At 62.7% G+C, this 229,065-nt stretch carries 204 protein-coding genes and 12 pseudogenes (2 of these 216 only partly in view); 127 read left to right on the forward strand and 89 right to left on the reverse strand.

Going from position 1 to position 229,065, the window contains the following annotated elements; genetic code table 11:
* The 3 genes and pseudogenes from CO664_RS31080 to CO664_RS31085 all read left to right on the forward strand — a co-directional run.
* A pseudogene (locus tag CO664_RS31080) lies at positions 1-172 on the forward strand (hypothetical protein) (its annotated part extends 72 nt beyond the left edge of the window); the annotation flags it as partial.
* Positions 169-609 (forward strand): GcrA family cell cycle regulator, encoded by a 441-nt coding sequence (locus CO664_RS02190; protein ID WP_097537814.1) that lies wholly within the window; start codon positions 169-171, stop codon positions 607-609. The pseudogene CO664_RS31080 and the gene CO664_RS02190, both read left to right, overlap by 4 nt.
* 52 nt (positions 610-661) lie before the next feature.
* Positions 662-862 (forward strand): annotated as a pseudogene (locus CO664_RS31085) (hypothetical protein); the annotation flags it as partial.
* Between the two features lie 276 nt (positions 863-1,138).
* Here CO664_RS31085 and acpP read toward each other — a convergent pair.
* The 7 genes from acpP to CO664_RS02235 form a co-directional block, all read right to left on the reverse strand.
* Positions 1,139-1,393, reverse strand: coding sequence for an acyl carrier protein (gene acpP / locus CO664_RS02200; protein WP_097525645.1), 255 nt, complete (start codon positions 1,391-1,393; stop codon positions 1,139-1,141).
* 124 nt (positions 1,394-1,517) lie between these two features.
* Entirely contained in the window at positions 1,518-1,703 is a 186-nt protein-coding gene (locus CO664_RS02205; RefSeq protein WP_037425977.1) for a hypothetical protein, read from the reverse strand.
* 456 nt (positions 1,704-2,159) lie between these two features.
* Entirely contained in the window at positions 2,160-2,465 is a 306-nt protein-coding gene (locus tag CO664_RS02210; protein WP_037425886.1) for a hypothetical protein, read from the reverse strand.
* 648 nt (positions 2,466-3,113) lie between these two features.
* Positions 3,114-4,322 carry an MFS transporter gene (locus CO664_RS02220; protein WP_097537816.1) on the reverse strand — a complete coding sequence of 403 codons (1,209 nt, stop codon included), beginning with the start codon at positions 4,320-4,322 and terminating at the stop codon, positions 3,114-3,116.
* A gap of 59 nt (positions 4,323-4,381) precedes the next feature.
* Positions 4,382-5,371, reverse strand: a complete 990-nt coding sequence (locus CO664_RS02225) for an AraC family transcriptional regulator (protein WP_097537817.1) — start codon at positions 5,369-5,371, stop codon at positions 4,382-4,384.
* A gap of 202 nt (positions 5,372-5,573) precedes the next feature.
* A complete protein-coding gene (locus tag CO664_RS02230; RefSeq protein ID WP_176536476.1) occupies positions 5,574-6,365 on the reverse strand; it encodes an alpha/beta hydrolase in 792 nt (263 codons plus the stop codon).
* A gap of 59 nt (positions 6,366-6,424) precedes the next feature.
* Entirely contained in the window at positions 6,425-6,631 is a 207-nt protein-coding gene (locus tag CO664_RS02235; protein ID WP_097537819.1) for a hypothetical protein, read from the reverse strand.
* 261 nt (positions 6,632-6,892) lie between these two features.
* Between CO664_RS02235 and CO664_RS02240 the strand changes: the two genes are divergently transcribed.
* From CO664_RS02240 to CO664_RS02290, 11 genes are all read left to right on the forward strand, one after another.
* A complete protein-coding gene (locus CO664_RS02240; RefSeq protein WP_037426622.1) occupies positions 6,893-7,609 on the forward strand; it encodes a Crp/Fnr family transcriptional regulator in 717 nt (238 codons plus the stop codon).
* Between the two features lie 257 nt (positions 7,610-7,866).
* Positions 7,867-8,166 carry a DUF982 domain-containing protein gene (locus tag CO664_RS02245; RefSeq protein ID WP_097527096.1) on the forward strand — a complete coding sequence of 100 codons (300 nt, stop codon included), beginning with the start codon at positions 7,867-7,869 and terminating at the stop codon, positions 8,164-8,166.
* 367 nt (positions 8,167-8,533) lie between these two features.
* The gene (locus CO664_RS02250; protein ID WP_097527097.1) at positions 8,534-9,562 is read left to right on the forward strand and encodes a substrate-binding domain-containing protein; all 1,029 of its coding nucleotides are present in this window, start codon (positions 8,534-8,536) and stop codon (positions 9,560-9,562) included.
* Positions 9,563-9,623: 61 nt separating this feature from the next.
* Positions 9,624-11,150, forward strand: coding sequence for a sugar ABC transporter ATP-binding protein (locus tag CO664_RS02255; protein WP_097537820.1), 1,527 nt, complete (start codon positions 9,624-9,626; stop codon positions 11,148-11,150).
* A gap of 22 nt (positions 11,151-11,172) precedes the next feature.
* Positions 11,173-12,162, forward strand: coding sequence for an ABC transporter permease (locus tag CO664_RS02260; RefSeq protein WP_097537821.1), 990 nt, complete (start codon positions 11,173-11,175; stop codon positions 12,160-12,162).
* Between the two features lies 1 nt (position 12,163).
* Positions 12,164-13,171, forward strand: a complete 1,008-nt coding sequence (locus tag CO664_RS02265; protein WP_097537822.1) for a sugar-binding transcriptional regulator — start codon at positions 12,164-12,166, stop codon at positions 13,169-13,171.
* Positions 13,168-14,163, forward strand: coding sequence for an aldo/keto reductase (locus CO664_RS02270; protein ID WP_097537823.1), 996 nt, complete (start codon positions 13,168-13,170; stop codon positions 14,161-14,163). Before CO664_RS02265 ends, CO664_RS02270 begins: the two co-directional genes overlap by 4 nt.
* Positions 14,164-14,174: 11 nt before the next feature.
* The gene (locus tag CO664_RS02275) at positions 14,175-15,923 is read left to right on the forward strand and encodes a glycerol-3-phosphate dehydrogenase/oxidase (protein WP_097537824.1); all 1,749 of its coding nucleotides are present in this window, start codon (positions 14,175-14,177) and stop codon (positions 15,921-15,923) included.
* On the forward strand, positions 15,896-16,738 hold the full coding sequence (locus CO664_RS02280; protein WP_097537825.1) for a class I fructose-bisphosphate aldolase: 843 nt from the start codon (positions 15,896-15,898) through the stop codon (positions 16,736-16,738). Before CO664_RS02275 ends, CO664_RS02280 begins: the two co-directional genes overlap by 28 nt.
* Positions 16,739-16,769: 31 nt before the next feature.
* Complete coding sequence (locus CO664_RS02285; RefSeq protein ID WP_097537826.1) at positions 16,770-18,299, forward strand: FGGY-family carbohydrate kinase; 1,530 nt, start codon at positions 16,770-16,772, stop codon at positions 18,297-18,299.
* The gene (locus CO664_RS02290) at positions 18,296-19,921 is read left to right on the forward strand and encodes a GMC family oxidoreductase (RefSeq protein ID WP_176536477.1); all 1,626 of its coding nucleotides are present in this window, start codon (positions 18,296-18,298) and stop codon (positions 19,919-19,921) included. Before CO664_RS02285 ends, CO664_RS02290 begins: the two co-directional genes overlap by 4 nt.
* A 77-nt stretch (positions 19,922-19,998) precedes the next feature.
* Here CO664_RS02290 and CO664_RS30080 read toward each other — a convergent pair.
* A pseudogene (locus tag CO664_RS30080) lies at positions 19,999-20,117 on the reverse strand (NAD(P)(+) transhydrogenase (Re/Si-specific) subunit beta); the annotation flags it as partial.
* 211 nt (positions 20,118-20,328) lie between these two features.
* On the opposite strand from CO664_RS30080, the gene CO664_RS02295 reads away from it, so the two are divergent.
* The 5 genes and pseudogenes from CO664_RS02295 to CO664_RS02315 all read left to right on the forward strand — a co-directional run.
* The gene (locus CO664_RS02295; RefSeq protein ID WP_041413763.1) at positions 20,329-20,997 is read left to right on the forward strand and encodes a haloacid dehalogenase type II; all 669 of its coding nucleotides are present in this window, start codon (positions 20,329-20,331) and stop codon (positions 20,995-20,997) included.
* Positions 20,998-21,385: 388 nt separating this feature from the next.
* Positions 21,386-22,414: a phosphotransferase gene (locus tag CO664_RS02300; protein ID WP_234820077.1), complete on the forward strand. Its 1,029-nt coding sequence runs from the start codon at positions 21,386-21,388 to the stop codon at positions 22,412-22,414.
* Positions 22,415-22,517: 103 nt separating this feature from the next.
* Positions 22,518-23,852 carry an aspartate aminotransferase family protein gene (locus tag CO664_RS02305; RefSeq protein WP_097537827.1) on the forward strand — a complete coding sequence of 445 codons (1,335 nt, stop codon included), beginning with the start codon at positions 22,518-22,520 and terminating at the stop codon, positions 23,850-23,852.
* A gap of 58 nt (positions 23,853-23,910) precedes the next feature.
* Positions 23,911-24,387, forward strand: a complete 477-nt coding sequence (locus tag CO664_RS02310) for an Lrp/AsnC family transcriptional regulator (RefSeq protein WP_097537828.1) — start codon at positions 23,911-23,913, stop codon at positions 24,385-24,387.
* A 60-nt stretch (positions 24,388-24,447) separates the two neighbouring features.
* A pseudogene (locus CO664_RS02315) lies at positions 24,448-24,672 on the forward strand (FAD-dependent oxidoreductase); the annotation flags it as partial.
* Positions 24,673-24,794: 122 nt separating this feature from the next.
* Here the strand turns inward: CO664_RS02315 and CO664_RS02320 are convergent.
* The 3 genes from CO664_RS02320 to CO664_RS02330 are packed head-to-tail and all read right to left on the reverse strand — an operon-like array spanning position 24,795 to position 27,659.
* Positions 24,795-25,493 (reverse strand): 4-hydroxythreonine-4-phosphate dehydrogenase, encoded by a 699-nt coding sequence (locus CO664_RS02320; RefSeq protein ID WP_037426673.1) that lies wholly within the window; start codon positions 25,491-25,493, stop codon positions 24,795-24,797.
* Position 25,494: 1 nt separating this feature from the next.
* A complete protein-coding gene (gene pdxA / locus CO664_RS02325; RefSeq protein ID WP_097537829.1) occupies positions 25,495-26,493 on the reverse strand; it encodes a 4-hydroxythreonine-4-phosphate dehydrogenase PdxA in 999 nt (332 codons plus the stop codon).
* Positions 26,490-27,659, reverse strand: a complete 1,170-nt coding sequence (locus tag CO664_RS02330; RefSeq protein ID WP_097537830.1) for a four-carbon acid sugar kinase family protein — start codon at positions 27,657-27,659, stop codon at positions 26,490-26,492. The genes pdxA and CO664_RS02330 overlap by 4 nt, the downstream gene beginning before the upstream one ends.
* 76 nt (positions 27,660-27,735) lie before the next feature.
* Between CO664_RS02330 and CO664_RS02335 the strand changes: the two genes are divergently transcribed.
* On the forward strand, positions 27,736-28,620 hold the full coding sequence (locus CO664_RS02335) for a LysR substrate-binding domain-containing protein (RefSeq protein ID WP_176536479.1): 885 nt from the start codon (positions 27,736-27,738) through the stop codon (positions 28,618-28,620).
* Positions 28,621-28,711: 91 nt separating this feature from the next.
* On the opposite strand, the gene CO664_RS02340 is transcribed toward CO664_RS02335, so the two are convergent.
* Complete coding sequence (locus CO664_RS02340) at positions 28,712-29,380, reverse strand: FCD domain-containing protein (protein WP_037426681.1); 669 nt, start codon at positions 29,378-29,380, stop codon at positions 28,712-28,714.
* A 221-nt stretch (positions 29,381-29,601) separates the two neighbouring features.
* On the opposite strand from CO664_RS02340, the gene CO664_RS02345 reads away from it, so the two are divergent.
* The 7 genes from CO664_RS02345 to CO664_RS02375 all read left to right on the forward strand — a co-directional run bounded on the left by CO664_RS02345 (position 29,602) and on the right by CO664_RS02375 (position 38,392).
* Positions 29,602-31,266, forward strand: coding sequence for an ABC transporter ATP-binding protein (locus CO664_RS02345; RefSeq protein WP_097537832.1), 1,665 nt, complete (start codon positions 29,602-29,604; stop codon positions 31,264-31,266).
* Between the two features lie 36 nt (positions 31,267-31,302).
* Positions 31,303-32,967: a peptide ABC transporter substrate-binding protein gene (locus CO664_RS02350; RefSeq protein ID WP_037426687.1), complete on the forward strand. Its 1,665-nt coding sequence runs from the start codon at positions 31,303-31,305 to the stop codon at positions 32,965-32,967.
* A 70-nt stretch (positions 32,968-33,037) separates the two neighbouring features.
* Positions 33,038-33,988: an ABC transporter permease gene (locus CO664_RS02355; RefSeq protein ID WP_037426694.1), complete on the forward strand. Its 951-nt coding sequence runs from the start codon at positions 33,038-33,040 to the stop codon at positions 33,986-33,988.
* Positions 33,989-34,022: 34 nt separating this feature from the next.
* Entirely contained in the window at positions 34,023-34,901 is an 879-nt protein-coding gene (locus CO664_RS02360) for an ABC transporter permease (protein WP_097537833.1), read from the forward strand.
* Between the two features lie 173 nt (positions 34,902-35,074).
* Positions 35,075-36,385 carry an FAD-binding oxidoreductase gene (locus CO664_RS02365; RefSeq protein WP_097537834.1) on the forward strand — a complete coding sequence of 437 codons (1,311 nt, stop codon included), beginning with the start codon at positions 35,075-35,077 and terminating at the stop codon, positions 36,383-36,385.
* Between the two features lie 82 nt (positions 36,386-36,467).
* Positions 36,468-37,802: an FAD-binding oxidoreductase gene (locus CO664_RS02370; RefSeq protein WP_176536480.1), complete on the forward strand. Its 1,335-nt coding sequence runs from the start codon at positions 36,468-36,470 to the stop codon at positions 37,800-37,802.
* 113 nt (positions 37,803-37,915) lie between these two features.
* A complete protein-coding gene (locus CO664_RS02375; RefSeq protein WP_037377440.1) occupies positions 37,916-38,392 on the forward strand; it encodes an Lrp/AsnC family transcriptional regulator in 477 nt (158 codons plus the stop codon).
* A 90-nt stretch (positions 38,393-38,482) separates the two neighbouring features.
* Here CO664_RS02375 and CO664_RS02380 read toward each other — a convergent pair whose 3' ends face one another.
* The gene (locus tag CO664_RS02380) at positions 38,483-38,956 is read right to left on the reverse strand and encodes an Lrp/AsnC family transcriptional regulator (protein WP_165914152.1); all 474 of its coding nucleotides are present in this window, start codon (positions 38,954-38,956) and stop codon (positions 38,483-38,485) included.
* 522 nt (positions 38,957-39,478) lie between these two features.
* Here CO664_RS02380 and CO664_RS02385 point away from each other — a divergent pair.
* The 8 genes from CO664_RS02385 to eutC all read left to right on the forward strand — a co-directional run bounded on the left by CO664_RS02385 (position 39,479) and on the right by eutC (position 46,599).
* Positions 39,479-40,879, forward strand: coding sequence for an aspartate aminotransferase family protein (locus tag CO664_RS02385; RefSeq protein ID WP_097537836.1), 1,401 nt, complete (start codon positions 39,479-39,481; stop codon positions 40,877-40,879).
* Positions 40,880-40,895: 16 nt separating this feature from the next.
* Positions 40,896-41,675, forward strand: a complete 780-nt coding sequence (locus CO664_RS02390; RefSeq protein WP_097527113.1) for an amino acid ABC transporter ATP-binding protein — start codon at positions 40,896-40,898, stop codon at positions 41,673-41,675.
* A 35-nt stretch (positions 41,676-41,710) separates the two neighbouring features.
* Positions 41,711-42,526: a transporter substrate-binding domain-containing protein gene (locus CO664_RS02395; protein ID WP_037425863.1), complete on the forward strand. Its 816-nt coding sequence runs from the start codon at positions 41,711-41,713 to the stop codon at positions 42,524-42,526.
* A 60-nt stretch (positions 42,527-42,586) separates the two neighbouring features.
* Positions 42,587-43,300, forward strand: coding sequence for an ABC transporter permease subunit (locus tag CO664_RS02400; RefSeq protein WP_097527114.1), 714 nt, complete (start codon positions 42,587-42,589; stop codon positions 43,298-43,300).
* A 1-nt stretch (position 43,301) separates the two neighbouring features.
* Positions 43,302-43,982 carry an ABC transporter permease subunit gene (locus tag CO664_RS02405; RefSeq protein ID WP_037425857.1) on the forward strand — a complete coding sequence of 227 codons (681 nt, stop codon included), beginning with the start codon at positions 43,302-43,304 and terminating at the stop codon, positions 43,980-43,982.
* A 23-nt stretch (positions 43,983-44,005) separates the two neighbouring features.
* The gene (locus CO664_RS02410) at positions 44,006-44,359 is read left to right on the forward strand and encodes a cupin domain-containing protein (RefSeq protein ID WP_097527115.1); all 354 of its coding nucleotides are present in this window, start codon (positions 44,006-44,008) and stop codon (positions 44,357-44,359) included.
* 262 nt (positions 44,360-44,621) lie between these two features.
* Complete coding sequence (gene eutB / locus CO664_RS02415; protein ID WP_097537837.1) at positions 44,622-45,587, forward strand: hydroxyectoine utilization dehydratase EutB; 966 nt, start codon at positions 44,622-44,624, stop codon at positions 45,585-45,587.
* A 16-nt stretch (positions 45,588-45,603) separates the two neighbouring features.
* Positions 45,604-46,599 carry an ectoine utilization protein EutC gene (gene eutC, locus CO664_RS02420; RefSeq protein WP_097537838.1) on the forward strand — a complete coding sequence of 332 codons (996 nt, stop codon included), beginning with the start codon at positions 45,604-45,606 and terminating at the stop codon, positions 46,597-46,599.
* Positions 46,600-46,874: 275 nt separating this feature from the next.
* On the opposite strand, the gene ltaE is transcribed toward eutC, so the two are convergent.
* Complete coding sequence (ltaE, locus tag CO664_RS02430; protein WP_234820079.1) at positions 46,875-48,020, reverse strand: low-specificity L-threonine aldolase; 1,146 nt, start codon at positions 48,018-48,020, stop codon at positions 46,875-46,877.
* Positions 48,021-48,087: 67 nt separating this feature from the next.
* Positions 48,088-48,595, reverse strand: a pseudogene (locus CO664_RS31090) (transposase); the annotation flags it as partial.
* Positions 48,596-48,942: 347 nt separating this feature from the next.
* Between CO664_RS31090 and CO664_RS02435 the strand changes: the two are divergent.
* Positions 48,943-50,439 carry an NAD-dependent succinate-semialdehyde dehydrogenase gene (locus CO664_RS02435; protein ID WP_097538563.1) on the forward strand — a complete coding sequence of 499 codons (1,497 nt, stop codon included), beginning with the start codon at positions 48,943-48,945 and terminating at the stop codon, positions 50,437-50,439.
* A gap of 131 nt (positions 50,440-50,570) precedes the next feature.
* Complete coding sequence (locus CO664_RS02440; protein WP_097537840.1) at positions 50,571-50,924, forward strand: cupin domain-containing protein; 354 nt, start codon at positions 50,571-50,573, stop codon at positions 50,922-50,924.
* A 181-nt stretch (positions 50,925-51,105) separates the two neighbouring features.
* Here CO664_RS02440 and CO664_RS02445 read toward each other — a convergent pair whose 3' ends face one another.
* From CO664_RS02445 to CO664_RS02460, 4 genes are all read right to left on the reverse strand, one after another.
* The gene (locus tag CO664_RS02445) at positions 51,106-51,945 is read right to left on the reverse strand and encodes a GNAT family N-acetyltransferase (RefSeq protein ID WP_176536481.1); all 840 of its coding nucleotides are present in this window, start codon (positions 51,943-51,945) and stop codon (positions 51,106-51,108) included.
* Between the two features lie 272 nt (positions 51,946-52,217).
* Positions 52,218-52,571, reverse strand: coding sequence for a cupin domain-containing protein (locus tag CO664_RS02450; protein WP_066877114.1), 354 nt, complete (start codon positions 52,569-52,571; stop codon positions 52,218-52,220).
* Positions 52,572-52,708: 137 nt separating this feature from the next.
* Complete coding sequence (locus CO664_RS02455; RefSeq protein ID WP_097537842.1) at positions 52,709-53,695, reverse strand: threonine dehydratase; 987 nt, start codon at positions 53,693-53,695, stop codon at positions 52,709-52,711.
* A gap of 375 nt (positions 53,696-54,070) precedes the next feature.
* Positions 54,071-55,315, reverse strand: coding sequence for an FAD-binding oxidoreductase (locus CO664_RS02460; RefSeq protein WP_234820154.1), 1,245 nt, complete (start codon positions 55,313-55,315; stop codon positions 54,071-54,073).
* Between CO664_RS02460 and CO664_RS31095 the strand changes: the two genes are divergently transcribed.
* The gene (locus tag CO664_RS31095; RefSeq protein ID WP_234820172.1) at positions 55,244-55,402 is read left to right on the forward strand and encodes a hypothetical protein; all 159 of its coding nucleotides are present in this window, start codon (positions 55,244-55,246) and stop codon (positions 55,400-55,402) included. The genes CO664_RS02460 and CO664_RS31095 overlap by 72 nt on opposite strands.
* A gap of 20 nt (positions 55,403-55,422) precedes the next feature.
* On the opposite strand, the gene CO664_RS02465 is transcribed toward CO664_RS31095, so the two are convergent.
* On the reverse strand, positions 55,423-55,848 hold the full coding sequence (locus tag CO664_RS02465; RefSeq protein ID WP_097537844.1) for a RidA family protein: 426 nt from the start codon (positions 55,846-55,848) through the stop codon (positions 55,423-55,425).
* Positions 55,848-57,026 carry a DSD1 family PLP-dependent enzyme gene (locus tag CO664_RS02470; RefSeq protein ID WP_097537845.1) on the reverse strand — a complete coding sequence of 393 codons (1,179 nt, stop codon included), beginning with the start codon at positions 57,024-57,026 and terminating at the stop codon, positions 55,848-55,850. Before CO664_RS02470 ends, CO664_RS02465 begins: the two co-directional genes overlap by 1 nt.
* A 91-nt stretch (positions 57,027-57,117) precedes the next feature.
* Here CO664_RS02470 and CO664_RS02475 point away from each other — a divergent pair, with 91 nt between their 5' ends.
* A complete protein-coding gene (locus tag CO664_RS02475) occupies positions 57,118-58,047 on the forward strand; it encodes a LysR family transcriptional regulator (protein ID WP_097537846.1) in 930 nt (309 codons plus the stop codon).
* On the opposite strand, the gene CO664_RS02480 is transcribed toward CO664_RS02475, so the two are convergent.
* From CO664_RS02480 to CO664_RS02510, 7 genes are all read right to left on the reverse strand, one after another.
* Positions 58,041-59,468 (reverse strand): aldehyde dehydrogenase family protein, encoded by a 1,428-nt coding sequence (locus tag CO664_RS02480; RefSeq protein ID WP_176536528.1) that lies wholly within the window; start codon positions 59,466-59,468, stop codon positions 58,041-58,043. The genes CO664_RS02475 and CO664_RS02480 overlap by 7 nt on opposite strands.
* 204 nt (positions 59,469-59,672) lie before the next feature.
* Positions 59,673-60,113 (reverse strand): Lrp/AsnC family transcriptional regulator, encoded by a 441-nt coding sequence (locus tag CO664_RS02485; protein ID WP_097537848.1) that lies wholly within the window; start codon positions 60,111-60,113, stop codon positions 59,673-59,675.
* Between the two features lie 18 nt (positions 60,114-60,131).
* On the reverse strand, positions 60,132-60,917 hold the full coding sequence (locus tag CO664_RS02490; protein WP_097537849.1) for a homoserine kinase: 786 nt from the start codon (positions 60,915-60,917) through the stop codon (positions 60,132-60,134).
* Positions 60,836-62,338, reverse strand: coding sequence for an aspartate ammonia-lyase (locus CO664_RS02495; RefSeq protein ID WP_234820081.1), 1,503 nt, complete (start codon positions 62,336-62,338; stop codon positions 60,836-60,838). Before CO664_RS02495 ends, CO664_RS02490 begins: the two co-directional genes overlap by 82 nt.
* Positions 62,339-62,379: 41 nt before the next feature.
* The gene (locus CO664_RS02500) at positions 62,380-63,849 is read right to left on the reverse strand and encodes an aldehyde dehydrogenase family protein (RefSeq protein ID WP_176536482.1); all 1,470 of its coding nucleotides are present in this window, start codon (positions 63,847-63,849) and stop codon (positions 62,380-62,382) included.
* Positions 63,846-64,907, reverse strand: a complete 1,062-nt coding sequence (locus CO664_RS02505; protein ID WP_176536529.1) for a homoserine dehydrogenase — start codon at positions 64,905-64,907, stop codon at positions 63,846-63,848. Before CO664_RS02505 ends, CO664_RS02500 begins: the two co-directional genes overlap by 4 nt.
* A gap of 373 nt (positions 64,908-65,280) precedes the next feature.
* The gene (locus tag CO664_RS02510; RefSeq protein WP_097537851.1) at positions 65,281-66,156 is read right to left on the reverse strand and encodes a GNAT family N-acetyltransferase; all 876 of its coding nucleotides are present in this window, start codon (positions 66,154-66,156) and stop codon (positions 65,281-65,283) included.
* A gap of 231 nt (positions 66,157-66,387) precedes the next feature.
* On the opposite strand from CO664_RS02510, the pseudogene CO664_RS02515 reads away from it, so the two are divergent.
* From CO664_RS02515 to CO664_RS02525, 3 genes and pseudogenes are all read left to right on the forward strand, one after another.
* Positions 66,388-67,007: pseudogene (locus tag CO664_RS02515) on the forward strand (M20/M25/M40 family metallo-hydrolase).
* A gap of 18 nt (positions 67,008-67,025) precedes the next feature.
* Positions 67,026-67,949 (forward strand): glyoxylate/hydroxypyruvate reductase A, encoded by a 924-nt coding sequence (locus CO664_RS02520; RefSeq protein WP_097537852.1) that lies wholly within the window; start codon positions 67,026-67,028, stop codon positions 67,947-67,949.
* A gap of 168 nt (positions 67,950-68,117) precedes the next feature.
* Positions 68,118-69,395 carry an FAD-binding oxidoreductase gene (locus tag CO664_RS02525; RefSeq protein WP_097537853.1) on the forward strand — a complete coding sequence of 426 codons (1,278 nt, stop codon included), beginning with the start codon at positions 68,118-68,120 and terminating at the stop codon, positions 69,393-69,395.
* Positions 69,396-70,339: 944 nt separating this feature from the next.
* Here the strand turns inward: CO664_RS02525 and CO664_RS02530 are convergent.
* The gene (locus CO664_RS02530) at positions 70,340-71,317 is read right to left on the reverse strand and encodes a threonine/serine dehydratase (RefSeq protein ID WP_176536483.1); all 978 of its coding nucleotides are present in this window, start codon (positions 71,315-71,317) and stop codon (positions 70,340-70,342) included.
* Positions 71,314-72,309, reverse strand: coding sequence for an ornithine cyclodeaminase family protein (locus CO664_RS02535; RefSeq protein WP_097537855.1), 996 nt, complete (start codon positions 72,307-72,309; stop codon positions 71,314-71,316). Before CO664_RS02535 ends, CO664_RS02530 begins: the two co-directional genes overlap by 4 nt.
* Positions 72,310-72,631: 322 nt before the next feature.
* On the opposite strand from CO664_RS02535, the gene CO664_RS02545 reads away from it, so the two are divergent.
* The gene (locus CO664_RS02545) at positions 72,632-73,474 is read left to right on the forward strand and encodes a GNAT family N-acetyltransferase (RefSeq protein ID WP_234819549.1); all 843 of its coding nucleotides are present in this window, start codon (positions 72,632-72,634) and stop codon (positions 73,472-73,474) included.
* 195 nt (positions 73,475-73,669) lie between these two features.
* Here CO664_RS02545 and CO664_RS02550 read toward each other — a convergent pair whose 3' ends face one another.
* A complete protein-coding gene (locus tag CO664_RS02550) occupies positions 73,670-74,152 on the reverse strand; it encodes a GNAT family N-acetyltransferase (protein ID WP_176536530.1) in 483 nt (160 codons plus the stop codon).
* A gap of 238 nt (positions 74,153-74,390) precedes the next feature.
* Between CO664_RS02550 and CO664_RS30085 the strand changes: the two are divergent.
* Positions 74,391-74,512 (forward strand): annotated as a pseudogene (locus CO664_RS30085) (haloacid dehalogenase type II); the annotation flags it as partial.
* 142 nt (positions 74,513-74,654) lie between these two features.
* Here CO664_RS30085 and CO664_RS02560 read toward each other — a convergent pair.
* From CO664_RS02560 to CO664_RS02575, 4 genes are all read right to left on the reverse strand, one after another.
* Entirely contained in the window at positions 74,655-75,134 is a 480-nt protein-coding gene (locus CO664_RS02560) for an Lrp/AsnC family transcriptional regulator (RefSeq protein ID WP_097537858.1), read from the reverse strand.
* Between the two features lie 180 nt (positions 75,135-75,314).
* Positions 75,315-75,998: a GntR family transcriptional regulator gene (locus CO664_RS02565; protein ID WP_097527138.1), complete on the reverse strand. Its 684-nt coding sequence runs from the start codon at positions 75,996-75,998 to the stop codon at positions 75,315-75,317.
* 100 nt (positions 75,999-76,098) lie between these two features.
* Positions 76,099-77,469 carry an aspartate aminotransferase family protein gene (locus CO664_RS02570; protein WP_097537859.1) on the reverse strand — a complete coding sequence of 457 codons (1,371 nt, stop codon included), beginning with the start codon at positions 77,467-77,469 and terminating at the stop codon, positions 76,099-76,101.
* 8 nt (positions 77,470-77,477) lie between these two features.
* Positions 77,478-78,479, reverse strand: a complete 1,002-nt coding sequence (locus CO664_RS02575) for a phosphotransferase (RefSeq protein ID WP_097537860.1) — start codon at positions 78,477-78,479, stop codon at positions 77,478-77,480.
* Between the two features lie 615 nt (positions 78,480-79,094).
* Here CO664_RS02575 and CO664_RS02580 point away from each other — a divergent pair.
* Complete coding sequence (locus CO664_RS02580) at positions 79,095-79,784, forward strand: haloacid dehalogenase type II (protein ID WP_037425763.1); 690 nt, start codon at positions 79,095-79,097, stop codon at positions 79,782-79,784.
* 327 nt (positions 79,785-80,111) lie between these two features.
* Here the strand turns inward: CO664_RS02580 and CO664_RS02585 are convergent.
* The 3 pseudogenes from CO664_RS02585 to CO664_RS02595 all read right to left on the reverse strand — a co-directional run.
* A pseudogene (locus tag CO664_RS02585) lies at positions 80,112-80,446 on the reverse strand (M20/M25/M40 family metallo-hydrolase); the annotation flags it as partial.
* A gap of 3 nt (positions 80,447-80,449) precedes the next feature.
* Positions 80,450-81,687, reverse strand: a pseudogene (locus CO664_RS02590) (Zn-dependent hydrolase).
* Positions 81,684-82,884, reverse strand: a pseudogene (locus tag CO664_RS02595) (diaminopropionate ammonia-lyase). Before CO664_RS02595 ends, CO664_RS02590 begins: the two co-directional pseudogenes overlap by 4 nt.
* Positions 82,885-82,983: 99 nt before the next feature.
* Here CO664_RS02595 and CO664_RS02600 point away from each other — a divergent pair.
* On the forward strand, positions 82,984-83,460 hold the full coding sequence (locus CO664_RS02600) for an Lrp/AsnC family transcriptional regulator (RefSeq protein ID WP_097537861.1): 477 nt from the start codon (positions 82,984-82,986) through the stop codon (positions 83,458-83,460).
* Positions 83,461-83,593: 133 nt separating this feature from the next.
* Here the strand turns inward: CO664_RS02600 and CO664_RS02605 are convergent, their stop codons facing one another.
* Positions 83,594-85,579: a GGDEF and EAL domain-containing protein gene (locus tag CO664_RS02605; protein ID WP_176536484.1), complete on the reverse strand. Its 1,986-nt coding sequence runs from the start codon at positions 85,577-85,579 to the stop codon at positions 83,594-83,596.
* Between the two features lie 308 nt (positions 85,580-85,887).
* Between CO664_RS02605 and CO664_RS02610 the strand changes: the two genes are divergently transcribed.
* Entirely contained in the window at positions 85,888-86,931 is a 1,044-nt protein-coding gene (locus CO664_RS02610; protein ID WP_097527142.1) for a class I SAM-dependent methyltransferase, read from the forward strand.
* 247 nt (positions 86,932-87,178) lie between these two features.
* Here CO664_RS02610 and CO664_RS02620 read toward each other — a convergent pair whose 3' ends face one another.
* The 5 genes from CO664_RS02620 to CO664_RS02640 form a co-directional block, all read right to left on the reverse strand.
* Entirely contained in the window at positions 87,179-88,426 is a 1,248-nt protein-coding gene (locus CO664_RS02620) for a tetratricopeptide repeat protein (RefSeq protein WP_097537863.1), read from the reverse strand.
* 306 nt (positions 88,427-88,732) lie between these two features.
* Positions 88,733-90,070, reverse strand: coding sequence for an HlyD family type I secretion periplasmic adaptor subunit (locus CO664_RS02625; protein WP_097537864.1), 1,338 nt, complete (start codon positions 90,068-90,070; stop codon positions 88,733-88,735).
* A 7-nt stretch (positions 90,071-90,077) separates the two neighbouring features.
* The gene (locus CO664_RS02630; RefSeq protein ID WP_097537865.1) at positions 90,078-92,405 is read right to left on the reverse strand and encodes a type I secretion system permease/ATPase; all 2,328 of its coding nucleotides are present in this window, start codon (positions 92,403-92,405) and stop codon (positions 90,078-90,080) included.
* Between the two features lie 19 nt (positions 92,406-92,424).
* On the reverse strand, positions 92,425-94,434 hold the full coding sequence (locus CO664_RS02635) for a type I secretion protein (protein WP_097537866.1): 2,010 nt from the start codon (positions 94,432-94,434) through the stop codon (positions 92,425-92,427).
* Positions 94,435-94,546: 112 nt separating this feature from the next.
* Positions 94,547-96,253 (reverse strand): hypothetical protein, encoded by a 1,707-nt coding sequence (locus tag CO664_RS02640; RefSeq protein ID WP_097537867.1) that lies wholly within the window; start codon positions 96,251-96,253, stop codon positions 94,547-94,549.
* A gap of 507 nt (positions 96,254-96,760) precedes the next feature.
* Here CO664_RS02640 and CO664_RS02645 point away from each other — a divergent pair.
* Both CO664_RS02645 and CO664_RS02655 read left to right on the forward strand, forming a co-directional pair.
* Positions 96,761-97,288, forward strand: coding sequence for a hypothetical protein (locus CO664_RS02645; protein ID WP_037425727.1), 528 nt, complete (start codon positions 96,761-96,763; stop codon positions 97,286-97,288).
* 1,316 nt (positions 97,289-98,604) lie between these two features.
* On the forward strand, positions 98,605-99,381 hold the full coding sequence (locus CO664_RS02655; protein ID WP_037425724.1) for a response regulator transcription factor: 777 nt from the start codon (positions 98,605-98,607) through the stop codon (positions 99,379-99,381).
* Between the two features lie 197 nt (positions 99,382-99,578).
* Here CO664_RS02655 and hppD read toward each other — a convergent pair whose 3' ends face one another.
* The gene (gene hppD / locus CO664_RS02660) at positions 99,579-100,697 is read right to left on the reverse strand and encodes a 4-hydroxyphenylpyruvate dioxygenase (protein ID WP_097537868.1); all 1,119 of its coding nucleotides are present in this window, start codon (positions 100,695-100,697) and stop codon (positions 99,579-99,581) included.
* A gap of 131 nt (positions 100,698-100,828) precedes the next feature.
* On the opposite strand from hppD, the gene CO664_RS02665 reads away from it, so the two are divergent.
* Positions 100,829-101,308 carry an Lrp/AsnC family transcriptional regulator gene (locus tag CO664_RS02665; RefSeq protein WP_037425718.1) on the forward strand — a complete coding sequence of 160 codons (480 nt, stop codon included), beginning with the start codon at positions 100,829-100,831 and terminating at the stop codon, positions 101,306-101,308.
* Here CO664_RS02665 and CO664_RS02670 read toward each other — a convergent pair.
* Entirely contained in the window at positions 101,305-101,763 is a 459-nt protein-coding gene (locus tag CO664_RS02670; protein WP_097537869.1) for a MarR family winged helix-turn-helix transcriptional regulator, read from the reverse strand. The two genes, CO664_RS02665 and CO664_RS02670, sit on opposite strands and share 4 nt — an antisense overlap.
* Positions 101,764-101,842: 79 nt before the next feature.
* On the opposite strand from CO664_RS02670, the gene hmgA reads away from it, so the two are divergent.
* From hmgA to CO664_RS02700, 6 genes are all read left to right on the forward strand, one after another.
* On the forward strand, positions 101,843-103,210 hold the full coding sequence (hmgA, locus tag CO664_RS02675) for a homogentisate 1,2-dioxygenase (RefSeq protein ID WP_097537870.1): 1,368 nt from the start codon (positions 101,843-101,845) through the stop codon (positions 103,208-103,210).
* Positions 103,207-104,076: an MBL fold metallo-hydrolase gene (locus CO664_RS02680; protein WP_097538566.1), complete on the forward strand. Its 870-nt coding sequence runs from the start codon at positions 103,207-103,209 to the stop codon at positions 104,074-104,076. Before hmgA ends, CO664_RS02680 begins: the two co-directional genes overlap by 4 nt.
* Before the next feature lie 12 nt (positions 104,077-104,088).
* Positions 104,089-105,105 (forward strand): fumarylacetoacetate hydrolase family protein, encoded by a 1,017-nt coding sequence (locus tag CO664_RS02685; protein WP_097537871.1) that lies wholly within the window; start codon positions 104,089-104,091, stop codon positions 105,103-105,105.
* Positions 105,105-105,755: a maleylacetoacetate isomerase gene (gene maiA, locus CO664_RS02690; RefSeq protein WP_086022813.1), complete on the forward strand. Its 651-nt coding sequence runs from the start codon at positions 105,105-105,107 to the stop codon at positions 105,753-105,755. Before CO664_RS02685 ends, maiA begins: the two co-directional genes overlap by 1 nt.
* 153 nt (positions 105,756-105,908) lie before the next feature.
* Positions 105,909-106,793, forward strand: a complete 885-nt coding sequence (gene purU, locus CO664_RS02695; RefSeq protein WP_095677994.1) for a formyltetrahydrofolate deformylase — start codon at positions 105,909-105,911, stop codon at positions 106,791-106,793.
* A 273-nt stretch (positions 106,794-107,066) separates the two neighbouring features.
* A complete protein-coding gene (locus tag CO664_RS02700; RefSeq protein ID WP_097537872.1) occupies positions 107,067-108,248 on the forward strand; it encodes an acetyl-CoA C-acyltransferase in 1,182 nt (393 codons plus the stop codon).
* 174 nt (positions 108,249-108,422) lie between these two features.
* Here the strand turns inward: CO664_RS02700 and lpdA are convergent, their stop codons facing one another.
* The 6 genes and pseudogenes from lpdA to CO664_RS31640 form a co-directional block, all read right to left on the reverse strand.
* Positions 108,423-109,817: a dihydrolipoyl dehydrogenase gene (lpdA, locus tag CO664_RS02705; protein ID WP_097537873.1), complete on the reverse strand. Its 1,395-nt coding sequence runs from the start codon at positions 109,815-109,817 to the stop codon at positions 108,423-108,425.
* A gap of 7 nt (positions 109,818-109,824) precedes the next feature.
* Positions 109,825-111,105, reverse strand: coding sequence for a dihydrolipoamide acetyltransferase family protein (locus tag CO664_RS02710; protein ID WP_037414268.1), 1,281 nt, complete (start codon positions 111,103-111,105; stop codon positions 109,825-109,827).
* 2 nt (positions 111,106-111,107) lie between these two features.
* The gene (locus CO664_RS02715; RefSeq protein ID WP_097537874.1) at positions 111,108-112,121 is read right to left on the reverse strand and encodes an alpha-ketoacid dehydrogenase subunit beta; all 1,014 of its coding nucleotides are present in this window, start codon (positions 112,119-112,121) and stop codon (positions 111,108-111,110) included.
* Position 112,122: 1 nt separating this feature from the next.
* A complete protein-coding gene (locus CO664_RS02720; RefSeq protein WP_037414272.1) occupies positions 112,123-113,355 on the reverse strand; it encodes a 3-methyl-2-oxobutanoate dehydrogenase (2-methylpropanoyl-transferring) subunit alpha in 1,233 nt (410 codons plus the stop codon).
* A 349-nt stretch (positions 113,356-113,704) separates the two neighbouring features.
* Complete coding sequence (locus CO664_RS02725; protein ID WP_337441819.1) at positions 113,705-114,787, reverse strand: FAD-binding oxidoreductase; 1,083 nt, start codon at positions 114,785-114,787, stop codon at positions 113,705-113,707.
* A pseudogene (locus tag CO664_RS31640) lies at positions 114,760-115,035 on the reverse strand (FAD-dependent oxidoreductase); the annotation flags it as partial. The gene CO664_RS02725 and the pseudogene CO664_RS31640, both read right to left, overlap by 28 nt.
* Before the next feature lie 252 nt (positions 115,036-115,287).
* On the opposite strand from CO664_RS31640, the gene CO664_RS02730 reads away from it, so the two are divergent.
* Both CO664_RS02730 and CO664_RS02735 read left to right on the forward strand, forming a co-directional pair.
* A complete protein-coding gene (locus CO664_RS02730) occupies positions 115,288-116,025 on the forward strand; it encodes an SDR family oxidoreductase (RefSeq protein ID WP_097537875.1) in 738 nt (245 codons plus the stop codon).
* Between the two features lie 45 nt (positions 116,026-116,070).
* Complete coding sequence (locus tag CO664_RS02735; protein ID WP_050988173.1) at positions 116,071-116,481, forward strand: winged helix-turn-helix domain-containing protein; 411 nt, start codon at positions 116,071-116,073, stop codon at positions 116,479-116,481.
* Here the strand turns inward: CO664_RS02735 and modC are convergent.
* From modC to modA, 3 genes are all read right to left on the reverse strand, one after another.
* Positions 116,478-117,545, reverse strand: a complete 1,068-nt coding sequence (gene modC / locus CO664_RS02740) for a molybdenum ABC transporter ATP-binding protein (RefSeq protein ID WP_097537876.1) — start codon at positions 117,543-117,545, stop codon at positions 116,478-116,480. The two genes, CO664_RS02735 and modC, sit on opposite strands and share 4 nt — an antisense overlap.
* A complete protein-coding gene (modB, locus tag CO664_RS02745; RefSeq protein WP_176536531.1) occupies positions 117,542-118,234 on the reverse strand; it encodes a molybdate ABC transporter permease subunit in 693 nt (230 codons plus the stop codon). Before modB ends, modC begins: the two co-directional genes overlap by 4 nt.
* Positions 118,235-118,338: 104 nt before the next feature.
* Positions 118,339-119,124 carry a molybdate ABC transporter substrate-binding protein gene (gene modA, locus CO664_RS02750; protein WP_097538567.1) on the reverse strand — a complete coding sequence of 262 codons (786 nt, stop codon included), beginning with the start codon at positions 119,122-119,124 and terminating at the stop codon, positions 118,339-118,341.
* Positions 119,125-119,326: 202 nt separating this feature from the next.
* Here modA and ung point away from each other — a divergent pair, with 202 nt between their 5' ends.
* From ung to CO664_RS02780, 6 genes are all read left to right on the forward strand, one after another.
* Complete coding sequence (ung, locus tag CO664_RS02755) at positions 119,327-120,052, forward strand: uracil-DNA glycosylase (protein WP_037414284.1); 726 nt, start codon at positions 119,327-119,329, stop codon at positions 120,050-120,052.
* A gap of 188 nt (positions 120,053-120,240) precedes the next feature.
* Positions 120,241-121,011, forward strand: coding sequence for a precorrin-6A synthase (deacetylating) (gene cobF, locus CO664_RS02760; RefSeq protein WP_037414285.1), 771 nt, complete (start codon positions 120,241-120,243; stop codon positions 121,009-121,011).
* Between the two features lie 110 nt (positions 121,012-121,121).
* Positions 121,122-122,486 (forward strand): precorrin-3B synthase, encoded by a 1,365-nt coding sequence (cobG, locus tag CO664_RS02765; protein WP_097527628.1) that lies wholly within the window; start codon positions 121,122-121,124, stop codon positions 122,484-122,486.
* 2 nt (positions 122,487-122,488) lie between these two features.
* Positions 122,489-123,121, forward strand: a complete 633-nt coding sequence (locus CO664_RS02770; RefSeq protein ID WP_037414288.1) for a precorrin-8X methylmutase — start codon at positions 122,489-122,491, stop codon at positions 123,119-123,121.
* The gene (locus CO664_RS02775) at positions 123,118-123,885 is read left to right on the forward strand and encodes a precorrin-2 C(20)-methyltransferase (protein ID WP_037414290.1); all 768 of its coding nucleotides are present in this window, start codon (positions 123,118-123,120) and stop codon (positions 123,883-123,885) included. Before CO664_RS02770 ends, CO664_RS02775 begins: the two co-directional genes overlap by 4 nt.
* Positions 123,882-124,646: a precorrin-3B C(17)-methyltransferase gene (locus CO664_RS02780; RefSeq protein WP_097537878.1), complete on the forward strand. Its 765-nt coding sequence runs from the start codon at positions 123,882-123,884 to the stop codon at positions 124,644-124,646. The genes CO664_RS02775 and CO664_RS02780 overlap by 4 nt, the downstream gene beginning before the upstream one ends.
* On the opposite strand, the gene CO664_RS02785 is transcribed toward CO664_RS02780, so the two are convergent.
* The gene (locus CO664_RS02785) at positions 124,610-125,410 is read right to left on the reverse strand and encodes a cobalt-precorrin-6A reductase (protein ID WP_097538568.1); all 801 of its coding nucleotides are present in this window, start codon (positions 125,408-125,410) and stop codon (positions 124,610-124,612) included. The genes CO664_RS02780 and CO664_RS02785 overlap by 37 nt on opposite strands.
* Here CO664_RS02785 and CO664_RS02790 point away from each other — a divergent pair.
* The gene (locus tag CO664_RS02790; protein WP_037414294.1) at positions 125,388-126,620 is read left to right on the forward strand and encodes a bifunctional cobalt-precorrin-7 (C(5))-methyltransferase/cobalt-precorrin-6B (C(15))-methyltransferase; all 1,233 of its coding nucleotides are present in this window, start codon (positions 125,388-125,390) and stop codon (positions 126,618-126,620) included. The two genes, CO664_RS02785 and CO664_RS02790, sit on opposite strands and share 23 nt — an antisense overlap.
* A 26-nt stretch (positions 126,621-126,646) precedes the next feature.
* Positions 126,647-127,405: a precorrin-4 C(11)-methyltransferase gene (gene cobM, locus CO664_RS02795; RefSeq protein WP_037414296.1), complete on the forward strand. Its 759-nt coding sequence runs from the start codon at positions 126,647-126,649 to the stop codon at positions 127,403-127,405.
* Between the two features lie 7 nt (positions 127,406-127,412).
* Here cobM and mnhG read toward each other — a convergent pair whose 3' ends face one another.
* The 11 genes from mnhG to CO664_RS02850 form a co-directional block, all read right to left on the reverse strand.
* Positions 127,413-127,784, reverse strand: a complete 372-nt coding sequence (gene mnhG, locus CO664_RS02800; protein ID WP_097527623.1) for a monovalent cation/H(+) antiporter subunit G — start codon at positions 127,782-127,784, stop codon at positions 127,413-127,415.
* Positions 127,781-128,062: a K+/H+ antiporter subunit F gene (locus CO664_RS02805; RefSeq protein WP_097537879.1), complete on the reverse strand. Its 282-nt coding sequence runs from the start codon at positions 128,060-128,062 to the stop codon at positions 127,781-127,783. The genes mnhG and CO664_RS02805 overlap by 4 nt, the downstream gene beginning before the upstream one ends.
* Positions 128,059-128,544, reverse strand: coding sequence for a Na+/H+ antiporter subunit E (locus CO664_RS02810; protein WP_037414302.1), 486 nt, complete (start codon positions 128,542-128,544; stop codon positions 128,059-128,061). The genes CO664_RS02805 and CO664_RS02810 overlap by 4 nt, the downstream gene beginning before the upstream one ends.
* A 2-nt stretch (positions 128,545-128,546) precedes the next feature.
* Positions 128,547-130,193, reverse strand: coding sequence for a monovalent cation/H+ antiporter subunit D (locus CO664_RS02815; protein WP_176536485.1), 1,647 nt, complete (start codon positions 130,191-130,193; stop codon positions 128,547-128,549).
* Entirely contained in the window at positions 130,159-130,509 is a 351-nt protein-coding gene (locus CO664_RS02820; protein WP_037414305.1) for a Na+/H+ antiporter subunit C, read from the reverse strand. The genes CO664_RS02815 and CO664_RS02820 overlap by 35 nt, the downstream gene beginning before the upstream one ends.
* Entirely contained in the window at positions 130,509-133,421 is a 2,913-nt protein-coding gene (locus CO664_RS02825; RefSeq protein WP_097537880.1) for a monovalent cation/H+ antiporter subunit A, read from the reverse strand. Before CO664_RS02825 ends, CO664_RS02820 begins: the two co-directional genes overlap by 1 nt.
* Before the next feature lie 246 nt (positions 133,422-133,667).
* Complete coding sequence (locus CO664_RS02830; protein WP_097538570.1) at positions 133,668-136,334, reverse strand: EAL domain-containing protein; 2,667 nt, start codon at positions 136,332-136,334, stop codon at positions 133,668-133,670.
* Positions 136,335-136,447: 113 nt separating this feature from the next.
* Positions 136,448-138,061 (reverse strand): cisplatin damage response ATP-dependent DNA ligase, encoded by a 1,614-nt coding sequence (locus CO664_RS02835; RefSeq protein ID WP_097537881.1) that lies wholly within the window; start codon positions 138,059-138,061, stop codon positions 136,448-136,450.
* 3 nt (positions 138,062-138,064) lie between these two features.
* Entirely contained in the window at positions 138,065-139,075 is a 1,011-nt protein-coding gene (locus CO664_RS02840; protein ID WP_037414312.1) for a ligase-associated DNA damage response exonuclease, read from the reverse strand.
* 78 nt (positions 139,076-139,153) lie between these two features.
* On the reverse strand, positions 139,154-140,107 hold the full coding sequence (locus CO664_RS02845; protein ID WP_097537882.1) for a nucleoside hydrolase: 954 nt from the start codon (positions 140,105-140,107) through the stop codon (positions 139,154-139,156).
* Between the two features lie 109 nt (positions 140,108-140,216).
* Entirely contained in the window at positions 140,217-141,452 is a 1,236-nt protein-coding gene (locus CO664_RS02850; RefSeq protein WP_097527617.1) for an FAD-dependent oxidoreductase, read from the reverse strand.
* A 167-nt stretch (positions 141,453-141,619) separates the two neighbouring features.
* Here CO664_RS02850 and CO664_RS02855 point away from each other — a divergent pair, with 167 nt between their 5' ends.
* The gene (locus tag CO664_RS02855; RefSeq protein ID WP_097537883.1) at positions 141,620-142,276 is read left to right on the forward strand and encodes a hypothetical protein; all 657 of its coding nucleotides are present in this window, start codon (positions 141,620-141,622) and stop codon (positions 142,274-142,276) included.
* Positions 142,277-142,359: 83 nt separating this feature from the next.
* On the opposite strand, the gene lysS is transcribed toward CO664_RS02855, so the two are convergent.
* The 4 genes from lysS to CO664_RS02875 all read right to left on the reverse strand — a co-directional run bounded on the left by lysS (position 142,360) and on the right by CO664_RS02875 (position 147,568).
* Positions 142,360-143,856: a lysine--tRNA ligase gene (gene lysS, locus CO664_RS02860; protein WP_097527615.1), complete on the reverse strand. Its 1,497-nt coding sequence runs from the start codon at positions 143,854-143,856 to the stop codon at positions 142,360-142,362.
* Positions 143,857-143,867: 11 nt separating this feature from the next.
* Positions 143,868-145,325 carry a glutamate--tRNA ligase gene (gltX, locus tag CO664_RS02865; protein WP_097537884.1) on the reverse strand — a complete coding sequence of 486 codons (1,458 nt, stop codon included), beginning with the start codon at positions 145,323-145,325 and terminating at the stop codon, positions 143,868-143,870.
* A 440-nt stretch (positions 145,326-145,765) separates the two neighbouring features.
* Positions 145,766-146,521, reverse strand: a complete 756-nt coding sequence (locus CO664_RS02870; protein WP_037414324.1) for a TerC family protein — start codon at positions 146,519-146,521, stop codon at positions 145,766-145,768.
* A gap of 207 nt (positions 146,522-146,728) precedes the next feature.
* The gene (locus CO664_RS02875; protein WP_097537885.1) at positions 146,729-147,568 is read right to left on the reverse strand and encodes a GyrI-like domain-containing protein; all 840 of its coding nucleotides are present in this window, start codon (positions 147,566-147,568) and stop codon (positions 146,729-146,731) included.
* A 122-nt stretch (positions 147,569-147,690) separates the two neighbouring features.
* Between CO664_RS02875 and CO664_RS02880 the strand changes: the two genes are divergently transcribed.
* Positions 147,691-148,113, forward strand: a complete 423-nt coding sequence (locus tag CO664_RS02880; RefSeq protein ID WP_234820085.1) for a VOC family protein — start codon at positions 147,691-147,693, stop codon at positions 148,111-148,113.
* Here the strand turns inward: CO664_RS02880 and CO664_RS02885 are convergent.
* Entirely contained in the window at positions 148,110-148,805 is a 696-nt protein-coding gene (locus CO664_RS02885; protein ID WP_097537887.1) for a TetR/AcrR family transcriptional regulator, read from the reverse strand. The two genes, CO664_RS02880 and CO664_RS02885, sit on opposite strands and share 4 nt — an antisense overlap.
* 251 nt (positions 148,806-149,056) lie before the next feature.
* On the opposite strand from CO664_RS02885, the gene CO664_RS02890 reads away from it, so the two are divergent.
* From CO664_RS02890 to CO664_RS02960, 15 genes are all read left to right on the forward strand, one after another.
* On the forward strand, positions 149,057-150,265 hold the full coding sequence (locus CO664_RS02890) for an HlyD family secretion protein (RefSeq protein ID WP_037414330.1): 1,209 nt from the start codon (positions 149,057-149,059) through the stop codon (positions 150,263-150,265).
* A 21-nt stretch (positions 150,266-150,286) separates the two neighbouring features.
* Positions 150,287-151,876, forward strand: coding sequence for a DHA2 family efflux MFS transporter permease subunit (locus CO664_RS02895; protein WP_097537888.1), 1,590 nt, complete (start codon positions 150,287-150,289; stop codon positions 151,874-151,876).
* 192 nt (positions 151,877-152,068) lie between these two features.
* On the forward strand, positions 152,069-153,187 hold the full coding sequence (locus tag CO664_RS02900; protein ID WP_097537889.1) for a metallophosphoesterase: 1,119 nt from the start codon (positions 152,069-152,071) through the stop codon (positions 153,185-153,187).
* Positions 153,188-153,285: 98 nt separating this feature from the next.
* Positions 153,286-154,323, forward strand: coding sequence for a LacI family DNA-binding transcriptional regulator (locus CO664_RS02905; RefSeq protein WP_097537890.1), 1,038 nt, complete (start codon positions 153,286-153,288; stop codon positions 154,321-154,323).
* A gap of 9 nt (positions 154,324-154,332) precedes the next feature.
* Positions 154,333-155,787, forward strand: coding sequence for a xylulokinase (xylB, locus tag CO664_RS02910; protein WP_097537891.1), 1,455 nt, complete (start codon positions 154,333-154,335; stop codon positions 155,785-155,787).
* 122 nt (positions 155,788-155,909) lie between these two features.
* Positions 155,910-157,217, forward strand: coding sequence for a xylose isomerase (xylA, locus tag CO664_RS02915; protein WP_097537892.1), 1,308 nt, complete (start codon positions 155,910-155,912; stop codon positions 157,215-157,217).
* 242 nt (positions 157,218-157,459) lie between these two features.
* Entirely contained in the window at positions 157,460-158,512 is a 1,053-nt protein-coding gene (locus CO664_RS02920) for a sugar phosphate isomerase/epimerase (RefSeq protein ID WP_097537893.1), read from the forward strand.
* A gap of 194 nt (positions 158,513-158,706) precedes the next feature.
* Complete coding sequence (locus CO664_RS02925) at positions 158,707-159,891, forward strand: Gfo/Idh/MocA family oxidoreductase (protein WP_097537894.1); 1,185 nt, start codon at positions 158,707-158,709, stop codon at positions 159,889-159,891.
* 206 nt (positions 159,892-160,097) lie between these two features.
* Positions 160,098-161,471: a GH1 family beta-glucosidase gene (locus tag CO664_RS02930; RefSeq protein ID WP_097527605.1), complete on the forward strand. Its 1,374-nt coding sequence runs from the start codon at positions 160,098-160,100 to the stop codon at positions 161,469-161,471.
* A gap of 337 nt (positions 161,472-161,808) precedes the next feature.
* The gene (locus CO664_RS02935) at positions 161,809-162,888 is read left to right on the forward strand and encodes a methionine ABC transporter ATP-binding protein (RefSeq protein ID WP_097537895.1); all 1,080 of its coding nucleotides are present in this window, start codon (positions 161,809-161,811) and stop codon (positions 162,886-162,888) included.
* Positions 162,878-163,543 carry a methionine ABC transporter permease gene (locus CO664_RS02940; protein WP_037414349.1) on the forward strand — a complete coding sequence of 222 codons (666 nt, stop codon included), beginning with the start codon at positions 162,878-162,880 and terminating at the stop codon, positions 163,541-163,543. Before CO664_RS02935 ends, CO664_RS02940 begins: the two co-directional genes overlap by 11 nt.
* A 46-nt stretch (positions 163,544-163,589) precedes the next feature.
* Positions 163,590-164,369, forward strand: a complete 780-nt coding sequence (locus CO664_RS02945) for a MetQ/NlpA family ABC transporter substrate-binding protein (RefSeq protein ID WP_037414351.1) — start codon at positions 163,590-163,592, stop codon at positions 164,367-164,369.
* Positions 164,370-164,514: 145 nt separating this feature from the next.
* Positions 164,515-164,913: a GFA family protein gene (locus CO664_RS02950; protein ID WP_037414352.1), complete on the forward strand. Its 399-nt coding sequence runs from the start codon at positions 164,515-164,517 to the stop codon at positions 164,911-164,913.
* A 54-nt stretch (positions 164,914-164,967) separates the two neighbouring features.
* Positions 164,968-166,212 carry an aconitase X catalytic domain-containing protein gene (locus tag CO664_RS02955; RefSeq protein ID WP_097527603.1) on the forward strand — a complete coding sequence of 415 codons (1,245 nt, stop codon included), beginning with the start codon at positions 164,968-164,970 and terminating at the stop codon, positions 166,210-166,212.
* Complete coding sequence (locus CO664_RS02960) at positions 166,209-166,628, forward strand: DUF126 domain-containing protein (RefSeq protein WP_037414357.1); 420 nt, start codon at positions 166,209-166,211, stop codon at positions 166,626-166,628. Before CO664_RS02955 ends, CO664_RS02960 begins: the two co-directional genes overlap by 4 nt.
* A 65-nt stretch (positions 166,629-166,693) precedes the next feature.
* Here the strand turns inward: CO664_RS02960 and CO664_RS02965 are convergent, their stop codons facing one another.
* Together CO664_RS02965 and CO664_RS02970 are read right to left on the reverse strand one after the other, a co-directional pair.
* Positions 166,694-167,638, reverse strand: coding sequence for a rhodanese-related sulfurtransferase (locus CO664_RS02965; RefSeq protein ID WP_097537896.1), 945 nt, complete (start codon positions 167,636-167,638; stop codon positions 166,694-166,696).
* A gap of 188 nt (positions 167,639-167,826) precedes the next feature.
* Entirely contained in the window at positions 167,827-168,300 is a 474-nt protein-coding gene (locus CO664_RS02970) for a CYTH domain-containing protein (protein ID WP_037414361.1), read from the reverse strand.
* A 200-nt stretch (positions 168,301-168,500) separates the two neighbouring features.
* Between CO664_RS02970 and CO664_RS02975 the strand changes: the two genes are divergently transcribed.
* From CO664_RS02975 to CO664_RS02990, 4 genes are all read left to right on the forward strand, one after another.
* Positions 168,501-169,139 (forward strand): 2-dehydro-3-deoxy-phosphogluconate aldolase, encoded by a 639-nt coding sequence (locus CO664_RS02975; RefSeq protein ID WP_097527637.1) that lies wholly within the window; start codon positions 168,501-168,503, stop codon positions 169,137-169,139.
* 156 nt (positions 169,140-169,295) lie between these two features.
* Entirely contained in the window at positions 169,296-169,994 is a 699-nt protein-coding gene (locus tag CO664_RS02980) for a tellurite resistance TerB family protein (RefSeq protein ID WP_037414364.1), read from the forward strand.
* A gap of 113 nt (positions 169,995-170,107) precedes the next feature.
* Positions 170,108-170,806 (forward strand): GNAT family protein, encoded by a 699-nt coding sequence (locus CO664_RS02985; RefSeq protein WP_097537897.1) that lies wholly within the window; start codon positions 170,108-170,110, stop codon positions 170,804-170,806.
* Positions 170,803-171,018 carry a hypothetical protein gene (locus tag CO664_RS02990; protein WP_037414368.1) on the forward strand — a complete coding sequence of 72 codons (216 nt, stop codon included), beginning with the start codon at positions 170,803-170,805 and terminating at the stop codon, positions 171,016-171,018. Before CO664_RS02985 ends, CO664_RS02990 begins: the two co-directional genes overlap by 4 nt.
* 121 nt (positions 171,019-171,139) lie before the next feature.
* Here the strand turns inward: CO664_RS02990 and CO664_RS02995 are convergent, their stop codons facing one another.
* From CO664_RS02995 to CO664_RS03005, 3 genes are all read right to left on the reverse strand, one after another.
* A complete protein-coding gene (locus tag CO664_RS02995; RefSeq protein WP_097537898.1) occupies positions 171,140-172,192 on the reverse strand; it encodes a nickel/cobalt transporter in 1,053 nt (350 codons plus the stop codon).
* On the reverse strand, positions 172,186-172,830 hold the full coding sequence (locus CO664_RS03000) for a DUF1007 family protein (RefSeq protein WP_097537899.1): 645 nt from the start codon (positions 172,828-172,830) through the stop codon (positions 172,186-172,188). The genes CO664_RS02995 and CO664_RS03000 overlap by 7 nt, the downstream gene beginning before the upstream one ends.
* Before the next feature lie 105 nt (positions 172,831-172,935).
* Positions 172,936-173,829: a LysR family transcriptional regulator gene (locus CO664_RS03005; protein ID WP_037414373.1), complete on the reverse strand. Its 894-nt coding sequence runs from the start codon at positions 173,827-173,829 to the stop codon at positions 172,936-172,938.
* Positions 173,830-174,434: 605 nt separating this feature from the next.
* On the opposite strand from CO664_RS03005, the gene odc2 reads away from it, so the two are divergent.
* Together odc2 and CO664_RS03015 are read left to right on the forward strand one after the other, a co-directional pair.
* Positions 174,435-175,568 (forward strand): ornithine/lysine decarboxylase, encoded by a 1,134-nt coding sequence (gene odc2 / locus CO664_RS03010; RefSeq protein WP_097527599.1) that lies wholly within the window; start codon positions 174,435-174,437, stop codon positions 175,566-175,568.
* An 87-nt stretch (positions 175,569-175,655) separates the two neighbouring features.
* Positions 175,656-176,246, forward strand: coding sequence for an N-acetyltransferase (locus tag CO664_RS03015; protein WP_097527598.1), 591 nt, complete (start codon positions 175,656-175,658; stop codon positions 176,244-176,246).
* An 85-nt stretch (positions 176,247-176,331) separates the two neighbouring features.
* On the opposite strand, the gene CO664_RS03020 is transcribed toward CO664_RS03015, so the two are convergent.
* Complete coding sequence (locus CO664_RS03020; protein ID WP_037414379.1) at positions 176,332-176,964, reverse strand: LysE family translocator; 633 nt, start codon at positions 176,962-176,964, stop codon at positions 176,332-176,334.
* A 279-nt stretch (positions 176,965-177,243) separates the two neighbouring features.
* On the opposite strand from CO664_RS03020, the gene CO664_RS03025 reads away from it, so the two are divergent.
* The gene (locus CO664_RS03025) at positions 177,244-177,690 is read left to right on the forward strand and encodes a glyoxalase superfamily protein (protein WP_037414381.1); all 447 of its coding nucleotides are present in this window, start codon (positions 177,244-177,246) and stop codon (positions 177,688-177,690) included.
* 139 nt (positions 177,691-177,829) lie between these two features.
* On the opposite strand, the gene CO664_RS03030 is transcribed toward CO664_RS03025, so the two are convergent.
* The 3 genes from CO664_RS03030 to CO664_RS03040 all read right to left on the reverse strand — a co-directional run bounded on the left by CO664_RS03030 (position 177,830) and on the right by CO664_RS03040 (position 180,866).
* The gene (locus CO664_RS03030; RefSeq protein WP_037414383.1) at positions 177,830-178,819 is read right to left on the reverse strand and encodes a WD40 repeat domain-containing protein; all 990 of its coding nucleotides are present in this window, start codon (positions 178,817-178,819) and stop codon (positions 177,830-177,832) included.
* A gap of 81 nt (positions 178,820-178,900) precedes the next feature.
* Positions 178,901-179,962, reverse strand: coding sequence for a GTP-binding protein (locus CO664_RS03035; RefSeq protein WP_097537900.1), 1,062 nt, complete (start codon positions 179,960-179,962; stop codon positions 178,901-178,903).
* 112 nt (positions 179,963-180,074) lie between these two features.
* Positions 180,075-180,866, reverse strand: coding sequence for a creatininase family protein (locus CO664_RS03040; protein ID WP_097537901.1), 792 nt, complete (start codon positions 180,864-180,866; stop codon positions 180,075-180,077).
* Positions 180,867-180,979: 113 nt separating this feature from the next.
* Between CO664_RS03040 and CO664_RS03045 the strand changes: the two genes are divergently transcribed.
* From CO664_RS03045 to CO664_RS03055, 3 genes are all read left to right on the forward strand, one after another.
* On the forward strand, positions 180,980-181,483 hold the full coding sequence (locus tag CO664_RS03045; protein ID WP_037414389.1) for a MarR family transcriptional regulator: 504 nt from the start codon (positions 180,980-180,982) through the stop codon (positions 181,481-181,483).
* Positions 181,484-181,583: 100 nt separating this feature from the next.
* Positions 181,584-182,606 carry a LacI family DNA-binding transcriptional regulator gene (locus CO664_RS03050; RefSeq protein ID WP_095677992.1) on the forward strand — a complete coding sequence of 341 codons (1,023 nt, stop codon included), beginning with the start codon at positions 181,584-181,586 and terminating at the stop codon, positions 182,604-182,606.
* A 69-nt stretch (positions 182,607-182,675) separates the two neighbouring features.
* Positions 182,676-183,638: a 2-hydroxyacid dehydrogenase gene (locus CO664_RS03055; protein ID WP_097538571.1), complete on the forward strand. Its 963-nt coding sequence runs from the start codon at positions 182,676-182,678 to the stop codon at positions 183,636-183,638.
* 6 nt (positions 183,639-183,644) lie between these two features.
* Here CO664_RS03055 and CO664_RS03060 read toward each other — a convergent pair whose 3' ends face one another.
* Entirely contained in the window at positions 183,645-184,400 is a 756-nt protein-coding gene (locus tag CO664_RS03060) for a gamma-glutamyl-gamma-aminobutyrate hydrolase family protein (RefSeq protein ID WP_097527635.1), read from the reverse strand.
* Positions 184,401-184,820: 420 nt separating this feature from the next.
* Between CO664_RS03060 and CO664_RS03065 the strand changes: the two genes are divergently transcribed.
* From CO664_RS03065 to CO664_RS03090, 6 genes are all read left to right on the forward strand, one after another.
* Positions 184,821-187,130, forward strand: coding sequence for an EAL domain-containing protein (locus tag CO664_RS03065; protein ID WP_097537902.1), 2,310 nt, complete (start codon positions 184,821-184,823; stop codon positions 187,128-187,130).
* A gap of 161 nt (positions 187,131-187,291) precedes the next feature.
* Positions 187,292-188,056, forward strand: a complete 765-nt coding sequence (locus tag CO664_RS03070; RefSeq protein ID WP_097537903.1) for a hypothetical protein — start codon at positions 187,292-187,294, stop codon at positions 188,054-188,056.
* A 337-nt stretch (positions 188,057-188,393) separates the two neighbouring features.
* Entirely contained in the window at positions 188,394-188,618 is a 225-nt protein-coding gene (locus CO664_RS03075) for an aa3-type cytochrome c oxidase subunit IV (RefSeq protein ID WP_037414394.1), read from the forward strand.
* Between the two features lie 337 nt (positions 188,619-188,955).
* On the forward strand, positions 188,956-190,104 hold the full coding sequence (locus CO664_RS03080; protein ID WP_097537904.1) for a Re/Si-specific NAD(P)(+) transhydrogenase subunit alpha: 1,149 nt from the start codon (positions 188,956-188,958) through the stop codon (positions 190,102-190,104).
* A complete protein-coding gene (locus tag CO664_RS03085; RefSeq protein WP_012709410.1) occupies positions 190,105-190,515 on the forward strand; it encodes a proton-translocating transhydrogenase family protein in 411 nt (136 codons plus the stop codon).
* A 9-nt stretch (positions 190,516-190,524) separates the two neighbouring features.
* Positions 190,525-191,925, forward strand: coding sequence for an NAD(P)(+) transhydrogenase (Re/Si-specific) subunit beta (locus CO664_RS03090; protein ID WP_097537905.1), 1,401 nt, complete (start codon positions 190,525-190,527; stop codon positions 191,923-191,925).
* Between the two features lie 210 nt (positions 191,926-192,135).
* On the opposite strand, the gene CO664_RS03095 is transcribed toward CO664_RS03090, so the two are convergent.
* Positions 192,136-193,068: a LysR family transcriptional regulator gene (locus tag CO664_RS03095; protein ID WP_037414415.1), complete on the reverse strand. Its 933-nt coding sequence runs from the start codon at positions 193,066-193,068 to the stop codon at positions 192,136-192,138.
* 95 nt (positions 193,069-193,163) lie between these two features.
* On the opposite strand from CO664_RS03095, the gene CO664_RS03100 reads away from it, so the two are divergent.
* The 18 genes and pseudogenes from CO664_RS03100 to paaZ all read left to right on the forward strand — a co-directional run bounded on the left by CO664_RS03100 (position 193,164) and on the right by paaZ (position 209,816).
* On the forward strand, positions 193,164-194,315 hold the full coding sequence (locus CO664_RS03100) for a muconate/chloromuconate family cycloisomerase (protein ID WP_097537906.1): 1,152 nt from the start codon (positions 193,164-193,166) through the stop codon (positions 194,313-194,315).
* A gap of 4 nt (positions 194,316-194,319) precedes the next feature.
* A complete protein-coding gene (gene catC / locus CO664_RS03105) occupies positions 194,320-194,610 on the forward strand; it encodes a muconolactone Delta-isomerase (protein ID WP_097537907.1) in 291 nt (96 codons plus the stop codon).
* A gap of 71 nt (positions 194,611-194,681) precedes the next feature.
* Positions 194,682-195,620: a catechol 1,2-dioxygenase gene (gene catA / locus CO664_RS03110; RefSeq protein ID WP_037414421.1), complete on the forward strand. Its 939-nt coding sequence runs from the start codon at positions 194,682-194,684 to the stop codon at positions 195,618-195,620.
* A gap of 101 nt (positions 195,621-195,721) precedes the next feature.
* A complete protein-coding gene (locus tag CO664_RS03115) occupies positions 195,722-197,080 on the forward strand; it encodes a Rieske 2Fe-2S domain-containing protein (RefSeq protein ID WP_097537908.1) in 1,359 nt (452 codons plus the stop codon).
* Positions 197,077-197,565, forward strand: a complete 489-nt coding sequence (gene benB, locus CO664_RS03120; RefSeq protein WP_037414425.1) for a benzoate 1,2-dioxygenase small subunit — start codon at positions 197,077-197,079, stop codon at positions 197,563-197,565. Before CO664_RS03115 ends, benB begins: the two co-directional genes overlap by 4 nt.
* Before the next feature lie 42 nt (positions 197,566-197,607).
* Complete coding sequence (benC, locus tag CO664_RS03125; RefSeq protein WP_037414427.1) at positions 197,608-198,630, forward strand: benzoate 1,2-dioxygenase electron transfer component BenC; 1,023 nt, start codon at positions 197,608-197,610, stop codon at positions 198,628-198,630.
* Positions 198,627-199,415 carry a benzoate diol dehydrogenase BenD gene (benD, locus tag CO664_RS03130; protein ID WP_097537909.1) on the forward strand — a complete coding sequence of 263 codons (789 nt, stop codon included), beginning with the start codon at positions 198,627-198,629 and terminating at the stop codon, positions 199,413-199,415. The genes benC and benD overlap by 4 nt, the downstream gene beginning before the upstream one ends.
* A gap of 39 nt (positions 199,416-199,454) precedes the next feature.
* Entirely contained in the window at positions 199,455-200,789 is a 1,335-nt protein-coding gene (locus tag CO664_RS03135) for an MFS transporter (RefSeq protein WP_202859971.1), read from the forward strand.
* 175 nt (positions 200,790-200,964) lie between these two features.
* Positions 200,965-201,759, forward strand: coding sequence for a 3-oxoadipate enol-lactonase (gene pcaD / locus CO664_RS03140; protein ID WP_097537910.1), 795 nt, complete (start codon positions 200,965-200,967; stop codon positions 201,757-201,759).
* An 83-nt stretch (positions 201,760-201,842) separates the two neighbouring features.
* Positions 201,843-202,079 (forward strand): annotated as a pseudogene (locus CO664_RS31645) (plasmid stabilization protein).
* On the forward strand, positions 202,076-202,420 hold the full coding sequence (locus CO664_RS03150; RefSeq protein ID WP_097537911.1) for a type II toxin-antitoxin system VapC family toxin: 345 nt from the start codon (positions 202,076-202,078) through the stop codon (positions 202,418-202,420). The pseudogene CO664_RS31645 and the gene CO664_RS03150 overlap by 4 nt, the downstream one beginning before the upstream one ends.
* A gap of 817 nt (positions 202,421-203,237) precedes the next feature.
* Positions 203,238-204,239, forward strand: coding sequence for a 1,2-phenylacetyl-CoA epoxidase subunit PaaA (gene paaA / locus CO664_RS03160; RefSeq protein ID WP_037414433.1), 1,002 nt, complete (start codon positions 203,238-203,240; stop codon positions 204,237-204,239).
* Between the two features lie 18 nt (positions 204,240-204,257).
* Positions 204,258-204,542: a 1,2-phenylacetyl-CoA epoxidase subunit PaaB gene (gene paaB / locus CO664_RS03165; protein WP_026614670.1), complete on the forward strand. Its 285-nt coding sequence runs from the start codon at positions 204,258-204,260 to the stop codon at positions 204,540-204,542.
* The gene (gene paaC / locus CO664_RS03170) at positions 204,542-205,327 is read left to right on the forward strand and encodes a 1,2-phenylacetyl-CoA epoxidase subunit PaaC (RefSeq protein ID WP_037414436.1); all 786 of its coding nucleotides are present in this window, start codon (positions 204,542-204,544) and stop codon (positions 205,325-205,327) included. The genes paaB and paaC overlap by 1 nt, the downstream gene beginning before the upstream one ends.
* Before the next feature lie 9 nt (positions 205,328-205,336).
* The gene (gene paaD / locus CO664_RS03175; protein ID WP_037414438.1) at positions 205,337-205,861 is read left to right on the forward strand and encodes a 1,2-phenylacetyl-CoA epoxidase subunit PaaD; all 525 of its coding nucleotides are present in this window, start codon (positions 205,337-205,339) and stop codon (positions 205,859-205,861) included.
* Between the two features lie 26 nt (positions 205,862-205,887).
* Positions 205,888-206,964: a 1,2-phenylacetyl-CoA epoxidase subunit PaaE gene (gene paaE / locus CO664_RS03180; protein WP_037414440.1), complete on the forward strand. Its 1,077-nt coding sequence runs from the start codon at positions 205,888-205,890 to the stop codon at positions 206,962-206,964.
* A gap of 20 nt (positions 206,965-206,984) precedes the next feature.
* A complete protein-coding gene (locus CO664_RS03185; protein ID WP_037414442.1) occupies positions 206,985-207,743 on the forward strand; it encodes a Phenylacetic acid catabolic protein in 759 nt (252 codons plus the stop codon).
* Between the two features lie 15 nt (positions 207,744-207,758).
* On the forward strand, positions 207,759-209,816 hold the full coding sequence (paaZ, locus tag CO664_RS03190) for a phenylacetic acid degradation bifunctional protein PaaZ (RefSeq protein ID WP_097537913.1): 2,058 nt from the start codon (positions 207,759-207,761) through the stop codon (positions 209,814-209,816).
* A gap of 69 nt (positions 209,817-209,885) precedes the next feature.
* On the opposite strand, the gene CO664_RS03195 is transcribed toward paaZ, so the two are convergent.
* The 4 genes from CO664_RS03195 to paaG all read right to left on the reverse strand — a co-directional run bounded on the left by CO664_RS03195 (position 209,886) and on the right by paaG (position 213,233).
* Positions 209,886-210,482 (reverse strand): TetR/AcrR family transcriptional regulator, encoded by a 597-nt coding sequence (locus CO664_RS03195; protein WP_037414445.1) that lies wholly within the window; start codon positions 210,480-210,482, stop codon positions 209,886-209,888.
* A gap of 98 nt (positions 210,483-210,580) precedes the next feature.
* Entirely contained in the window at positions 210,581-211,891 is a 1,311-nt protein-coding gene (gene paaK / locus CO664_RS03200; RefSeq protein ID WP_037414447.1) for a phenylacetate--CoA ligase PaaK, read from the reverse strand.
* An 89-nt stretch (positions 211,892-211,980) separates the two neighbouring features.
* Positions 211,981-212,445: a hydroxyphenylacetyl-CoA thioesterase PaaI gene (gene paaI / locus CO664_RS03205; RefSeq protein WP_172900178.1), complete on the reverse strand. Its 465-nt coding sequence runs from the start codon at positions 212,443-212,445 to the stop codon at positions 211,981-211,983.
* The gene (paaG, locus tag CO664_RS03210) at positions 212,442-213,233 is read right to left on the reverse strand and encodes a 2-(1,2-epoxy-1,2-dihydrophenyl)acetyl-CoA isomerase PaaG (RefSeq protein WP_097537914.1); all 792 of its coding nucleotides are present in this window, start codon (positions 213,231-213,233) and stop codon (positions 212,442-212,444) included. The genes paaI and paaG overlap by 4 nt, the downstream gene beginning before the upstream one ends.
* Before the next feature lie 100 nt (positions 213,234-213,333).
* On the opposite strand from paaG, the gene paaN reads away from it, so the two are divergent.
* The 10 genes from paaN (at position 213,334) to CO664_RS03260 (ending at position 226,231) form a co-directional block, all read left to right on the forward strand.
* Positions 213,334-214,995 (forward strand): phenylacetic acid degradation protein PaaN, encoded by a 1,662-nt coding sequence (gene paaN / locus CO664_RS03215; RefSeq protein ID WP_097538572.1) that lies wholly within the window; start codon positions 213,334-213,336, stop codon positions 214,993-214,995.
* 55 nt (positions 214,996-215,050) lie between these two features.
* The gene (locus CO664_RS03220; protein WP_097525097.1) at positions 215,051-216,196 is read left to right on the forward strand and encodes an ABC transporter substrate-binding protein; all 1,146 of its coding nucleotides are present in this window, start codon (positions 215,051-215,053) and stop codon (positions 216,194-216,196) included.
* Between the two features lie 76 nt (positions 216,197-216,272).
* Positions 216,273-217,145, forward strand: a complete 873-nt coding sequence (locus tag CO664_RS03225; protein ID WP_097537915.1) for a branched-chain amino acid ABC transporter permease — start codon at positions 216,273-216,275, stop codon at positions 217,143-217,145.
* A gap of 2 nt (positions 217,146-217,147) precedes the next feature.
* Entirely contained in the window at positions 217,148-218,104 is a 957-nt protein-coding gene (locus CO664_RS03230; protein ID WP_097537916.1) for a branched-chain amino acid ABC transporter permease, read from the forward strand.
* Entirely contained in the window at positions 218,101-218,886 is a 786-nt protein-coding gene (locus CO664_RS03235; protein WP_097537917.1) for an ABC transporter ATP-binding protein, read from the forward strand. The genes CO664_RS03230 and CO664_RS03235 overlap by 4 nt, the downstream gene beginning before the upstream one ends.
* Complete coding sequence (locus tag CO664_RS03240; RefSeq protein WP_097525101.1) at positions 218,873-219,574, forward strand: ABC transporter ATP-binding protein; 702 nt, start codon at positions 218,873-218,875, stop codon at positions 219,572-219,574. Before CO664_RS03235 ends, CO664_RS03240 begins: the two co-directional genes overlap by 14 nt.
* A gap of 3 nt (positions 219,575-219,577) precedes the next feature.
* Entirely contained in the window at positions 219,578-221,647 is a 2,070-nt protein-coding gene (locus CO664_RS03245) for a 3-hydroxyacyl-CoA dehydrogenase NAD-binding domain-containing protein (protein ID WP_097537918.1), read from the forward strand.
* Between the two features lie 136 nt (positions 221,648-221,783).
* Positions 221,784-222,701, forward strand: a complete 918-nt coding sequence (locus CO664_RS03250; protein WP_097537919.1) for a helix-turn-helix domain-containing protein — start codon at positions 221,784-221,786, stop codon at positions 222,699-222,701.
* A gap of 112 nt (positions 222,702-222,813) precedes the next feature.
* A complete protein-coding gene (locus CO664_RS03255; RefSeq protein WP_037414467.1) occupies positions 222,814-224,220 on the forward strand; it encodes an aldehyde dehydrogenase family protein in 1,407 nt (468 codons plus the stop codon).
* A gap of 37 nt (positions 224,221-224,257) precedes the next feature.
* A complete protein-coding gene (locus tag CO664_RS03260; protein ID WP_097538573.1) occupies positions 224,258-226,231 on the forward strand; it encodes a tyramine oxidase in 1,974 nt (657 codons plus the stop codon).
* Between the two features lie 84 nt (positions 226,232-226,315).
* Here the strand turns inward: CO664_RS03260 and CO664_RS03265 are convergent, their stop codons facing one another.
* The gene (locus CO664_RS03265; protein WP_337441817.1) at positions 226,316-227,098 is read right to left on the reverse strand and encodes a DUF1194 domain-containing protein; all 783 of its coding nucleotides are present in this window, start codon (positions 227,096-227,098) and stop codon (positions 226,316-226,318) included.
* A 325-nt stretch (positions 227,099-227,423) separates the two neighbouring features.
* On the reverse strand, positions 227,424-229,065 hold the 3' portion of the coding sequence (locus tag CO664_RS03270) for an FAD-dependent oxidoreductase (protein WP_097537920.1). Its footprint extends 920 nt past the window's final position; the window shows 1,642 of its 2,562 coding nt (coding positions 921-2,562); its start codon lies beyond the right edge, outside the window — the gene reads right to left on this strand; the stop codon is at positions 227,424-227,426.

The following is a 229,065-nucleotide window of genomic DNA, read 5'->3' on the forward strand; positions in this document are numbered from 1 at the left end:
ACGCGTCTGAAGGTCCAGGAAACGACAATCTCACCGGAGCCGCCGACGAGCTCGCGCGGATGCTGGCACTTCCCGACGCAAAAGAAGTCAGCGCTGAGCAGCTGTCCTACGCCGCAAGATGCGGGCAAAGGTCGATTCTGCAGAGCCCACGCAAGAGGAGCAAGCGGCATGACTATCCAGCACCGCCCCGTCGACATCGAGGCCGCCTCGAAACTTTGGAGGGATGATCTTTCCGCCTCGCAGATCGCAAATCGCTTCGGTGTCAGCCGAAACGTGATTGTCGGGATCGCATTTCGAAATCGCGCGTTTTTCCCGGAGAAACAACGATCTAGGAGTACGAGGCCCGAAAAGGCCGCATGCCCTCCAAGGAAGGTTGAAACGCGTAAGCTGTACACGCCGCACGAGGCAGAGCCAATCCCGGTCTCCAATTACGATGCGAAGCGTTTGCCATATGCCAAGCATCTAGTGGATTTGCTTCCCGGCGAATGCAAGTGGCCCCTCAACAACGGCGGGCCCTACCTTTTCTGCGCGGCCAAGACTGCCGGGAAATACTGCCAACAACATCAATCCAGATCCTTATCTACCTACCGCACCAAGAAGCAGAGGTGATCATGCTGGCGAATTGTTGCGCAGCGTCAACACTGACGAACGAGGGACAAGCATGAAGAGATCACGTTGGTATGCGATCAGGGTTGCACCATGTCATCAGCGGATGGCCGCAGCGGACGGCCGCCTGCCGGAAAGCCGGCGCATGGAGTCGATCATCGAGCGGAACTGCCGCAAGGATGGCGTCGACATCTTCATGCCGTCTTTCCACGCCGAGCTTAAGCACCATCGGACGAACAAGATCATCCAGAAGCGCTTATTGGCCGGACCGCCGAGAAAGGCGGTAGGAGAGCGCCCAAAATTCAGGTCGCGGTCTCCGGAACTTGTTTTGAACACAATCGGCACCTATACACCCGTGCATCGGCATTGCTATGAGCGCTGAAATGACTCGCCGCTCGCAGTTGCCGCATCGCTTTCGACTTTTGACCACGGATGTACTGGCACTGGTTTGGTAAGCGGTGATGAGGAAGGTCGGTGCGGTTTCGCCCCGGCCTTTTTTGTGTCTAGGAGATAAGCCCCGGCGTTTCGCGCGCTAGCTCTTAGCAGTCGACGCTACAACGAAGTCGATTGCAGTTCCAACCGTTGTAATGGCGTCAGCCGCTTCTTCTGGTATTTCGACATCAAACTCGTCCTCGATCATCATCACGATCTGAGCGAGTTCGAGAGAGTCAGCGCCGAGGTCCTCGACGATGGACGCATCATCCACAGCGAGGGCAGCATCTACGCCCAATTGCTCGATGATGATTTCCCTTACGCGGCCAGCAACTTCGGCTCTGGAGTTTCCTATCGGTGTCCTCTCTTGGTGTGAGGCGTCACGCGAAGGTAATCCTGAAATTTCCATCGTCTAGGCCTTCTTCGCGTTTCTACCAACTCATCGGACTCCCTCCCTGCCGTGAAGAGCGGGGCCTGTGTCACTCTTCCCACAGCATTTCCATGATCTCGTCGGGTGACTCTTGAACCTGGTGCGTCACGCAGGTCCCGCTGTTGGCGACGAAGGTGAGGGTGGTTCGCCGCTGTCCTTCTACCCGCTGGAAGTGCGTGACATTGTCCATGTTGATGAAGATAGGTCCATTGTTGTCGTGCAATTTGAGCCACATGAGTTTGTCCTCTTCGAGCGTAAAGCTTCCGTCGAAGTATAGCAGGGGCAACTAATGAACCCTATCTCGTCAATAAACTGAACGCTTTCGACGTATGATTGTGTCGTGCTCGTCAAGCGCGATGGCGAAGGATCGTGGTGCTTTGATCTTGTTTTGGCTAGGCCAGCTTCATAAGACGGTCGCTGTCCAAATCCAATTCAGAGGCCATCTTTTATGCAACTCGCCTATCTCGCCGTCTCCCTCATCATACTCGGTGGTGACGAAGGTCCTAAACCCAAGGACCAAAGGAGATCGCAATAAACGGCGCCTGGTCGAGGTAAGTTCCACCTTCATGTCGGCGTAGAGCAGCCCGGTAGCTCGCCAGCCTCGGTGCTGAACGAATGGGCAGCCAAGGGCTATCGGCTCGATCAGGTGGTCCGCAGATGACCTACGATTGGTTGCTGATCTTCGTCTTGCTTAATTGGTCGGCTTCACAAGCGAGATGACCCGCGGCTTTGACGGCGCGTCCAGCCATTCAATCCAAGTGTCTCGTTCCTCGATCGTGTCGAAGAACCGCCAGAGCTTGTACTCTTCTTCGGTAGTATCCAGCATCTCGCCAACGGTCACGAGCTCCAGGGGTAACGTCACCTCGTTCCCGTCGAACCGAACGAAATAGAGTCCTTCGGCAGCGAGACGGATCACTTGACCGGTGGAGTAACTCCCATCGGGAGCGTCGACCGTGAAGTACATGCCGGTCAAAGTCTCAGAAATTTTGCTGCTCATCGGTTTCGCATGCCAGTTCACGAAAGGGGGAATCAGAGGTTCGCCCAAGCCGCCGGCAAACGCAAGAGATCACCATGACAGGAGCGCGGGCGATGGGATCGTGACGAGGATCCGACAGCCGTCTTTCGGCGCGCTTGCCATGTGGCGCCAGCTGTCTGGCTCGGCCATCATTTTCCCTGCCTTGTTGCAGGTTGAAAGTGTCGCCTCCCCATCGGAAACGGTCAACGCAAACTTTGCACAACCCATCGTCAGCGACGGCCGTCTTCAGGCGGGCTGTTCGGATTCTGTCCGTAAGCCCGCGAGCAAAGAGGCGTAACCGTCAAATGAAGGAATGAGCGTGGTCATTTTAACCGCCAACCACCTTGACCCTAAAATGGGCGGGTCGGCGGTTAATCCTCTGAAGGCGGTTGGTCAGAATGCGGGAGCATTATCTGGGTCGCGTCGCTATCGCATGGCGACGTTTGGGCGCGCTGCAGACGAGAATTGGCTCAAGTCCAACCCTCAACTGTGACACTCCGAGTCGAGCTGGGATCGAGGAACCGCCCACGCGCTCGATACGATGTCGGAACACCTCGCAGATGCGCCGAGCTTTCGCCGCATCCGCAAGCATCTCAGGCCAAGGCGGCTAGTTACGCCGCCGAAGCAAAATTAACCGCGGGGCTGCAGCAGCGCCAGTGCAACGGTCGATACGGCAAGGACGGCGGTAAGGGTTAGGGGCCCAGTAGCGCCATAGTTGTCCACGACATAGCCGCCGAACACCGCGCCGATACTGATGGCGACCTGGAAAGAGACGACCATCAGACTGCCCACTGCTTCAAGCGCGTCAGGCGCCCCGCGGGATAGATTGGTAGGCAGCACCACCGGCGCCATGCCAAAAGCGAAGCCCCAAAGCATAGCGAAGCCGAAGGCGACGACGATATGCGCGCCCCAAAGCACCAAAGCGAGGGTAGCAAACGCCATTAACGCCGCGGTGGCCATGAGTGCCGTGCGGATATCAGCGTCAGCCATTCGGCCACCGGCAATATTGCCGATCACAGAGGCAATGCCAAACCCCAGCAGCGCGAGGGCAATCGGCCAGGTTTCAAGGAGCGTCACCTGTTCGAGGAAGGGCCGCACATAGACGGAGCCGGCAAAATGCCCCGTCATCAGTAAAAGGATAGCAAGCATTCCCAGTTGAACACCACGCCGCCGTGTCAGCCGGAAGACATCGGCAACGCTGTTGCTTGTGCTCGCAGGCAGCGTCGGCAGGCTAAGAACCTGCAACAGCAGGGCAAATGCGGCAAGCCCCGCTGTCATGGCCATGGCGCTGCGCCAGCCCAGCCAGTCGCTGATCAACGCGCCCATCGAGGGCGCAGCAATGGTGGCGAGCGAGACGCCGAGGGTGACGACCGCCATGCCCCGACCCGTCGCATTGGTGCCGACCAGCCTCGCCACGACGGCAACTGAAAGCGCCCAGAAACCGCTAAGCGCGATGCCCAATCCGGCCCGGCCCAACAGCAATAGCCAGAAATCGGCAGCCAGCGCCGCAAGAATATTGGAGCCGATCGCCAAGGCACTAAGACCGACCAGCACCGTCTTGCGGTTTAATCTGCCGATGAGAACATTGCTCAACAAGGCCGTCACGGCGCCAACGGAAGCGGTGGCGGTGACGACCTGTCCGGCCGTTCCCTCACTAATGCCAAGATCGCTCGCCATTGGCGTCAGCAGACCTGCCGGCAGGAATTCGGCCGACACAAGGGCAAAGCTGGTAGCCGCCATCGAAAGGACGGCAAACCAGGTGGCCGCGCTCCAGGCGACCGGCTCAGCGGTATCAATGTCTATCAGCGCGCTGTCAAACTGTGATGTTGTATCCGTCATTGAAGCATCTCCGAGGGTTGGAGATCTTCTTAGACCAGTCTGGCGGGATCATATGTACCTTAAAATCCGAAATCTATGTCCGTTCGTCCGGATATGCTGCGGCGCACAACGCCCGGCGAGACGTTGGTGATGCGCTTGAACGCCCGAGCGAAGGATGCCTCGGATTCATAGCCTAAACGGGTTGCGACCTCGGCAACTGACATGCCGCTTTGCCCCAATAACTCGCGGGCGAGCTGCATTCGCAGACGAGCGAGATAACGTGCCGCACCTTCCCCTAAAATAGCGCTGAAGCGCTCGGCGAAGATCGAGCGTGATTGACCTGCCACACCGGCGAGGCTGTCGAGGGTCCAGTTATGGCCGGGGTCGCGGTGGATGGCGGCCAGTACGCGACCGATATGCGGGTCGCGGATGGCGGCGAGCCAGCCGGTGGTTGAGGCTCCGCTGCAATTAACCCAGCAGCGGATGAGCCGCGCGACGAGCAGGTCCGCCATACGCGATAAAACGGTTGCGCTGCCCATCTGTGGCTGTGCGGCCTCTGCTGTCATAGCCGCTAGCAGGGGACTAACAATAGGGTCATTGCCGGCCACGTCGCAGCCCTTGATGATTGACGGCATCAAAGCGATCAAGGGGTTAAGCGCACCGGCGCCCAAGGCCATGGAGCCGCAGAAAAGGGTGCTGGTCTCACCCGTTCCCTCCCGCACCACTTCGCAGACGTTGCTACCCAACTTGGTCACCTGGCAACTCCTGAGCGAGTCGTCGACGACACCGGGCGCGCTGGCCAGCCGGTGGGCGATGCCTTGCGGCAGCAGCACCAGATCACCATCGTGCAACTCCTGCCAGCCATGCGTTTCCGTATGGATCCAGCACGGCCCCTGGCTCACGAAGTGAAAACGAAGCGACGATTGTTGCGGAAAGGCGATGCTCCATGGATGTCGCAGCTCGCAACGGCCATAGTTGACGCCACTCAAGCGAAAGTCTCGCAGGACTTCGCTTAGCGCATCCATTGGGATATTTGGCGGCGAAGGGGATTGCGACGAACGGTCAAGCATTTGCCCAATTTAGATGCCGCCCGTCCGCAATGCAAGGTGGCCGTGGTTGAATACAACCGGCATTGTGGCGACCGCTTCGCGCTCTATGCACCCAGCGGCTTCTTGATCGTGCACGCTTCATGAATTCAGCGAACCGAATTACCCGTTCGGAGTTGTCGAGTAGGCAACCCAGGTCCGGCCGCCTACTTGACGCTAAGCGTCGTCAAAGCGTCTCCACGAACCGGATAATGTCGTCGATCATGGGGGCGTCCCAAAGATCATTGTGACCGAAACCGTCGTAGATCAGCATTCGCTTGGGCTTGGGTGCGATTTCATATAGCGCCTCGCCCGAAGAGAGTGGAATGACAGCGTCACGCCGACCGTGGATGAACAGCTTCGGCTGCCTGACCTCTGCTATTCTCAGGTCGGAGCGGAACGGATCCTTGATAAGGAGTGCAACCGGGAAGTAGGGGTAAATCGTCTGAGCGAGCGATAGCACCGACAGGTAGCCAGAAACGAGAATGACGGCGATAGCCGGTCTGCGCCGCGCAGTATCGATGGCGACGCCGCTTCCCAGAGACTGGCCGAGCACAATGATCCGGCCTTCAGATCCTGCAGCAAGCCAGTCGAATGCGGCAACTCCGTCGGTGAGTAGGCCTACCTCGCTCGGTGTCCCGGTCGACCCGGGATAGCCGCGATAGGAAATTGCCAGCAGGCCGATGCCTCGTGAGGCCAGCGCTTGGGCGAGAAAGCTATAGTTGTCGATCCGGTCAGCGTTGCCAAGAAAGAATAGCACGGCCGGCTTGCGGGGTTTGCCCCGGCTATAGAGTCCGAAAAGCGTCTCTCCGTCGGGCGTCTTAATATAGACAGTCTCGCCCCAGCTTGCGTGCCCAGGCGCCTGTTGCGCACCGGGATAGAGGAGGGCTCTCTGGGAGATGTACGTCACGGCGAGGAGGGACACATAGCTGATAGTCGTCACAGCCAACAACATCAGCAGAAGTTTTGCGATGCTCACGACGTCATCCATCGACGCCTAAGGGCCTCAGCGCCAGACTGATCGGCATGCAGGGCCCCTCAACACCGCTTCGCTGCGGCGGCTAAACCCGTGGTGTCGCGAATCCCGGACTGATAGGCTTCGATCAGCTTCGCGGCAAGGACGTGAGCTTCTTCCGACTCCAGCGGCAGAGCCCGTACTTGCAGTTCCTTTCGGAAAATTTTCTCGATCATCTTGAGCTCGTCAGGCCCGATTGGGTCGCAGCTCCAAACTCGCTCGGATTTCATCAGCTTTTCCTCTGTGCCGGGCAACGCCGGTCGGTGTCGGCGCAAAGTCTACGCCCCTTCACCAATATGGCGAGTCATTAGAGCGCCTGGCGGATCAAGGGTCCGGAACCGTACGAACGAGGAGACGAGTCTGATGGGCGACGGTGCCTCTGCAGATTGGCGACGGGCAGCCTCCATGCTAATGTGCGGGCCGTTTCGGTCGGAGCTGAGCGGGGCGGCGAGGCGCCGCGGTGCCTGGCTCCGCAGCCTAGGGGAACGGCTATGGCAGTTCCTTCCCAAGCCTCAATCAACAATCAGTTGTTAACCCTGCTCCCCGAGCCCGACTATCGCCAGATCGCGCCCGATCTCGACCCCGTCAATGTGGCGAGAGGGTCGTTGCTGGCAACGGCCGGCGATCCCATCGAGCATGTCTACTATCTCACATCCGGCATCGGTTCGCTGGTCGCCTCCACGCCGGAAGGCAACAGAGCAGAGGCGGGCATCTTCGGGCGTGAAGGTTACATTCCAACCTCTGCGGCGATGGGTGTTGAGCTAAGCGTCCACGACGTCATCATGCAGATCGAAGGAGATGCTTACCGGATGGAGTTCACCGCATTCCGGAAGTGGATGGATCGTAACCGAAACTTCGCAAAGGTCATGATCCGGTGCATCGAGGCCTTCTCGATTCAGCTGACCTACACTGCCATTTCGAACGCCGTGCACGGGGTGGACGAGAGATTGGCAAGGTGGCTGCTGATGTGTCATGACCGTGTCTCAGGCGACGAAATTCCTCTGACACACGAGTTCATCTCGCTGATGCTCGCCGTTCGTCGTCCAAGCGTCACCACCGCGCTGCATATTTTGGAAGGAAACGGCTTCATTCGCTCGGTCAGGGGGAACATCATCATCCGGAACAGACAGGCCCTCGAGGAGTTCGCCCGGGACGCCTATGGTAAGCCGGAAGCGGAATATCAGCGGCTTATGACAGGGCTTTTCTGAGTCCGGAACGAAGTTCCAAGTCGCGCCAATAGATGTTTCAGCGCTCATCTTCGGAGCTAAAAAAGCCCCTCGGAGCATTTGCCGAGGGGCAGGTCATCAATGCGCAAGCCATTAGTGTGCGGTATGTAAAGTAGGGCACGAATCGAGATTGCTCCATCCTCGCTCGTCCAGCGTACGGAATCGGACTAACGGCTCGCGCGGTGGAACGACACGTGCGCCTCCTGGTTGGATAGCAGGTTCATAGATGGGAGGTCTCAATGAAGGAGATCCCCTGGCGAATAGCCCTTTCGGTAAGACTGCAAAACGGCATAGAGCGCCGGTTCTGTGGCCCGTATGACGCCCTCGACTTCCTCGAGAACGAGTGGCCAAACCATGGAAGACGTTACTACCAAGCAGTCAGGGATTGCCGTGCGGCGTTGTCGAGGCTTCAGACAGCCGAGGTGGCAAGGCTATCATTTATCGATGCCTGTATAGAGGCATCGATGCCATTTGCGGAGACCCGTGGCAGTCACACTCCGGCTCTGCTCAAGAGCACCTCTGCGCGGCGACGGTACTGAAACTAGCGTAAATTCCTGACCTCATCCGCATCCAAAGACGGTCCTGACGACCTCACTTCAACGACTCTCGTTCGCGGCGGTGGCTTTTGGGGAAGGGCGGCATCTGACCTAGACGGACAAGCTCACCTAGGGACCGAGATGATAGAGCCGGCGATTCCATCGCTTGCGCCTCGATCGATGACGCCTGTCATGTCACCGGCCGTCGGTGAATTATAATTCATGTAGTGAATTATATTGACAGGCAAAGCGCTTTGCGTTTAGCTGTCCATACCGGACTTCGAGGAGGAAATCCGGTCTTCACTGAGATCGGCGTCGGGTTGGGCGCCCTCGGGATTTTTGGGAGGGGCTTCGGCCTCGAGGAGGACACTTGCGCACTTTTTTCAGCACGACCGCAATGGCGGTCCTTGCGGCAACGCTTTTTGCCGATTCCGCGGCCGCCGAGACAGAGAACCCGTTCCGCTGCAAGCCCGGCGAAAAATACGTCATGAACGTCATGGTCTCTGGCGTCGAATACTGGTTCCCGGTCTATGAAATGTTCAAGCAGGCGGGCCAGCAGTTCGGCTGCGAGACTGAATATACGGGCACGCCGGAATATGACGTCAACAAACAGATCGCCACATTCGATCAGGCACTGGCACAGAACCCGGCCGGCATTCTCGTCCATCCAATGAACTCCGACCCATTCATCGAGCCGATCAACCGGGCGATCGGCCAGGGCACGGCAGTCGTAACCTTTGCGGCCGACTCGCCGCTTTCCAAGCGCGTGTCGTTCATCACTTCGGACAACACCCGCGAAGGCATCTATGCCGCCGACGCGATCGCCGAGAAGATGAGCGGCAAGGGTGAATATGCGGTTCTCGAGAACCCGGGCCAGGACAATCACGACAAGCGCATCGCGGCCTTCATCGGCCGCATGGAGGAGAAGTGGCCGGACATGAAGCTGGTCGGCCGTGCTGCCTCCAACCAGGATCCGACCAAGGCCTATCAGGGCCTCAATAGTATCATCCAGGCCAATCCGAACCTCGGCGCCGTCTTCATGCCGGAAGCGAATTCGGCGATCGGCGCCGCTCAGGCCAACAAGGAAAGCGGTGGAAAGGTCCTCGTCATGTGCGCAGACGTCAACGCAAATATCCTCGACATGATCAAGGCCGGCGAGGTCTTCGGTTCGATCAACCCGAACCAGGGCATGCAGGGCTATATGGGCTTCATGTTGCTTTGGCTTGCCAAGCATCCGGAACTGATCGATCCGATGAACGACGCGAAACGCTCCGGCTTCAACCCGATGAGCATCCCAGTCGTCGACAACGGCCTCTCCATCGTGACGGCCGAAAATGCCGACGACTTCTATTGGGACAAGTACCTGAAGCGTCGCGGTACGAAGGGCATCGAGGAGTAACCCCGGATTCAAGCCATCCGCGCCTCATGGCGCGGATGGTTCGGGGGAGGGGAGGAACACGATGGCGGAGCCTGTGCTGACCATTCATCATGTCACCAAGCACTTCGGTGCGGTGAAGGCGCTGACGGACGTCGACTTCATGCTCGAACGCGGTGAGATCCATGCGCTGTGCGGCGAGAACGGCGCCGGCAAGTCGACGCTGATGAACATCATCGCCGGCGTACTGCAGCCAACCGAGGGTGAGATCCGCATGGACGGGAAGATCGTGCGGATCTCCTCGCCAGCCGTCGCCCAATCACTCGGCATTGGGCTCGTGCATCAGGAAATCGCCCTCTGCCCGGATGTGACAGTCGCGGAGAACATGTTCATGGCGGCGACCAACCGCCGCCGTGCCCCCCTCATGAACTACCGCGCGCTCGAACGCGCGGCGCAGACGGTAATGAACCGGCTGGCCGCAATCGACGTCGGCCGCAAGGTCGCCGATCTGCCGATTTCCAGTCAGCAGCTCGTCGAGATCGCGAAGGCTCTGACGCTCGACTGCCGGGTCCTGATCCTGGACGAGCCGACCGCGGCGCTGACCGAAAGCGAGGCACAGCAGCTCTTTTCGATTATCCGCGACCTCAAGGCGAACGGCATATCGATCATCTATATCAGTCATCGCATGGCCGAAATATTCAGCCTCTGCGACCGGGTCACCGTGTTCCGCGACGGTCGTTACGTCTGCACCGACCGCATTGCCGATATCACGCCGGATGACGTGGTATGCCATATGGTGGGGCGCGAGATCACGCAGCTTTACCCGGAGAAGCTTAGGCCCGGTGAGGCGTCCGGCGAGCCAATCTTCGAGGTGGACACCATCGGTGACGGCGAGCGTTTTCATGGCGTCAGCTTCGCGCTGCGCAAGGGCGAGATTCTTGGCATCGGCGGCCTGATCGGATCCGGCCGCACGGAAATCGCCGAGGCGATCTGCGGGCTTCGGGCGCGCACGGCGGGCACAGTATGCCTGCGCGGCAAGACGCAGAAGTTCAATTCCTATTCCGATGCCGTGAAGGCCGGGATCGTCTATCTGTCGGAGGACCGCAAGGGCTCCGGCGTGTTTCTGGAGATGTCGATCGCGAAGAACATGTCGGTGCTGGACCTGAAGTCGATGACGAATTCGGTCGGTCTCATGAACGCACGTGCGGAGGCTGCGCTTGCCGAGGGTCTCGCCCGGCGGCTTGCAGTGCGGATGGGCGGAATCGAGGCACCCGCAAAATCGCTCTCCGGCGGCAACCAGCAGAAAGTTGCAATCGCCAAGCAACTCGCGGTGAAGCCGAAGGTCATTCTGATGGACGAGCCGACACGCGGCATCGATGTGGGCGCGAAGGCCGAGATTCACCGGCTGTTGCGCGAGCTTGCCCGCTCGGGCATCGGCATCATCCTCATCTCATCGGAAATGCCGGAGCTGCTCGGCCTCTCAGACCGCGTGCTCGTCGTCCGGGAGGGCCGCATCGCCGGTGAACTCGGCGTTGGTGAGATGACGGAGGAGGCTGTGATCCGCCTCGCGTCAGGAGTGGGAACGGCGAGGGCGGCGAGCCATGCCGCGTGACAAGCAAGTGAGAGGGCTGGGAATGGCTATTGACACGATGGTGGCGCGCGCGCCGAAGACATCGTCTTGGAGGCGCATCGGCAGGATGCGCGAGGCGGGGCTGATTGCGATCATCCTCGCACTCTGCGTGGTCATGAGCTTCGCCTCGCCGCACTTCCTGACACTCGGCAATTTCCGCGCCATGCTGATGAGTTTTTCGGTCGAAGGCATCGTCGTCGTGGGCATGACGATCCTGCTCATCGTCGGCGGCATCGATCTCGCGGTCGGCTCCGTCGTCTGCTTTGCGATGGTGCTCTCGGGCACGCTCTTCCTCTCCGGCCTCGACCCTTGGACGGCCTCGCTCGTGGGCATCGTTGTGAGTAGTGCTATCGGCGGCATCATGGGCTTCTTCGTGACGGTGGTGGGCCTCAACCACTTCATCACGTCGCTCGCCGCCATGGTGATCGTGCGCGGCCTTTGCCTCATCGTCACAAAGGGCACGCCGCTTTCGCTGTTCACGCTGCCGGCGGGCTTCAAGGCGGTGGGGCAGGGCACGTTTTACGGCGTCCCCTATGTCATCCTGATCTTCGTTGCCGTCGTCATCCTGTTCGATTTCTTGCTGCGCCGGGCGACCGCGTTCCGAAAGGTCTTCTACACCGGCAGCAACGAGAAGGCGGCGCTCTATTCCGGCATCAAGACCAATCAGGTGAAATTCTGGGTGACGGTGCTCTGCTCCACGCTCGCCGGTGTTGCAGGCGTCATCTACATGTCCCGCTTCGGCGCCGCGACCCCCACCTTCGGCGTCGGCATGGAACTCAACATCATCGCGGCGGCGGTAATCGGCGGCGCCTCGCTCAATGGCGGCTCCGGCACGATCCTCGGCGCCATCCTCGGCATAGCGCTTCTCTCTGTCGTCACCAGCTCGCTGATCCTGCTCGACGTTTCGGTCTATTGGCAGGACATGATCAAGGGGTGCATTCTGCTCGCTGCCGTTTCCATCGACCATTTCCTGCACAAGCGGAAGGCCGCCTGACATGCCAATCACCAAGCTGAAACCCCGGACGACAGCCGCGCGCGAGGAGATCGTCATCGCCCGCCAGATGCACCAGGCGCTCGTCCTGCACTATATGGAGGGCCTGACGCAGGCGCAGATCGCCGACCAGCTCGGCATTTCGCAAGCCACCGTTAACCGCCTCATCAAACGGGGCCGCCAGCTCGGTCTGGTCGAGATCAAGATCAAGTCCCCGGTCGAGCCGCTGGTCGACCTCGAGGAACGGCTTCTGGCGCTCGGAGGAATCGGCCGTGCGGTCGTTGTGCCGACCATCTCCGACAATCCGCAGACCGCGCTTCAGGCTGTCGGAGAGGCGGCGGCCCGCCTGCTGCTGGATGAGATCGGCGACGGCGACACCATCTGCATCACTGGCGGCAAAGGAGTGAGCGCCGTCGTCGCCGGTTTGCAGCCGCCGCATCGTTTCGATGTCGAGGTCATTCCGGCGACGGGCTGCGTGCAGGGCAAGCACTATACCGATGTCAATCATGTTTCGACCCTGATGGCCGACCGGCTCGGCGGGCGCTCCTACCAGATCCACGCACCCCTCTTTGCCGACGACGCCAAGCAGCGCGAAATGCTGATCAACATGCGTTCCGTCGCCGACGTCTTCAAACGGGCGCGCGAAGCGAAAGTGGCGATGGTCGGCATTGGCTCGATCCTCACAGACGATTCGAGCTACTACGATCTGCATCCGTCTTCAAGCACCGACCGGGCGGCGATCGAACGCTCCGGCGCGACCTGCGAACTGCTCGCCCACCTGCTCGACGAACGAGGCCGAGTTTGCGACTACAGCCTCAACCGTTCGCTGGTGTCGCTGACGCTTGAGGAGTTTGCCTCGATTCCGACCAAGATCGGCGTCGCGAGCGGACCCAACAAGGCGGGCCCAATTCTCAGCGTCATGCGGGGCAACCATCTCAATACGCTCGTAACCGACGAGGCGACCGGAGCGCGTATTCTTCAAATTGCCTCCGAGCAAGGATTTTCTGCATGAGTGGTGAGCAGTTAACCCGCGAAATCGGACGCTCCGGCGTCATGGCATCGGCCGTCGGCCTTGGCACTTGGGCGATCGGCGGCTGGATGTGGGGCGGAACGGATGAGGCGGAATCGATTGCCGCCATTCACGCTTCGCTCGAGGCCGGCGTCACTCTCATCGACACGGCGCCGGCCTATGGCCTCGGTAGGTCGGAAGAGATCGTCGGCAAGGCGATCGCCAGCCGCCGCGATAAGGCGGTGATAGCCACCAAATGCGGCCTCGTGTGGCATACGCAGAAAGGCAACCACTTCTTCGACCAGGACAGCAAGCCAGTCCATCGTTACCTACGTCGGAACTCGATCATCCATGAGGTTGAGCAAAGCCTGCGCCGGCTCGGCACAGATCATATCGACCTCTATATCACCCACTGGCAGGACGCGACGACGCCCATCGAGGAGACGGTAGCGGCGCTGGAAGAGTTGAAGCGAGCCGGAAAGATCCGCGCGGTCGGCGCCAGCAACGTCAGCCCCTCGGAGCTGGAGCAATACATCAGCACCGGATCGCTCGACGCGATCCAGGAACGGTTCAGCATGATCGATCGCCAGATCGAGGCGGACCTGCTGCCGCTCACCATTGTCAATCGCGTGTCCACGCTCAGCTATTCTTCGCTGGCGCTCGGCCTGCTCTCCGGCACGATCGGACCGGACCGCGTCTTTTCCGGCGACGATCAGCGCAAGGACAATCCGAGGTTCTCCGTCCCCAACCGGAAGAAGGCGAAGGACTTCGCCGAGGCGATCCGGCCCGTCGCAGAGCGTCATGACGCCAGCATCGCTCAGACGGTAATCGCCTGGACGCTGAGGCAGGCGGGGGTGACCTTTGCCCTATGCGGCGCGCGAAATCCAGCGCAGGCGCTCGACAATGCGCGGGCCGGCACGCTGCGGCTTTCCGATGAAGACCTGGCAGCCATCGAAGCGGCCGTTTCGGAGAAGCTGGCCAACATGGACGGATAGCGGACTGTCATATGAACCGAAAAGAGACTTTGGACGGGCTTCGCCAAAGCCCGAAGGTGGACGTGTGCGTCCTTGGCGGCGGTATCAACGGGATCAGCGTTTTCCGCGAGCTGGCGCTGCAGGGCGCGAGCGTGCTGCTGGTCGAGAAGGGGGACTATTGCTCCGGAGCAAGCGCTGCGCTGTCGCGCATGGTCCACGGCGGTCTGCGCTATCTAGAGAATGGTGAGTTCAGCCTGGTGCGGGAGTCGCTCGTTGAGCGCGACCGGCTGCTGCGTAACGCCCCCCACTATGTCGCTCCGCTGCCGACTACGGTGCCGATCTTCGATGTCTTCTCCGGTCTTGCCAACGGCATCGTGCGCTTTCTCGGTCTCACCCGCCGCCCCAGCCGTCGAGGTACCGTCGCCGTTAAGGCCGGTCTCGGCATATACGATTTCTTGACGCGCAAGCGTGCGCTGATGCCGCGCCACCAGTTCCGCGGCCGCAAGGCGACGCTGGAAAAATGGCCGGCGCTCAATTCGGCAGTTCTAAGCTCCGCGACCTATTACGATGCCTGGGTCAGTCATCCCGAGCGACTCGGCGTCGAGCTGTTGCGCGACGCTCTGTCCGCCGGGGCGAATGCTTGTGCCCTGAACTACGCGACGATGGAGCAGGCCGATGCCGGGGAATTCCTGCTGCATGACAGCCTTTCCGGCGAAAGACTCGCGATACAGCCGCGGCTGGTCATCAACGCCACCGGCGGCTGGATCGACATGGCAAACGCTACACTGTTTCCTGCAGGCGACCGACCCGCGCCGCTTATAGGTGGCACGAAAGGCTCGCATCTGATCATCGACAATCCTGCGCTCCACGACATGCTCGACGGGCACATGATCTACTACGAGAACGAGGACGGACGCATTTGCATTCTGTTTCCCTATCTCGGGAAGGTGCTGGTCGGCTCGACGGATATCCGCGTCGACGATCCCGATGCTGCGCGGTGCGAAGCCGATGAGCGGGACTATATCCTGCAATCGCTTGCCTTCGTGCTGCCGGGCGTGCGCATCCGACCGGAAGAAATTGTCTTTCAGTTTGCCGGCGTACGCCCGCTGCCGGCGAGCAACGACAGCTTCACCGGCCGCATTCCACGCGACCATTTCTGCACCATGCTCCAACCCCGCGAAGGCGGGCCGCCGGTGCTCTGCATGATAGGCGGCAAGTGGACGACTTTCCGATCCTTCGGTGAACTGGCCGCCGACATGGCGCTGGAACGGCTCGGCCATAGCCGCTGCGTCGATACGGCCGATCGCACTTTCGGCGGCGGACGCGCATTTCCAGAAAACCGTAACGGCTGGATCCGGGACCTGTCGGACTCGACAGGCCTTCCCCCCGATCGCGCCGCAACGCTTTTCGAGCGCTACGGCACAGACGCGGAAGACGTCGCCCGCTTCGCCGCGGCGGGGCCGGACCACCGCTTGCCCCATGCCGGCTACAGCGCCCGGGAGCTCCTGCATCTCATCCGCACGGAGGCGGTCGAGCATCTGGACGATCTGCTCCTCCGACGCACGACACTCGCCATCACCGGTGAGCTTTCCCTCGACATGGCCGAGGCCGCGCTCGACCTGCTTGCAGCCGAAAAAGGCTGGCCGGCGCCGCGCAAGGCCGAGGAGCACAGCCGTTTTCTCACCCTCATGCGCGAGCGCCACGGCGTCGCGGAGGCAACCCTTTCCGCAAGGAACGAACAAAGGAGTGAATTATGCGACACAACCGCAAGGTCCGGGTGAACCGACTGTTCGGCGACGGCCGTTGCCTGGACGTGGCGATCGATCACGGCGTGTGCAACGAGCCGTCCTTTCTCGATGGCCTGGAGAATATGCCAGCCGTCGTAAAGGCGCTGGTCGATGCCAGACCTGACGCGATCCAGATGAACCACGGCCAGGCCGACCTGTTGCAGGACCTTCCCGGCAAGGACAAGCCGGCTCTCGTCATGCGCATCGACATGGGCAATCCCTATAACCGCATCCGCCATCGCGACATGTGGGCGGTGTTGCAGAACGAGGCCGAACCGCTGATCGGCGCATTGCAGATGGATGCCGCCGGCGTGGTGGTCAATCTCTTCATGCTGCCGGATGAGCCCGATCTGTTCCGCCAATGCGTCCAGAACATTTCGCGCGTGCGCGCAGACTGCGAAGAGTACGGCATGCCGCTGATGATTGAACCACTCGTCATGCAGCCGGTAACCGAACGCGGCGGCTACATGGTCGACGGCGACGCCGACAAGATCGTCACGCTGACGCGGCTTGCCCGCGAGATGGGCGCGGACATCATCAAGGCTGACCCGACGACGAATCCGGAGGATTTCCATCGTGTAGTCGAAGCGGCGCGCTGCCCGGTGCTCGTGCGCGGCGGCGGCAAGGAAGACCTTCGCGCCGTCTTCGACAAGTCTGCCGCCTTGATGCGGCAGGGTGCTATGGGCATGGTCTATGGGCGCAACATCTACCAGCACGCCAAACCGAGCGCCGTGGTGCGCGGGCTGATGGCAATCGTTCATGAGGACGCGAGCGGTGAGGAGGCCTTCGCACTCTATCAGCAAGGGTGAGGCGCGGCACAGACCTTGGGAGGGGCTCAGAATGCAAAACTATCTGTTAGGGCTCGACGCTGGCAACACCGTCATCAAAGCGGTGATCTTCGATCGGACGGGCCGGGAGCTGGCGCAGGCCGGGGAGGAGGGGCATAGCCGCATGCCGTCCCCCGGGCATGTCGAACGCGATCTCAGCGAGCTCTGGGCCAATGCCAAGCGCGTCATTCGCGCCTGCCTCGACAACGCGGGGATTGCGGCGAGCGACATCGCCGCGATCGGCTGCGCCGGTCACGGCAATGGGCTTTACGCGCTGGACAAGTACGGCGAGCCGCTGCTCGGCATCCAGTCACTGGATACGAGGGCGACCGCCCTCGTCGAGGAATGGGCCGCCGAAGGGGTCGGCGAGCAGACCTATCCGATCGCGCGTCAGCGTCCCTGGTCCTCGCAGACGCCGACCCTCCTCGCCTGGCTGAAGCGCCACAGGCCGGAGGTCTTCAGGCGCATCGGCACGGTGTTCTTCTCCAAGGATTTCGTCGTCAACCGCCTGACCGGCAGCCGCGTCAGCGAAGTCTCGGACATGTCGGGCGCCGGCCTGCTCGATCTCGCAGCGCGCCGCTACGACAGAACGCTGATGGAGGCCTATGGCCTGGCCGATTGCATGGACCTCCTGCCGCCACTTATCGAAAGCACCGACATCGCCGGCATGGTGACGGAGGCGGTGGCGAGAGAGACCGGTCTTGCCGCGGGCACGCCGGTGATCGGCGGGCTGTTCGACGTCGTCGCCTCGGCGCTTGGCTCGGGCGTATCGCGCACCGGCAGTGCCTCGATCATCGCCGGCACCTGGAGCATCAACCAGGTCATCATCGACGGTCCCGACCTCGATGGCCCCGTCTTCATGTCCTCGACCTTCGATCGCACCCGCTACATGGCGATGGAAAACAGCGCTACCTCGGCAGCCAATCTCGAATGGCTTGTGCGCGAGTTCTTCGAGGGGCAGCATGCGGAGAGCCTCTCGCCCTTCGACGCCTGCTGCGCGCTGGCGGCTGCCGTCGAGCCTGCGGCGGATGATCCGCTCTACCACCCCTATCTCTACGGCGCCCAGCGGGACGGCCACGCGCGGGCGGGCTTCTACGGAATTGCCGGCTGGCACACCAAGGGACATCTAATCCGTGCCCTGCTCGAAGGCGTTGCCTTCGGTCATCGCCAGCATATAGAGACGATCCGCAAGGCAGGCGCGTCCTTCGACGAGGCAGTGCTCTCTGGCGGCGGATCGCGCAGCCGCCTCTGGCCGCAGATCTTTGCCGATTTGCTCGGCGTTCCCGTCTCCGTCTCCGTCTCGCGGGAAACGGGCGCGCTGGGTGCGGCGATCGCGGCGGGGGCGGGCGTCGGCCTCTTCGCCGATTTCACAGAGGGCGCGGCTGCCATGGTACGTGTCGACCGGCACTACAGACCGAATAGCGTGCTCGCCGCGCACTATCATCGCCGCTATGCGCTCTACAGGGACATAGCGGAGGCGATGACCCCGCTTTGGCGGCGGCTTTCGGCAACCACAGGCCGGGAGACGGGAGTTGCAGCATGACCGTGCATGACACTGAAATGCCGGCCGACGAAGGCATATATGACTTCATTATCGTCGGTGCCGGTTCGGCTGGCTGCGTTCTCGCAAACCGGCTCTCGGCCGATCCCAAGAATCGAGTGTTGCTGCTCGAAGCAGGCGGCAGCGACCGCTACCATTGGGTTCATGTGCCGATCGGCTATCTCTACTGCATGGGCAATCCGCGCACCGACTGGATGATGAAGACGGCCGCGGAAGCCGGCCTCAACGGCCGCGCGCTGAACTATCCGCGCGGCAAGGTGCTCGGCGGCTGCTCGTCGATCAACGGCATGATCTACATGCGCGGGCAGGCTGCCGACTATGACGGCTGGCGGCAGGCGGGCAATGTGGGCTGGGGCTGGGACGACGTGCTGCCCTATTTCCTGAAGTCGGAGGACAGTTACCGCGGCAAGTCCGCCATGCACGGGACGGGCGGCGAGTGGCGCGTCGAGCGCCAGCGCCTCTCTTGGCCGATCCTCGATGCCTTCCGCGATGCGGCGGAAGAGCTCGGCATCCCGAAGACAGATGATTTCAACGGCGGCGACAACGAGGGTTCCGGCTATTTCGAAGTCAACCAGCGCGGCGGCGTGCGCTGGAACACAACGAAAGCCTTCCTGCGGCCGGCAATGAAACGAAAGAATTTGCGCGTCCTGACCGGGGCCGAGACCGAACGGCTGGAGTTTGACGGCAAGATGGTCACCGGCGTGCGTTTCCGCCTTGGCAGCCGCCTCTGGATCGCTCATGCATCACGCGAAGTGGTGTTGTCGGCGGGCGCCATCAACTCGCCGAAAATCCTGGAGCTGTCGGGCATCGGTCGGCCGGACCTGCTGTCCACCCTCGGCATTCCCGTCCACCAGGAACTTCAGGGCGTCGGCGAGAATCTTCAAGATCACCTGCAGATACGCACCGTCTTCAGGATTGAAGGCGCGCGTACGCTAAATCAGCTCTATCACAACGTCTTCAGCCGGGTCGGCATGGGTCTGCAATATGCCATCAGCCGATCCGGCCCGCTCTCCATGGCGCCGAGCCAACTCGGGATCTTCGCCAAGAGCGATCCGGCCGTCGCGACGGCCGATCTCGAATATCACGTTCAGCCGCTTAGCACGGACCGGCTGGGAGAACCGTTGCACCGCTATCCCGCCGTTACCGTGTCCGTCTGCAATCTCCGGCCGGAGAGCCGCGGCACAGTGCATGTCACCGCGCGTGATGCGGCACGGCCACCTGAAATATGCCCAAATTATCTCTCCACCGCCGGCGACCGATTACTCGCGGCGAAGTCCATCCGCCACGCCCGAAGCCTCATGGAAACGAAGGCGCTTGCGCAATTCCGACCGCAGGAAGTGCTTCCCGGCCGCGAGCACGACAGCGACGAGGATTTGATCCGCCGCGCAGGCGACATTGCGACAACCATCTTTCACCCGGTAGGCACCTGCAAGATGGGGAGTGACCCTATGGCAGTGGTGGACCCGAAGCTGCGCGTGCACGGCATCGGCCGATTGCGTGTCGTCGACGCCTCCATCATGCCGACGATTGTCTCCGGCAATACGAACTCGCCGGTGATCATGATCGCGGAGAAGGCATCAGAAGCCATTCTGAAGCGGTTATGAGGATTACTCGAGGCGCCTTGGAGCACAGCCACGGGGCTGGAGCCCGCACCTCCGAGGATCGACGCCTTGACGATCTCCTAGGTGACCTTCTTGGCGTCGCGAAGAGCATCATCGTGCCGTCCTTGTAGAACAGCGTGTTGTCGATGCCGGCATAGCCGGAGCCGAGCGAGCGCTTGACGAAGAGTTTGCGGCAGGTGCTGAAAAGCGGGTTGTTGTTGTCCCTTGGAGGCTCCGCCCTCGGCGCCTCGGCGGCAGGGATCACCGTCCCCGCGCAATCGAAAGAGCCAACCTGACATTTGGTCCAGAATTTTCTGCTGACGAGCCGGGGAATCCGGACGGTACAGCGGCTGAGGCGGACTTATGATTGTTCATACGGAACAGATCCCCGCCAAAAAAGGACGAAGCGCATGACCACTTTCCGCCCAAAATACATCACCTTCGACTGCCACGGCACGCTGATCAACTTTCAGATGGCGGAGGCGGCACGCGATCTTTACGGCGACCGCATGAGCGAGCAGAAGATGCTGCAATTCATCGCGGACTTCTCGGCGTACCGACTCGATGAAGTCATGGCCGACTGGAAGCCCTATGCGGAGGTGGTCCATAACGCACTGGCGAGGACCTGCAAACGCAACGGCGTCGACTTCAAGGACGAAGACGCCCAGATGGTATACGAACGCGTTCCCACCTGGGGGCCGCATCCGGACGTTCCGGCTGGGCTTGCCAAGGTGGCCAAGGAGATTCCGCTGGTCATCCTGTCAAATGCAATGAACTCGCAGATCATGTCCAACGTCGAGAAGCTCGGCGCGCCTTTCCACGCCGTTTACACCGCCGAAGAGGCTCAGGCCTACAAGCCGCACTTCCGGGCCTTCGAATATATGCTCGATATGCTTGGCTGCGGTCCGGAGGACATACTGCATTGCTCCTCCTCGTTCCGCTACGATCTGATGTCCGCTCATGACCTCGGGATCAAGAACAAGGTTTGGGTCAATCGCGGTCACGAGCCGGCCAATCCCTATTACGGTTATACCGAGATCGCCGGCATCTCGGAATTGCCGGGCGTTGTCGGGCTCTGAGGAAGCCTGAATTACATCTGAAAACCTCTCTTCCAGCGGCCCGATAACGAACCTCGGTTTGCCGGAGTGTCGAGGGGTCGAGAAGGACCATTACGGTGCCGCCATGTTCGGCGGTGGCATCACGGGCCCAGCGCGAGCGAGGTAATTCCCAGAGCTGGGACCGAGACAATCGTGCTGGAGGCGGGACGGTGGTCCGCCCGCCTTCAGCAGAAATCGCCCGACCTTATCAGGGCTGGGTGCCGCGGAATGGATGCCATCTCGACGGTCGCTTCTCGGATGCCGCAGAGCATGCCGCTCCAAACAGTGCGAGGTCTCAATCTTGGATGCTTGTAACGATGCGCTTCCGGACGACGGCGAGGGTCATCTCGACGGCACCCAGTCGGTCGGCATGCCTTTCACCGAAGTGTATTTTCGGGCCGCCGCCGCTATTCTGACGACAAAGCCAAGCGCGGCGGAAGCGCGCGTGTCGGGTGAGCTGCTACTACGCCACTACGGTCTGACGGGAACGACCATGGTCCTGTCCTCGGAAGTCGAGTGTACCGCGGACGTCACCCTGTCCAACGGCGATCGGTTGATCCTCAAAACGTCAGCGCGGCCGGAAGGAAGAGACAGTTTCCGCTTCCAGGTTGCGGCCCTGGCAGGGCTGGAAGGCGCTTCCGGTTTTGCAGCACCTCACATTGTGCGTACCAGCGGCGGTACGCTCATGTTCGAAGAGGAGGAGATTTGCGGCTACCTGCAGACCCGACTTCCGGGGGTGCCGCTGCACCAGGCGAACGCAACTCCGGACGTCCTTTACCGGGTCGGCACGGCGCTCGGCAGGCTCAGTTTGGCTCTCGAGCCTCTGAAGTTGCCCGCCATGCACCGCCCGGTCCTTTGGCATGTCGGATGTTGGCCGAGGCTGATGCAACTGGAGGAGCATCTGCCTTCAGGACCCGTTGCAGATTCCGTGCGTCTTGCCATGCGCAATTATGTCGAGCTTATCGAGCCGCAACTGCGCGAGGTAGCATGGCAGGTCACGCACAATGACCCCAGCCCGTTCAACGCGCTCTTGACCGATAATGGAGTCGCGTTCATCGATTTCGGCGACGGTTGCTGGGGCCCACGGATCCAGGATCTCGCGATTGCGGCAAGCCACGTCGTGACGGACCCGTCTTTGGCTCTGGGGGGCGCAGAAAATCTCATCGCTGGTTATGCTTCGGTACGCCCGCTTTCCGCGCTTGAGGCAAAACTGCTCGTCGGGCTGATACAGGCGCGGCAAAGCGCCCTCATCCTGATCAACTACTGGCGAGCCGGGCTGTTTCCGGCCGAGGCAGCATATATCAAGAAGAACGTGGCCCGGGCCGAACGCGGGCTCGCTATCCTATCGGCGTTAGGCGTCGGGGAGGCGGAGATGGCTGTGCATCGCGCGGTGCCTTAGTTCGGCGTTGCCGAAGGCACTCCGAGTGTTTCGTCACTCGCCTTGGAATGAGTACGGTAACTCGCGACCTTCTCGCGGTGGAAACTTAAGCAGGATCAAAGCTATGTCCACAGATCTCATGCCCAACCGCTTTACCCCCGGGGAAGCCACAATTCCCCCCCGCGAATCTGAGCTGATCGCCCGGCGCGACAGCGTACTCGGAGCCTCCTACAGGCTCCAATACCGCCGACCGGTACATTTCGTTCGCGGCGAGGGCATATGGCTCTACAACCCCGACGGACGTCGCTATCTGGATTTCTATAACAATGTGCCCTCTCTTGGGCATTGCAATCCAGAGATCAACGCTGCCATGGCGGAACAAGCCAGCAGAATTAGCGCAAATACCCGCTATCTCGAGCCGAGGCTTGTCGATTACGCCGAACGGCTCGTGGCCACCTTTCCCGAGGAGCTGAACCGCGTTGTCTTCACCTGCACGGGTAGCGAGTCGAACGATCTGGCGCTCCGGATCGCCCGGCTGACCAGCGGCAGCGAGGGCGTGATTGTCTCTTCCCATGCCTATCACGGCACCAGCGCGGCCACGGCGATGGCGTCGCCCAATCTGGGCGACGCCATCAAGCTCAGTCCTGCCGTCCGTATGGTGTCGCTGCACGGTCCCGCGGGCGTGCCGGACCGGCAAGCTGCGGAATTTTTTGAAGAACAGGTTCGCTCCGCTATCGCCGATTTGAATCGGAGTGGCATTGGCGTCGCGGCCCTCCTCATCGACAGCATTTTCTCCAGCGACGGCGTCTGGGTAGACCCGCCTGGCTTCATCGCCGGCGGAGTCAAGGCGGTGCAGGAGGCGGGTGGCCTCGTGATTGCCGATGAAGTTCAGCCGGGATTCGGGCGGACGGGCACACATATGTGGGGTTTTGAGCGACACGAAGTTGTTCCGGACCTCGTTACCCTCGGCAAGCCCATGGGCAATGGATTTCCAATCGGCGCGGTTGTTGGCCGCAAGGCACCGATGGATCGCTTTGGCGCTACTGCCCGGTATTCAAACACCTTCGGTGGCAATACTGTCGGGATCGCGGCAGCCGACGCCGTCCTGACTATTTTGCATCGGGATCGGATCCCCGAGCATGCGCTTGCCATGAGCGAGCGCCTGCGGGTGGGGTTGGAGCATCTTGCCAAGCTGCACCCCGGTATTCGCGGCGTCCGAAACGCCGGGCTGTTCTTCGGCGTCGACATCGGGTTGGATGGAGCGGGAGAGGCCAGCCGGCGAGCCATGGCTTTGGATATCGTAAACCTGATGCGTGACGATGGCGTTCTCATCAGCACTACGGGCGCCAACGAGGATACGCTGAAGGTGCGTCCCCCACTGATCTGCCAGGCGGAGCATGTGGATCGGTTCCTCGAAGCCATGGAAAGCGCGCTCAAGAAGGCCGTTGCGCAGGTGTAACGTCGGCTGCCTCGGCAGCCGAATACGCTCGCTATTCTCATCAGCGAAAGCTAGGTCCATGAAACTAGATCGGATCGACATCAAGATCCTGCACGTGCTGCAGCAGCATGGCCGAATGACAAATGTGGAGCTTTCGGAGGTGGTGAATCTATCGCCGAGCCCCTGCCTCATGCGCGTGAAGAAGCTGCAGTCGGAGGGCTATATCGAGGGCTATTCGGCGCAGATCAATGTCGGCAAGTTGGGACAGACGTTAACGGTGTTCACCGAGGTGACGCTGAAGAACCACCGGCAGATCGACTTTACACGCTTCCTCGCCGCCGTCGAGAAGATCGATCAACTAATCGAATGCCATGTGGTCTCGGGCGGCTACGACTACCTCCTGAAATTCGTGACCGCCGGGATCGGCGAATATCAAGAGATCATGGAGCGGCTGGTCGAGTTGGAGGTCGGCATAGACAAGTATTTCAGCTTCGTCGTGCTGAAATCGCCGGTCGTGAAGAGGCACCTGCCGCTGACGAACCTGTTTCGGCCATAGAATCTCATCAACACTTCGCCTGCTACGACCGGGCTGAGGGCAGCGAGCAAGCGCACCGCCATGAAATTCCTGTCCTACTGGCACGACACCGCCCCGGCCTTCGCACCCGTCTATGGCCATTACGACGTCGCGGTGATCGGCGGTGGCTTCACCGGCCTCGGCGCCGCCCGGCAGCTCGCTAGGGCACGCGCCAAGGTCGCCGTGCTGGAGGCGAAAAAGGTCGGCTGGGGCGCCTCCGGCCGCAATGGCGGGCATTTGAACAACGGGCTCGCGCACAGCTATCTTCGGTTCGGGTAGGTACTTCTGCCCCTGTTCGTGAAAACCATCGATGGCGAGGTGGCTCGAACCGTGAGGCGAGACGGGGATCCTACTTGCATGCTCAGAGCGCCTGCCACGTGCATTCTCCATTATTGCGCGGCTAACGCTTTCGCCTGGTTCTTTATGGAGTTGATCGCCAGTAGCTGATGAGTCAAGCCTGGAATGACCGCAGGGAAGCGGCCTTCGAGAGCGGCGGTGCCGACCGTAAAGCCGGCGGCCCGGCCGCTGACGACGGCGTGGATGCGCTCGGCGCGGTCGATCGAACCTGCGACGATGACGGGCTTCGCGACGGCGTCGCAGACGGCGCGGATGAGGTCAGCGACATCGACATCAGCGCGATAGGCGAGGAGATCGAGGCCGTGCACGCCCTCGCGGGCGGCAAGCTCTTTTGCGCTTGCAACGATCTCCGCTTGGGAACCCTCCAGAACGCTGGGATGGCCCGCGATGCGGCCGGGGAAGGGGTAGTAGCGGATACCACTTCCCTTGAGGAGGGGAAGGACGTCGTCGACATGGGTGCCGCCAAGCAGATAGTCAACGCCGAGCGTGAGGCCGGCGAGCACCGACTCGATTTCGCTGGCGCGGTCGAGTGAGACCACTTCGAGATAACTCTTCGCGCCTGCGGCCCGGATTTCCCGGTTAAGCTCGGAAAGCACCTCAAAGGGCAGGCCGATATCCTTGAAGCCGATATGACGGACACCCGCAGAAAGCACCAGGGGAAGCTGCGCCAGCGCATCCGGGATCGTCCGGTCATTGCGGGTCAGCATGAAGATGAAATCGATCGGGGTCATGTCAATCCTCCTGGTCGCACGGTGCCTTCGCCAGTCGGCGGGCGTAGTCGATCGCTGTTTCGAGACTTCTCGGATCGGCAATGCCACGGCCGGCGATATCGAAGGCGGTGCCGTGGTCGGGGCTTGTGCGCACGAAGGGCAGGCCGAGCGTGATGTTCACGCCCCTTTCCAGTCCGAGATATTTGACCGGGATAAGTCCCTGGTCGTGATATTGCGCGACGACCACGTCGAACCGGCCGTTTCGCGCCTGCATGAAAACCGTATCGCCGGGCCAGGGGCCGCTGGCGTCTATGCCTTCCGCGCGGGCGGCCGCGATGGCGGGCGCGATAATGCGGATTTCCTCGTCTCCGAAGAGACCACCTTCGCCAGCATGCGGATTGAGCCCCGCAACGGCGATGCGGGGGCGGGCGATTCCCAACGCACGACCCCCCTGGTGGGCGAGGCGTATCGCGGACATCTGTGCGGGAAGGTCCGCCCGGCGGATCGCGTCTGCCAGCGAACAGTGGATCGTCACCAGAACGGTGCGAATATCGTCATTGGCGAGCATCATCGCCACCCGCCCGGCGCCACCTTTTTCCGCGAGGATTTCCGTGTGGCCGGGGTATGAAAGCCCCGCAGCGGCGAGCGCCTCCTTGTGGATCGGCGCCGTCACGATCCCGGCGACTTTGCCCGCCCTGGCGAGATCGATCGCCGCAACGATGGCATCATAGGCCATGCGTCCACTGGTGGCGCTCACCCTGCCGAGTGCGGGTGGGGTTTCGATGCGGGAGGCGGCGAGGATATTCAGGGCGCCATCCGGCTTCGCGTCGGCGATGTCATGGATCTCGTTCAATTGCAGACCGCCGCCGAGGCTGGCGATGGCCTTCGTCATCACGGCCGGATCGCCAATGACGACACTGCGACGGAGGTCGGTGCGGGCAAGCATCGTCTTTGCCACGATCTCCGGCCCGATGCCGGATGGATCGCCCATGGTGACGGCGAGCGGCAGGGAGGTGTTCATGCGGGCTCCTTTCCAATTCGGCGAATGGCCTCGGCGGCATTGTGCAGCGTCATGGCGGAACCGAATCCGCCTGCTTTCATGGCGAGCAGCATCATTCGTCCATCGGCAAGAGGAGCGCAGCCGAGGGGAAAGCCGGGCTCGAGTTCGCGGATCAAATCGAAAGCGTGAATGGAGAGCCGTTCCAAAAGGGCGTGCATCGTTTCTCCGCCCGTTGCGACGATGGCGTCGTATCGATGCCGGGATAAAGCGATCTCTGCCTCGTCCACCAGTATGGCGAGAGGCTTCGCCGGGTCGCTGGTTCGGATCTGTGGTGTACGGATGCAGACGACAGAAGCTGCCTCGTCGATATCCGTCGCACGCATTGCGACTGAAGCACCTGTCGCGGCCAATGCGTCGCACTGGGAATGGCTGACAGGATTTGCGCTGCCGACAAGCACGAGAACACGGCGCGGCGTGGCTTCGGGCGTGAAGGTGTGCCGGCCTGTGCACCGATCGACTACCGTCGCCAGCGCTTCCGCCATGCCCGGCGAGCCGACCCACAGCACCGGGCCGTGTTTCGCGATCTCCGCAACCCGACGATTCAGCATCACCTGGTCGCATGCATCCACGATGACCACCGGAGCGCTGCCAATGGCCTTCCCGATCTCGCCGTCCTCGGTGTGCTCCGAAATTTTAGCGATGCGGCCGAGGCTGGGCTCGATCAAGTCTTCGATGCGAGACGTGTGGGCGGGATGGACAGGGTCGCGGCTGTACGCCGTTTGGGCAACCGGCTCGCCGTGCAGCAACTGAATCCCGTCGATCGTCGTTCGCCCGGCAGCGGGAAAAGCAGGCGCGACGACCAACCGTGCTCGGCCGCTGGCCACAAATGCGGCGGCAATTTCCACGCGGATATGGCCCCGCAGAGTGGAGTCAATCGTCTTATACAGGAACGGCCTATCTGCGAGCCTGGTTACCGCTTGGCGCGTCACATGCGCGGCATCGGTTTCACCGAGCGTGCGACTGCCGGTGTCGATGGAGACGAGACTGACATGGGTGTTCTCCGATCCCATTCTGCATATACGAGGGATATAGCCGCGTTCCAGGAAAGCGATTGCCCCATCCGCCGCGCTTGTTAGGTCGTCTGCGACGACGCCAACGTGTTTGATCTGGTCAATGGTTTCTGCCATGACCACAAGGCTACTCTCCAAGTTATAAGAGAAAAATCGATATGATCTAACGTGTATTGGTGATAGATTGTCACCAATGAAGCGTTCGGACCTTCCTTCCCTCGATGATCTGCGGGCCTTTGAGGTCGTTGCCCGCCTGGGTTCCGTGCGTGCGGCCGCGTCTGAGTTAAACCTGACGCATGGTGCCGTCAGCCGGCGCGTATCCAAACTTTCCGAACACCTCCAAACGAGTTTGCTGGAATCCGATGGGCGCGGCCTGAGGCTTACGGGAGAGGGTACGCGCCTCGCGCAGGCGACGACGAACGCTCTGGCGCTCGTTGCGTCGGCATTGGAGGATATTCGCAAAGTCGACGCGTCACCACCGATCGTCGTTTCCTGCGAACGGTCCATCGCCATGCGCTGGCTGATCCCGCGACTCTCGGAGTTCCAGGATCGCCATCCCGAGATCGACCTTCACCTCTCCGTCGGTGGTGGGGGCTTCGATTTTGCGCGCGACCGTATCACACTCGCGATCCGCAGGCTGGATTTCGCCATCGATGCGAACTGGCAGGTCGAACGGCTGATCGAAGAGCAAGTCGGTCCTGTCATGCATCCCGCCATGACGGATCGGTTTGCGGCCGGTGATTATGTCGCGCTTGCCGCAAACACCCGGCCGGATGCTTGGCGGAAGTGGACCGTCGCCAATCCCGACGCGCCGAAGCCGCGCTCGACGCGCTTTCTCGACCATCATTTCCTGATGGTGGAGGCGGCAGCCGGCGGTCTGGGTGTGGCCATGTGCCCCGAGATCATTGCCCTTGACGATATCCGCAAAGGCCGCCTCGCCGCGCCACTCGGCTTTCAGCCAGATGGCTCACATTACGGCATCATCCGGTCAGCGCTGGCAAAGAAGTCGGCTGGGGTCGACCCATTTGTATCTTGGCTTCTCGCCGCCATTCAACAGGATTTCCATGCTGCGTCTTGAGCGGCCTTGCGGCGCGTGGATCGCATTGGAACCCCATCCTTACAACGTGAAGACGCCGCAACACGCTTCAATCAGGATCGCTGTCTGGTGCTCAGGTATTTGGGCCAAGTATATTCGCTCTCGCTTCGACGATGTGGTCGTACATGTTTCGCTCGGCCTCTCTGCTGTCGCGATCTTTGATGGCGTCAAGAGTGGCCTGATGCTTGGCGATATAGGCCTTCATGCGCTCAGGGGTTAGTGACTGCTCCTTCATTTTCCCCCAGAGGTTTCCCGCTCGTACTGTGTGAATGCCCTCATAGAGCGAGGCGAGAAGACCGTTGCGCGCGGCTCCGACGATGATGCGGTGAAAGACGGCGTCCCATTTCTCGAATTCGACCAGGGTTTCCGCCGCGCTGCCCCGATCGATCGACTTCTGCATTTCGTCGATTTCCTGGCTGGTTGCCCGTAACGCCGCCAAGGCGGCGATCTTGGGCTCCATGATCAGCCGAGCCTCGAAGACTTCGGCCGGATATGTGCGCAGCGTGTCTCCCGTACTGCCTGGCGGGCGACGCAGGGCCGTCGAGGTAACCCCGCTGCCAGCGATAAAGGTCCCCCTTCCCACGTGCCTGATGAGGCGGCCCTCCTTCTCAAGAGAAGCAAGCATCCGTCGAAGTGCAGTGCGGGGCAGCCCGAGTTTAACCGCCAGATCGCGCTCAGGCGGTAACCGATCCCCGGGCTCCAGACCTTCCGCCTCGATGAAGTCCTTCAAGACCACGCTCATGAGTCCTCGCTAATTATTTTGCCCCAACCAAATTGATCTATATTGACACCAATTGCAATACCAATCTTATATTGATTGCGCGACAAACCAAAATTGGTAGCGAGGGCGCTGAAGTACAGGGAGTGCATGCTGCGCCTGTTTCAGATCGATTGGCGCATAAGCGCGCATAACCGCGAGTAAAATTGCAAGGTAACGGCTCCGTTGAAAAGGGAGGAATCTCGATGGCTGCTGGAACAGAGGCTGTTTCTGGAGAGGACACAGCGCTTTCGGTGCGTGGCCTGACGGTCGACCTGCCGAAAGGCATGGAACGGACCCATGCCGTCGAGAACATCTCGTTTGATCTCAAGCGGGGCCAGATTCTGTGCATTATCGGCGAGTCAGGCTCAGGCAAGTCGGTGACGGCGAACACAATCATGGGGCTTTTGCCGAAGCTGATCCCGGTCTCGTCCGGCGCTATTCATCTCGACGGCACAGCCATTATCGGCGCACCGGCGAAGAAGCTGCGAGGACTGCGCGGTCGCGTCGTATCGATGATTTTCCAGGATCCGCTTTCGGCGCTCAACCCGCTGATGACGGTTGGCGAGCAGATTACCGAAGTTCTGACGGCTCATGGCGTGGGCACCAAGGCGTCGCGGCGCAATCGCGCCATCGAGCTGCTGACGGAAGTCGGGTTGCCCGATCCGGAACTCATGTACTACCAGTATCCGTTCCGGCTGTCGGGCGGGCAACGTCAGCGCGTCATGATCGCCATGGCGCTCGCTCTCGAACCCACCGTTCTGATCGCGGACGAGCCGACCACGGCCCTCGATGTCACCACACAGGCGCAGATCCTGAAGCTGATCCGTGACATTCAGCGCCGCAAGGGCATGAGCGTGATGTTCATCACCCATGACTTCGGTGTCGTGGCTGAGATCGCCGACAGTGTCGTGGTGATGGAAAAGGGCCGCGTTGTCGAGCAAGGTACCGCCGAACAGGTTCTCAAATCCCCGACCCACCCCTATACACAGCGCCTGATCGCCGCCGTCCCGCACCTGACGGGCAAGGATCGAGCAGTTCAGGAGAAGGCGAGCAACGAGACGATCCTGAAGGTCGAAGGGCTGTCCAAGACCTATCGCAGCGGCAGTGCCCTGTTCGGCAGCCAGCGCATTGTGCCTGCGGTGAAGGACGTTTCATTCGATCTGACTGCGGGACGCACGCTCGGCGTCGTCGGCGAGAGCGGTTCCGGCAAATCATCGCTGGGAAGGCTTTTGATCAAGCTGCAAGACAGCGATGGCGGGCAAATTCTGTTCGAGGGCCGCGACATCGCCAAGCTTTCGGAAACCGAATTTCGACCGCTGCGGCCGCGGATCCAGATGATCTTCCAGGATCCCTTCGCATCGCTCAACCCGCGTTCGACCATTGGACAAATCCTGACCGTAGGCCCCGTCGCGCACGGCATGCCTTATGCTCAGGCGCGTGAGGAGGCGCGAGCGTTGCTGGCCCATGTCGGTCTCGATGCCGGCGCTTTCGGACGTTATCCGCACGAGTTTTCCGGTGGGCAACGCCAGCGCATCGGCATCGCCCGGGCCTTGATGTTCAAGCCCAAGCTGTTGGTTGCCGACGAGGCAGTCTCTGCGCTCGACGTGTCCATCCAGGCCCAGATCCTCAAGCTGCTAGACCAGATCCAGCGGGAAACTGGCGTTTCGATGATCTTCATCACCCATGATCTGCGCGTCGCCAGCCAGATCTGCGACGAAATCGCAGTGATGCAGAAAGGGGAGATCGTCGAGCGCGGCCCGCCATCTCAAATCTTTCTGGACCCGCAATCGGCCTACACGCGCGAGTTGGTGGCGGCGATTCCCGGGGAGCGACCGAGGCACACTCGACCGATTGCCGTTAACTTTTGAGAGCTACGGCCGAAATACAACTAGGGAGGAAATATCATGACGAAAGATTCTACAACGAAATCGGGCTATTCTCGACGCGACGCGCTACGCCTCATGGCAGCGGGCGGCATTGCGTGCTTTGCCGCTCCCAACCTGCTCGGCAAGCCTGCCTTTGCCGATACTGCTAGCCCAACCGGTCGCGTCGTCGTCGGGCTTTCGCAGGAACCCACCGTCTTCCATCCGCTGATGGCCCATATCGAGGTAGACGATGCGGTCCATTTTTCCCTATTCGACGCCCTCTTCCGCATGGATCCGAAGGGTGTTCTTCAGCCCAATCTTGCCGCCGAAGTGCCAACACAGCAGAACGGCGGCATTTCGGAGGACGGTCTGAAGTGGCGCGTCCGCCTGCGTGATGACGTTCGCTGGCACGATGGCGAGCCCTTCACCGCCGAGGATGTGAAGTTCACTCTCGAGCTCATAACCAACCCGAACTTCCGCGCCTGGCGCACGGGCGGGCATTCACTGGTACGAGATATCACGGTGGTTTCGCCGACTGAGCTTACCTGGCGGATGGAGGAGGCTTTCGCCCCTTATCTGTCGTTCCTCACCGAAACCTTTATGGTGCCCAAGCACATTCTTGAGAAAGAGGCCGATCCCAACGCTGCCGCCTTCAATCAGGCACCTGTCGGCACCGGTGCATTCAAATGGGCGCAGCGCGTCGCGGGCGATCATCTCGAGCTGGTCGCGAACCCTCAATATTTTGGGGATGGCCCCTATGTCGAGCGGCTCGTCTTCAAGTACATCCCTGACATGACCGTGCTCTATACCCAATTCAAGAGCGGCGACATCGACCTTACAGACCAGGCATACATCACCGCCGACCACTACGATGAAGCTAAGACATTGCCGGGCCGTGTGGTGACGCTGGTATCTGGGGCATCAGTCGAGTCGATCTATCTCAATCTCGAGAAGCCGCAATTCAAGGACCCGGCTGTCCGCAAGGCGCTCTATGCCGCGATGGACAGAAAAGCAATTATCGACGCGATCTATTACGGCGTCGGCACGCTCACCGAGACGTTCATGCCACGGACGTCCTACTATTACAATCCGAACCTGCCGGCGCAGGAGTTCAACCTTGACCGGGCGCGACAGATCCTCGACGAGGCGGGCTGGGTTCCGGGGCCGGATGGAATACGTGCCAAGGACGGGGTGCGGCTGTCGTTCGCCAATTCGACGACGTCGGGCAACAATCTGCGCGAACAAGTGCAGCAGTTCCTGCAGCAGACATTCGCGGAGATTGGCGTCGAGATGACGATATCCAATCTGCCGGCGGCCGTGATGTTTGGTGAGTTCTGGCTCAAGTCGCAATTCGACTCGGCGATCGCGGGTGTTACCCATCTCATTGCGGCGGATCCGGACGCCACTAACCGCCTCGCTACAAGCGCAATTGCTGCCAAGGGCGGAAAAGGCTCGAATGTCGGCCAGTATTCCAATCCAGAAGTTGACGCGCTGCTCAAGAAAGGTGCCCAAACCTTCGATCCTGAGGCGCGTCGCGAGATCTACTCCCGTATTCAGGAAATCGTTCGTGAGGACCTGCCGTTCCTGCCGTTGTTTGCCGCTACCTATGTAGTCGGTCGCAAGGAAGGTCTCGAGGGGTGGGAGCCCAATTCCAACACCCGCACGGCCTCCTGGCATGCCGCCGGATGGCGTTGGCAAAGCTGACATACGCTGCCGCCGTCGCGAGTTGCGGCGGCGGCCTATCCATTGATGCTGTCATGAAGGAGGAGAGCCAATGCGCGGCTTCCTGCTCAATCGCCTTTCACAAAGCCTCGTCCTGCTCCTGATCGTTTCGGTCATCGGGTTCGTCGTCCTGAATCTCATTCCGGGCGGCCCGTTGGCGCAATTCGGGCTTGATCCCAGCATGACCCAGGATGATCTCAATCGTCTGAAGGAGCAGCTGGGGCTCAACCGCCCGCTGTGGATGCAGTATCTCGACTGGGCCTGGCGCCTCGTACAGGGCGACTGGGGTCACTCCTTCCGCGACGGCGCGCCGGTCTTGGATGTGATTGGCCGCCACCTTGTTGCAACGCTGTTGTTGATGGGTTCATCTACCGTCATCGCGATCGCCATCGGCACGTGGATCGGCATCCGCGGCGCCACGCACCGCTATTCTGTTTTCGACTATCTGGCGACGGTCGGGGCGATGGTGGCGCTGTCGATCCCGACTTTCTGGTTCGGCCTTGTCGGCATCTATGTCTTTTCGCTACGACTCGGCTGGTTGCCGGCCGGCAACATGTACACGATCGGCGACGGTTCGGTTCTGAACCATATCCATCACCTGATCATGCCGAGCATCGTGCTGGCGCTGGTCCATGTCGCCATCTGGAGCCGTTACATGCGAACGGCGACGCTTGATGTTATCAGCCAGGAATTCGTCAAGACCGCCCGTGCCAAGGGATTGAGCGAGCGCCGAATCTTGATGAAGCATGTCGTCGGCAATGCGCTGCTGCCAATGATCACACTGGCAGGGATGCAGCTTCCCAGTGTGCTGACGGGTGCTCTGGTCACTGAGACGGTGTTTACCTGGCCGGGGATGGGCCGGCTGTTCCTCGACAGCCTCGGCTACAGCGACTACCCGGTGGTGATGGGACTGCTCATGTTCTCGGCGATCCTCGTCGTGCTTTGCAACCTGATCGCCGACATCGTCGTCGCCATCATCGATCCCCGTATTCGTCTGAGCTAAGCGCCTCATGGACGCTCAACAGGAGGCCACCATTATGACCGCCATTGTCGCAAATTCACGCCAGGAGCGTTGGTGGAACAGCCGAACGGCACACCGCTTCATGAACCACCATCTGGCCCTCCTCGGGATGGTGATGATCGCCGTCCTGACGCTGGCGTGCGTCCTGGGCCCGTACCTGCTGCCCTATGATTCACTCTACATCGATCTGCGCGCCCGCTTTGCTCCGCCCTTCACCGGTCACCACTATATGGGCACCGATCCGCTGGGACGGGACTTGGCGGCGCGGCTGTTCATGGCGGGGCGGGTTTCCCTGCTGGTCGGTTTCTCCTCGATGCTGTTGTCGACGCTGATCGGAACCCTTGTCGGCGTGCTCGCGGGATACCGGGGCGGCTGGCTCGGCACGACGCTGATGCGCACGGTGGATGGGTTCCTGTCGTTCCCGTCGATTTTCCTGGTGCTGGCGCTTGCCGCAGCGCTGAAGCCCAGCCCGATGATGATCACCGTCGTCATCGCAGCCACCAGCTGGATGGAAGTGGCCAGGATCGTCGAGGCCGAGGTCCGCTCCCTTCGCGAGCGCGAATTCGTCCAGGCCGGTCGCATGCTGGGGTTGAGCGGAACGCATATCATGTTCCGCGAGATCCTTCCCAATGCGATGGGCCCGATCATCGTCGCGGCCACCCTGACCGTCGCCCGCGCCATCCTCATGGAGGCCTATATCAGCTTTCTCGGCTATGGAATTCAGCCGCCGCTGCCCAGCTGGGGCAACATGCTGAACGGCGCGCAGCAATATCTGGGGAGCGCACCGTGGCTGGCGATCATTCCCGGTGCAGCCATTACCATCGCCGTAACCAGCTTCAACTTCATCGGCGACGGGCTGCGCGATGCGCTCGATGTTCGCGGTGATCACACCTGAGGGGAATGCGAGTCCGGGGCCGTGGTCACAACATCAGGGGGAAGACCGTACCCGCTCGTCGATCGTTTTCGAAGGGCGATGTGCGAACCGTAGTTGCCGGCGGTCGTACCCCGTCTCTCATTTTGTCAGTAATCGCAGAAGGCCTTGGCCAAGCGCAACGAGAAGTCGGTCCCATGGAAGACTCTAGAATCGCAGACAAGAACACCCCCTATTGGTGGGAAGAGGCACCGGTCAGACCGCTGCCGCGGCAGCCGCTGGCCAAAAAGCTCGACGTGGCGATCATTGGCGCCGGATACACCGGGTTATCGGCGGGTCTCGTTCTGGCGCGCGAGGGCCGTTCGGTTGCGGCCTTCGATGCAATGAACCCGGGCGAAGGGGCCTCGACGCGCAACGGCGGAATCACCAGCGGAAGTATTCGGCCGGATTACGCCACGATTACCCGGCGCTTCGGCGAAGAAAGGGCCATCGCAATCGAGGCCGAGGGCAAGATCGCCCGCGAATTTCTTTACGACTTCATCAGGACCGAAGGGCTCGATTGCGACTTTCAGCTGGTTGGCCAGTTCAAGGGCGTAATCGGCTATGACGATTACGAGAAGACCGCGCGGAGCGCCGAAGTGCTGGCGAAGCGACTGGGGATCGATGCCTATGCTGTGCCGTACGCCGAACAGCGCAATTACATCGGCACGGACTTCTATCGCGGCGGCATGGCGCGGATGGATATCGGTGGGTTGCACCCGGCCAAGTTCCACTCTGAACTCCTGCGGGTGGCGTTGGCTTCGGGACTGACCGTCCACGCAGGTACGCGCGTGACTTCGGTAGCGAGGGATGGGGCCGAGTTCCGTGTGGTGACGGAGGCGGGCACCGTGCAGGCCCGCCAGGTGCTGGTCTGCACTGACGGCTATACCGACGGCGCGGTTCCCTTCCTGCGCCGGCGGCTGGTCCCGGTTCGCAGCCGGATCATCGTCACCGAGGAGCTCGCGCCAGAAGTGATGGCCCGGCTGATGCCGAAGCGGATGATGATGATCGAGGGCCGGGAACTTGGGTTCTACTACCGCCCGACACCCGACGGAAAGCGCATTCTGTTGGGGGGCCGCGACAGCTCTCGCGTCGGCGATCCAACCGCGCCGAAGCTGTTTCTGCGTCGGGGCCTAGTGAACCTTTTCCCAGAACTGGAGAACGTTCGCCTGTCGCACACCTGGTTTGGCAATGTGGCGATGCACCGGGACATGCTGCCCCGCATCTTCGAGAAGGACGGCTTGGTCTATGCCACCGGTTTCTGCGGTTCGGGCGTCGTCTGGGCGCCATGGATCGGAACGCGCGCGGCTCACAAGCTGCTCGGACATGCCGCGCAAGCGCGCACGGCGTTCGACTTCCGGCCGCCTGCGTCCATCCCCCTTTACCGGGGCAATCCCTGGTTCATGCCGGCCATCATCCAGGGCTTTCGAATGCAGGACCGCATCGCCCTGTACCGCGCGCGTCGATAGAGCTTAACCATTTGAGGATTCCAGCGCTCCTGCGGGGGCGCTGTTCGAGAATCTCATGCACTATTGCAGAGGAATACAGATTATGCCGGTCGACGTTCAGAAAGTCCGTGACAGTGCCTCTTTTCCAACCCAGGTGGATGTCGTCGTCATAGGGGCAGGGATCGTCGGTACATGCACGGCCTATGAACTCTCCCGACAAGGGGTCTCCGTTGCTCTGCTCGAAAAGGGCATCGTTGGCGGCGAACAGTCAAGCCGCAACTGGGGGTGGGTGCGTCAGCAGAACCGCGATCTCCATGAGCTTGCCCTTGCCATGTACAGTCTGCGGCGCTGGGAGGAATTGGGCACCGAGATCGGCCGCGATCTCGGGTTTCGTCGAACCGGGATACTCTACTGCACCAAGAACGAGGCGGATGTCGCCCGCTGGCAAAAGTGGGGCCAGGCCGCACGCGTCCAGGGATTTCACAGCGAGATACTCACGGCTTCCGAGGCGAACGAGCGGGCCTCGGGCGGCACATCCTCCTGGGTCGGCGGCGTCTGGTCTCCGACCGACGGGAGAGCGGAACCGAGCCTTGCCGTGCCTGCCGTCGCCGAGGCCGCCAAGGAAAGGGGCGTGTCGCTCCATCAGAACTGCGCCGTTCGCGGCCTCGACATTACCAATGGCCGGGTAACAGGGGTATGGACGGAGCGGGGAGTTGTGAAAGCGAGCACCGTTGTTTGCGCCGGCGGGGCATGGGCTTCCCGCTTTTCTCATCGCTACGGCATCGAACTTCCAGTCGCCAACATCGCCGGGACGGCGATCAAGACAACCCCGGCGCCCGAAATCGTTCAGGCAGGATGTCTATCGGCTTCGAACTTCGTGTTGCGGCGTCGGACCGACGGCTCCTACACCATTGCCGTACCCGGGCGCGGCACGCTCGACATCACGCCGCGAGGAATGCGATACGCTTTCAAGTTCTACGAGATGTATCGCAGCAAGATCGGCAAGAAACTCAAATACCGCCTCAACAGCAGCTTCTGGAATGGTCCCGATGCCTTCGGCAGCTGGGAGAACGACGAGATCTCGCCGTTTGAAAAGAGCCGCATTCTGGACCCGGCGCCCGACGCGGAACTCGTCAAGCTCGCAGTGAAGAACCTCGAAAGCGAGTACCCGGCGCTGAAGGGGATCGGGGTCGAACGCGCGTGGGGCGGGCTCATCGATACCTCCCCAGACCTCGTGCCTGTTATCTCGAGAGTGGAGGAACTCCCCGGCTATGTGATCGCCGCGGGCTTCAGCGGACACGGCTTCGCGATCGGACCCGGGGCCGGCCGTCTGGTGAGCGAGATCGTCATGAATAAAGAGCCACTGACCGACATTTCGCCTTACAGGCTGAGCCGGTTCAGCGATGGCTCGGCGATCCGACGGCCGGAAATGATGTAGCCGTCAGATCGGCTGCCGTTTGGAACCCGAGGGATTATTGCCACCGAGCCTCGTCCGCTGACGAAACTCCAATCGCTCATGCAAAGGTCGTGGCAACAACCGGGTGGGCGCACATGAAACTGGACAGAATTGACATCAAGATCCTCTCCGAGCTTCAGAAGAACGGACGGATGACGTATGTCGAGCTCGCCGAGCTCGTGAACCTGTCCGCAACACCTTGTCTCGTGCGGGTGAAGAGGCTGCAGGCAGAAGGCTATATCGGCGGCTATTCCGCGATGATCAACATGGGAAAGCTTGGGCAGGTTCTCACTGTCTTCACAGAGATTACCCTGAGGAACCATCGCCAGGCCGACATCGCCCGCTTCATGTCGGCCATCCAGAATATTGAGCAAGTAATCGAATGCCACGTCGTCTCAGGTGACTACGACTATCTCGTCAAGTTCGTGGCGAGCAGCATAGGAGAATACCAGTCACTCATGGAGCGGCTGATAGAAATGGACATCGGAATCGAGAAATACTTCAGCTTCGTTGTACTCAAATCTCCGATCACCAAGTACCACGTGCCGCTGACTGACCTGTTTGACATTTAGTGTAGCCGTGGACGGACAGCATACAAACTCGCCCGCAAAGCCAACCGCCGTACCAGACAGCAGACCTGCTTGCGCTGACCGAAACAGAGCTCAGAAGGCAGCAAGGTCGATTGGCAGCGCAAAGCCGACCTTCACTCTGTCCATTATCACCATTGTCTTGAATCCCTTGATATCCGGATTCTCATAGAAGAACTTTCGCGTGAATATCTCGTAGTCCTCCATGCTCCGTGCTGTCACGATCAAGACAAAGTCCGACTCGCCGGTAATATAATAACCGTTCATCACCTCCGGTGTTTGGCGGATGGATTGCTTGAAGCGGTCCACTATGTCGGCGCGTTCCCGCTCTAAGGACACGAGCACCAGCATGGCGATCGGCCGGCCGATCATCTTCGGCTTCACGATCGAGACATCCGCCTCGATGACCCCCTTCTCCCTCAGGCGTCTTACACGCCTCTGCACGGCCGTCGGCGACAGCCCCACCAGTTCTCCTAGCACCTCATAGTTGTGCCGGTTGTTTGTCTGCAAAACGCTCAGGAGGCGAGCGTCTAGCCTGTCGAGTTCCACCAAAACCTCCCTACGCAGTTTATCTTCGCTCGAGCCCGACAAAAGCAGGATTCCTGCGAGCGGGCACCTTAGTCCGTTAAAATCGATCGCTCGGATGCACATAAGCTCTCGCTCATTGGACACGCCAATCCGAGAGAAAAAATGCTGAATAACGGGCTGTCGGCGCGGGACGCGCTGAAAATAAGGAGCAATCCGACGCTTTTCTGCACCGGGCTTTTGTCGCGGGAAGATGGCATGGGTCGGGTGCCGCCGCGGTCGTCGATCCTGCTGGCGAACGGCAATCACCGATGTCGACGGCTGAGACCTTCGCCTCTTCAGCGCGCGATCGAGCGCGGCCCGCACACGCGGTGCCTCTCTGCAGCAGCACTGAACGGGCGATGGGCCTGTCTTCGGCGAGGTCAGAGTCAACGCGGCGATGCGCGCACCGACCCCTTCAGCTTTTTGAAGCAATCGGGTCCCGGCAGGCATTCATCAAACCTGAATATGTGTGTTTCGGCGGTCGCGCCGCCTGAGGAAGCCGCAATGAAAACTGTTGTCGAAATAAGCGAAATGGATCGGCGATCTGTTCTACATCCATTCACATATCTGAAGGACTACGCCGAAGGTCAGACCGCGCCGACCATTGTGGAAACCGGCAAGGGCGTTCGCATCAAGGATGCGAGTGGGCGCGAATATATCGACGGTTTTGCCGGTCTTTACTGCGTAAACGTCGGCTATGGCCGAACCGAGGTCGCCGAAGCCATTGCTCGTCAGGCGTACAAGCTGGCCTATTATCACTCCTACGCCGCCCATACCACGGAAGAACTCGCCAAGCTTTCCGATCGGCTTGTGAAAATGTCACCCGGGCGCATGTCCAAGGTCTTCTTTGGCCTTTCCGGATCGGACGCCAATGAGACGCAAGCTAAGATCGTTTGGTATTACAACAATCTTCGCGGCAAGCCCGCGAAGAAGAAGATCATTGCGCGCGAACGCGGCTATCACGGATGCTCCGTCGTGTCGGGCTCGATGACCGGGCTCAGCTTCTACCACGACCACATGGACCTGCCGGTCGCCGGCATACTGCGCACCGGCCTGCCCCATCATTATCGCGGCGCATTTCCGGGCGAGACGGAAGAAGCGTTTTCTGAACGTCGCGCGCATGAGCTTGAAGCACTTATTCTGGCCGAAGGCCCGGAAACGGTGGCCGCACTCATCGCTGAACCGGTGCTCGGCACCGGCGGCATTATCCCGCCGCCGTCAGGCTACTGGCCAAAAATCCAGGCGGTGCTGAAGAAGTACGACGTCCTGTTGATTGCGGACGAGGTGATCTGCGGTTTTGGCCGCACGGGAGCAATGTTCGGCTCCGATTTGTACGGCATGGTCCCGGACCTCGTCACGGTCGCGAAGGGGCTGACATCGGCATACGTGCCGCTTTCGGCCGCGATCGTATCCGAACAGGTTTACGACGTCATGCAGGAGGCTACGCCTCAAGTGGGCGCCTTCTCGCACGGCTACACCTATTCCGGCCACCCGATCGGCGCAGCGGCCGCAAACGCGGTTCTTGACATCGTAGAGCGCGACGACCTCCCCGGGCAGGCGGCGAAGAAGGGAGCCTATCTCCTGGGCCGGCTCAAAGCCGAATTTGAACAGAACCCAATCGTCGGCGAAGTGCGCGGCGTCGGCATGATGGCGGCGATCGAATTTGTCCCGGACCGCGGCGCGAAGATGCCATTCAGTCCCGCGTTGAAGGTCGGCGGGCGAATTTCTCAGGCCGCGCGCAACCGAAACCTTATCGCTCGCGCCATGCCCCATGGCGATATCCTGGGCTTCGCACCACCGCTCACGATGAGCGAAGCGGAGATCGATGAGATGGTCTTCATCGCAAAGGCTGCGGTGGATGAAGTTCTACGCGAACTTTTCGCGCAGGGTGCGGTGAAAGGCTGAGGACACGGCATTGGTTATGACAGGAAATGTCCTGAAGGTCCGTGAACTCTGCAAGACTTTTGGGTCGACCAAGGTTTTGAACGGCGTCAGCTTTCGAATGACCGAGGGCGAGGTCATTTCGCTGGTTGGGTCGTCCGGTTCAGGCAAGAGCACGGCGCTACGCTGCGCGAATTTGCTTGAGACGCCGACCTCCGGTGAAATCGAGGTTATGGGTCACACCGTTTCGGCGGTCGTGAACGATCATGGCAAGACCGAGATCCACAGTGCTCACCACATAAAGAACTTCCGTCGCCGCATCGGCATGGTGTTCCAGAATTTCAATCTGTGGCCGCACCAGACTGTCCTCGGCAACGTGACCCTGGCGCTGCTCTACGCCCTGGGAAAGAACAAGCGCGACGCGAAGGAGATCGCGCTCTCGGCACTTTCGAAGGTCGGCATGGCCGATTTTCGCGACCGATATCCCCATCAACTCTCCGGCGGCCAGCAACAGCGTGTTGCGATCGCCCGCGTGCTCGCGATGAGCCCGAAGATCATGCTTTTCGACGAACCCACCTCCGCACTTGATCCGGAGTTGGTGGGGGAGGTTCTGAGGGTCATCAGAGGGCTAGCAGATGAGGGAGCCACCATCCTTCTCGTCACCCACGAGATGCGGTTCGCGAGAGACGTCTCGAACCGAATGATCTTCCTGCACAAAGGTGAAATTGAGCAGGACGGTACGCCGGAAGAATTGCTTCGCAATCCAGCGTCGGACGCTGTGGCGCGATTCCTTTCCAGCGTGATGCCACTGGCCGCCTGACGGCTGTTATCAAACGAAAAAGAGGGGTAACTCCAATGTCGACAATCACGAAACTTCGCTCAATTCTCGCATCCGGCCTCTTCCTGTTCTCAGCCGCGGCATCGCAAGCCGAAGAAGGGGTCCTGCGCATCGGCACTGAAGGAGACGCGCCGCTGTTCAGCATGGCTGACGCTAACGGCAACGTAACCGGTTTCGATGCCGATATAGCCAACAGCATTTGCGCTGAACTCAAGTTGAAGTGCAAGTTCGTCGTCCAATCCTTCAGCACGCTCGTGCCTTCGATGGACAGCGACCGGTTCGACGTCATCATCTCCGGTTTGGGCATCACGGCGGAACGCCAAAAGAAAATCGACTACTCCATTCCGTATGCCACCACGCCCCTCTATTTCGTGGTGGCGAAGGATTCGCCTCTTGCCGGTCTCAAGAGCCTGGACGAGATCGTAAAAGCGCTCGACGGCAAAAGCCTGGGCGTGGTCACCGGAACCACATATGCCAAGTTCATCCAAAAACACGTCCCCAGCGCAGATCTGAAAACGTACGACGCAACGACGCAGCAGACGGCTGACCTCGCTGCAGGCCGCCTTGATGCCGCCTTCGGCGACTCCCCGACCTGGGCGGATTTCCTCGCCACTCCGGACGGAGCAGGGTTCACCCGAGTGAACGTCAAGATCATGGCGACGGACGATCCAGCATCGCTCGGTCACGGCATGGGCGTCGGTATGCGCAAGGGCAATGCCGAACTCAAGGCAAAACTGGATGCGGCGCTCTGCAAGATGATCACAGAAGGCAAGGTGAAGAATGCCAGCCTCAATTGGTTCAAGGACGATTACACCATTCCCTGCACGAAGTGAGGCTGAGATCGACACGTCGTCGCGGCCGGAATCGCGACGACGTCACGGGAGATATGTCCGATGTCTTTTGACCTATGGGTTCTTCTGGTTGAGCGGGGGTGGGGATTTGCCCTTCTCCGCGGCGCTATGGTGACACTGGCGGTCGGCCTGCTCGGGATGCTCGCCGGGGTTATCGCGGCGGTGCCCCTGGCGCTGTTGCGGTGGCGGCGCCTTCCCGTACTCTCGCAGGCGGTGGATGGCTACAGCATTCTAGTGCGCGGCGTTCCCGGGCTGCTCGTTATCTACCTCCTGTTCTTCGGCTCGATCGAGTGGGTTCAAAGGCTGGCAACCGCTTTCGGCTATCAAGATAGCGCCGACAGCGCTTATCCCTTCGTCATCGGCGTTGTTGCGATCGCGGCAATATCATGTGCCTATTCGATCGAAGTGTTCCGCGGCGCGCTTGACGCCGTGCCGGTGGGCTTGCTGGAAGCGGCAAAATCCCTTGCCCTGCCGACCCACGTCACTTTTCTGCGCGTCACTCTGCCTATCGCTCTGCGACTAGCACTCGGCGGCCTCAACAATGTTTGGCAGATGACCATCAAGGACACCTCGCTGGTGTCGGTCGTGGGCATGCAGGAATTGATGCGCTCCGCGGCAATCGCCGCCGGCATTACTCGTTCTCCGCTCTTGTTCTACTGCGCTGCTGCCGGGATGTTTTTTGCGTTGACGGCAATCAGTCAGACGCTCTTCAGTCATACGGAGCGGTTCTTCAACCGTGGCTTCAGTCGGGGATAAGATGGAACTAGACCTTGTCACATATGCGGTTCCGTTCCTTCTGGTAGGTGCCAAAACGACCTTGCTGATCAGCGTCTTCGGCGTTGCTCTGGGATTGCCGTTCGGCATTGCATTAGCTGTCATCCGCACATCCAGGAACCGGATAGTGAGCAGGAGCGCGGATATCTACTGCGCGATCTTCCGCGGCACGCCCATGCTGGTGCAGATCTTCGTGATCTACTACGGACTAGGCCAGCTCAGTGCCATTCGCACAAATCCCGTGATCTGGTGGATCGTCGGCGACAGCCTGCATGCGGCGATCCTGGCCGTCGTACTCAACACCGGTGCCTATACAGCGGAAATCTTCCGGACCGCACTCCTTTCCCTTCCGCGGGGTCTGATCGAGGCGTCGCAAGCCTGTGGCCTGTCGGTGTGGGCCACTTTTCGCCACGTCAAGTTTCCGCTGGCGGTCAGGCAAGCCTTGCCTGCCTATAGCAGTGAAGTTGCCATCATCGTCAAGGAATCAAGCCTCGCATCGACGATCACGGTCCTCGAGATCACCGGCTATGCCAAACGGTTGATGAGCGAAACCTTCGCCATCATGGACATCTTCATTGTCACATCGGCGTTTTACCTGATGATGAACGTAATTAGCTTAGTTTCTCTAAAGTTGATCGAAAGAAAACTGTCTTTCGGAAAATAATCGTCACAGTAGAAAGGTGATCTATGCCAAAACTAACCTTCATCGACCAGAAAAATCTCCCAATGCCGCGGAAGGGCGCGCCGCCTCCCGAGCGGCTGGTCGATGGACTGCCGCAATTTCTTACATGGGACATCGCCGCTACCGCAGACGGAAAGATGCGGACGGGCGTATGGGAGGCAACTCCGGGCGCCTACCGTTCGATCAAGGGTGAGACCTTTGAATTCTGCGTCATTCTCTCCGGAGTGTCCGAACTCACTGAGGACGGAGGCGAGCCCCGCAGGATCAGCGCTGGTGACGCTTTTGTGATGCACCCCGGCTTCGTCGGCACATGGCGGGTTATCGAGACCACACGCAAGCTTTGGGTCGCGCGCGACTGATCGCGCCGACATCCGCGCAAATCGGTGAAGTGCGCGCGACCGCCAGCTTTGTGAAATGGCGGCGCGCGCAATAACCTTACCTGTTTCTGCAGCAGGCTCCTGATTGTGATTCACATAGCATCTGGCTGTTCGACGGTGCCACCAACTCGGTGGCGTACGATGAACTGGGCGGTCGCGCCGAGTTGCTGGGTCATCACCTCCGATGAGGAGCCGGGACCACTCCGCCGATCATGACCGGTTTAAGCAGGTGAAATATAACGCAATGATTAGCCATGACCTGATCAAGCAGGCACGTGAGCGCATCGCCAGTCACGTCCTCCGTACTCCTCTGACGATATCGACATCGCTTTCCGAACGCACCGGAGCGCAGGTCAGCTTGAAGCTCGAGCATCGCCAATCGACCGGTAGCTTTAAGCTCCGGGGTGCAACAAATGCAGTTCTTCAACTCAGCCAGTTGGAGCGCGACCGCGGCGTCATCGCAGCCTCAACCGGCAATCACGGAAGGGCACTTTCCCTTGCTGCCCGGGCAGTCGGATCCGGCGCGACCATTTGCATGTCGCGTCTGGTACCCGAAAACAAGGTCTCGGAAATCCGACGGCTGGGCGCAACAGTACGGATAGTGGGTTCTTCGCAGGACGACGCACAAGCGGAAGTCGAACGGCTGGTTGCAGAGGAAGGGCTCAGCATGATCCCGCCTTTTGATCATCCTCACGTCATCACCGGCCAGGGAACGGTCGGGCTTGAAATCGTCGAGGAGATGCCCGAGGTCGCGACCGTTCTTGTTCCTCTTTCTGGAGGTGGGTTGGCCGCAGGCGTCGCGGCAGCCGTAAAGGCCATGCGACCCCAGGCCAAGGTAATCGGCGTCACTATGGACCGGGGGGCAGCCATGAAGGCTAGCATCGACGCCGGCCACCCGGTGCAGGTGAAGGAGTATCGCAGTCTGGCCGACTCGCTCGGCGGTGGAATCGGCTTGGGTAACGCCTGGACTTTCCCGATGTGCAAAACCCTTCTCGACGACATCGTCCTCGTCAATGAACGCGAGATAGCTGCCGGTGTGCGGCACGCGTACGAGCAAGAGCGTGAGATTGTCGAAGGCGCTGGCGCAGTTGGTATCGCGGCGCTGCTTTCCGGCAAGCTGGCTCATCTTAAAGGTCCGGCAGCAGTCATATTGTCGGGTCAGAATATCGACATGACGTTGCATCGAAAAATCATCAACGGACGCATATAGCAACTGAGGTGGGCTGATGCCTATTATTAGAATACTTACCGAGCCTGAGCTCAGACAGATCATTCCGCTCGACGTCGATGCGGTTAAGTGCACGGAAGGCGCGTTTCGCGCGCTGGCGGTCGACAATGCGGTGGAGATGCCGCCCATTCTGCGTCTGGATGTGCCTGAGAGCAGAGGCGAAGTCGATGTGAAAACCGCGTATATTCCAGGCTTGAGCGGCTTCGCGATCAAAATCAGCCCTGGTTTCTTTGACAATCCGAAGCTCGGCCTTGCGAGTACAAACGGGATGATGGTTTTGCTCTCAAGTAAAACCGGGCTGATTCAGGCACTGCTTCTCGACAATGGTTACCTGACCGACCTCAGGACAGCAGCCGCTGGTGCGGTTGCGGCAAAACATCTGTCGCGAGGCGATGCTTCGATCGCAACCATCTTCGGCGCCGGAGTCCAGGCGAGACTGCAACTCCAAGCACTCGCTCTGGTAAGACCTCTCCAAGAAGTCCGCATATGGGCGCGTGATCACTCCAAGGCGGAGGCGCTCGTCGAACAGTTGAAGCTCGAGCACAGCGTGCCGGTTACTGCGTTCGCCGATCCAAAGGAAGCAGTATCGGGTTCCCACATCATTGTGACAACAACACCTGCAGACCGGCCGATCCTGGATGCCGCCTGGCTTGAACCAGGGCAGCACGTGACAGCCATGGGCTCCGACGCCGAACATAAGAACGAGATCGATCCGATCGCGATTGCGCGCGCAGACATCTACGTGGCGGACAGCCTGAAGCAGACACGCAGGCTGGGGGAGCTTCATCATGCCATAGAGGCTGGGCGGGTTGCGAGCGACGCAGACTTTCCGGAACTCGGCCAAATCATTGCGGGTGGGAAGGTCGGACGCGCTCGCGATGCCGACATCACAATAGCCGATCTTACCGGTACAGGTGTTCAGGACACCGCAATTGCCACGTTGGCATTTCAGCGCGCTGAGGAACTCAATGCCGGCAAAATGTTTGAGTGCTGAGCCGGTTTGTGTCTTTGCGTCGCGCTCAAGTTAGGGCACCCACCGACTGCGGGCTCAAAGGTGACCACAACACAAAGTTCGCAGCAAGGAAGCATCGTCGCTGCGGAAAATCGTGTAGCTGAACTCGGCGGCCTCGGACCGCGTCGCGCCCTCGGTCCGATCAACACATCACCCCTTCGGACGCGGCGCAGTCATGGGGCCATGACGGCGCAGGGGCTATTCGATGCGATAGGCGATTGTTATTCCGACGATCAATTGTGGATCGATGACGCCTCTCACGTCCGGCCCTCAGTGATCTCGCGCACTGCCGCGATGGCCTCGTCGACAGCGGCACGGTTCACATCGAGATGAGTGACCCAGCGCATTCGCCCACCGGGCCAGAAACTCGCCGCGATGCCGAGCTTACGTAGCGCCTCGGACAGCCGGGTCGCCAGATCAGGCGCGAGCTCGACAAAGACCACGTTGGACTGCGGCGGGGTCACCTTCAACCCCTCAATTCCCGCAAATGCTTGCGCGAGCACCTGAGCATTGGCGTGGTCCTCGACCAGCCGCTCGACATGATGGTCGAGCGCGTACAGCCCCGCCGCTGCAATTATTCCTGCCTGCCGCATCCCTCCGCCGAGCATCTTGCGCCACCGGCGGGCGCGCGCGATCAAGGGGGCATCCCCGACCAGCACCGATCCGAGCGGCGCACCGAGTCCCTTCGACAGGCACAGCGACACGCTGTCGTAGCCTTCGACCAGGCACCCGACGTCCACGCCGAGCGCTGCGGCCGCGTTGAACAGCCGCGCACCATCGAGATGGGTGGCGAGATTCCGCTCCCGCGCAAAGTCGGCCACCTCGGCCAGATGATCGCGCGGCAGGACCCGCCCGGCGAACGTGTTCTCGATGGTCACCAGTCGCGTGATCGCAAAATGCGGATCGTCGTCCTTCACCGCAGCGTGAAGGTCCTCGAGGGGGATCGTGCCGTCGGCGCGCACCGGCAAGGGCTGCGGCTGGACCGAGCCCAGCACCGCAGCGCCTCCGGCTTCCCACAGGTAGGTATGAGCGCCGGTTGCGCAGAGAAATTCCTCGCCGCGTTGGCAATGGCTCATGATCGCAGCGAGATTGGACATTGTGCCGGTTGGCACGAACAGTCCCGCTTCCTTGCCGAGCAGTGCGGCAAGTCGGGCCTCGAGCGCCTTGACCGTGGGGTCGTCGCCGAGGACATCGTCGCCCACCTCGGCGGCAGCCATCGCCGCACGCATGCCAAGGGTGGGACGGGTGACCGTATCGGAACGGAAATCAAGGCGGATGACAGGGGTTTGCATAGTCCAGGTCCATCGTTGCGGCTGCCTGGTGATACACCCAAGCGACTGCACCGGACTATCGAATTTTGCTGACGGCTTTTGGTGATGCACAATCACCGATAAGGCGATCAATATTTCCTCGATTGATGAGTGTCGCGACGGATTACTGTGACCGAGAACTGATACCAAGGCGCATTGATCAGCACCCATGGGCCAGCAGTCCGATAGACATGATGCGCCACGGCTGATTAACGAGCTTGTTCCATGCGGCGCAGCAATGGGCGACGATATCATTGCAGTCCTTGAAGATGCGGTCGAGAGCCAGTCGTTGCGCATGAACTGTCAGATGTTCTCTAAGCGGTTCAGTTCCGGAGTGCGCGGAGGCAGGAACATCAGAGTGATGTCGTCGGGCACCTTGAATTTCGGCGTCACGTGCCATCGGCCTGATCGAGGATGAGCACCGGCATGCGCGCCGTCGTCGCCCGGTCCCGGCTGATTTCGGTGAGGTGCTCCTGCATGGCTTCGGTGTCGCACCGGCAGCACGCGGCGGGCGCCCGTGCCCTATTGGAACAGATGGCACCGAAGATCTAGGCCCACATGGTTCGCTGGACCGCGGGCGCGGATGGCTTGGTTCCGCGACGCGCCCAACGCCGCGTAATTTTGTTCTTCTGGCCTATGCGCGCTTCGTCGGCCCTCCACAGTTCGATCTCCGTGTCCTGCGGAGCTTGGCTCTGATTTCTGAGAGAGCGGCGGGGAAGTCTTTCTGAAAGCGGCCGTCTCGAGGTCGTTCTGCGCGTAGTGGCGTTAGAGCGCCGATCTGACTGGATTAGATCGGCGCTCTAACGCTTTCTTTCTGAGGCATGATCTTATCGATCCTTGTTTCACTCCGGTCGGATCATGCTCTAGTCGAAGAACCTAGTGTTTCATGGGGGTAGCGCGTTCATGAACGTCGCAAATTATTACCGCAACCAATTTGATCTATGTTGACACCAATCGCAAAACCAATCTTATATTGATCGCGTGTCAAACCTGATTGGTAGCGAAGGTGCTGAACGTGAAACCAACTCCCGCGCAAAAAACGACTCCCCTTGTCTCTCCCGTCTCGGCTGCCGTAGTCCGCGATGCTCCTACGCAACTGTTCATCGGCGGCGAATGGGTTTCTGCAACAGAAGATCGTACCTTTGCAGTGGTCGACCCCTCGACCGGAGATGTGATCGCCGCCGTCTCCGATGGCGACATCGCCGATGGAATATCCGCGGTCGACGCGGCGGAAAAGGCGTCCGCGGCTTGGAAAGCAACCTCGCCGCGGCGTCGCTCGGAGGTTTTGATGAAGTGTTTTCACCTTGTGCTCGAACAGGCGGAATGGCTGGCGCAACTGATCACCGTCGAGAACGGCAAGGCACTTGCGGACGCCAGGTCGGAGGTCGCCTACGCGGCTGAGTTTTTCCGCTGGTATGCGGAAGAAGCTGTACGGGCGCCGGGTGAATTCGGATCTGCACCTTCCGGTGCCAACCATATCATCGTCAATCATGAGCCGATTGGTATCGCCGTATTGGTGACGCCCTGGAACTTCCCGGCAGCAATGGCGACTCGCAAGATCGCTCCCGCATTGGCCGCAGGCTGTACGTGCATCCTGAAGCCCGCAGCGGAGACCCCGCTCACGGCGCTAGCGATCGGCGAAATTATGCTGCAGGCAGGCGTTCCGGCCGGAGTGGTCAACATCGTGACTACGAAGAAGGCCGGCCCTGTGGTTAGCGCCATGCTGCACGACAAGCGGGTGCGGAAGCTGTCGTTTACCGGTTCGACAGGCGTCGGCCGCACACTGCTCCGCGAGGCCGCGGACCAGGTTGTCAGCTGCTCAATGGAACTGGGCGGCAATGCGCCCTTCATTGTGTTCGACGATGCCGACCTGGAGACGGCTGTCGCTGGAGCAATGGTTGCCAAGATGCGCAATGGCGGCGAGGCCTGCACTGCTGCTAACCGCTTCTATGTCCAGAAGGGGATTCTGGCGGACTTCACGCGGCGGTTCGCGGAGGAGATGGCCGCACTCAAGGTCGGACCAGGACTGGCTTCGGAGACGCAGCTCGGGCCACTGATCACCGAGGCCGCGGTCGCCAAGGTGGAACGCCTGGTGGACGATGCCGTTGCCAAGGGAGCGCGACTGGTTACCGGTGGCAGCCGCTTGAACGGCGACGGCTTCTATTATCCGCCTACCGTTCTGGCAGACGTTTCTCCCGATGCCGAGATCCTTCGCGAAGAAATCTTCGGGCCGGTTGCGCCGGTCATTCCGTTTGAAACCGAGGACGAGGTCGTCCAGATGGCCAACGACACCGAATACGGACTGGTTTCCTACGTATTCAGTGGCGACCTCAAGCGCGCACTTGCGGTCGCCGGACGGCTCGAAAGTGGCATGGTTGGAATCAACCGAGGCGTCGTCTCCGACGCTGCGGCACCGTTCGGCGGCATGAAGCAGAGCGGCCTCGGCCGCGAGGGAAGCCACCACGGCATGCTCGAATATCTCGAAACAAAATACATCGCCGCAAGCTGGTAGGCACCCTGCGATCCTGACCGCTTCCTTCTACCGTTATTGACAATCTCGTACCGAGGTCGGGGCCGCCTCGCATCCATCTTGTCTAACGACGACGCGAATTTGCTTTCACTCAGGTAAAAATGGAGAACTAGATGTCACTACTCAAATCGATCGACCCGAATCCTTCGTTCGAACCGAAGCACGCGACCCCCGCGCCGGATCGGCTTATCGCGGGCGCACCCGCCTTCAAAACTTGGGCGCAGGACAGCGACAAAGAGGGCAAGGTGAATACCGGCATCTGGGAGGCCACTCCCGGCGAGACGCACTCCATCAAGGGCGAAACCTTTGAATTCTGCCATATCCTGCAGGGAGTGGTCGAGCTGACAGAGAAGGGCAAGGAGCCGGTCATTTATCGCGCAGGCGACAGCTTCGTGATGAAGCCTGGCTATGTCGGGGTCTGGAAGACGATCGAGACGGTGCGGAAAATCTACGTCACCGTCACTTAATCGTTGCACCAAAGAGACCGTTCCGACGCACATTGCTTTCGATTTTTACGGCGGCGACGGGGCGACCTGGCAGAGGAGGTCTGTCGGGTCGGCAATGTCCAAAATGCTTGGGCGGATTGTTCGCCCAAGCGTCTCTCAAACCCAGCTCGTGCTTCCAGCAGTATCCCCAGGAAATATTCAGTCAGCCGAGAGCCTGGCTGGCCAGGACGAAAGTTCGAACCTCCGGCGTTTTCGACTCGCCTGTAGCACCTCGAGCCATCGCAACGACTCCGCCCTCGTGAGGCAGCCCCCAGCGGGCGAGCAGCGACGAAAGGCGGCTCTGTTCAGGGATGTCGATGCGCACGAAACGACCTTCCTTCCCGGAGAGGATAAAGGCAATCAGATCCCTCGCCTGTTCGGCGTTTTCTGCCACGACTGGCCCGACGACTTCGCCCATTCCGAAAGATCGCGTGGCCGCGAAGGCGAAGATATTGTCACCCTTCCGGACAACGGCAAACGGCCCCTCCTTCGCCAGCGCATCGTGGAGCGCGTCGCGATCGGCGCCGAAAGCCGCACGGTCGAGCGCTTTGATTGCCGGCATGGCGTCGCCGGGCCCGAACCACCCGACATTTTCAGGTGTATCGACCTGACCAACGACACCCTGATGGCGGACGACTTGATGAGTTACAACGAAGCCCAGCTTTTCATAAAGAGGCAAGCCGTCACTCGTTGCCGTCAAACGGCATTCCCGATCCCCGGCGAGTTCGATCACGGCGCTGGTCAATTTTCTTCCAAGTCCCCGGCCGCGCTGGCTTTCGTCGACAATAATCATGTTGATGGCTGAGCAGGTATTGCCGAAGGGAGTCATGAGAGCCGTGCCCACAACCCGGTCGCCCGCGAGGGCAACGCGTCCCTCGCTTAGCGACCATATCATTTCCCAGTCTTCCCTCCTGTGCGCCCAGCCTGCTGACCGCGACAGCGCTACGGCACCATCCAGATGGTGAGCCTCGAAAGGCGCGAGAGTAACCGTTTCCGTTTGCATGGGTTGATCCATTTCGTTGGTCTCTAAGCTCACCTTGGAACAGCAGCGGCGGGTTGTCGCGATGCCGGGTGAAGCATTGAAGTTTCAGGCTGTAGCGCGACAGCAGCGATGCATGAGGCCTTGAAGCGGTTTTCGCTGCGAGCGCGAGCCGGATTTGCAAGACGGAATGGGCGGATAAACCGCCCATTCAATTCGTGATTGCCGGATCGCTCCGTTCCTGCCCTGAAATTAGGAACAATGCACGTCGAGCAAGCATCCCCTCGCTCAAAGGATCAGGTGACTGTGACGAAGATTTTCCGCACCGTCTCAATTGTCTTCCAAACCCCGACATAGCCGGGCTTCATCACGAAGCTGTCGCCCGCGCGATAGATGACCGGCTCCTTACCCTTCTCGGTCAACTCGATCACACCATGGACGAGGTGGCAAAATTCAAACGTTTCGCCCTTGATGGAGTGCGTCTCACCGGGCGTCGCCTCGAAAACGCCGGTATTGACTCTGCCCTCCTTGGCGGTGTCCTGCAACCAGGTCTTGAAAGCGGGGCTGCCGGCGATCAGGCGATCCGGCTCGGCAGTCCTATGCTTCGGTTCAAACGATGGATTCGGGTCGATGGTTTTCAGTAGTGACATCTAGTTCTCCGTTTTTTACCTGAGTGAAAGTGATATCCGCGTCGTCGTTAGAAGCGGATGCATGACGGCTATCGCATCGACTTCGACGAGATAGCCATAGGGAAAACTCTGCCTGGAAGCTCTCGTGCCGCCGACTGTCACTTGCTTACCGTCACCGTCGGTGTCTCACCGGCCAGTACTTTCATGAAGATCTCGGCGTCCACATTTGCGCCGCTGAGGATTAGCCCGACCTTCTTGCCGCGCATGGCAGAGGCTTCCTTGAGGAGCGCCGCAAGCGGTGCGGCGCCGGCGCCCTCGGCGACATTGTGGGTGGCGCGATAGATGAGGCGCATCGCTTCGGCGATCTCCTCGTCGCTGACGGCGACGATCCGCGAGGCGCCCTTCGAGTAGATTGCGAAAGCGTCTTCGACGGGTATGCGCACGGCCATGCCGTCGGCGAAAGTCAGCGCCGTTTCGGTTTCTATCAACCGTCCGGCCTCGAAGGAAAGCTTCGCGGCCGGCGCGTGCGCCGAAACGACGCCGATCACTTCCGTCTTCAGGCCGAGGGCCTCGCGCGCGGCGATGACGCCGCAAATCCCCGAACCGCAGCCGATGGGCACATAGACAGCATCGAGATCAGGCACCGCGCTAAAGAGTTCCAACCCGTAGGTCGCGACACCCCGGACGATCTCCTCATGAAAGGGCGGTACCAGGAAGAGACCGGTTTCGGCGGCAAGGCGCCGGGCTTCGGCACGGGCCTCGTCGAAGTCGCGGCCGTACTCGATGACCTCGCCGCTAAAGCCCCGCATGGCTGCGTTCTTCTCGACGGAATTGCCGTGCGGGACCACGATTTTGGCGGCAAGACCGGCTGCCCGCGCGGCACGGGCCTGGCTCTGGCCATGATTGCCGCGCGTCGCCGTGACGATCCCTCTGGTCGGACTCCCGCTGCGGCGGAGCCAATCCATGAAGGTGATTGCGCCGCGGACCTTGAAAGCGCCGGCCGGCGTATGGTTCTCGTGCTTGATCCAGACCACGGCCCCTGCCTTTTCCGAAATCTGCGGCCATGCATATTGCGGAGTGGGTGACATATACCGATAGACGAGTGCGGCGGCTTCCTCGAGGTCCTTGCTTGCGAACAGATGCATGCCTTGCTTCCATGTTTCTTCGACGCGTAACCAGCGTCGTTTATCAGCCAATATCGGTGGTGAGGTCTCTGCCACCTACGGCATCTCCGCCATAATCCGCCCGGTCCTCTACTCTCGCCTGGGTATTGCATCAGCTTCCCAGGTTCGGGCCGGTCAGGCGGGATGGGCGCCTTCCATTGGGGCGCACGAGACTCCACCTACGATTCGGCGCTTCTTCAAGCAAATATGGGACAGGCCCTGCCTTGGCAGTCTTTCCGCGGTCCCGACTGCCCATTCGGGTCTGCATGCCCGCGTCGCCGGGACAGGTGACACATCGGGGCTCCTCGCCCAGGCGAAATCTGTTGCGCCGACCTCACACGAGCTTCATCTACACCATCAAATTCCGCCCACCTTGATTCTGGAGCCGTCAAAGAAGCGCGACAGCCGGAAGGGCGTGGGGTCGACACAGGTTGTATCATTGGCAACCAGCTCGGCTGCCAGGCGGCCGATGCCCGGCCCGAGCCCGAAGCCGTGGCCGGAACCGCCCGCGGCCAGGTAAAGGCCTTTCACACTATCGGCCTGCGAGATGACCGGTACCGCGTCCGGCGTACAATCCACATAGCCTCCCCAACTGTCGGCGACTTCGATGCCCGTCAGTGCAGGGAACTGGTTTGTGACACCTTTCAGAATAGCCGCGATCGTGCGGCGGCTCGGCGCCGGGTCAAGAACGCGCATCCGCTCGAACGGCGACGTCGTGTCGCTATTCCAGCTAGCGAATGCCTCCGGACCACGAAAGAAGGACCCGTTGATGCCTATTTGCACCGCTTTCAGACGCTTCATGAACATCGGCATGAACGAGCGGGCGTAGCGAAGGCCTTGTGGAGTGATATCCAATGTAGCCCTGCCGCTGATCGCAAGCGTGTAGCTGCCATCCAACCGGCGGGTCAACGCGCACTCCGGCGTATAGATCGCCTCACCCAGGTCCGTTGTGGGTCGGGTACGCAGCGCCGTCTGGCGCACGCTCGCCTGCGGGAACAGGACTCCGTACTGGCGACAAAACATCGACGTCCAGGCACCACCGGCGCAAAGAACGGCTTGCGTCCGGATGGTCCCCTTTTCGGTGATAACCCCCGCCACCGCTCCATTGACCATATCGAGGCCTCGGGCAGCGCATTCCTGGTGGATCGTCGCCCCAAATTTGCGAGCGCCGTTCGCGATAGTCGGCGCGGCGGTCGCGGGCTCGGCCTTGCCGTCATTGATCGAATGGACCCCGCCAAGCCATTGGCGGCCTTTCGCCGGAATTGCGGCAGCCGCTTCCCTGGCGCTCAGCATCTTCGTATTGACGTTGAACGGGCGGGCCGTCTCACGCCATGCTTCCCATTCCGCCAACTGCTTCGGATTGTCCGTGGCGTAAAGCAGACCGCATCGGCGGAAGCCGACGTCGTCACCGATCTTCGCCGCGAACTCATCCCAAGCTTGCAACGCGATGCCTGAGAGCGGCAACTCGCGCGCATCCCGCATCTGCCGCCGGCACCAACCAAAGTTGCGGCTCGACTGCTCGCAGCCGACATGGCCTTTTTCGACCAGAGCGACGGACAGTCCCCGCTCTGCGAGAAAGAAAGCTGCCGTTGCACCGACGATGCCGCCGCCGATGACGACGACATCCGCCTGGGCGGGAAGCTCTTGATCGTTCTGTATGCGTTTGACGATTGGAGACATGGGGGCTGACCTGAACTTTGGCGGCCGATCTAAACGGCACTGTCTGCTGCCCCTCCGGCAGGAGCATCTGAGGCAATGACGGCTATCGCATCGACTTCGACGAGATAGCCATAGTGAAGTTCCGGCACCGGAACGACGGTGCGAGCCGGGCGGGAATCCCCTAGTCGCGCCGCATAAACCTGGTTGAAGCGGGGCCAATTGGCCACGCCGACGATGTAGGCAGTCACCCTGACGAGATCGGCGGGGGTTCCGCCTGCGGCTTCAAGAATCGCCAGCAGGTTGTCGAGCGCCTGCGCCGCCTGGGTCTCGAAGCTGTCGTCCGCCAGGGCTTCTCCACCGGGTCGGATCGGCAGCTGGCCCGAAATGTAAAGGTGCTGACCGACAAGCTTTGCTTGTGAGTAGTGGCCCGCAGGGCTTGGTACTCGATTGGTATTCACGGTTATGGGTTTGGACATCACCAGCCTCCGAAGCGGGTCCAGCGGGTCTCGACAACGTGCGAGCGGCCGCGGACCACGTGATAGGTTTCGTGCTGCGCCGCGGTTGCACAGGCGTGGTTCGGCAGAATCCGCACCCGGTCTCCAACCGCCAGGTCCGGCAGTCGTCCATTCGACCCGGGGCGCACCGCTATAATTCCATGTTCCTGGTTCGCGTCGGCAACGATGATGTCATGATAGGGCGTGCCATCCACGTCACAGACCAGGCCATAGCCCTGGTCGACGGCCTGCTTGCCAGTGCCGCGGTCCCGCGACAGCGACATCCATCCGCCATCGGTAATGATCCAGCCTTTCTCGCGCTGGTGTCCGATGACGGTCGCAAGCACGCTGAGCGCGATGTCGTCGATTTGGCAGACACCGAGCCCAGCCATCACCAGGTCGAAGAAGACGAAGACGCCCGCGCGGACTTCCGTCACTCCAGCGAGGTCCGTCGCGTGATGGGCCGTCGGTGTCGAGCCGACGCTGACGACCGGGCAGGGCAGCCCCGCGGTCCGCAGAACGTGCGCCGCCTCCACGACGGCCAATCGTTCCGTCTCCGCGGAGAGCCGCAGCGCCTCGACGCCTCCGCCCTTATAGCTGTCACCCGCGTGGGTGAGGACGCCACGCAGCTCAGCACCTGCCGTCAGCGCCTGCCCGATTTCCACCAGTTGCGCCCGATCAGTGGCGCGCACACCCGAGCGATGGCCGTCGCAATCGATCTCGATCATGGCCGGGATGCGCGTCCCGGACCGCCGAGACGCCTCGGCTACCGCTCGTGCCTGCTGAACAGTATCCAGAGTGACCACGAGATCGACGCCGCTTGCCCGCAGCTCCGCGACACGCTCGAGCTTCGCTGGAGCGATACCGACTGCATAGATCATGTCCCGGACGCCTGCCGCCGCGAACTGTTCAGCCTCCTTCAGGGTAGAGACGGTTGCCGGTCCCGCCGGCGAGCTCATCACCCGCCGTGCCACTTCGATCGACTTGGCGGTCTTCAAATGCGGCCGGAGTGCCACTCCCATGGCGTCAAGTCGGCTTCTGAGCCGCTGAACATTCCTGTCCATTCGGCCAGCGTCCAGGACCAAGCAGGGTGTTTCCAGGTCCTCAAGGCTGGTAGAGGCGGCCAGCCGGGGTGTGGGCTCGATCGTCGCTAGGACCATGATCTCATCTCCAATTCGGGATTTCACCTTGCAGTCAAACCATAAAGATGACAATTAATGACAAGTGAATGTTTGCTTCAGGTGTTCATTAATGTTGACGTCCGATGACCTTGCGTTCTTTTCGGTGCTGACAGGCTCGAAATCTCTCGCGGAAAGCGCGAGAAAGCTGAACGTCACCCCTCCGGCAGTGACACAGCGCCTGCGAGCGCTGGAAGAGAAGGTCGGGGTGCGGCTGATCGACCGGTCCGGACGGCGGCTGCGCCTCACGGAAGAGGGCTCGTTGGTTGCTTCTCACAGCGTTATCGTCAGCGAGACCATCGATTCACTTGCCGAAGCCCTAGCTGATCGCAGAGGCGCGGTTCGCGGACACCTCAGGGTCGCCGCACCACACGGCTTTGGACGGCTCTATGTGGCCCCGGTCGTGGAAGCGTTCGCACGAGAGCACGGCGGCGCGACCGCTACCCTGCAGCTGTCCGATCATCCGGCGGCTCTGCTCGTCGAAAGCTATGATGTCGTTGTTCACATCGGGGCGCCGGGGCATCTGGACCAGGTCGTTACGACACTGGCGCCGAACCCTCGAATACTCTGCGCAAGTCCGAGGTACCTCGGCTCGGCACCGCCCATTTCAGCGCCCGCCGATCTTGCTCAACATCGCTGTCTTGCCGTTCGGGAAAACGACGAGGACGTGACGCTGTGGCGCTTCAAGGGGCCGCGACAGGAGATGGCGACGGTGCGCGTCAATCCGGTCATGTCGAGCAACGATGGTGCCGTCATCCGCGAGTGGGCGCTTGCCGGTCAGGGCATCATGATCCGTTCCGAGTGGAACGTGGCAGAAGATCTCGCTGATGGGCGGCTGCGGCAGGTGCTGCCCAACTGGAAGCTCCCGCCGGCCGACATTGTCGCGATGCTCGGCTCGCGTCACGGGCGAAGCGCCCGGACTACTGCCTTCCTGACGATGCTTCGACAAGCGCTGAAGCCGCCGCCCTGGCAAGCGGCTTGTGCGGAACCGGGTGGTCAATAGCCCAGGATGGACTTCGTCTCGAGATACTCCTCAAGCCCGTGTACGCCATACTCGCGGCCATTGCCTGAGCGCTTGTAGCCACCGAAAGCGGCCGTCCCGTCCCACGCCGGATAGTTGATGTGAACCTGCCCGGCGCGGATTCGGGAGGCGACCCGCCGTGCCCGCTCGGGATCCGGGGACTGGACATGGGCTCCCAGTCCATAGACCGTGTCGTTGGCGATCGCGATTGCCTCTTCTTCGTAGCGATAAGGAATGATTACCAGTACGGGTCCGAAGATTTCCTCGCGAGCGATGCGCATATCCGGCCGAACCTCGGAAAAAATCGTCGGCTGCGTGAAGAAGCCTCGATCGAGACCTGCCGGGCGTCCCAGTCCGCCGCACAGGAGCTTCGCGCCTTCGTCGATTCCCGCCCGAATCATGGTCTGCACCCGCTCATACTGGGCGCGATTGGCGATAGGCCCCATGGTGGTGGCTGGATCCCTCGGGTCGCCGACGCGGATAGCATCGGCGGTTTTGCTGGCCAGATGCTCGACTTCGGCGAGCCGATGAGCGGGCACGAGCATGCGGGTCGGGGCGCTGCACGACTGGCCGACATTGCGCATTCCGGCAAGGACGCCTTTCGGTACCGCCTCGGCGAAATCGGCGTCATCAAGCAGGATGTTGGGTGACTTGCCGCCAAGTTCCTGGACTACCCGCTTGACCGTCGGAGCCGCCGCCTGCGCGACCAGTACACCCGCGCGCGTTGAGCCGGTGATCGAGATCATGTCGACATCTGGATGGCTGGAGAGAGCTGCGCCGACACTCTCTCCGGTGCCATTGACCAGGTTGAACACTCCTGGCGGCGTACCGGCGTCATGCATCAGTTGGGCGAAGAGCAAGGCGCTGTAGGGGGACAGCTCGCTGGGTTTGAGGACGACGGTGCAGCCCGCCGCGATGGCTGGGGCAAGCTTGGCGGTGATCTGGTAGAGTGGCCAGTTCCACGGGGTGATCAAAGCACAAACACCGATCGGCTCCTTTGCCGTCGCGGTGCGCCCATTCATCGTCAGGAACGGGTATTTCTCGAGCACCTCCATCTGAACGCGAACGTGCTCGGCAGCAAAGAAAACCTGCGAGGCACGCGCGAAGCTGATCGCCGCGCCCATCTCCATGACGAGGGTCTCAGCGAATAATTCCGCTCTCTCCTTCAGTAGCGCATGCACCCTGCCGAGCAGCTCCAACCTTTCGGACACAGGTGATTGCGAGAAGGCGGGGAAGGCTTTGCGCGCTGCCGCAACCGCGAGGTCGACGTGGTTTGCGTCTCCGGCGGCGATATGCCCAATAACCCGTTCCGAGGCGGGATCAATGACGGGCAGACTTGTTGCGTCCGCGTATTCTTGCCACTCCCCGCCAATATAGAACTGGGTTCCTCGTTCGGTTATCATCATTTGAACCTCTCGACAGTGCGATGCGGCCGGGGCGAGCCTGCGTCAGAAGCATGCCCTATTTCACCTGAAGACCACAATTTATGTAGCCTGAATGTCGGCTTAAGAAGGGCGTTAACAAACCCATCCACGCGCTCGATGTCGAGCCACAGCTGATCCTTTCGGGCGAGGTCAAAACAAGATGTGCCTTTGTTTTGGGGCGCTCTATTTTCGGATTACCGAGGAGAGAGCAAAGGCAGTCAGTGTATCGCGCACCCCGGGCATCTCAGCTATCAGCTGCCAAATCTGCCGGATGCGATCGGCCTCGAGAGACTCGACCCTGACGAGGAGATCGAAGTCGCCGGTCATAACGTCGCAAGCGACGACTTCCGGGATTTTCCGCAGCGCCTGGATGACGTCGCCGCCCCTCATGCGATCGTGCCGGTAAACGAAGATCAGTGCGGTCGTAACGTGTTGGCTACTCCCATCGCCGGTCACGATCGTATATCCTTTGATGAAGCCTTGTCGCTCCAGTCGCTCGATCCGCACTCGCACGGCGTTGCGCGAAAGATTCACCTTCGCCGACAACTCCGCGTGCGAGATCCGGGCGTTGGCTTTCAATTCGACGAGTATCTGTTCGTCAGTTCGATCGAGAAGATATTTCATGGGGTTGAAGCCGGTCGATCAGCCTAGAATGTCGGGCGTTACTGACCGATAAGCTACCATGGCGATTTCCGGTAGGAAGGTTTTTTCCTTTTGGCTTGCCAAACGCTTCGATGTTGAAGCCATTATGAAACCCGGCAATGCCTCTTTTTCCGCGCCGGTCAGTCTTCGGACCTCTTCATAACCCTGCAGTAGCGCGCGCGCCCGCTCTTTGTTCAGTTCTCCGTTGGATTCCCCCGCCCAACCGACAATCACATCCGCAACCTCCGACAACAGCGTATCATCGTGCCGCAGTCTGAAGTTAATGACCCCGCTTACTTCATCTCCAAGGAAAAAGATATTCTCGTGGACCAACGCGCCGTGAACAGCCCCAGATGGTAGATCTGTTGATGTGCACTTCGCCTTTCGTTCCAAAACAGTATGGACTTGAGCCATCACACGACCCAGGTTTCGGCATTTTGCCGCGCCTGCAATGCTGGACGAGGAGCCCGGTACGAAGCTGACGACCGCAACCAATCGACCTGCGGCCCGGCACGTGGCGTTGCCGTCGTGGGTGCGCAGCGGCTTGGGGCAGGGGACGCCCTTTCGATAGAGCGCCTCCATCGTTTCGAAAGCTCTTTCCAGATCTAAAGGCTGGGCTCCGTTCTCGAAAAGCGTAACGATGAATTCGCCTTCCTTGGCGCGAAACAGGTAGGTCGTCTCGCTGTCGCCGTCAGCGATCCCAATCACTGACAAAAGCGACCTAAACCCATAGGCTGCAGTGATCGACTGGCGATCTTCATCAGAAAGCTCGGTAAAAACAGCCATTTTCCTACCCTATCGGCCGACGAACTCAGGGACGTTTTGCGAACGCTGCCTTCAAAGAGCTCGTCAATTTGGCCAGGCGCCAAAATTCCTTCCTCTTCCACGACCTGCCGCAATTCCCGCTTTTCAGTCAGCGCCTTTTTGGAAAGATACGCTGCCTTGCTATACCCGATAAGCATTGCCAACGGCGTCGCGAGCACGAGAGACTGGTCTAGGAGGGCCTTGCAGCGGTCGACGTCGACTTCAATACCCTCGATGCATCGCTGCTTAAAAATCTCCATCCCCCGCGTCAGCATCCGCATGGACTGAAGGATGTTGAGAACCATCACTGGCTCCATTGCATTCAGTTGCAACTGCCCCGCGCTGGCCGCGAGCGTTACCGTGAGATCATTTCCGATAACCTGGAACCCGATCTGGTTCATCATTTCCGGAATGACGGGATTGACTTTGCCGGGCATGATTGAGGATCCCGCTTGCACAGGCGGCAGTCGGATTTCACCCAGGTCCCCGCGAGGCCCACTGCTCAAGAGACGCAAATCATTGCAGATCTTGGTCAGCTTCACTGCAATTCGTTTCAGAACACCGGAGAACGAAACGAACCCGCCCGCATCAGATGTGGCCTCAATCAGGTTTCGGGCTGGAATGACGTGGATCCCCGAAATCTGCGCCAGGTGCACGCAAGCTGCGGCGGAAAAACCGGGAGGCACGTTGATTGAGGTGCCGATCGCAGATCCACCGAGATTGACTTCTTTCAACAGCTTGGAAGCCGACTGCAGTTGGATGATATCTTCGTCGATGAGCTCCGCGAATGCTTCAAATTCCTGCCCAACTGTCATCGGAACAGCATCCTGCAACTGAGTGCGGCCGACCTTCAGCGCAGTCGCATATTCACTCGCCCTTGCACGGAATGCGTCGCGCAAGCCGACCTGGGACGCTATCAGTCCGTCACAAGCGCGAAGAATGGTCAGACGGAGCGCGGTGGGATAGACATCGTTGGTCGACTGGGAAAGGTTCACATCATCATTGGGATGCAACTTTGCGTAGTCGCCCACATTGGCCCCGAGCTTCAAGAGCGCGAGGTTAGTTACAACCTCATTAACATTCATATTCGTGGACGTGCCAGCGCCGCCCTGCATCATATCGATCGGGAAGTTCTCATCGACACCCTTCAACTCGATGAGATCATCGCAGGCCTCGGAGATCGCCGATGCTTTTTCCACCGGGAGAAGACCAAGCTCAGCGTTCGCGAGCGCTGCCGCCTTCTTGACCATAGCCATAGATTGGATAAGTTCGGGAAAGTCTTTCAGCCGAAGACCCGAAACGTCAAAGTTGAGCTCGGCTCGACGAGAGTGGACGCCGTACAGAACATTGCGAGGGATAGGGAGGGACCCGATCAAGTCGGCCTCTATGCGTTCAGTTCCCATTCTCTACCCCCCGGTCCAGAATTCCGGCGTCGTGCACTGCATCAGTGATTGCCTTTTGCGCAGGCGGGCCTAGACTCATCAATGAGCTGAACTGACCGCTTCAGCCGATTGATGCAAACGACCTTCGGCTGGGTCATGTCTTCATAGGCAAACCGAACGCCTTCACGTCCCATGCTGCCATATTTAAAGCCGCCAAAAGGCATCGCGTCGAACCGGTAGTCGGACGAGTCATTGATCATTACACCTCCGGCATCGATTTGGTTGGCGGCATGAAGAGCCTCCTCCAGATCGTTGGTGAAGATACCAGCGTGGAGGCTGTATTCTGGACTGTTTGCCAGCTGGATTGCCTCCTCCAGTTCATCGAACGGCTGCAGGATAACAATCGGTGCAAAGACCTCCTCAATCCACAGGTCGCACGTTGCTGGCGCGTTCTCCAGTACTGTTGGCGGGTAGAGGTTGCCGGAGGGGTTGTGCCCGCAAAGGAGCGTTGCGCCAGCGGCGATTGCGCGCTCGACCATTGCAGCGGCTCGGGCGACCGCCTTTTCGGAAATCATCGGCCCGACGTCGGTATCTGCGTCCATCGGATTGCCGGTCTTGAGCTCGGCAGTCCGAGCGACGAAGTCTGCCTTGAACCGCTCATAGATGGGGCGCTGGACCAGAATTCGCTGCGTGCCGATGCAGTTCTGGCCGGCCGCCCAGTAGGCACCCGACACGCATGCTTCAACCGCCGCGTCAAAGTCGCTGTTTCCCATAACGATAACCGGCGCATTTCCGCCGAGATCCATCGCGAGCTTCTTGATGCCGACACTCTTCGCGATGGCCTCGCCGGTCTTAAAACCACCCGTGAAGGAGATCATCCGAACGTCCCTGGCCGAAACGAGCGATTTGCCCAGGTCTGCCCCGCCGACAGCTACCGTGATGACTGCCTCCGGTAACCCGCTTTCGAGTAGCACTTCCACCAGCTTGATGGCCGACAAAGGCGTAAGCTCCGAGGGCTTCAGGAGTACCGCATTGCCGCCGGCGATCGCGGGCCCGAGCTTGTGGGCCACGAGATTGAGCGGGTCGTTGTAAGGCGTGATCGCAGTGATGATGCCGAGCGGCTCTCGTGTGTACCAGCCCTGACGGGATTCCGACCCGGCATAGGAATCAAAGGGGATCACCTCGCCAGCATTTCGCTTCGCTTCATCCGCCGAAAGCTTCAACGTATTGACGCACCGCGTAGCCTCCTTGCGGGCCTGGGTAATTGTCTTCCCGGCTTCCCGCACGATTAGGAGTGCAAATTCCTCCATTCGGGCTTCAACAGCTGCTGCCGCCTTTTCGAGAATTGCGGAGCGCTCATGGCGGGGCAGGGATCGTGCGATCTGCGCACCCCGATTGGCGCGCTCAAGCAGCAGGTTCACGCTGTCCGTGCTGGTCTCAGAAACCGTTCCGACAAAGCTGCCGTCGAACGGATTGCTGATAATGATCTCGTCTACGGAGGTCTTCTTGCTGAGAGCGAGGCTCTGCATCATGCGGCCTCCTTCGTAGCGGTGCCTGCCTGGGCTTTGTGAATGGCGACGATATCGGACAGCAGCGCATAAGCGGTCTCAACCCGGCCGGCCCCAGGGCCGGTGATGGTGACGCGACCGAGTAGTTCGGTGTCAAGCGATACCGCATTGGACGCGCCGTTTACACCGGCGAGTGGATGCTCGAAGGGAAGCTGCTTCGGAGAAACGCTGCTAGTTACCGTCCCGTCTTCATTCCGAACCGCCGATCCGATTAACTTCCAACGGCTATTTGCTGCGGCTGCGGCTTCGATATCGGAAGGACAAAGCCTGGAGATGCCCGTGCACGTGACTTCTTCGGGCTTGAGGCTTGCCCCCAGCAACTCGTTTGCCAGGATCACCACCTTGAGGCGAACGTCAAAGCCTTCCACATCGGCGGTTGGATCGGCTTCCGCATAGCCGAGTATCTGGGCTTCCCTGACCGCAGTGGCGAAGTCAAGGCCGCATTCCATGCGGCCGAGGACGAAGTTCGAAGTACCGTTCAAGATCCCCTCGAAACCCTTCACCTCTGCGCCGACGAGCGTCTTTTCCGCCATGCGGATGACAGGGGTTCCACTCATGACGGAGCCTTCATATTCGAAATGAACGCCGTTCGCCTTTGCAAGGGCCTTCAGTTCCTGGGCAGCGATGGCGACCGGCCCTTTGTTCGTGGTGACGACATGCTTGCCGGACTGCAGCGCCCAGCGGCAGTGCGAAACAGCTGGCTCGCCGTCCTTCGGGTTTGTAAATGTCGCTTCCACGATGATGTCGGCAGGCGCCGTCGCGATGATGGTCTCGTTGTCGGCTTCCGCGGTGCCGCCAGAAAGCTGCCCGAACCCGCCTTTCGCGAAGTTCGCTTCAACCAGGGTCTTGGCATCGAGGCCGTTCGGCGAAATAACGGACCCGAGATAGAGGTCGCTGACAGCTACGATGTTCAGGCGGAAGCCGAGGTCTCGTTCCCAGAGAGGGTTCTTCGTCGCAATGAGTTCGGTGAGAGCGCGATTGACGCCACCAAATCCGATAAGAGCAATGTTGTAGATTGTCATTTGGATTCTCCGGTGAAGCATTGTGTTCCGCAATGATGAGATGCAGACCGCTTCGTCGGAACGGCACAAACAGACCAATCTGCTGTGCGCTTTGCTCATTCCACCGCCGTCTTGCATGATGGCCTGGGGTTGATGATTGAGACACTCAACCCTCAGCCAGGACGGCAAAACCCGCAAACGGGCTCAGATCATCGCTGCACCCTCACCACGGGCGACAGTGCCGCGCGAGCGGCATCATCCTCGTACCAAAAGCGGATACACAAGGTTCAGCAACAGTATTTCCTGGGCCAGATCATCATCGAGCTTGACGCGTGGAAAAAACTGACATGCGCTACCCTCCGCGGAGCAAGGCGCCAGTTGGGGTGCTTGTATTTCAGCTCAACGCATGGCCGGCCAAGCCATAGACCCACGGCTCGTTGTCTTTTCGGTTCAGGAACCGGCGGCCCTTGGACATGGTCGTATCCGTCTCGGAAACCGCGAGTCGGCACTGCTGCAGAAATTCGGCAAAGGCCGCCTTGTCACGCGTGTCGATGCGAGCGAACTGTCCTGCAAGCCGCTTCAAATGCACGGCTGTGAGATGGATTGCGTCATGATCATTGCTTGCCACTATCGGGCCGACGACATGGCCGCGCCCGAACTCGTGACGCATGGAATAGCCGACAATTTCGCCACCTCGTCGCAATATAGAAGTTGAAGCATTTTCCGAAAGCAGTGCGAGCAGCTTGCCGCGATCTACGCCGAAGGCCCGCGCATCGAGAGCGGTGATCTCATCGAGCTTGTCGCTTGATGGTTCGCTCAATTCACCGTTCAGGGGCGGCAGAGTCGGAAGCGTCGGTGCGACGTCCCCCTGGTACTGGTATACGATTGCTTCCTTCTTGAAGCCGAGCGACAGGTACAGCTTATAGGCCGCATCGGTCGAGTTTAGGCTTAAGTTGCGGCCGGCGCAGCGTTCAAACACCTGTTCCATGAGCCATCGGGCGTTTCCCTGCGCTTGCGTGCGGGGCGATGTGATCACCAGGCCGACGGTGGCGAAGTCGTCACCGTGCGGAAACCACATCGCGCTTCCGAACACACGTCCGATACCATCCACGGCGACGATGCCGTGGCCGGCGCGGCGCAGGAAATCCCAATCCTTTGGCCGGTGTGGCCAACCAACCCCGATCGACAGCGCGTGAAGCAAGCTCACGTCGACATCGTTGATATCCCGCGCTGTCAATTCAAAGGATTTCAGGCGCACTGATCTTTGCATTTCAGTTCAATCCGCTCCGTTCATCGGAGGCCAACTCTCGAGCAAACAGCGTCTTTGATTCCACCGCCGATTGCAACATAGGTACACTATTGCACGCAGTGGCCTGCAGGTTTCACTTGTTCGCGGCAACTATTCGAAATCTTCAGCCGAACCGAAGCTATGTTCGGCAGAGAAAACTCCTGCCTCGGCTTAACCTGACTGTCACGGGTCAACTCTGAAGGCAAGGTCCCCATGAACGTCGAAGAGATCCTCGCAAGGTTGATCGCATTTCCCTCTGTCGTGGGCACTCCAAACAGCGCGATTGTCGATTGGATTTGTTCGTACTGTCTGGCAGCGGGGGCTGAAGTGACGGTCCACCCCGGCCCCGAAGGTGGCCGGTCTAATCTGTTTGCCACCATCGGGCCGCGCGAGGGCAGGGGTTATATTCTGTCTGGCCACATGGATGTCGTGCCGGCCGGCGAACGGGAATGGAGTTCGGATCCTTTCGTCCTGCGCAGGGGGATAAGCTTTACGGCCGCGGCACGTCCGACATGAAAGGTTTTCTCGCCTGTGCTTTGGCCGCATTGCCGAAGCTTGCAGGCATGAACCTACAGCGGCCAGTCGATCTTGCCTTTTCCTATGACGAAGAGGCGGGCGCCCGCGGTGTGCCACAGTTGACGGGGCACGAGCCGCTTGCGGCAGTGAGCTATGGCACCGAGGCGGGGCTTTATCAGCAGGCCGGCATCGACGCGATCATTTGCGGCCCGGGGAATATCGACCGCGCCCATCGTCCCAATGAATACATTGAGACCGGCGAACTCGCGGGGTGCCAGAAGATGGTCGAGGATCTCGGCAAGCACCTTGCCGCATGATGAAAGAGGGTGAATTACATGGCATTTCTCTTCAATTCCGATGCCGCACGCGGGGCAGTTTTTCGTGAGCTCTTTGCGCGCGAGCTCCCGGATGTGGATTTTTTTCATCACAGCGAAACCGTAGACCCGGACAAGGTGCGTTATCTCCTGACTTGGACTGTTCCCGCTGACATCTCGCGCTATCGCAATCTGGAAGTACTGTTTTCCATCGGCGCAGGCGTCGACCAGTTCAACCAGGACGGCGTCCCTGACCATGTAAAAATCGTTCGCATGGTCGAGGATGGCATCATTCGAATGATGCAGGAATATGTTGCCCTCGGCGTTTTGACCCTGCACCGGGAGTTGCCTGCCTATCGGGAGCTGCAGAAACGCCATATGTGGCAGGCTCTTGCCGCTCCGCAGGCGACCGAACGACGAGTGGGCTTCCTGGGTCTCGGTATGTTGGCCCAGGCGGCAATCGAACGCTTGAAGCCGTTTCAGTTTCCGCTATCCGGATGGAGCCGCGGCAGAAAGAAGCTGGACGGCGTCACCTGCTTCCATGGAGCAGATGAGCTTGCCCGCTTTCTGATGCAGACGGATATTCTCGTCTGTCTGCTGCCGCTGACCGACGAGACTCGCGGCATTCTCAATGCCGAGCTCTTCTCGCTGCTGCCGGTGGGCGCACGGCTGCTGCATGTTGGCCGAGGCCCGCAGCTTGACCAGACCGCCCTTATCGAGGCGCTCGACAACGATCATCTGGCCGCAGCAATGCTCGACGTGACGGATCCCGAGCCGCTACCCGAAGACCATCCACTCTGGTCCCATCCGAAGGTGGTGTTAACGCCGCATATCGCCTCCGTGACGCAACCGCATACGGCAGCACAAGCGGTCATAGAAAACGTCCGACGACACCGCGCCGGAGAAAATCTGGTCGGCCTCGTCGATCGGACACGCGGCTACTGAAGTGCACGCCGCGGAGTTTACCCGCAAACAGAAGATCCTGTGGTTTGCGCCACTAAACGCAGGTAGTTGTTGCGAAACAAGAACGTTTGTGCCGCTGCTCATCCGCAGAAGCGGGCGTACACTCTACTATCCGAACCGGGCTTAGATGAGCATGAAGGGTGTGCATCGATGAAATTCGCCTCCTACTGGCATGAAACCTCCGTTCCATTCGCCGGGGGCGTGGTCGGGCCTGTCTCAGGTGACTTCGAGGTCGCGGTGATCGGTGCCGGCTTCACCGGCCTCAGTGCCGCGCGCAAGCTCGCGAAGTCCGGGGTGAAAGTCGCTTTGCTCGAAGCGGAGCATGTCGGCTATGGCGCGTCTGGCCGCAATGGCGGGCACCTCAACAGCGGGCATTTCGCGAGCTTCAGTGCCGCCAAGCGCCATTTCGGGGAAATCCAGGCGCGCGGGTTGTGGCGTGCCTACGATGACTCGATCGACATGATCGAAGCACTCATCGAGGAGGAAAAGATCGACTGCAACTTCCGCAGAGGCGGAAAACTCAAGCTCGCATCCAAGCCCTCTCACGTCGGGAAGCTGCAGGCGACGTGCGAAGAGATCCGCCGCGAGGTCGACCCGTCGGCCGAATGGCTCACTCGTGAGGATCTTCGCAACGAGGTCCGTTCGGGTGCGTTCCACGGGGCGATCCTGTCTCCGAAATCCGCCATGATGCACATGGGCCGCTACGCCAATGGTGTGGCCAATGCCGCCCATCGCTATGGCGCGGCAATCTGGGAGCAGAACCCTGTCATTGGCCGCGAGCGCGCAGCAAATGGTTGGAGGCTCATAACGCCGACCGGTTCGCTTACCGCTCGCCAGGTTATTCTGGCGACTGACGCCTATACATCTGGCGCGTTCGGCTATTTCTCCCGAAGGATGATGCCGATCGCTTCCTTCATCATCGCCACGCGCCCTCTCACCGAACAGGAGATTGCCGCGACTGTTCCGGGAAACCGCAACTTTACCAACTCGCTGAACATCGCGAACTATTTTCGCCTAACACCGGATAACCGGATGCTGTTCGGCGGTCGGGCGAGATTTTCGGCAGAGTCGAACCAGAAGACCGATGTCAGCTCCGGTCAGCTCTTGCGCAAGCAAATGGTCGGCATATTTCCTCAGCTTGAGGGTGTCGAGATCGACTATTGCTGGGGCGGCCTCGTGGGATGCACCCAAGATCGTTATCCGCGGGCTGGCAGCGCCGACGGTGTGCTTTACAGCATGGGCTATTCGGGACACGGAGCTCAGCTGTCGACTTTCATGGGTAACGCCCTGGCCGAGATGGCGATGGGGCGCAAGGATGCCAATCCGCTTGAGGGCATGGCTTGGCGCGCCGTGCCGATGCACACCGGCAAGCCTTGGTTCCTGCCAATTGTGGGCGCCTATTACCGGATGAAGGACATGCTTCCCTGAACCATGTTCGCGCCGCGTCAGAGGGCTCGTGGAGCTGGGTTCCGAGAAGATTTTGGCGCGTTCCACGTTTGCAAAGACAAGGGTCTCGAAAACGAGGTTGTCGTCAAAGCTTTGGGCAGATCTGGAATTCCTCGCACAGTTCATCAAAGGCGATCTCGTTGACGCTGTGGCCAAGGCGAGCAGGCAGTGGCTATGCGCAGCGCTAGGCGCTGGCGAAGATCGTCGAGAGCGGGCTGATGCCCGCGATCCATGCTGTCGTCCGCTGGCGGCGCTTGGATCTGGTGCAGTGGATCTTTCAGGAATTCCGCATCTCGATAGATGAGACGACGGTCAGGCGGGAGTTGCCGCCAAAGGTTTGCGTTCGACGCGGTCTGAAGTCTCAGAAAAAATGTGGCTACCGTCGGGGCCCAGTTCGACGGCAGCCAGTTTACCCTGGGAGGAGGGAGAGGGGCATGCGCGTGGATGGCTTTGATACACTTGGCCTCGGGTCTCCATCCAACGAGTGATATCTTACGCAGCTGCAGGAGCGGCTGCGGCGTTTCGGGGGGTCGCCAGCATGTTGTTCGGTCTGTTGGCCGCCCTGAAGCTAATTTAGCTGAGGCTTGCCTTGTCCGGCTGGCAGCGCGTACCCGTTCGATCTCCGCCCGACGATGGAGCGAGCGCAAAATAGGCCCGTAAAGGAAGGTCAAAGGCCCGAGCGGCGCTAGCTAAGCTAGCAGGGAACTGCGCCAGAAACGGATTGGCGCACGTGACCGCTTTCCACAACGCGTTGCAGCCTTTCCGGATCGCGTGGTGGATTAGCCGCTTAGGACGGTCGTTGCCAAGCTGATCGCCGAATGGCGTGTTTCGAGCTGCATTCCGGACCGGCAGATTCTTGCTTGGTGATGAGAAGCGCGGACGTTCAACTGCGAACGGGACGCTGAACTGACCGAGGCTGTAACTGATTACCCCGCTGCCTTGTATATCGCGGCAAGATCGCCTAGGTCCCAGTTCCCGCCAGACAACACCGCACAGACTTTTTCGTCGGGCTTGACGTCTATGCTGCCCGCCAACAAGGCTCCAATACCAATCGAGGCGGCTGGTTCAGCGATCAATTTCGCATCCCTGGCAAGAGCACGCATGCCGGCGATGATGTGCTCGTCTTCAACAAGAACAATCTCGTCCACATATCTTTCGATAATCGGGTACGGGTTTTGACCCGGAACACTTAACCTCAAGCCATCCGCAATGGTGTTCTTCAAGGGAAGCGATGTGCGCTCCTTGTTTATCCGGCTGTGAAAATACTTCGGCGTCAACGCAGGCTCTGCCCCGATGACGCGCACCGATGGTTTCGTTTCTTTTATGGCGGTAGCGATTCCCGAGATCAGGCCTCCGCCGCCCACGGGGACAATGACCGTGTCCACATCGTGCAGGTCCTCGAGTATTTCACACCCGATCGTTCCCTGACCGGCCATCACGATGGGGTCCTCAAAAGCGTGAACAGCCGTGTATTTGTTTTCTTCAGCGATTTCATACACCCTTTTCCATCGGGCGGCGGTGTCCCCATCGAAAAGAATGACTTCTGCCCCGAGGGCTTTTGTATTTTCCAGCTTGATTTTGGGCGTGGTGACCGGAAGCACCAATATCGCTTTTACGCCCAGCATCCTGGCGGCATAAGCAAGCCCTTGGGCATGGTTGCCCGATGACGTCGCGATAATGCCGTTTGCGATCTCTTCTCTCGAGAGCGAGAGAGCCTTGTTCAGGGCGCCGCGGATTTTGAATGCGCCAGTAATCTGCAGGGTTTCGGGTTTGAGATACAGCTGACAACCAGCGGCCTTCTCGATTTTCTCCGCACGCAATAGCGGCGTGTGCCTGACGTGCGGTTTCAGCCGTTCCTGGGCTTCACGGATATCCTGAATGGTGGGGTAGTTGCGCATGGTCATTCCTCAAAAAACTGAAAGAAGGTGCCGACGTTATTGGCTATGGCGTTCTGATAGATTTTGCTGGCTGTCGTATTGTCTTGTATGGCCATGCCCGTGGAATCGAAGATCGTGATTTCGTCATGACTTTCTCGTCCGGGCTTCTGTCCCAACAATACCTCGCCGATTTCGCCGTGGATGTCGTTTCTGGTGATGATGTTTCTATCCAATGGGTGCCAGGTTTCGCCCTTTTCTGTGCATTGCGAAATCGAGTCGACGACGAGCTTTGCGTTCCTGAATATCTCCGGATCCAGTTCTTGTTTGCCGCGTTGATCCGTGCCGATGGCAACGATGTGTGTGCCGGGCTTCACCCAATCCGCTTCCACAAGCGACCCTTTCCCGCGTGTCGTCGTTATCAGGATATCGGCCTGCTCAACGGCTTCCTTTTTGGAGTTTGCCATGATTACAGGAATGCCAAATTCGCTCTCGATATCGGTCTTGTATCTGGAAAGCGTCTCGGGATTATTGTCCCATGCGTGAATCTCTTCGATTTTCATGATCTCGTTGATAGCCCGAATTTGCATTCTTGCCTGATTTCCTGTCCCGATCGATGCTATTGTCCTGGCGTTCTTCCTCGCCAGGGCCTTGACGGAAACGGCTCCAGACGCCCCCGTTCTGAGACCAAGGATCAAGCTTCCATCCATAACGCAACTCAACGCACCGCTCCTGGCATCAAACAGGAAAATGGTCGCCATGCCATTGGGCATGCCGTGTGCTGTCGGGTTATCGATGAAACCTCCGGAAGAGGCTTTCATGGAGATCACTTCATTGGCTTTGTAGTACCCAAGCTTGAAGTCGATTTCCCCGCGAGGCGACGGGAGATCTATTCCGATGTAGTCGGGTTGTTCGACCTGATCGCTGTTAAAGGCCTTGTATGCCTCTTCCACCGCGCCGATGACTTCCGTCATACCGATTAGCCGTCTTACTTCATCCTTCTTAAGCAGCAGCGTTTGCATGCATGACCTTTCTATTTTCTGGCATCGGCACAGCACGCCCAGCACCGCAATCACGATAGTCGGAGAGCGCGGAGATTAGTGGCCGGATTCGCCTCGACCGGAAGCAGATTGTTCTGCGTCGCATAGAAGCTTTGGCAGAGAGTTGCAGCCGGCGCCTTTCCAAGTGCAGGCATCGGCGTATAGATTCCGTCATGGTCGGCACAAGATGCGGCACAGGCGGTAAAGCTTAGCGCGGACGCGTGGCGCATGTCCGTACGTCGGGAGGAACTGCTGTCTTATGCGGGTTACCTTGAACCTTGAAGACACAGGCCGGAACCGCATCATGATCAACCAAGCGATCATTCTCGAGAAGATGACACCAAAGCATCTGGACAGGGCATTGGAATTGTCCCGCCAGGTGCAATGGCCGCATCGGCGCGAGGATTGGGAACTGGTCCAGTCAATCAGCCAGGGAATCGTCGCACTCGAAGAGGATCGCCTCGTCGCGACCATCATGATGACGCCCTATGGCGACGACGCCGCCACCATCAACATGGTCATCGTCGATGCCGCGATGCGCGGCCGCGGCCTCGGCCGGAAGATGTTGGAAGAGGCGCTTGCCAAAGCGGGTGAGCGTACCTGCTATCTGGTGGCGACGCAGGAAGGTCTTCCACTCTACGAGAAAGTGGGTTTTGCTGTGACCGGAGAGACCGTGCAGCACCAAGGCGAGCCGTTGCGGGTCGAGGCACCGGCCCATGTAAAATGGAGCGAGAGCGGCGATCATGCCAGCCTGGTGGCGCTGGATCGCGCGACAAGCGGTCATGACCGTACGGCATTAATGGCGATTCTGCGCGAGCGGGCGAAGTTCGCTGTCATTCGCGATGCCGGCGAGATCCAGGCCTTCGCGGCGATCCGGCCTTTCGGCCGTGGGCTGGTCATCGGACCGGTGGTAGCGAGAAACGCTTCCGAAGCCAGGGCCCTGATCGATTTCCTGCTCGCCCATCACCAGGGCGGGTTCGTCCGTATCGACACGGATGTCTCCACGGACCTTGCAGGATGGCTCACCGCGCGCGGGCTCAACCACGCCGGCTGTGGGATCAAGATGCGACGTCGCGGGGCCGCGTGGGGGCAAAGCAAGCCCACCCATCACCGCAACTACGCGCTGGTCAGTCAGGCACTCGGTTGATCTTGGCGGAAAAAAAGACTCGCTTGTCGAGTTCGACGGTGCCACCGCTCCATCCGTTCGCCGGCCATTGAAAGCCGTAATGAGACCGGGCTGTCGCAACCGATATAAGGCCGCCGGAACGGTTCCGCGGGTCTGTGGTGTGTCAATGTCGGATATGGACAGGACGGCATCTCACCCCAACGTCGGGAGCCGCCACTAGAGCGCTTGATACATAACGAAGGCGTCAACATAGCCATGTGTCGGGTGCCTGAACGCGCCGGGCAACGTGCCCACGACTTCAAAACCCATTCTCTGCCAAAGCGAAGTGGCGCGCTGGTTGGTGCTCACCACGAAGTTGAACTGCATTGCCCGATACCCGCGGGCGCGGGCGATTACCAATGAGTGTTCGCACATGGCGCGTGCGACGCCCCTAGCGGTCGCATCAGGCGCCGTGACGTATCCGCAGTTGCAAACATGCCGACCACCGCCAGCCTGATTGGGACGCACGTAGTAGGTACCGAGGATGGCGCCCGCTTGCTCGGCAACGAAGACTTCCTTGTCTGCGCCCAACCAGTAGGCGAGAGCCTCAGCGCGGCTCAGATTGCGATCGAGCGCATATGTTTCTCCCGCTCGGATCACGCGCTCGATGACTGACCAGACTGCGGGCGCGTCAGCGGATGAGGCGGGGCGAATATGCATAGCGGCATGATTACCTTTTGCGGCAGGTGCTGAGAAGCGGGTCATGTTGTTTTTGTCCTTGGCGGCTCCGCCCTCAGGCCTCGACGGTTGCCTCCGCGCGAAATCGAAAGAGCCAACCTGGCCTTTGGTCGAGAAGTTTCTGCTGACGAGTCGAAGAATCCGGCCGGTTCGGCGGCCGAGGCGCGGCCTACGATTGCTCACAACGGAAATGGATCCCTGTCAAAAAAGGGCGAAACGCATGGCCACTATCCGCCCGAAATTGATGACCTTGGCCTCGGCACGCTGATCAACTTTCAGATGGTGGAGGCGGCACGCGATCTTTACGGCAAGCGAACGAGGGAGCAGAAGATGCTGCAATTCCCCGCTTAGGGCGCTTTGAAATGGAGGTGCATCTATTCTATAGCCCGCCGGTTCTTCGGTTGTCGTCTCTCATCAATCTACCAGCACGAGATGCCGCCTGCTCATCAATGCGCGGCCGCCACACTGCCCGCATCAAGGTCTGCTACGAGGCTTGGAAAAGGCTTTCCAGCGGCAAATGCGCTTTGACCAGGGGCGATTTCAGGACGACGAAGCTGAAGTACCTGTCAATGCCGATTTCCGAATCGAGGAGCCGCTCCATCAGCGTCTGATACTCTTCGATTCCGGCGGTGACGAATTTTACGAGATAATCGTAGCCTCCGGAAACCAGATGGCACTCGATGACCTGATCGATCTTCTCGATCGCCGTAAGAAATCTCGCGAAGTCCAGTTGACGGTGGTTCTTCAGCGTGATCTCGGTGAACACCGTCAACGTCTGGCCCAGTTTTCCGATATTGATATGGGCAGAATAACCCTCGATATAGCCCTCCGCCTGTAGCTTTTTCACGCGCAACAAACAGGGACTTGGCGAGAGATTGACAATTTCCGAAAGCTCGACATTCGTCATTCGGCCATTCTTCTGCAATGCGTTAAGTATCTTGACGTCGATGCGATCAAGTTTCATTGGCTAGCTCCCGCTGATGAGGATGGCTGACGCCGCGACTCCGCCGAGAAGCAGTCTCTGGCGGAGCCGGAGAGGAAGCTTCCAAGTGGTGCTTGCTCCGCGTCGAACCGGCGGCACCGGCATCGTCAGCGCCGCCTGGCAGGTTATGCTCCCGAGCTGTCAGATTCCGGGGAGCGCTGGTCAACGTTGATCGAGCAACTTGATCTGGAGATCTTCCCAGTGCTCCTGGAACGCCTCCCGCGCCGTATCGTAGTGGCGGCTTCTCAAGCTGTTGATGAGCCGCTCGTGTTCCTCCGCCATTTCTTCGGCAGTGGCGTAGAAATCCTGCCGCTGTGCGAGGAGAAGCTCGATCTCGCCCTCGAGGTCTGAATAAGTTCGCTTCAGTCGAGCGCTGCCGCTAGCGGCGATGATTGCGCGGTGGAAGTCACGGTCCGCGGCAACCAGCAGGGATCTGTCGGAGGAGAGAGTCGACGCGTGCATAACCTCAACCGCCTCCAGCGCCTGAGATGGGATGACGCCGGTCAGCACGATCAGACGAATGGCCTCGCCCTCAATGGCGCCGCGCACGCGTGTGATATCGACAATATCGTCGGGTCCGAATTCGGGCACCACAAAGCCTCGGTTCGGTATCTGACGCAGCAGGCCCTGGGTGACGAGCACCTGGGCTGCTGTACGGAATGTGTGCCGCGAGGTCGAATGCTCCTCGCACATCTTCACGTCGCGAAGGAACTCGCCCGGTCGGAAATCTCCCGACAAGATGCGCCGCCGCAAGGCGTGGGTCAGGATTTCCACAGCACTAGCGGGCAAGGGCTCGACATTCATCTCAAGATCTTCGGCTTGAGTCTTGGCGTGCAGCGGCGGCATGGCTTTGGCTTTGCTCGTTGTTTTGTTTGCATACCTACGCCACATGCGGCGGCGTAGGGCAAGGGAGACGATATTGCGCCTCCCGGCTGCATGGTGGGTCCTAGATCTGCACGGACCGAAGCGCCTCGTCGACGCCCTCGAGCAGACGCGCCGCATTGGCCGATGTGAAGATGAGCGGGGGCCTAATCTTCAGGATATGCGCGTCCGCTCCGGTCGCGGAAATGAGGATGCGCCGGTCGCGCAAGGCATTAACGGCTGCAAGTGCGCGGTCCATGTCCGGCGTTTTCCGGTCTCTATCCTTGACGAGTTCGACGGCGAAATAGAGGCCGGCCCCGCGAACATCGCCGACGAATTCATATTTCTTCTGTAGGTCCCGGAGGCCGTCGAGGATTTCGCCGCCGACCTTGGCGGCGTTGTCCATCAGGCCCTCTTCGAGGATCGTGTCGAGCACGGCCCTTGCAGCGGCGATAGCGACGGAGTTGCCGCCAAAGGTGTTGAAGTAGCGCATGCTGGATCCGAATTCGGCAACGAGTTCGGGCCGCAGGACTACGCCGGCAACGGGATAGCCGTTGCCCATGGGCTTGCCCATGGTGACGATGTCCGGATCGACCTTGTGGCGGGAGTGACCCCAAAGATGGGTGCCGGTCCGCCCGAATCCGGACTGCACCTCGTCGGCGATGAACAGCCCGCCCGCCTTGCGCACCACTTCCGCCACCGGCGCCAATACGTCCGTCGGATCGACGTAGAGACCATCGGAGGAAAAGACGGAGTCGGCGATGAAGGCCGCTAGGCCGCCGCCATGCCGTTCCATGTCGGCGATCTGCCGCGCGACATCCTCTGCCATCCGCCGGCCGATTTCCTCGACGGGCAGGCGATAGGAATCCGGCGCGGCGATCGTGCGAAGATACGGGTCCAGGGCCGACTTCTTGCCGAGTGACGGCGATATTGCCGCCACCGCGCCGCTGTTGCCGTGATAGGCTTCGGCCGTAACAATGACGCCGGTCTTGCGTGTGTGGTAGCGCGCGATACGCAAGGCGAGATCGTTGGCTTCCGAGCCGGTGCACGTGAACATCGCGCATCCGGTCCGGCCGAGTTCGCCACCGAACGTATCGATCAGGGCTTCAGCATAGTCCAGCAGGGGCACCTGCATGTAACGCGTGTGGGTACAGAGTACCTCGATCTGCTTCTGGATCGCCTCGACGACACGCGGATGAGAGTGCCCCAGGGATACCACGTTGTTGTAAGCGTCGAGATATTCGTTGCCGTGCTTGTCATAGAGGAAGACGCCCTTGGCACGGGAGATCTCAACCGGCGACTTGTAGAAGAGCCGATAAGCGGGCCCGAGCAGCCTTTGCCGCCTGGCGATATGCGCCAGATCATCACTTGTGAGATGAGACGTGTCCTGAGGATTGAAGCCATTTGGCATGTCGCCACGGAAGCCCTTGGGCAGGGTAGTCGCTTGCTTGGACATTACGGTTCCTATCGTGTCAGAAGATCGGAAATCTGTGCGGTCGAAATCGAGTGGAACCACTCGAGGTGGGCCCAGCCGGCTTCGGTATTGCGCAGGATATAGCGGCTATTCTCGGGGAAGATTTCGGCGCGCCAACACGTCAGCAGCGCACGGACCGCAAGACGGCCCATCGACAGGAAGGGGATGAGCCGGAGTTCCTCGTCCGTCAGTTCGGCGTGGCGGAGATAGCCGCGCAGAACGTCGCGGGGTTCGTCGAACAGGTCACGCCGGTTCCCATGGTCGAACGTTTTTGGCATTTGATTCATCAACGCCGTGGAGACATCGACGGCGACAGCGGTACGGACCGCATCGCCGAAATCGATGACGCCGGTCAGGAACTGCGGGCTGGCATGATCGACGACTAGGTTCGATGTATTGAAGTCGTTGTGGAGCACTTGCCGCCGGCACAGGTCGAGGCTCGGCTTGACTTCGGCAAACCGCTCAAGCGCGCGGACGGTCCAGGCACGCTTGCCGCCCTCGGGGATGAAGCTCAACAGATCGGTGAGATCGAGCAGATGGGTGACGTCCCATGCCAGCGCCCGGCGGTCTGCGGGATGCGAGAAATCGGCCATGGCATGACGCAGCTTTGCCAGGATTTCGCCGATCCGTTCGCGCTGTGGGGCTGTGGCAGATGTCCGGTCGAGCGGAGTACCTTGGAGGAAGGTGATGAGCCGCACCACGCGCCGCTCGCCGGCACTGGTCGTGATGATGGGCAAATCCCCGCCGTCGACGTCGCGAAGTGCACGGGGGACGGGTAGATCTGGCGCCCGCTGCTCGAGATGACGCATCAGCGCGACCTGGAAATCGAGCTCCTCCATCCGCTCGGAAGGATGAGCGATCTTCAGCACAAACTTCCCGCGGGCCGCACAGTTGAGGAGGAACGTGTCGTCTTTCTCAGTTTCAAAGCGCGTGGCCGAGCCACGCGCGCCATATAGTCGTCCGGCGATTTCTTCGGCTTCCGCTGCGCCCACGGGATGGCACGCCTCGGAAAGCTCAGGGACGCGGGCTGGCCCGCACTGATGCTTGTGACCCATCTTCAACTCATTCAGTTTCTGCCTCGAGAATGGGCAGCTCGATGGCCTCAGTATCTCACGATCTAATTTTTGTACAACAATTTTTTCGATTCGGACCTTTTGCGGTTGGAGGCATCAGTCTTTTTGCTGCCGGATGAACGATTGACGACCGGGCAGAATGCTCCGATGAGCTCTTGTAATCGCTGGAAAAAAGGGAAAACGGGAGGCTTCAGCCGAGAAATTTGTGCTGATGAATAGCGACGTACTCCAGCTGTGGGAAAGTAGCGGGACGACGACCGTTCAAAAAATTGTTGGACAATTGCTTGCCATCGCCGCAAAGTTATGCCAGGGTGCTCCCACTGGCCGGAATGCAGTAATCAAGGTGGAGTGCTCCGCCTGGGTGGATTGGCCTGATATAAAAAGGCACAGGAAACGAAACTGATCAGATGCGGACATCTCAAAGATGTCTGCTTCGCTGCCGCATTGCGGTCTATCCGCACCGCGATCTCATGCCCACTACGATGATCTTGTATCGGCACACTGTGCCGTGGAAACTTGGAAGGAATACACGCCATGACCCAATTTCGACCGAAGTACGTCACCTTCGACTGCTACGGCACGCTCACAAATTTCGATATGGCCGGGGCTGCGCGGCGCGTCTACGGCGAGCGTCTCTCCCCAGAAGCGATGGCCGGCTTTGTCGAGGCTTTTAGAGGCTATCGCCTTGACGAGGTGCTAGGGCCATGGAAACCTTTCCTCGAAGTGGTGCACAATTCCGTCGAGCGCAGCTGCAAACGCATCGGTATCCCGTTCAGACCCGAAGACGCGCAACGCATCTATGACGAAGTGCCAACCTGGGGTCCGCACCCGGACGTCCCGGCTGGCCTGTCCAGGGTGGCCGAGGAAATTCCGCTGGTCATCCTGTCGAACTCCATGAACAGCCTGATCATGTCGAACGTGGAAAAGCTGGGCGCGCCCATCCATATGGTCATCACGGCAGAAGAAGTCGGGGCATACAAACCTCTGATGAAGGGCTTCGAATACATGCTCGACAAGCTCGGCTGCGGGCCCGAAGACATTACTCATGTGTCCTCATCCTTCCGCTACGACCTGATGACCGCCTATGACCTGGGCATCAAGAGCAAGGTCTGGGTCAACCGCGGCCATGAGCCGGCCAATCCCTATTACGAATACACCGAGATCAAGGATATCGGCGGGTTAGCCGCCGCTGTTGGCCTGGAGCCAGCCCTCAAGCGCGCCTGAAAAACTAGCGCTCAGGCGCTGTTGCTACGATGAGACCGGGGCGGTTCATTCGCCCCTTCTCCTATAAGGGGAGCAAGCAGGGCCTTTCGGGGAGCACGAGTGACCTGCTCGCGTTAGAGGACGATGTGTTCGAACGTGACGCAACGACACGTTGAACCGCGCTGGCACACCGGCGCCCTCGCTGGTCCTTCGACGCCTAAAGCGGACTCATGGGGCCGACCGCCTTATTTTAAATGTCTACCGTGGGCATGCAGTCCATAACCCCAGCATATGGTCCAACTCGCGCAGCCATACCCACAGCGTCGATGACACACCACGTGGACAGCGACGTGCGGCGCCGAGCAGCATCGCCGTATGGCCGTCATGGCCGCAGGCATGCATGAAGCCGGGATGGCGCGACGCATGGGGCAGGTTCGACTGTTCGGAGATGCGCAGGGCGTCCATGTCGGCCCTGAGCGCAATCGACCGGTTGCCATTGCCCCGCTTCAGTGTCCCGACGACGCCGGTGCCGCCGACTCCTTCGGCGACATCGTCGAGCCCGAACTCCCGAAGCTTTGCGGCGACGAAAGCCGAGGTCTGCCTTTCCTCGAAGCCGAATTCCGGATGGGCGTGAAGGTGGGGCGCCACTCCCGCATCTCAGAGACCAGTCGCCCGAGATCCATCGCCTATTCCTCCTCCGTCATTTTGCGAACGACATCGAGCAGGATGTTGGCGCCGGCAATCAGGTCATCATCCGCGGTGAATTCCTTCGGATTATGGCTGATGCCGCCCTTGCTCGGCACGAAGATTATCGCCGTGGGCGCAATCCGCGCGATCATTTGCGCGTCATGGCCGGCGCCCGACGTCATCCGGCGGCAGGGAAGGGCGCGTGCCTCGGCGGCAGCCTCGATGGTCGCGACGATCCTCTCGTCGAACTTCACCGGCTCGAAGCGCGCCAGGCGTTCCACCGATATCGTGACATCCTCTTCGGCTGAAAGCGTTTCGAGGAAGCGGGCAAGGGCTGCTTCTTCCTGCTTCAACCGCTCCTCGTCCGGGTCGCGCAGGTCGACCGTGAATGTCGCGCACGAGGGGATGACGTTGATGGCGTTGGGCTCGAATTCCATGCAGCCGACGGTCGCCACCGTCGGCGTGTTCGACGCCTTCACACGCTCCCGCAGGAAGGTGACGACGCGGGCGGCCGCGTGGCCGGCGTCGCGCCGCATGGAGATCGGCGTCGTCCCGGCATGATTGGCATCACCCTCGATCGTCACCTTCTGCCAGGAAATGCCCTGCAGGTTTTCGACCGCGCCGAGCGGGATGCCCTCGCGCTCCAGGACCGGACCCTGCTCGATATGCAGTTCGATATAGGCGTGCGGCTTCAAAAAGCCTGGTCCCTTATCACCCGCATAGCCCGTCCGCCGGAGCTCGTCGCCGAGCTTCGATCCGTCGGTTCCGACCGTGGCAAGTGCCGCCTCGGCATCGAGTCCGCCTGCATAGACGAGCGACCCCCTTATGTCGGGCGCATAGCGCACGCCTTCCTCATTGGTGAAGGTGGCAACGACGATGGGGCGTGACGGCATGAAGCCGCTTCCTTGAGCGTCTCGATCACCTCGAGGCCCGAAAGCACGCGGTAGCATCCGTCATAGATACCGGCATTGATGACCGTGTCGATGTGCGAACCGAGCATCACCGGCGCGGCATCAGCCATGCCGTCCGCAGCCCAGATGCCGAAGATATTGCCGATCCGGTCGACGGCGACGTCAAGGCCGGCCGCCTCAATCCATGAGACGAGCCGGTCGCGGCCCTCCCTGTCCGCATTGGATGCGGCAAGACGCGTCAGCTGGCCACCTTCGTCGCGGCCGATCGCACCGAGTTCGGAAAGCCGGCCGAGCAGCCGGGCGGAATCGATGGAATGTTTGCTCATGCTGCACCTCGCGACACGACATCCTCAGGCGAGAGCCCGAGGATCTCTTGGTATTTGCCCGGATCGGTCGCACCCTCCGTATTGACCAGGAAGATGCGCGATTCCGGGCCCATGGAAAGCGCCGCCTTCACTTCGCGATCGGCGACCGCCTTCAGAAAACCGGCGAGGCCGACACCGCCGCTCTCGCCGGCTACGACGGCCGGATCGGTCCCGATCGGATTGGCAAGGCGCCGCATCACCGCAACGGCGTCCTCCTCGTCGACGGTCATGAAGGCATCGGCGACGCGCGACAGGATGCGCCAGGCGACGAGCGACGGCTCGTGGCATTCGAGCATTGCCATGACGGTCGGTTCGCCATGCGGCACCGTCCACGGGATGGCCGGCCCGTGCCGTTTCGAACAGGCAGGCGGCGCGGGCGGGATCGACGACGGTAAAGACCGGCCGCCGCTCACCGAGCACGATCGCCAGATGGCCGGCGACCGCCGCGGCGATGCCGCCGACGCCGGACTGGATGAAGACATGGGTCGGCGGCGCCGGCATCTGCCTGAGCGCCTCGCGCACAAGCGCGGTATAGCCTTGCATCACCAGTCCTGGAATGCGCTCGTAACCCGGCCAGGAGGTGTCGGAGACGATGGTCCAGTTGCGTTCATTGGCAACACGCGCGGCCCCCTTGACGGAATCGTCGTAGCTTCCCGCGACACGGATCATCTCGGCCCCGAAGCGCGCAATCGCCGCCACGCGCTCGTCGCTTACGCCGGCATGGACAAAGATCGCCGCCCGCGCGCCGACGAGCTCGGCGCCCTGGGCGACCGACCGGCCATGATTGCCGTCGGTGGCGCAGGCAAAGGTCATGCTACCGGCGATCTTGCGGATCTCAGGGGAATAGAGCTCGGCCATATCGACTGGCCTTCCCAACTTTGCTTCGGCTTCTTCGAGGACGAGACGGATGACGGCATAGGCGCCACCGAGCGCCTTGAAGCTGCCGAGCCCCAGCCGCTGTCCTTCGTCCTTCAGATGAATCGCGGCAACGCCGGTTTCGGCCGCGAGAGCCGGCAGGGAGACGAGCGGCGTCTCGGCATGTTGGTCGCGATAGCCGAGGTGGCGTTCCACGCCCGCCGCCGCGTCCGAGCCGAGGATCGTGGCATGCGCCGTTTCGAGCGGCAGCCGATAATCCGCGTTGCTGTTGGGGATGAACATGAAGACCTCGCTTGTTGTTTGCCGGAAACATATTGCGAAGCGCATGAAAAAGGCGCTGAGATTCGCGCCTCGTTTTGCAGATTTGTTTCGGGAGTTACCATGCCACCCCCTAACGCGCCGCAGCTCGATGCCTTCGACCGCCAAATCCTCGAGATCCTGCAGCGCGACAACACGACGCCGCAGCGCACGATCGGCGAGGCCGTCAATCTCTCCGCACCCGCCGTACAGCGGCGCATCAAGCGGATGACGGAACAGGGCGTCATACGCGCCAATATCGCCGTCATCGACCCCGCCGCCGTCGGCCAGGCGATCACCATCTTCGTCGAGGTGGAGGTCATCAGCGAGACGGCGGAACAGATTGAGCAGGCTAAGCGCGAATTCGCCGCCGCCCCTGAGATCCAGCGATGCTATTACGTGACCGGCGAGGCCGACTTCGTCCTCGTCATCGTCGTGCCCTCGATGGCCGACTATGAAGCACTCACCCGCCGCCTGTTCTTCGGCAACAACAACGTCAAACGCTTCCGCACCTTCGTCGCCATGGACAGGATTAAGGTGGAGCTGAGCGTTCCGACGTAAAGGTCGCTTTGCACCTCACAAAGTGGGCAAAGCGGCCTCGGTGCAAGCGTGGCGGCCTGTAGGTCTTCCATTGCCCGTCGAGTCAGCTTCGGCGTTCAATGCGGTGCTTGTCAGCCGGCCGTGCTGGGGGGTGTCAGAGCCGCCGCTGGCCTGTTTTTGGCACTGAGGGGAGGCGGAAAGTCTGCGCGGGCGCCGGACGGCCGACATGGAATCCCTGGACCTGGTCGATACGGAATTGTCGCATCAATGCCAGTTGTTCCTCGGTCTCCACGCCTTCCACGAGGATCTTATGGCCGCGATTTCGCACGAGTCCGATAATGTCCTCAAGCATCGCCTTGCCCCGCGGGGTGTCGCAGTCGTGCAGGAAGGAGCGGTCGATCTTCACCGTGTCGAAATCGATCAGCCGCAGCCAGGACAGGCCGGCGAAGCCCGTTCCGAAGTCGTCGAGCCATATCCTGACGCCGAGCGTCTTGAGGTCGCTGATGCAGCGCAGGATATCGGAATGCATCTCCATCTCCAGGCCCTCCGTGATTTCGAGAGCCAGTCGGCCGCCGGCAACGCCGGTTTCTCCGAGAATCGCCGCTACGGAGGCCGCGAAGCCCGGTGATTTCAGCTGGATCGGGGAGACGTTCACACTGACGACGGGCACGTGCTCGGCGGCCAGAAGTTCGCGGCACACTCTCCTGATCGCCCAACGCCCGAGATCCAGGATGGCGCCGGTGCGCTCCGCGACCGGAATGAAGAGGCTGGGGGGCACCGCGGTGCCATCCAGCATTTTCAGCCGCATGAGCGCCTCGACCGCATCGACGCGTCCCGACGCGACGTTTCGAATAGGCTGATAGACGAGCGAGACGAGGTCCTGATCGATGGCAATTTTCAGCAGGGCGGCGATGTTCTCGCTCTCGTCGCTGCTGAGCGGATCATTCGGATCGAAGAGCCGGGCGCAGTTGCGGCCGCTCGCCTTTGCGCCATAAAGCGCCCGATCGGCCTCGTGGATCAGCCTCTCGAGCTTTGAGCCCGTCTGATTTCGGCTGAACGCCGCACCGACGCTGACGGTGACGACCGACATTCCGTCGCGCCGCTGCCCGTGCTCCAGAGCCAGTTTTTCCACGCTGCAACGGATCGCTTCGGCAAGCGCGGCCGCCTCGTCGCTGGTCTCCAGACGGGCGAGCACAATGAACTCTTCGCCGCCGTAGCGGCCGATCGAACCGTTGACCGGCTCGATCGAGTCCTTGAGAGCGCTGGCGACGAGAACGAGACAGCGGTCGCCCTCCTGGTGCCCATAGAAGTCGTTGTATTTCTTGAAGAAGTCCACGTCGATGAGGAACGCGGCGAAACTCGTTCCCTTCTTCTGCCAGTCACTCCAATAGTCGCGGAGCTTCTGGTCGACGGCGCGGCGGTTGTCGAGGCCGGTCAGCGAATCTGTATTCGACAGCCGCAGCAGGGCCCTGCCGCGTTCGGAGGCCTCCTTCTGCTGAATGCGCGCTTCGAAGGCGTTGAGAAAGACCTTGTAGCGCTCCCTGTTGAGCTTCCAGTTCACATAGGAGGTGAAGACGAAGCAGGAGATGTTGAAGGTGCCGAAGGCGAGCCGGTAGGAGACCTCCGCCGGAGAGAAGGACAGCACCGCCGCAAAGAAAATCATCAGGATGGTGACGGATGCGAACAGCGAAACGCGGAACTGGAAGCTGAAGAACAGATTGACGCTCATCATGAAGATCGCGCCGAAGACCATGTAATAGGAGATGCTTTCGGTGTCTGCGGTCATCATCGCCGGATAGAGCCATCCGGCATAGGCGACGACGAGCGCTGCGGCAGCCGTGACGTCGATCGCGTTCGCGCTGGCGTTCAGCCGGATCTGCGCCTCGATTAGCATCAGCGCGACGATCGCAATCGTGAATCGCGCCGCAATCGTATAATGCGCCACATCCGGAACCAGCAGGATGTCGGTAATCGAAAACAACAGATAGACCGCGACAGCGGTCCAGAACCCGTGCCGCGTCGCCTGCTTGCGAGCGCCTTCACCCTCGTTTTCATAGAGCGCGCGCAGCTCGGTCGAGGCCGGTCGCGGCGGCTCTCTGTGAAGGTCGATCTCAACTACGTCGGCCAGCCTGTGCTTCATGCACCGATCCATTGCGTTTGCGTCTTCTTGTAAGCCCGAAGTCTCTCTTCGACGAGTGGCACGGGGACGTCCTGCACTTGCCGCTTGCTTGGGGAGATACTGAGGGCGCGCAGCATTGTTCGGCACATTAGTTCAGGTCCATTAAGTTTTGCTGAATTGGAAATGGGGCAAAGGTGCACGTAATAGTGTAGCAAAACAGGTCAGTCGGGGCGGTCGTTAACCATAATATTCGAAATGTTGAAATTGGATTTGGCGCACTCGCGGTTCTTGCGCATAATGTTAACGATCTATTAACGGATGAGTCTCGCGTGACCCAAATTCAGATTGCCTTCGACGGCGAAAGCCTCATTACCCCCACCGCCATCACAACCGAACTCTCGACAGCCAAGACGGATCGCCATGACGAGCAGCTCAGAACCGGCGAAGCCGAGGTCGCTCTGGCGCTGATGATTGCCCAGCAGCAGATCGAGCAGCGCCGCGAGCCCCCGTCGATCATTCACCAGCTGATCGGCGCGCTTCACGAGATACGCCGCAAGTCCGATCCGAGCGTCTGGCAGGAGCTGATCCCGATCGTCCAGAACCATCCGGCGGCGAATTACTTCCATGAGGATCCGTTCACGCGCTGGTCCTTCCGCAAACCGCGCGGCTATTCCGGCGACGCGCAGCTGATCGACTTCATCTACGGCCATCCGAGCGTGTCCGAGGAGATCGCCAAGGCCTCTCCGCTTGGGCGCACGCTTTACGAATACACGAAGAATGCGCCGTCCTCGGTAGCCGTCAGGGAACGCCGCGACCTCTTGACCCGGCATGTCGACGCGATCGCCGCCGAAAAGGGGCCCGAGACGGAAATCCTGACGATCGCGGCCGGTCATCTGCGCGAGGCCGATCGCTCGGTGGCGTTGCAGGAGCGGCGGATCAAGCGCTGGATCGCTCTCGATCAGGACCCATTGAGCGTCGGGTCGATGGTTCGCGACTTCAGGGGAACTTGCGTCGAGGCGATCGACGGTTCCGTTCGCGGCCTTCTGACCAGGTCCCAGGAACTGGGCCAGTTCGACTTCATCTACGCCGCCGGCCTCTATGATTACTTGGCGGACAAGGTGGCGGTGAAGCTCACGCAGCGATGCCTCGAAATGCTGAAGCCGGGAGGGATCTTCCTCTTCGCCAATTTCGCGCAGGACATCAGCGACGACGGTTATATGGAGACGTTGATGAACTGGGCGCTGTTGCTGCGCTCGGAAGCGGACATGTGGAGCATCATCAATGCGAGCGTCGACCGCAACGCGATCGACGCGCGGCTGGAATTCGGCGCCAACCGCAACATCGTCTACGGTATCCTGCAGAAGCGTTCCTAATTACAGCGCCGCGCGTCCTATCAGACGCGCAAAGGTCGCTGTAACACCTTGAAAGGCTGCACGTCTTTGTCCTTAAATCGAGATCGAGTCAAGGAGACATGAAGTAGGCGACGCCGAGGGCGTTCGCGGGCTTCAGCCCCGTCGCGACCGGCTTTCGTTTCCGCATCCGGCAGGACGCGCAACAGCACGGAAGCCGCCGTCCCGCTCTGTCGAGCGGGACGGCGAAGCTGATTCCGGGCCCGGCCCGTCAGTGTCTCCGTTTCGAGCCGTGGGGGTCGATCCGGATCGGTCTCGCATGCAGATGGGCGGAGACGCCGGCGGGCACGGAAGGCTTGAGGAGTGCGGCCGGAGGCAGGAGCCGAACGGCTATTGCGGGAGCCGCCTGGGTCTCGCGGGAGCGACGGCCCGCCTGCGCTAGTGGCTTCTGCGGCGTCCGCTTGGTTGCCCTCTGCTCTTCCATCGCCGATCGCAACCGCAGGCGCGACACCGCCTCCCGCGATCTGAGCTTGCATCGGAGATGCTCCGGATCGTCGGAAGCGATGCCTTCGAAACTCAGGAAGGTGGCGATGGCAGCGTCTCTCTGGCCTGCGGCCAGCAGACAGACGGCCAGTTTGAACCGGACGAGGCCGAGATGCGCGCTTCGGGCAAGCAGATCCTCGAAGGTTTCGCTCGCCTCATGGTAGCGGGCTTGCGCCATCAGGGCGTCGCCCAGCCGGTGCTGGATCTTGTCCGCCTCCGGCATAGCCGAGAGGAGGCCGCGATAAAGATGTTCCGCTTCGGCGTGGTCTCCCCTTTCGGTGCAGAGCTGTGCCAAGCCGTAGCGGGCATAGACATGCTTGGGGGCTGCATGGATCACCTGCCGATACCCGGTCTCCGCTGCGTCCAGCTTGCCTCGGCTGTGCAGCTCCATGGCGCGCTCGAAGACGAAGTCGATGCTGCGCTGATTGAGACAGTCGCGCAGATTGCGGCCGGTGCGCGTCTTGACGAGGAGGCAGCGGACCGGCTGTTCGCAGACATCGGACCCGTCCTCGCCGCCGCCGCCATCCTCGCGGATAAACTGTTCGTCGGCAAAGGCGTCGAGCAAGCGCTCAGTCCGGTCGGAGGCAAGATCGAGATAGTCGAACCGCAGGCTTGCCCAGTTCTCGCGACGAATGATGCTGGCGGATGCATCCGCCGCCTCATTCTCGAGGCCCGGCATGCAAAGCAGGCCGGCGCGGCCGGAGCCGTGATTGCCGATCATCAGAATCTCGTCGCAGAACAGGCCGCTCGTCTTGTCGCGGTAGGTTGCCACGCGAAGCGGCAGAAAGGCGCAGTAATCCGCATCGTCGGGTCGCCTTAGCGCCAGGATAAACCACCGCTCCTGCCGGGGCAGGTACTGGCGCAGCCAATCCCAGGAAAGGCAAGGGTGGGAGTCGGGATCGTTGCGATAAAGCTCGTCCCAGGTTTTGCGGATATTCTCAAAATCCTCAATACGCTCAATAAATTCTGTAAACATAGCTCCTCGCAATGAAATAAGTAATGAAAATAAAATGCGGCTATAGGACTTAAATTATCAAAACATGAGCTAGCAATAAGTGAGAATAGTAGCAATTTGCGAGTTATTTTGCAATGGCTAGGCACGTCAAGAGTGTGGACGACTAAGCAAGAATCCGGCCTCCCCGTCCTATCCGTCGGCCGGCAGGCAAGCCGTCCCTTGACTGCCCACAAATGCGGCCGACCCCGGCCAACGCTCGGTGCGTCAGGGGGTCGGCTTCGTGAGGCTTCGCCGGCGTCGACGGTGACTGGCTTAAGGCGGCCGGTTCTAGCGCTCCATGAAGGCGCGCGCCATGCTGTCGCGGATCGGCTTCGTCAGGTAGTCGAAGAAGGTCCGCTCGGCCGTCTGGATGAGAATCTCGGCTGGCATGCCGGGCGTCGGGACGAAGCCGGAGACGCGCGAGACTTCGCTCATCGGCAGGCTCACTCTGGCGAGATAGACTTCCTGCATGCCGTTGGTCGCCGGATCGGGCATGGAGTCGGCGGAGACATAGTAGACCTCGCCGTTCAGCACCGGCGTCGTCCGCTGGTTGAGGGCGGTGAGCCTCACGGTCGCCTTCTGGCCGATCTTGACGCTGTCGATCTGGGTGCGCAGCACCTGCGCTTCGATGATCAGCGGCACGTCCGAAGGAAGGATTTCCATGATCGGCTTGCCGGTTTCGACAACGCCGCCGGGCGTGTGATAGTAGAGCCGCACGACCGTGCCGCTAACTGGGGCGTTTATCGTGGCGCGGCGCAACACGCTGGCGGCTCCCGTCAGCTGCTCGCGAACGGAGTCCAGTTCTGCTTCCACCTTCTGGAGCTCTTCCAGGGCCGCTTCACGATAGCTTTCCTCCGTCTGGCGGATCTGCTGCTCCTGCTTTAGGATTTGCGAGCCGGTTTCGGAGATCTCGGAGCTCAGCCTGCCGACCTGCCCCTCGGCGTCGGCAATCGCCCGCTGAATGCTCTTGATCTCCGTCTTTCGGATCAGGTTCTTGTCGAGCAGCGACTTCTTGCCGGCATATTCTTCCTGGAGGAGCGTATGTTGCTGGCGAACCGCCTCGAGTTGCTGCTGGTAACCTTCGGCACGGAACTGAAAACCCTCGATATTCTGTTTGTACAGGCCGATTTCGCTGTCCAGCTTGCTTTTCCAGGCCCGGAAATTGAGCTCCTGGCTTCGAACCATCGGTTCGACTTCGGGATCCTGCAGATGCGGGGCGAGGATTTCCGGCATTTCAATAGTGTCGGCACCCTCCACCTGAGCCATCAGCCTGGCGACGATCGCCTCGAGCCTGGCGCGGCGCAGAAAGAGCTGGCGTTGATTGGCGAGCGCTGCCGTCTCGTCCAGCCGCATCAGCGGCTGATCGGCGACGACATGATCCCCCTCGCTGACCAGGATGTCCTCGATGATCCCGCCTTCCAGATGCTGGATGATCTTGTTCTGACCGGTGGCGACGAAACTGCCCTGGGCGATGACGGCGGCGGCGAGCGGCGCGGTGAAGGACCAGAGGCCGAAGCCGCCGAATGTGACCGCCATCAGCGCCAGTCCGGCGATTGTCTGTTTCCAGATCGACCGCGGAACCTCTGCATACCATTCGAGATCGTAAACTTTGACTAGGTCCGTCATGGTTTGCCTACGTGAGCTGGTTGTGGTCGAGCGGGTTGCCTTCGAGGTTCATGCCGCGCGAGGCGAGAGCCTTGAGGACGTCCTGACGCATGCCGAAAAGGGCGACGGTGCCGTTCACCAGGAGCAGGACCTTGTCGACGCTGTTGAGCAGCGCGGGCCGCTGGGTGATGGTGATGACGGTGATTTTCTGCTGCTTGGCATGGGCGAGCGCCCGCGTCAGGGCTGCCTCGCCGGCGCTGTCGAGATTGGAATTCGGCTCGTCCAGCACCACCATGCGCGGGTTGCCGAAGAAAGCCCGGGCCAGCGCAACGCGCTGCTTCTGACCACCGGAGAGCGGTGATCCGTCGGCGGCCACGAAGGTCTCGTAGCCATGCGGCAGCAGGGCGATCATGTCGTGCACGTCGGCGAGCTTGGCGGCCGCATAGATGTCGGCGTCGGTGGCGTCTTCCTGCATGCGGGCGATGTTGGCCTTGATCGTTCCCGGAAACAGCTGAACGTCCTGCGGCAGATAGCCGATGCTTTCGCCGAACTGGCGCTGATCCCAGTTCCGCAAATCCATGAGGTCGAGCCGTACGTTGCCGGATGTCGGCAGGATGGAGCCGACGAGCATCTTGCCGAGCGTCGTCTTGCCGGCTCCGGAACTGCCGATCACGGCAAGCGAGTCGCCCGGATTGAGCGCGAAGGTCACGCCGTTCAGGACCACACGCTTGGTGCCGTTGGGCACGAAGAGCAGCCGTTCGACGTCGAGCCGCCCCTCCGGGCGCGGCAGTTTCAGCCGCTCGAAATTCAGCGGCGAGTTCTGGAGCAGCGAAGAGATACGCCCATAGGCGGCGCGCGACTGGACGACCTGGTTCCAGCCTTCGATCGCTCCTTCAATCGGGCCGAGCGCGCGGCCGGCGACAATCGATGCCGCGATGACCATGCCGCCGGTGAGCGCGCCGTCAAGGGCGAGATGGGCGCCCCAGCCGAGCATCATCACCTGGGTGAGCAGCCGAACGGCCTTGGAAAGCGAGGCAAGGGCGATGTTGCGGTCCTGCGCCAGCACTTGAGCTCGGAGCGACCCTGCCATGTCCTTGCCCCAGATGCGGACCGCCTCCGGGATCATTGCGAGCGCGTTGATGATCTGCGAATTGCGCGACATCGAATCCAGATGGAGGTTGGCTTTGCTCTGGAAGCTGTTGGCTTCGCCGAAGGGAGCGGCCGTCGCCTTCTGATTCAAAATGGTGACGACGAGCAGAAGCAGGGCCGAGGCGATGACGATCGAGCCGAGATGCGGGTGGATCAGGAAGACCGCCAGCACGAAGAACGGCGCGATCGGCGCGTCGAGGAAGGAAAGCAGGGTGCTCGACACGAGGAAGGAGCGAAGCTGCTGCAGGTCGCCCAGTGTCTGATACTCGCGCCCGTTGCTGTGGAGCGAGGCTCGGGCGGCCGCACTGAGGATCGGCGCGCCGAGTTGGGCGGCAACCTCCACCGCCGTCCGCATCAGGATCATGCGGCGAATTCCGTCGAAAACGGCCTGCAGGATGACCGCACCGACGATCAGCGCGGTCAGCATGACCAGCGTGTCGACCGAGCGGCTGGTCAGCACCCGGTCCGAGATCTGAAACAGATAGACGGGAATAGCGAGCACCAGCACGTTGGTGGCGAGGGTGAAAACCATCACGACCATCAGGTTCTGCTTGATCGCCCTCAGACCGGCCTTGAGGCTGGCCGAAAAATCGACCGGCCCGAGACGTTTATGAAAAACGCCGCCGCCTCCGCCACCATTGCCGCCACCGCCCCCTCCGCCGGAGGAGCCTCCCTTGTCGGGCGACTTGGGCTCGGCCTTGATTGGGCCGCGGTCGCCGTTGATCACCACTATACCCGGGATCGAGGTCTTGTCCTTCATTTCGGCCTTGACCTCGACGGCCGGCTTCTCGAAGCGCGGCTCGGGCTTGCGCGCTTCCTGGACGGGCGGACGCTGGCCGGCCACGCCGCCCTGCGGGCCAGGCACGATTTGCGCGACGTTCGCGTTGTCGGCCGTCAACGGGGGCGTCCGTGTCTGTGGCACGACCTCCGGCGCCGCACGCCGTTCGGATACGGGCGGTGCGGCCTTGTTGACATGATTGGTTTCCTGGCTGGTTCTTGCGGCCGCCGCGCCGCGAAGCTGGTCAATCACCTGGTCGAACTCCTTAACAGTGCGATCCAAAATATCTTCCCTGCGGTCTATCCTGCGGAGCAATTGGTGCCCTGCAGCCTCCGCCTTCGGCGTCTGCGGCGAGCTTTGCGCCTCCTCCGCAGCCTCGTTGCCGTTTGTCGTGAAGTGTTTAAAGGACGGATCGCGGTTGTCGGTCATCGTCGCCCCCACGCTCCGCTCAGGCCAGCATGCTGTGCATGGGATCGGCATTCGTCGTATCGAGCGGAGGCGGCGCGTGATCCGCCGGCTGCGGGCCGGGATCGGGCGCCATCATGTCGGCGCCGAGGAACGCAACCGCTTCGCTTACGAGCGCGTCGGGATCCTGGCCGCCAAGGTAAGGTTCGGTCTTGATCAGCTCGGCCTGGACGAGGATTTCGTCCGAATAGGCGGTGCCCCCCGTATAAATGGTCTGGCCGGCGTCGACGTCGATGATCCCGGCGTAGTTGACCAAGGCGTTCGAACCCGTCGAAATCGTCCAGTCCGCATCCGAATTGGCGACAAGCTTGCTCATGGCGAGCGCAATCTGGTCGCTGTCGCCCAGAATGTTGGTTTGCTTGATGTAGTTGAGGTTGACGAGGTCGCCCGAAATATAAAGCACTCGCAGGCCATCCATGCCGGCGAAAGCGCCATCCTTGAGCACGCCGTCCGGCAGCGATTTTTTCCCGCTTGCAAGATCGCCGAGGGCGTCGAGATAGGAATTCGGCATCGGTTTGACGCTGGACGCGCCACCCGCTTCGACGATCCCCGCTTCGTTCCAGAGCAGGTTGCCGTCGGTGGAGACGGAGCCCTTGCCGCTTGTTCCGAAACCCTCGACTGCTCCGACCAGGTCGTTGTCGAGCAGGATGTTCATCTGCTGGATGATGTTGGCGTCGTAGACACTGCCGCCGATGAAGATGAGATCGTAGTAATGTCCGAGCTCCGCGAGCGAGACGTTGTTGACCGCCGTATTGTCGCCGGTGATGATCGAAGCCATCGAGCCAGCGGACGCCAAAATGGCCGTGTCTTCATCGGTCATCACGGTGAACTGCTCGAACCAGTTCATGATCAAGAGATCGCCCTTGATCTCGGTGATCGCCCAAGCTGTCGGAAAGCCTCCGGCTCCGGCCTGCTCTTCATTGCTCGGCTCCGGATCGAGATGCTTGAACATCGCGATGTTGAAGGCCTCGGTCGGCTTGCCCGGGTCAAGGTTCCAGCCGTTCAGGCTGGGGCTCAGGAGATCGCTGTCAGACACGACGTTGATCTGAACGACTGCATTGAGTTCGACATGGTCACCGGCAACCGCGAGCACATGCGACTGAAGCCAGTTGTTCGTCAGCTCGACGGAATTGACCAGCGTGTTGCCGCCCGCTTCCAGTTCGACCGATGCCTCGATCGTGACCTTGCCTTGGCCTGCCGCGAACTTGCCGCTGGCTTCGGTGGAGGTGGCTGGTTTCTCTTCCGTCGGTTCTTCCGGTGGAGGCAGGTAGTCATCGAGACTCGGCGCTTCCTCGACGAGTTCTCCGTTGACGAAGGTGCCTTCGACGGTTTCGCTTTTCGCGACGACATTGCCTTCCTGCCCGTCCGGTCCCGAGGCGGCGGCATCAAGCTGCTCGGCGGTCGTGCTGATGAAGGTGGCGATTTCCTCCGACGAACCGGGAATCTCCGCATCGCCGAGCGGCGACAACTGCCGCGCCGCCTCGATGAGATCGTTCATCAGGGCGCTGTTGTCCACCTGCAGGGAAAACTTCAGTCCGTGACCGCCAAGGCTGACGAAGTCGTTGTCCGAAAGCCGGATCTGCTGCGATGCGTAGACCGCCACGGAACCGGGCGGATCGATCTGAAATTCGGGTGCGCTCGCGGATGACGCGCTCGAGCTGCCACGGGTGAATAGGTGGGGGTTGTCGATTTCGGCGGCCGGTTGCGCGATCGGTATCTCCGGGGGACGAAGCCCGGGATAGAAGCTCGGGGTCGGCCCGGTCTCCTCCGGCTCGCCCGAACGGTAGGAAATACCCGGGTCGAAATCCTTGAGCTCGTAGGGTGCCTTCACCGGGACCGGCACGGAAGGGAGCTGCGGCGGTTCCTCCTGCGCTTTCTGATGAGCCTTGAATTCTTCATAGGCGTCGCGCAGGCGAATTTCTTCAAGAGCAATGGCGAACAGGCCGACGAAATGGGCGATCGCCTCGGTCGTCTTGTCGAAATACAGGGTCATTGTCAGCCCCCAATTTTTTTATTTCGGTGCTGTTGGACTGCGCGGGGCGAACCCGCGCAGTCCAGTTCAATGCCCGATTGCGAAGTTGCGAACCGGTAGTGTCGCCTCACTGTTATGCGGCGTCTTCGTCTTCGCCGATGGCCGTCGAGCTGTAATTGCCGCCGACGACCGTCATGTCGATGGTGTTGCCCTGCAGGTTGGCACCAAGCACGATCTGCTGGTTGAAGGCGTTGGTGTCGATCACCGCATCGGCCGATGCCGAGGAGATTCCTTCGAGGAAACTATCATCCCCATTGTGGGAACCCCACGTTCCGCCTGAGCCTGTACCGCCGTCGCCGGTCGTAGCGATGCCACCTGCAGCGCCTGCGCCGCCTGCACCGCCTGTGGCTGCACCACCTGCACCGCCGCCAGCAAAGGCATCGCCAGCCCATGCACCCGCGAGAGCAAGGCCGCCATCACCGGCGCCGCCGGTCGCCGCTCCGCCGGTCCCGGCCCCGCCGCCGGCAGCGCCGGTGGATCCGCCGTTTGCAGTGGCACCGCCGCCGCCGCCGCCGCCGCCGCCGTTACCGGCGCCGACACCGGAACCCGTGCCAATGCCAAGGCCTGCACCGAGTGCACCGCCGCCGTCACCGGCATCGTCCGCGCTGCCGCCGTTGGCGTTGCCGGTCTCGCCGACGGCGACGCTGTTGCCGCCGTCGTTGTCGCCGCCGTCGCCGCCGAAGTTCAGGACAGGGATCGCGAAAGCGTCATCGACATCCGAGCCGTCGCCGCCGTCGCCCGCGTCCTCGGCTTCCGCTTCGTCGCTTTCGACGTCACCGGTTTCGCCGCCGTCGCCGGCTTCGTTATCGCCACCTTCACCGCCTTCTGCCGCGCCGACTCCGACGCCGAGACCGAGCCCAAGGCCGAGACCGACGCCTGCACCGCCCGCGCCGCCGGCGCCGCCCGTTGCGATTCCGCCATTAGCGTCGCCGCTGGTGCCACCTGTGCCGACGCCGACGCTTGCAGCGATACCGCCTTCGCCGTCTCCGCCGTCCGCGTCGCCGTCGTTGTCAGCGTCGCCGCCGTCAGCGTCGCCGCCCCCGGCGAAGCCGCCGATCGCGAAGCCACCGTCGCCACCGTCGCCGCCGTCGGCATCGGCATCGTCGCCGCCTTCGCCACCGTCACCGCTGGCGGAAATGCCGTCGTCCGACTTGGCGTAACCGCCATCAGCATCGCCGTTCTGGTAAAGGGTGCCGTCGTTGGAGACGTGGGACAGCTCGTCGTCATCCGACATGATGGCGTTCTGGCTGAAGACGTTACCTACGTCATTGCCGGCGCCGTTGAGCGACTCGTCCAGGATGTCCTTGAAGCTGACGGTCGCCATGCCCTGGATTTCGGAATTGTCGATGTCGACGAAATCGTCATCCGAGGGCTTGTAGCCGTCAAGATCGACGTCCACATCGACTTCGACTTCTGTCTTGCTGTCCACGTCGACGTCAACCTCGGTCTCGTTTTTGTTGACGTTGGCGTTGAGGTTGGCGTTGCCGTTCAGGTTGCCGTTACCGTTCAGGTTGGCATTTCCGTTTCCGTTCAGGTTGCCGTTGCCATTGGCATTGCCGTTCAGGTTGCCGTTGCCGTTCAGGTTGCCATTGCCGTTCAGGTTGCCGTTATAGGATTCGCTGGACTGCTCCTGCTCCTGCTCCTGTTCGGACTCCTGCTCCTGCTCCTGTTCCTGCTCCTGTTCCTGCTCGGACTCCTGCTCCTGATCCTGATCCTGGTATTGATCCTGATCCTGCGATTGGTCTTCCCACGGCCACAAGAAATTCTTGTCCTTACCCATAATGGTCTTCCTCAGTTTGAGGCCGCGACAGCCAAGCCGCCTTTTTCTCTCACGCAGCTAGCGGGTGTGCGGTCCAGGGTTGAAATGAACAAAGCTACTTCAATGAAGAAAATTCGATCTCCGGACGGCCAAGAGCGACCGGGGATCAGGCGTTACAAATATAGTGGTGGATGCCCTCCTCCATGCTGGAGCAACTACTCGGGCCTATCGAAGGGCACCTGCGCATCTGGCGCACTATCGGTCCCAAGGCTCGAGCCTCCCTGCTCGTCGATGCCCGGGCAGTCTGTTGCCAAGTTGAACGAAATGTAAGCTGTCAGTTCGAGCTAGCCCCGTGGGGTAGCTTAGGGCGGCGACGCTCAGTCGAAGGTAGATGGTGCGAAGAAAGAAATTTCGCCGACGGGCCGACGGTAAGAATAGATTTGCAGCTCTACTCCCTTAGGGCTACTTGCAGCGGGCAGGTTTCGGCTCCAAACCTATTCAAAGGGAAACGATGGATTGGAAGCGAGTATGAGCGATGCGGATGGAGGCATTCGGCAACGGCAGGCAGGGCCAATGAAGAGATTTCACGAAATCCTTCTTCTGATCGGGCAACTGAACTACACGTGGACGAACACGGAAAGCCTGCTCATCTATCTGATCGCCGGTCTTGCGAACGTGGACAAGGAAACGGCGGTCATTGTTTTCCTGACGCTGAACACGACGCGCGCCCGCATCGAGCTCGTCGAGCGGCTCGCCAAGATGGCCAAGACGCCGGCCGATCGCCGGCAAGAGATATTGGCCGTGACACAGCAGCTCGGGAAACAGGCGAAACTCAGGAACAAGTACAGCCACTGCATCTATTCGTTCGACGAGACCGGGGACCAGGCAAGCACCCAGCTGATGGCCATCTTCGACAGCAAGGAAACCATCAAATACGGCAAGATCGAGCAGATCGACGACGCGGAATTGGCGAGGATCAGCGAGGCCATCGACCATATAATGAAGATCAACAAGGGGATCTGGGATATCGTCGAGCGACATGGCTTTCCGCGATAGCGCGAGGAAGCCATCGGCGTCACGCCCGAGGTCGCGCGCCGTCCGAATGCCGATAACTCCGGCCCACTGCACGCGTCTCCTTAAATCGACTTCGGTTTAAGGACAAAGACATACAGCAATTCAAAGTGCTACAGCGGCCTTTGCGCGTCTGATAAGGCGCGCTGCCCTGCAGTACAGCCGAGCGCGAAAGTCGCGAGGCAATTGTACTTGGTACTGGGTGGAAACCGGAAGGATATGTGAGGAGAGGGAGCCAGCACCGAAACCCTTTCATCTCTTTTAGGATTTTTATGGCGCTGGCTCTTCTTCAATCAGATGAAGGTGATGCCATTCATCTGCGGGGTTTCGATGTGTTCTATTTCTTTTTTCAGTATAAATGCGGACAGGGCTTGGGCTCTGTCGTAAATTTCTACGTCAGAATATAAACTGTCATACGCCTTGTCATGCAAACGCAATATAAATACTTCCGAACATACGCAAGACACCATCCGGAACGCATAAAACGCTATGCGATGATTGCAGTGTGATCCGGAATGTGAGGAAGCGATAGATACCAATTATGGTTAGTCTCAGCAGTCGCTCGACGGAGCTGACGCTCTTCGATCCGGCATTGCAGCCGTGGCGGCGAGACCCTCCGGTGGTGGATCAGCTACGGCGGAGAGGGGGCACCGGACCGCCATCTCCGCAATCCCAGGCAGTACTTTCTCCCGTGCGCGTTAAGACAATGTTAATATTGTGAATCCGATACGGCCGCTGCGGCCGGCACGTGGCCGCGCCACGCGCGCCCGCCGGTGCCGATCTTCAGCGTGTGCTTGAGTCTCGGCGGTTGCCCGAGAGGTGCGGGAACCGGCGCAAGGGCCCGCGGATCGCCTGCGTCCCAAGGCTCCGATAACCCTTTCTTGGTATCGCCGTCCATCTGGAACGGGCTAGAACCCGCGGGGCCGCGATCTACATCCTAGGCTTGAATGCCCTCACGGCCCCGCCGGTTGCGCCCCCAGCCCCCTGGGTCCGCCGAACCCCTGAAAAGTAAAGGGTGGGCGAAGCCGGCGGAAAATGCACCGCCGCTTCCCCACTTGTCCCAGGTTTTTGCGTGGATATACCCAAAATTGGTTCGATTTCGGACGGTCTAGATCGTCTCGCCCCACCAATCTAACCCATTTGGGCTGTTTCCCATCGCCCTTATTTACGATACATTAGTCGTTACGAATTCTACCGCTGTGGGAATTCGCTTTTTAATCGAATAAATTTTTTAATCACAGGCGTTCTTCAAGAGGGGCTTCACACCCATAAGAATTCAGGGAACGCCCAAGGAGGGATAAATGTATCGTGAGAGTTCTACCCTGAGTAATTTTGAAGACAGCAACAAGGTTTTAGCAAAGAAGAACAAGATTGTAATGCTCGCCAAGGCGGATTTGCTCGCCGAATGCCTGACGCAAGCTATTAGCGGCCGCTTTCAAGGCCATGATGTAGTAAGCCTGTCGGAAGCCGACAGTCTGCTCGATGGTAATCTCGTCGATGTTGCCCTGGTTATGCTTTACCGCATGCCGGCAAGTACTTTCCCATCGATCATCAGAATGATCCATGAATTCCACCCCAAGGCTTCGATCGGAGTGGTGGTGGAGAATGCCGACGAGCTCGACACGTCGATCGCCGGTTTTGTCGACGAGGGCCTCATCCATGGCGTGCTGCCCTTGAACCTGCATCTCGATGTCTGCCTGACTGCCATCGATCTGCTCATGAAGGGTGGCGAGCATTTTCCCGCGGCGCTGCTCCGGCGCCTGGCGCCTCGGAGTTTCGCGGCGGGCGGCTCGCCTGTCCAAAGGCAATCCGTCGTCGAAGAGGCCGACCCGGAGCGGCGGGGTGAGAACGGCAGGGGCGTGCTGACGACCCGGGAGATCCAGATTCTCGATCTGATCTGCATGGGAACGCAGAACAAGATCATTGCCGACCGGCTCGGGCTCTCGGAAAACACCGTCAAGGTGCACGTGCGCAATATCTACAAGAAGATGAACGTGCGCAACCGCACCGAAGCGGCGTCACGCTATTTCCGGCACGAGGGCGATCTGGGCGCGCCGCGGCGCCGCTGGTCCAACTGAGGGAGCGAACTACAGAGCCGTGCGTCTTATCAGACGCACAAATGACACGGTGGCACTTAGAATTGCCTGCATGTTTTTGTCCTCAAATCGACTGCGAGCGAGGACAAACGCAGTAGAGTTCGCGCTGCGCGCCCGACGGGTGCGCGCAGCGCTTCTTTGCGCGTTGATAGACGCGGCGCCTCAGAACGGCTCCGCCTCTATTCGGCCGCGGCCGGCGGCGTATTCAGCGCACCCCGGCGGATCTGGTCGGCTTCGATCGACTCGAACAGCGCCCGGAAATTGCCCTCGCCGAAGCCTTCGTCTCCCTTGCGCTGGATGAACTCGAAGAAGATCGGCCCGATGACCGTTTTCGAGAAGATCTGCAGGAGGATCTTCGTCATGCCGCCATCCACGACGCCTTCGCCGTCGATCAGTATGCCGTGCTTCTTCATGCGCTCGATCGGCTCGTCATGGCCGTGGACGCGCTCGTGCGACATCTCGTAATAGGTGTCCGGCGGCCCGGGCATGAATTTGAGACCGTTCTCGGCCAGCCTGTCGGTCGCGTCATAGATCGCTTCGGTGCCGACGGCGATGTGCTGGATGCCTTCGCCCTTGTACTTCTTCAGATATTCTTCGATCTGGCTGGTGTCGTCCTTCGATTCGTTCAGGGGAATGCGGATCTTGCCGCAAGGCGAGGTGATCGCCCGGCTCAACAGTCCGGTGATGCGGCCGTCGATGTCGAAGAAATGAATCTGCTTGAAGTTGAACAGCTCGCGATAAAAGGCCCACCACTTGTCCATGTTACCGCGGTAGACATTGTGGGTCAGGTGATCGAGATAGTAGAAGCCGACGCCGGCCGGCTTCGGATTGCGCTCGCCGAGCCACTCGAACTCGGCATCGTAGGCGGAACGCCTGTCCCCATAGGTCTCGACGAAATAGAGAAGCGAGCCGCCGATGCCGACGATCGCCGGCACGTCGAGGCTCTTGTCGTCGCCGGCATAGGGTTCGGCGCCCTTGCCAACGGCGTGCTCGAAGGCATGTTTCGCATCGACGACGCGCCAGGCCATCGATGGGGCGCAAGGCCCGTGCTTGTCGACGAAGCGCATCGCATGCGAGCCCGGTTCGGCATTCAGGATGTAATTGATGTCGCCCTGCCGCCAGACAGTGATGTTCTTCTTCCTATGCTTGGCAACCGGCGTATAGCCCATGCGACGGAAGAGCTCCTCCAGCTTCCTCGGTTCGGGATGGGCGAATTCGACGAACTCGAAGCCATCGGTTCCGGCAGGGTTGTCGGCCGATATGGTTGCAGGCGGTGCATCATGTGGAAACGGGCCCATCGAAACTCTCCTCTCACGCTTCAAAACTTCGTTGGAGTATGGCGCAGATCCGATGCATGATGCTTGTATTCTTGCGCAATTTCGCCAAGATCATGCATGACTTGTGCGGTGAATGGCGTAGGTGTGCATGAATGGAGCAGCTTGATGGATTCGATCTCAAGATCCTCGGCGAATTGCAGCGCGACGGGCATCTGACGAACAATGAACTCTCCGAACGCATAGCGCTCTCGCCGTCGCAATGCTCGCGGCGGCGCTCGCGGCTCGAGGCGGAAGGCTTCATCACCGGCTACCAAGCGCAGATCGACAGGCAGAAGCTCGGGCTCGACTTGATGGTGGTGATCTCGGTCACGCTCGCCACCCATAACCGCGACAATGCCAAGCGCTTCGCCAAGCTCGTCTCCGGCCTGCCCGAGGTGCTGGAGGCCTATGCGCTCACCGGCGAGATGGACTACCACCTGCGCGTCGTGACACCCGACCTTGCCGGCCTTTCGCGCTTCGTCAACGACGTGCTGCTGCCGCATGACAGCGTCCAACATGTGAAGACCTCGATCGTCTTGGAGACGCTGAAGAGTTTCGAGGGCCTCCCGATCCCCGAACGCATGAAGACTTAGCCGAGGCGGCCGCTGTTCTTCATCGCCCGCTCCACCGCCCGCAAGCCCGCTGAAAGCGCCTCCATATTCTCCGCCCCGAGAATCGACAGCAATTCGTTCTGATAGGCGCTCGCGAGCGCCGTCAGTTCCCGATAGGCCTGCTCGCCCGCGGGCGTCAGCGCCAGGTGCTCGAACCGCCGGTCGCGGCCGTCCTCCTCGCGCTTGAGCCAGCGGCGCTGCTCGAGGCCGAAGACGGCGCGGCTGACCTTGGTCTTGTGCATCGCCGAGTGGGCGCCGATCTCGGTCGCGGTCATCGGGCGTTCCGAGCTGCCGAGGGCGGCCAGCGCTCGCCATTCGGGACGGGTCAACTGGTAGCGCGCCTTGTACTGGGCGGCAAAGCGCAGCGCCACGAATTCTGCCGCCCGGTTCAGCCGGTAGGGGAGGAAGGTCTCCAGTTCGAACCCCTTCGTCTCCATCGCCTTCCCTCCTTGATAGTTACAAAATCAATAGTTACGCTTGTAACTAATAAGCCGATCAAAAGAGGAGATGCAAGCCATGTTGGGCAAGGCGGAGGAGCGGCGCGGAGCCGCCGTGGGCGAGGAACAGTCGCTTACTTACATGCCCGGTTTCGGCAACGACTTCGAAACCGAAAGCCTGCCCGGCGCCCTGCCGCAGGGGCAGAACAGCCCGCAGAGATGCAACTACGGCCTCTATGCCGAACAGCTCTCCGGCTCGCCCTTCACGGCGCCGCGCGGCACCAACGAGCGCTCCTGGCTCTACCGGATCCGCCCGAGCGTCCGCCACACCGGCCGCTTCGCGAGGCTCGACTATCCGCACTGGAAAACGGCACCGCATCTCGGCGAACAGTCGCTGGCGCTCGGGCAATTGCGCTGGGACCCTTTGCCCACCCCGTCCGGTGACGTGAACTTCCTTCAGGGTATCCGCACCATGACGACGGCGGGCGACGTACTCACTCAGGTCGGCATGGCGGCGCATGCCTATGTCTTCAATGCCGACATGGTCGATGACTATTTCTTCAACGCCGACGGCGAGCTGCTGATCGTCCCGGAAACGGGTGCGATCCAGGTCTTTACCGAGCTTGGGAAGATGGATGTGGCGCCGTCGGAAATCTGCCTGGTCCCGCGCGGCATGATGTTCAAGGTCACTCGTCTTGGGGACGAAGAGGCCTGGCGCGGCTATATCTGCGAGAATTACGGCGCCAAGTTCACGCTGCCGGACCGCGGACCGATCGGCGCCAACTGCCTTGCCAATCCGCGCGATTTCAAGACGCCGGTCGCGGCCTATGAGGACAGGGAGGCGCCTTGCCGGGTGCAGGTGAAGTGGTGCGGCTCCTTCCACGTGGTCGAGATCGGCCATTCGCCCCTCGACGTCGTCGCCTGGCACGGCAACTATGCACCCTACAAATACGACCTCAAGACTTTCTCGCCGGTCGGAGCGATCCTGTTCGATCATCCTGATCCGTCGATCTTCACGGTGCTGACGGCGCCGTCCGGCGAGGAGGGGACTGCCAATGTCGACTTCGTCCTCTTCCCGCCGCGCTGGCTGGTCGCCGAGCACACCTTCCGGCCGCCCTGGTACCACCGCAACATCATGAGCGAGTTCATGGGGCTGATCTACGGGCGCTACGATGCCAAGGAGGAGGGCTTCGTGCCCGGCGGCATGAGTCTGCACAACATGATGCTGGCGCACGGGCCGGACGCATCCGGCTTCGAAAAGGCGACGAACACCGAGTTGAAACCGGTGAAGCTCGACAATACCATGGCCTTCATGTTCGAGACCCGTTTCCCGCAGCAACTGACCCGCTTCGCTGCCGAACTGGAAACGCTGCAGGAGAATTACATCGACTGCTGGGCCGACCTCAAAAAGCGCTTCAACGGGACGCCGGAGGGCGATTGGTCTTGAGTGCACGCCTTGTCTTGCTCGGCAGTAAGGGCGGCCCGGAGATCCGGCCAGGCGGCCCCTGGCCGACATCGTCGCTGCTCGAGATCGCAGGCCGCACGATCGTGGTCGACTGCGGGCTCGGCGTCACCCGTGGGCTGACCGATGCCGGCGTGCCGCTCAAGGCGCTGGACCTGATCATCGTCACCCACCTGCATTCGGACCACGTCCTGGAACTGGGGCCGCTGATCCACACCGCCTGGACTGCGGGGCTCGCGCATCCCGTGTGCGTCTTCGGACCGGCCGGCACACGCGCCTACTGGCAGGGCTTCCTTCAGTCGATGGCCTTCGACGTCGACATCCGCATCGTCGACGAGGGCAGGCCGGATCTAAGGTCGCTTGTTGAGGTCACCGAATTCTTCGAAGGTGAAGTCTTCTCGGAGAATGGTCTCACCGTGTCGGCGCTGCGCGTCGACCACCCGCCGGTCACCGACTGTTTCGCTCTGCGCTTCGATCATCCGGAGGGCACGGTGGTGTTCTCCTCCGACACGGCCTACTTCCCGCCGCTTGCGGATTTTGCAAGCGGCGCCGACATTCTCGTCCACGAAGCGATGCTCGCTGCAGGGGTCGATCGTCTGGTGGCGCGCACCGGAAATGGCGCGCGGTTGAAGGAGCATCTGCTGGCGAGCCACACATTCGCCGAGCAGGCGGGCGCGATCGCAGAGACCGCCGGCGTCGGCCGGCTCGTGCTTCATCACCTAATTCCGGCCGATGATCCGGAGATCTCGCAGGCCGACTGGATCGCGGCGGCGCGCAAAAGCTGGCCGGGCGCCTTGACGATCGCGTCCGACGGCCTTGTTGTGGAGATTGCGGACGATTCGTCCGGGTAGAGGGAGGACTGCATGAAACTGGCGACGCTGAAAGACTCCACACGTGACGGCAAGCTTGTGGTCGTTTCCCGCGATCTCACGCGCTGCTCGGAAGTCGGGCACATCGCCCGCACGCTGCAGGCGGGGCTGGATGATTGGGCGCATGCGGGGCCGCGGCTGGCGCGCGTCGCCCAGGGGATCGAGACCGGCTCGCAGCCGACAATGCGTTTCCATGAGCACGATGCCGCTTCGCCCTTGCCGCGGGCCTTTCACTGGGCCGACGGCTCGGCCTATGTCAATCACGTCGAGCTCGTCAGAAAGGCGCGCGATGCCGAGATGCCGGCGAGCTTCTGGAACGATCCGCTGATCTACCAGGGCGGCTCCGACAGCTTCCTCGGGCCCCGCGACCCGATTCTGATGGCCGACGAGGCCTGGGGCATCGACATGGAGGGCGAGGTGGCGGTGATCGTCGATGACGTGCCGATGGGCGCGACGCTCGAGGAGGCACGCGCGGCGATCCGCCTCGTCATGCTCGTCAACGACGTGTCGCTGCGCGGGGTAATCCCCGCGGAACTCGCCAAGGGTTTCGGCTTCTACCAGTCGAAACCGTCTTCCGCCTTCTCGCCGGTCGCCGTGACGCCCGATGAATTGGGCGATGCCTGGGACGGCGGCAAGCTGCACCTGCCGCTTCGCATCGACTTGAACGGCAAGCCCTTCGGCCGCGCCAATGCGGGGATCGACATGACTTTCGATTTTCCGCAACTGATTGTGCATGCGGCCCGCACACGGCCGCTCTCTGCCGGCACCATCATCGGCTCGGGGACGGTTTCGAACAAGCTCGACGACGGACCGGGCAAGCCGGTTTCGGAGGGCGGCGTCGGCTATTCCTGCATCGCGGAGCTGCGCATGATCGAAACGATCGAGAGCGGCGCGCCGAAAACGTCCTTCCTGAAATTCGGCGATATCGTCCGGATCGAAATGAAGGATGGCGCCGGCCATTCGATCTTCGGTGCCATCGAGCAGAAGGTGGCAAGTTACGAGCGCGGATGATGGAGAGCGTGACGAACGAAACTGTTCTCTACGACTATTGGCGCTCGTCGGCGAGCTACCGGGTGCGAATCGCCCTCAATCTCATCGGTGAAGATTACCGCTCCGTCCCTGTCGATCTTCTCGCCCGGGCGCATCGAGCACCCGAGCATCTTGCCCGCAACCCCCAGGGGCTGGTGCCGGTCCTCGACATCGACGGCGAGCGCCTCACCCAGTCGCTCGCCATTGTCGAATATCTCGCCGAAACGAGGGCGGCCGGCCTTCTTCTTCCTGCCGATGCAAAGGGGCGCCAGCGGGTCCGGGCGCTCTCCTACGCCATCGCGATGGATATTCACCCTGTCTGCAATCTCGGAGTCGTTGCGCATGTGATGGCGGGTGCGGCGGATGGCGAGGCGGTACGCCTCGCCTGGATGCAGAAGTTCATCGGCGAGGGCATTGCCGCTTTCGAGCGGCTGCTCGATCATCCCTCGACCGGCAGCTTCTGCCACGGCGAAAGTCCGAGCCTGGCGGATATCTGCCTCGTGCCGCAGCTCTATAACGCGCGCCGCTGGCAGGTCGACCTTTCCCGCTGCCCCCGGATCGCGGCCATCGATGCGCGCTGCGCCGAGATCGACGCCTTCGCCAGAGCGCATCCGGACCGGGCGAAGCCGTAGGCCCTCAAATCACCACTTCCGGCTGGCTCCACCGTGGCCCGTTCGGTCCATCCGATGTCGCGAATGGATCGGCAGGTCTCACGTCGCCACGGTAGGTTTCCCGTGACTGCCCGTGTAAGGGGCGCGGAAACCTCAAGAACGAGAGACCCATCGATGAAAAGCTATGTGCTGACCGTCACTTGCAAATCCACCCGCGGCATCGTTGCTGCCGTCACCGGCTATCTCGCGGAGAAAGGCTGCTACATCAGCGACAGCTCGCAATTCGACGATCTCGAGACGGGTCTGTTCTTCATGCGCCTCACCTTCATCAGTCAGGAGGGCGCCAAGCTCGAGGAACTGCGCGAAGGCTTCGCTCCCGTCATCAAGCAGTTCGGCATGGCGATGGAGATCCGCGATTCCGAAGAGCGGATGAAGGTGCTGCTGATGGTGTCGCGTTTCGGCCATTGCCTGAACGACCTGCTCTACCGCTGGAAGATCGGCGCGCTGCCGATCGACATCGTCGGCGTCGTCTCCAACCACTTCGATTACCAGAAGGTGGTGGTCAACCACGACATTCCCTTCCACTGCATCAAGGTGACGAAGGAGAACAAGCCGAAGGCCGAAGCCCAGCTTCTGGAGATCGTCGAGCAGACCGGCGCCGAGCTGATCGTTTTGGCCCGCTACATGCAGGTTCTGTCCGACGCGCTCTGCAAGAAGATGTCGGGGAAGATTATCAACATCCACCACTCCTTCCTGCCGTCCTTCAAGGGCGCCAATCCCTACAAGCAGGCCTATGAGCGCGGCGTCAAGCTGATCGGTGCGACGGCGCATTACGTCACCGCCGATCTCGACGAGGGTCCGATCATCGAGCAGGACATCGCCCGCATCACCCATGCGCAGTCGGCCGAGGACTATGTGTCGATCGGCCGCGACGTCGAGAGCCAGGTGCTGGCGCGCGCCGTGCACGCCCATATCCATCACCGCACCTTCATCAACGGCAACCGCGTCGTGGTGTTTCCGCCGAGCCCTGGGAGCTATGCGTCCGAGCGAATGGGCTGACACTTAGGCTTCTCGGTATTGCTTCGCGGTGTTCGGCGGCTATAGTCGCTCTGGAATTGTGACAACGCGCGTGGGGTGGGGTATTTGCCCCTCACCCTAACCCTCTCCGCGTAGGGACGGGGAGAGGGGACGAGTGTGACGCACTTTCGTCCCCTAGGCCTCCCGCCTGCGAGTTCAAGCGAGGCGGTGCGGCATCTCCCTTCTCCCCGCGAGCGGGGAGAAGGTCGCGGCAGCGGGACGAGGGGCCACCGTTCGCCGATTGGGAGGACCAAGATGAGCAATCGCGATCCGGTGGTTATCGTTTCGGCGGCGCGCACACCGATGGGCGCCTTTCAGGGCGGCCTCAGGGATTTGACGGCGCCGGAACTCGGCGCCGTCGCGTTGAAGGCGGCGCTCGATCGTGCGGGTATTGATGCGGTAGATGAAGTGCTGATGGGCAATGTCCTTCCCGCCGGCCTTGGGCAGAATCCGGCCCGGCAGGCGGCGCTTGGCGCCGGCCTTGGACAGGAGACGCCGTCGACGACGGTCTCTAAAGTCTGCGGATCGGGCATGAAGGCGCTGATGCTCGGCCATGATGCGCTTCTCTCCGGCAGCGCGTCGCTCGTTGCCGTCGGCGGCATGGAGTCGATGACCAACGCGCCCTACCTCCTGCCGAAAGCGCGCGGCGGCTTCCGGCTCGGCCATGGCGAGGTCAAGGACCATATGTTCCTCGACGGGCTGGAGGATGCCTATTCCGGGCGGCTGATGGGCACCTATGCCGAGGATACGGCCCAGCATTATCAGTTTTCCCGCTCCGACCAGGACGCTTTTGCCCTGCGCTCGCTCGAGCGGGCACTGAAGGCGACGGAGGACAAGTCCTTCGCCGAGGAGATCGTGGCGGTGACCGATGGCGGCAAGCGCGGGAACGCCAATCTCGACCGAGACGAGCAGCCGACGAAGGCCGATCCGACGAAAATCCCGAAGCTGAAGCCGGCCTTCCGCGACGGCGGCAGCGTCACGGCCGCCAACTCGTCGTCCATCTCCGACGGTGCCGCGGCGCTCATCCTGATGCGCGCAAGCGAGGCGGAGAAGCGCGGGTTGACACCGCTCGCCGTCGTCGCCGGCCATGCCGGCCACGCTCAGGAGCCCGCCTGGTTCACGACCGCACCGATCGGCGCCATCGACAAGCTCACCGAAAAACTCGGTTGGGAAAAATCGAGCGTCGGTCTCTACGAGATCAACGAGGCCTTCGCCGTCGTCGCCATGGCGGCGATCCGCGACCTCGGCCTTTCCGACGAGATCGTCAACATCCACGGCGGCGCCTGCGCCCTCGGTCACCCGATCGGCGCCTCCGGCGCCCGCATCGTCGTCACGCTTCTCCATGCGATGCGCGCCAATAGCGTCAAGCGCGGCATCGCCTCGCTCTGCATCGGCGGCGGCGAGGCGACGGCAGTTGGGTTGGAGCTGTTGCAGTAGGGCAGAAAAACACCCCTCCCCACAGGCGGGGCTAGCCGGCCGCACCGTCCTGCGCATCTCAGCGTCTCCACAAAGTAGCGATGGTGCAAGTCATGCGCCAAGCGAGCCGCGCAGGAAGCCCCTCCCACCTGTGGGGAGGGGTTCAGGAGGGGTCTTTCCGAGCGGCCAATCGCCTCAAATATGAAGCGCGTGCCCTAACCCCTTCAACGCCGCTTCCTGAAAGGCCTCCGACTGCGTCGGGTGCGCATGGATCGTTCCGGCGATGTCCTCCAGACGGGCGCCCATTTCTATCGCGAGCGCGAAAGCGGAGGAAAGCTCGGAGACGGCATGCCCGACAGCGTGGATGCCGAGGACGAGGTGGTTGTCGGCGCGGGCGACGACGCGGACGAAGCCGTCCTCGGCAAGCGTCGTCATGGCGCGGCCGTTCGCCTGGAAGGGGAACTGGCCGATCTTGATTTCGATGCCGGCCGCGCGTGCTTCCTCCGGCGAGAGACCGGCGCTGACGATTTCCGGGTCGGTGAAGCAGACGGCCGGAATGCAGCGCTTGTCCCAGCTTCGCTTCTGGCCCGCGACGATTTCCGCGACCATTTCGCCCTGCGCCATGGCGCGGTGTGCCAGCATCGGCTCGCCGGTGACGTCGCCGATCGCGTAGATGCCGCGCATCGATGTACGGCACTGGTCGTCGATGCGGATGAACTTGCCCGAGCGGTCGAGATCGATTTCCTCCAGTCCCCAGCCGTCCACCACGGGCCGGCGCCCAACGGTGACCAAAACCTTTCCGGCCGGGACCTCGAAGGCGCGGCCGTTTTCCTCGGCAAGCAAGCCGCGCCGGTCGGCCGACAGGCGCTTGGCGGCGGTGCGGGTGAAGACCTCGATCCCGAGTTCGCCGAGCCGCTTCGCCACCGGCTTCGACAGATCGGCGTCATATTGCGGCAGGATGCGGTCCATGGCTTCGAGCACGGTCACCTTCGAACCGAGCTTGGCGAAGGCGGTGCCAAGTTCGAGGCCGATATAGCCGCCGCCGATGACGGCGAGCGTCTCCGGTACCTCTTTCAAGGCCAGCGCCTCGGTCGAGGAGATGATGTTGTCGCCGAACGGCAGGTCGGGAAGTTCGACGGGGGCCGAGCCGGTGGCAATGACGATCGCTTCGGCGCGGATGCGCTGAACGCCGGTTTCCGTATCCACGTCGACCGTCTTGCCGTCGATGAAGCGCGCCTCGCCGAGGACAGCCTTGACGCCGGCCTTCTTCAGAAGCCCCGTCACGCCGCTGTTCAGGCGGCCGACGATCCCGTCCTTCCAGGCGACCGTCCGCTTGAGGTCGATCGCGGGTGCGTCGAGCGAAAGGCCGAGGGGGCTCTTGCCGGCGGCGGCAGCGCTGAGCTTGTGGAATTCCTCGGCCGTGTGGATCAGTGCCTTCGAGGGGATGCAGCCGACATTGAGGCAGGTGCCGCCGGCCTTCGCCTTCTCGACGATGACGGTGTTGACGCCGAGCTGGCCGGCCCGAATGGCGCAGACATAGCCGCCGGGGCCGGCGCCGAGCACCAGGAGCTTGCAGGAGATTTCCTTCATCGTCGCCTCATCCCTCAACGAAAATCAGTGCCGGCGTTTCGAGCAGCGTCTTCAGGCGCTGCACGAAGGTGGCGGCGTCCCAGCCGTCGATGACGCGGTGGTCGAAGCTCGACGACAGATTCATAATCTTGCGCGGCACGAATTGCGTCCCGTCCCAGACCGGCCGGACGGCGATCTTGTTGACGCCGACGATCGCCACCTCCGGGTGATTGATGACCGGGGTCGAGGCGATGCCGCCAAGCGCACCGAGCGAGGAGATGGTGATCGTCGAGCCGATCAGCTCGTCGCGGGTTGCGGTGCCGGTGCGGGCCGCTTCGGCCAGCCGGTTCAATTCGGCAGCGCAGTCCCAGATACCGCGCGCCTCGGCATGGCGTACGACCGGCACGGTCAGGCCGGCCGGCGTCTGCGTGGCGATGCCGATATGGACGGCCGCGTGACGATGGACGATGCCAGCATGATCATCGAAGATGGCATTGACGCCCGGCTGGTCGGCGACGGTCCGGACCAGCGCCCGCATCAGGAAAGGCAGGATCGTCAGCTTCGGCTGATCCGGCTTGCGGTCGCGGTTCATCGTCGCCCGCAGATCCTCGAGCGCCGTCATGTCCACTTCCTCCACATAGGTGATATGGGGGATGCGCGACGTGGAGAGCGACATTTTCTCGGCGATCCGGCGCCTCAGGCCGGCTATCTTGACCTCCTCGACCGCCGTCTTGCGGGCGAGGCCGACCTGGGCCGGCAGCGGTTCGGCCCCGCGGCTGATGAAGAGGTCGAGATCCTCATGGGTGATGCGCCCGGCCGGTCCGGTCCCGATCACCTGCCGAAGATCGACGCCGCTCTCCCGGGCGCGCAGCCGGACTGCCGGCGAAGCCAGCGGTTTCTTCGCGATGTCTGCCGCCTCACGTAGGGCCGGCGCCGGTCGGGACTCGACCTTCTCAAGCTTTGGCGGCGTCTTGGGGGCTTGTGGTGCGGAGACTGCGACAGGCTCTTCCAGCACGGCTTCGGCGAGCGCCTCCGGAACGCTGTCCGGCGGGGGTTCGCCAGCCTCGCCGGCAGTCTCGATCCGTACAAGCGGCGCCTTCACGGCAACCGTGTCGCCGATCTCTGCGCCGAGCCAGAGGACCTTGCCGGAAACAGGCGAGGGGATCTCGACCGTCGCCTTGTCGGTCATCACGGCGGCGAGCACCATGTCCTCGCGGACCGGATCGCCGGGCTTGACGTGCCATTCGACGAGTTCGGCCTCGGCAACGCCTTCGCCGACATCCGGCATCTTGATGATGAATTCGCCCACGGTCAGCCCTCCATAGCTTCGGTGAGCGCGCGACCGACGCGCGCCGGACCGGGGAAATAGTCCCATTCCTGGGCATGCGGGTAGGGCGTATCCCAGCCGGTCACCCGGACGACCGGAGCCTCGAGGTGATAGAAGCAGTGCTCCTGAACGAGGGCGACGAGCTCGCCCCCGAAGCCGGATGTCAGCGTCGCCTCGTGCACGATGACGCAGCGTCCGGTCTTGGTGACGGACCGCACGACCGTTTCGAGATCGAGCGGCAGCAGGCTCCGCAGATCGATGACTTCCGCATCGATGCCGGTCTCCTCCACGGCCGCGAGTGCCACATGCACCATGGTTCCATAGGCGATCACGGTGACTGCCGAACCCTTGCGGCGGATCTCCGCCTTGCCGATCGGGATCGAGTAATGCCCCTCCGGCACGTCGCCGAGCTCGTGCTTCGACCACGGGGTCACCGGGCGCTCGTGATGGCCGTCGAAGGGGCCGTTATAGAGCCGCTTCGGCTCCAGGAACATCACCGGGTCCGGATCCTCGATCGCCGAGATCAGCAGGCCCTTGGCATCATAGGGGTTCGACGGCACGATGACTTTCAGGCCGCAGACATGGGTGAAGAGCGCTTCCGGGCTCTGGCTGTGGGTCTGGCCGCCGAAGATGCCGCCGCCGGTCGGCATGCGCACGACGATCGGACAGGTGAAGTCGCCGTTCGAGCGGTAGCGGATGCGCGCCGCCTCCTGGGTGAGCTGGTCATAGGCCGGATACATGTAGTCGGCGAACTGGATCTCGACGCAGGGTTTCAACCCATAGGCCGCCATGCCGATGGCGGTGCCGACGATGCCGGATTCGCTGATCGGCGCATCGAAGCAGCGGGTCTTGCCGTACTTCGCCTGCAGCCCCTGGGTGCAGCGGAAGACGCCGCCGAAATAGCCGACGTCCTCGCCGAAGACGACGACATCCTCGTCACGCCCCATCGAGACGTCCATGGCGCTGCGCACCGCTTCGATCATCGTCATTCTGGCCATGTCAGTACCCTGCCTTCTGCCGCTGACGGCGGATATGCGGCGGCATCTCGGCATAGACGCCCTCGAAAATGTCACGCACGGAGGGTCTGCCGCCGGCATGCAGCGTGCCGTGGCTCTCGGCTTCCTTCTGGGCCTGGATCACCTGATCCATGATCTCCGCCTCCGCCTGGGCATGCCGCTCATCCGACCAGGCGCCGCGCAGGATCAGGTGCTTCTTCAGCCGCAGCACCGGGTCGCCGAGCGGCCAGGCTTCCGATTCCGTCTTCGGCCGGTAGGCGCTCGGATCGTCCGATGTCGAATGGGCGCCGACCCGGTAGGTCACGTATTCGATCAGCGTCGGACCGAGATTGCGCCGCGCCCGCTCGGCCGCCCAGCGGGCGACTGCATAGACGGCGAGGTAGTCGTTGCCGTCGACGCGCAGCGCCGGAATGCCGAAGCCCAGGCCGCGCGCGGCAAAAGTGCCGGAGCCGCCGCGGGCGATGCCCTGGAAAGTGGAAATCGCCCATTGGTTGTTGACGATATTGAGGATGACCGGCGCCTTGTAGGTGGAGGCGAAGACCAGCGCGGAATGGAAATCCGACTCGGCCGTCGAGCCGTCGCCGATCCAGCCGGCGGCAATCCGGGTATCGTTCTTGATGGCCGAGGCCATCGCCCAGCCGACCGCCTGGACATATTGGGTGGCAAGGTTGCCGGAGATCGTGAAGAAGCCGTGCTCCTTCGACGTGTACATGACCGGCAATTGCCGGCCGTGGCAGGGATCCAGCTCGTTCGAGAAGATCTGGTTCATCATCTCGACCATCGGATAGTCGTCGGCGATCAGCAGCCCCGCCTGGCGATAGGTCGGAAAGTTCATGTCGCCCTTGCGGAGCGCTCTTCTGAAGGCGCAGCTCACCGCCTCCTCGCCGAGATGCTGCATGTAGAAGGAGGTCTTGCCCTGCCGCTGGGCCATCAGCATGCGGGCGTCGAAGGCCCTGAGCAGCATCATGTGGCGAAGTCCAGTCAAAAGCTCGTCGTCCGAGAGGAGGCCGGCCCAGGGGCCGACTGCCTCGCCCTCGCGGTTCAGCACCCGAATGATCGAGTAGGCGAGATCGCGGATCGCTTCCGGCTCCACGTCGACCTCGGGCCGCGGCACGGAACCGGCTTTCGGGATCTTGACGTTGGAGAAATCGGGCTGATCGCCGGGCCGGACGGCCGGTTCGGGGACATGCAGGCTCAGTCGGCTGAATTCATCCATGCGGGTTCCGGCCTCCCTTCCGGATTGCGCATCGCACGTGGGTCAACCGCTGAGCGAACGCTCTCGCGGTCGTGCGACGCCGATGACCATCGGCAATTGCCCGGGGCGCTCCTACGCCTCGGGCCGTGCAGGTCATAGACAACCCTCATTCTCCCAAAGGGTTACAGCCACAGACTGCCACGAGTTCGGGGTTTGATGAAGGGATTTCGGCAGCAGGCCGGACGTCCGGATGAAGAAAGACAGATTCGTGCCGGCGCTCGCGCCGGGCCGATTGCGGAGCCGCGACGGGCCCCCGGCGGCGCGTAATTTTCTTTCGTGATCGGCTCGTGGCAACGGACCAGAATCGCCGTCAGACGGGCGGTGCGAGCTCGATCGGCGTCCCGTCGGAGAATCGCGACAGTCGAAATTCGGTGGGATCGACGATCGGTCTGTCGCCGGTGACGAGGTCGGCCACCAGGTGTCCGGCACCGGGTCCGATACCGAAACCGTGGCCGGAAAAGCCGGTGGCGATGAGGAGGCCGGGCACAGCTTCTGCGTGCGAAATGACCGGCACCACATCGGGTGTGACGTCGATCAGCCCGGCCCAGATCTGCACTGGCTCGACCTGCCGTAGCACCGGCAGTGCGAGTCTCGCCGCTTCGAGGGCGGGTAGGACCGAGCGTGCATCCGGTCGCGGATCGAGGATGCGGTGCCGCTCGAAGGCGCCCGGGCGGTCGAGCGGAACGGGCGTGATCTCGAACTGTTCGCGCCAGCTCTGGGCGCTGAAGCCCACCTGGACCGAGTCCGGGTCGGCCCTCCGCACCCGCCGGAAGTCACGGAAGAAAGCCAGGCTGTCCGGGACGAGCGGATGCAGGTTCACACCGGCAGTGGCGATCGTATAGCCACCGTCGAGGCGCTTGCGATAGGCATAGCTTCCCGTTGCGCCGGCGCCGTCCGGCCCGCCTTCGACCGGGGCGGTCCTGAGCACCGTGTTGCGCACCTTCAACTGCGGCAGGCGGATGCCGACCCCCTTGCAGAAGAGCCGCGACCAGGCGCCGCCGGCAAGCACCACCGTCGCCGTTTCGATGCGGCCCTTCTCGGTGACGACCGCGCTGACTCGTCCGCCGCTCCGCTCGATGCCGCGCACGGCGCAACCGGTGACGATGGTCGCGCCGGCGCGGCGGGCTCCGGCCGCGATCGCCGGCACCGCCTTCTGCGGCTCGGCCCTGCCGTCGCTCGGCGTGTAAAGTGCGCCCTTGTAGCGGATAGCCGCGCCGCCCATGACCGCCTGGGTCTCGTCCGGGCCGATCTGCCGGCTGTCGACGCCATGCGGTTTGGCAAGCGCCAGCCAGGCATCGCGATTGGCGAGGTCTGCTCCGTTTCCGATATGTAGAGGATGCCGCTGCGGCGAAAGCCGGTCTCGCCGCCGATGCGCGCATCGAGCGTGTCCCAGATCTTCAGCGAGGCCATCGCCATCGGGATCTCGCGCCGATCACGGCCCATAACCCGCACCCAGCCCCAGTTGCGGCTCGATTGCTCGCCGGCAAGCACGCCTTTTTCGCAGAGCACGACCTTGACGCCGCGTTCGGCCAGAAAAAGCGCCGTGCTGACCCCGATAATTCCACCGCCGATGATGACGACATCCGCTTTGCGCGGCAGCGACGGGTCGGTGACGACGGGATCAAGGGTGGGGCCGGGCATCGCATTTCTCGCAGAAGGGCAAGGGGCGGTTTTCTATCGCTGCAATTTTCGGCCGCCGAGATCAAGCCAGCAAGAGATCTCGCCAGCCTGTCATGCACAGCTCTATCATCGCCGGTGTTCTGTCTTTTTCCGATAAAAATACGCATTGTCCGGTTGACAGGCCGTCAGGCTTCGATGTCTGTTGAGAAGCGAGATGCGGGGCGGCAGAGCAGGCGCCCGCTGACAAATCATACCGGATCGATGAGGCGGACAATGAGCGGACTTCTTGCGGGCAAGCGTGCTGTGATCACGGCTGCGGCACAAGGTATCGGCCGCGCGGCGGCCGAGGCGTTCAGCCGGGAAGGGGCGTCGGTGATCGCAACCGACATCAACGAGGACAAGCTCGCCGAGCTGGCAGCCACCGGGATCGAATTGGCGAAGCTCGACGTGCTGAGCGAAGCGGCGATCGCCGATTTTGCGGCGCGCACCGGTCCTGTCGACGTCCTCTTCAACTGCGCCGGCTTCGTCCATGCCGGCACGATCCTGGAAGCGAGCGACAAGGATTACGACTTCGCCTTCGATCTCAACGTCAAATCGATGTTCCGGATGATCCGCGCCTTCCTGCCGGGCATGGTCGAAAAGGGCGGCGGCTCGATCATCAACATGTCGTCGGTCGCCGGCGTGCCGATGGGCGTGCCGAACCGCTTCGTCTATTCCGCCAGCAAGGCGGCGGTCATCGGCCTCACCAAGTCGGTGGCGATCGACTTCATCGGCAAGGGCATTCGCTGCAACGCCATTGCGCCCGGCACGGTGCAATCGCCGTCGCTCGAGGAGCGGATGCGGGCGCAGGGCAACTACGAGGAGGCGCGCGCCGCCTTCATCGCCCGCCAGCCGATGGGCCGGCTCGGCACGCCGGAGGAAATCGCCGCGCTCGCCGTCTATCTCGCCAGCGACGCTTCGGCCTATACGACCGGCCATGTGCATGTGGTAGACGGCGGCATGAGCCTCTGAGCGCAGGCCTTTTCGCCGCCTGCCGCAATGTCTATGCTGCGGCGCATGCCCAAAGCCGACAAAGAGCTTCGCCTCGTCCTGCGCATCGATTTCCCGCCCGAGGGTCGCCTCGGGCGCGGCAAGATCATGCTTCTCGAACTGATCCGCGAGACCGGGTCGATCTCCGCCGCCGGCCGCGCCATGGACATGTCCTATCGGCGTGCCTGGCTGCTGGTCGATGCGCTCAACCGGATGTTCGAGGAGCCCGCAGTCGAGTCGCAGCGGGGCGGCAAGCAGGGCGGGGGTGCGGCGCTTACCGTCTTCGGCGAGACGCTGATCGAGCGCTTTCGGGGGATGGAAGCCAAGGCGAGGAGCGCGATCGCAGAAGACCTCGACTGGCTGGAGGCGGCGCGATCGGGCGAAGCATCGCGCCGGACGGAAAGCTCATCCGCGAAACGACCTGCGCAACCGTCCTAATAGTCCAACGCGACCGTCTTGATGATCGCGTGGACGGGCTTGGCCGGCTCGAGCCCGAGCGTCTCGCGGGAGAGGGCGGTGATGCGGGAGACGATGACATTGCCGCCGCAGTCGACGCGGACGTCGACGCTGCCCTCCTGCGCCGGTGAAAGATCGATGATCGTTCCCTTCAGGACGTTGAGGGCGCTGATCCCTTCCGGTTTCGTGGTGGCGAGCATCACGTCGCGCCCGGCGATGTAAAGGCGGAGGCGATTGCCGGGTGTGGAGACGAGATGCGGTATGCGGATCAGGCATTCGCCGGCCAGCACCACCGTCAGTCGATGCTGGGAATCGTGGCTTACGACCACGCCTTCAACCAAGGCGCCTGTCTCCCGCCGCACGATCGCGGCCGCCGGCTGGTTGAGAATCGCGGACGCCGTGCCGGATGCCTTGACCCGGCCCTCCTCGATCACCACGATGCGCTCGGCCAGCCGCCCCACCTCCGCGACGGAATGGCTGACATAGACGATCGGTATCTTGGTCTCATCGCGGAGCCGCTCGAGATAGGGCAGGATCTCCGCCTTTCTGGCCTCGTCGAGGGCGGCGAGCGGCTCGTCCATCAGCAGCAGCCGGGGTGCTGCAAGCAGCGCCCGCCCAACGGCGACGCGCTGGCGTTCGCCGCCAGAGAGAGTCGAAGGACGGCGCTCGAGCAGATCTCCGATGCCGAGCATTTCGACGACCTTGTGGAACTCGGAGGCGGATTTGACGGCGCCGGCGAACCAGCGCCCATAGGCGAGGTTGTGGCGGACGCTCAGATGCGGAAAGAGCCGGGCCTCCTGGAAGACATAGCCGAAGTGCCGGCGGTGAACGGGGGTGAAGCGCCGCTCCTCGCTGTCGGCGATCACATCGCCGTCGAGAACGATGCGGCCCCGATCGGGTCGCAGCAGCCCGGCGACGATGTTGATCAGCGAAGTCTTGCCGGAGCCGGAACGGCCGAAAAGCGCCGTCACGCCGCCCTCCGAGCGGAAGGCGGCGTCGATGGCGAATGAGCCAATCCGGTGGCGCGCTTCGACCTCGAGGCTCATGCGGCGACCGTCCGTCGCGCCGCCGCGACGGCGAGGAATTCCGACAGCATCAGCGCCGTCATCGAAAGAATGATGGAGATGATGGCGAGCCGCATGGCGCCGGCGTCGCCGCCCGGCACCTGGGTGAAGCTGTAGATCGCCGCGGAAAGCGTCTGGGTCTCGCCGGGGATGTTCGAGACGAAGGTGATCGTCGCGCCGAATTCGCCCATCGCCTTGGCGAAGGAAAGGATCATGCCGGCGACGATACCGGGCAGAATCAGCGGCAAGGTCACGGTCAGGAACACCCAGATCGGATTGGCGCCGAGCGTTGAGGCGGCGTCCTCCAGCTTCCGGTCGACCGCTTCGATCGACAGCCGGATGCTGCGCACCATCAGCGGAAAGCCCATGACGGCGCAGGCGAGTGCTGCACCCGTCCAGCGGAAGGAAAAGACAAGGCCGAAATTGTCGGTGAGGAAGGCGCCGATCGGTCCGCGCCGGCCGAACAGCAGGAGCAGCACGAAGCCGGTGACGACCGGCGGCAGGATCAGCGGCATGTGCACGAGGCCGTTCAGGATCGACCTGCCCCAGAAGCGACCGCGTGCCAATGCCATGGCGACGAGAAGCGCGACCGGCAGGCTCGAAAGCATTGCGACCGTTGCCACCCGCAGGCTCAAGCGGACGGCCGTCCATTCCGCGTCGCTCAAGACCATCCAGTCCAATTTTATGCTCCCGTCACAGAGGTGCCGCGCCGTGCACCGATTGCATGCACGACGCGAACACGTTCTGCCCGGTCGAAGGCCGGTGGCGCAAGACCCTATTCAAGCACGATGAACCCCTGGGCCTGGAAAAACGCCGCGGCCTTGGGCGACTTGACGAATTCGAGATAGGCAGCCGCGTCCGGGTTCTTGCTCTCTGCGGTGATCGCTATCGGGTAGATGATCGGCGAGTGGCTGTATTCCGGAAAGGTGCCGACAACCTTCACGCCCGGATCGGCGGCCGCGTCCGTCTGATAGACGATGCCATAGGGGGCCTCGCCGCGCGAAACGAGAAGCAGGGCGGCGCGCACGCTTTCGGCTCCCGCGACTTTTGCTTCGACCGTCGGCCAGATGCCGAGCTTTTCGAGTGCGGCCTTGCCGTATTTGCCGGCGGGAACCGAATCGACGGCGCCCATTGCCAGGCGTCCTTCGCCGAGAAGAGCGGCGAGGTCTAGGCCCGGCTTAATCTCGACAGGCGCGGCGTCGGTCTTGCCGGAAACGAGGACGAGACGGTTGCCAAGCAGGTTGGAGCGGATGTCGTCCTTGATCAGCTTCTTCTCGGCAAGGTAATCCATCCAGGCGAGATCGGCCGAGATAAAGATATCGGCAGGCGCGCCCTGTTCGATCTGCTTGGCGAGCGCCGAGCTTGCCGCATAGGAGGCGGTCGTCTCCTTGCCCGTCTCGTCTTTCCATTTGGCGTTGACCGCGTCGAGGGCATTCTTCAGGCTTGCCGCGGCAAATACCGTAACTTTTTCTTCCGCCTGGGCAGGAGCCAATGCTGCGCCAGCCAAAATCAGGCCGAGCGCCAGCATCAAACCCTTAAGCCAATGTCTCCCTCCCCTCATCGCATTTGCCTCCATCTCTCTCGTGATATTTTGCAGGATATAACGGTCTCTCCGTTCTCGTTAGCGCTATATCGGACGAAATACAATGCTCTGCCAGAAGGCTAATCGAAGCAGTGAACGGAACGGGCTAAATCCGGCGCGCATGCTTGCAGTGGGCAATAGCGGGGCTAAATTCCGGAGCGACGAAGAACGAGGCGAATCCATGGATGCGACGATCAGGCTAGAAGAGAGCTGGAAGACGGCGTTGGCGCACGAATTCCTCCACGGCTATATGACCGATCTCAAGCGCTTCCTGTTGGACGAGAAGCAGCAGGGCCGACAGATCTTTCCGAGAGGCAGCGAATATTTCCGGGCGCTTGACCTGACCCCGCTCGACAAGGTTCGGGTCGTGATACTCGGCCAGGACCCCTATCACGGCGACGGTCAGGCGCATGGACTCTGCTTCAGCGTCCGGCCGGGCGTGCGTACCCCGCCGTCGCTGGTCAACATCTACAAGGAGCTTCGCGACGATCTCGGCATTCCGCCGGCCCGCCATGGCTTCCTTGAAAGCTGGGCGCGCCAGGGCGTGTTGCTCCTGAACAGCGTGCTGACGGTCGAGCGGGGCCGGGCGGCGTCGCATCAGGGCAAGGGCTGGGAACGCTTTACCGATGCCGTCATCCGCGCCGTCAACGAACAGGCCCAGCCGGTCGTCTTCATGCTCTGGGGCTCCTATGCGCAGAAGAAAGCGGCCTTCGTCGACCGCTCCCGCCACCTGGTGTTGACCGCGCCGCATCCGTCGCCGCTGTCGGCACATTCCGGCTTCCTCGGCTGCAGGCATTTCTCCAAAGCCAATGCCTTTCTCACGTCGAAGGGGCTCGATCCGATCGATTGGCGGCTGCCGGACGATCCTCCTCTCGCCGTCGATCGGCAGGCTGCGGCACCCTGCTGACGCCGTGGTGGCCTCTCCTGTCGTGCCTGGACCTTGCGCGGCCGGTCGCGATCCGCCAAAGACTGGCGTCTAAAGCGGGCGCGCTCAAACATGCGACGCGCTTTAGGGATTTGTTTTGTGCATGTCGGTGCCCCAAAACCGCTGCACACTTTTGGGCGACATGCACTGCGCGTAGCGGGAGAAACGGCATGCGGCATATCCTGATCATCGGGATCGGGGCGGGCAACCCCGAACACATCACGGTCCAGGCGGTCAATGCACTGAACCGCGCCGACGTGCTCTTCATCCCGACCAAGGGTGCGAAGAAGACGGAGCTTGCCGAGGTGCGCCGCGACATCTGCGCCCGCTACGTGACGCGCAGCGACAGCCGGACCGTCGAATTCACCGTGCCGGTCCGTCGGACCGAGGGACGCAGCTACGTCCAAGGCGTCGATGATTGGCATGCGAGCATCGCCGCCACTTATGAGGCGCTGCTCGAGAGCGAACTCGCGGACGGGCAGACCGGCGCCTTTCTCGTCTGGGGCGATCCGATGCTCTATGACAGCACGATCCGCATTGTCGAAAGGGTTCGTGCGCGGGGCAGCGTGGCCTTCGACTTCGAGGTAGTTCCCGGTATCACCAGCCTTCAGGCGCTTTGCGCCAGCCATCGCATTCCGCTCAACCTCGTCGGCAAGCCCGTGGAGATCACCACCGGTCGCCGGCTTGCCGAGAGCTTTCCGCACAAAAGCGAGACGGCCGTCGCCATGCTCGATGGCGAACAGGCGTTTCAGAAGATCGACGATCCGGATGCGGAGATTTACTGGGGCGCCTATCTCGGTACGCCGGACGAGATCGTCATTTCCGGGCGTCTCGCCGACGTAAAGGAAGAAATCCTGAAGGCAAGGGCCGACGCGCGCGAGCGCATGGGCTGGATCATGGATATCTATCTGCTGCGCAAGGGTGCGGACTTCGACGAGTAGACGCCGCTTGCCTGGGCTTTGATCTCTCTCAAGGAAGGCGGCTGTGATATAGGCTTTATCACAGACGCGGAGTGTGTGCCCGCAATGCGCCCCGAGGATATTGGAACAGGATGACGAGCTGCGCTGCGCCCAGGTCACAAACTGAACCCGGCACATCGATGCGCCGCGGCGCCTGTCCGTCGCTCGCAGCGCCGATGCAGACCGGAGATGGTCTGCTCGTGCGGCTGCGTCCGGCGACCGGTGGGTTGACGCCCGCCGAGCTAAGGGCACTGGCTGAAGCGGCCGCAGACTGCGGCAGCGGCATTATCGAAGTAACCGCTCGGGGCAACCTGCAGGTCCGCGGGCTGATCGCCTCAAGCGTTCCGGCACTTGCCGCCGCGATCGGGGAGGCGGGAATCGCCGTTACAGACGGCGTCGCGATCGAGACGCCGCCGCTTGCCGGGTTCGATCCGCGCGAAATCGCCGACCCCCGGCCATTGGCCGCGGCCCTGCGCGACGCGATTGCCGAACGTCGTCCGGCGCTTGCGCTCGCACCGAAATTGTCCATCGTCATCGATGGGAATGGCCGCTTCCACCTGCGGGATGTCGCGGCCGATCTCCGCCTTGAGGCGCGGAACAGCGAGGATGGCCTTCGCTGGCTGCTGTCCTTCGGCGGCGCGGGACGCCCGGAGCGGCCGGTTGCGCTGCTGGAGGCGGAGCGGGTCGTCCCTGCGCTGATGGAAATTCTGGCGGAGCTCGATCATTTCGGCCCAGCCGCACGCGGTCGCGATCTTGATGCGGACGCCATCCGGCAGCGTTTATCCGCCGGCCTCGACCCCTTGCCGGCGGCCGGCGGCACCTCGCCATTCTTGCCGGCGGGCATTCACGACTTCGGCGACGGTCGCACCGTGCTCGGTGTCGCTCTTGCTTTTGCGCAAACCGATAGCGCCAGCCTCATCGCCTTCCTGCAAAGCGCCGGGGAATTGGGCGCAACGGAAATACGCCTCGCGCCGCGCCATGGTCTCCTCGTCCTCGGCCTGTCGCGGGAAGCTGCCGCCCTCGCGCAACAACTGGCGCTTTCCCATGGTTTCCTGGTTTCCGCCGATGATCCGCGAAATCACGTCGCCACCTGCGCCGGGCTTGCCTGCGCCTCGGCGCTGATGGACACCAAGGTGGTGGCCGGGCTATTGCTCGAGGTCGGTGCCGACCTTCTCGACGGCTCGCTCGCAATCCATCTCTCGGGCTGTCCCAAGGGATGCGCCAGACCGGTAGCTTCTCCCCTGACGCTTGTCGGTGCGCCATCAGGATACGCGCTTGTCGTAAATGGGGCTGCTTCCGTCGCGCCGAGCGCCTACACCGATGAGGGCGGGATAAAAGCCGCGCTGGCCGCGCTCAATGCGCTGGTCAGGGAAAACAAAGACGCTGGCGAATCGGCGCGCTCCTGTCTTACACGGCTCGGGACGGCGCACATCGTCGACGCGTTTGAACAGGGATAGAAATGCCTGACTACGATTATATCCGCGATGGCAATGCCATCTACGAGCGTTCTTTCGCGATCATCCGGGCGGAAGCCGATCTTTCCGGCTTCTCGGAGGAGGAGGCCGATCTGGCGGTGCGCATGGTGCATGCCTGCGGTTCGGTGGAAGCGGCGCGTCAGTTCGTCTTCTCTCCCGACTTCGTCTCTGCCGCACGCGCGGCACTCAAGAACGGTGCTCCAATCTTCTGCGATGCGGAAATGGTCGTCCATGGCGTCACCCGGGCGCGGCTGCCGGCCGGTAACGAGGTGATCTGCTCGCTTCGCGATCCGCGCACGGCGGAGATCGCCGCCGAAATCGGCAATACGCGCTCGGCGGCGGCGCTCGAGCTCTGGGGCGAGCGGATGGCGGGCTCGGTCGTTGCCATCGGCAATGCGCCGACGGCGCTCTTCTATCTCCTGGAAATGCTACGCGACGGCGCGCCGAAGCCGGCGGCGATCCTCGGCATGCCGGTCGGCTTCGTCGGCGCGGCGGAATCGAAGGACGCGCTTGCCGAGAATTCCTATGGCGTTCCCTTCGCGATCGTTCGCGGCCGCCTCGGCGGCAGTGCAATGACGGCGGCGGCGCTGAATTCGCTGGCGAGGCCGGGGCTGTGAGCGCGGCGGGCCGACTGATCGGCGTCGGGACCGGTCCCGGCGATCCGGAGCTTCTGACCGTCAAGGCGGTGCGGGCGCTCGGCGAGGCGGATGTCGTCGCCTATTTCGCCAAGGCGGGGCGCAATGGCAACGGCCGCGCCGTCGTCGAGGGACTTTTGAAGCCCGACCTGGTGGAACTGCCGCTCTACTATCCGGTGACGACCGAGATCGACAAGGGCGACGAGGCCTACAAGCGGCAGATCACCGACTTTTACGATGCCTCCGCGGAAGCGGTAGCCGTGCATCTCAAGGCCGGTCGGACCGTCGCCGTTTTGAGCGAGGGCGACCCGCTGTTCTACGGTTCCTACATGCACCTGCACGTGCGGCTCGCAGGCCGGTATCCGGTCGAGGTCATTCCCGGGATCACGGCGATGTCCGGCTGCTGGTCGGTTGCCGGCCTGCCGCTGGTGCAGGGGGATGACGTTCTCTCGGTTCTTCCCGGCACGATGGGCGAGAAGGAGCTTCAGCGCCGCCTCGCCGACACTGAAGCCGCTGTGATCATGAAGGTCGGGCGCAACCTGCCGAAGATCCGCCGCGCCCTTGCGGCGGCAGGCAAGCTCGAAGCTGCCGTCTATGTCGAGCGCGGCACGATGACGAACGCGGCGATGATTCCGCTCGGCGACAAGCCGGACGACGAGGCGCCATATTTTTCGCTGGTCCTGGTTCCCGGTTGGAAGGATCGGCCCGGCTGGAAGGATAGGCCCGGTGCGGAGGGCAGGTCATGACCGGCAAGCTCTTCATCGTGGGCACCGGCCCTGGCAATCCGGCGCAGATGACGCCGGAGGCGCAGGATGCGATTGCCGTTGCGAGCGAATTCTTCGGCTATGGCCCCTATCTCGACCGGCTGCATCTGAGAGCCGACCAGCGCCGGATCGCCTCCGACAATCGCGAAGAGCTGGACCGGGCGAGAGCCGCGCTGACGCGCGCCAGCGCCGGCGTCGATGTCTGCGTCGTCTCCGGCGGCGATCCGGGCATCTTCGCGATGGCCGCCGCCGTCTGCGAGGCGATCGACACGGGGCCGGAGGCGTGGCGGCAGATCGATCTCACGATCACCCCTGGCGTCACCGCCATGCTCGCGGTGGCGGCGCGGATCGGTGCGCCCCTCGGCCACGATTTCTGCGCCATGTCGCTGTCGGACAATCTGAAGCCCTGGGAGGTCATCACCAGGCGGCTGCGGCTCGCGGCGGAAGCGGGACTGGTCATCGCCCTCTACAACCCGATCAGCAAGGCGCGTCCCTGGCAACTCGGCAAGGCCTTCGATGTCCTTCGCGAGGTCCTGCCGCCCCGCGTGCCGGTGATCTTCGGCCGGGCGGCCGGGCGGCCGGACGAGCACATCGCGGTGATGCCGCTCGGCGAAGCCGATGCCGACCGCGCCGACATGGCAACCTGCGTGATCATCGGCTCGCCGGAGACGCGGATCGTTGCCCGTAGCGGCAAACAGGATCTCGTCTACACGCCGCGGTCCTTCACCGGGGATAGGAATTGATGAATGCGTTCGAGCGCCTCATCGCAGGTGGAGACCGTCGGCACATCGGCGGGCTTGTGGCGCTCGACCATCACCACCTCGAGCCCGAGCTTCCGGGCGGCGGCGATTTTGCCGTAGGTGGCGGTGCCGCCGCTGTTCTTGGCGACGATGACATCGATCGCATGCTCTCGGAGCAGCTTGAGCTCGTCCGTCTCGGCGAAGGGGCCGTGCGCGAGGATCGCGGTAGCATCGGGAAGGCTCAGCGGCGGCGTCACCGGATCGACGCTGCGGACGAGATAGCTGTGCTGCGGCGCCTTTTCGAAAAGGAAGGCCTCTTGGCGGCCGATCGCCAGAAAGACGCGGCGCGGCAAGGCGCCAAGGGCCGACACCGCCTCGGCGACGCTTGCGACACGCGCCCAGCGATCACCCGGTTGTGCCTCCCAGGCGGGCCGGCGCAGCGCGAAGAGCGGCGTTCCGGTCGCCGCCGCGGCGGTCGCTGCATTGTGGGAGATCCGCGCCGCAAAGGGATGGGTCGCATCTACCAGCAGGGAAACGTTTTCGAGCTCCAGGAAGACGGCCAGCCCTTCGGCGCCGCCGAAGCCGCCGACGCGCGTTGGCAATGGCTGCGGTCGCGGATCGGCGGTTCGGCCGGCGAGCGAGATCACCGCGTCGTAGCGCGCATCGGCCGCAAGGCGCTCGCCAAGGTGCCGCGCCTCGGTCGTGCCGCCGAGGATCAGGATGCGAGGTCTGCCCGTGGCTGACATGTCGAATAGCGGCTCGGCCATTGTCGCTCCCTGGTTGACCGTCATCGGGATCGGGGAAGATGGTGTAGCCGGTCTCGGCGACGAGGCCAAGCGGCTGATTGCGGCAGCCCCCGTCGTCTTCGGCGGCGTCCGTCATATCGAACTCGCCGCGTCCTTGATCCAGGGCGAGAGCGAAGCTTGGCAAAGCCCCTTTGAGAAATCGGTCGAGGCGATCGCTTCGAGGCGCGGCAGTCCCGTCGTGGTGCTCGCCTCCGGCGATCCCTTCCTCTACGGCGTTGGCGCCACGCTGGCGCGCCGCATCGACGCGAGCGAAATCCGGACGATCCCTGCGCCCTCGGCCTTCAGCCTTGCAGCCTCGCGGCTCGGATGGCCGCTGCAGGACGTGGCAACCGTCTCGCTGCATGGCCGCCCGCTCGACCTCATCCGGCCGCAGCTGCAGCCGGGCGCCCGCGTGCTGGCGCTGACCTCGGACGGGAACGGCCCGGCGGCGCTCGCCGGACTGCTCTGCGAAAGCGGTTTCGGTCGGTCGCCGCTTACCGTGCTCGAAGCGCTTGGCGGGGAACGGGAGCGCATCTCTCGGCACCTTGCCGCGAGCTTCGCGCTGGAAAACATCGCTGCTCTGAACGTCTGCGCGGTCGAGGTCGTCGCCGATGGAAGTGCACGCGTCCTGCCGCTTGCCGGCGGGCTCGACGATGCGCTGTTCGAGCATGACGGCCAGATCACCAAGCGCGAGGTCAGGGCGCTGACGCTCTCGGCGCTGGCACCGCGCAGGGGCGAGCTTCTCTGGGACATCGGCGCTGGCTCCGGCTCGATCGCCATCGAATGGATGCTGGCGAACCCGGCGATGCAGGCGATCGCCATCGAAGCTTCGCCCGAGCGGGCTGCGCGGATCGGCCGCAACGCCGCTCGCTTCGGCGTGCCCGGCCTGACGGTGATCGAGGGGCAGGCGCCGGAAGCGCTTCGCGGGCTCACCCGTCCGGATGTGATCTTCATCGGCGGCGGCGGCAGTGATGCCGGCGTCATGGAGGCGGCGATCGCCGCGCTTCCCTCCGGCGGCCGACTGGTCGCCAACGCCGTGACGACGGAAATGGAAGCGGTGCTGCTTGCCCATCACGCCCGGCTCGGCGGCTCTTTGATCCGGATCGACATCGCCCGCGCGTCGCCGGTCGGCACGATGACGGGCTGGCGCCCGGCCATGCCGGTGACGCAATGGTCCTGGGTCAAGGACTGAGCCGGGAATACTCAAGAGGATAGACAATGACCGTTCACTTCATCGGCGCGGGACCGGGCGCAGCAGACCTCATCACGGTCAGGGGGAGGGACCTGATCGGCCGCTGCCCCATTTGCCTCTATGCCGGCTCGATCGTCTCGCCGGAGCTCCTGCAATTTTGCCCGCCCGGCGCCCGCGTCATCGACACGGCGCCGATGTCGCTCGACGAGATCGAGGCGGAATATGTGCGCGCGGCCGAAGCCGGCGAGGATGTCGCGCGGCTGCATTCCGGCGACCTCTCAGTCTGGAGTGCGGTGGCCGAGCAGATACGGCGGCTAGAGAAACACGATATCGCCTATACGATGACACCGGGCGTGCCTGCCTTCGCCGCCGCCGCGGCGACACTCGGCCGCGAATTGACCATTCCGGCGGTGTCGCAAAGCCTGGTGCTGACGCGCGTTTCCGGCCGTGCATCACCGATGCCGAACAGCGAGACGCTCGCCGCCTTCGGCGCCACCGGCTCGACGCTGGCGATCCACCTCGCCATCCATGCGCTCGACCGCGTCGTCGAGGAACTGACGCCGCTCTACGGCGCCGATTGCCCGGTGGCGATCGTCGTCAAGGCGTCCTGGCCGGATGAGCGCGTCCTGCGCGGCACGCTCGGCGACATTGCCGACCGGGTCGCCGCCGATCCGATCGAGCGCACTGCGCTGATCCTTGTCGGACCGGGGCTGGAAGCATCGGACTTCCGGGAGAGCTCGCTCTACGATCCTGTCTATCAGCGCCGCTTCCGCGGCCGCGAATAGAGCGGCATCATTCGCAGTCCAGTTCCGCGGCGGGCTTCGGCTTGCGCGGGACGTCCTGGCGGTTCTCGACGCGGTCGCGGTAAAGAGCCGCCTGGCCGAGCAGCATCAGCGTCACCGGCGTCGTCACCGTGACGAAGAAGATGATCAGCAGTTCGTGGAAGATCCAGCGGCTCTGCAGCACCGCGAAGCAGAGCATCGAGGCGAGGCAGATAAGAATCGTGCCGCCGCTAGTCGCGATTGTCGGGGCGTGCAGACGGTCGTAGAAGCTCGGCAGGCGCAACAGGCCGAGCGAGCCGATGAGCGTCATCGCGGCTCCGAGAAGCAGCAAGCCGCAGACGGCGATCGCCGCCCAGGCGGGCAGGTCGGCCAGATGGTTCATTCGATCACCTCGCCGCGCATGAGAAATTTCGCGAATGCGATGGAGGAGACGAAACCGATCAGAGCGATGATCAGCGCGGTCTCGAAATAGATCGAGCTGGCGGTGCGGATGCCGAAGGCAAGCAGCATCAGCATCGCGTTGATATAGAGCGTGTCGAGCCCGAGGATGCGGTCCTGGGCGCGGGGTCCCTTGATCATCCGGTAGAGCGCGAAGGCCATCGCCAAAGTGAGCATGACCTGGGCGAGCAGGATCGACCAGACGATTGCAAGCGCGATCATTGAAGTATCTCCTTCAGTCCTGCTGCGTAGCGCTTGACCGTTCGCCGCCACAGATCCTCGTTGTCGATATCGAGCACATGTATGAGCAGGCTCTTGCGGCGCCGGTCGTATTCGAGCCAGGCGGTGCCAGGCGTCGCCGTCAGGATGCAGGCGAGCAGCGCCAGCGCGTTCTCGTTTTCCAGATCGACGTCGACGCTCATGAAACCGGTGTTCGCCGGCCTGCCCCGAGCCCGCAGGATGATCCCCGCAACGGCGATATTCGAACGAACAACGTCGGCGACGACCGCGAGCGCAAGGCCTCCCATGAGGCTTAGACGGTGCAGCCGCGATCGGGTCGGCTGCAGCTTCACCATGACCCAGCCGAGCAACGCGCTCAGGAAGCCGCCGACGATGATCGAGCCGGGCGCAACCGATTGGTTGAGCAACAACCACATGAAGAAGAGGGCAAGCGAAAACAGCGGGTAAGGAAGCCAGGCACGCATCGCTACTCTCCTCCCGCCCGGGGCGCGGAAAGGACCCGCTCGCTATGGACGAGGGGAGCAAGCAGATCGTCGGCGGTCGCCTGCATGTATCGCATCGCGGGGCCGGCCTGAAAGCTCAGGAAGACGCAGGCGGCGAGCAGGATGGCAACTGGCGTGATCTCGATGACGACGACGCGCGGTATGGTTCCCTCGATCGACGCCCAGAAGGTGCGGATGCCGACACGGTTCAGGGCGATCATGGCGGCGAGGCCCGAAAGGATGAGAAGTGCCACATAGATCCAGTCCGCGGCGGAAATCGCGATCGCCTGGTTCGCCTCGGGCACGTTGAAGAGCCCGCGCAGCAGTGCGAATTTGGCGATGAAACCCGAAAGCGGCGGCAGGCCTGACAGGAGAATGGCGCAGAGGCAGAAGCAGAGGCCGAGAATGGCCATCGTGCCCGGAATGGCGACGCCCACTTCCTCCTCTTCCTCATTCTCGTCGAAGTCGCCATAGGCTTCCATCGTCACCGCCAGAACGTCGGCGCCGGCATCGCGGCCGCGTTCGACGAGTTCGATGAGCAGAAAGAAGGCGGCGATCGTCAGCGTCGAGCTGACCAGATAGAGAAGCGCGCCGGCGAGCATTTCCGGTCGTCCGAGGCCGATCGCCGCAAGCAGCGTGCCCGAAGAGACGAGCACGGAATAGGCGGCGAGCCGGCCCATGGCCTGCGAAGCCAGCACGCCGATGGTGCCGAAGGCGATCGTCAGCATGCCGCCGGTCAGAAGCCAATCCTGGCCGAAACCGGCCGATGCGCCGGCGGCCGTGCCGAAGACGAGCATGTGCAGGCGGAGGATGACGTAGATGCCCACTTTCGTAAGTATGGCGAACACAGCGGCGACCGGCGGGGTCGCCGCTGCATAGGCCGCCGGCAGCCAGAAGCTCAGCGGCCACATGCCGGCCTTGACGACAAAGGCGACGCCGAGCACCGCGGCGCCGGTTTCGACGAGCCGCCGGCTTTCCGGCGCGAGCGTGGCAAGCTTCGTCGCGAGATCCGCCATATTGAGCGTACCAGTGGTACCGTAGATCAGGCTGACGCCGATCAGGAACAGCGAAGAGGCGGCGAGATTGATGGCGACATAGTGCAGCCCGGCTTTGACGCGCAACGGGCCCGAGCCGTGCAGCAGCAGTCCGTAGGAAGCCGCAAGCATCATCTCGAAGAACACGAAGAGGTTGAACAGGTCGCCCGTCAGGAAGGCGCCGTTGAGACCGGCGACGAGCAGCTGGAACAGCGAGTGGAAATGGTGACCGGCCGTGTGCCAGCGGGCCATCGAATAGGCCTGGGCGGCAAGCGCCAGGCCGCTCGCAAGGCAGAGCATCAGCGCCGACAGCCGGTCGAGGACGAGGACGATGCCGAACGGCGCCGGCCAGTTGCCGAGCTGGTAGACGCCGGCGCCCGGCAGGCTGCCTTCGCCTGCCGCCGCAAGCCGCATCAGGATCATCGTGACGATGAAGACGACGAGCGTCGATGCGAAGCCGATCGCTCCCTTCAGCGTGCGCTCACGCTCGTCGATCGGGATCAGCATCGCCGCGACGGCAAGCGGCAGCAGGATCGGCAGGATTAGAAGATGGTGCAGCCAATCAGTCACCGCGCGGCGGCTCCCTTCCGTCGACATGGTCGGTGCCGGTGAAGCCGCGTGACGCGAGCAGCACGACGAGAAAGAGCGCGGTCATCGCGAAGCCGATGACGATCGCGGTCAGAACGAGGGCCTGCGGCACGGGATCGGTGTAGCGCAAGAGGTCGCCCGCGCCGCCGGGTTCGAGCACCGGCGGCGCGTTTACCCGGAGCCTCCCCATGCTGAAGATGAAGAGGTTGACCGCATAGGAGAGCAGCGCAAGTCCGACGATCACCTGATAGGTGCGTGGTCGCAGCAGAAGATAGACGCCCGATGCGGCGAGGGCGCCGATGCCGGCGGAGAGAATGAGCTCCATTATTGTGCCGCCTCCCTTTCAGGTCGCGCGGCCCGCGCATGGGCGCGCGCTGCGCGGCGGACCGACTGGTGCGCCAGCGCAATAAGCATCAGCACCGTGGCGCCGAGCACCAGAGAGAAGACGCCGAGGTCGAAGAGGATGGCGCTTGCGAGCGGAACCTTGCCGATGACCGGCAGGGTGGCATATTCGGCGCGCGATGTCAGGAACGGATAGCCGAAGAGCCAGGATCCGACGCCCGTCGCCAGGGCGACGAGCAGACCGATGCTCATCCAGCGAAGCGGGTGGATGCGCAGCCGCTCCTCCACCCAGCGGGTGCCGCCCGACATATATTGCAGGATGAAGCCGATCGACATGGCAATTCCGGCGGCAAAGCCGCCGCCCGGCAGGTCGTGGCCGCGCAGGAACAGATAGGCGGCGAGCATGCCGGTGACCGGGAACATCCAGCGCATGATCACCGAAGGGATGTGTAGATATTCAGCGACGCTGTCGCCCGCGGTCCGCTCCGGATGATCGTCGTCATAGGCGTTCTGCACTCGTTGCTGTTCGGGCGATTCCAGACTGTCCAGGTGCGGGCGGAAGCGCAGCAGCAGCGCAAAGACCGTGAGCGCGACGATGCAGAGGACGGCGATCTCCCCGAGGGTGTCGAAGCCGCGGAAATCCACCAGGATGACGTTGACGACATTCGTGCCGCCGCCCTCGTGATAGGCCTGCCCGAGGAAGTAGCCGGCGATGGTCTCCGGTACCAGGGGCCGGGTCATCACCGTGTAGGCTACCAGCGCCACGCCGCCGCCCGCCATGGTGGCGAGCAGGAAGTCGCGCAGGCGCCGGAAGCGGACCTTCAGCGGAATATCCGCCGTCGCGGGCTCCTCGATGCGCTTCGGCAGCCAGCGCAGGCCGAGCAGGATGAGCACCGTGGTGACGATCTCGACGAGAAGCTGGGTGACGGCAAGGTCGGGAGCAGACAGCCAGACGAAGGTGAGGCAGGTGACGAGCCCGGCACCGCCGAGCAGTACGAGCGATGCCAAACGGTGGAATTTCGCCAGGATGGCCGAGCCGACTGCGCAGGCGATGCCGACACCCCAAAGCAGGGCGAAGGCCGGATCGATGCCGCGGACGACGAGCGGCGGCAGCCGAAAGCCGCCGATCGCGAGGGGCAAGGCACCGGCGAGGAGCGCCAGGAACACCAGGAGCCGCATCTGCGGCTGCAGATGGCGGGTGCCGAGGCGCTGCTCGAGCGAGCGGGCCCATTTCCACGACAGCGTCACCAGGACACGCTCAAAGATGCGCTGTCCCTGGAGCAGGCGGAAGACAGGCGGACCCTCAATGCCCGTCGCGAGATAGGAGCGCATCAGGAAATAGAGGCCGACGCCGCCCGACAGCGCCACGAAGCTCATGATCAGCGGAATGTTCAGGCCGTGCCAGACGGCAAGGCTGTAGCTCGGCGTATCCTCGCGCAGGATCGAAATCACGGCGGCGTCGAGGAAGGGCCCGATCGTTTGCGCCGGAATGATCCCGACGACCAGGCAGGCGAGCACCAGGAAATCGACGGGGGCGCGCATCCAGCGCGGCGGCTCGTGCGGTTTCTTCGGCAGGTCGGACGGCAGCGGCCCGAAGAAGACGCTGTGAATGAAGCGCAGCGAGTAGGTGACCGCAAACATGCTTGCAATCGTCGCGACATAGGGCGTTGCGGTGTCGAGCGCGCTGACGAGATGCGTTTCGATCGCCTCGGCGAAGAACATTTCCTTCGACAGGAAGCCGTTGAGCAGAGGCACGCCGGCCATGGCGGCACTCGCCACCATGGCGAGCGTCGCGGTGATCGGCATGTAGTGAAAAAGTCCGCTCAGCCGGCGCATGTCGCGCGTGCCGGTTTCATGGTCGATGATGCCGGCGGCCATGAATAGTGAGGCCTTGAAGGTCGCGTGATTGACGATATGGAAGACCGCGGCGACGGCGGCCAGCGGGCTGCCGAGGCTCAGGAGAACGGTGATCAGCCCGAGATGGCTGATCGTCGAATAGGCGAGCAGCCCCTTCAAATCCTGCTGGAAGATCGCAAAATAGGCGCCGAGCAGCAGGGTCGTCAGTCCTGCAAGACCGACGATCCAGAACCAGGCCTCCGTGCCGGCCATCACCGGCCAAAGCCGCGCCAGCAGGAAAACGCCGGCCTTCACCATCGTCGCCGAATGCAGATAGGCGGAAACCGGCGTCGGTGCGGCCATGGCATGCGGCAGCCAGAAATGAAAGGGAAATTGCGCGCTCTTCGTCAGGGCGCCGAGCAGGACGAGAACCAGGATCGCGTTGTAGAGCGGATCGTTGCGGATCGCCTCGCCCGAGGCGAGCACGGTGTCGAGATCGTAGCTGCCGACGGCGCGTCCGATCAGGAGCAGGCCGACGAGCATCGCAAGGCCGCCCATGCCTGTCATCGTCAGTGCGATACGCGCGCCATCGCGGGCATGCGCGTTGTGATGCCAGTAGCCGATCAGCAGGAACGAAACGATACTCGTCATTTCCCAGAAGACCGCGAGCAGGATCAGGTTGCCGGAAAGCACGACGCCGAGCATCGATCCCATGAAGGCGAGAAACAGCGCGAAGAAGCGCGGCACCGGGTCTTCCTCGGCCATGTAATAGCGGGCGTAGAGGACGACCAAGAAGCCTATTGCGGTAATGAGCGCCGAAAAAAGCCAGGCAAACCCGTCCATGCGCAATTTGAAGTTCAACCCGAGTTCGGGGATCCAGTCGATCTCGAAGCGAAGCACGCCGCCGGTGGCGACGAAGGGATAGAGGCCGGCGGTCACCAGGAAGCAGATGAGGGCGATCGCGCCAGCGAACCAGGCCGTGGCGCCGCGTTGATCGGACGGAAAGAAGATTGCGAGGAGGCTTCCCCCGAATGGGGCGAGAATGAAGACTGACAGCAATTTTTCCGCGTATTCGATCGTTCAGCCCTCTCGGTCTCGGGGTCTCGGAGATTGGAACGGCTGGTTCCGATGGGACGGCCGCCGAAGCAACGGTCACCAGGCATGCCCGGATGATCCGCGAAGCGGCAGAGGCATATGTTTTTATGACTTTTTTGCGCTCTACTGCCAAGCCTTCCGGCAGAGAAAAACACGGCCGTCCGGCGAGACAAATGCCCCGGAGCAGAGCGCCGCGTTTCCGAGGGAGCCCTAGGCGGCGCGCCACTTCCGCTCGAAGACGAAGGCCGCGAGATCGTTGGCGCTCATCGGCCGGGCGAAGGCATAGCCCTGCAGCCCGTGGCAGCCGAGTTGTTTGAGGATGGCGGCGTGTTCGAGCGTCTCGACGCCCTCGGCAATCACTTCTATGCCGAGCGAGGTGCCGATATCGATGATCGATTCGACCAGCCGGCGCTCCTGGGGTGACACGAGAATGGGCAGCACCAGTTGCCGGTCGATCTTCAGGCGGCGCGGCGTCAGCTTCAACAGGCTGAGGATGGAGGCGTAGCCGGTGCCGAAATCGTCGATCTCTATGTCGATGCCGAGTTCTTTGATGCGTCTGATGTTCGACAGCAGCGTCGTGTCGTTCTCGTCGAAAGAGATCGATTCGAGCAGTTCGAAGGAAAGCCGGCCCTCGGGTATCCGCATCTGCTCCAGCCGCTCGATCAGCCCCTCGTCGCGCAGGCGCGAATAGGAAAGATTGACCGACACCTTGGGGATGCGGATGCCGTTTGCCTCCCAGCGGCAGATCTGGAACAGCGCCTGTTCGAGGATCGCCTGGTCGATGGCTGCGACCACGTTGATGTCCTCGGCTGTCTTCAGGAAGGCATGCGGCCCGATCAGCCCCTTGGTCGGATGATCCCATCGCGCCAGCGCTTCGACGCCGATGACCTCCAGCGTCGCCGGGCAAAATTGCGGCTGGAAATGGGCGACGAATTCGTTCTGCTCAAGACCGCGAAGGATCTCATCGGCCGTCTGCTTCGTCTGGAACACGGCGGTCTTGAGCGCGCCGGTGAAGGTTTCGTGCCGGTTGCGGCCGCGCCTCTTCGCCTCGTAGAGGGCGATGTCGGCATTGACGAGGATGTGGGCGAGCTCGTCGGTCGCGGCGGCCTGGGCGGCGATGCCGATGCTGACGCCGATGCGGCATTCCTGGTCCTTGTAGCGAACTGGCGTGCTCATCGCCTCGATGATGCCCGAGGCGAGCGCCGCATCTTCCTCGGCGTTGCCGCCGGCACGAATGATGACGAACTCGTCGCCACCGATCCGCGCGACGAAGTCGTTCTCCCGCGCGCTCGAGCGCAGCAGTCCGGCGGCGTGCCTGAGAATCTCGTCGCCCGCAGCATGGCCCATGGTGTCGTTGATCTGCTTGAAACGGTCGAGATCGATATGGAAGATGCTGATCCTGTCCTTGGCGTCGAAGTGCCGCGTCCGGTCGCCAAGGATCTGGTCGAGGAAGCGTCGGTTCGGGAGTCCTGTCAGCGGGTCGTGCAGCGCGTTGAATTCCATCCGGTGCCGCGCCGCCTCCAGTTCGGCGCTATGCGCCTCGGCGAGGCGCTTGGCTTCCGAGAGTCTTGCCCGCGTTTCGACGTCGGCCGTCACGTCCCAGTTGACGCCGATGATCTTGCGGCTGCCGCCGGCGCCGATGTGAACCGAGCCGCTGGCGCGGATGTATCGGATGTCGCCGCCGGGCAGACGAATGCGGAATTCGGAATTATAGGCGCCGCCGCTTGCGACCGTCTTGGCGTATTCCGCCTTGGCGCGGGGAAGATCGTCGGGATGCAGCGCCTCTTTCCAGTCGTCGAAGGTTTCGCGGATAGAGGGGCCGACGCCGTAGAGCTCCTTCATGCGGTTGTCCCACAGCAGCTTGCCGGTGTCGATATCGAGTTCCCAGATGCCGATCTTGGACGTGTCGAGCGCAATCTTCAGGCGATGCGAAAGTTCGAGCAGTTGATCTTTGCTCTGCCGCAGGGCGCGGATATTTCGCTGGCGTTCCGTCGTCAGATAACCCGTGATGATCATCGGAACGACGATCATCAGGCCCCCGAGCATGATCAGGAGGCGGACCTGCAGGGCATTGTCCGGCGTCGGCGGCCATCCGCCCTTCGGTATCGCCGCCATCCGCCAGGAGCCGCCCGGCAGCGTCACGTCCACCTCCACCGGCGCCTTTCCGAAGATCGCCGGATCGCCGAAGAAAATCGCGCCATCGCGTCCCTGACCGTCACGGCCAGCAATGGCGATGTCGATACCGAGGGCCGAGGAGACGAGGCCACTGTCGCGATAGAGCTGGTCGATGTCGATGACCGCTGACACCAGGCCCCAGAAGCGCTTGCCGCCGCCGGCATTGGCCGTCACCGGAAAGCGGCCGATCAATCCGCGTCCGCCCTGGACGAGATCGACCGGCCCGGCAAGCACCATCTTCCCGCTTGCCACCACACGCATGACGGACTCGCGTTGCTTGTCGTTGTTGCGGTAGTTCAGGCCGATCGCCTTCTCGTTGCCCGCCAGCGGGTAGACCATCGAGACGATGAGATTGGGCGCTGCGGCGAGGTTGCGCAGTTGCGAGCGCTCGCTGAAGATGCTCTGCGCAAGTCCGCTGAAGCGCTGCTGGTGCATGTCGGGCTCGGTTGCAATCGTGCCGATCAGGCCGCGAACGAGCTGGATATTGCCGTTGACGCTGCTCTCCAGGCGCGAGCGTATCGGATTGAGTTCGTCCGCCACCTCGGAGCGCAGACGTGCTTCGAAAACGACCCGGTTCTGATTGTCGGCGAGAATCCCGGCAATCAGCACGACGAAGGTGGCGATCAGCGCCGGGACGTAATTGAGCGTCAGAATCCGCGAGAGCCGGTATTTCCTGAAATATTGACCGTTTATTTTTGCCACAAGACGACCCTGCGAATGCGGACGGCGAGATAGACAGCCCGAATATTCCAAACTCTCCTTAATAATTCTTCATTCGGAACCGCTGAAATAGGCGAGGGCGGGAAACCGCGGTTCTAACCTTTCATGCCGAGCATCGCCTGCAGTGTCTCCAGCCTGTCGGCCTCCCGCGGCAGTTTGTCTGGTCTCAGCCGGGCGATGCGCGGGAAACGCATGGCGACACCCGATTTGTGGCGGGTCGAGCGGTTCAGCCCTTCGAAGGCCACTTCGACGACAAAGCCGGCGTCCGGTTCGGCGCGGACCGCGCGCACCGGGCCGAAGCGCTCGACCGTGTTGTCGCGCACATAGCGGTCGAGTACCTCCAGTTCGGCATCGGTAAAGCCGAAATAGGCCTTGCCGACGGGAACCAGGGCCATGCCGCCTTCTGCCTCCGTCCAGACGCCGAAGGTGAAATCCGAATAGTAGCTCGAGCGCTTGCCGTGGCCGCGCTGGGCGTACATCAGCACCGCGTCAATGTTGAAGGGCGCGCGTTTCCACTTGAACCAGGGGCCTTTCATCCGTCCGGCCAGATAGGGCGAGTCGAGCCGCTTCAGCATGACGCCCTCGATAACCGGATCCGGGGGATCCGAGCGCAGCCGGTCCAGTTCCTCCCAGGTCGAGAAGGGCACGAGCGGCGAAAGATCGAAGTGCTGTGGCGAAGCGGCTTCGATCAAGGCGGCCAGGGCTTGGCGGCGGACGTGGAAGGGTTCGGGCCGCATGTCGCGTTCGCCCGAAAAGAGGATGTCGTAACCGCGAATAAAGGCCGGAAAATCCTCGAGAAGCTTGCGGTTGACGGACTTTCTATTCAGCCGCTGCTGCAGGTCCCCGAACGTGGCGGTGGCGCGATTGGTGCGCATCGTTCCGCCGACCAGCAGCTCGCCGTCAATCACGCCGGCAATGTCGGCGGCCTCGATGATCTCCGGGAAAGCGCCGGATATTTCGTCGCCGCTGCGGGAATAGAGACGCCGCACCCCGCCGATATTGGCGAGCTGGACGCGGATGCCGTCCCATTTCCATTCGGCGGCGAAGTCGGCCGGATTCAGTCCTTCTAGATCGCCCTCGCCGATTGGAGGCGCGAGCATCACCGAGTGAAAGACGGCCGGCGTGGTGAGAACGGGCATCTCCGCTTCGCCGGAAAGCCACAGAAAGAGCGGCAGGTAAGGCGGCGAAAGCCCGTGCCACAAGGTTTCGATCTCGGCGATGTCCCTGCCGCCCAGGTCGGCGAGCGCCTGCTTGGCGAGCCGCGCCGAGACGCCGATCCGTAAACCCCCGGTGACGAGCTTCAGAAAGGCGAAACGGCCGGCGGTGTCGAGCCGGTCGAGCATGTCGCGGACGAGCGAGCGTACCTCGGAACGTCCCGCCCGCTGAAGCCGTTCGACGACCTCGCCAAGCGGAATGTCCTCGGGAACGACTCCCTGCTGCGGTTCCCAGGCCAGCGACACCGTCTCGGCGAGATCGCCGACATAGTCATAGGAATAATGGAACAGCACCTCGTCCATACGCTCGAGCAAGAGGTCGCGGATCAAGGCAGGCTTCACCGTGTTGAATGAAAGCGTGCCGCCGATCGCCGCGAGTGCATAGCCGCGGCTTGGATCGGGGGTGCTGCGGAAATAGTCGGCAAGCAGCCTGATCTTGGCGTTTCGCTGCGGCGTCAGGACGAGGCGGCCGAGCAGTTCGGCGAAGGCTTTCATCCGTCACTCCCCCTCGTCGTCGTAGCCGACGAGATGCAGCGGTCGCGCCGGAATGCCCTGCAATTCGCACCAGCGCACCAGGGCTTCCTCACGGCCATGCGTCACCCAGACTTCGGCCGGGGCGATCTCGCGTATGGTGCCGGTCAGTTCGGCCCAGTCGCAATGGTCGGAGATGACGAGCGGCAGTTCGACGCCGCGCTGCTTGGCGCGCTGGCGAATGAGCATCCAACCTGAAGCAAAGACGGCGACGGGCTCGGCGAAGCGTCGCGCCCAGCGGTCGGCAAAGGCTGAAGGCGGGCCGATGACGATCCCGCCGGCGAAATCCGGCCTCTTGTCGCCGGCAAGGGTGGCCGGCCGGATATCGCCGAGGTCGATACCCTCGGCCTGGTAATATTCGCAGAGCTTGGCAAGCGCGCCGTGGATATGGATCGGTTCGTCGTAGCCTTGCTGGCGAAGTAGCGCGATCACCCGTTGCGCCTTGCCGAGCGCGTAAGCGCCGACGACATGGGCACGTTCGGGAAATTGCTTCAGCGATGCAAGAAGCCGGGCGGTCTCCGCCCGGTCGTCCGGATGGTGGAAGACCGGCAGGCCGAAGGTCGCCTCGGTAATGAAGACATCGCAGGGGACGGGCTCGAAAGTGGGGCAGGTCGGGTCGGGCCGCCGCTTGTAGTCGCCCGAAACGACGATCCGCTTCCCACCCGCCTCAACCGAAATTTGCGCCGAGCCGAGCACATGGCCGGCCGGATGAAAGCAGACCCGGACGCCGTCGATCGCGATCGTTTCGCCGAGCCGGGCGATTTCGCTTTCACCGCAAAAGCCGTCGCCGTAGCGGATGCGCATGATGTCGAGCGTTTCGCGTGTCGCAAGCACGCGGCCATGTCCGGCGCGGGCATGATCGGAATGGCCATGGGTGATCAGCGCCCTTTCGACCGGCTGAACCGGATCGATGTAGAAGTTTCCCTTCTCGCAATAGAGTCCCTTTGGAGCGGGATAGAGCAATGATTCCGGCTTCATGCAGACAAAGATAGCTGGCGGTCGACGGTCTGCCAGCTATCCGCCGCAAGTTTTTCGTCGGCTGAGAAAGACCGAGGGCTATCGACCGTGCGCCAGCGTATCGCCGATCAGCTTCAGCACCGCCTCGGCATCGATGCCGATGCAGGCCTTTTGGCTCGGCAGATTGTCCCAGGCATTCGGCGGGAAAAGCCGCCCGTCCGGCTTCTGGATCGTCTGGCCGTCGGCGATGCCGCCGCAGAGCACGCGGATCGGCCCGCTGCGGGTGCGGAACAGATCCGGGGCGACGACATAGGCGCAGGCGCAGCTGTCGTGCACGACCATGCCGTCATCGACATGCTGCTCGTAGAAGACGATGTAGAACTGCGAAATGTCGGCGAGGAGTTTTGCCGCCTTGCCGCCACGTTCGGCGATGTCGGCGAGCGTGGCGCGGGTCATCACCGTTTGCGACGTCACGTCGAGGCCGATCACCGCCACCGGCCATTGTGCAGTCATCACCACGTCGGCCGCCTCCGGGTCTCCATGGATATTGGCCTCGGCGGCCGGGGTGATGTTGCCGGGAACGTCGAAGGCGCCGCCCATGATCACCACGGCCTTGACGAGGCCGGCAATATCCGGGTCTTCGCGCAGCGCACGTGCCAGATTGGTCATGCGGCCGACGGCCACGAGCGTCACCTCACCGGGATTGGCGCGCACCGTGTCGATGATAAAGCGATGGGCCGGCCGGGGGTCGAGCGGCAGGTCGATCACGTCCGGCACGTCGATATTGCCGAGGCCATCGTGGCCGTGGATGCCGGTCGGCCAATCGATATGCGGCCGGTCGGGATTGAACATCTCGCCGAGGCCCTTGGCGACCGGGGCTGCAATTCCCCAGGCCTGCTTGAGAAAGAGCGCGTTGCGCGTCGTCGTCTCGATGGAGGCATTGCCGAACACCGAGGTGATGCCGATGAGGTCGATTTCCGGGTGCCGGTGCAGGAAGAGAAGCGCCATGGCGTCGTCGACGCCGGGATCCGTATCGAAAATAACCTTGTGCATAGCGTCTTCCTTCTTGGGGATATCGGGCCCATTTGCCTGAACCTGGTCCTGCGTGCTGGCGGCAATGGACAAGCTGCGGGCGAAAGTCAATCGATCGATTTCGCTCAGCTTATTGAAAGCGGCGGATGCTGAAGGGTTCGAGGTCGGTGCCGGCCCGGTTGGAAAGGAGGGCGGCGATCCTTGCGCCGGTGATCGCCGAGAGCGTCAGGCCGAGATGGCCGTGGCCGAAGGCCATGGCGATGCGGGGATCGGACGGATGAAGGCCGATGACCGGCACCGAATCCGGTGTCGAAGGGCGCCTGCCCATCCATTCCTTGCCGCCGCTCTCCGGCAGGGCCGGCACATAACGGCGCATCTTCCGGCGCATGGCGGCGGCGCGCGCATAGTTCGGCGGCGCCTCCGGCCGCGCCAGTTCAACCGCACCGCCGATGCGCAGGGCGTTGGCAAGCGGGGTCGCCACGAAGCCGTGCTCGGCAAAGAAGATCGGCATTTCCAGCGTCACCGGTGGATCAGCGAAGGTGGTGTTGTAGCCGCGCTCCGTTTCCAACAGCACCTTCAGCCCAAGCTTGCGGACGAGGGTGCGTGACCACACGCCGGCGGCGATCACCACCTTGTCGAAGGCCTGCCGGTCGCCGTTGTCGGCGACTATGGTGATCCCCTCGGTGCTTGGCTGCACGGCCTCGACGCCGGCTTCGACGAGCGTGCCCTGTTGCCTGACATGGTGTTGCAGATCGCGCAGCAGTTTGAGCGGATCGGGAAACGTCTGGTATCCGCTGCTGAAGACGCCGCCGGCGAAGGCGCCCTCTAGCGCGGGGACGCGGCCGCGGGCGGCGCGGGCGTCGAGGCGTTCGACGGCAAAGCCGAGCAGCCGGGCGGTCGCCTGCTCGTGCCGGAACGCGGCCTCGAGGGCAGTCTCGCTGTCGAAGATCGTCAGCGCCCCGGTCGGTTTCATATGGCCGGAAATGCCGCAGAGCCTCGTCATTGCCTGATGCGCGGCGAGAGCTTCACGCATCAGGCCGAGCAGGGCCCGACGGGAGCGTTCCACCTGGGCGGGCCGAGCCGCAAGAAGCAAATGCAAGAGCCATGGCGTCAAGGCCGCCAGATCCTGCCAGCGCAGCGTCAGGGGTCCGAGCGGGTCGATCAGCCATTTCGGGGCTGCGAACAGCATTTCGGGGCGGGCCATCGGATCGATCTCCGGAACCGCGAGGATGCCGGCGTTGCCGACGGAGGCAGGCAGGCCGTCGACGTCCTTTTCGAACACGGTGACCGCGTGACCTTCGGCGATCAGATGGACCGCCGAGGCGCAGCCGATGATACCCGCTCCGACGATTCCGATGCGCGCCATGATCTCCCCCGTCTTCAAAATCAAGAAATGACGCTTCGTTTTTAGTGATGACGGGCAGGAGAGCAAGTGTCCTGCATCCGTCCGCTTAAACTTTCCGAAAGGGTGTTTCGCCTATCTTCAGAGGCGTTCTGGCTTTTCTTGTATTTGCGTCCGCAGCGGAGCCGCCTGTGAAGGCTATTTTGAGTAAACTGCGCCCTTCGAAGCGGCTCGTGGTCATCCTTGCCGCGGCCTTTGCCGTTTCGGCCGCGTCCGGCGGTGCCGCCGTCTATGTGGGGCGCGACAGGCTCGTCGCGCGGCTCTCGGAGCCTTCCGCTTCCGGTCTCGAATGCACGGCGCTTCGGACGCTGAAGCTCGACCACCGCGGCCAGCGCTGGATCCGCATGCATGTGAAGACCGACAGCGCGGCTGGCCCGGAGCGCGTCCGCACGGCGCTACGCGTCGTCGGCGCACTCGCAAAGAAGGAAAAGGCCGACCTCTACCAGGTCGTCGTGCTCGATACGGCAGGTCCGGAGGAGCGCGCTGCGGCGCGTGGTGCCGCGATCGGTGCCGAAGTGCTTTTCGCGCCCGGTCCGCAGAGTGTGAAGGGCATGGACGAACCGTTCCATGCTTCCTACAACGACGGCATGGCCAATCCGGGCGGCATGTTCCATGGCAAGCTCGTGAGCCTCGGTCTCGACGAGGTTCGTGCCATTATGGCCAAGATGGACGATCACTCGCCCTGCATCGATCCGGCTGCGGCCGACGCGGAAGGCGCGGAGGCTCCGGCCGTGTCGGAAGCGAGCGAGCATCCGGCCAAGACTGCCGAGGCGCATGGCGGGCATTGAGCCGCCCGCAAAACTTCCCCATCAAAGGAAAAGCCCACCGCTAACGCGATGGGCTCAATGCTGTCCGGCATCTGCTTATCAGCTCAATCGGCCTTGTGGCGCCGGGCCGGGAAGAGAATGATGTCGCGGATCGACGGCGAGTTGGTGAGCAGCATGATCAGCCGGTCGACGCCGATGCCTAAGCCGCCGGCGGGCGGCATGCCCTGGTCCATCGCGTCGAGGAAGTCCTCGTCGAGCGTCTTTTCCTTTTCGCCGCGGGCGTGGGCCTGTTCCATCTGCTCGACCATGCGGGCGCGCTGTTCGACCGGGTCGTTGAGCTCGGAGAAGGCGTTCCCGATCTCCCAGCCGTTGCAATAGGTCTCGAAGCGCTCGACGAGCCGCGGCTCGCCCGGCACCTCCTTGGCGAAGGGCGAGATATCCTTCGGGAAATGGATGACGTGGGCCGGCTGGATCAGCGTCGCTTCGACCTTCTCCTCGAAGATGAAGGCGAGCACTTCGCCCCAGGTCGCATCCTTCTCGACCTCGATCCCGGCATTGCGGGCCGCCTGGCGGGCTTCCTCGTCGCTCCGGATCGCAAGGAAATCGATGCCGGTCGCGTCCTTGACGGCCTCCGGCATGGAGACGCGCGGGAAGGGACCCTTGAAGGAGAGCTGCTTGTCGCCGAATTCGAACTCGGTCTTGCCGTGGACGGCGAGGGCGAGCTTTTCGAACATGCGCTCGACGAGGCCCATCATGTCCTCGTAGTCCGCATAGGCCCAATAGCACTCCATCATGGTGAATTCCGGATTGTGCCGGGTGGAGACGCCTTCGTTGCGGAAGTTGCGGTTGATCTCGAAGACCTTGTCGGTGAGCCCGGAAACGAGCACGCGCTTCAGGTAAAGCTCGGGCGCGATGCGCAGATACATGTCGAGCTTCAGCGTGTTGTGATGCGTCTTGAAAGGCTCGGCCGTGGCGCCGCCATAGATCGGCTGCAGCATCGGCGTCTCGACTTCCATGAAACCTTCGTCCTCAAGGAAGCGGCGAATGCCGGAGACGATGCGGCTTCGCTGCTGGAAGCGCAGCTTCGATTCTTCGTTGACCATGATGTCGAGGTAGCGCTTGCGGTAGCGCGTCTCGATGTCGGCAAGCCCGTGATACTTCTCCGGCATCGGCAGGAGCGACTTGCAGAGCATGGTGATTTCCTTGGCGTTCACCGTCAGCTCGCCGCGCTTGGTGCGGCGCACCTCGCCGGTGACGCCGACGATGTCCCCGAGATCGATCATCGGCAGCAGCGCGCGCGCCTCCTCCGGCGCCGTGTCCTTGTGCGAGAAGATCTGGATCTTGCCGGAGGCGTCATGGATGTCCATGAACATGCCGGAATTGCGCGAGGAGAAGACGCGGCCGGCGACCGTCACCAGGTCGCCGCTTTCCGTGTCCGGCTCGAGCCCGGCATATTTTTCGGCGAGTTCCGCATTGGTGAGCGTGCGGTGGAAATGCGCCGGATAGACGTCGCCGATCTGCGTGCGCAAGAGGTCGAGCTTCTGGGCGCGCACTTCGGTCGCGTCGGAGGAAAGGCCGGCGGTTTCTGTCTTCTCGTTCATGGTTATCGTCCTTACTTTCCGCTGCCAACCATGGAGGCGACCACCTGTGCCGCCACCTTGAGCCGCTGGCGCACCACAGCACGGCCGAGCAGCTCCATCGAATCGAAGAGCGGCAGCGAACGCTGCGAACCGGAGACGGCGACGAAGAGCGGCGAGACGACGGCCTTGAGCTTCTTGCCCATCCGCTCGGCGCTGGCGCGCAGTTCGGCCTCAATGGACTCCTTGTTCCATTCGAGGATCTTTTCGAGGTCCGGCTGAACGGTGTTGAGGACTTCGAGCATCTCCTCGGGCGAGGCCTTCACGCCGGCAAAGGCGGCCGGCTGCAGGCCGAGATCGGACTTGAAGAGGAAGGCGGCCAGATCCGGCAGCTCGCCGAGCTTCGAGATGCGCGACTGCGAGAGCTTCAGGCCCTCCTTGAGACGTTCGTTTTCGGACGCCCAGGCGAAGACTCGCGCGGCAAACTCGTCTTCCGAGAGCTTCTCGCGGATCCAGCGGGCGTTCAGCCAATCGAGCTTCTGAATGTCGAAGATCGCGCCGGCCTTCGACAGGTTTTCCGGGTCGAACTTGTCCGCCAGTTCCTCGATCGTCAGCAGTTCTTCGCCCTCGGCGATCTGGATGAAGAACAGGCCGAGGAAGTTCATCAGCGCTTCCGGAAGATAGCCGAGCGCCGTGTAATAGGAGATCGAGGTCGGGTTCTTGCGCTTCGACAGCTTCGACTTGTCGGCATTGCGCATGAGCGACAGATGCATGAACTTCGGCGGCTCGAGGCCTAGATACTGATAGATCAGGATGTGCTTCGGCACCGAGGCGAGCCACTCCTCGCCGCGCGCGACATGGGTGATCTTCATCATATGATCGTCAACGACATTCGCCATATGATAGGTCGGCATGCCGTCTGCCTTGAGCAGCACCTGCATGTCGACCGCATCCCACGGGATCTCGACATCGCCATAGACGCCGTCGTGGAACTTGCAGGAGCCCTCGGTCGGGATCTTCATGCGCACGACATGCGGCTCGCCGGCGGCGACGCGGGAGGTGACTTCCTCGGCCGACAGGCTCAGGCACAGGCCGTCATACTTCGGCGGCTTGCCGGCGGCGCGCTGTGCCTCGCGCATCTGCTCCAGCCGCTCGGGCGTGCAGAAGCAGCGGAAGCCGTGGCCGTTCTCGACGATTTTCTCGACATAGGGCTTGTAGAGGTCCTTGCGGTCGCTCTGGCGATAGGGGCCGTAGGGGCCGCCGATATCCGGACCTTCCGACCATGTGAGCCCGCACCATTTCAGCGCATCGAGCACCTTCTTCTCGAATTCCGGCGTCGAGCGCGTCGCGTCGGTATCCTCGATGCGCAGGATGAATTCGCCGCCGTGCTTCTTCGCAAAGAGGTAGTTGAACAGCGCGATATAGGCGGTGCCGACATGCGGTTCGCCGGTGGGGGAGGGTGCGATGCGTACCCGGACTGCAGAATCTGCCATGGTCTTTGCCCGTCTTGACGTGCTCTTGAGCCCTTGGCCGGAGTGCCTACCAGCTGACGGGCGCGTATTTTATGGGAAGGAAGGCCCGCAAGGGTGCCGCTTGAGCGGTATCGGCGGGCAATTCCAGTCGGCAGGGGTGAGACCATAGAAAGCCCCTGATGTCAACGGAAAGAGGAAGCGCGCGGTCCAATCGCCTCTCCCCCGAACAGGGATTGGAACGCTAGCGGCGTGGCTGCGTTATCCGCTACGAGGACGCGGACTGTGGCAACCGGACGCGACAGACCAGGAGAACATGGGAATTTTGCCGGTTTCTTCCCGTGGCCAACGAAACGGCAGGCGAGCTCTTGACCTGTCCAGCTCGCATCCTCGCCTCCCTCCCGCAGCAAGAGGCCCGCATCCGACGGATGCGGGCCTCTTTGTCGTCTTCGCCGATTGCAAGCTTAATGCAGCTTCGTGGCCTGCTGCTTTTTTAGGCGCGCGTTGCGGGCGATCATGTTGAGGATTTCAACCAGCGCCGAGAAGGCCATGGCGGCATAGACGTAGCCCTTCGGCACGTGGAAGCCCATGCCTTCGGCAATCAGCGTCGTGCCGATCATCAGCAGGAAGGCAAGCGCCAGCATGACGATCGTCGGGTTCCGTTCGATGAAGTTGGCGAGCGGGTTGGCTGCAACCAGCATCACGGTTACGGCGACGACGACGGCGATGACCATGATGGGCAGGTGAGGGGTCATGCCGACGGCGGTGATGATGCTGTCGACGGAGAAGACGAGATCGAGCAGCAGGATCTGGCCGATCGCCGCCGTGAAACCGTTGATCGCCGAGCTCGCGATGAAATCCTCGTCATGGTCGCTCGGATCGACATTGTGGTGGATCTCCTTCGTCGCCTTCCAGACCAGGAAAAGGCCGCCGGCGATCAGGATCATGTCCTTCCAGGAGAAGCCATGGCCAAAGGCCTCGAAGACCGGCTCTGTGAGTTGCACGATCCAGGCGATCGTGCCGAGCAGCCCAAGGCGCATGATAAGCGCGAGGCCGATACCGATGCGCCGGGCGCTGACGCGGTTCTCGGCGGGCAGCTTGTTGGTCAGAATCGAGATGAAGATCAGGTTGTCGATGCCGAGGACCACTTCCATCACAATCAGCGTAATGAGAGCGACCCAAGCCTCCGGGCTTTGAGCGAGCGTGAGGATTTCCTGCATCGGCGAACTCTTCCTTCTAAATGACGATCACTGATGTCGCGTCGTCCGACCCAACGTCAGTGGCGGTGACCGGTCCCAACAAACCGGAGCGGAATGCGAGCGCATCTCCCCTCCAGGGCGCCTCGTGGCGCCAGGTTCGCCGCAGTATTTAAGGAGTAGTGCCGAAGTAGCAAGCGCTGCCGCGACTTTGCGGCAGCGTTTTACCGTTTACTGTTTTATCGGAACCCACATCTCGACGACGCCCAGGCCGGAATCCGGGTCGAACCGCTCGTCGTAGCGTTCCATGAGATCGGGCGTTTCGCCGTGCTCGAGTCCAGACTGCGGAAACCAGGTTGCGAAGATGTGATGGGCAGTGGCCGAGATCGCCGAGATGTGGCCGCGATGCAGGAACACCGCATAGCGCTGCTTCGGCAGCTTCAGGGTCGAAAACCCGTTCGGCAGTCCGTCCGCTTCCGCGACTTCGACGGCCGCCATGTAGCGGAAGCTTCCGGCTCCAGCATCCGAATGGGTGCAGACGCCATAGGCGACGTTGCCGCGCTGGCCCGGAATATGACCGAAGTGGCTATTGAAGCGCTGCCAGAGCGAGGGAATGCCTTCGGTGCGATCGTAGGCATAGGTTTCTTCAAGGCCGGCGAGGAGCAGGGCAGGGCCCTCCTCGAAGCGCGGCGGTTCGATCTTCTGATTGCGCGTATCGTCCATCCTGATGGGCTCCACAAGTTCGATATTGCAGACATGCCTCCGCTTGCGCACCGACTCGGGCGTGACCCCGAATTGCTCGCGAAAGGCGCGGGTGAATGCCTCGTGCGAGCCATAGCCCGCGTCGAGGGCCGCCTCGAGAATGGTGGAGTTGCCGTCGGCAAGGCGAAGCGCCGCCGAACTCAGGCGGCGTCCGCGGATATAGGCACTGATCGAATGGCCGGTCGCGAGGCCAAAGACGCGTGATAGATGATAGCGCGACAGGCCGGCGGCGTCGGCAATCCGCTCCAGTGAGATATCCTTGGCGAAATGGCTTTCGATGAACCAGATCGCCCGTCCGATGGCACTCATGTTCACTCCCGTGGCAAGCGACCTAGCTCTTACGGATTTATAGGAGGACGCGTTTGATCGCGGTTGCTGGATTTTAATCGGCACGGCCTGCCGACGGCAAATTCGCCTTCTGGATTTCCCGATTGTGCAGGCTGGACGAACTGGGTCCGCGTCCTACATCCGCCGTCATGGCAACGACCGGTCCTCTCTTTCGTGGCATCAATGTGGTCTCGATTTCGGTGACCGACCTTGATGGTGCCCGCGCGTTCTATGGGGAGGTGCTCGGATTCGGGCCGCCGCTCTACGATCTGCCCGAAGCGGGCTGGATCGAATTCTCCGCCGGCGGCGTGGACGGCAACGTTTCGGTAACGTTGGCGGAGAGCGGCTGGACGCCCTCGACGGGGACGACGCTCGTCTTGAAAGTCGAGGACTGCCATGCGGCGGTCGAGGAGCTGCGGCGCCGCGGTGTCCGGTGCGAGGATGCGCAGGTCTTTCCCGGCTTCGTCACCTTTGCGAGCTTCTACGATCCCTTCAGCAATCGCCTGCAGATGTGCAGCCCGGCTTAAGATTTCTGATCAGCGCGCTGCCCGTAGGCGGCCATGAAAACACGGATGGCCGAGGCGACGTTCTTTTCGATCTGTTCGGGCGGAACCGCTTCACACATCCCGAAAAGACGGCCCTTGAACAGGCCGGCCATACAGAGCTCTATGAACTGCTTGGCGGCCAGTTCCGTATCGTCGATCGACAGCCTGCCTGCCGCTTTCTGCTGGTCGAGATAGGCCTTCAGCACCGTGTAGCCGTTTTCGGGCGTTGCGGTGAAGAAACGCTGCGCCAGCCGCGGCATGCGGTCGATCACGCCGAGCACGGTCCGCATGGCCCGGATCGTGTAATCCGATGTCATGCTGGTAACGAGCGTGACGGCGAAATCGTGTAGCGCTTCCTCGATGGGCTCTATGTCGTTCAGCGACTGCTTGATGCTGTTGACGATGCGGCTGCGTTCGCGCGCGATCAGGGCTTCGAACAGATCTTCCTTGTTCTCGAAGTAGACATAGAGCGTGCCCTTAGATACGCCTGCCTCGCGGGTGATGTCGTTCATGCTGGCGGCATCGAAATTGCTGCGCATGAAGACACGCTTGGCGCCTTCAAGAATTTGCTCGCGTTTGACCGGATCCTCGCCGGCGACGCGGCGGCCGCCGCTCGAAGGCTGCTGTTCCGGCTGCAGGGACCTTTCCTGCCGTGCACTTTTTGCTGACGTCATGATTACCCGGACGTTTCCACTCCTGTAGATCACGGTGGATTTAAGAACTCGCTCCAACCCATTAGCGTGACCGTTTCAATAAAAAGCAATGGGTGCGGAATTGGATCCGCATTTATTTCAGCCCGCGGCAAGCGTTTCGAACCGCTCGGTTCGATTTGCTCTTGATATGCGCTGCGAAAGGGATTATGTCAAGGCTAATCGAACCGAACGGTTCAGTTCAATTTAGCTAATTTAGCCGAAACAGGTGTCTCATGTCCCCTTCCAGCACCTCCAGTGCCGCGCGCGTCCGTCCTGTCGGTGACGATTTCGAGGCCGTCGAAGTTCCCACCACCGAGGCCAAGGCACCCGCAGCAGAGGCGCCGGCGGTGACGGAGCCTTCGGCCGCTGAGGCTGCCGCTCCCGCCAAGAAACGCCGCAAGCCGATCCTTCCGGCAATCGGGCTGGCGCTGCTCGCCGCCGGCGCCTGGTACGGCTACGACTGGTGGACCAATGGCCGCTTCATGGTTTCGACCGACGATGCCTATATCGAGGGCGACATCGCGACGATCTCTCCGAAGGTCTCCGGCTATGTTGCCAAGGTGGACGTCGTCGCCAACCAGCACGTGAAGGCCGGCGACCCGCTCGTCACGCTCGAGGACGGCGATTACCGGATCGCGGCGGAACAGGCCGAGGCGCAGATCGCCACGCAGAAGCTGGCGCTCAGCCGTTTCGACGCGCAGATCGCCGGTGCGGAGGCGAGCCTGAATCAGGCCGAGGCGCAGAAAAGGGCCTTCGAGGCGACCGTCCGCGGCGCCGAGCTGACCCAGAAGCGCGCCAGCGACCTGCAAGCCTTCGGAACGGACGCTTCGCGCGACAGCGCCCAAGTCGCGCTCGACCAGGCGAATGCGAATCTCGTCGGCGCGGAGGCAAATATCGCCGCCGCCAAGGCCAATATCACCGTGCTCCAAGCGCAGCGCGCGGAATCGGAAAGCACGATCCGTTCGCTGGAACTGGCGCGCGACAAGGCGAATCGCGACCTCGGCTTCACCGTGCTCAAGGCGCCCTATGACGGCGTCATCGGCAATGTCGCCGTCCAAGTCGGCGACCTCGTCTCGGCCGGGCAGCGGCTTGCGGCCCTCGTGCCGGTGGACCAGCTCTATATCGACGCCAACTTCAAGGAAACGCAGATCTCCCATCTGGTCCCCGGCTCCAAGGTTAAGGTCCATGTGGATGCCTATGACGAGCACACGATCGAAGGCACCGTCGCATCGATCTCGCCGGCCTCCGGCTCGGTCTTCTCGCTGCTGCCGGCGGAAAACGCCACCGGCAACTTTACCAAGATCATCCAGCGCGTGCCGGTTCGGATCACGCTCCCGGCCGATGCGCTCGCCAAAGGCAACCTCAGGGCGGGGCTGAGCGTCGTCGTCGACGTCGATACCCGCACGGCGCCGGACGCCACGAAGGTCGCCGAGGCGAAGTAAGCGCGCGAAGGAGTAGCGGACATGGCTTCGACGGCAACAGCGAGCCCGGCGGCGATAGGCGGCGCCGGGGCAGAGGAGCGCATGGATCCGCGGCGGCTCATCGCGTTTCTCGCGATGGTCGTCGGCATGTTCATGGCGATCCTCGACATCCAGATCGTCTCGGCCTCGCTTGCCGAAATCCAGGCGGGACTTTCCGCCGGATCGGACGAGATCGGCTGGGTGCAGACCTCCTATCTGATTGCCGAAGTCATTATGATCCCGCTGTCGGGAACGCTCGCGCGGATCGTTTCGACGCGCGTGCTCTTCTCCGTCGCCGCCGCCGGCTTCACCGCCTCGAGTGCGTTAGCGGCAACCGCCACCAATATCGACCAGATGATTGTCTATCGGGCGATCCAGGGCTTCATCGGCGGCGGCATGATCCCGTCGGTCTTCGCGGCCGCCTTCACGATCTTCCCGCCGTCGAAGCGCAACATCGTGTCGCCGATCATCGGCCTCATTGCCACGCTCGCGCCGACCATCGGCCCGACTGTCGGCGGCTATCTGAGCCACGCCTTCTCCTGGCACTGGCTGTTCCTCGTCAACGTCATTCCCGGCATCGTCGTCGCGACGCTTACCTGGATTTTCATCGACTTCGACGAACCGGAACTCGGCCTCATCAAGAAGTTCGACTGGTGGGGGCTGTTCTCGATGGCGGTCTTCCTCGGTTCGCTCGAATATGTGCTCGAGGAAGGCAATGCCAACGATTGGTTCAACGACGACCATATCGTCATGGGGGCGGTCGCCACGGCTGTCGCCGCCGCGATATTCTTCTACCGGGCGTTCAAAGTCGAGTTTCCGGTGGTCGATCTCCGCGCCTTCGCCAATCGAAATTTCACCTTCGGCTCGCTGTTCTCCTTCGTGATGGGCATCGGCCTCTATGGCCTCACCTATCTCTATCCGCTCTATCTCGGGCGCATCCGCGGCTATGATTCGCTGATGATCGGCGAGACCATGTTCGTCTCCGGCCTCGCCATGTTTCTGACGGCGCCGGTCGCGGGCTTCCTCGCCGGCAGGCTCGACCCGCGGGTGATGATGACGATCGGGTTCACGGGCTTTGCGGCAGGCACGTGGGCGATGAGCCAGCTGACGGCGGATTGGGATTTCTGGGAACTGCTCGTCCCGCAGATCCTACGCGGCTGCTCGCTGATGCTCTGCATGGTGCCGATCAACAACATCGCGCTCGGCACGCTGCCGCCGGCACGCATCCGCAACGCGTCCGGTCTCTTCAACCTGACGCGCAACCTCGGCGGCGCCGTAGGCCTGGCGATCATCAACACGATCCTGACGCAGCGCCAGGATCTCCACTATGCCCGTCTGGCGGAGCATATCCAGTGGGGCAGTCCGGAGGCGGTCGATCGGTTGAACAACATAGCATCGAACTTCGACGCTTACGGCCTCGACGGCGCGACCGCTGCCGTCAAGCAACTGGCCCAGATGGTTCAGCAGCAGGCGGTGATCCTGTCCTTCATCGACGTGTTCCTGATCTTGACCGTCCTGTTCCTGGGGATGGTGCTCGGCGTGCTGATGATCAAGAAGCCGGAGGGCGCCGGCTCGGGAGGCGGCGGGCACTGAGGCGGGAGAACGAGAGCCGGTTTTCTGCTCCAGACTGCCCTCATCCTGATGCCGCGACCTTCTCACCGCGCAGTGAGAAGGGGCTCGTGGCGAGCGCCTTCAGCGCGAATGCATGCTTTACGCTCTTAAAACCTTGCGGCACTATTCCGGCCGTCCTTGAGTCGTCGCATCGACCAAGGTGCTGGGCAGGCGATGATCGACAATCCATTCCTTAACCCCTCCAGGCGGAGATTTCTTGCCGGTACGGCTGGTCTCGGCCTTTCGCTGATCGCAGGCGGCGGGCGTGCCGCAGCACGGCCACCGGTCGATGCCACATTCGTCTTTTCCAATGACATCCATGCCTGCCTCGTCTCGACGGAAGGTCTCGCGCCGAATTGCGAGCAGGAGGGCAAGACCGATGCCAATCTGCTGCGCCACATTGCGGCGCTCAACGGACTTCCGGGACAGCACTGGCCGCAAGCAATCGACGGCAGGCCGAGCGGTCTTGCCAGCGCCGGCGCGAAGATTGCCCGGCCGTTCGGCTTGGTGATCGGCGGCGATATTACCGACGACGGCGGCGGCCAGGTCCGCGAGCCGAGAGAAGGGCGGCAGCTGCAACAGTTTCAGAGCCGCTACGAGCATGGCGTCGGGCCGCATCACATCCACTATCCCGTCTATGTCGGGCTTGGAAATCATGATCTCGATCAGGACGGCGCGCCGCCGAACGTCGACTGGTACCGTCGCGAGCTGCGCGATTATGTGGAACTCACCCATCGCCGGTCGGTTTTCTACAGACCCCCGGTGCCGGTGACCAATTACGATCCGCTCTCGGACAATTACTCCTGGGACTGGGGCGGTCTCCATCTCGTGCAATTGCAGCGCTTCGGCGGCGACGAGAACAAGGGTGCGGTGAGCGGCCTGCCGTGGCTGAAGCGCGATCTCGCGACCTATGCCGCCGATGGGCGCCCGGTCGTCTTGTTCCAGCATTACGGTTGGGACGCGTTTTCGACCGAGGTGTGGGACGCTGCGGCAAAGACGTTCGACGCTCAGGGCGACGGCGAGCCGCATTGGTGGAGCCCCGGCGAGCGCGATGCGCTGCTCGCGGCGCTCAAGGGCTACAACGTCGTCGGACTCTTCCATGGCCACGAACATGACCGGGTGATGGCCTACAGCGCCGGCGACATCGACATCTTCAAGCCAAAGGCGGCCTATCTCCGCGGCTTCGCGCTGGTCCGGGTTACCGACAAGTTCCTGGACGTCGTGTTCGGAGAGGCGAGTGGCGAGGCGGGTCACGCCGCTTTCACGCATGCGTTCAGCAGGCGTTTCGACTGAGGCTTAACGCCCATTTTTCAGAGGCTTTGTCGCGCCTTCGAAATTTTTGATTTACGTACATCAAAACTTCCTCTAAGGGCTTTCGCGAGGAGGAACGCATGCGACCGACCGTTCACGATATCGCCGCTGAAGCCGGCGTCAGCCTGGCGACCGTCGACCGCGTTCTGAACAACCGCCCGGGCGTTCGGTCGGTCACGCGCGACAAGGTCGAGCAGGCGATCGCGACGCTCGGTTATGTGCGCGACGTTGCCGCGGCCAATCTCGCCAAGGGCCGCAGCTATTCGCTGATTTTCATCCTGCCGGCCGGCGAAAATTCCTTCATGCGCGGGCTCGAGGCCGAGGTGAGGGCCGCCAAGGCGCATCTGGCAGCGGAGCGGACGGAAATCGCGATCCTGTGTGTTCCCGCTTTCGACCCGTGTGCTCTGGCGGATGCCCTTTCCGAGGCGCGCCGGCAGCGGCCCGCCGGCGTCGCCGTCGTTGCCGTCGATGCCCCGGAGGTGGTGCAGTCCGTAAGAGAACTGCGCGAGGACGGGATTGCCGTGGTCACGCTCGTCTCGGACCTGCCGGGATCGACACGGGATCACTTTGCCGGCGTCGACAATATCGCTGCCGGGCGCACCGCCGGAAACCTGATGGGCCGCTTCCTGGGTGATCGGACCGGGCCGGTTGCGGTGGTAGCGGGCTCGATGCTCGTGCGCGACCATCGGGAGCGGCTGGAAGGCTTTCAGGCGGTGATGCGCCAATGCTTCCAAACCCGTTTGCTATTGCCTGTCGTCGAGGGGCAGGACGATGCGGCCCTCGTCGAGAAACTCGTCGGCGATCTCATCGGGTGCCATCCGGATCTGGTCGGAGTCTACAGTCTCGGCGCCGGCAATCGCGGTCTCGTCGCCGCACTGGAGAAGGCGGGCAGGGCCAAGGCGGTCTGTGCAATCGCCCACGAACTGACGCCCCACAGCCGCGCGGCTCTCCTTTCCGGAACCATCGATGTCCTGCTCAACCAGGATGCGGGCCACGAGGTCAGGAGTGCGATCCGGGTGCTGAAGGCGAAGGCCGACGGGCTGCCGGTGTTCGAGGCCCAGGAACGCATTCGCATCGACATTTTCCTGAAGGACAACCTGCCGATCGAGCAGGCATAGGAGGCACGAATGTATCTCGGACTGGATCTCGGCACGTCCGGCGTCAAGGCCATGCTGATCGACGGCGAGCAGCAGATCATCGGCTCCGCCTCGGCTGCGCTCGAGGTGTCGCGGCCGCATCCCGGCTGGTCCGAGCAGGACCCGGCCGCCTGGCTGCGTGCGACGGAAGAGGCGATCGCCGGGCTGAAGGCGGCGCATCCGCATGCCCTTGCGGCGGTCCGCGGCATCGGCCTTTCGGGGCAGATGCACGGCGCGACGCTGCTGGGCGAGGACGATGCGGTGCTTCGCCCCTGCATCCTCTGGAACGATACGCGCAGCTTCCGCCAGGCAGCCGCGCTCGATGGCGATCCACAATTCCGGACGCTGACCGGCAATATCGTCTTTCCGGGCTTTACCGCGCCGAAGCTCGCCTGGGTGCGCGAGAACGAGCCCGAGACTTTTGCCAAGCTGCGCTGGGTGCTCCTGCCCAAGGACTATCTCCGCCTGTGGCTGACCGGCGAGCACATGTCGGAAATGTCCGATTCCGCTGGCACCGCCTGGCTCGACACGGGCAAGCGCCGGTGGTCTGAAAGACTGCTTGCCGCAACGCATCTCGAGGAACGGCAGATGCCGGATCTGGTCGAGGGCACGGACAGCGCGGGCACGCTCAGGCCGGAACTTGCCGCTCGCTGGGGCATGGGGCCGGGGATCGTCATTGCCGGCGGCGCCGGCGACAATGCGGCGTCCGCCTGCGGCATGGGCGCGGTCGGCGAGGGGCAGGCCTTTGTCTCGCTCGGCACCTCCGGCGTGCTGTTCGCCGCCAATGCCAGCTATCTTCCCAATCCGGAAAGCGCAGTTCATGCCTTCTGCCACGCGCTCCCGAATACCTGGCACCAGATGGGCGTGATCCTCTCGGCGACCGATGCGCTGAATTGGCATTCGGGCATTACAGGAAGAAGTGCCGCCGACCTGACGGGCGAGCTCGGCGACACGCTAAAGGCGCCAGGTTCCGTTTCGTTCCTTCCCTATCTCTCCGGCGAACGCACGCCACACAATGATGCGGCGATCCGCGGCGTCTTTACCGGCCTTGGCCACGAGAGCTCCCGCGCCGCGCTGACCCAGGCGGTGCTCGAAGGCGTGTCCTTCGCGATCCGCGACAGCCTGGAAGCATTGCGCGCCGCCGGTACGACGCTTGATCGCGTCACGGCGATCGGCGGCGGCTCGCGGTCGCGCTACTGGCTGAGGTCGATCGCAACCGCGCTCGCCCTGCCGGTCGACCTGCCCGCAGATGGTGATTTCGGTGCCGCCTTCGGGGCGGCCCGGCTCGGGCTGATCGCCGCCACCGTCGCCGACCCGGTAACGACCTGCTCTGCGCCGGCGACGGCGGAGACCATTGCGCCGGACGCTTCGCTGGTGGCGGCCTATGAGGACGCCTACCAGCGCTACCGCCGGCTTTACCCCGCCATCAAGGGAGCGACGATTTAGCCAAGCCCAGTCGGGCCGGCACCGCCGGCCGCATCGGAACCTGATATGAAAACGATTACTTTCCACGAAATCGCCGCGTTCCGCACAAGCGGGCCGGCAACAGCCCAGGATAGGAGACAGCCGTGAGCACCGGGTTTTTCGGCGATATCGCCAAGATCAAATATGAGGGACCGGAGAGCACGAACCCGCTCGCCTTCCGTCACTACAATGCCGACGAGGTCGTCCTCGGCAAGCGGATGGAAGACCATCTGCGCTTCGCCGTCGCCTATTGGCACAGCTTCGTCTGGCCGGGTGGCGACCCGTTCGGCGGGCAGACCTTCGAACGTCCCTGGTTCAAGGACTCGATGGAGGCGGCGAAGCTGAAGGCCGACGCCTTCGAGTTCTTCCAGCTTCTCGGCGTGCCCTTCTATTGCTTCCATGACGCCGACGTGCGCCCGGAGGGCAAGAACTTCGCTGAAAACACCAGCAATCTCGAAGAGATCGTCGATCATTTCGCCAGGAAGCAGGCCGAGACCGGCGTCAAGCTGCTCTGGGGGACGGCGAATCTATTCTCGAACCGCCGCTATATGGGCGGTGCCGCGACCAACCCGGATCCGGACGTCTTCGCCTTCGCCGCGGCAACCGTGAAGACCTGCATCGACGCGACGCAGAAGCTCGGTGGCGAGAACTACGTGCTCTGGGGCGGGCGCGAGGGCTATGAAACGCTGCTCAACACCGACCTGAAGCGCGAGCTCGACCAGCTCGGCCGCTTCGTCAACCTCGTCGTCGAATACAAGCACAAGATCGGCTTCAAGGGCACGATCCTGATCGAGCCGAAGCCGCAGGAGCCGACCAAGCATCAGTACGATTTCGACGTCGCGACCGTTTACGGCTTCCTGAAAAAGTACGGCCTCGAGAACGAGGTGAAGGTCAATATCGAGCAGGGCCACGCGATCCTGGCCGGCCATTCTTTCGAGCACGAGCTGGCGCTCGCCAACGCGCTCGGCATCTTCGGCTCGATCGACATGAACCGCAACGACTACCAGTCCGGCTGGGACACCGACCAGTTCCCCAACAATGTGCCGGAAATGACGCTCGCCTATTATCATGTGCTCGCAGGCGGTGGCTTCAAGACCGGCGGCACCAATTTCGACGCGAAGCTGCGCCGCCAGTCGATCGATCCGGAAGACCTCTTGATCGGTCATATCGGCGGCATGGACTGCTGCGCCCGCGGTCTCAAGGCGGCGGCGAAGATGATCGAGGACAAGGTGCTCTCCGCACCGCTCGAAAAGCGCTATGCCGGCTGGAAGGTACCGGAGGCGAACAAGATGCTCGAAGGCGGCTTCTCGCTCGAGGAAATCGAGGGCTGGGTGCGCAAGGCCGATCTCAACCCGCAACCGAAGTCCGGCAAGCAGGAGTACCTGGAAAACGTCGTCAATCGCTACGTCTGACCTGGCGATTGGATTACCCGCTGCACTCGCGGATGAATTTTGGCGCCCGCGAGTGCCATTCAAAAGCTCTTCGCGACAGGGCAGAAGCCCATTGCCCCTCGCGAAGAATCTGCTAGTTTCTCGCTCCTGCAACGTTGCAGGTATTATAAGATATCCCGAAAATTGCGGGGCGAAGCGCTTGAATACCACTCAACCGGCAGGCCGGTGTTTCAGAAAACCGATCCACTAGGGAGGAATTTTGCATGAAGACCATCAAGGGACCGGGGCTTTTTCTTGCGCAATTCGCCGGTGACGCGGCGCCCTTCAATTCCTGGGATTCAATTACGAAATGGGCGGCCGATTGCGGCTACAAGGGCGTACAGGTCCCGAGCTGGGACGGTCGGCTCTTCGACCTGAAGAGGGCGGCTGAATCGAAGGCCTATTGCGACGAGATCGCCGGCAAGGCGCGCGACAACGGCATCGAGATCACCGAGCTCTCAACCCATCTGCAGGGCCAGCTGGTGGCCGTGCATCCTGCCTATGACGAGGCCTTCGACGGCTTCGCCGTGCCGGAAGTGCGCGGCAATCCGAAAGCGCGCCAGCAATGGGCGGTCGAACAGGTGAAGCTGGCGCTGACCGCTTCCAGGAATCTCGGCCTGGACGCGATGGCGAGCTTCTCCGGCGCCCTCGCCTGGCCCTTCGTCTACCCCTGGCCGCAGCGACCGGCAGGGCTGGTCGAGACTGCCTTCGACGAGCTTGCCCGTCGCTGGAAGCCGATCCTCGACCATGCGGAGGAGTGCGGCGTCGATGTCTGCTACGAGATCCATCCGGGCGAGGATTTGCACGACGGCATCACCTACGAGATGTTCCTGGAGCGAACCGGCAACCATGCCCGAGCCTGCATGCTCTACGATCCGTCGCACTACGTCCTGCAGTGCCTCGACTATCTCGACAATATCGACATCTACAAGGACCGCATCCGGATGTTCCACGTCAAGGATGCGGAGTTCAACCCGACCGGCCGGCAGGGCGTCTATGGCGGCTATCAGGGCTGGGTGAACCGCGCCGGCCGCTTCCGCTCGCTCGGCGACGGCCAGGTCGATTTCGGCGCAGTCTTCTCGAAAATGGCCGCGAATGATTTCGCCGGCTGGGCGGTGGTCGAGTGGGAATGCGCGCTGAAGCATCCGGAAGACGGCGCGCGCGAGGGCGCGGACTTCGTCAAGGCGCATATCATCCGCGTCACCGAAAAGGCCTTCGACGATTTTGCCGATAGCGGCACGGACGAGGCGGCGAACCGGCGGATGTTGGGTATTTAAGGAACAAGACCCCGCCCCACCCCCTCCCCACAAGGGGGAGGGCTTTCGGGCTGCTCCCTCCGTCTCCACCTGCGACATCTCCGCTTGCGAATCTGTCGCGTTGGGAATGGAACGGAGGCGGCAGTTCAAGCCCTTGTGGGGAGGGGCACAGGCGGATATTTCGCCAAACAGCTAGTTTCAGGAGAGAAAGCACGATGGCAATCGAGGGAAGCAGTTCGGAATCTCGTCAGAAGCGGATACGGCTCGGCATGGTCGGCGGCGGCTCGGGCGCCTTCATCGGCGCGGTGCACCGGATCGCGGCGCGGCTCGACGACCACTATGAACTGGTGGCCGGCGCTCTGTCGTCGACGCCCGAGAAGGCGCAGGCCTCAGGCCACGAGCTCGGGCTAGACTCGGCGCGCGTCTACTCGGATTTCAAGGAAATGGCGATCCGAGAGGCGAAGCTCAAGAACGGCATCGAAGCGGTGGCGATCGTCACGCCGAACCATGTGCACTATGCTGCCGCCAAGGAGTTCCTGAAGCGCGGCATCCACGTCATCTGCGACAAGCCGCTAACCTCGACGTTTGCCGACGCGAAGAAGCTGAAGAAGGCGGCGGAGGACAGCGACGCGCTCTTCGTGCTGACGCATAACTACACCGGTTACCCGATGGTGCGGCAGGCGCGCGAAATGATCGCCAACGGCGAGATCGGCGCCGTCCGGCTGGTGCAGATGGAATATCCACAGGACTGGCTGACGGAAAATATCGAGCAGTCCGGCCAGAAGCAGGCGGCGTGGCGGACCGACCCGGCACGCTCCGGAGCCGGCGGCTCGACCGGCGATATCGGCACCCATGCCTATAATCTCGGCTGCTTCGTCTCCGGTCTCGAACTCGACGAACTGTCGGCCGATCTCGACAGTTTCGTCGGCGGTCGCCAGCTCGACGACAACGCCCATGTGATGCTGCGCTTCAAGGAGAAGGACGGTGCGCGGGCGAAGGGCATGCTGTGGTGCAGCCAGGTGGCGCCCGGCCACGAGAACGGCCTGATGGTGCGCGTCTACGGCACCAAGGGTGGTCTCGAATGGACGCAGAAGGACCCGAACTATCTCTGGCATACGCCGTTCGGCGAGCCGAAGCGGCTGCTGACGCGCGCCGGAGCCGGCGCCTCGGCGGCAGGGGCTCGGGTTTCGCGCATTCCGTCGGGCCACCCGGAAGGCTATCTCGAAGGCTTCGCCAATATCTACACGGAGGCCGCCCGCGCCATTTACGCCAGGCGAAACGGCGAGACCGTGGATCCGGCTGTCACATATCCGACGATAGACGATGGCATGAAGGGCATGGTCTTCGTCGATGCCTGCGTACGCTCGTCGCAGCGCAACGGCGCCTGGATCAAGGTCTGAGCCGCATCCGGCAAGTTCAGGAAAGGGCGGGGGTGCACCTCGCCCTTTTTTGTCGGGGTTGACATTTGCTGCGGCAGCTTTAGGCCACGCTCACGAACGAGAGCGGCATGGAAGACGCCTGTCTTTTCGCGCGCCCCGCTCTCCCATTGGAAACGAATGCAGCCGCGCCCCTTCCGACGCGCTGTGCAGACGACGGGACAACAACGATGATCGAAGCCAAGAAACTCGCAGAACGATTTCCGGGCGACTTCGTCTTCGGCGTGGCCACCGCCTCCTTCCAGATCGAGGGCGCCAGCAAGGCCGACGGGCGCAAGCCGTCCATCTGGGACGCCTTCTCCAGCATGCCGGGCCGCGTCTTCGAGCGCCACAATGGCGACGTCGCTTGCGACCATTACAATCGCCTGGAACAGGATCTCGATCTCATCAAGAGCCTCAGCGTCGAGGCCTACCGCTTCTCGATCGCCTGGCCGCGCATCATTCCGGAGGGCACCGGGCCGATCAACGAAAAGGGGCTCGACTTCTATGACCGCCTAGTCGATGGCCTGAAGGCCCGCGGCATCAAGGCCTTTGCGACGCTCTACCATTGGGACCTGCCGCTGGCGCTGATGGGCGACGGCGGCTGGACGGCGCGGACGACCGCCTATGCCTACCAGCGCTATGCGAAGACGGTGATCGCCCGGCTCGGTGACCGGCTCGATGCGGTGGCGACTTTCAACGAGCCGTGGTGCTCGGTGTGGCTCAGCCATCTCTACGGCATTCATGCGCCGGGCGAGCGCAATATGGATGCGGCGCTCGCCGCACTGCATTTCACCAATCTCGCCCACGGCCTTGGCGTCGCTGTGATCCGCTCCGAAAAGCCGGACCTGCCGGTCGGCATCGTCATCAACGCTCACCCGGTCTATCCCGGCAGCGACAGCGCCGAGGACAAGGCCGCGGCCGAGCGCGCCTTCGATTTCCACAACGGCGTCTTCTTCGGGCCGATCTTCAAGGGCGAGTACCCGGAGGGCTTCCTCTCGGCGCTCGGGTCCCGCATGCCGCTGATCGAGGACGGCGACATGACGACGATCGCCCAGCCGCTCGACTGGTGGGGCCTCAACTACTACACGCCGATGCGCGTTTCGCATGATCCGGCCGCCGGTGCCGAATATCCGGCAACGGTCAATGCGAAGCCGGTGAGCGAGGTGAAGACCGATATCGGTTGGGAGGTCTATGCGCCGGCGCTCGGGGCGCTGGTGGAAACCCTCAACGCCCGCTATACGCTTCCGGATTGCTACATCACCGAGAATGGCGCCTGCTACAATATGGGCGTCGAGAACGGCGTCGTCGACGACCAGCCGCGGCTCGACTACATCGCCGACCACCTGTCGGTCACCGCCGACCTGATTGCCAAGGGCTATCCGATGCGCGGCTATTTCGCCTGGAGCCTCATGGACAATTTCGAATGGGCGGAAGGCTATCGCATGCGCTTCGGCATCGTCCACGTGGACTACGAGACTCAGGCCCGCACGATCAAGAAGAGCGGCCACTGGTACAAGGCGCTCGCGGAGCAGTTTCCGAAGGGCAACCATAAGCCGGCCTGACTCCCAGCGCCGCACTGCGGGCGCAATCGTTCTACATAAAAAGAGTAGACTTTTGCGCCGGGCTCCCGCGTTAGGAAAAATCGTGCCTGTGAAACGGGAGGGGCGAAGGGCATAACAACCTAGACGAGGCGGCATGGCAGCCATGCCGCACGCGACCTTGAACCGACCGGTTGCCCGATGATAGAGAATTGCTCCCCGTTCCGAATGCGTTGTCGCAGGTCCGAGTGACCCGACACGCCTCCCGTCCAGCAACGTGACAGGGACGAGAGTTTCGAACATCCGAGAGCATCATGTATCCTGACATCCCTGTGATCCCTCCTGCGGAGGCGACCGGACAATGACTGTTTCAACTTCCCCTATTGAGACCGGGGATGCCGCCGTCGTCTTCGACGGCGTTTCCAAGCGCTTCGCGGCCTCCGGCCAAAGCGCTGCCTTCACGGCGCTGAACGACGTCAGCCTGACGGTTGGTCGCGGCTCGATCACCGGTATCATCGGCCGCTCCGGCGCCGGCAAGTCGACGCTGATCCGGCTGGTCAACGGCCTCGAGAAGCCGACAACCGGCAAGGTGCTCGTCGACGGCGTCGATGTCGGCGCACTCGACGAGGCGTCATTGCGCGACCTTCGACGCTCGGTCGGGATGATCTTCCAGCACTTCAACCTGCTTTCGTCGCGGACCGTTTTCGGCAATGTGGCGCTGCCGCTGGAGATCGCCGGCACGGATAGGCGGGCGATCGATGAGCGCGTGCGACCGCTCCTCGACCTCGTCGGTCTCGCCGACAAGCACGGCCGCTACCCGGCCGAGCTTTCCGGCGGCCAGAAGCAGCGCATCGGCATCGCCCGGGCGCTGGCGACCGAGCCGAAGCTGCTGCTTTCGGACGAGGCGACCTCGGCGCTTGATCCGGAAACGACGCAATCGATCCTCGAACTGCTGAAGCGCATCAATGCCGAACTGGGTCTGACGGTGCTGCTGATTACCCACGAAATGGAGGTGGTGAAGGCGGTCACCTCGGACTTGGCGGTGATCGACAAGGGCGAGATCGTCGAGCGCGGCCACACCTTCGACGTCTTCACCCATCCGAAGCACGAAACGACGCGGGCCCTTCTATCCGGACTGCCGGGCTCGAAGCTGCCGGAAGCCGTTGCAAGGGACATCAGGCCCGCTGCAGCGGCTGGCGACCGGGTCGTCGTGCGGCTGACTTTCTTCGGCGCGGCGGCCGAGCGGCCGCTGATCTCCCGGCTCATCCAGTCGATCGGCGCAGAGGTCAATATCATCGCCGGCACGATCGATGAGATCGGCGGCAAGCCCTATGGCTCGCTGGTCGTCGCCTATGGCGCGGATCCGGAAACCGCGGGGAGGGCGGATCGGTTCTTCGCCGAGAACGGCCTGGTGACGGAGGTGCTTGGCTATGTCGCCTGATCTTCTCATGCTCATCGGCAAGGCCACGCTCGACACGCTTCGCATGGTGGCGATCGCCGGTTTCGTCGGCGCGCTGATCGGCCTGCCGATCGGCATCTTCCTCGCCACCAGCGGCAAGGGGGAACTCTTTCCGGCACCCAATGTCAACCGCGCCGTCGGTCTTATCGTCAACGCCACGCGTTCGACGCCCTTCATCATTCTCGTCGTGGCGATCATCCCGTTCACGCGGCTCGTCACCGGCACCTCGATCGGCACCAAGGCGGCGATCGTGCCGCTGACCATCGCGACCATCCCGTTCTTCGCCCGCCTCGTCGAGGCGGCGATCCGTGACGTCGACAGGGGGCTGATCGAGGCGGCCCGCGCCATGGGCGCCACGCCGATGCAGATCGTCTTCAAGGTGCTGCTCGCCGAGGCCCGGCCGGCGCTGACGCTGGCGCTCACCATGACCATCGTGAGCCTCATCGGCTATTCGGCAATGGTCGGCGCCGTCGGCGGCGGCGGCCTCGGCGATCTCGGCATTCGCTACGGCTACCAACGCTTCATGCCCGACGTGATGCTGATCGTCGTCATCGTGCTGATCGTCTTGGTGCAGCTCGTGCAGAGCGCCGGCGACCGCCTGGCGCGCCGCTTCGACAAGCGCAGCCGCAAGACCTGACCCTTCCTCCCACACGCGACTTCCTTCAGATAACAAGGAGCCTCCCATGAAGAAAATCCTCCTCGCAGCATCGCTCGCCCTTGCCTTTGCGGCCGGGGCGGCCAACGCCGAAACCATCAAGGTCGGCGTGACACCCGGCCCACACGCCCAGATCATGGAAAAGGTCAAGGAAGTGGCGGCCGGCAAGGGCCTCGACATCGAGATCCTCGAATTCTCCGATTACGTCGTGCCGAACCAGGCGCTCGCCGATGGCGAGCTCAACGCCAACTCCTTCCAGCACAAGCCCTATCTCGACAATCAGGTCGCCGACCGCGGCTACGACATCGTCAGCGTCGCCTATACCGTCAACTTCCCGATGGGGGTCTATTCGAAGAAGGTGAACAGCCTCGAAGAGCTTGCCGAGGGTGCGACGGTCGCGATCCCGAACGACCCGACCAATGGCGGCCGGGCGCTGCTGATCCTCGCCGACAAGGGGCTGATCAAGCTTAAGGAAGGCGCCGGTCTCAAGGTCGGCCCCGCCGATGTGGCCGAAAACCCGAAGAACTTCACCTTCGCCGAACTCGATGCGGCCCAGCTTCCGCGCTCGCTCGATGATGTCGACGCTGCCGTCATCAACACCAACTATGCGCTCGAAGCCGGACTCGACCCGTCCAAGGACCCGATCGCCCGCGAAGGCGAGAAGGCGCCCTATGTCAATATCATCGCCGTCAACGGCAAGGACAAGGACGCGCCCTGGGTCAAGACGCTGATCGACGCCTACCACAACGACACGGTGAAGGCGTTCGTCAACGAGACCTTCAAGGGCTCGGTCATCGCCGGCTGGTGACCGCGGAATATCCCGAGGGCTGGCCCTCTCCCCGGGGCGAGGGGGTTCAGGAAGTGTCCATGCAAAGCCGCGCGTCCTGACGCGCGGCTTCCATTGATTGACGCAGGCGCAGCGCTATTCTTCCCGCTTTCGAGGAGGAAAGCACATGAAGGGTGGATGTCTGTGCGGTGCCGTGCGTTACGAGGCGAAGGGGCCACCGATCTATTCCGGGTTTTGCCATTGTCGCGATTGCCAGCGGGCAACCGGCACCGGCCATTGCTGCTACATGATTTTTTCGCGCGCCGATGTGGAGTTCACCGGCGAGCTCAAGCCCTATTCGAAATTTGCCGAGAACGGCAATGTCACGCTCAGGCATTTCTGCGTCACATGCGGCAGCCAGATATTCGGCTCCGGCCCGCTCGAGGATGATCGATGGACGGTCTATGCCGGGACGCTCGACGATCCTTCGCTGTTCACGCCGACAGATGCGGTCTTCACCCGTAGCCGCCAAGCTTGGGACAGGCTTGCCATTGTGCTTGACGAGTGTGAGACCCTTCCGGGCTGAATGCCGGCAAGTGGTCGAATTGACTTGCGCCACGGGAAGACTTTAATCCGCTGTATGTCCATAGCGCTTTCATCTGTCGATGAATCGCTGCTGTCCGGCGAGCAAGGCGGAGCGGCCGCCTTCGCCATGCGGCTGCTCGTCCGCTTCGCCGAGGCGGTCGGCGCGGAGCGTTTCGTCGACATCGAGGCGGCGCATATCGACGGCTGTCTCTATCTCGGCCAGGTGAGCCTCGACTTCGTCGAGCATCTGGTAAGCCTCGGGGGCCGCGTTCGCGTGCCGACGACGCTCAATGTCGGCTCCGTCGACCTTATCCACCCGGAGCTTTTTCATGGGAGCGACGAGGTCAGCCATGGCGGGGCGCGGCTGATGAGGGCGCATGAGGAGCTCGGCTGCGTGCCGACCTTCACCTGCGCGCCCTATCAAACGATCTTCCGGCCGCGCTTCGGCGCCCAGATCGCCTGGGCCGAATCGAACGCCATCGTCTTTGCAAATTCGGTGCTCGGCGCCCGTACCAATCGCTATGGCGATTTCATCGATCTCTGTTGCGCCTTGACCGGTCGTGCGCCCTATTATGGCCTGCATATCGGCGAGAACCGCCGCGCGCGCATCCTTGTGGAGGTCGAGAGCCTGCCCGAAGAATGGGCGGAAGCGGGGCTCGCCTGCGTCGCCGTCGGACATGCTATCGGCAGGCGCTGCGGCGACCGGGTGCCGGCGATCACCGGCCTGCCGGTCTCGACGAACGAGGACGATCTGAAGGCGCTCGGTGCGGTCGCGGCTTCCGCTGGCGCCGTTGCGCTCTTTCATGCGGTCGGGCTGACGCCGGAGGCGCCGACGATCGAGGCGGCCCTCCAGGGCAGGGCGCCGGAAGAGGTGATCCGGCTGAGGGCGGCGGACCTCCGGGAAACCGTGCACAAGCTTTCGACCGTCCCGGACGGAACCCCATTGACTGCCGTCAGCTTGGGCACGCCGCACTTCTCGCTCTCGGAGTTCGGGCGGCTGATGCCGCTGATCGACGGTTCGCGGCCGGTGATCGATGTCTATGTCAACACCCATCGGGCGGTGCTCGATGAACTGCAAAGACGCGGCTGGGAGGAGCGCCTGAGGGAGGCCGGCGTGACGCTGGTCATCGATACCTGCACCTATGTGACGGCGGTGATGCGCGACCTGTCCGGCGCCGTCATGACCAATTCCGGCAAATGGGCCTATTACGCGCCGGGCAATATCGGCGTCGACGTCGCCTTCGGCTCGCTTGCGGACTGCGTCGCATCGGCCCGGGCCGGAAAGGTGGTGCGGCTGTGACGGTGCGGCTCCGGGCAACAACGCTGGTCGCCGGATCGGCGGCGGCGGAAACCCTGGTGCTGTCGGAACCTTTAAGCTTCTGGGGCGGCCTCGACTCGGCGTCCGGCCGGATCATCGACCAGTGGCATCCGCAGAAGAACGCGGTGATGAGCGGCCGCATCCTGGTGATGCGGGCAGGGCGCGGCTCGAGCTCCGGCAGTTCGGTCCTGGCCGAAGCGCTTCGCCGTGGAACCGGTCCGGCCGGCATCGTGCTCTTGGCGCGCGACGCGATCGTCACGGTCGGGGCGATGGTGGCGGCCGAGCTCTATGGAAAGTCCTGTCCGGTGGTCCTCGCCAGCGAGGCCGACTGGATGGCGATCACCGGAGCCGGCTCATTGGCGATCGATACGCAGGACGAAGCGGCGATCGAGATTTGATGCGCCCCGCTGGCAGGAAGAAGGTGCCGGCAGGCGGATGAGTGGCGGACCGGACGGCAACCAATTCAGCTTCCCAAATGCCGCTCGCCGCGTTTCTTCGCCAGGGCGATCTGCCGCTGCCGCTCCCGGTAGCGCTCGCGGTCCTCGTCGGTGCGGATCTCGTGGCAATGGACGCAGGAGACGCCCTCTTCGTGAAGCGTCGACTGCAGGTCCGCCAGAGCCAGAGGCTGGCGGCAGGCGTGGCAGAGCGTATGCTCGCCCTCGGCGAGGCCATGGGTTACGGAGACGCGCTCGTCGAAGACGAAGCAGGCGCCGTCCCAGAGGCTTTCCTCCGCCGGGACTTCCTCGAGATATTTCAGGATGCCGCCTTTGAGGTGATAGACCTCTTCGAAGCCCTCTTCCTTCATGAAGGCGGTCGCCTTCTCGCAGCGGATGCCGCCTGTGCAGTACATGGCGATCTTCGGCTTGTTGTGCAGACCGGTGTTGTTGCGCACCCAGTCGGGAAATTCGCGGAAGGTCTTGGTCTTCGGATCGACGGCACCGCGGAAGAGGCCGATCGCCGTCTCGTAGTCGTTGCGCGTGTCGATGACCAGCGTGTCCGGATCGGAGATCAGCGCGTTCCAGTCCTTCGGCTCCACATAGGTGCCGACCACCTTGTTGGGGTCGATGGTGTCGACGCCCATGGTGACGATCTCCTTCTTCAGCCGCACCTTCATGCGCAGGAAGGGCATGGCCGAGGCCCGGCTTTCCTTGTGCTCGAGACGCGCGAATTCCGGTTGCGCGCGCAGAAAGGCGAGCACCGACGCAATCCCTTCGTCACTGCCGGCGATCGTGCCGTTGATGCCTTCGTGGGCGAGGAGCAGCGTGCCCTTCACGCCGCTGGCGTCGCAGACCGCCTGCAGCGGTTCGCGGAATTCGGCGAAACGCGCGAAGGAAACGAAATGGTATAGCGCGGCCACGAGAAACTGGCCCTGCGCCGCCGGGTGCGGTGTCGTGAACATGTCGGTCATGCGGGACGCAAATACAGCTTTCATCGGCCAAGCGCAATCGCGGCGGGCGGCAACCGAAAGCCCTTACCGGCTATCTCCCTGGTGGATGCCCGGTGCACTCCGGCCGGCTGCTCGTTCAGGACTGCCACCGCATGCTCGAATCTCGCGAAAGTCCCCGGTAAGACGACGACCCGGACCGAAGGCGCAGGTCATCGTTGCGCGACCAAGAGTCCCTCGGTGGCAAGCGCCTGGTTGGAATAGCGGCGGTCGCCGGTAATCTCTCGTCCGACCCAGGAGGGCAGGGCGGGCAAATCCGTTTCGCGCTTCATTTCGACTTCGGCGACGACGAGCCCTTCGAGTGCCCCTTCGTAAACGTCGACCTCCCAGGTAAAGCCCTTGTGCGGCACGCGGTAGCGGCGCTTCTCGATGACGATGCCAACGCCCTGGGCCAGCAGCTCGCGGGCGTCGTCCATCGGCAGGTCGTATTCGTATTCGTTGCGGACAAGGGCCGATTTGCCGATCTTGACGGTGAGGCGTGCCCATTTGTTGCCGTGGATCCGCACGCGCACCGAACGATCCTCCATGGTGACGATATAGGCCTGGCGCAGCCTGATCCCTCCGTCGGCGCGCTCCTTCCAGCCGTCGGAAGCGACCAGAAACTTGCGCTCTATCTCCTTCGCCATGAAATGTCCCGTCACTTCGAGAAGTGGAATGTCATGAAACTATCGGATTGTAGCAGAGGCTCAAGCCATGTCTTTGCGCCAAATCATATTTTGTCATTTGCTTGCATACGGGGCGGGAATGCGCGCGTCTTTCGGGCTCGACATTGATTGGCAGGAAGAGTATGCGAGGGGCGGATTCAATCGTTTTAAAGGACGCGGGCATGAGTGCGAAGACCGACAAGCTTCTTTCCATCCTCAAGCTGCAACCGGTTGTGCCGGTGCTGGTGATCGACGATGCGGCAACCGCTGTGCCGCTCGCCCGCGCGCTAGTGGCAGGCGGCCTGAAGGCGATCGAGATCACGCTGCGCACGCCGGCGGCGCTCGAGGCGATCCGCGCCGTGGCGAACGAAGTGGAGGGCGCCGTTGCCGGGGCCGGCACCATCCTCAACGCCGCGCAGTTCGAAGAGGCGGTGAAGGCCGGCTCCGAGTTCATCGTTACTCCCGGCACGACGCAGGAGCTGATCGATGTCGCCAATGACCACGCGGTGCCGCTGCTGCCGGGGGCGGCAACGGCCAGCGAAGTGATGGGGCTGCGCGAGGAAGGCTACGACGTCATGAAGTTCTTCCCGGCCGAACAGGCCGGCGGTGCCGCCTATCTGAAGTCGCTGTCCTCGCCGCTTGCCGGCACTTTGTTCTGCCCGACCGGCGGCATTTCGCTCGCCAATGCGCGCGACTATCTTTCGCTGCCGAACGTCGTCTGCGTCGGCGGATCCTGGGTGGCGCCGAAGGAGCTGGTTGCGAAGGGCGACTGGGCCGGCATTACCAAACTTGCCGCCGAGGCCTTCGCCCTCAAAGGATAACAGGCCAAACAGGCAACTCACAAGAAGCCGGGCTCCTGTCCGGCTTTTTCGTGTCCGGGGCGTATTTGTATTTTCGCCTTGCGGTTCCTATGTCTCACACCGCAACGACGCGGCGAGGCGAAAGCTTCCGCGCGTCAAACCTAAGGAGCGAGGCCGATGTTCGACGCGAAGAAATTGCTGGATCAGTTCTTGGGTTCGCAGATGCCCGGCGCCGGCGGCACGGTCGGCGGCCGCGCCGACCAGGTGACCAAGCTCGCCAAGGACAATCCTCTGGCGACCGGCGCGATCGCGGCGGTGCTGCTCGGCACGAAGTCGGGACGCACGCTGGCCGGCAATGCGGCTGTTCTCGGCGGCTTGGCGGCGATCGCCGGCCTTGGCTATCAGGCCTACAAGAACTACCAGGCCGGCCAGGCGCCGCAACCGGCGTCTTCAGCACCCGCACAACTCCCCGCACCGCCGGCCGATTCCGGCTTCGCGGCACCGGAAGCGCTCAGCAACGACTTCGCGCTGGTGCTCGTTCGCGCCATGATCGCTGCAGCCCGGGCGGATGGCCATATCGACGCAACCGAGCGCGGCCGGATCCTGGACAAGCTCTCCCTTTCCGGTCTTTCGGCGGATGCCGCGGCTTTCCTTGAAAAAGAGCTCGCCGATCCGATCGATCTGGACGCCATCGTCGCTGCCGGCAAGACGGAGGAGGAGCGGGTCGAGATCTACACGGCGTCGCGGCTTGCAATCGAGCCGGACGGCCGGGCGGAGCGCGGCTACCTCGATCTTCTAGCCGGACGGCTTGGACTTGCCGATGCGCTTGTCGACCATATCGAGGCGACGGTGTCCGCGGCGAAGGTTTCCATTTAGGCCGCAGGCGGAGCGGAGCACATCCGTTCCGCTCATGGTTCGATCACCAGTTTGAATTTGAAACCGGCCGGCGTCTGTCCTATTGCGAAGCAAGTGCAACGCAGGAGTGATCGATGCGCGATCTTGCCAAGTGGAAGGGATGCCCGGCGCCGCAGCCGGTCTCGATCGAGGGCCGATATGTCCGGGTGGAGCCCTATGACCGGGCGGCGCATCTCGATCCGCTCTGGCACGACGCCTTCGGCGGCTTAGCGATCAACCCGCTGCTCAAATATTTCACCCAGGACGATTTTTCGGGAATCGAGGCCTTCGACGCCTGGCTCTCGGCGGTCCAGACGAAGTCCGGATGGATCACCGAGGTGTTTCGCGACAAGGCGACCGGCAAGGTCGTCGGCATGGCGAACTATATGCGTGCTGACCCCGCCAACGGCGTCGTCGAGGTCGGCGGCGTCGCGCACGGACCGGCCATGTCGCGTTCGCCGCTTTCGACGGAAGCGCATTATCTGATGGCGAGGCACATTTTCGAGGACCTCGGTTATCGCCGCTACGAGTGGAAATGCCACAGCGAGAACCAGCCGAGCCGCACCACGGCGCTCAGGCTCGGTTTCACCTTCGAAGGCATTTTCCGCCAGCACATGATTTCCAAGCACGCCAATCGCGACACGGCCTGGTTTTCGATGATCGACAGCGAATGGCCGCTCCTCAAGGCGGCGTTCGAGGCCTGGCTTTCGCCGGAGAATTTCGATCCTGAGGGGCGCCAGAAGCGGCGGCTGGAGGACATCCGCGCGGACCTCGCGGCAAGGGAGCAAGCGTGAACACGCCGGAGAAGAAGGATAAGTCGCCGGCGATCGCCGCCGCCATCATCCTGGCGGTCGTCGGCATCGGCTTCTTCGTGCTGCCGTCGATCATGGTGCGGCTCGGCGACATTTCCCCATGGCTCGCCGCCGGCGTCGGGGCCCTCTTCGTGCTCGGCTTCTTCCTGCTCTTCTGGCTGCGCGCCCGGCATCAGCGGCGGAAGGGGCTTTGATACTGCCGGCGCAAAGCCACCTTGATGCAAGTGATTGCCCCTCACCCTAGCCTTCTCCCCGCGTGCGGGGAGAAGGTCGCGGCAGCGGGATGATGGGCCGCCTCGGCTGAAATTCTCCTGATCAGCCTTGCAGCGCGGCCCCCAGCAGAACAAGCCCCAGAACCAGCACCAGCAGCGCGCCGGCGATCTCGATGCCGTTCGAGAGGCGGGCCGCGGCCGATTGGCTGGAGGCGTAGCGGAGCGCGAAACCCTTGGCGGTGACGGCGAGGGTGGCGAGGATCGAGACGGTGATCGCGGTGCCGATCGACATGGCGAAGACCGAGAGCACGCCGCCGAGGTAGAGGCCGTTCAGGAGCGCGAAGGAAAGCACGATCAAGGCACCGGAGCAGGGGCGTAGACCCACGGCGACGATCGCCGACCAGGCTTCGCTGAGCGCAAAGCGGTCGCCCTTGAGCATCTGCGGATCCGGCGCGTGGACGTGGCCGCAGGTGGCGCAGACCTCGCTGGCGTCATGGGAGTGGGGGTGCTCATGGTGGTGATGCGAATGATCGTGGCCGTGATGGCCGTGATCATAGTGGCCATGATCGTGATGAGCGTGCTCGCGGTGGGCGTGGTCGCTGGCGGCCGGCCGCATCATCGATCGCAGCTTGCGGAACACCAGCCAGCCGCCGAAGGCGGCAATCAGCGCGTAGCTTGCGACCTCGAGCGAATGGGTTGCGCGTGTCATGTTGATCGAGGAGCCGCGCAGCACCAGATAGACGGCGCCGATCAGCAGGATCGCGACGACGCCCTGCAGGATCGAGGAGAGGAACGACAGGAGCACGCCGCGTTTCAGTTCCGTCTCGTTGGCGATCATATAGGAGGAGATCACCGCCTTGCCGTGGCCGGGGCCGGCCGCGTGGAAGACGCCATAGGCGAAGGAAAGGCCGATCAGCGACCAGAGCTGCCAGGGGTTCTCGCGCATGCCCTTGAGTGCCCCGGTCAGCAGCCGGTAGAAGCTTTGCTGCTCCATGTTCACCCAGGCGAAAAACCCGCCGAAGAGGCCCGTCGCTTGGATCGAAGGCTCGGCGGAGCCGATGCCGAGCGGCGATTGCGCCATTGCGAGCGTCGCCGAAAGGGCCGCCAGCAGAAGGCCGACGGCGAGCGGACCGCCGATCCTGCGCAGGTTCAGCATGTGACCTCGATCCTGGTTGCAAAGAGTTTCGACATGTCGGTCCCGGTCGGATCGTTCCAGAAGGCGTCGGTGAGCGTGTCCTTGTTCTCGGCCAGCACCTCGTCGGGGTCCGGCCGCACCACCTCATGCTTGCACGCTTCGATCTTCTCACCGATGACGGTCAGGTCATCGTCGGTCGGGAAGTCCATCGCCGTGTACATGGTCGGGTCGTAGACGCCGAAAGAGAGCTTGCCCTTGAGCGGCATCGCCTCGGCCGGCTTGACCGCGAACATCATCAAGAGCTGGTTGTCCTTGTAGTCGACGGTGATGCCGTCGGGCCGATTGACCTTCACGGATTTCCCGTTGTCGAAGATCGTCGTGTAGTAGTTGTACTCGGAGAGCGACTCCAGCACGGTCTGGCCGACCTCTTTCAGTTCCTCCGGATCGAGCGTGGCGTTGGAGTTCTTATCGAAGTCGAGCACGACGCTTGCCGAGAACAGCTCGTCGAAGCGCCAGACATTGCGCAACTCGCCGATGTTGCCCTGTTCGTCGGAGACGATTTCCAGCCGCGCCTCGGCAAAGATGTGCGGATGGGCGGCGGCGAGCCCGGGCGTCAGCAGGGTCATGAGGCCGGCCAGGACGAGGCGTCGTGTGTTCATCGAGCGGGATTTCCTTTTCGGTCGAAGCGGACCGTACGAATCGCCCCGGAATGTACCGCAAATGGGACGGAATTGGGACTTCGCCGGGCAAAGCGCTGGGCGCCTTCATTGCGTCTTGCGAAACCAGCCATGCAGGAAATCGACGAAAGTCCGCACCTTCGTCGGCAGATAGCGCCGGTGCGGATAGATGGCATAGATGCCGCGGTCCTTGGGCAGGTAGTCGTCGAAGAGCGTCACGAGCTCGCCGGACTGGACCCTCGGCCGGGCGATGAAATCGGGGAGGACCGCGATCCCGATGCCCGTCACCGCGGCGCGGGCTGCCGCAAGCGGGCTGTTGACCTCGATCGGACCGCTCACCGGGACCGAGAAGGGCGACCCGTCCGGCTCGATGAAACGCCAGTTCGAGTAGGACCGGCCGTTGGTGTCGAGGATGCAGGGTATCTTCGAGAGCTCGCTCGGATGCGCGAAGGGACCGGCCTTCGCCATGAAGTCCGGCGAGGCGCAGACCAGCACCTGGAAGTCGTCGAGCTTGCGGGCGATCAGCGTCGAGTCCTCGAGCCGGGTGATGCGGATCGCCACATCGAAGCCCTCCTCGACGAGGTCGATGAAGCGATCGTCGGAAACGATTTCCAGCGACAGTTCCGGGTGCTGCCGGCCGAAGTCGATCAACGACTGGCCGATCTCCGCATCGACGAAGGTCCGCGGCACGGTGATTCGCAGCCGTCCGCGCAGATCGGAATTGTTGGCGCGGACGAGATCGGCAAGATTGTCGATCTCCTTCAGGATTTCGGAGGCGGAGCGGTAATAGGTGTGCCCGGCCTCGGTCAGCGAGAATTGCCGCGTCGTCCGGTTGAGGAGCAGGGCGCCGAGCTCGTCTTCGAGTTCGCGGACATACTTAGACAGCAATGCCTTGGATTTGCCGACGCGCCGGGCGGCCGCCGAAAAGCCCTCCGCGTCCACGACATCGATGAAGGCGCGGATGCGGGTCAAAGTATCCATGATTCGTCTTTCTCTTCTGACCCGCGCGGAGCCGCAAAGCCCCGCCGAATCCCCGGCTTAGGTTGTCTCCGCGGCGCGCACCGGCGCGGCTGCAGTCGTTCATCGAAAGTGAACACGCCCGCTCTGGCCCGGTCCAGAAAAAATTAGCGGCGAAGCGGCAAAAAACTCTTGATTACGACAGCGAATTTTCTTACCTACGCCCTTGCCCAAAGTCGCACGTGCCTGTGGGTGTCCGCCGACCCTCGATTAGGTGAGGATCTCGGTAAGGTACCTGGAACTAACCCCTCCAGTCGCTATTCCGGCCAACCGGGAAATGCGAGGACATCTTGAAGCAACGACGGTGCGGGCCTTTCTGGTGTCTGCCGGCTCTCCAACAGCCGGGGTTACTGAAGAGGCACACCTTCATTGCCGGAAGTGCGGTTGGGTTATTCCCTCCAATCCATGGCAGACAAAGCCGAATCTTAGCCTTTGCGGGCTTCGATTCATCGTTCGCGCATCGAGCGCATGCATGGTTCCGGGGTCTCCACCGGCTGGTTCCAGTGCAAGCGCGCGTATGCCCTTTGTCCTCCACAGTTGTGGAGTCTAATGGATCGGGGAATATAGCCATGACCACCGCACGCATCATCGACTTCCTCAACACCCGACGACCCGAAGGCCCCTGCCTCGTTGTCGACCTCGACATCGTGCGCGACAATTTCAAGGCTTTCCGTCACGCGTTGCCCGATAGCGCCATCTACTACGCCGTGAAGGCCAATCCGGCACCGGAGATCCTGCGCCTGCTCGCCGGTCTCGGCTCCAACTTCGATTGCGCATCGGTCGCCGAAATCGAAATGGCGCTCGATGCCGGTGCGACCCCGGCTCGCATCTCCTATGGCAACACCATCAAGAAGGAGCGCGACATTGCCCGCGCTCACGCGCTCGGCATCAACCTCTTCGCGGTCGACAGCCATGAAGAGGTTGAGAAGGTCGCGCGCGCCGCTCCTGGCGCCCGTGTCTTCTGCCGCGTGCTGACCGATGGCGAAGGCGCCGAATGGCCGCTGTCGCGCAAGTTCGGCTGCGTGCCGCAGATGGCCGTCGACGTGCTCGTCTACGCCCACCAGCTCGGCCTCGTCTCCTATGGCGTGTCGTTCCATGTCGGCTCGCAGATGACGAAGCTCGACGCCTGGGATGCGGCGCTCGCCGATGCCAAGCGGGTCTTCGTGCAGCTTGCCAAGCAGGGCATCGAGCTCAAGATGGTCAACATGGGCGGCGGCTTCCCGACGAAGTATCTCCGGGACGTTCCGTCGGCCGAAGCCTATGGCCAGGCGATCTTCGGTGCGCTGAAGAAGCACTTCGGCAACAACATTCCTGAGACGATCATCGAGCCGGGCCGCGGCATGGTCGGCAATGCCGGCGTGATCAAGGCGGAGGTCGTTCTCGTCTCGAAGAAATCGGACAACGACAGCCATCGCTGGGTGTTCCTCGACATCGGCAAGTTCGGCGGTCTCGCCGAGACGATGGACGAGGCGATCCGCTACCCGATCCGCACGGCGCGCGACGCCGACGCGATGGAGCCCTGCGTGCTGGCCGGCCCGACCTGCGATTCGGCCGACGTGCTCTACGAGAAGAACATGTACCCGCTGCCGATCTCGCTGACGATCGGCGACGAGGTTCTGATCGAGGGCACAGGCGCCTACACGACCACCTACTCGGCCGTCGCCTTCAATGGCTTCGAGCCGCTGAAGGCCTATGTGATCTGATCCTGCCGGCTCCCGCTTCAAGCGGGAGCGGCGACTTCACAATCATCCTTGGTCCGCCTGAAGCGGTTTTGATGACGGGAGGCCCCGATGGCCGCTGTTGTTGACACCCTGCGCGCGTTCTTCGCGCCATCCACCTTTGTAATCGACTCGGAAAACCCGGGCGACGTCGTCGCGCGTGAAAACTTGCTCGACCGGGCCATGGGACCCGGCCGCCGCAGGAAGTCGTCGGAGAAGTTGCGCCGCGGCCGCGTGCCGGCCGAGGGGCTTGCCCTGGTGGCCCGCGACGCCGACGGCCACGTAGTCGGCACGGTGCGTCTCTGGAACGTCGAGGCTGGTGTGAACCGGGAGGGCAACGCCGTCCCCGCACTGCTCCTCGGCCCGCTTGCCGTCGATCCGGCGCAGGAGGGCAAGGGCATCGGCGGCATGCTGATGCGGGTAGCGATCCAGGAGGCGAAGAACCGCGGCCACGGTGCGGTCCTGCTTGTCGGCGACGCGGCTTACTACGAGCGCTTCGGCTTCTTCGCCGATCGGACGCAGCATCTCGTCATGCCCGGCCCGTTCGAGCGCAACCGTTTCCTGGCGCTCGAGCTCAAGGAAGACTGGCTGGAAGGCGCCGTCGGCATGCTCGTCGCCAGCGGCCGGAAGCTCGCTTTGCCGCCGGTCAAGCGCGCCGCCTGATTTTCCGCCTCTCACCCTGCGGAGGCGGACAACGAACAGCGCTCCTGCCGCGAGGCAGGGGCGTTGTCGCGTTTTGCGAGCTGTGTCAGGTGGTGGCGCGACGATAGAATGCCAGCGAACCGGCAAGCGCCAGCAACGCGCCGCCGCAGACGCGATCCAGCCAGACCGCGCCGGAGCGCTTCAGGAAGCGTAGGGCCTGCGAACCAAGCAGCGCATAGCCGAACATCACCATGAAATCGATCGAGGCGAAGACGAGGGCCAGCGCGGCGTATTGCTGTGCTTGTGGCAGCGCCACGTCGATGAATTGCGGCAGGAAGGCGGAAAAGAACAGATAGCCCTTGGGGTTGGTGACGGCGACGAGGAAGCTCTTCAGGAAGATCGCGCGCCGCGTACAGGCTCCGGTGCCCTGAGGCTCCTGCGAGACATCGAGCGTGCCTTGGGAGCGCAGCAGCGTGACGCCGAGGAAAGCGAGATAGGCGGCGCCGAGCCACTTGACCACCGAGAACCAGAATTCGGATGCGGCGAGCAGCGCGCCGAGGCCGAGCGCCACGGCGCCGATCAGCACGAAGTCCGAAAGTATCGCGCCGATCATTCCGTAGCCGGAGCGGCGGACGCCATAGCGCGACCCGTTGGTCAGCGCCAGGAGCACGGTCGGTCCCGGTGTCGCGATGCCGATAAAGGCGACGGCGGCGAATGCAAGGATGGTCGTCTCGTTCATGGCTATCTCCTCTCGCGCCTACAGTCGTTCCACATCTCCGAAATCGCTGCAACGAAGAATTGCACGGTCGAAAGCTCACGAACCGCAAGCCGGACCAGCACATTTGACAGCGCACACGGATCCGCTTATGCAGACCGCGGGCGAGGGCCCCTGCCGTCCGCGAGCGCAAGCTTTGGTGAAGTCCCTCCTTGCGACACGGTCACGCCGGAACGGCATGCGAACCGATGGCAATGCGGACCCCCATCCGAATGAGCGCATGCCGTAGCAGGAGACCCTGTCATGCCGCATGAATCACGCGCGCTCCCATCTCTGGAGACACTGAAGGATCAGGCCAAACGCTTGCGCGCCCGGCTTTCCGCCGAAGGCGAGCAGATTGGCCACTCGAAAGCCCTCGAACTGATCGCCGCGCAATACGGCTATCGAGATTGGAACACCCTTTGTGCCGCTGTCGGTAACCGGCCGCCCTTCAACCCGTGGATACTGGGCGCGCGGGTCAGAGGCCGCTACCTCGGACAGCCCTTCAAGGGCGAAATCCTATCAGCCCAGGCGCTGACCGCGAAGCCGGGCCATTACCGGCTGACGTTCAAGTTCGATGAGCCGGTGGATGTCGTCACGTTCGAAAGCTTCTCGGCCTTCCGGCAAAGGGTGACGGCAACCGTCGACGAAAGCGGCCGCACGGTCGAAAGGACGTCGAACGGAAGGCCGCATCTGGAGCTCGAGTGGTGAGGATTGGCGGGGGCAGCCCCTCATCCAGTTGCCGCGACCTTCTCCCCGCCAGCGGGGCGAAGGGGATTCGCGGCGTTCTCTCCGTTCCCTCTCCCCGTTGGAACGGCTAGAAGGCATTCCCCCGACACCGTGAGGCAAGCTATCCCGCCAGATCCACCACGCCGCAATCACCGGCGGCCGAGCCGAAGGCAAGCTGGCGGCCGGATCCGTTCCAGGCCATCGCGGTGATCGCACCTTTGCCGGGGCGGCGCAGCAGGACTTCCTTGCTGTCGGCGAAGCGGGCAGCCAGGATCATGCCGTCCTCATAGCCGATCGCGACGATGTCCTCGGCCGGATGGCAGGCGACCGTCGTCACCATCGTGTTGCCGCGGGTGCCGAGTTCGAGCGGCGCCTTGCCCATCGGCCCGTCCTTGCCCTGGAAGGGCCAGACGATCGCCGCCGGGGCGCCCGCGGAGGCGAGCCACTTGCCCTTGGCGGACCAGGAGAGCGACTTCACCTTGGCCGGGTAACCGGTCATGCGCATGTGGCGCGCCTCGGCGCCGGGCTTCGCGTCAAGCTTCCAGCCATGCAGCGCATTTTCCTGCATGGTGGTGACGACGAAACGGCCATCGGGGGAGAAGGTGACGCCGGTATGGGCGCCCTTCCATTCGAGATCGATCGGCTGGCCGGCCATTCCCACCCAATGCAGCGACACGCCATTGTAGCGCGCAACCGCTATCCGCAGCCCTTTCGGGGCGAAGGCGATGCCCTCGACTGTGCGTTCTTCTGAAAATTCCTTCGTGGTGCCGTCGGCAAGGCGGACATAGCTCGTCTTGCCGTAGGCATAGGCGACCGCCTTTTGCGGGCCGGCAGCGACCTGGGCAATCCATTTGCGCGGTGTCTCGGCGACGAGGCTCGCCGTGCCGTCGGCCGCAACGCGCATCACCTTGCCGTCCTCGCCGCCGGTCAAGAGCGTATCGGTCGCTTCGTCATTGGCGAGCGACAGCAGGCCGTCGTGCAGGTCGGTCGTCTTGTGGCCCTGGTCCAGACGGTGGATGGTGCCGGCGGCCCCGGCGAAAAAGGGAATGTCCTTCAGAAAGGCGACGCCGACGACGTGGCCTTCGAGATCGAGCGGAGCGACGGTCGGCATCAGATAGTCGGGCTTTCTTCGTTCAGCATGATTTCGTTCGGAGGCGCGGATCTCAACGGCATGACCCGTGGTGTTCGAGGATCATGCCTGGACTTCACAGGCCTTGAAGGTGCGCTCGAGCTTCTCGCGATCGAGGTCGCGGCCGATGAAGACGAGGCGGCTCTCGCGCTTCTCGCCATCCTTCCACGGCCGCTGGTGGTCGCCCTCGATGATCATGTGCACGCCTTGCACCACATAGCGCTCGGCGTCGCCGGCAAAGGCGATGATGCCCTTGAGGCGAAGGATGTTCGGTCCTTCCGTCTGGGTGATCTTCTGGATCCAGGGGAAGAAGCGCTCCGGATTCATCTCGCCGCCACGCAAGGAGATCGACTGCACCGTCACGTCGTGAATCGGCGACGGGGCATGATCGTGGTGATGGTGATGGTGATGGTGATGATGGTCGTGATCACAGTCGGGGCCGCAGACGTGATCGTCATGCTCGTCCTGGTTGAGGAAATGCGGATCGTTCTCCAGCGCCTTTTCCAGATTGAATGCCCCCTGGTCGAGGACCTTGCCGAGATCGATATCGGAGCGCTGCGTCCGGTAGATGCGGGCGGAGGGATTGATCACCCGGACCGTCGCCTCGATGCGCTCGAGTTCTTCGGGGGTCACGAGATCGGTCTTGTTGAGCAGCACCACATCGGCGAAGGCGATCTGGTCTTCCGCCTCGCGGCTGTCCTTCAGTCGGAGCGGCAGATGCTTGGCGTCGACGAGTGCGACAACGGCGTCGAGTTCGGTCTTGGCGCGCACGTCGTCATCCATGAAGAAGGTCTGCGCGACCGGCACCGGATCGGCAAGGCCGGTGGTCTCGACGATGATCGCATCGAAACGGCCGGGACGGCGCATTAGCCCTTCGACGACGCGGATCAGGTCGCCGCGAACCGTGCAGCAGACGCAGCCGTTGTTCATCTCGTAGATTTCCTCGTCCGACTCGACGATCAGGTCGTTGTCGATGCCGATCTCACCGAATTCGTTGACGATGACCGCATATTTGCGACCGTGGTTTTCGCTGAGGATGCGGTTGAGGAGCGTCGTCTTGCCGGCGCCGAGATAGCCCGTGAGCACGGTGACGGGTATCGGCTTCTGCGTGGTCGTTTCGGTCATGGGAGCCTCGAGGATTGGCGATGCGCCGCGGGCATCTTCGTTGGGGTTTCATATAGGAGATGACGCAGCGATGCGCAAATGTGCGGCGCGCCTTTTCGCCGCCGTCATCCGCTCACGCGAGCTCGTCGGGGTCGAAGGCCTGCACGTCCTTGAGCAGCTCGATGATGCCGGTGACCGCATGGCCGAGGAGAGCTTCGCCGCGCTCCGCCGTGGCGGCGGCCGCGTTGCCGGCCGCGCCGTCCGGGTTGAGGTCCGCCATCTTCCATCCGAAGGCATGCGGGCCATAGGCGCGCAGATGCTTGAAACGCTGCTGGAACTCGCTCTGGCGGGAGGGGAAATTGCGTGCCTTTGCCATGTCCACCTTGTCCGGATGGAGGGTCAGCATAACCGATGTTTCGATGTCGCCGCCATGGATATCGATCGCCTTCTCATCGGGTCCGATCCAGCCGTCCGGCTGTCCGAAACGGGTCCAGCTCGTCGCGACCGCCAGCATGCCGAAGCGAATGCGTGCCTCGGTCGCCACGACGGTCATCAGCGGCGAATTGCCCCCATGCGCATTCAGCATCACGAATTTGCGGATGCCCAACCGGCTGAGGCCATCGGCGATGCCGAGCCAGCGCGCAATCGCTTCGCCATAGGCAATCGTCCGAGTCCCGGCAACGTCGATATGCTCGATCGAGTAGCCGACCGGTTCGGCCGGCAGGAAGGTTGCGGGCAGTCCGTCCGGCATGCCGGCAATGATGCGGTCGACGATGCCTTCGGCGATCAGCCGGTCCGTTTCGAAGGGGAGATGCGGCCCGTGCTGCTCATGTGCGCCGAGCGGCAGAACGGCGATCCAGTTGCGCCGTTCGGCCGGTAGAATATCGGCGGGATTGTCCTCCCAGCGGGGCTTCGGCAGCGACATTTCTGTTCGGTCCTCAGTGGCGATTGTCGTAAAATTGTTATTTGAGTCATACGGTTCGTATTCGCAAGCCGACTTGCTATAAAGACAGTGTCAGGGATTCGGCCGGAGGTCCAATGGGCAAGAAGAGCAAAGCCGAAAAGAAGGGCAAGAACGGCAAGAAGCGAGACGAGCTGAATGCCGACGTGCAGGACCACGACCTTGCCTCGCTGCTTGTCCAGGCTGCCCGCTCGATGCGCACCGTGCTTTCCCGCAACCTCGTTGAGAGCGGCCTCTATGCCGGCCAGGACGGCGTTATGCTCGCCTTGGCCGAAACGGACGGTCTGACTGCTGGGGCGCTCGCCGCGAGACTCGGCGTCAAGGCGCCGACGATGACGCGCACGATCGGCCGCATGGAGGCTCAGGGCTTCCTCGAGCGCCGTCCGGACGAAGACGACGCGCGGCTGACCAAGGTCTTTCTGACGGGTCCGGGGCGCGACCGCCTGCAGACTATTGCCGAGGCCGGCCAGCATTCCGAAAAGCTCGCCACGCGCGGCCTCACTGAAAAGCAGGTGCGCACCCTTCTGAAACTCCTGCGCGTCGTCGACAGCAACCTGCAGGCGGCGCGTGCTGCCGACTGACGCAGCTCGTATGGCCAATTCCCGATTGCAGCGGCGATTTAAACAGTTTAAAGAGGGTTTAAAACAGGCCGGCACAATAGACGGGCAAACGGGGGGCACGGTGGCGCAGAAGGTCAAGCTTTCGACAATTGCGGAAACACTCGGCCTTTCGACGGCGACCGTATCCCTGGCATTGAGAGACAGCCCGCTCGTGGCGATCGCCACCCGCGAGAAGATCAAGGAACAGGCGCGCGCTCTCGGCTACATCTACAATCGCCGCGCCGCGAGCCTCAGGACCTCTCGCTCCGGTATCATCGGCGTCGTCGTGCACGACATCATGAACCCGTTCTATGGCGAGATCCTGAAGTCGATCGAGGCGGAGCTCGATCGCGACAAGCAGACCTTCATTCTTTCCAATCACTACGATTCCGTCGAGAAACAGCGCGATTTCATCGAAACGTTGCTGCAGCTCGGCGGCGACGGCGTCATCATGTCGCCGGCGATCGGCACGCCACCTGAGGATATTCAGCTCGCCGAGGACAACGGCATGCCGGCGATCCTGATCGCCCGTTCGATCGAAGGCCTCGACGTGCCGATCTTTCGCGGGGACGACGCTTACGGGATCGCGCTGGCCACCAACCATCTGATCGGTCTCGGCCACCGCTGCATCGCGATGGTCGGCGGCACCGACCAGACCTCGACCGGGCGCGACCGCTACCAGGGCTATGTCAACGCTTTGCGCAAAGCGAATATCGAGGTCGATCCGGACCTGCGTATTCCCGGGCCCCGTTCGAAGCAGGGCGGTTTCGAGGCGGCGGTGCATCTCCTGTCGCTGCCGCAGAAGCCCACCGCCGTGGTTTGCTGGAACGACCTGGTTGCAATCGGCATGATGAACGGCATCGCCCGCGCCGGCCTCGTGCCGGGCATCGACATTTCGGTCACCGGCTATGACGATCTCGAGGAAGCCTCGATCGCCACGCCGGCGCTGACGACCGTCTGGAACGGTCAGGCGGAGGTCGGCCGCAGTGCGGCCCGCGCGCTCCTCGACAAGCTTTCCGGCAGCCATGAGCCGGATGGCATCCACCTGATCAAGCCGGAAATGCGCATCCGCCAGTCGACCGGTCCGTTGCGGGTAACGGCTTGATCCTTTCCTCCGAGTCGGAACAGGATGCGGGCACCGCATTTTTCGCGACGCTCCGAAAAGGGAACCTCGATGAGCCGTCCTAGAATCCTCGTGCCCGGCAAGATCAACCCGCGCGTCCTCGAGCGACTGCCGGAGATGTTCGAGACTGTGCGCATCGAGCGTGCCGATGCGGCATTGGTAACGTCGGACGTGGCGGATGTCGTCGGCATCGCCGTTTCGGGTCGTCTTCCGAACGAACTGATGGATGCCCTCCCTCGGCTGGAGATCATCGGGAATTTCGGCGTCGGCTATGACGGCGTCGATGTCGCCCGCGCAGCGGAGCGCGGTATCGTCGTCACCAATACGCCGGATGTTCTGACGGAGGAAGTCGCCGATACGGCGATCGGGCTGCTCCTCAACACCGTGCGGCAACTGCCGCAGGCGGAGCAATGGCTGCGGCAGGGCCGGTGGGTTCGCGACGGCGGGTTTCCGCTGTCGCCGCTGTCGCTCCGGGGCCGGAGTGTCGGGCTTTTCGGCCTTGGCAGGATCGGCCTGGCGATCGCCCGCAGGCTGGAAGCGTTCCGCGTGCCGATCGCCTATCACACGCGCAGCCGGCGCGAGGAACTGCCCTTCGCCTATTACCCGAGCCTTTTGGCTCTGGCGGAGGCAGTCGACACGCTGATCGTCATCGTACCGGGGACGGCGAGCACGGTGAAGGCCGTCAATGCGGAAGTGCTCGCGGCGCTTGGACCGCAAGGGGTGGTGATCAATGTCGGCCGCGGTTCGACGCTGGACGAGGCCGCCCTGATCGCGGCGCTCGAGAGCGGCACCATCGCCGGGGCCGGGCTCGACGTCTTCGAGAACGAGCCGCATGTGCCGGAGGCGCTTCTCGCTCTCCCGAACGTCTCGCTGCTGCCGCATGTGGCGTCCGCGTCGGTCGTCACCCGCAACGCCATGGCTGATCTGGTCGTCGACAATCTGAAGGCCTGGTTTTCCACGGGACGGGCGCTGACGCCGGTGGCCGAGACGCCGTTCGAGCGCAAGGGCCATTAGGAGCGGCTATTTCGCCTTGCTCTCCCGATAGCCGCGCGCCGCGTCACCGAAAGCCTTGAAAAGGGCGGCGGAGGGGCCGTCGGTGCGCACCCAATATTCCGGATGCCATTGGACGCCGACGGCGAACGCCTTGGCGCCGATGACCGACACCGCCTCAATCGTGCCGTCGTCTGCGACCGCCTCGACCGCGAGCCTGGGCGCGGTGGCTGCGATAGCCTGGCGATGCAGCGAGTTGACCCGGATCCGCCCGGTGCCGAGAACGGGAGCGAGGCAGCTTCCTTCCTTGACGACCACGTCCTGGCGGATGCCATAGGCGATGTCGAGATCGGGCACGTCCGGCTTACGATGGTCCGAAATGCCCGGCAGATCCTGAATTTCGGTGGCGAGCGTGCCGCCCAGCGCGACATTGAGCTCCTGAATGCCGCGGCAGATGGCGAGCAGCGGAATGCCGCGATCGAGCGCCCCACGGATCAAGGGGAGGCTGGTCGCGTCGCGGCCGGCATCGAAGGGTCCATCCGCATCCGTCGCGTCTCGGCCGTAAAGGGATGGGTGGACGTTGGAGCGGGCGCCGCTGGCAAGCACCCCGTCGACCCGATCGAGGATTTCATCGATGTCATTGCCGCTTTCGAGCGCTGGAACGAGGAAGGGCATGACGCTAGCCCCCTCGACGGCAGCACGCACATATTGATGGGCGACCACGTGCCAGACATTGCCGTCGAATTCGCGAAAGTCGCAGGGTATGGCGACGACAGGTTTCGGCATCATCAAACTCCGTTTATCGTTCTGAAAAGCCTTGCCGCCAGACCGCGGTCAAAGTCAACCACGGAGAGAGGCGGGCGCCATGCAGGGCCTGCCGGACTAGTTTTCCGGTACGTTTCCTGGCGCGCAACAGGCATTCGGCGCCGTTTCTTCAAGATCGGCTAACCATTTTCTTCGGAAGCGGTTGGCCGCCCAGCAACCATGGAAGTTCGGTTGGTTTCGATTTTCTTAAAGCATGCCTATGCGCGGTTGCAAAACCCGGGCATTATTGGCAGCTGGCCGCAAGAGAAGGTTGAATCTCTGCCGAAAACACGAAAACCGAGTTGCCCCAGTTCTGGAGTTCTGCAGTTATATTCGACAGTTAGACGAAATCATTCCTTAAGTCCTCAAATTCTAACAATCCGGCAGACCGGAGCTTGGTTCATGACGCGCAATGAACAGGGCGCTTTCCCGACAGACATCTACCTGTCGTCTGTAAGCTCGCTCTACCAACATCGCCGGGCCTTGGTGATCGGCATGCTGTCGCACGTCGTGACCTTTCTGCTCGTCTTTATGAAGACGTCCGATCCCTTCTATCTCGGCTGCGCCGTTGCGATCGTTGTCATCTGGACTCTCCGCAACCTCGACATGCGGCGCTTCGATCGCGAGGATTTCTCTCATGCCGATCGCGCCGTCGTCAGAAGATGGGAAAACCGATATATTGTCGGTGGCATCGGCGTCACGCTGACCTGTGGCCTCACCTGTGGCTATGCCATTGCCGTCAGCCGGGATTCCTTCGCGGAACTCGCCTGCATCTCCGTGACGCTTGCCTCGATGATATCGCTGGTGGGCCGCAATTACGGCTCCGAACGCGCGGTGCTGCTGCTGTCGTCGTCGGCCTGCCTGCCGATCGTCATCGGCCTCATGACGCTGCGCGACCCCTATATGCTGATACTGGCGGTCCTGATCCTGCCGTTCATCTTCACAACTTGGAAGATGGCGAACAACGTGCGAGCCTTTCTCTACGACAATGTCCTCGCCGCTCGGGAAATCAGATCGATCAACGGGCAGTTCGACGCGGCCCTCAACAACATGACGCACGGCCTGTTCATGCTGGACGGCGACAACCGGATCGTCGTCGCCAATGAGCGCGCCTGCGAGCTTCTGAAGCTCGGCGACAAGGCGGAAACCAGGGATGTGCTCCTCGACGAGGTGCTCCGGCGCGGTGCCCGCGAGATGACGCTCGACGCGGAAAAGACCGCGACCATGCTTCGCCGGCTCGACCTTCTGCTCAAGGGAAAGCGGTCGCGCGCGCTCGTTCCCGTTTCCGAGGAGTTCTTTCTCGAATTTTCGGCGAGCCGGCGCGAGAACGGCGAGATCGTGCTGATCTTCGAAGACGTGACGGCGCGGGTTCATGCGGAAAAGCAGATCCTGCAGATGGTGCGCTTCGACACGCTGACCGGGCTGCCGAGCCGTGACTATCTTTTCGAGCTGGCGCACAATGCGGTCGCCGGCGACACTGTGCCTGATCGCGATATCGGGCTGTTGCTCATCGATATCGCCGAATTCAAGCATGTGAACGACACACGCGGTCACGTGGTCGGCGACAAGTTGCTCCAATCGATCGCCGAGCGCCTCAAGGATGTCGCGGGCAGCGGCGCGATCGCGGCGCGGCTGATGGGTGACGAGTTCGTCGTCTTCTTCCCCAACAAGGAAAACAGCCTGGACCTCGACGAGCGCATTCGCGACGTCCACGCCAGGATGCGCGGCACCTACGAGGCCGGCGGCTTCACCTTCTACATGACCATGAGCGCCGGCTTCGTCATCGCCAAGAGCAGCGCTTTTCGATTCGAGGATCTGCAGATCAAGGCCGACCTGGCGCTGGCGGAGACGAAATCCCGCGAAAGGGGAGGGTGCACCGCTTTCGAGGCCGAGATGGATGCGCGCTACCTCGACCGGCAGAAGCTCAAGGGCGATCTGTGCGAAGCGCTCAAGTCCGGCGCCCTCAGCGTCTCCTACCAACCGATGTTCACGCCCGACGGGACGCGCGTCGAATGCTGCGAGGCCCTGGCGCGCTGGACCCACCCGGAACGCGGGCCGGTGCCGCCGAGCGTCTTCATCCAGCTTGCGGAGGAGATGGGGCTCGTGACCGAGATCACCTGCTTCGTTCTCCGGCAGGCCTGCCGCGATTGCTCGACCTGGCCAGCCGGCGTCTCGGTTTCGGTCAACCTGTCGGTGCTTGATCTTCGCGACAGGCAGATCGTCGAGATCGTCGGCAAGGCTCTGGACGAGACAGGTTTGGACCCGGCCCGGTTGCATCTCGAAGTGACGGAAAGCTGCCTGATGGATGAGCCGGCCAAGGGCCAGTCGCTGCTTTACGAGTTGCGCGAGCTCGGCATGACGCTTGCGATCGACGACTTCGGGACCGGCTATTCGAGCCTCAGCTATCTCGACGCGCTGCCCGTCTCGATCATCAAGATCGATCGATCCTTCGTCCGGAACATCCGCGACGATGCGCGCCGTTTCAAGCTGCTGTGCAGCGCAGTCAATCTCGGCCGTGCCCTTGGTCTCAAAGCTGTCGTCGAAGGGGTGGAGACGGTCGATGAGTTGCAGCTCATCAACGATTACCGCTGTGCCGATCTGATCCAGGGTTTCGTGTTTTCGGCGCCGATGCCGGCATCGGCGATCAGCGACTTGTGCAAGCCGCCTGTCCGAAGACGGAACGCGAAAGCGTCGCGCTCGCAGATCGCTTAAGCTCCATAGGCTACAGTCGTGCACCACTCGCCGCCCGTTCGCCACGGCGATTTACTTTTTGTTAAGGTTAACAGAACGTTAATTGTGAGTTGTGCCATTTTGTTGTTGCCGACAGCCGTCCCATCAATAGGTTTAACCGCCTGTTAACCATGGGTGGGGTGATGCGTGCCAACGGGGGCCAGGCCGATTCTGGCAGTTTTTCCGAGAAGCTCATGCTGCTCCTCGATCGCGTCGAGTACCGGCGGGTCGAAGGCGGCGAGGATATGGAGGACATCGCACGACTGAGATTCAAGGCTTACAAGGCCGTGAACCTCATGGAGTTGACCGGTTCGACGCTTGTCGACGCGCTGGACTTCGACAGCCGCGCCTATGTCTTCGGCATCTATCTCGACGAGAGGCTGGTCAGCACGGTGCGCGTCCACCATGTGACGCCGGACCATCGCGCCAGCACGTCCGGGTTGATTTTCCGCGAAGAGATCCAGGTCTTCCTGGACGCGGGCATGGTGCTGGTCGACCCGGGGCGGCTCGCCGTCGATCCGGAGGTCCTCGGCGACGATCTGAAAGCCTTGCCATATCTGACGCTGCGCCCGGTGGCGATGGCCTGCGAGTATTTTGCCGCCGACCGTTGCCTGACCGCTTGCCGCCTACGCCACACCGCCTTCTACAAGCGCATCTTCGGATCGACGACCGTGGTCGAACGGCGGGAGAACGTCGGCGTTTACAACGCCGACGGCGCACTTCTCGTTGCGCAGGTGCGCGGCCAGCGCCCGTCCATTCTGGACCGATTTCCGATCTTCGATTCCGAGCCGTTCGAGCGTCGCCTGATGTTCGGCGGGCGCGACGAAGTGCCGTTTGCGCCGCTGACGATCCTGCCAACCGCTCGATTCGCGCAGCTGGGTCAGGGCCGCTCCTTCCTGCGGGCTTAGACAGGCGATTAGGCGCCTCTCCGGTTCCGCCTGCGTCACGCCGAAACAATTCGCCGGCATGTGCGTTCGACTATGCCGCAGCCTACTGCATGTCTCCTTAGATCGACCTCGACTTAAGGACAAAGACATGCAGCCATTCAAAGTGTTACAGCGAACTTTGCGCGTCTGATAAGACGCGCGGCGCTATAGTGGGGCGGGTTTTCGTTGCGAAGGGCCGCCGCTTTGTGTATGCGGAAGCTAAAGGACCGCTCTCTCGCATCACTCGCGGTGCGGTTCCGAATAGTGGGTCAAAGCGAACCGCCGAAAGGCGGTGCCACAGCATTCTGGAGAACTGGAGATGGCAGAGCATCATACGGGACCGGCCGAGACGGGCGCCCCGATGGACTATTCCGAGCACGAGAAGACCTACACGCTCTTTCTCAACGCAACGAAATACGGCACGCTGTTTTGCGTCGCCCTGCTGATCGCCATGGCCGCCGGCTTCTTCACGACCATGGGCTTCATCAGCTCCGTCGTGCTGTTCATCCTGCTCAACGTCGCCGGCTACTTTTTCCTGCGCTGAGCGATCTTTCCGACATTTCCTGTCGAAGGCAGGGGAGGAGGACGCCCCTGCCTTCGTCGCCGGATGCAATCCGGACTGACCTCACCGCGTGAGGAGAGTTTTCGACGGCGGACAGGTTCCGCCTGCGAAAGAAGTGTGTCTGTCGCTGCAGCGATCCGTGCCTTGGTTCGCACAAACCTCGCTGCAGTGCATTGAAGTGATGCATGGCTTCTCCTTGGATCGGGGATTTGATTTGGGGAGCGAGCATTCGGGGCGGCTCGGTTCAAGCGCCGACTCGGCAATCGAACATGTACCCGCATTCAGCGAGGGCCTGGTTGCGGGGCGGAGAGGGGGAGTATTGAGCCAGATTGTCTTTATCGCAAAGGAATCGGATTCCGACGAGCCGCGCGTCGCGGGCTCCGTCGAAAGCGTCAAAAAGCTGAAGTCGCTGGGTTTCGACGTCGTCGTCGAGGCCGGCGCGGGCTCGCGGTCGCGGGTGCCGGATGAGGAATTCGAGAAGGCCGGGGCGCGGATCGGCAGCGCCGCCGATGCCGGCAGCGCCGACGTCATCCTCAAGGTGCGCCGGCCGACGGCCGAGGAAATCGGCGGCTACAAGTCCGGGGCGATCGTCATCGCCATCATGGATCCCTACGGCAACGACACGGCGATCGCCGCGATGGCTGAGGCCGGGCTGACCGCCTTCGCGATGGAACTGATGCCGCGCATCACCCGGGCGCAATCGATGGACGTGCTTTCCTCGCAGGCGAACCTTGCCGGCTACCAGGCGGTGGTCGACGCGGCGCATGAATACGACCGGGCGCTGCCAATGATGATGACGGCGGCCGGCACGGTGCCGGCGGCCAAGGTGTTCGTCATGGGCGCCGGCGTTGCCGGCCTGCAGGCGATCGCCACCGCACGGCGGCTCGGCGCCATGGTGTCGGCGACCGACGTCCGCCCGGCGGCCAAGGAGCAGGTCGCCTCGCTCGGCGCCAAGTTCATCGCCGTCGAGGACGACGAGTTCAAGGCGGCCGAGACCGCCGGCGGCTACGCCAAGGAAATGTCGAAGGACTACCAGGCAAAGCAGGCAGCGCTGGTCGCCGAGCACATCGCCAAGCAGGACATCGTCGTCACCACGGCGCTGATCCCCGGCCGGCCGGCGCCGCGGCTGGTGACCCGCCAGATGCTCGATTCGATGAAGCCCGGCTCGGTCGTCGTCGACCTTGCCGTCGAGCGCGGCGGCAATGTCGAAGGCGCCGAGGCCGGCAGGGTCGTCGAGATCGGCGGCGTCAAGGTCGTCGGCCACCTCAACGTGCCCGGCCGCATCGCTGCCTCGGCGTCGCTGCTCTATGCCAAGAACCTCGTCACCTTCCTGGAGACGATGGTCTCGAAGGAGGAAAAGGCCTTGGCGGTCGACATGGAGGACGAGCTCGTCAAGGCGACGGCGCTGACCCACGGCGGCGCCGTGGTGCATCCGGCCTTCGGCGGCGCGAATGGGGGGGACAAGTAAATGGCGAACGAACTTCTCGACAAGGCGCTCACCGACCTCGAACGGGCGGTGGAGGCGGTGCGGACCGCGGCCGAATACGTGCCGGACGCGGCCGGCGCGGTGGCGCATGGCGCCACCGGCGGGGCGATCGACCCCTTCGTCTTCCGGCTGGCGATCTTCGTGCTGGCGATCTTCGTCGGCTACTACGTCGTCTGGTCGGTGACGCCGGCGCTGCATACGCCCTTGATGGCGGTCACCAATGCGATCTCCTCGGTGATCGTCGTCGGCGCGCTGCTGGCGGTCGGCATCTCGGCCTCCGGGCTTGCCACCGGCTTCGGCTTCGTCGCCCTGGTGCTCGCCTCGGTCAACATCTTCGGCGGCTTCCTGGTCACCCAGCGGATGCTCGCCATGTACAAGAAAAAAGACAAGTGAGGCGGGCCGATGAACGCTAACTTCGCAGCCTTCCTCTATCTCGTCTCCGGCGTGCTGTTCATCATGGCGCTCAGGGGCCTGTCGCATCCGGTGACCAGCCGCAGGGGCAATGCCTATGGCATGACCGGTATGGGTATCGCCATCGTCACGACGCTCATGCTCGCCGGACCGTCGATCGGCGGCCTGCTGATGATCGTCGCCGGCCTGGCGATCGGCGGCGGCGCCGGCGCCTATATCGCCAAGCGCATCGCCATGACGGCGATGCCGCAGCTCGTCGCCGCTTTCCACTCGCTCGTCGGTCTCGCGGCCGTGATGGTGGCGGCCGCGGCGATGTACGCGCCGGAAAGCTTCGGCATCGGCGCCATCGGCGACATCCATTCGCAGGCGCTGGTCGAAATGTCGCTCGGCGTCGCCATCGGCGCGATCACCTTCACCGGCTCGGTGATCGCCTTCCTGAAGCTCGACGGCCGCATGTCGGGCAAGCCGATCCTCCTGCCGGCACGCCACCTCGTCAATGCGGGCCTTGCGGCGGCACTCGTGGCGCTGGTGATCATGCTGGTCTTCACCGAGAGCACCACGGTGTTCTGGCTGATCGTCGCCCTGTCGCTCGTCCTCGGGGTGTTGATCATCATCCCGATCGGCGGCGCCGACATGCCGGTGGTGGTGTCGATGCTCAACTCCTATTCCGGCTGGGCGGCGGCCGGCATCGGCTTCACGCTTGGCAACCTGGCGCTGATCATCACCGGGGCGCTGGTCGGCTCTTCGGGTGCGATCCTCTCCTACATCATGTGCAAGGGCATGAACCGCTCGTTCGTCTCGGTGATCCTCGGCGGCTTCGGCGGCGAGACGGCAGCCGCGGGCGGCGACGACGGCATCCAGCGGACCGTCAAGCAGGGCTCGGCCGACGACGCCGCCTTCCTGATGCAAAACGCCTCGAAGGTGATCATCGTGCCCGGCTACGGCATGGCGGTGGCCCAGGCCCAGCATGCGCTGCGCGAGATGGGCGACCAGCTGAAGGCGGCCGGCGTCGAGGTCAAATACGCCATCCACCCGGTCGCCGGCCGCATGCCCGGCCACATGAACGTGCTTCTCGCCGAGGCCAACGTCCCCTATGACGAGGTGTTCGAGCTCGAGGACATCAATTCGGAATTCGCCCAGGCCGACGTCGCCTATGTCATCGGCGCCAACGACGTCACCAATCCGGCGGCGCGCGACGACAAGACCTCGCCGATCTACGGCATGCCGATACTCGACGTCGACAAGGCCAAGACCTGCCTGTTCGTCAAGCGCTCGCTCGGCTCCGGCTATGCCGGCATCGACAACACGCTGTTCTACAAGGACGGCACGATGATGCTCTTGGGCGACGCCAAGAAGGTCACCGAGGAAATCGTCAAGGCGATCACTCACTGAGGCATGACGCCGGCGCTTCGATGCCGAATGCCCGCCTCACTCAGGCGGGCATTCGCTTTTGTAGGACTGAAAGACCACGACCCCGGTTCCGTTGCGAGGTAGGCGGCCGCATTCGAAGTCATGGGAGCCGGCGGCGGCGGCCTTCCGGCCGCTCCGGCGCTGCCTTGCTGGAGTCGGAGCCTCACATAGGTCCCCGCCGCCGCGGAAGCCTCATGCACCGTCGAGTTGCACGTTGGAGAGCTGCAGCCAGGGCGGGTTGTCGGCGTACATTTCGCGAATGAGCTGCTTGATCTCTTCGACCCGGCCTTTCGCGTCGTCGCGCCTGAAGCTCATGATGATCGGCGAGGTGGCGTTCTCGTCCTTTATGGTGCGATAGCACACGTCGTCGGGCCTTTGCCGCTGCGACGCCGCGGGAATGACGCACAGGCTCATTCCGGCCGCCACAATTCCCAATGCGGTCTGAATTTCGCGAACCTCTTCCACGCTGCCAGGCGAAATGCCCTGTTCGGACAACATGTTGAGGACCTCGTCGGCAAAGCTCGGACGCGGAGCCGAGGGATAGACGATGAGCGGTTCCCCCTCCAGTTCGGCGAGCGCGATCGGCTCGGTCGATACCGATTTCGGATGCCCCTTCGGAAAGGCGACGACCAGTCGTTCCTCCCGCAGCGTCAGCCTCTCGACCTCCCTGTCGTTGAAGCGAACCCGGCCGAAGCCGAGATCGATCCGCCTCTCCTTGAGGGCCGTGACCTGCTCGGTCGACATCATTTCCCGGATTTCGATGTCGAGATCCGGCCAGCGCCGGCGCATGCGGCGGACCAGGTCCGGCATGCCGCCATAAAGGGTCGAGCCGACGCAGCCGATGACGTAACGCTCGCGTTTCGACAGGCCGATCTTGCGCGTCTGCTCGCGCATATGCTCGGTCCGGGCAATGATCTGTCCGGCCTGCTCGTAGAAGAAGCGACCGGCCTCGGTCAGATCGAGCGGCCGGCTCGACCGGTCGATCAGCAGAACGCCGAGTTCGTCTTCCAATTGCTGGATCTGCCGACTGAGAGGCGGCTGCGCGATATGCAGGATTCCCGCCGCACGCGAGAAGTTCCGCTCGCGCGCGACGGCAAGAAAATAGCGCAGCTGCCTCAGCTCCATGGCTATACCTTTCAGGTATCAAATCCAACTTATATAGTTTTGGACTGATTTTACAGTGGGCGCTAATTTCCTTGCGATCAAGGGAGGAAAACCGGGTGTCTACCGAAATCCGCATCAGCGCGATCGAAACCATTATACTCGATCTGCCCACCATCCGGCCGCATCGCCTGTCGATGGTGACGATGAACCGGCAGAGCATGACCATCGTCCGCGTTCGCTGCTCCGACGGTTTCGAGGGGTTCGGGGAGGGGACGACGATCGGCGGTCTCGCCTATGGGCCGGAAAGCCCGGAAGGCATGAAGTTGACGATCGACGAATATATCGCGCCGCTGCTCATCGGCCGCGATGCGTCGCGCATCCAGGCTGCCATGGACGTCGTCCTCAAGGCGGTCAAGGGCAATCACTTCGCCAAATGCGCGGTGGAGGCGGCCCTGCTCGATTGCCACGCACGCCGCCTCGGTCTGCCGATGTCGGAACTGCTCGGCGGGCGGCGGCGCGACAGCCTGCCCATCGCCTGGACGCTGGCCTCCGGAGACACCGCCCGGGACATCGACGAGGCGCAAGCCATGCTCGACCGGCGGCGCCACAGGGATTTCAAGCTGAAGATCGGCGTCAAGTCGATCGAGGAAGACATCCATCACGTGGCCGCTATCCGCAAGGCGCTGCCGGACATGGCCTCCATCCGCGTCGACGTGAACATGGCGTGGCGCGAGCGGGAGGCGCGCAACGCGATCGCGGCTCTGGCCGACGCCGGCTGCGTGCTGGTCGAGCAGCCGGTAGAGGGGATCGGATCGCTCGCCCGCCTGCGGCGGACTTCACCGATCGCCATCATGGCGGACGAGGTTCTGGTCGGGCCAGAAAGTGCGCTGGAGGCGGCGACTGCAAGGGCTGCCGACGTGTTCTCGATCAAGATCGAGCAGGCGGGAGGATTGTTTGCCGCCGCCCGGGTGATCGCGATCGCGGAAGCCGCAGGCATCAGCATCTATGGCGGCACCATGCTGGAGGGGCCGATCGGCACGATCGCCGCCTCTCAGTTGATGGCAAGCGTCAAGGAGCTGGAATGGGGCACCGAGTTCTTCGGTCCCCTGCTTCTGACCGAGGAGATCCTGGAAGAGCCGCTTCGCTTCGAGAACTTCGAACTGCAACTGCCGAAAGGTCCCGGGCTCGGCGTGGCTCTTTCAATGGAAGCCGTCAATCGTTTCCGCAGGGACGGCAAGCACGCTTCGACCCTGCGCGTGGTGGGGTGAGATCATGCTGTTTCATGTCGAGATGACCGTCAGTCTGCCGCACGATCTGCCCTCGGGCGTCGCTGCGGAGCTCAAGGCCACGGAACGCGAGCGGGCACAGGAACTGCAGCGTTCCGGCAAATGGCGCCACCTGTGGCGCGTGGCCGGCCGCTACGCGAATGTGAGCATTTTCGATGTGAGCGGGCCGGGCGAACTGCACGAGGTTCTGTCCACCTTGCCGCTCTTTCCCTTCATGGACGTCAAGGTCGTGCCGCTCTGTCGGCACCCTTCGTCGATCCGTAAGGACGATACCTAGAACCTTCGTCGGCGGCACTCCCGGGAGGATGGAGCCGCTGCATTCAAGACAATCCAAGTGGAGGAACGAACATGAACGTGAAGATTTTCGACAGGCCTGACATTCGGGACTTTCTCAAGACCCTCAGCGGTCTCGACAAGGAAGGCGGCAATCCGCGCGTCAAAGAGATCGTCCATCGGATCATGTCGGACCTGTTCAAGGCCATCGACGATCTCGACATCACCCCCGACGAATACTGGACCGGCATCGCCTGGCTCAACGAGATCGGCGCGGCCGGCCAGGCCGGCCTGATCTCGCCCGGTCTCGGCCTCGACCACTTCCTCGACGAGCGTCTCGACGCCATCGACGAGGCGCTCGGGATCGACAATCCCACCCCGCGCACGATCGAGGGGCCGCTCTATGTCGCCGGCGCGCCGGTTTCGGAAGGCTTTGCGCGACTGGACGACGGCACCGATGCCGACGGTCACACGCTCATCGTGCACGGCACCGTCCATGATGCCGACGGCAAGCCGCTGCCGGGCGCGACCGTCGAAGTCTGGCACTGTGACACCCGCGGCTTCTACTCGCACTTCGATCCGACGGGAAAGCAGGCGCCGTTCAACATGCGCCGCACGATCGTCACCGACGAAAGCGGCCGCTACAAGTTCCAGAGCATCGTGCCGCACGGTTACGGCGTGCCGCCAGGCAGCCCGACGGAGCAGCTTCTTTCCGCGCTCGGCCGACACGGCCAGCGCCCGGCACATATCCACTTCTTCATCAGCGCCGACGGTCATCGCAAGCTGACGACCCAAATCAACATCGAAGGCGATCCGCTGGTCAACGACGATTTCGCCTATGCGACCCGTGAGGGGCTTGTGCCATCCGTTGTCGAAAGGACCGACGAGGTCAGCATCAGGGCGAACGGCTTGAACGGCCCGTTTGCGGAGATCAAGTTCGACATTCACCTGACGGCCCTGGTGAACGGTGTCGACAATCAGATAAACGAGCAGCGCAAGCGCGCGGCCGCATGAGGCTCGGCGGCCGAACGGCCGCCACGTGAGTAACCAACGTCACCACCGACATTGTGCAAAGGCTGTGCCAAGGACAGCGCGCCCTTTGCGGGAGATAGGTCATGTCTGCGATCATCGACAAAGCCCGGGATCTCGATCATCTGCTCGCCACCGCCGTGCAGGACGACAAGGAGGCCGGCATTTTCCGTTGCCGCCGCGACATCTTCACCAATGAAGACCTGTTCGAGCTGGAGATGAAGCACATCTTCGAGAGCAACTGGGTGTACTTGGCACATGAGAGCCAGATCCCGGAAAACAACGACTACTACACGACCTATATGGGCCGTCAGCCGGTGGTCGTCACCCGCGACAAGAACGGCGAACTCAATGCGATCATCAATGCCTGCGCGCATCGCGGGGCAATGCTTTGCCGGCGCAAGCACGGCAACAAGGGCAGCTTCACCTGTCCCTTCCACGGCTGGACCTTTTCCAACACCGGCAAGCTGCTCAAGGTCAAGGACGAGAAGTCCACCCAATATCCGGAGCAGTTCGCCAAGGACGGCTCGCACGACCTGAAGCGCCTGCCCCGCTTCGAAAGCTATCGCGGCTTCCTGTTCGGCAGCCTGAAGGAGGACGTCGCGTCGCTCGAGGCGTTCCTCGGCGAGACGAAGGTCATCATCGACCAGATCGTCGACCAGGCTTCGAACGGGCTCGAAGTGCTGCGAGGCAACTCGTCCTACATTTATGACGGCAATTGGAAGCTGCAGATGGAGAACGGCTGCGACGGCTATCACGTCAGCTCGGTCCACTGGAACTACGCCGCCACCATGGGCCGGCGCAAGGAGGAGGGCACGAAGGCGGTCGATGCCAACAGTTGGAGCCGATCCGTCGCCGGCGTCTACGGTTTCGAGAACGGCCATATCCTCTTGTGGACGAACACGATGAACCCGGAAGTGCGTCCGGTCTACGACCAACGCGACGAGATCAGGGCACGCGTCGGCGAGGTGAAGGCGGATTTCATCGTCAACCAGACGCGCAATCTCTGCATCTACCCCAATGTCTTCCTGATGGATCAGTTCTCGACGCAAATTCGCGTGACCCGGCCGATCAGCGTCGACAAGACCGAGATCAGCATCTTCTGCTTCGCGCCGAAAGGAGAAAGCGCTGCGGACCGAGCGCTGCGCATTCGGCAATACGAGGACTTCTTCAACGTGTCCGGAATGGGCACGGCCGACGATCTGGAAGAATTCCGCGCCTGCCAGGCCGGCTATGCCGGCACCGCCGCGCTCTGGAACGACCTGTCGCGGGGCGCACCGCTCTGGATCGACGGTCCTGATGAGAACGCGAAGCGAATGGGCATCGAGCCGCTCCTGTCCGGCGAGCGCAGCGAAGACGAGGGCCTGTTTGTGCGCCAGCACGAATATTGGGCCAAGGTGATGCGCGAGGCGCTGACGGCCGAGAAGAACGGAGTCGTCGCATGAGCATTTTCTACGAAGCCATCTGCGCGTTTCTTTACCGGGAAGCCCGTCTGCTGGACGATCGCGAGTGGGACGAATGGCTGACCTGCTATGCGCCAGACGTGACCTACTGGATGCCGGCCTGGGACGACGACGACCAGATCACCGATGACCCGCAGTCGCAGATCTCGCTGATCTACTACCCGAACCGCGACGGTCTGGAAGACCGGGTGTTCCGCATCAAGACCGAGCGCTCCGGCGCTTCCACGCCGGAGCCGCGCACCAGCCACAGCGTGACCAATGTCGAAGTCTTGGAAGTCCGCGGTGATGAAGTCGACGTGCGCTACAACTTCCACACGTTGAACCATCGTTACAAGGTCACCGACCAGTTCTTCGGCACGATGTTCGTGACGCTGCGCAAGAGCGACGACGAGCTGCTGATCTCCAACAAGAAGATCGTGCTGAAGAACGACTACATCCGCCAGGTCATCGACGTCTATCACATCTGACGGGCGTTGCCGGCCGGCACAGGAATTGATGAGGAGGGTTCTATGGCCTGCTACAGAATTGCGTTGAACTTCGAGGACGGGGTGACCCGCTTCATCGAGTGCAAGGACGGCGAGAAGGTTCTCGATGCGGCCTTCCGCAACAAGATCAACCTGCCGATGGACTGTTCCGACGGCGTGTGCGGCACCTGCAAGTGTCGCGCCGAGAGCGGCAGCTACGACCTAGGCAACGATTTCATCGACGATGCGCTGACGGCGGAGGAGGCCGAAAGCGGGCTTGTGCTGACCTGCCAGATGAAGCCGGCTTCGGATTGCGTGATCGCGGTGCCGACGACATCCGTGGCCTGCAAGACCGGGCAGCAGAGATTCTCGGCCACAGTGGCGCGCGTCAGCCTGCACAACGACGCGGCGACCGTGCTGGAGCTTGAGGCGGAGGCCGCGCCTGCCTTCCTGCCTGGCCAGTATGTCAATATCGAGGTGCCGGGCAGCGGTCAGAGCCGCTCCTATTCGTTCAGCACAGCGCCCTGCGAAGGCCGCATCGGCTTCCTCATCAAGAAGATACCCGGCGGCCTGATGAGCAGCTGGCTGGAGCGCGCCGAAGTCGGCGCGAAGCTGGAGCTGACAGGACCGCTGGGGAGCTTTTATCTCCGCCACGTCCAGAGGCCACTCTTGTTCCTGGCCGGCGGCACGGGGCTCGCGCCGTTCCTGTCGATGCTGGAAGTGCTCGCCCGCGAGAGTTCTGGGCAGAAGATCCACCTAATCTATGGCGTGACGCGCGATCTCGATTTGGTTCTCGTCGACGAAATCGAAGCCTATGCGGCGCGCCTGCCCAACTTCAGCTTCGCGACGGTGGTGGCCGAGGATTCCTCCGGCCACCCGCGCAAGGGCTGGGTGACACAGCATATGCCCACCGAGGTGCTGCACGGCGGCGACGTCGACGTCTATCTCTGCGGCCCGCCGCCGATGGTCGATGCTGTTCGCAGGCATTTCGACGACAGCGGCGTTAAGCCGAACAGTTTTCACTATGAGAAGTTCACGCCCAATGCGGTCGTGAAGGAGGCTGCGTGAGCAGGGTGCGCTTCGCGGATCGTTTTGCCGGCAAGGTGCTGGTGGTGACCGGCGCGGCGCAGGGCATCGGCCGCGCCGTGGCGATCCGCGCCGCGGAGGAGGGCGGACGGGTCGTCTTCGTCGATCGTGCCGATTTCGTCGCCGATGTGGCGACCGAGGCCCGCGACGCTGAAGTCGCGGCTTTCAGGACCGACCTAGAAACCTATGAAGGTGCGGCTGCCGCGATGCGCTTCGCCGAAGAACGCTTCGGCGGCATCGACATCCTCATCAACAATGTCGGCGGGGCGATCCGCATGCGCCCCTACGGTGAATTCGAGCCGCAGCAGATCGATGCCGAGATCCGCCGCTCGCTGATGCCGACGCTCTACTGCTGCCACGCCGTGCTGCCGCATCTCGTCGTGCGCGGCGGCGGCACCATCGTCAATGTGTCGTCGAATGCGACGCGCGGCATCCATCGGGTGCCCTATTCGGCGGCCAAGGGCGGGGTGAATGCAATCACCCAGTCGCTGGCGATGGAGTTGGCGGAGCGCAACATCCGCGTGGTCGCTACCGCCCCGGGCGGCACGGAAGCGCCGCCGCGGCGCGTTCCGCGCAATGCCGGCGGCGACACGGAGGCGGAGAAGGGCTGGATGGCCGAGGTCGTTCACCAGGTGAAGCAATCCAGCTTCGTGAAGCGCTACGGGACAATCGAGGAACAGGTGGCGCCGATCCTGTTCCTGGCCTCGGACGAGGCGTCCTACATCATCGGCAGCGTGCTGCCCGTGGCCGGGGGCGATACCGGCTGACATTTCAAGACTGACTGCGTAGCAACTCGGGGAGGAGCGATGATGCGCACTATCGATGTGAATGAAGCAATAGACAACAATCCGTTCGGGGGATTCCAGTGGCTGGTGGTGGGGCTCTGCGCCCTGCTGCTGATCGTCGACGGCTACGACGTCTTCGTCGCCGGCACCGTCCTGCCGACGCTGATCGCCGAATGGGGTCTGAGCAAACCCCAGGCCGGCGCGCTGCAGGCCTGGGCGCTGTTCGGCATGATGTTCGGCGCCCTCTTCTTCGGACCGCTGGCCGACAGGATCGGCCGGAAGAAGGGCATCGCGATCAGCTTCCTGCTGTTCACCGTCTCGACCCTTCTCACCGGCTTTGCCGGTTCGCCGGAGCAGTTCAAGGTCTTCCGCTTCTTCGCCGGGCTCGGCTGCGGCGGGCTGATGCCGAATGCCGTGGCGCTGATGAACGAATATGCGCCGAAGCGCCTGCGCGGCACCATGGTGGCGCTGATGTTCTCCGGCTATTCGGTCGGCGGCATGGTCGCGGCGGGCCTCGGCATCGGTCTCATCCCGCAATTCGGCTGGAAGCCGATGTTCTTCGTCGCCGCGCTGCCGCTGGTGCTGCTGCCGGTCATCCTGTGGAAGCTGCCGGAATCGCTCGGCTTCCTCATTCGCCAGGGCGAGCAGGAAAAGGCTAGACAAATCTATGCGAAGATCGTCCCGTCCGCGCGCCTCGTCAGTGAAGACAGGCTGGTCTTCTCCGAAGCCAAGGGCGCGTCTGCGTCGGTCGCCGAACTGTTCCGGCACCAGCGGACGCTGCGCACGCTGATGCTGTGGGTCGCCTTTTTCTGCTGCCTGTTGCTCGTCTATCTGCTCTCGTCCTGGCTGCCGAAAGTTCTCCAGGAAGCCGGCTATGCCGAAAAGGCGAGCCTGCTCAGCCTCTTCTCGCTCAACTTCGGCGGCATGGCGGGCGCGATCGCCGGCGGCTGGCTCGGCGACCGCTTCGGCCTGCCGAAAGTGGTGGTCGCCTTCTTCGTTGCAGCGACTGCCTCGATCGCGCTGATCGGCTTCAACCTGCCGGCGGGACTCCTGTTCCTGATGGTCTTTATTGCCGGCGCCACGACGATCGGCACGCAGATCCTGCTCTATGCCAGCGTCGCGCAGCTCTACAATCTCTCCGTCCGGTCGACCGGGTTGGGTTGGGCCTCGGGCGTGGGCCGCATCGGCGCCATCGTCGGCCCGACGCTCGGCGGCGTGCTCCTCGCGCAGCAACTTCCGCTCCAGCAGAACTTCCTGATTTTCGCCATCCCCGCGGCGGTCTCGGCGCTCGCCATGCTGGTCTTCGCGGTCAGCAACGCCCGCCGCGCCGGCACCGTCCAACTCGCTGCCGCGTAGGGCGGTGGTACGATGAGCGGTGGCCCGAGCCGCTCATTACGCTTCTGCCGACGGCCGATCGTAACCCGGCCGTCGGCGCCTTTCTCGCGGCGAGCACGGTCGACACTACGTCATAGGATGAGTGTTCGTCCGAATCGCCCGTAAGCCTCTTCAAAAAAACCGAAGCCCTCGAGCCGTGCCCTATCTAGATCTCGAAAGTCACCGCCTTCATTACCGTATCGACGGCGATACGGCCGCTTCCGGCAAGCCTTGGCTCATGTTCTGCAATTCGGTCGGTACCGACCTGCACATGTGGGCTGCGCAGGTGGCCGCGCTCTCGCACCAATATCGCCTGCTGCGTTACGATCGCCGCGGTCATGGCCTGTCTTCGGCACCGCCGCCGCCCTATGCGCTGTCCGATCTTGGTCACGACGTCATCGCGCTGCTCGATGCGCTTGAGATAGAGCGGGCGCATTTCTGCGGCCTCTCTATCGGCGGTCTGACCGGACAGTGGCTGGCCATTCATGCCGGAGAACGGCTGGACAAGCTTGTTGTGTGCGCGACGTCCGCCAAGATCGGCACCGCGGAAAGCTGGGTCGCGCGCATTGCCGCCGTGCGGGCAAACGGCATTGGGAAGCTCGCCGCCGCCACCGCCGAGCGCTGGTTCACGCCGGAGTTCAGAACCGCTGAACGCGGCACCGTCCGCGAGATGCGTGACACGTTCGCCGCGACCAAGGTCGATGGCTATATCGGCTGTTGCGCAGCTCTGGCCGGGGCGGATCTGCGGGAGGAAGTCGGCCGGATCGCAAACCCCGTGCTTGCCGTCTCCGGCGAAGACGATCCGGTGTGTCCGCCGGCCGATTTGGAGGGCATCGCCGTTGGTGTGCTCTGGGGTCGCCACGTCTCATTGCCGGGCCGCCATATGGTCAATGTCGAGTCGGCTTCGGCATTCAATGCTGCGCTTATCGAGTTTCTCGACAGCGATTGGTGACTCGGCGGCAAGGCGAACGGCTTGCGGTGTAACTGCACGATCATCATATTGCGGTCAATAAAGGCGAGCGCGAGGTTTCGACGATGGTCGTTCTGACAATTCGGAATGTGCCCGATGAAGTGCATCGCGCCCTGCGCGTGCGGGCTGCGCTACACGGCCGCAGCACGGAGGCGGAAGTCCGCAGTCGTGAAGCCGGAGCAGCGCGTCCGCATGGGAGACGTCCTCGCTGAGCTCAGCCGCGGCGGGGGCTGACCAATGATGATTTCGCGGTACTCGACCAGCGTCGTGACGAGGCAGCAGAGCCAATAAGGTTCGAATGATCGTCTTGGATACGAATGTCGTTTCCGAGGCGATGAAACCAGAGCCCAACCCGGCCGTCCGTTCCTGGCTGAACGCGCAGGTCGCCGAAACCCTGTATTTGTCGAATGTAATGCGGGCCGAAATGCTGTTCGGCGAACGCATATTGCCGTTCGACACCGGCGCTGCTCGGCACTACGCCGCCTTGGCTGTGAAAGCCAGAACGGCCGGCAAGGGGTTTCCGACCCCCGACGGATATATTGCCGCCATTGCCTCCTCTAACGGGTTCATCATAGCGACACGCGACATCGGCCCCTTTGAAGCGGCAGGGCTAACCGTTGTAAATCCTTGGAATAATGCATAGTCCAAAGACACTGAACCGCAGCCTCTTGCCCTCCTCTTTGGTCGAATCGGCGCAAGCGAGACAGGGTCGGCTCGGGGCCTTAAGCTGCCATTGGCAGCGCACCTCTTTAGTCCGGGCAACGACCACGCAGCGATCTTCCGCCACTCGGCGCCGCTCCCGGCGACCGCGCTCCTACGTGGCGACCGTACAAGCTGTGGCCGAAATCCGCGCCGAAGGCTGCCTTTACGGTCAGCGTAGGGGGCTCGCCCGGCGGCTCGCCGCCATTCCGGCGAGCCAAGTCGCGCTCCAGTACCGCCTGCGCCCCTCGAAGACATGGCCCCGCACCGGCCGCCACCTCCCACCGCCAGCTCCCCCGACATGTCACAAAAAAATCCATAATCGCCGTTGCGGCGTGACATAACTTGCGCTATATATCTGACCGATCGGTCGGTTAATGAAAATTACCGATCCAGTGGGAGGAGTCACATGCCTGAGGCTTTCAGCCTGCGTCCTTTATGGACCCCAGCACCAGCCGACGCTTCGCGGGCCCGAAGCTCCGGGCGGCCTTCTGTGTTGATTCCCTGCCGGAGACGGCCGACAATATGGGCGAGGACTTCGGCGTCAGCTGCGCCGATCAGGATGCAGTCGCCGAACGCAACGAAGCGCGCGGGGCCGCGGCACAAAGTGCGGGTTCGTCCGCTCAGGATAAGCGGCGCACGGCTGGTGACGACCGCCACCCATCAGCTTCACCGCCAGGGCGGTCGCGCGTGCGCTGTGCAGGATGTGCATCGGCGTCGGCCAGGCCTTTGCCATCATTCTCTGACGGAGGAGTAGGACCATGTATGCGCAAATGGTGAAAACCGACGCTGCCCGCGTCAAGGGTCTCGGCGAGATGGATGCGCAAGAGCGCGCCTTCCAGCAGCGCATCGATGCGGGCCAAAAGATCGAGCCGAAGGAATGGATGCCGGAAGGCTACCGTAAGACGCTCATCCGCCAGATCAGCCAGCACGCCCATTCCGAAATCGTCGGTCAGTTGCCGGAAGGCAACTGGATCACCCGTGCGCCGACGCTGGAGCGCAAGGCGATACTGCTTGCCAAGGTCCAGGATGAGGCCGGCCACGGCCTCTATCTCTACTGCGCCGCCGAGACGCTCGGGATCAGCCGCGATCAGATGTATGACCAGTTGCACAGCGGCAAGGCAAAATATTCCTCGATCTTCAACTATCCGACGCTCTCCTGGGCGGACATCGGTGCCATCGGCTGGCTGGTCGACGGCGCGGCGATCATGAACCAGGTGCCGCTGCAGCGCTGTTCCTACGGGCCCTATGCGCGCGCCATGGTGAGGATCTGTAAGGAGGAAAGCTTCCATCAGCGCCAAGGCTTCGACATTCTGGCGAAGATGGTGAAGGGCACGCGGGCCCAAAAAGCGATGGTTCAGGATGCGCTGGACCGCTGGTGGTGGCCGTCGCTGATGATGTTCGGCCCCTCCGACGATGCCTCCGTCCACTCGGCCCAGTCGATGGCCTGGAAGATCAAGCAGAACTCGAATGATGAGCTCCGTCAAAAGTTCGTCGATCAGACGGTGCCCCAGGCCGAGTATCTAGGACTCACCGTTCCAGATCCGGACCTCAAGTGGAACGACGAAAAGGGCGGCTACGATTTCGGCGAGCCGGACTGGAGCGAGTTCTTCGAGGTGATCGCCGGCAACGGCCCCTGCAATGCTGAACGCCTCGGGGCGCGCAGGAAGGCCTGGGAGGATGGCACCTGGTTCCGCGACGGCCTGACGGCGCATGCGGAGAAGGTCGCGGCTCGACGCGCCAAGTCGATCGCTGCCGAGTAGAGATAGGGAGAGAGCAGCATGTCCAGCGAATGGCCCCTCTGGGAGGTTTTCATCCGCGGCCAGCACGGGCTGAACCACCGACACGTGGGCAGCCTGCATGCGCCGGACGCGGAAATGGCAATCAACAACGCCCGCGACGTCTACACGCGCCGCAATGAGGGCGTCAGCATCTGGGTGGTGCGTTCGAGCGACATCGTCGCCAGCGCGCCCTCTGAAAAGGGGCCGCTTTTCGAGCCTTCGAATTCGAAGGTCTACCGCCATCCGACCTTCTTCGACATTCCCGACGAAGTGGGGCACATGTGATGGGTAGAGCAACCGTGACGGACACGGCCGTCGACCGCGCCGCACTTTTCGAGTTCCTGCTGCGCATGGGCGACAGCACCCTTGTCCTCGGCCATCGCCTTTCGGAATGGTGCGGCCACGGCCCGGCGCTCGAGGAAGACATCGCGCTCGCCAACACGGCGCTCGACTTTATCGGCCAGACGCAGTTGTGGCTGGGTCTCGCGAGCGAGGTCGAAGGCGAGGGCCGCAGCGCCGACGATCTCGCCTATCTCCGGGACGCGCGCGATTTCCGTAATCTGTTGCTTACAGAACGTCCGAACGGCGATTTCGGCAAGACGCTGATGCGCCAGTTCCTTTTCGACGCGTGGCACTACCTCTGTCTGAGGGCGCTGTTAGGCTCTTCCGATGCGCGCGTTGCCGCGATCGCCGAGAAGGCGTCCAAGGAGGTGGCCTACCATCTCCAGCGCAGCCGCGACCTCGTCATCCGGCTCGGTGACGGAACGGCGGAAAGCCATGCCCGCATGCAGGAAGCGCTTGATGATCTCTGGCCCTATACCGGCGAGATTTTCATGAACGAAGCCTCCGACGCCGCCCTTGTCGCCGCCGGTGTGGCGCCCGAGCCCGCAAGCCTCAAGGCGGAATGGGATGCGCTGGTTGCGGAAGCGCTCTCAGAGGCGACGCTGAAGAAGCCCGCCGACGGCTATATGCACAGGGGCGGCAAGCGCGGCATTCATACGGAGCATCTCGGCTACGTGCTCGCCGAGCTGCAGTTCCTGCAGCGCGCCTATCCGGGCGCCACCTGGTAGGAGGCTTTGATGGCAACCGCGACGCTTCCGTCGATCAAGGATGTCTGGGACTGGCTGGCGCAAGTGCCCGACCCGGAGATTCCGGTCATTTCGGTTACGGATCTCGGCATCGTTCGTGATGTCGCCTGGGACGGCGGCACGGTGGTGGTGACGGTGACGCCGACCTATTCGGGCTGTCCCGCCACGACGGTGATCAACCTGGATATCGAACGGGCGCTCCATGAAAAGGGGCTTAAACGCGTCAGGCTCGAACGCCGGCTCTCGCCGGCCTGGACCACCGACTGGATCAGCGCCGAGGGCCGCGACAAGCTCAAGACCTATGGGATCGCGCCGCCGGTCGACGGTACGGCCGCGGACGGAACGCTGCTCAAGCGGATCGACCGTCTCTCCGGTCGCCCGAGTCTGACGGTCGGCTGTCCCCGCTGCGGATCCTCACGGACCGAAAAGGTCAGCCAGTTCGGGTCGACTCCGTGCAAGGCGAGCTATCGCTGCTCCGACTGCCTAGAACCGTTCGATTATTTTAAGTGCATCTGACGCGATCCAGAGTGAGGCCCGCTTAAATGGCACGTTTCCACCCCCTGCAAGTCACCGAAGTCCGGCGCGAAACGCGCGATGCCGTGGTCGTGACGCTCATGCCGCGGGAAGAAGACCGCGCCGCCTTCGATTTCACGCAAGGCCAGTACCTGACGTTTCGCCGGATGTTCGACGGCGAGGAGCTGCGCCGCTCCTATTCGATCTGCGCCGGAAAGGACGAAGGTGTGCTGAGGGTCGGCATCAAGCGCGTCGACGGCGGCTGCTTCTCCACCTGGGCGAACGAGGAGCTCAAGCGCGGCGAGATGCTGGAGGCGATGCCGCCGATGGGGGGCTTCTTCACGCCGATTGAGCCGGATGCGGCAAAACACTATCTCGGCTTTGCCGGCGGCAGCGGCATCACGCCGCTCCTCTCGATCATCAAGACGACGCTTGCGCGCGAGCCGCGGTCCCAGTTCACGCTGGTCTATGCCAACCGACACGTCAGCTCGATCATGTTTCGCGAGGAGCTCGAAGACCTCAAGAACCTCTATCTCGGGCGGTTTGCGGCATTGCATGTCCTCGAAAGCGAAGCCCAGGATATCGACCTTTTTACCGGACGGGTCGACGCGGAGAAATGCGAGGCGCTGTTCCGCAGCTGGATCGATCTGAAATCGGTCGACACCGTCTTCATCTGCGGCCCGGAACCGATGATGCTGGCGATCGCCGCGGCGCTGCGCGCGCACGGACTTCGCGACGAGCAGATCAAGTTCGAGCTGTTCGCGTCCTCGCAGCCCGGCCGTGCACGGCGCAAGGTCGCAAGTGCTGCCGGTGCCGACAGGCAGTCGAGTTGCGAGGCGACCGTCACCCTCGATGGTACGACCCGCAACTTCAGCTTTCCGAAACAGGGGCAGAGCCTCCTCGAAGCCGCACTCGAAAACAGGCTGGATGCGCCATACGCCTGCAAGGCGGGCGTCTGTTCTACCTGCCGCGCCAAAGTGATCGAGGGCGAGGTGGAGATGGAGACCAACCATGCGCTGGAGGACTACGAGGTGGAGCAGGGATATGTGCTGACCTGCCAGTGCTTTCCGCTGAGCGACCGCATCGTCGTCAGCTACGACCAGTGACGCTTCGAGGGAGGAGTTCCATGTCCGATGAGACGATGCCGATCGAGGACTATCTCGCCCAAGGCGGCCTGCTCACCTCGCCGGACAACGTGCCGCCGCGCTATCGCGGCGAACTTCTCCGGCTGATGGCGAGCTTCGTCGACAGCGAACTCGCCGGTTCTGCCGGCTTCGCCGATGTCATCAACGATGCTCCGGGGATCAAGGAGCGCATCGCGGCCGCCCGGATCGTGTTGGAAAAGGCGGACCATGCGGGGCGGGTGCTCGAGATCATGGGCGATTTTGGTGCCGATACGGTGCGTTATGCGGTCCATCACCCGTGGTCGGCGCGGCTTCCCCGCAATGCCGATATCGGTGCGGAGCGCCGCGGCGGAGACATGCGGCTTTCGGTCCTACACTACCCGCTCGAAGGCTGGATCGATGCGGTCGTCATGAACGTGCTGATGGGCAAGGCGGTCGTCATTCAGCTCGGCGAACTGGCGCGCGTCTCCTACCAGCCGCTTGCCGAAGTCCTCCGGGCGATTTTGCCGCGCGAAACCCGCCACGCCGAACTCGGCATCGACGGGCTGAAGCGAATTGCCGAGACGGAGGAGGGGCGCCGTGCTGCCCGGGAAGCGGTCGCCTATTGGCGTCCGCGGGTTGCCGCGAGCTTCGGCCTTTCCGGCTCGACCCGCTACGACATGCTCGCCCGACTCGGGTTGCGCCACACGCCCAATGAGGCGCTGCTCGCCGCGTGGCAGAAGGCCACCGACGCCGAGTTGGCCGCGCTGAACCTGAACTGACGGAAGGAATATTCGATGAACATACTGGCAGATCGTGCCCGTCGGCTTGAAAGCTATGTCGGCGGCGCCTGGATGAGGGGTGCCAGCGACGGCGCGGCGCTGCTCGACGCCGCGACCGGCGCGCCGGTGGCGATGATCGATTCCACCGGCATCGACTTTGCCGCCGCACTCGCCTATGGGCGCGAAAAGGCCGGTCCGGCGCTCCGTCGCATGTCGTTCCATGAACGGGCGGCGATGCTGAAGGCGCTCGCTGAGGCGTTGATGGATCGAAAGGAGGAGTTCTACGCGCTCTCGACCGCCACCGGCGCCACCAGGACAGACAGCTGGATCGACATCGAGGGCGGCATCGGCACGCTGTTCTCCTATGCCTCCAAGGGCAAACGGGAATTGCCGAACACCCGGGTGCTGGTCGATGGTGAGGTCGAGACGCTGTCGCGAGACGGCACGTTTTCGGCCCGGCACATCCTGACGCCGCTCGAAGGCGTGGCGATCCACATCAACGCCTTCAACTTTCCCTGTTGGGGGATGCTCGAGAAGCTGGCGCCGACGCTGCTTGCAGGCATGCCTGCGATCGTGAAGCCGGCAAGCCAGACAGCCTATCTCACGGAGCTCGTGGTGCGGCGAATGGTGGAGACCGGATTGCTTCCGGAAGGAGCCGTGCAGCTCGTCTGCGGCTCGGTCGGCGATCTTCTCGATCACCTCGACGGACAGGACGTAGTCACCTTCACGGGCTCGGCCGCGACCGGGCGCAAGCTGAAGACGCATCCCGCGATCATCGAGAATTCCGTGCGCTTCACCATGGAGGCCGATAGTCTCAACGCGGCCGTTCTCGGTCTCGACGCAGGCCCCGGGACGGAGGAATTCGATCTCTTCGTCAAGGAGGTCGCTCGCGAGATGACCGCCAAGGCCGGGCAGAAATGCACCGCCATTCGCCGCGTCATCGCACCGCGTGCCCATTGCGATGCGCTTATCGCGGCACTGGGCGAACGACTTGCCAAGGTTCCGCTCGGCAACCCCGCTGCCGAGAGCGTGCGGATGGGGCCGCTCGCAAGCCTCGGGCAGCGCGAGGAGGTCAGGGCGCGCATCCGCGATCTTGCCGCCGATGCGGAGATCGTCGCCGGCGATCCCACGAACCCCCAGGTGGTTTCCGGCGACGCGGAAGCGGGCGCCTTTCTCAATCCGGTCCTGCTTTATTGCGGCAAGCCCGGCGCCGCGCGGGCCGTGCACGATGTCGAGGCTTTTGGTCCGGTCAGCACCGTCATGCCTTACGATACCGCGGAAGAAGCTGTGGATCTTGTGAAGCGCGGCAAGGGCAGCCTCGTCACCTCCGTCTTCACCAATGATTCTCGTATTGCAGAGGAGCTGGTGCTCGGCATCGCGTCATTCAATGGCCGGGTGATGATCGGCAACCGCTTGAGCGCCAAGACCTCGACCGGGCACGGTTCGCCGCTGCCGGGCCTCGTCCATGGCGGCCCGGGAAGGGCCGGCGGCGGCGAGGAGCTCGGCGGCATCCGGGGCGTCAAGCACTACATGCAGCGCACGGCCGTCCAGGGAGCACCGGGGCTGCTCTCGGCGGTCACCGGCCGATGGATCGAGGGTGCCCCGGTGCGCGCCGACGGCGAACATCCGTTCCGCAAGTCGTTTGCCGAGCTCCGGATCGGCGACCAGCTGGTGACGGCGACCCGCACGGTGACGCTCGAGGACATCGAGCATTTCGCCAATTTCACCGGCGACACCTTCTACGCCCACATGGACGAGGAGGCGGCGCGGGCGAATCCGTTCTTCGACGGACGCGTCGCGCATGGCTACCTGATCGTCTCCTTCGCCGCCGGGCTCTTCGTCGATCCGGCCCCCGGGCCGGTGCTCGCGAATTACGGCGTCGACAATTTGCGCCTCCTGACGCCGGTCTATCCCGGCGACACGCTGCAGGTCGCGCTCACCTGCAAGGAGATCAATCCCCGGATCAATGCCGAGCATGGCGAGGTCCGCTGGGACTGCCGCGTCACCAACCAGACGGGCGCGACCGTGGCGCAGTACGATGTACTGACGATGGTGGCGAAGACGAGAGGATAGCGACGTCGCGCCTACAGCGCCGCGCGTCTTATCAGAGGGGATGCGGTCCACGCACGAGGGCGCGAAAAGTCAGCGCACCGCCTTGACGCCCTCCAGGATCAGGGTCGTGGCGATCTCGGCATATTCGTCCCGGCTGATCGGGCCGTCGGGGCGGAACCACATATAGACCCAGTTCATCATGCCGAACAGCGACATCGTCACCGGCATCAGCAGTGGACGATCATTATTGAGATCCGGATTGATGTCGTTGAGCACGCTCGAGAAGCGCTTGACGATGCGTCGCTCGATGGCGCGAATCTCGGCCATCTGCTCGGGCGAGAGCGCGCTCGTGCCGTTCAGCTGCACCTTGTGCTGGTCGTCGGCGTCGCGATAGTTTTCGAGCACCTGGCGCACGAGCAGCCGCAACCGTTCCCCCGGAGCGAGATCCGGCCGGTCGGCAGCTTCTATGGCCGCGTCGAGCTCGGCAAGGTGCGTGCGAACGATATCGAAGATCAGCGCGTCCTTGCTCGGATAATAGTGATAAAGCAGTGCTTTCGAGACGTTGCTGTGAGCAGCGATCTGCGCCATCGAGGCCTTTTCCATCCCCATTTCGGCGAACACTGCGGCGGCGCTCGTCAGAATGCCGCGCTGCTTCTCCTCGAAATCGACTGCGCGTGTTCGTGCCATGTTGATCCTGCTCTCACTCTCTACCTGCTCAATCCCACGAATAAGGGAGAACCGTAAAGTCCTCCCGTCTCTATGGTCTACGCGTGCCGTCGCTCCTGTCATTCCTTCGGGCGGTTGTCGACGACCCTTTTTGCCTTTCCTTCCGAGCGGGCGACGCCGCCCGGATCATGTACCTCGATCCTGGTGCTGACACCGACGACGCTCTTGATGTGGTGGGCGAGTTCGCGCGCCGATCCGGCTCGCGCGGTTTCGTCCGCCGCCTCGATCGTGCATTCGACGTGGACGGTCATGTTGTCCATCCGGCCCGTGCGCGTCAGCTCGATCTGGAAGTGCGGCGCCAGGCCGCGGCATTTCAGGATCTGCTCCTCGATCTGGGTCGGGAAGACATTGACGCCGCGCAGGATCATCATGTCGTCCGAGCGGCCGGTGATCTTCTCGATGCGGCGCATCGAACGCGCCGTGCCGGGCAGCAGCCGCGTCAGATCGCGGGTGCGGTATCGGATCATCGGCAGGCCTTCCTTGGTCAGCGTCGTGAAGACGAGTTCGCCCATCTCGCCGTCCGGCAGCACCTCGTCGGTCACCGGATCGATGATCTCGGGATAGAAATGGTCTTCCCAGATATGCAGTCCGTCCTTGGTCTCCACGCATTCGTTGGCAACGCCGGGCCCCATGACCTCCGAAAGGCCGTAAATGTCGACGGCATGCATGTCGAAGGCATGCTCGATCTCCTCGCGCATGGCATTCGTCCATGGCTCCGCGCCGAAGATGCCGACGGCGAGCGAACTCTCGCGCGGGTCCCGCCCTTGACGGCGGAACTCGTCGAGGATGGAGAGCATGTAGGAGGGGGTGACCATGATGATGCGCGGCTTAAAGTCCGCCATCAGCGTCACCTGCCGCTCGGTCATGCCGCCGGAGATCGGCACGACGGTGCAACCGAGCCTTTCCGCGCCGTAATGGGCGCCAAGCCCTCCGGTGAAGAGGCCGTAGCCATAGGCGACATGGACGATGTCGCCGGGCCTGCCGCCGGAGGCGCGGATCGAGCGCGCCACGACGTTCGCCCAGCTATCGATGTCCTTCAGCGTATAGCCGACGACAGTCGGCTTGCCGGTCGTTCCCGAAGAAGCGTGGATGCGGCAGAGCTTCTCGCGCGGAACGGCGAACATGCCGAAGGGATAGCTTTCGCGAAGGTCCTGCTTGGTGGTGAAGGGGAATTTTGCGAGATCGGCGAGCGTCTTCAGATCGGACGGATGGACGCCGGCCGCGTCGAAGCGCGCGCGGTAGAAGGGCGAGTTCTCATAGGCATGGGCGAGCGACCATTTCATCCGCTCCAATTGAAGCGCGGCGATCTCGTCGCGCGACGCGGTTTCGATCGGCTCGAGATCGCCGGGGCGGGGTGAAAGGTCTTCCATGAATCTCTCCTCCGGGAATTGTCCTCCCGCATGATACCCGCGTTGCCATTGGCCCGCGGAATCATGCAGCTTTCAAAGTATGGCGGCGCTCACGCCTCCGGTGCGCCGTCTGCTTGCGGCAGGTGCGTGCCCTTGACGGTGCGCGAATGGCCGCGGAACTCGGCGATGTGTTCGCCGCGCTGGTTGGTGATGCGGATGTCGTAGATGCCGCCGCGGCCGCGCCGCGAAATCTCGCTGGCCGCCGCCGTCAGCCGGTCGCCCTCGAAGGCCGGCGCGATATAGGTGACCGAGCAGTGCTGGGCGACGGCGCGCTGGTTGTAGCTGTTGCAGGCAAAGGCAAAGGCGGAATCGGCGAGGGTGAAGATGTAGCCGCCGTGGCAGGTGCCGTGACCGTTGGTCATCTCCGACGTAATCGTCATCGAGATTGTTGCCGTACCCGGCGTAACGCGATCGAGCGCCATGCCGAGCCGCTGCGACGCCTGGTCGTCGTCCCACATGACACGGGCGCAGGCGCTGGCGAGCTCCTCGGCGTTCATTCTTGCCGCGTCCATCATCGCCCCTTGAACTCCGGCTTGCGCTTTTCCAGGAAGGCTGTCACGCCCTCGGCATAGTCGCCGCTGCGGCCCGCTTCGCGCTGCAGGTCGCGTTCGAGCTCGAGCTGCTCGTCGAAGGAATTGACGGCGGCAGCCTGGATCGCCCGCTTAGTCATGCCAAGCCCCTTGGTCGGGCCGGCGGCGAGACGGGCGGCAAGCGCGGAGGCCTCGTCCATCAGCGCTGCGTCGTCGACGGCGCGCCAGATAAGCCCCCAGTTCGCTGCCGTCTCCGCATCGAGCGGCTCTGCCGTCAGCGCCAGCGCCTTGGCGCGGGCCTCGCCGATCAGCCGCGGCAGGCTCCAGGTGCCGCCGGAGTCGGGCACCAGGCCGATCTTCGCAAAGGCCTGGACAAAGCGGGCCGAGCGGGCCGCAAGGGTGATGTCGCAGGCGAAAGCGATGTTGGCGCCGGCGCCGGCGGCGACGCCGTTGACGGCGCAGACGATGGGCTTTTCGAGGCTGCGGATCAGCCTGAGGAGCGGATTGTAGAAGGTTTCGATCGTGTGGCCGAGGTCGGGCGTACCGCCCTTGCGCGGGTCGCGGTCGCCGAGATCCTGGCCGGCGGAGAACCCGCGCCCGGCGCCAGTCAGCAGCACGGCCCGCACCGTGGCATCCGAGTGAGCGCGCTCGAAACCGGCGCGCAGCGCCAGATGCATTTCCTCGTTGAAGGCGTTCAGCTTGTCGGGGCGGTTGAGCGTCAGGCGCAGCACGCCGGCGTCAAGCGCCGACAGAACGGTGTCGGATTCGGCCATGATTCCTCCCTGCCGCCACCTGGATCGGCGGCCTGAAAAAAACACTTGCATAAACCGACCGGTCAGTCAATGATAATCCCAGCAGCAGGGAGGAATGGACATGAGCGAGCAATTCGACCGGCACCGCACGGTGCTCGGCGCGGCCTTGCAGGCGGCGCAGGATCGCGGCTATTGGTCCGCCTTTCCGGAAATACCGAGCGGCAAGATCTATGGAGAGACCGCCAAGGACGATGGCCTCTCCGCCTACCAGGCACGCCTCGGCAAGGCGTTCGACCTGCCCGGGCATCCCGGTGCAAAGAGGGTCGGCAAGGAAGTCTCGCCCTACGGACCGTCGCTTGGCATCACCTATCCGGCGGCCGACGCGGATGCCCTCATGGCCGCCTCCAAAGGCGCGGCAGCCGCATGGGGCAATGCCTCGCCGGAGGCGCGGGTCGGTGTCTGCCTGGAAATTCTGGCGCGCCTCAACCGCATGAGCTTTGAGATGGCCAATGCGGTGATGCACACGACGGGGCAGGCTTTCGCCATGGCCTTCCAGGCGGGCGGCCCGCATGCGCAGGATCGCGGCCTGGAAGCCGTCGCCTATGCCTGGGCGGAGATGACGCGCACGCCTCGGAGTGCGACCTGGGCGAAGCCGCAGGGCAAGGGTGAGCCGATCGTGCTCGAGAAGCACTGGCGCATCGTGCCGCGCGGCGTGTCGCTGGTGGTCGCTTGCCAGACCTTCCCGACCTGGAACAGCTATCCCGGCCTGTTCGCGAGCCTTGCGACCGGCAATACGGTGATCGTCAAGCCGCATCCGGGCGCCATCCTGCCGCTCGCTCTCACGGTCCTGGTGGCCCGCGAGGTCCTTGCCGAAGAAGGCCATTCCGCCGACGTGGTCCTGCTTGCGGCCGACGAGCCCGGCGCGGAAATCACCCGCGATCTTGTCGCGCACCCTGCGGTCGCCATCGTCGACTACACCGGCTCCAGTCTTTTCGGCGACTGGGTGCGCAACAATGCAGCGACGCGGCAGGTCTACTCCGAGGAGACCGGCGTCAACTCCATCGTGATCGGCGCGACCGACGACTTTGCCGACATGTGCGCCAATATCGCCTTCTCGCTGTCGCTCTATAGCGGCCAGATGTGCACCGCGCCGCAGAACATCTACATGCCGCGCGGCGGTATCAAAACCGATGAGGGGCCGAAGAGCTTCGAAGCGGTCGCGGCGGGCATTGCTGCGGCGGTCGACGCGCTCATCGCCGATCCGGCGCGCGCCGCCGGCGTCTGCGGCGCCATCGCCAATCCGGCAACGCTCGGGCGGATCGAGGCGGCGCGCAGTCTCGGCCGCATCGTCCGCGACTCTGCGCCGCTCCCGGGCGCCGAAGGCGCGCGCACTGCGACGCCGCTGATTCTCGCGGTGAACGCCGATCAAACATCCGCCCATGAGGAGGAGCGCTTCGGTCCGATTTCCTTCGTGGTGGCCGTGGAGAACGCCGCGGAGGGCGTCGCGCGCGCAGCAGATCTTGCCCGCAGCAAGGGCGCCATTACCGCAGCGTTCTACGATACCGACGATGCCCGCATTGCCGCGGCGGCCGACGCCTTTGCGGGGGCGGGCGTGAACCTGTCCGTCAATCTAACCGGCGGGATATTCGTGAACCAGAGCGCCGCGTTCAGTGATCTCCACGTCACCGGCGCCAACCCGGCCGGCAATGCCAGCCTGACGGACACGGCCTTCGTCGCCAACCGCTTCCGCGTCGCGATGTGGCGCCGTCCAGTGGCGGCATAGGCGGCGAACTTAAGCAATAGTCTTGACACCTGCACTCTTGGGAGGAGATGCCGACATGAGACTGCACACCACGACTGCGCTAACAACGCTGGCGCTTGGCTTCAACCTCGCGGCTCCGGCGATGGCCGATATCCGCATCGGTGCGACGCTTTCGGAGACCGGCCCCGCCGCCTTCCTCGGCGATCCCGAGGCCAAGACGCTGAAGCTGCTCGTCGACGAGATCAATGCCGCGGGCGGCGTCAACGGCGAGAAGATCGAACTGATCGTCTATGACGATGGCGGCGACCCGAACAAGGCGCGTACCTTCGCCACCCGTCTCGTCGAAGACGATGAAGTCGTTGCCGTGATCGGCGGCACGACGACCGGTACCTCCATGGCTGTCCTGCAGGTCTTCGAGGATGCGGAGATTCCCTTCATTTCGCTTGCCGGCGCCATCGAGATCATCGATCCCGTCCGTCCCTTCACCTTCAAGACGCCCCACACCGATCGCATGGCCTGCGCCAAGATCTTCGAGGACATGAAGGCGCGCGGCCTGACTAAGATCGGCATGATTTCGGGTTCCGACGGTTTCGGCGCGTCGATGCACAAGCAGTGCCTCCAGATCGTCGGCGACTACGGCATCGAGGTCATCGCCGACGAGACCTACGGTCCGAGCGACGCCGACATGACGCCGCAGCTTACCAACATCAAGGGCAAGGAAGGCGTGCAGGCGGTCCTGAACGCCGGTTTCGGACAGGGGCCGGCGATCGTCACGCGCAACTATCAGCAGCTCGCAGTCGGCCTGCCGCTCTACCAGTCGCATGGTGTGGCCTCGGACGGCTTCATCGAGCTTGCCGGCGCGCCCGCCGCCGAGGGCATCCGCCTGCCTGGCACGGCGCTGCTGGTGGCGAAGCTGCTGCCCGAGAACGATCCGCAGCGCCCGGTCGTCACCGCCTACAAGGCGAGCTACGAGGCGGCGACCGGCAAGCCGGTCTCGACCTTTGGCGGCTATGCGCACGACGCGCTGCGCATCCTCGTCGATGCGATCAACCGGGCCGGCAAGGCGGAGCCGCAGGCGATCCGCGACGCGATCGAAGCCACATCCGGTCTCGTCGGCACCACCGGCGTCGTGACCATGTCGGAGGAGGACCATCTCGGCCTCGACCTCAGCGCCTTTCGGATGCTCGAGATCAAGGACGGCGGCTGGAAGCTCGTCGAATAGGTCGGCAATCGTGGGATACCGGACGCGCGGCGCGCGTCCGGTCGACAGATCGTCGCGTGCCGTAGCGGAGGCATCCATGCCCGAACTCATGCAATTCATCCTGTCCGGGGTGACCGTCGGCGCGGTCTATGCGCTGGTCGCCCTGGGCTTCACCATCATCTATAACGCCTCCGACGTCGTGAACTTTGCCCAAGGCGAATTCGTGATGCTCGGCGGCATGTTCACCGTCGTCGCCTTCGAAGCGGGGATCCCGCTGCCGCTCGCGGCGGCGATCGCCATCCTGGCGACGGCGGCGATCGGTGTGGCGCTGAACAAGCTCGCCATCGAGCCTGCGCGGGGCGCGCCGGTCGTCTCGCTGATCATCATCACCATCGGTGCGTCGATTCTCATCCGCGGTCTGACGCAGATCGCCTTCGACAAGCAGCTCCACCGCTTCCCGGCCTTCTCCGGCGACACGCCCATTCAGATCATGGGCGCGACGGTCCTGCCGCAGAGCGTCTGGGTGATCGCGGGGGCGCTGGCGGTCTTTGTCGGCCTGTGGCTGTTCTTCACCCGGACCCTCACCGGCCGGGCGGTTCTCGCCACCGCCAACAATCGCATTGCCGCGCAGCTCGTCGGCATCAACACCAGATACGTGATGACCCTGAGCTTCGCCCTGTCCGCGGCGATCGGCGCGCTTGCCGGCGTGCTCGTCACGCCGATTACGCTCACCGGCTACGACATCGGCATCGCCCTTGCCCTGAAAGGGTTCGCGGCAGCGATGCTGGGCGGGATGGGCAATCCCAAGGGTGCGCTGGTCGGAGGGCTGCTGCTCGGCGTCATCGAGGCGCTGACCGCCGGCTATCTCAGCTCGCAATACAAGGATGCCGCCGCCTTCGTGATCATCCTCGCCGTGCTCTTTGCCATGCCTCAGGGGCTGTTCGGCCGGCAAGCAACGGATCGGGTGTAGCCATGCGGCTCTCGTCGAAGACAAACACTTTGCTCGCGCTCGCCGCACTGATTGCGCTGGCGCCGCTGTTCTTCCCGTCCTCCTACTATTTTCGGGTCGGCTCGCTGATCTTCGTCAACGGGCTGGCGGTGACCGGTCTCGTCGTTCTGATCGGCTATGCCGGCCAGATCAGCCTCGGCCACGCCGGCTTCGTCGGCATCGGCGCCTATGCCTGTGCCTTGGCGCCGGTTCATCTCGGGCTCAATCCGCTCGTTGCTGCCGGCCTCGGCGCCGCGCTGTCGGGCGCGATCGCCTGGCTGGTCGGCCGGCCGATCCTGCGGCTGAAGGGCTATTATCTGGCGGTGGCAAGCCTCGGTTTCGGCGCCCTGGTGTCGATGGTGCTCGCCAACGAGGCGGGGCTCACCGGCGGCCCGGACGGGATGACGGTGCCCGATCCGGGATTGCGGGCCCTGCTCAAGTCGGTCGGCATCGATCTCTCCAACGCCGCCTTCTGGTATGCCTTCTCAGCTGTCGTGCTCGTCATCGGCGCCTGGCTCGCTTTGAACCTCTATCATAGCCCCACCGGACGGGCCTTGCGCGCGCTCCATGGATCGGAGGTCGCGGCCCGGACGGTCGGCGTCGACGTGGCCCGGTCCAAGCTGCAGGCCTTCGTCATCTCGGCCATTTATGCCTCGATCTCCGGCTCGCTGCTAGCGCTGCAGAACAAATTCATCACGCCGGACCTGGCGGGCTACATGCATTCGATCGAACTCGTCACCATGACGGTGCTTGGCGGCGCCGGCTCGGTCATCGGCGCGATCAGCGGTGCGGTGATCCTGACGACGCTGCCACAGGTCCTGACGGTCTTCCAGGAGTACGAGCAGGTGATGCTCGGTCTCGTGATGATGCTGGTGATGATCTTCATGCGTGATGGCCTGCTGCCGAGTCTTTCGCGCAAAATCCGGGGGAGGGGTCAATGAATCTGCTTCAGGTCGAAGGGCTGGGCATCGAATTCGGCGGCTTGCGTGCCGTCCGCGATGTCAGTTTTTCCCTCAATGCAGGCGAGATCGTCTCGGTGATCGGCCCGAACGGCGCCGGCAAGACGACCCTCTTCAACATGGTCTCCGGCATCTACCGGCCCGGCCACGGTCGCGTGAAGCTTGCCGGCGAGGACGTGACCGGCATGGAGCCGCACCTGCTGGCGCGGCGGGGCCTTTCCCGCACCTTCCAGAACCTGCAGATATTCCAGGCGATGACGGTGCTGGAGAATGCAATTGCCGGGCATCATCTGCACGAAAAGGGGTCGGTGCTCGCCGATCTCTTCGGCCTGCCGTCATCCCGCCGCCGTGCCCGCGAGGCCGAGGCGAGCTCACGCAGGCTGCTCGACCGGGTTGGCCTCGGCCGTGCGGAGGCCCAGGAGGCCGGGTCGCTCTCCTATGGGGCGCTGAAGCGGCTCGAGATCGCTCGCGCGCTGGCGCTGAAACCGCGTGTCCTTCTCCTCGATGAGCCGGCCGCGGGCTGCAATGCCGTGGAGACGGAGGAGATCGATCGGCTGATCGCCGAAGTCGCGGCTGAAGGTGTCGCGATCCTGCTGGTGGAGCACGACATGAAGATGGTGATGCGCATCTCGAACCATATCGTCGTCCTGGACCACGGCGAAAAGATTGCCGAAGGTGAACCGGCGAAAGTGTCGCGCGATCCGCGCGTCATCGAAGCCTATCTCGGGCCGCAGGCGAGGGAGGCGGCCGATGCTCACCGTTGAGGGATTGCGCTCGCGCTACGGGCGCATCGAGGTCCTGCACGGCATCGATCTCGAAATCGGCTCGGGCGAGATCGTCGCGGTGGTCGGCGCCAACGGCGCCGGCAAGACGACGCTGCTGCGCTGTCTCTCCGGCATCCAGCCCGTCTCCGGCGGAGCGATCCACTTCCGAGGCGAGGCGTTGATGGCGGTTCCAGCCTATCGCCGCCTCGAGCGCGGTCTGGCACAATCGCCGGAAGGACGGCAGATCTTCACCAATCTGACGGTCGAGGAAAATCTCCGCCTCGGCGCCTACCTGTTCTCCGACGACCGGGTGGCGCGCGACATGGAGGATGCCTTCGCGATGTTCCCGGTCTTGAGAGAAAAGCGCAATCTCGCCGCCGGCGGCCTCTCGGGCGGGCAGCAGCAGATGCTGGCTATCGCGCGGGCGCTGATGGGGCGGCCGTCCTGTCTGCTGCTCGATGAGCCGAGCATGGGTCTCGCGCCAATCCTGGTGCGGCAGATCTTCGACGTCGTCAAAGGCCTGCGCGGGCTCGGCGTCACCGTGCTCCTCGTGGAGCAGAACGCCTTCGGTGCCCTGTCGATCGCCGACCGCGGCTATGTGATGGAGACCGGCCGCATCACCATGACCGGCCCGGCCGCCGAACTCATCGCCGACCAGCGTATCCGTGAAGCCTATCTAGGAATCTAAGCCATGGCCGTTAGCATCGAACACCGTGGCGAGATCGCCGTCGTCATCGTAGACAATCCTCCGGTCAACGCGCTGTCGCAGGTCGTGCGCCAGGCTCTTCTTGAGGCGGCGGAGGCGCTCGATGCCGATCCGTCGGTGAAGGCGGTGGTGCTCACCTGCGCCGGGCGCACCTTCATTGCCGGGGCCGATGTCGGTGAATTCGGCAAGCCGCCGATGCCGCCGCACCTGCCCGATCTCGTGTCGCGGATCGAGCGGGCGGCAAAGCCATGGCTCGCCGCCATCCACGGCAGCGCGCTTGGCGGCGGCTTCGAAGTCGCCCTCGGCTGCCGCTTCCGCGTCGCGGTTCCTTCGGCAAGTGTAGGCTTGCCGGAGGTCCGCCTCGGCATCGTGCCGGGCGCCGGCGGAACGGTGCGTCTGCCGCGGATCGCCGAGGTGGAGACGGCGGTCGACATGGTCACGACGGGGAAGCCGCTCGGGGCGCGCAAGGCCCACGAGGCCGGATTGCTCGACGCGTTGATCGAGGACGATCTCGTCGCCGGTGCCGCGGCCTTCGCCCGCGCTGTTCTCGACAGGCCGCTGCCCCCCGCGCTTTGCGATCGCCCCGTCGCGCCACCGCCTGCGGGTTTCTGGGAGGCAGCGGAAAGGACCGTTTCGGCCCGCGCCAAACGGGAAGATGCGCCTCTCAGAGCGCTGGCCTGTATGCGGCGCGCCGCCGAGACGGACTTCGACACGGCGATCGCCTTCGAGCGCGAAACGTTCCTGGCGCTGCGCGGCTCGGCGCAGGCCGCCGCACTCCGTCACGTCTTCTTCGCCGAGCGGGCAGCGACCCGGCCGCCGGAGCTTGCCGGTGTGGCGCCGCGCATGATCCGTTCGACGGCGGTGATCGGCGGCGGCACCATGGGCGCCGGCATTGCCGCGGCGCTGCGCGATTCCGGCCTGCCGGTCATCCTGATCGAGCGCGATGGTGCGGCAATCGAACGAGGGCTCGCCAGCTTGCGGGCGATCTTCGACGGCGCGGCAAAGCGCGGCCGCATTTCCGCTGACGTGGCAACCGAGCGGATGGCGGGCATCACCGCCACCACGGATTACGCGGCGCTCGCCGATGTCGATCTCGCTATCGAGGCGGTCTTCGAGGACATGGACGTGAAGCGGGACGTCTTTGCGCGTCTTGCCGACAGCTGCGGTGACGATGCCATCCTCGCGACGAACACCTCCTATCTCGATCCCGAGCGGATCGCCGAGGGCGTTCGCCGGCCGGAGCGCTTCCTGGGCCTGCATTTCTTCAGCCCGGCACATGTGATGAAGCTATTGGAAATCGTGCCGACCAAGGCGACGGCGCCGGAGGTGCTGGCGACCGGCTTCGCGCTGGCGCGGATGCTGAACAAGATCCCGGTGCGCGCCGGCATATGCGACGGGTTCATCGGCAACCGTATCCTGAAGGTCACCAGGGCGCAGGCCGAGCGACTGCTGCTCTCCGGCGCCACGCCCGCGGCCGTCGACGCCGCCATGCGTGCCTTCGGACTTCCCATGGGACCCTTCGAGGCGCAGGACCTTGGCGGGCTCGACATCGCGGCATTCCAGCGCAAGGCCGCGCGTGCGCGCGGCGAGACGCCCTTCGCGCCGATCGCCGATCGCCTTTGCGCGATCGAGCGCTTCGGCCAGAAGAGCGGCGGCGGCTGGTATGACTACGAGCCAGGCGACCGCACGCCGCGGCATTCGGATGCGGTCGCGGCGGTCATCGCCGAGGAGGCGAAGGGCCGGCCTCGGCGGGACTGGAACGAGGACGCCATTGCCGACTGCATTCTCTGGCCGATGGTCAACGAGGGAGCACGCATCCTTGCGGACGGCACGGCGCTACGGCCGTCCGATATCGACCTGGTGAAGATCCACGGCTACGGCTTTCCGCGCTGGCGCGGCGGGCCGATGCACTGTGCAGAGGCCCATGGACTCGGTAACGTCGTCGATGCACTGCGCGCGCTTGCCGAAGAGGGGCTGGCCGAGCCGCCTTGCGACCTCTTGCTCGAGGCCGCCCGGCGCGGCGGGTTCCCGACGCCTCTCGTTGAGGCATTGTAGTCCAAAAATGTGCAGGTGGTCTGGGGGGAGCACGACCTCCATAGAACGGCGGGACGAGGAGGGAGTGCGCGGACGCCGGATCGGCATGGAATTTGCGTGATGAGGTCACAACAAACGCGTCGCGACGGAGGGGAGCATGCAGGCGCTTACAGTTCCGGTCTACAGGCCGTTGCCGGTCGAGATCTTGCAAGGCGAGATCCGAAATGTTTGCGGCGCCTTCGATCTGGAGCCGATGCGGGGCACAGGCCTAGTGGCCGGTGATGTCTCGCTGCGGCGCATGGAATACTTCGATGCCGCGGTCGTGGCGCTCGATGCCCGATATGTGCAGCGCGGCGTCCGATCGATCCGCCAGGATCCGGGCGAACATCTCTTTCTGCTGGTCCAGGACGAGGGCCATTGCAGCGTCACGCAGGGAGACCAGTCGCTCGAGCTCGCACCCGGAGACATGTTCCTCGTCGATTCCGTCGAACCCTCGTCCTTCGTTTACGAGGGAAGGCGCTCGAACCAGATCTCGGTGCATATGCCGCGCGACGAGATGCTGCATCGTTTTGGCCAGTCCTGCATGGGCGGCGTTGCGATCGACCGGCACGACCCTCTCTGGGTCGCCATGCGAGCGGTGCTGACGAAAATGCTGACCAGTCCCGATGTTCAGGTGCAGCTCCGGGAAGCCTTCCTGTGCCTGATGGGCGCCTATCTTCAGGCGGGCCGGACCGGCAGCCGCGGGTTCGAGACCCTGTTGTCGCGGGCACTCGCCTTGATCGACCGCCATCGCGAGGATCCCGGCTTCGGCCCGCGCGAGCTCGCCACACGGCTGAACGTCTCGGAGCGCATGCTGCAGCGGCACTTCCAAGCTCTGGGCGAGAGCCCGGGCCACCGGCTGCTCAATCGCCGCCTCGAGCTTGCGCATGCGCGGCTCTCCGGCCGCCTGCCGGAACAGGCGAAGGAAGGGGTCGCGGGCATTGCCTACGATTCCGGCTTCAACGACCTTTCCTATTTCTATCGCGAGTTCCGCAAGCGATACGGCACCACGCCGGGCGCGGTCGCCCGCCACTGACGGATTTGTCCAATCGAAGGGACGTTCCCGTCCAAGCGGGACATGCGTCGCCCTCCTAGTCTTCCATGATGGGCTTGCCGGCATGGCAGGACACAATGGGAGGACGAGGATCATGACGCAGCACTTTGCGACGGTAAACGGAAAGCCCGTCTCCGGAGGGGCGAGCTTTGCCGTCCTCAATCCGGCGACCGGCGGCGAGATCGGTCGCGCGCCGGACATGAATGCGACGGAGCTCAACGCGGCGGTCGCGGCCGCGCAGGCGGCATTTCCGGAATGGTCCGCCCGTAGCGACGAGGCTCTGCAGGCGGCCTGCGCCGCGGTGACCGCCAGGATCGAGGCGCAGGCCGACGAACTCGCGCGGATGGTCACGCTGGAGCAGGGCAAGCCGCTCAACGGCCTCGGGTCGCGCTGGGAAATCGGCGGGGCAATCGCCTGGGCCGGCTATACGACCGGTTTGTCGCTGCCGGTCAAAGTGCTGCAGGACAATGAACGGGGCCGCGTCGAACTGCACCGCAAGCCGCTCGGCGTCGTCGGTTCTATCACGCCCTGGAACTTCCCGGTGATGATCGCCATCTGGCACATCATGCCGGCACTGCGGACCGGCAACACGGTGGTTATCAAGCCGTCGCCGTATACGCCGCTTTCCACTCTGCGGCTCGTCGAGATCATCAACGAGGTGCTGCCGCCCGGTGTCGTCAATGTCGTCACCGGCGACGACAAGGCCTTCAACATCGGCGCGGCGATGTCGGCACATCGGGATATCCGCAAGATCGTCTTCACCGGCTCCTGCGCGACCGGGCAAAAGATCATGGCGTCGGCGGCGCCGACGATGAAGCGGCTGACGCTGGAGATGGGCGGCAACGATGCCGGCATCGTCCTTCCCGATGCCGATCCCGAAGAGATCGCCGAGGGCCTGTTCTGGGGCGCCTTCATCAACAATGGCCAGACCTGTGCGGCGATGAAGCGCCTTTATGTCCATGAATCGGTCCACGACGCCGTCTGCGATGCGCTCGTCGCCTTCGCCCGCAATATCGCCGTCGGGGACGGCATGGATGAGACCAGCATTCTTGGCCCGATCCAGAATCGCATGCAGTTCGACAAGGTGGCGGCGCTCGTCGCCGACGCGAAGACCCGTGGCAGGGTTCTGCTCGGCGGCGAGCGGGGCGCTGGGCTGTTCTTCCCGCCGACGATCATTGCCGGACTGAAGAACGGTGATCCGCTCGTCGACGAGGAGCAATTCGGTCCGGCTTTGCCCGTTGTTTCCTACAGCGACGTCGAGGATGCGATCGCCATGGCAAATGACAGTTCGAACGGGCTCGGAGGATCTGTCTGGTCGTCGGACATCGATGCCGCTCGCAACGTTGCCGGCCGAATGCAGTGCGGCTCGGTCTGGATCAACAAGCATGGGGCGATTCAGCCGAACGCTCCGTTCGGCGGCATCAAGGCATCCGGGCTCGGCGTGGAATTCGCAGAGGAGGGCCTGCAGGAATACACTGACATTCAGGTCGTTTTTGCCTGATCGCGAAGAAAAAACGAAAGACGAAGGGAACAAAGAGATGAAACATTTCAGAGGAGCAACGCTCATCGCTCTGATCTCCTGCGCGGCAACGCCGGCGGCGATCGCCCATCCGCTCGATGGGCTGACGGCGGAGGAATACCAGAACATCAACCGGATCCTGCGGAACGAGAAGATCGTCGACGCCGAAACGCTTTTCCCGCTGATCGAGCTCAAGGAGCCCGCCAAGGCCGATGTGCTCTCCTGGAAGGAGGGCGACGCGCTCGACCGCAAGGCCATGGTGCAGTTCACCAGCCCGGATGGGTTCAAGGAGGCGGTCGTCAACATCACTCAGGGCAAGGTCGAGAGCACCGCGGCCATCAAGGGCCAGCCGATGGTCCTCTTCGCCGAGTTCATGAATGCGCTCGAAGGCGCGCTCGGCCATCCCGAGATGATTGCCGGTCTCGCCAAACGCGGGCTGAAACCGGAAGAGGCCTTCTGTTTGCCGTTGACGGCCGGCAACTTTTTCACCCAGGACTACGAGAACAGCCGGCTGATGAAGGTGCCCTGCTATCGGGTTCCGGAGGGGTCGAACTTCTATGCGAAGCCGATCGAGGGCCTTTTCGCCGTCTACGACATCGGCAAGAAGAGCGTGATCAAGGTCATCGATAGCGGAGCGGTCGATCTACCGAAGGACAATTGGGGCTATACCGAGGATGAGGTCGCCGCCCGCACGCCGCTGAGGCCGAAGACGAACAAGGTCGCGCTCACCCAGGAGGGCGGCCCCAACTACAAAATCAACGGCAGCCATCTGGAATGGGATATCTGGCGGCTCAATCTGAGAGTGGACAAGCGTCCGGGCCTCGTCGTTTCAAACCTAGACGTGAACGACGGCGACACCTGGCGGTCGGTGATCTATCAGGCGCACCTCTCGGAGGTATTCGTGCCCTATATGGACCCAACCGAAGGCTGGTACTGGCGCACCTACATGGACAGCGGGGAGTATGGTTTCGGCCTCTTCCTGAGCCCGTTGACCGCAGGGATCGACTGCCCGGACAATGCGACGTTTCTGCCTGCCACGATCGCCGATGACAAGGGCAATCCGCTCGTCATCCCGAACGCGATCTGCATCTTCGAACGCAGCATCGGCGATCCGGCCTGGCGGCACTTCGAGGTCTTCGCCCAGACGCCGGAAAAGCCGGTTCCGGCGGAAGGCCGGCCGGCGACGGAGCTCGTGGTCCGCACCGCATCGGAAGTCGGCAATTACGACTACCTCATCGACTACCGTTTGCAGCAGAATGGCCAGATCAACATCTACATCGGCGCGAGCGGCCTGGACGCGGTGAAGGGTGTCGCATCGACCTCGATGAAGGATCCGACGGCCAAGGCCGACACCGCCTATGGCACGCTGATCGCGCCCAATCTCGTCGCCGCCAACCACGACCACTATTTCAACTTCCGCATCGATTTCGACGTCGACCAGCCCGCCAATCACTTCTCGACCATGGACATCGTGCCGGCGGACGTCGAGCCGAACAGCCCGCGCAAGTCGATGTGGACGGTCAAGCACTCGATGCCGCATTCGGAAATGGAGGCGCGCTATAAGCTTTCGGCGGCCGAGCCGCGCTACTTCCATGTCTCGAACCCGAACCGCGAAGGCTATCTCGGCCACGAGCCGGGCTGGATGATTCACCACGGCAACGTTGCCTACGGCCCGTTCGATTATGCCAACGATCCGCCGATGAAGCGCAATGCCTATATCGAGTACTCGGTCTGGAACACCGTCTACGATCAGGACCAGCGTTATGCCGGCGGCAAGTACGCGATGCAGAGCGACGGCAGCGATACGCTGGCGGAGTGGGTGAAGGCCGATCGTCCGCTGATGGGCAAGGACATCGTCACCTGGTTCTCGGCAGGCTTCCACCACATTCCGCGCATGGAAGACTGGCCGGTCATGTCGACCGAATGGAAGACCGTGCACATCATGCCGCACAACTTCTTCGCCCATAATCCGGCGCTCTCCATCCGGAAATGACCGCCTGTCGTCAAAGGCGCCTTGGGGGGCGCCTTTGATACTCTCGACCTCCAAGGTCGGCTGCCGACAAGCGCGACAGGAGTCCTATCTTCCGATGGAACGCTCCTGCATCTCTTCGCCTATAAAGCAATTGTAGGACTGTGCATATTCGGCAGGCTCCGGACGGGGCTGCCTGGCGCCGCTGACTTTCAGTCCCGAAATCTCGGCCGTGAGCTTGGCCAGAATAGCGGCTGAGAATTGGCTGGCCTCCGACACTTTCATGACGAACGCCCCTTCTCCGCCGACGACGCACTGCCTGTAATAGGCATCGAGATCCGGGATCGAGGCCGAATCCGGCGTGTCTCTCAACATGATCGCCAGCCCGTCGATGACGATCCCTTGGGTAACGGTGCTGTTGCGGGCAACCGGCGCCGGTACCCCGGCATTGTTGGGTCCATCGCCCGATATGTCGATGACGCGCCGGCTTCCCCGATAGGGGCTCAAGTGAACAAGCCTGCGCGCGAAGGCAAGCACATTGGAGATGGAGGTGAACGAGATCCGTCGGATCGGCTGGCGGCGCAAGGCCTCGGCAAACTGTGCCGCACTCTGCCGGTCCTCGATCAGCGTCCAGGGCAGCACCTGGACGGCCTTGCCGCCCCACTCAACATAGGTCACGGCAATCCTGCCGAGCCGCCCCGTCCCTATCGCCCTCATTATCTCTGGCCTGCGAAACGCCTCCACATAGCCCGTCCGTTGAAGCTGCAGTTCGTCCAATCCAATCGAATAGGATACGTCGACGGCGAGGACCAGTTGGAGGTCCCGGCAACAGGATCCTGTGTCGCGGCGGTGCTGGCGCCGAGAAGAAAAGCCGCAGCCAAATGCGTCCAACGTGGTCCCATGGAGCCGATCGCCATCTGGAGACGGGGACCCGCGCGAGGTGCCTCTGCAGCGCCGCGCGTCCTATCAGATGCCACAGTACGCGACAGTAGCGCAAATTGGACCTTGTTGGATGCTTCTCGTCCTCGTCCCTGTGCTTGTCACAGCGATGAAGCAGCGCCGCGTCTGCGGCACGAAGGCTCTTTTCAGCCTTCGTGCTGATCGGCGCTGAAACCCGGTAGACGCGGCTCGGCCAAACCGCGGGGAACAGCACAGTAAAAAAGCGAGCCTCCGGCTGGAGAGGCTCGCTTGTTCGCTATTAGGCCCTTCGGAAACGCTAGCTGCGCGGCTTGAGGTTTTCCGGGTCGTAGAGCGGCTTGTAGCCGACACCTGCGACCTCGACCGGATAGGTCTCGGCGAAATATTCGACGTTCAGCTTGCGACCTTCCTGGCAATAGGCCCAGGGCAGATAGGCGAGCGCGATGTTCTTGCCGATCGTCGGGCCGTAGGCGATGGAGGTGGTGTAGGAGCGGCGGCCGAGTTCGTCGATCAGCACCTCACCGGTTTCCGGGTCCATGACCGGCAGGTTGCCGACCGGGTAGCGCTTAATGCCGTTCCTGTCGGTGTTCTCGGTCATGACGAGCGTGCAGAGCATGGCGGGCTGATGCTCGCGCGCCTTGTACTCCAGATGCTTCGCCTTGCCGCGGAAGTCCGCTTCCTTGACCTTCGGACGGGCAAGGTCGGCCTCGATGAGATTGTACTGGGTGAGAAGATCCGCGTTCTGCAGGCGCAGGCTCTTTTCCATGCGCCGCGAGTTCGCATAGGTCTCGACGCCGAAGGCCATGACGCCGGTGGTGCGCAGCGCATCCCAGACCGCCAGGCCGTCCTCATACTTCATGTGCAATTCCCAGCCTTGCTCGCCGACATAGGAGATGCGGAAGGCCGAAACCGGCTTGCCGGCGATCTCGATCGGCTTGATCGCGGCGAAGGGGAAGTTCTCAGGATCGAGGCCGGCCGGATCGGCAACCACCTTCTTCAGCGTCTGGCGGGCATTGGGGCCCCAGATGCCGATGGTGACGAACTTCTCCGAAACGTCGGTAATGGTGACGTCGAGGCCCCGGTCTTCCGCGACACGGCGCATGTAGTGGAAGTCGCGCGGGCCGGCATCGGCGCCGTTCACGAGACGGCAGCGGTCGGCCATGCGGAAGACCGTGAAGTCGGCCCTGACCATCCCCTCGTCATCGAGGAAGTGGGTGTAGATGCCCTTGCCGATATTGCCGTCTCCGCCGATCTTGGCGGCGCAAAGCCACTCGAGAAGCTCCACATGGTCCGGACCTTCGATGTCGACCATGTGGAAGTGCGAGAGGTTGACGATGCCGCAATCCTCGCTCATCGCCAGATGCTCGGCATTGGAGACGCGCCAGAAATGGCGGTTGTCCCACTCGTTCTCGCGCACTGGAACCCGGTTGCCGTATCTTTCCAGGAGGTGCTCGTTGGCGGCATAGCCGTGGGCGCGCTCCCAGCCGCCGAGCTCCATGAAGTAACCGCCGAGCTCCTTCTCGCGCTCGTAGAAGGGCGAGCGCTTGACGTTGCGGCCGCTCGCATAGGGCTCGCGCGTATGCACGGCCGGGAAATAGATCTTCTGTGCCGCCTCGAAGCAGCGGCCCTCGATGAATTTCTCCTCGAGCTGGTGCGGGTAGAAGCGTGCATAGTCGATCGAGGCATGGTCGATCTCGGTGCGCCCGTCCGTCATCCAGTCGGCGATCAGCTTGCCGTAGCCCGGTCCGTCCTTCACCCAGATGGCGACGCAATACCAGAGGCCGCGCACCTTCTGGCTCTCGCCGCAGGAGGGGCCGCCGGCGGCCGATACCTGCAGCAGGCCGTTGAAGGAGTGGCCCTCGTTATAGCCAAGCTCGCCGAGGATCGGCGTCAGTTCCATGGCGCGCTCGAGCGGTTCGATGATCTGCTCCATCTCGAGA

This window comes from Sinorhizobium sp. NG07B (genome assembly GCF_002532005.1).
In the GTDB taxonomy this organism is placed as follows: domain Bacteria; phylum Pseudomonadota; class Alphaproteobacteria; order Rhizobiales; family Rhizobiaceae; genus Sinorhizobium; species Sinorhizobium fredii_C.

What these genes read in the sequence shown, in the direction of transcription:
- lpdA (WP_097537873.1), bottom strand. Translation starts at nt 109,817, where the DNA reads ATGAAGGAAATCTCCTGCAAGCTCCTGGTGCTCGGCGCCGGCCCCGGC.
- CO664_RS02730 (WP_097537875.1), top strand. Translation starts at nt 115,288, where the DNA reads ATGAGCGGACTTCTTGCGGGCAAGCGTGCTGTGATCACGGCTGCGGCA.
- CO664_RS02235 (WP_097537819.1), bottom strand. Translation starts at nt 6,631, where the DNA reads ATGAAATCCGAGCGAGTTTGGAGCTGCGACCCAATCGGGCCTGACGAG.
- catA (WP_037414421.1), top strand. Translation starts at nt 194,682, where the DNA reads ATGAACGTGAAGATTTTCGACAGGCCTGACATTCGGGACTTTCTCAAG.
- gltX (WP_097537884.1), bottom strand. Translation starts at nt 145,325, where the DNA reads ATGGCAGATTCTGCAGTCCGGGTACGCATCGCACCCTCCCCCACCGGC.
- CO664_RS02395 (WP_037425863.1), top strand. Translation starts at nt 41,711, where the DNA reads ATGTCGACAATCACGAAACTTCGCTCAATTCTCGCATCCGGCCTCTTC.
- CO664_RS03150 (WP_097537911.1), top strand. Translation starts at nt 202,076, where the DNA reads ATGATCGTCTTGGATACGAATGTCGTTTCCGAGGCGATGAAACCAGAG.
- CO664_RS02290 (WP_176536477.1), top strand. Translation starts at nt 18,296, where the DNA reads ATGACCGTGCATGACACTGAAATGCCGGCCGACGAAGGCATATATGAC.
- CO664_RS02580 (WP_037425763.1), top strand. Translation starts at nt 79,095, where the DNA reads ATGACCCAATTTCGACCGAAGTACGTCACCTTCGACTGCTACGGCACG.
- CO664_RS02330 (WP_097537830.1), bottom strand. Translation starts at nt 27,659, where the DNA reads ATGGCAGAAACCATTGACCAGATCAAACACGTTGGCGTCGTCGCAGAC.
- CO664_RS02720 (WP_037414272.1), bottom strand. Translation starts at nt 113,355, where the DNA reads ATGGATGAATTCAGCCGACTGAGCCTGCATGTCCCCGAACCGGCCGTC.
- CO664_RS03015 (WP_097527598.1), top strand. Translation starts at nt 175,656, where the DNA reads ATGGCCGCTGTTGTTGACACCCTGCGCGCGTTCTTCGCGCCATCCACC.
- CO664_RS03035 (WP_097537900.1), bottom strand. Translation starts at nt 179,962, where the DNA reads ATGACCGAAACGACCACGCAGAAGCCGATACCCGTCACCGTGCTCACG.
- paaZ (WP_097537913.1), top strand. Translation starts at nt 207,759, where the DNA reads ATGAACATACTGGCAGATCGTGCCCGTCGGCTTGAAAGCTATGTCGGC.
- CO664_RS02895 (WP_097537888.1), top strand. Translation starts at nt 150,287, where the DNA reads ATGGCTTCGACGGCAACAGCGAGCCCGGCGGCGATAGGCGGCGCCGGG.
- CO664_RS02205 (WP_037425977.1), bottom strand. Translation starts at nt 1,703, where the DNA reads ATGTGGCTCAAATTGCACGACAACAATGGACCTATCTTCATCAACATG.
- CO664_RS02475 (WP_097537846.1), top strand. Translation starts at nt 57,118, where the DNA reads ATGTTGACGTCCGATGACCTTGCGTTCTTTTCGGTGCTGACAGGCTCG.
- CO664_RS02570 (WP_097537859.1), bottom strand. Translation starts at nt 77,469, where the DNA reads ATGTCCAAGCAAGCGACTACCCTGCCCAAGGGCTTCCGTGGCGACATG.
- CO664_RS02735 (WP_050988173.1), top strand. Translation starts at nt 116,071, where the DNA reads ATGCCCAAAGCCGACAAAGAGCTTCGCCTCGTCCTGCGCATCGATTTC.
- CO664_RS02385 (WP_097537836.1), top strand. Translation starts at nt 39,479, where the DNA reads ATGAAAACTGTTGTCGAAATAAGCGAAATGGATCGGCGATCTGTTCTA.
- CO664_RS02465 (WP_097537844.1), bottom strand. Translation starts at nt 55,848, where the DNA reads ATGTCCAAACCCATAACCGTGAATACCAATCGAGTACCAAGCCCTGCG.
- paaD (WP_037414438.1), top strand. Translation starts at nt 205,337, where the DNA reads ATGGCAACCGCGACGCTTCCGTCGATCAAGGATGTCTGGGACTGGCTG.
- CO664_RS03005 (WP_037414373.1), bottom strand. Translation starts at nt 173,829, where the DNA reads ATGGATACTTTGACCCGCATCCGCGCCTTCATCGATGTCGTGGACGCG.
- benB (WP_037414425.1), top strand. Translation starts at nt 197,077, where the DNA reads ATGAGCATTTTCTACGAAGCCATCTGCGCGTTTCTTTACCGGGAAGCC.
- CO664_RS02345 (WP_097537832.1), top strand. Translation starts at nt 29,602, where the DNA reads ATGGCTGCTGGAACAGAGGCTGTTTCTGGAGAGGACACAGCGCTTTCG.
- CO664_RS02255 (WP_097537820.1), top strand. Translation starts at nt 9,624, where the DNA reads ATGGCGGAGCCTGTGCTGACCATTCATCATGTCACCAAGCACTTCGGT.
- CO664_RS03115 (WP_097537908.1), top strand. Translation starts at nt 195,722, where the DNA reads ATGTCTGCGATCATCGACAAAGCCCGGGATCTCGATCATCTGCTCGCC.
- CO664_RS02470 (WP_097537845.1), bottom strand. Translation starts at nt 57,026, where the DNA reads ATGGTCCTAGCGACGATCGAGCCCACACCCCGGCTGGCCGCCTCTACC.
- hppD (WP_097537868.1), bottom strand. Translation starts at nt 100,697, where the DNA reads ATGGGCCCGTTTCCACATGATGCACCGCCTGCAACCATATCGGCCGAC.
- CO664_RS03075 (WP_037414394.1), top strand. Translation starts at nt 188,394, where the DNA reads ATGGCAGAGCATCATACGGGACCGGCCGAGACGGGCGCCCCGATGGAC.
- CO664_RS03065 (WP_097537902.1), top strand. Translation starts at nt 184,821, where the DNA reads ATGACGCGCAATGAACAGGGCGCTTTCCCGACAGACATCTACCTGTCG.
- CO664_RS02995 (WP_097537898.1), bottom strand. Translation starts at nt 172,192, where the DNA reads ATGCTGAACCTGCGCAGGATCGGCGGTCCGCTCGCCGTCGGCCTTCTG.
- paaG (WP_097537914.1), bottom strand. Translation starts at nt 213,233, where the DNA reads ATGGCCGAATCCGACACCGTTCTGTCGGCGCTTGACGCCGGCGTGCTG.
- CO664_RS02450 (WP_066877114.1), bottom strand. Translation starts at nt 52,571, where the DNA reads ATGTCACTACTGAAAACCATCGACCCGAATCCATCGTTTGAACCGAAG.
- CO664_RS02635 (WP_097537866.1), bottom strand. Translation starts at nt 94,434, where the DNA reads ATGACCCTGTATTTCGACAAGACGACCGAGGCGATCGCCCATTTCGTC.
- CO664_RS02975 (WP_097527637.1), top strand. Translation starts at nt 168,501, where the DNA reads ATGAGTGCGAAGACCGACAAGCTTCTTTCCATCCTCAAGCTGCAACCG.
- modA (WP_097538567.1), bottom strand. Translation starts at nt 119,124, where the DNA reads ATGAGGGGAGGGAGACATTGGCTTAAGGGTTTGATGCTGGCGCTCGGC.
- benC (WP_037414427.1), top strand. Translation starts at nt 197,608, where the DNA reads ATGGCCTGCTACAGAATTGCGTTGAACTTCGAGGACGGGGTGACCCGC.
- paaC (WP_037414436.1), top strand. Translation starts at nt 204,542, where the DNA reads ATGGGTAGAGCAACCGTGACGGACACGGCCGTCGACCGCGCCGCACTT.
- CO664_RS02360 (WP_097537833.1), top strand. Translation starts at nt 34,023, where the DNA reads ATGACCGCCATTGTCGCAAATTCACGCCAGGAGCGTTGGTGGAACAGC.
- CO664_RS02700 (WP_097537872.1), top strand. Translation starts at nt 107,067, where the DNA reads ATGAGCAATCGCGATCCGGTGGTTATCGTTTCGGCGGCGCGCACACCG.
- ung (WP_037414284.1), top strand. Translation starts at nt 119,327, where the DNA reads ATGGATGCGACGATCAGGCTAGAAGAGAGCTGGAAGACGGCGTTGGCG.
- CO664_RS03070 (WP_097537903.1), top strand. Translation starts at nt 187,292, where the DNA reads ATGCGTGCCAACGGGGGCCAGGCCGATTCTGGCAGTTTTTCCGAGAAG.
- CO664_RS03195 (WP_037414445.1), bottom strand. Translation starts at nt 210,482, where the DNA reads ATGGCACGAACACGCGCAGTCGATTTCGAGGAGAAGCAGCGCGGCATT.
- lysS (WP_097527615.1), bottom strand. Translation starts at nt 143,856, where the DNA reads ATGAACGAGAAGACAGAAACCGCCGGCCTTTCCTCCGACGCGACCGAA.
- CO664_RS02565 (WP_097527138.1), bottom strand. Translation starts at nt 75,998, where the DNA reads ATGCCGCCGCTGCACGCCAAGACTCAAGCCGAAGATCTTGAGATGAAT.
- CO664_RS02510 (WP_097537851.1), bottom strand. Translation starts at nt 66,156, where the DNA reads ATGCAAAGATCAGTGCGCCTGAAATCCTTTGAATTGACAGCGCGGGAT.
- CO664_RS03095 (WP_037414415.1), bottom strand. Translation starts at nt 193,068, where the DNA reads ATGGAGCTGAGGCAGCTGCGCTATTTTCTTGCCGTCGCGCGCGAGCGG.
- CO664_RS02785 (WP_097538568.1), bottom strand. Translation starts at nt 125,410, where the DNA reads ATGGCCGAGCCGCTATTCGACATGTCAGCCACGGGCAGACCTCGCATC.
- paaI (WP_172900178.1), bottom strand. Translation starts at nt 212,445, where the DNA reads ATGATGGACGCGGCAAGAATGAACGCCGAGGAGCTCGCCAGCGCCTGC.
- paaB (WP_026614670.1), top strand. Translation starts at nt 204,258, where the DNA reads ATGTCCAGCGAATGGCCCCTCTGGGAGGTTTTCATCCGCGGCCAGCAC.
- paaK (WP_037414447.1), bottom strand. Translation starts at nt 211,891, where the DNA reads ATGGAAGACCTTTCACCCCGCCCCGGCGATCTCGAGCCGATCGAAACC.
- CO664_RS02665 (WP_037425718.1), top strand. Translation starts at nt 100,829, where the DNA reads ATGGAGCAGCTTGATGGATTCGATCTCAAGATCCTCGGCGAATTGCAG.
- CO664_RS02340 (WP_037426681.1), bottom strand. Translation starts at nt 29,380, where the DNA reads ATGAGCGTGGTCTTGAAGGACTTCATCGAGGCGGAAGGTCTGGAGCCC.
- eutB (WP_097537837.1), top strand. Translation starts at nt 44,622, where the DNA reads ATGATTAGCCATGACCTGATCAAGCAGGCACGTGAGCGCATCGCCAGT.
- CO664_RS02405 (WP_037425857.1), top strand. Translation starts at nt 43,302, where the DNA reads ATGGAACTAGACCTTGTCACATATGCGGTTCCGTTCCTTCTGGTAGGT.
- paaN (WP_097538572.1), top strand. Translation starts at nt 213,334, where the DNA reads ATGAGCGAGCAATTCGACCGGCACCGCACGGTGCTCGGCGCGGCCTTG.
- modC (WP_097537876.1), bottom strand. Translation starts at nt 117,545, where the DNA reads ATGAGCCTCGAGGTCGAAGCGCGCCACCGGATTGGCTCATTCGCCATC.
- CO664_RS02905 (WP_097537890.1), top strand. Translation starts at nt 153,286, where the DNA reads ATGCGACCGACCGTTCACGATATCGCCGCTGAAGCCGGCGTCAGCCTG.
- CO664_RS02890 (WP_037414330.1), top strand. Translation starts at nt 149,057, where the DNA reads ATGTCCCCTTCCAGCACCTCCAGTGCCGCGCGCGTCCGTCCTGTCGGT.
- CO664_RS02605 (WP_176536484.1), bottom strand. Translation starts at nt 85,579, where the DNA reads ATGAAGCACAGGCTGGCCGACGTAGTTGAGATCGACCTTCACAGAGAG.
- CO664_RS03060 (WP_097527635.1), bottom strand. Translation starts at nt 184,400, where the DNA reads ATGCCGAAACCTGTCGTCGCCATACCCTGCGACTTTCGCGAATTCGAC.
- CO664_RS03055 (WP_097538571.1), top strand. Translation starts at nt 182,676, where the DNA reads ATGAGCCGTCCTAGAATCCTCGTGCCCGGCAAGATCAACCCGCGCGTC.
- CO664_RS02355 (WP_037426694.1), top strand. Translation starts at nt 33,038, where the DNA reads ATGCGCGGCTTCCTGCTCAATCGCCTTTCACAAAGCCTCGTCCTGCTC.
- CO664_RS02640 (WP_097537867.1), bottom strand. Translation starts at nt 96,253, where the DNA reads ATGGGTAAGGACAAGAATTTCTTGTGGCCGTGGGAAGACCAATCGCAG.
- pdxA (WP_097537829.1), bottom strand. Translation starts at nt 26,493, where the DNA reads ATGAACACCTCCCTGCCGCTCGCCGTCACCATGGGCGATCCATCCGGC.
- CO664_RS02440 (WP_097537840.1), top strand. Translation starts at nt 50,571, where the DNA reads ATGTCACTACTCAAATCGATCGACCCGAATCCTTCGTTCGAACCGAAG.
- CO664_RS02480 (WP_176536528.1), bottom strand. Translation starts at nt 59,468, where the DNA reads ATGATAACCGAACGAGGAACCCAGTTCTATATTGGCGGGGAGTGGCAA.
- CO664_RS03000 (WP_097537899.1), bottom strand. Translation starts at nt 172,830, where the DNA reads ATGAACACACGACGCCTCGTCCTGGCCGGCCTCATGACCCTGCTGACG.
- CO664_RS02365 (WP_097537834.1), top strand. Translation starts at nt 35,075, where the DNA reads ATGGAAGACTCTAGAATCGCAGACAAGAACACCCCCTATTGGTGGGAA.
- CO664_RS02770 (WP_037414288.1), top strand. Translation starts at nt 122,489, where the DNA reads ATGCCTGACTACGATTATATCCGCGATGGCAATGCCATCTACGAGCGT.
- CO664_RS02850 (WP_097527617.1), bottom strand. Translation starts at nt 141,452, where the DNA reads ATGGCGCGCATCGGAATCGTCGGAGCGGGTATCATCGGCTGCGCCTCG.
- CO664_RS02285 (WP_097537826.1), top strand. Translation starts at nt 16,770, where the DNA reads ATGCAAAACTATCTGTTAGGGCTCGACGCTGGCAACACCGTCATCAAA.
- CO664_RS03185 (WP_037414442.1), top strand. Translation starts at nt 206,985, where the DNA reads ATGTCCGATGAGACGATGCCGATCGAGGACTATCTCGCCCAAGGCGGC.
- CO664_RS02920 (WP_097537893.1), top strand. Translation starts at nt 157,460, where the DNA reads ATGAAGACCATCAAGGGACCGGGGCTTTTTCTTGCGCAATTCGCCGGT.
- CO664_RS02490 (WP_097537849.1), bottom strand. Translation starts at nt 60,917, where the DNA reads ATGGCTGTTTTTACCGAGCTTTCTGATGAAGATCGCCAGTCGATCACT.
- CO664_RS02310 (WP_097537828.1), top strand. Translation starts at nt 23,911, where the DNA reads ATGAAACTAGATCGGATCGACATCAAGATCCTGCACGTGCTGCAGCAG.
- CO664_RS03230 (WP_097537916.1), top strand. Translation starts at nt 217,148, where the DNA reads ATGCGGCTCTCGTCGAAGACAAACACTTTGCTCGCGCTCGCCGCACTG.
- CO664_RS02500 (WP_176536482.1), bottom strand. Translation starts at nt 63,849, where the DNA reads ATGATGCAGAGCCTCGCTCTCAGCAAGAAGACCTCCGTAGACGAGATC.
- paaA (WP_037414433.1), top strand. Translation starts at nt 203,238, where the DNA reads ATGTATGCGCAAATGGTGAAAACCGACGCTGCCCGCGTCAAGGGTCTC.
- CO664_RS02620 (WP_097537863.1), bottom strand. Translation starts at nt 88,426, where the DNA reads ATGTTTACAGAATTTATTGAGCGTATTGAGGATTTTGAGAATATCCGC.
- CO664_RS02655 (WP_037425724.1), top strand. Translation starts at nt 98,605, where the DNA reads ATGTATCGTGAGAGTTCTACCCTGAGTAATTTTGAAGACAGCAACAAG.
- CO664_RS02645 (WP_037425727.1), top strand. Translation starts at nt 96,761, where the DNA reads ATGAGCGATGCGGATGGAGGCATTCGGCAACGGCAGGCAGGGCCAATG.
- CO664_RS03040 (WP_097537901.1), bottom strand. Translation starts at nt 180,866, where the DNA reads ATGTCGCTGCCGAAGCCCCGCTGGGAGGACAATCCCGCCGATATTCTA.
- cobF (WP_037414285.1), top strand. Translation starts at nt 120,241, where the DNA reads ATGCGGCATATCCTGATCATCGGGATCGGGGCGGGCAACCCCGAACAC.
- CO664_RS02225 (WP_097537817.1), bottom strand. Translation starts at nt 5,371, where the DNA reads ATGCTTGACCGTTCGTCGCAATCCCCTTCGCCGCCAAATATCCCAATG.
- eutC (WP_097537838.1), top strand. Translation starts at nt 45,604, where the DNA reads ATGCCTATTATTAGAATACTTACCGAGCCTGAGCTCAGACAGATCATT.
- CO664_RS02245 (WP_097527096.1), top strand. Translation starts at nt 7,867, where the DNA reads ATGAAGGAGATCCCCTGGCGAATAGCCCTTTCGGTAAGACTGCAAAAC.
- CO664_RS02970 (WP_037414361.1), bottom strand. Translation starts at nt 168,300, where the DNA reads ATGGCGAAGGAGATAGAGCGCAAGTTTCTGGTCGCTTCCGACGGCTGG.
- hmgA (WP_097537870.1), top strand. Translation starts at nt 101,843, where the DNA reads ATGTTGGGCAAGGCGGAGGAGCGGCGCGGAGCCGCCGTGGGCGAGGAA.
- CO664_RS02390 (WP_097527113.1), top strand. Translation starts at nt 40,896, where the DNA reads ATGACAGGAAATGTCCTGAAGGTCCGTGAACTCTGCAAGACTTTTGGG.
- CO664_RS02530 (WP_176536483.1), bottom strand. Translation starts at nt 71,317, where the DNA reads ATGACCATGCGCAACTACCCCACCATTCAGGATATCCGTGAAGCCCAG.
- CO664_RS02260 (WP_097537821.1), top strand. Translation starts at nt 11,173, where the DNA reads ATGGCTATTGACACGATGGTGGCGCGCGCGCCGAAGACATCGTCTTGG.
- CO664_RS02940 (WP_037414349.1), top strand. Translation starts at nt 162,878, where the DNA reads ATGTCGCCTGATCTTCTCATGCTCATCGGCAAGGCCACGCTCGACACG.
- CO664_RS02505 (WP_176536529.1), bottom strand. Translation starts at nt 64,907, where the DNA reads ATGACAATCTACAACATTGCTCTTATCGGATTTGGTGGCGTCAATCGC.
- CO664_RS03135 (WP_202859971.1), top strand. Translation starts at nt 199,455, where the DNA reads ATGATGCGCACTATCGATGTGAATGAAGCAATAGACAACAATCCGTTC.
- CO664_RS02845 (WP_097537882.1), bottom strand. Translation starts at nt 140,107, where the DNA reads ATGCACAAGGTTATTTTCGATACGGATCCCGGCGTCGACGACGCCATG.
- CO664_RS02930 (WP_097527605.1), top strand. Translation starts at nt 160,098, where the DNA reads ATGATCGAAGCCAAGAAACTCGCAGAACGATTTCCGGGCGACTTCGTC.
- CO664_RS02935 (WP_097537895.1), top strand. Translation starts at nt 161,809, where the DNA reads ATGACTGTTTCAACTTCCCCTATTGAGACCGGGGATGCCGCCGTCGTC.
- CO664_RS02455 (WP_097537842.1), bottom strand. Translation starts at nt 53,695, where the DNA reads ATGCATCTGTTCGCAAGCAAGGACCTCGAGGAAGCCGCCGCACTCGTC.
- CO664_RS02370 (WP_176536480.1), top strand. Translation starts at nt 36,468, where the DNA reads ATGCCGGTCGACGTTCAGAAAGTCCGTGACAGTGCCTCTTTTCCAACC.
- CO664_RS02525 (WP_097537853.1), top strand. Translation starts at nt 68,118, where the DNA reads ATGAAATTCGCCTCCTACTGGCATGAAACCTCCGTTCCATTCGCCGGG.
- CO664_RS02685 (WP_097537871.1), top strand. Translation starts at nt 104,089, where the DNA reads ATGAAACTGGCGACGCTGAAAGACTCCACACGTGACGGCAAGCTTGTG.
- CO664_RS02210 (WP_037425886.1), bottom strand. Translation starts at nt 2,465, where the DNA reads ATGAGCAGCAAAATTTCTGAGACTTTGACCGGCATGTACTTCACGGTC.
- CO664_RS03045 (WP_037414389.1), top strand. Translation starts at nt 180,980, where the DNA reads ATGGGCAAGAAGAGCAAAGCCGAAAAGAAGGGCAAGAACGGCAAGAAG.
- CO664_RS02375 (WP_037377440.1), top strand. Translation starts at nt 37,916, where the DNA reads ATGAAACTGGACAGAATTGACATCAAGATCCTCTCCGAGCTTCAGAAG.
- CO664_RS03020 (WP_037414379.1), bottom strand. Translation starts at nt 176,964, where the DNA reads ATGAACGAGACGACCATCCTTGCATTCGCCGCCGTCGCCTTTATCGGC.
- CO664_RS03085 (WP_012709410.1), top strand. Translation starts at nt 190,105, where the DNA reads ATGGCGAACGAACTTCTCGACAAGGCGCTCACCGACCTCGAACGGGCG.
- CO664_RS03250 (WP_097537919.1), top strand. Translation starts at nt 221,784, where the DNA reads ATGCAGGCGCTTACAGTTCCGGTCTACAGGCCGTTGCCGGTCGAGATC.
- CO664_RS03240 (WP_097525101.1), top strand. Translation starts at nt 218,873, where the DNA reads ATGCTCACCGTTGAGGGATTGCGCTCGCGCTACGGGCGCATCGAGGTC.
- CO664_RS02870 (WP_037414324.1), bottom strand. Translation starts at nt 146,521, where the DNA reads ATGCAGGAAATCCTCACGCTCGCTCAAAGCCCGGAGGCTTGGGTCGCT.
- maiA (WP_086022813.1), top strand. Translation starts at nt 105,105, where the DNA reads ATGGAGAGCGTGACGAACGAAACTGTTCTCTACGACTATTGGCGCTCG.
- CO664_RS03220 (WP_097525097.1), top strand. Translation starts at nt 215,051, where the DNA reads ATGAGACTGCACACCACGACTGCGCTAACAACGCTGGCGCTTGGCTTC.
- CO664_RS02980 (WP_037414364.1), top strand. Translation starts at nt 169,296, where the DNA reads ATGTTCGACGCGAAGAAATTGCTGGATCAGTTCTTGGGTTCGCAGATG.
- paaE (WP_037414440.1), top strand. Translation starts at nt 205,888, where the DNA reads ATGGCACGTTTCCACCCCCTGCAAGTCACCGAAGTCCGGCGCGAAACG.
- odc2 (WP_097527599.1), top strand. Translation starts at nt 174,435, where the DNA reads ATGACCACCGCACGCATCATCGACTTCCTCAACACCCGACGACCCGAA.
- CO664_RS02350 (WP_037426687.1), top strand. Translation starts at nt 31,303, where the DNA reads ATGACGAAAGATTCTACAACGAAATCGGGCTATTCTCGACGCGACGCG.
- CO664_RS03245 (WP_097537918.1), top strand. Translation starts at nt 219,578, where the DNA reads ATGGCCGTTAGCATCGAACACCGTGGCGAGATCGCCGTCGTCATCGTA.
- CO664_RS02265 (WP_097537822.1), top strand. Translation starts at nt 12,164, where the DNA reads ATGCCAATCACCAAGCTGAAACCCCGGACGACAGCCGCGCGCGAGGAG.
- CO664_RS03030 (WP_037414383.1), bottom strand. Translation starts at nt 178,819, where the DNA reads ATGCCGACCGTCGCTCCGCTCGATCTCGAAGGCCACGTCGTCGGCGTC.
- CO664_RS02495 (WP_234820081.1), bottom strand. Translation starts at nt 62,338, where the DNA reads ATGGGAACTGAACGCATAGAGGCCGACTTGATCGGGTCCCTCCCTATC.
- CO664_RS02950 (WP_037414352.1), top strand. Translation starts at nt 164,515, where the DNA reads ATGAAGGGTGGATGTCTGTGCGGTGCCGTGCGTTACGAGGCGAAGGGG.
- CO664_RS03025 (WP_037414381.1), top strand. Translation starts at nt 177,244, where the DNA reads ATGCCGCATGAATCACGCGCGCTCCCATCTCTGGAGACACTGAAGGAT.
- CO664_RS03255 (WP_037414467.1), top strand. Translation starts at nt 222,814, where the DNA reads ATGACGCAGCACTTTGCGACGGTAAACGGAAAGCCCGTCTCCGGAGGG.
- CO664_RS02820 (WP_037414305.1), bottom strand. Translation starts at nt 130,509, where the DNA reads ATGGAGCTCATTCTCTCCGCCGGCATCGGCGCCCTCGCCGCATCGGGC.
- CO664_RS02550 (WP_176536530.1), bottom strand. Translation starts at nt 74,152, where the DNA reads ATGCATATTCGCCCCGCCTCATCCGCTGACGCGCCCGCAGTCTGGTCA.
- CO664_RS02840 (WP_037414312.1), bottom strand. Translation starts at nt 139,075, where the DNA reads ATGAAGCCGGAATCATTGCTCTATCCCGCTCCAAAGGGACTCTATTGC.
- CO664_RS31095 (WP_234820172.1), top strand. Translation starts at nt 55,244, where the DNA reads ATGGCCTTTTTCGACCAGAGCGACGGACAGTCCCCGCTCTGCGAGAAA.
- CO664_RS03260 (WP_097538573.1), top strand. Translation starts at nt 224,258, where the DNA reads ATGAAACATTTCAGAGGAGCAACGCTCATCGCTCTGATCTCCTGCGCG.
- CO664_RS02535 (WP_097537855.1), bottom strand. Translation starts at nt 72,309, where the DNA reads ATGCAAACGCTGCTGCTTAAGAAGGATGAAGTAAGACGGCTAATCGGT.
- CO664_RS02545 (WP_234819549.1), top strand. Translation starts at nt 72,632, where the DNA reads ATGATCAACCAAGCGATCATTCTCGAGAAGATGACACCAAAGCATCTG.
- CO664_RS02815 (WP_176536485.1), bottom strand. Translation starts at nt 130,193, where the DNA reads ATGTCGACGGAAGGGAGCCGCCGCGCGGTGACTGATTGGCTGCACCAT.
- CO664_RS02305 (WP_097537827.1), top strand. Translation starts at nt 22,518, where the DNA reads ATGTCCACAGATCTCATGCCCAACCGCTTTACCCCCGGGGAAGCCACA.
- CO664_RS02835 (WP_097537881.1), bottom strand. Translation starts at nt 138,061, where the DNA reads ATGAAAGCCTTCGCCGAACTGCTCGGCCGCCTCGTCCTGACGCCGCAG.
- CO664_RS02410 (WP_097527115.1), top strand. Translation starts at nt 44,006, where the DNA reads ATGCCAAAACTAACCTTCATCGACCAGAAAAATCTCCCAATGCCGCGG.
- CO664_RS02670 (WP_097537869.1), bottom strand. Translation starts at nt 101,763, where the DNA reads ATGGAGACGAAGGGGTTCGAACTGGAGACCTTCCTCCCCTACCGGCTG.
- CO664_RS02965 (WP_097537896.1), bottom strand. Translation starts at nt 167,638, where the DNA reads ATGACCGACATGTTCACGACACCGCACCCGGCGGCGCAGGGCCAGTTT.
- CO664_RS02985 (WP_097537897.1), top strand. Translation starts at nt 170,108, where the DNA reads ATGCGCGATCTTGCCAAGTGGAAGGGATGCCCGGCGCCGCAGCCGGTC.
- modB (WP_176536531.1), bottom strand. Translation starts at nt 118,234, where the DNA reads ATGGTCTTGAGCGACGCGGAATGGACGGCCGTCCGCTTGAGCCTGCGG.
- CO664_RS02810 (WP_037414302.1), bottom strand. Translation starts at nt 128,544, where the DNA reads ATGCGTGCCTGGCTTCCTTACCCGCTGTTTTCGCTTGCCCTCTTCTTC.
- CO664_RS02875 (WP_097537885.1), bottom strand. Translation starts at nt 147,568, where the DNA reads ATGAGTGCCATCGGACGGGCGATCTGGTTCATCGAAAGCCATTTCGCC.
- CO664_RS03235 (WP_097537917.1), top strand. Translation starts at nt 218,101, where the DNA reads ATGAATCTGCTTCAGGTCGAAGGGCTGGGCATCGAATTCGGCGGCTTG.
- CO664_RS02630 (WP_097537865.1), bottom strand. Translation starts at nt 92,405, where the DNA reads ATGACCGACAACCGCGATCCGTCCTTTAAACACTTCACGACAAACGGC.
- CO664_RS02275 (WP_097537824.1), top strand. Translation starts at nt 14,175, where the DNA reads ATGAACCGAAAAGAGACTTTGGACGGGCTTCGCCAAAGCCCGAAGGTG.
- CO664_RS02560 (WP_097537858.1), bottom strand. Translation starts at nt 75,134, where the DNA reads ATGAAACTTGATCGCATCGACGTCAAGATACTTAACGCATTGCAGAAG.
- CO664_RS02900 (WP_097537889.1), top strand. Translation starts at nt 152,069, where the DNA reads ATGATCGACAATCCATTCCTTAACCCCTCCAGGCGGAGATTTCTTGCC.
- mnhG (WP_097527623.1), bottom strand. Translation starts at nt 127,784, where the DNA reads ATGAACCATCTGGCCGACCTGCCCGCCTGGGCGGCGATCGCCGTCTGC.
- CO664_RS03090 (WP_097537905.1), top strand. Translation starts at nt 190,525, where the DNA reads ATGAACGCTAACTTCGCAGCCTTCCTCTATCTCGTCTCCGGCGTGCTG.
- CO664_RS02400 (WP_097527114.1), top strand. Translation starts at nt 42,587, where the DNA reads ATGTCTTTTGACCTATGGGTTCTTCTGGTTGAGCGGGGGTGGGGATTT.
- CO664_RS02190 (WP_097537814.1), top strand. Translation starts at nt 169, where the DNA reads ATGACTATCCAGCACCGCCCCGTCGACATCGAGGCCGCCTCGAAACTT.
- CO664_RS02715 (WP_097537874.1), bottom strand. Translation starts at nt 112,121, where the DNA reads ATGGCCAGAATGACGATGATCGAAGCGGTGCGCAGCGCCATGGACGTC.
- CO664_RS02280 (WP_097537825.1), top strand. Translation starts at nt 15,896, where the DNA reads ATGCGACACAACCGCAAGGTCCGGGTGAACCGACTGTTCGGCGACGGC.
- CO664_RS02885 (WP_097537887.1), bottom strand. Translation starts at nt 148,805, where the DNA reads ATGACGTCAGCAAAAAGTGCACGGCAGGAAAGGTCCCTGCAGCCGGAA.
- CO664_RS02320 (WP_037426673.1), bottom strand. Translation starts at nt 25,493, where the DNA reads ATGACCCCGATCGATTTCATCTTCATGCTGACCCGCAATGACCGGACG.
- catC (WP_097537907.1), top strand. Translation starts at nt 194,320, where the DNA reads ATGCTGTTTCATGTCGAGATGACCGTCAGTCTGCCGCACGATCTGCCC.
- CO664_RS02805 (WP_097537879.1), bottom strand. Translation starts at nt 128,062, where the DNA reads ATGATCGCGCTTGCAATCGTCTGGTCGATCCTGCTCGCCCAGGTCATG.
- CO664_RS02790 (WP_037414294.1), top strand. Translation starts at nt 125,388, where the DNA reads ATGTCGAATAGCGGCTCGGCCATTGTCGCTCCCTGGTTGACCGTCATC.
- CO664_RS02220 (WP_097537816.1), bottom strand. Translation starts at nt 4,322, where the DNA reads ATGACGGATACAACATCACAGTTTGACAGCGCGCTGATAGACATTGAT.
- CO664_RS02240 (WP_037426622.1), top strand. Translation starts at nt 6,893, where the DNA reads ATGGCAGTTCCTTCCCAAGCCTCAATCAACAATCAGTTGTTAACCCTG.
- CO664_RS03225 (WP_097537915.1), top strand. Translation starts at nt 216,273, where the DNA reads ATGCCCGAACTCATGCAATTCATCCTGTCCGGGGTGACCGTCGGCGCG.
- CO664_RS02335 (WP_176536479.1), top strand. Translation starts at nt 27,736, where the DNA reads ATGAAGCGTTCGGACCTTCCTTCCCTCGATGATCTGCGGGCCTTTGAG.
- xylB (WP_097537891.1), top strand. Translation starts at nt 154,333, where the DNA reads ATGTATCTCGGACTGGATCTCGGCACGTCCGGCGTCAAGGCCATGCTG.
- CO664_RS02955 (WP_097527603.1), top strand. Translation starts at nt 164,968, where the DNA reads ATGTCCATAGCGCTTTCATCTGTCGATGAATCGCTGCTGTCCGGCGAG.
- cobG (WP_097527628.1), top strand. Translation starts at nt 121,122, where the DNA reads ATGACGAGCTGCGCTGCGCCCAGGTCACAAACTGAACCCGGCACATCG.
- cobM (WP_037414296.1), top strand. Translation starts at nt 126,647, where the DNA reads ATGACCGTTCACTTCATCGGCGCGGGACCGGGCGCAGCAGACCTCATC.
- CO664_RS02925 (WP_097537894.1), top strand. Translation starts at nt 158,707, where the DNA reads ATGGCAATCGAGGGAAGCAGTTCGGAATCTCGTCAGAAGCGGATACGG.
- CO664_RS02600 (WP_097537861.1), top strand. Translation starts at nt 82,984, where the DNA reads ATGCCACCCCCTAACGCGCCGCAGCTCGATGCCTTCGACCGCCAAATC.
- CO664_RS02445 (WP_176536481.1), bottom strand. Translation starts at nt 51,945, where the DNA reads ATGCAAACGGAAACGGTTACTCTCGCGCCTTTCGAGGCTCACCATCTG.
- CO664_RS02295 (WP_041413763.1), top strand. Translation starts at nt 20,329, where the DNA reads ATGACCACTTTCCGCCCAAAATACATCACCTTCGACTGCCACGGCACG.
- CO664_RS02520 (WP_097537852.1), top strand. Translation starts at nt 67,026, where the DNA reads ATGGCATTTCTCTTCAATTCCGATGCCGCACGCGGGGCAGTTTTTCGT.
- CO664_RS02300 (WP_234820077.1), top strand. Translation starts at nt 21,386, where the DNA reads ATGCCTTTCACCGAAGTGTATTTTCGGGCCGCCGCCGCTATTCTGACG.
- CO664_RS02270 (WP_097537823.1), top strand. Translation starts at nt 13,168, where the DNA reads ATGAGTGGTGAGCAGTTAACCCGCGAAATCGGACGCTCCGGCGTCATG.
- purU (WP_095677994.1), top strand. Translation starts at nt 105,909, where the DNA reads ATGAAAAGCTATGTGCTGACCGTCACTTGCAAATCCACCCGCGGCATC.
- CO664_RS02625 (WP_097537864.1), bottom strand. Translation starts at nt 90,070, where the DNA reads ATGACGGACCTAGTCAAAGTTTACGATCTCGAATGGTATGCAGAGGTT.
- CO664_RS02780 (WP_097537878.1), top strand. Translation starts at nt 123,882, where the DNA reads ATGACCGGCAAGCTCTTCATCGTGGGCACCGGCCCTGGCAATCCGGCG.
- CO664_RS02945 (WP_037414351.1), top strand. Translation starts at nt 163,590, where the DNA reads ATGAAGAAAATCCTCCTCGCAGCATCGCTCGCCCTTGCCTTTGCGGCC.
- CO664_RS02485 (WP_097537848.1), bottom strand. Translation starts at nt 60,113, where the DNA reads ATGAAATATCTTCTCGATCGAACTGACGAACAGATACTCGTCGAATTG.